Origin of the sequence: Caballeronia sp. LjRoot34 (genome assembly GCF_964253815.1) — a bacterium.
Classification (GTDB): Bacteria; Pseudomonadota; Gammaproteobacteria; order Burkholderiales; family Burkholderiaceae; genus Caballeronia.
Genome location: NZ_CAXUSB020000003.1, coordinates 1,608,500 through 1,839,185 on the forward strand (window position 1 = coordinate 1,608,500; position 230,686 = coordinate 1,839,185).

The following is a 230,686-nucleotide window of genomic DNA, read 5'->3' on the forward strand; positions in this document are numbered from 1 at the left end:
GTCAATGTTCAAGCTTCGACTCGATTTGACTAAGGTACAGCATGAGTGCAACCGGTCGCAGGTTCTAACGCGGGTGAACATGCGTTGCCGGTTATAAAACCATTAGTGGTCGTGTAAGGTTTGCAAGCCGATGTCCTGTCCGTCGTCGCACGCTGTCGGAGAGGTGCGTAGCGTTTGCAACAGGGGATTCGTCTTGCGTAGATAGGGTGGTTTTCTCTGCGGGAAAGAGTATGGGCCGCTAGTTTGCGCACCGCAGATGTCCTGCGTAAAAGGAATTTATTATTCTAACGGGTTCATTTTCTTATGAAAATCGACATCCTCGGCGTTCAGGGCGTTTGTTGCCGTCGCCGAGGTGCGAATGGGCTTGGCTTGCAGTCGTTGTAGAAGTGAAGTGGAGTTCGACGGCGGTCGGGCTGGTGGCCGAGCGTATTGCCGCGGCGGGGGTGCCGCGGCTCGCCGTGCAAAAAGGCGCGTATCCGACGCAAGCCCTTTACGACATGATCAAGGTGCGCGCGGTACCCGCGAAAGGGCAACGCGCTCCGGCATCAAGCCGCTTCGAGTTGCTTCTCGGAAGAAGCGCACAACAACACCGGAATGGACTTCGACGTAGGCGTCCCCGCGCCATCGGCAACACTCGACAGCGGCACGAGCGGATTCGTTTCCGGGTAATACGCGCCGAGGCAACCGCGCGGAATATCATAAGCGACCAGCAGGAAACTATCCGCGCGCCGCTCGACACCGTCGTCCCATACGCTCGTGATATCCACCCGTTGACCCGCTTCGAACCCCAACATTTCAATGTCCAACTGATTGGCGAACAACACGCGCCGCTGGCCGTACACACCACGATAACGGTCATCGAGACCATAGATTGTCGTGTTGTACTGATCGTGTGAACGGGTGGTCATGAGCGTCATCAACCGCTCACCGTGAACCGTCCGCGCCCGATGAATCGGGGTATCGAATTCAATGCTGTGCACCAGGAATTGTGCCTTGCCGCTCGGCGTATTCCATACGCGCTCGCGCGATGCCACACCCAGATGAAATCCTCCCGGATGCTTGAGCCGCTGGTTGTAATTCTCAAAGCCAGGGATCACTTTCTCGATGCCGTCGCGAATCAGCGCATAGTCGTTCGCGTGCGCGAGCCAGTCAACCTTGGCGCTGCCGAGCGTGGCCAGCGCCATGCGTGCAACGATCGCAATCTCCGACAACAGGTTCGGCGAAGCCGGCCGGTTCATGCCGTACGAAATGTGCACCATGCTCATGGAGTCTTCCACGCTCACGCCTTGCGCCACGCCGTTCTGCATGTCGATTTCCGTGCGGCCGAGCGTCGGCAGGATCAGCGCATCGCGGCCATGAATCAGGTGGCTGCGGTTCAGCTTGGTCGTGATATGCACGGTCAAATCGCATGAGCGCATGGCTTCCCATACGCGCGGCGTATCAGGCGTCGCGATCGAAAAATTGCCACCCAGCCCGATAAACACCTTCAGCTTGCCGGCGAGCATTGCTTCGATTGAACGCACGACGTCGTAGCCATGTTCGCGCGGCGGCTCGAAGTCGTACGCGGCGCCGAGCCGGTCGAGGAACGCTTGCGTCGGCTGCTCTTCGATTCCAACCGTGCGGTCGCCCTGCACATTCGAATGCCCGCGCACCGGGCACAGTCCCGCACCCAGCCGGCCGATGTTCCCGCGCATCAACATCAGGTTCGAGAGAAGCTGCACGGTTGGCACCGAATTCTTGTGCTGCGTAAGACCCATGCCCCACGTCGAGATGACGGCACGCCCGCGTGCGTAGATATCGGCGAGTTGCAGGACTTCATCTTTCGGCACGCCCGATTCCGCCACGATCGCATCCCAGCTTTCAGCACGCAGGTCTTCGGCGAAGGCGTCGAAACCGACCGTATGCTCGGCGATGAACGCAATATCGAGCACGCGCGGCAAGCCTTGCGCGAGCGCTGCATCGTCCAGTTCGATCACGCGTTTCGCCACGCCTTTGATCAACGCGAAATCCCCGCCAATCTTCGGCCGGATAAACACCGAACTGATTTTCGTGCTGCCGCCCGTGAGCATCTCGACCGGATGCTGCGGACTCGCGAAGCGTTCGAGACCGCGTTCACGCAGCGGGTTGATCGAGACGATCGTGGCGCCGCGTTTTGCGCACTCGCGCAGTTCTCCCAGCATGCGCGGATGGTTCGTCGCCGGATTCTGGCCGAAGAGCAACAGGGTATCCGCGTGTTCGAAATCCTCGAGCGTCACGGTTCCCTTGCCCACGCCCACGGTTCCCGGCAGACCCCGGCTCGTCGCTTCGTGGCACATGTTCGAGCAGTCGGGGAAGTTATTGGTGCCGTACATACGCACGAACAACTGGTAAAGGAACGCGGCTTCGTTGCTCGCGCGGCCCGAGGTATAGAACGCGGCGCGATCGGGGTTATCGAGGCGATTCAGGTGGTCCGCGATCAATGCGAACGCGTCGTCCCACGCAATGGGCACGTAGCGATCACGTTCTGCGTCGTAGACAAGCGGATCGGTCAGGCGGCCATGCTGTTCAAGCTCGTAATCCGACTGCGCCATCAACTGTTCGACGGTATGTTGTTCGAAGAATGCGGGCGTGACACGCTTGCTGGTGGATTCGGCCGCCACGGCTTTCACGCCGTTTTCGCAGAATTCGAACGTGGACGCATGTTCGCGATCGGGCCACGCGCAGCCGGGGCAATCGAAGCCGTCAGGCTGGTTCTGGCCGAACAACGTGCGGTAATTGCCGCCCGAGACCTTCTCCTTGAGGAGATTGAGGGCGACGTACTTGAGCGCGCCCCAGCCGGCTGCGGGGTGGGTGTACGGTTCAATGCGAGGTTCGGGTTTTTTCACAATGCCTGCCGCGGATTCATGAGGGTTTTCACCAATGATCCGAGACTACTGTGTTCCGAAAATGACGCGGTATACAGAAAAATAGATAAACGAGGAGTACAGTTTGGGGTTTGCCGGGCTCGGCCAACCCCTTTTGCTCATTCACCTACCGTGACGCTTTACGAAAAACTGGCGGCTGAGATCGAGGAAGCCGTACGACGCGGCGTGTTCGCCGTCGGCGAGCGTGTGCCGTCGGTGCGTCAGGCAAGCGCCCAGCATGGCGTCAGCATCAAGACGGTCTTGCATGCCTACGCGCTGCTGGAAAGCCGGGGTGTCCTGGAAACCCGGCCACAGTCGGGCTACTTCGTGCGCGAACTGCCTGCGCCGCAAGCGGTCAGCCAGGCCGCCTCGCAGCCACCGCCGGTTGCATCGAAAGTCGATGTCAGCCGCCTGGTCTTGTCCACGCTTCGCTCTATCCGCTCGCAGGACGCCACGCCGCTGGGGTCGCCTTATCCGGACCCGTCGCTGTTTCCCTGGCGCCGTATCAATCAGTTGGCGAACGCTATTGCGCGCCGGCATTCAAGCTGGAACCTGATGGACGACCTGCCACCCGGCAACCCCGAACTGATCCGCCAGATCGCGCGGCGTTACGCGGAGAACGGCGTGCCCGTTGACCCCGACGAGATCGTCATTACCGTCGGCGCCACCGAGGCCATCAACCTGAGTTTGCAGGCCGTGGCGAAACCGGGCGACACCGTCGCGGTCGAATCGCCAACTTATTACGCGATGCTCCACGCAATCGAGCGCCTCGGCATGCGGGCGATCGAAGTGCCGACGCATCCGGCCGAAGGTATCGACATCGACGCACTCGCGATCATCATCCGCGAACACCGGATCGCCGCGTGCATGGTCATGCCGAACTTCCAGAATCCCCTGGGCTTCGTGATGTCGGATGCGAACAAAGAGCGGCTTGTCGGCCTGCTCGCCGCCCATGAAATACCGGCGATCGAGAACGATGTGTATCAGGAGCTGTACTACGGTGAAGCCCGTCCGTCCGCGCTTAAGAACTTCGATAAAAAGGGCCTGGTGCTGCATTGCGCGTCGTTTTCGAAGAGCCTGACGGCGTCTTACCGGATCGGCTGGGCGATGCCCGGGCGCTACCGCCGCGAGGTGGAAAAGCTCAAGTTCCTGAACACGCTGACTACCCCTTCGGTGCCGCAGGTTGCGGTGGCTGACTACCTTCGGCAGGGCGGTTATGACCGTCATCTGCGGCATGTGCGCAAGGTGTACCGGCAGCAGGCGCGGCTCATGATTGCAATGGTCACGCGCTTTTTTCCCGCCGGCACGCAGATGTCAACGCCGATGGGCGGCTATGTGTTGTGGGTTCAGTTACCCGGTAATATCGACTCGATGCTGCTTTACGAAGCCGCGCTCGCACTCGGGATCACGATCGGACCGGGCACCATGTTTTCATCGCGCGATGCCTTCCGTCATTTCATCCGGCTCAACTACAGTTACCCTTGGAACGCGCAGACGGAAGCGGCGGTGAAGACGCTGGGTGAACTGGTCGCCGGCATGGCGCGCGAGAAAATCGGAGGTTAAGAATATGGACGATGAGATCGACCCGGCGCTGATCGCGATTCTCGCGCAGTTATGGCGGGCGGCGCAGGAGACACCCGGACGGGTGTGGTCGCTGGCGAAGTTATCGAAGCAATCGGGTGTGCCGATGAGCAGCCTGAGACGTCACTTGACCGCGCTGTCCGACGCGGCGTTGCTGGGTTCGGCCGATCCGGATACCGCCCGTGAAAACGCCGCGAACACGTCCACGGCCGCCTTGAGCGAAGCAGGCCGCGAGTTATGCGCGCAACTATTCGGACAAACGCCCCCGGAGATCGACAAGCTCTGAACGATCGTGCGTCTGCGCGAGCGCCATTGGCTATTGCCGATTGGCGGTCAGTCAGGCCGCAACGGACAGCGTCAAAGCCCGTTGCGGCCTGATGCCCATGCGCTCGATCAATAGCTCGATCAATAAGCGCCCATGTAGTCGCGCTTGCCGATATCCACGCCGTTGTGGCGCAGGATTGCATATGCGGTCGTCACGTGGAAGAAGAATTGCGGCAGGCCGTAGTGTTGCAGGTAGGCGCTGCCAGCGAGCTTCTTCTCTTTCGGCGTACCCGGACGCAGCACGATTTCCTTGTTTTCGCTACCTTCGAATTGCTCGGCATTGAACGTGCCGATGTAAGCCAGCGCCTTGGACACCAGTGCTTGCAGATCGGCGAACGTGACTTCGGTATCGGGCCACGACGGCACTTCCACGCCGGCCAGGCGCGAGGTCACGCCTTTGGTGAAGTCAGCGGCGATCTGCACCTGGCGCACCAGCGGAAACATGTCCGGGAACAAACGTGCTTGCAGCAGCGCGTTCGGGTCGATGTTCTTTTCGGCGGCGTGTGTTTCTGCTTTCTTGAGCACGTCGGACAGGGCGGCCAGCATCTGCTTGAAAACCGGGACGGACGTGCTGTACATGGAAATGGTCATGATCACTCTTTCAGTCGATGAGGGGTTGCCGGCGCGAACGATGCCGCGCCGGCCTGTTTTATCTTGTTTAATCTCGGGACAGTCCTGGACAGGCGATTGAACCGGCTAGCCACGTGCCTGACAATGCGGCTTGACCTGTCCGCCCTGGGTTTGCTTCGGAGCAAACCGTGGCGTAGCCGGAACGCTGCACCCAGCCCGGTGCCGCGCAAGATTATAAGCGCGCCGTGACCAACGCCGGATTGCACGTGATTCCGGGGTTAGCGGTTGCGGGCCATGCGCTTTTGCGCCCAATCTTGCACGTTTGCGGATGGTGTTTCGCACGCCGTGCGCCGTGAACGCCGGATCTTCTAACGCGCTGCGTTGAACCCCAAAACCGGTTGGCCGGCGATTAGCGGCCCAATGTCGAAACGGCGGACAACACTCGTCCCTCGAAGCGTTTTTCCGCTTCGATTTCCCCCCGATTGCAAATCCGGCGCCAATCCGATGCCGATGCAATCCGCGATAAACGCGAAGGGTCAAGCAGTCTTACGCAGACACGTCCGCGGCAACTTTTGAATAGTCGCAAAACTCCCGGAAATCGCTCGCTAATATCTGCAATAGCCCGGTGCCTTTACGTCCGGTGGCACGATAAAGTTCGCCGTCGCGGCGGCCTGCCTCCATGCCTTTGCTGAAAGCCTCCGAACTCATGATCGCGCTGTCGATCGATTGGGTGAACGATGCCGGGTTATCGGGAAAAATCAAGGCGGTGACAAGGCTGGCGGCTGCGAGCGGAACACCGGAGTCTTCAATTTGCCACGCCGCGCAGATCGGCAGGCAAAATCCCTGGACATAGCCAGCCAGCTTCGCTTCCAGATCAGCAGGCAGCGCGTGGTAAGCAAGTTGTGAACGTGCAATGGTGGGAAAGGTGAGCGCCGCGACAATTGCCGCAATCTTGCGCGCCGTTGCCAGTTCTTTGGTGTCTTGCGTCACTTCATGGACTTGATATAGCGGTTGGAACATCGACGCCTCCTTATGAGCCTGGTTTTCCGCGGAAACACCGGGTACGGGGTTGATGGAATATGATTCGTAACGCGGGAAACAGCGGTGGGGTGGCGCGTTCTCCGTTGGAAACCCGCCCGCCAATAATGGCGTGTGCATGACGGCATGGCAAATGAACCGCCGAGCCGGTAGTTAGCGGTAGTACTGATAGAGTGACGCGAGGTATGAAGCGGATAGTGATGTTCTTCGCATGGAGGTTTGGCGGCGGGATGTCGGTCTGACATTAGTTGAGCGTGAGATCCGCGGATGCATCGAAGCTGATCCGGCGGGACCAGGGACGAGAACCGTGTCCTCTATCAAGTAGGAAAGACCGTAACCATAATGACAAAAGCAGAGCAATCCAGCTGCGTCGGCATCGTGAGCCGCATCAAGCGTGGGCTGTCGACATCCGTTGCTGTCGCTTCGTGTGGCGTTTTTATTGCAGTTGTCATGGTGGGCCTGTGCGGCGTGGTCCTGTATCAGAGTCGCCAGGACGCGCTGGAGCATACCCGCGACACGTTGCGCGATATCGCCGTCATCGCACAGCGCGATATAGAACGCAATCTCGAACTTTACGAACTATCGCTGCAAGCCGTGGTCGATGGGCTTCAACAAGCGGACGTGATGGCCCTGTCGCCGCACATGCGCCGCGAAGTACTCTTCGACCGCGCAGCCAGCGCGAAATATCTTGGTTCCATGCTGGTGATCGATACGCTCGGCAACGTTGTCATCGACTCCGGCAGCGACACGCCAAGAGCGGGTAATTTCAGCGACCGGCCGTATTTCACGGTTCAACGCGACAATCCCCATGCGGGTCTCTATGTAAGCGATCCGTACCTGTCTCGCTTGCGCAACGGCACGCCAAGCATCGGCCTGAGCAGACGGCTTTCCAACCCGGACGGATCATTTGCGGGGATCGTGCTTCTGGCGGTGAATATCGCGTATTTTCACGACTTGTTCGCCGGCTTGTCGCTGGGTCCGCGCGGATCGATTTCGCTGATCGGAAGCGACGGCTCCATGCTGATGCGGCAGCCGTACGATCCCAGTGTTATCGGGCGAAACATCAAGGACGCCGCTACGTTCAAGCAGTTTTTATTGGCGCCGGAGGGGAGCTTCATCGAAAAGTCGTCAATCGATGGCGATCGCCGCCTGTATTGGTTTGCCAACTTTCCGCACGCGCCTCTCATCATCATGGTGGCGGCGTCCGAGACGGATATCTACGCTTCATGGCGGCGCCGTGCTCTTACGATCGGGTCGCTGATGGCCGTGTTCGGCGCGGCGTTCATTGCGCTCTCCATTTTGCTCGGGATGCAATTGCGGCGGCGTATGCGGGCTGAGTCGGCGCTGGAATTGCTCGCGAGAACGGACGGCCTGACCGGACTGAACAACCGCCGCAGTCTTGGCGAGATACTTGAACTTGAATGGCGTCGCGCGAAACGCTCGCGGAGCGTGCTGTCGCTGCTGTTCGTCGATATCGATCGATTCAAGGCTTACAACGACACCTACGGCCATCAGGCCGGCGACGATACCCTGGCGGCGGTCGCGCGCTGTATTGCCGACAATATCCGGCGTCCGTCCGACAGCGCTGCACGCTATGGAGGAGAGGAGTTTATTGTCGTGCTTCCCGATACATCGGCGCTTGGCGCTTCGCTGATCGCGGAGAAGATCCGGTCCGCTATTTGCGCATGCCATATCGAGCACGCGGGCAGCGAGTATGGATGCGTGACGGCCAGTATTGGCGCGGTGAGCCGTGAACCGCAAATGGACGACGATCTGACGACGGTGATCAAAGCCGCGGACGAGGCCTTATACAACGCGAAGGCGGCCGGCCGGAACAAGGTGTCGAGTGCTGAGTCAGAGGCGTGATGCGTTCGATCACGACCGCGGTTTATTCAACGGCGGTTCCCGCGCTTCGGGGCGCGGGAACCGCCCGATCAGCTCGGGCTTTCGTCGGAAACCAGCGGCTGAATTGATTAACGGGTGTACATCGCGTTCCAGTCAGCGGCCGATACGCCGGGGCGACCCGAAGCCGATGTGCCGTTGGCGCTGCCGCCATAGCTGGTTGCTGCGCCGGTCGCCGCGCTGTGTTGAACGGCAATGCGTGCTTCCGCAGCCTGGATGTCCTCGGGATAACGCGTGTTATCGCCATCACCCGCGTGATACCCGGCTTGTGCAAGCTGGTTCAGTTCCGCGCGAACTTGCGCACGGGTGACCGGCGCGTTCGACTGAGCGAACGATGCAACAGGTGCGGAAAGCACGGCTACGGCAATAACGGCTTGAATCAGGGACTTCATGATGACTTACCTCTCGTTTAGGTCTTGGTCCGGTGCGAGCAATCTTGTTCGCAACCGGTGACTTAAGTCTAGGTAAGCACACCGTTAAGATTAAGACATCTGCCCGGAAGGCATTGTTATGAAATCGGGTGGGAAAGTTCCGTCGGCCTTGACTGACCTGGTGCTGGCGACATGCGCGAGAACCGCTTCATCGCGCGCGATCATGGCGGGCAGGTAAGTGCGCAGGAAATCAATCCACGTTCGCGTCTTTGCATCGACGAAGCGGCGCGACGCGTAAAGCGCATAGATATTCGTCTTCTGCAGAATGTGCTGGTCCAGGATGCGGACCAGCGAGCCGTTGCGCAAGCCTTCGACGGCGGCATACAGCGGCAGCATGCCGATGCCAAGACCTTCGCGAATCGCCACCGCGAGCGACTCTGCAATATTCACTTGCACCGGGCCGCTTATGTTCATCGTCTGAACGCCGCCGGGTCCGTCGAGTGTCCACTCATTGGCTGGAAATGCAGGCGTATGCAGCGTCAGGCACTGATGCTGCGCGAGATCAGCAGGCCGCTCGGGCATACCCTGCAAACGTACATATTCAGGCGATGCGCACAGGATGCTGAAGGTGGCGCCGAGCGGCTGCGAAACCATCTCGGAGTCGGGCAGCGACGCCGCCGAGATGATCGCCACGTCGCTGGTCCCCTCGAATAAATCAGGCATGCGTTGCGACAGCGTCAGGTCGACCGAGACGTCCGGATATTGCCGCCGATACTGCGCAATCGCCGGCAGCACGTAATGCTGTCCGATGCTCGCGAAGCTGAACATGCGCAACGTCCCGGACGGATGTTCGTGCGCGCAGCTCGCCTCTTCTTCAGCACCGTCTATGTCCGCAAGGATCTGCAGGCATCGTTTCAGATAACGCTCGCCCGCTGTCGTGAGCGAGAGCTTGCGGGTGGAGCGCGTCATGAGGCGAGTGCGCAGATGTTCTTCAAGTTCGGAGACGGCGCGTGACATCGCGCCGGTGCTTGAATTCATGCTGAGCGCGGCTGCCGTGAAGCTGCCCGATTCGACCACGCGCGCAAAAACGCGCATGTTTTGTAGCGTATCCATCAGAACCTTGTGTTGGCGAAGAGGGCCGAATTGTCTGCCTGCGGCACGCAGACATTGTTGCGAAATCCAGAGAAGCGGGTTGTGGCGCAGCGGCTTAATCCTGCGACGCCGGCTCCATACAATCGGCACCTTCGCATGGCGGCTCGCGTGATGGCATGAAGCACGCCCGAGCTGCCCGCGCCTAACGCTGGCCCAAGGAAACGTGCTGGTTCATGAACGACGAAGAGGTGCCCGAGAGCGCGTTGGATCGGGTGAAAGATGCCGCCCGCGACTGGCTCGCGACCGCTGCGCCCAGCTGGCTGCATCTGCTGAAAACATTCATGGCCGTGGCGAGCGCGATGGGCCTCGCGATGCTGCTTCAGTTGCCGCAGCCTCGTGTTGCGATGACCACCGCCGTCGTGCTCATGCAACCGCTGGCGGGCATGGTGCTCGCAAAAAGCGTCTACCGGTTGTTCGGCACGCTGCTGGGTGCGGTCGCGGCGCTGGTGCTCGGAGGGGTGTTTGTGCAGCAGCCAGAGGCCTACATGGCCGGTCTGACTGGATGGGTTGCCGTCTGTACGGCGCTGGCTGTGAGGTATCGTCACTTTAGGTGGTACGGCTTCGTGCTGGCAGGGTACACGGCGGCGCTGATTGGCATACCGGCCGTGGACGATCCGAACGGTTTGTTGCTCGCCTCGTTGAACCGCACAGCCGAAGTCACGCTCGGCATATTGTGTTCAGGTGCGATCAGCGCGCTCATGATGCCTTTGCGCGCGAGCGCCGTATTCGCGGCGGGTTTGCGTCGGCGGGATGAGGATTTTAAAGCTTTCGCGGCAAACGTGCTCGGCCGCAGCGTTGGGCGAGGCGCGTTCGAGCAGCGCTTTGGCGCGTGGGTCGATGAAACCATTGCCCTCGATGCCCAGCTTCGTTACGCCGCGTATGAGACGCCGGCCATGCGCGCACAAAGCCGTCGTCTTGCGCGGCTCAACAGCGAATTCCTCGATGCCTGCGCGCGCCTGCATGGGTTGCATCAGTTGCTCAGGCGCATGTTGGTGAACGATGGCGCCGCACTGGTCACCGTCATCTCTACGCATCTCGATACACTTTCGATTCTCTTACGAACGCATGACAGCCTTAACCACGAAGCGGAGTTCACCGGGGCCTTGCAGCGCTTCCGGGCCGGTATGCAGGAGACCATCCGCACCGCACGCGCACGGATGGAGTCGGACGTTCCCGCACTGCTGCCCGATTTCGATACCGCCATCGAACTGCTGTTTCGTTTCGTCGATGACTTCGCCCGGTACACCCGCACGCATGCCGCCTGGAAACACGACGAGCCGCTCGCGCTTCCTGATCGCGTAACCTATCCGCACGTGGCGCGCACGCATCTCAGTGTCGTGCTTGCCTCGTTCGTGCGGACCGCAACGACGGTCGCGCTGATCGGCAGCTTCTGGATTGCAACAGCATGGCCCAGCGGTGGCATGGCCGTGATTGCGGCCACGCTCGCTTGCGGTTTGTGCGCGACCTCTGCACGGCCGTCCCGGCTCGCGTTGCAAATGGCTGCCGGTGCGGCGCTTGCCGTGGTCGTTGGCTGTGGGCTGACACGTTATGTATATCCCGCCATCGATGGCTTCGCGTTGCTGTGCGCGGTCCTCGCGCCAGTCGTCGTGCTGGGCGCTTATGTGGCGTCGCATCGGCATGGTGGCGGGTATGGGACAGGGTTTCTCGTGTTCTTTTGCTTGCTCGCGGGGCCGGACAATGTCACGAGCTATGCCCCGGAGACGCTGATGAATAACGGCGTTGCAGTGGTCCTCGCGTTGCTGGCCGCGTCCCTCTGCTTCGCGCTGGTCTGTCCGCCCAATGCCGCATGGCTTGTTGAAAGAACTCAACGTGAGTTGCGGGCTCAGGTGGCGCGCGCATGCCACGGCAGGCTCGCTGGATTGAATCATCGTTTTCACGCAAGCACGCACGACTTGATGTACCAGTTGCGTGGCTTGCTTGCCGACAGGTCGCGGGAACATCGGCGCGCGTTGCGATGGATGCTGGCGACACTCGAAGTGGGCCAGGCGGTTATCGATCTGCGTGAAGCGGCGTCAGGCGTCTCCATCGATGAACAAGGGCACTGGCGCGCGGCCATGCAGTCCTTCCGGCAGGCAGTTTCGCTGCTCTTCACCGCGCCAACCGATCAGCATCGGCTTCAGGCGCTTGGGGCTGTGGTGTCGGCGCTCGAAGCGGCGCAACAAAGCCTTGGGATGGGTGTTGCGCATGGCCACGGGCGCGAAGTGGGGCGCATGGTGGCGTCGCTACATTCCATTCGCACGGCGTTGCTCGATCGCGATGCGCCGTTCCATCGGCGCTGACCGGCGTGGTCCGCGCCGTGGCAAATAGTCGGGCGCCGATTGCCCGCAGATGAGGAAGGGTGCGTTACACCGCGGCCCCTTAATCAACCCATCACACAGTCATATATTTCCCTCGGCGGCGAATTGATTGCTGCATGCAAGTAATGAAACAGGGAAAGTGAAATGAAATTATTGAAGAGTGCGCTGGTGGTTTATTCGTGGTTTGTCCTGTCGGCTGCCTATGCGCAATCGGGCTCGGTGAGTGCAGTGGCCGCGGCAAGCCCGCAAGCGGCGCAACAGGATCAGCGAACGGTTGCAACCGATACAGCCGGCGCAACAGTTCGCGAAGTGCCCCAGGTATCTCATGCGGTGCGCAAGCCGGACGAATGCGTTGGACCCGCCAGCTACTGCAGCCTTTTCTTCGGCGGAAGCTGATCTGCGCGACGCCCCCGCAAGCGCCCGCGTCGCCGCTCATCTGACCAGAACGAACGCACCCCGCGATCGACGGTCCTGAGGAACATTCAAATGGTCGAAGACCGCATTCGTTGCAAAGCACTGCTCAGTAAAATCATGTCGAGTGCCGACGCCGCGCAGTTGATTCATGACGGCATGGTGGTCGGTATGAGCGGTTTCACGCGCGCCGGGGATGCCAAGGCCGTGCCTGCGGCGCTTGCTGAGCGCGCGCAAGCCGAAAGCCAGCCGTTGCGCATCACGCTGATCACCGGCGCTTCGCTCGGACACAACACAGACAAGATCCTGACCGAGGCAGGTGTGCTGGCGCGAAGACTGCCGTTTCAGGTCGACAGTACGCTGCGCCGCGCGATCAACGACGGCCGGGTGATGTACGTCGACCAGCATCTGTCCGAGACGGTGGAACTGCTTCGCACGAATCGCCTCGGGTCGATGGACATCGCGATCATCGAGGCTGCCGCCATCACGGAGACCGGCGGCATAGTCCCCACCACGTCCATCGGCAATTCAGCGACGTTCGCCGCTTGCGCGCAGAAGGTGATCGTCGAAATCAATCTGGCGCAGCCCGCCTCGCTTGAAGGCTTGCACGACATCTGGCTGCCGGCTGACAGGCCGCTTCGCGAGCCTCTGCCCATCGTGCGTCCTGATCAGCGCATCGGCACGCAGTCGATCGATGTGACGCCTGGGAAGATTGCCGCGATCGTTGTGACCCACCGCCCGGACAGTCCCTCCACGGTCGAGAAACCCGACGAGGACACCGCCCGCATTGCGGGCCATCTGATTGAGTTTTTCCAGCACGAAGTGTCGCGCGGGCGCTTGCCTCGAACGCTGCCGCCACTGCAGGCCGGTATTGGCACGATCGCCAACGCGGTGCTGTCCGGCTTCGCAAGCTCTCCTTTCGACGCGCTGACGATCTATTCCGAAGTGTTGCAGGACTCGGCTTTCGAACTGATGGATGCAGGCAAGGTGGCGTTCGCCTCCGGCGCGTCGATCACGTTGTCACAAGACCGTCAACGGCAGGTCTTCGATAACCTCTCGCGTTACCGGGACAAGCTGGTGTTGCGCCCTCAGGAGGTCAGCAACCATCCGGAGGTGATCCGGCGGCTCGGGCTGATTGCGATCAACACGGCGCTCGAAGCCGATATCTATGGCAACGTGAATTCCACCCATGCGGGCGGCACGCACATGATGAACGGCATTGGCGGCTCGGGAGACTTCGCGCGTAATGCGGCCTATGCCATTTTCGCAACCAAGTCCATGGCGAAGAACGGTGCGATCTCCAGCATCGTGCCGATGGTGCCGCATTGCGATCACAACGAGCATGACGTCGATGTGATCGTGACGGAAATGGGGCTGGCCGATCTGACGGGCCTGGCGCCGCGCGAGCGGGCGCTGCAGATTATCGAGCACTGTGCGCACCCGTCGTATCGGGACCTGTTGCGCGATTATTACCGCGACGCGCTGAGGTTCGGCGGGCACACGCCGCATAACCTGGCGACCGCGTTCGGTCTGCACATGCGGTTCGCCGAGACCGGAACAATGAGGCTTTAATGGTCGTGGATACCTGTCTACGCTGGTTGTGTTAACGGGTGATATTTATTTAAGTTTTTGGAACATTTTCACTTCGCTGTCGCACGCGTTGATGACCGTCACGCTCAAAAAAAACTTATCACACGGGTTATCAACGTAGACCTGTCGGCGTGAAGATCAAGCGTGGCGCTGGTGATGATCGTGCAAATCGGCTCAGCTTCAGGTTCGACGGCGTGAACAAGTCCGTCGGCGCGTCCGATGATCATTTCCTGGTGCGTCTGCTGCTGGCGCCTGGCAAGTACGTGATTCGTGATGTCACCGGCCAGAGCGGAATTTCCCGTTTCACGCCTTCTTTTTCGAACGTCCGAATTCAGCGGCTGGCGGACCAGCGCGCCGCGCATCGGCGCGACCGACGCGTTCACGATACTGCTGAGTGCCGTGCTCATTTCCTGTATAAGGTGATGCGAACGCGTCGTACGTCGCGGCCCATGCAATGAAGTTTGACAACATGACCACATTCAGCTCCTGAGAGATATCGACATCCGGGGCGAAGCCTGTCAAAGTCGCTTCGCCGCGCATTTGGGGCGACCTCTTGCGGAAGCCTCCGGCGTCATGTGTCCGAGCTGGGCACACTGTCGGAAACCAATAGCCGGTAAACTAAATCTAGCATCGGGCTCGCTGTGCGGCTCGTGCGGCCGAATCCGCTGTTGGGTGTCTGGAACGCGCGTTCAGGCACAGCCAGGATATTCTTGTCAGGAACACGAAATGACCCCGCGTCAACCCGTCGATATTGCCCGCATTCTGTTCGTTATTGTCATCCTGTCCGCGTTGACGATCGGCAGCCTCTATATTCTGCGGCCTTTCATTCCCGGCCTCATCTGGGCGACCACCATTGTGGTTGCCACCTGGCCCGTGATGCTGGCGGTGCAGCGCCGAGTCGGCAATCGCCGATGGATAGCTACTGCAGTGATGCTGATCATCTTGCTGGTCGTGATCGCGCTGCCGCTCTATGAGGCCATTTCGACACTGGCCTTGCACGCGGGCGACATCATGGGAGCCATCAAGGGCCTGCCCAGCTATGCACTGGCGCCGCCGCCGGGCTGGGTCGGCGAGGTTCCGCTGGCCGGGCAGCGTGTTGCGCATGAATGGCAGACCTTGTCGGACGCCGGGCCGGGCGGCCTGCTGGCGAAGCTGGAACCTTATTTGACGATTGTCGCGCGCTGGATGCTTGGTCATGCGGCGGCCGTGGGCGTGTTCGTGATTCACATGTTCGTCACGATTATCATTGCGGGGATTCTCTATAGCCAGGGTGAAGCAGCGGGCCGCTTCGTTACGCGTTTCGCAACCCGGCTTGCCGCCCAGCGTGGTGCGGAAGCTGTCAAGCTGGCGGGGCTGGCGATTCGCGCGGTTGCGCTTGGGATTGTCGTGACGGCGGTGGCGCAGTCTGCACTGGGCGGGATCGGTCTGTGGATCGCTGGCGTTCCCGCTGCCGGGATATTGACCGCGGTCATGCTGATGTTGTGTCTGGCACAGATCGGGCCGTTGTTGCCTTTGCTTGGCGGTGTTGCGTGGCTTTTTATGCATGACTCGACTGTTGCCGCGATTTTGCTGCTGATCTGGTCGGTTGCGGTCGCCATGCTCGATAGTTTGCTGCGGCCGATTCTGATCAGGCGTGGGGTGAACCTTTCGATGCTATTGATTTTGGCCGGTGTGTTGGGTGGCATGTTTGCGTTTGGAATTGTCGGTCTGTTCGTCGGGCCGGTGATTCTTGCGGTTACGTCGACGCTTCTTGAAGCATGGATCAATGAACCTGCGCCCATAGTCGTTGTTGAGGCTGCGCAAGGTGATCGAGTGGCGACTGAAGGGAATTTGCAAGACTTCTCGTAGTGGTGGGGGGAGGGGCTGGGCGGTGCTTGATGTGTCGGGGGGCGGTTCTGGGGTTAGTGGTCGGGGTCTATGCCGGGTTGCTGCTTTCGGCGTTAGCGGCTTGCATGAGTCGGATTTTCTCTTTATCACTATTAGCCACTGTGCGTGGCGGCACGTCATTTCTTTGTCCAAAGCGACAAAGAAACGAAGCAAAGAAAACGCTTTCAACCACGCTACCCTAAGTGTCCACAGCGTGCAGTTTTGATTCATAGGTGCCCCAAAAGCACGGTGCTCGCCAGAACCACGGATGTTTGAACCCCTCCTTCTCGCGAATCCTGACACGAACACGCTTCGCCCCGTACGCTCTCGGGCAAGCACCCTTGCTAAGGAACCCGCACGGCCCTACGGGTATTTACGGCTGCGGTTTTTTGACAGGTTAGCCACCTGGTCTGTGCGACCGTATTCGTTCGCCACAGCTTGATGCGTGTTTGTGGTTACTGCTTCAGTTTTTGTGAATTGGCTGCGCGTTCTGTACAGCTATTTTCGTCGGTTACGGCCGCCCGCGTCTTCGCGGCCTCATTTTCAGCAGGGTTGGCGACGTGGTTCGAGGCGCGTACACATTTGGAGGGTGGTCGTCCGCGGATAGCGCGGGGTGGTCCTTGGGCAGGTTCAATCACTGGTGGCGAAGCGTGTGGGTATCGGTGTTCGGAGAAGGAGGGTTTCACACATCCGTGGCTCTGGCGAGCACCGTGCTTTTGGGGCACCCATGAATGAAAACTGCACGCTGTGGACACTTAGGGTAGAGCGGTTAAAGCGTTTTCTTTGCTTCGTTTCTTTGTCGCTTTGGACAAAGAAATGACGTGCCGCCACGCACAGTGGCTAATAGTGATAAAGAAAAAATCCGACTCTCGCAGACCACTAACATGGAAAGCACCAACCCGGCATAGACCCAGAACCGCTACCCCGGAACCAGGCAACCCGGCATCAACCCCGACCACTAACCCCAGAACCGCCCCCCCAGGTATCAACCCCAACCGCTAACCCGGGAACCTAACACCCCAGCACAACCCCCACCCCGAGTGCGAACGAAAACCCCAACACATTTATCGAGGATGCCCAAGCCGCGCTTTCGTTGCATATATTTCGGCTTGCAGTTCATCAATACGCTGCAACAACGACAATGCCAGTGCAAGACCTCTCCGGTCGAGTTCGAAATCATCGCGTAGCCGCCTTGCCGTCTTCACGGTCACGACGTAACGCAACTGGAACATGCGTGTCGATGTGCCAGTGTCCACCGGCTTGATAACATCGGTATCAATGAGATCTTCAATTTCTTCAATCGATAACCCCGAGACCTCCGCCAGATATTCAACCTGGCAAACGTCCACGTCGTTAAGCCAGACCGACTCGCTCAATGGTGTGCTCATGGCTTTGCTCCTTACGCGAAATGTTTGCGCGGGTTGAAGTTCGATGCCGCCGCCAATTCTTCCAGTAACTCGTGTTCTCGAGCGCTTACCGTCTTCGGCACTTCTATCCTGACCACGGCATACAGCGCCCCGACGCTGCCATCGGCCGACGCCAGTCCGCGTTTGGCAAGCCGCAACTTCTGCCCGGCGGTCGTGCCCGGTTTCACGTTGAGCTCCACGGTGCCCGCCAGGGTGGGTACATGTACGCTCGCCCCCAACACGGCTTCCCAGGGCGCGAGCGGCAGATCGATATATAAGTCACGGCCATCGGGCCGATAGAGATGATGCGGCTGCAACACAAGCGACACATACAGGTCGCCGGCCCGTCCGCCGTTAAAACCCGGGCCGCCCTTGCCGGCCAGCCGCAGGCGCTGACCGTCTGCCGCCGATTTGGGAATGGTGATTCGAAAGGTCCGCGGCACACGATGCGCAAGGCCATTGGCGTCGTACTCAGGAAGCTCGGCGCTCAGCTCGATCTCGTCTCCGCGATGGATCTGCTCAAGCGTTACCGGCGCGGCGATCTCGTAGTCCTGCCCGGGAACCGGAAAGCTTTGTCTGCGATGACTTCCCCCGCCGCCGCCGCTACGGCCAAAGGCTGAAAAAAGATCGGCGAGGTCGACGTCGTCGAGACCGGCTTCACCCGTATGGAAATGCTGCTGCCAATCGGGTGGCGGCGTGAACGATTCGCCGGCCGGATGTTTGCCGAGGTTGTCGTAGGCTTCGCGCTTTTCCGGGTTCTTCAGCGTGGCATACGCTTCGGCGACGTCCTTGAATTTCGCTTCGCTGTCCGGATCGGCTGAGACGTCGGGATGATATTTGTGCGCAAGCTTGCGGTACGCCTTCTTGATGTCCGCCAGTGTCGCGGTGCGCTCGACTCCCAAGGCTTCGTAATAGTCCTTGAATTTCATTTGAGACCTGAAAGAAAAGTAGAACGGGTTTTCGTCTGAACTGAGCCGTCGCGACGGCGTGCCAGGTCTGCCGGGTCGCGTCACCCAGCTACCTCGATCAATCACGTCGCTAGCAGAGTGTAGGTCAATGCGGCGCAGGACGGGAAGTAGCCAACCATGCGCCGGCAGCACGCGAGCCTTAGCAATCCGCGCACCCGTGCCGGCACAACAGCGCAACGTCAGATCGACGTGACCACCATGCCCACCGAGATCACCAGCATGACCGCGGTCGCTATCCATCCCAGTGCGCGCAGCCAGCCCCTGGCCGCAAACTTTCCCATGATGTCCGCACGGCCCACTATTTTCATCATCACGAACATCACCGGTACGGCGACTACGCCGTTGAGCACCGCGCTCCAGTAGAGCGCCTTGATCGGGTTGATCGATGTGAAATTAATGACCATGCCGATCAGCGTAGCCACCGCGATGGTCGCGTAAAAGGCCTTCGCTTCCTGCATTTTGCGGGTGAAGCCCACTGGCCAGTCCCGCGCTTCGCCAATCGCATACGCCGCCGACCCGGCAAGAACAGGTACGGCCAGCAAGCCGGTTCCGATCAGCCCGACCGTGAAAAACAGCGCGGCGAATGGGCCGGCTATCGGCCTCAAAGCCTGCGCCGCTTGCGCTGAAGTTTCAATATCGACGATACCGCCCGCATGGAGGGTCGCCGCCGTGGTCGCCAGGATGGCAAGCGCGACCAGGTTGGACAATCCCATGCCGGCAAGCGTGTCGACCTCGATACGGCGCAGCGCCTGGGGACCTTGTTCGGGTGAATCGAATAGATCGAGCCGCCGCGGATGCACGCGCATGTCCTCGACTTCCTCATCGGATTGCCAGAAGAACAGGTAGGGGCTGATCGTGGTGCCGAACACCGCTACGACGGCAGTGAGATACGCCGATGTCCACACCGGACGCGGCAAGAGTAGGCTGCCGGCGAGTTGGCCCCAATTGACGTGGGCCACCGCCAGCACGGCGAAATACGCAAATAGCGACAGCGTGAACCACTTCAGCACCGCTACGTAGCGCGTGTATTGCAGCAAGAGCTGCATCGAGACGCAAATCACCGAGAACAGCAGCACATAGAGCCACTTGGGACCGGGCAACAAGAGCGCAAGGGCATCCGCCATCGCCCCCAGGTCCGCGCCCAGATTGACTATGTTCGCAATCAGCAGAAGCGCCACGATCCACTGCAGCAGCCACGTGGAGTAGTGCATACGAAGCACGCCTGCAATGCCGTGTCCCGTCGTGCGCCCGATGCGCGCACTGATCATCTGGATGGCGACCATCAGCGGGTAGCTGAACAACAGCGTCCACGACAATCCATAACCGAAGGCCGCGCCTACCTGACTGTAGGTGGCGATGCCGCTAGGGTCGTCGTCGGAGGCGCCTGTGATCAGGCCCGGCCCCAGCACGCCGAGCAAATGGGGTTTGGTCGGGCCGATTACCGGATCGCGGTCCTCTGCATCGTATTCCTGGGAAGGCTCGTCCATGATGGCTCGGTGGTGTCAGAAGGAGGGGACGGAGCCGTTCCCGCAGTGCCGGGTCGGTTCAGGGCGCGGCTTTTTTGAAGGTCTGTCGGCGGCGATGCTTCCTGCGGAAAGCTCCACGATCTCCGACGTGATCTCCTCTTGCCTCAGCCGGCGAAAATCGCCGGTCAATGCTTCGAGCTTGTCATGCACGTTCGTGCGTGCAGCGATCATCGCCCGCATGCGCGCTTCGTTTTCTGCGGCGAACGACAGCATGATGGCCTCGCAAAGCTGCGCGAAGATGTATTCCTCCGCGAGCTGCGATAACAGGCGCTGCGGCGCAAGATTGATGAGCGGCGGATTGCGGCGCGCGATTGCCGGCGACGATGATGACGTAGCCGATGACGTAGCAGAAAAGCGCCCGTAGTCGAACGGCAACAGGGTCTGCTCCACGGTCTGGACACTGGCCGTCGGGTTCGGCGTTGCGTGGATTACGCTCACGCGAGTCGTCCGCCCGGCGACCAGGCGCTGGAACAAAACACCGGTGAGGCGATCGGCGAGTGCAGGTACTTCGTCGGCGTGCGTGATCATGGGCGCGGACCAGCCGACGTTCAGCCCGCGTTCCGTCGCCGCCACGATCCCGCGGTCGCCGAGCACCAGGTATTCTGTCCGAACGTACGCAGTACTCGATGCAAGCGCCGCGTCGATCACGTGCTCGTTGAACGTGCCGACAAACCCCTGTTCCGCGCACAGGACTATCACCATGGACGCATCGTGCTTTGCATCCCGATCCGGGGCCGCGGTTTCGTGCGACGCATGATCGTCGATCAGCAGCAGCGCGTCGCCAATCGCCGCGCTGACTATCCGCGCGCACGCCCGAATGCCGTCCAGACGGCTGCGCGCTTCACGCGAGCGCGCCGCAGCGATCCCACGCATTGCGCCGACCACGGATTCAAGCCCATGTACGCCATTCATGCGTGCCTGAACTTCGCTGAGTTTATTGCTCATGTCGATGCGGCCTCGGGCTTGGTTTCCGGCTTGGTTTCAGCTTCGGCCGCAGGCGCCGCGCTTGACTGTACTGCAAGATCGCGCACGGCTGCGACCAGTCCGCTCAACGTGGCCTCATCGAGCGTCCCTGTGGCAACAAGCGCGGCGCTCGCCGCAGGGCCGCCGTGCGCATCCAGATGTCCTGCAAGACGGGTGCGAACCGCCGCAATGCAACTGACTGGCAACGCGTCAAACACGCCATCGGCGAGCGCGGCCAGCAGCGCGATTTCATCGACGGGGCGCAGCGGCGCAAAACGCGGCTGCGTGATCAACGCGCGAATGCGCTGGCCCCGATCCACTTGCGCCTTCACTCTCGGCTCCATCGCGCCGCCAAAACGCGTGAACATTTCAAGCTCAAGGAATTGCGAATAATCTAGCCGCAGACGCCCTGAAACTTTCCTCAACGCGGGCAATTGAGCCTTGCCGCCGACCCGGCTCACGCTCAGGCCTACGTCCACGGCGGGGCGCTGGTTGGCGGCGAAGAGCGCGGCGTCGAGCATGATCTGCCCATCGGTAATCGAGATCAGGTTGGTGGGAATGTAAGCGGACAAATTGCCGGCATCGGTCTCCGCGACCGGCAACGCGGTGAGCGATCCGCCGCCCAGTTCCTTCGACAGTTTCGCCGCGCGTTCCAGCAACCGGGCGTGCAGGTAGAAGATATCGCCGGGATATGCTTCGCGGCCGGGCGGTTCGCGCGTGAGCAGGGCGAGTTCGCGATGCGTTGCGGCATGCTTGCTCAGGTCGTCGATCACGATGAGCGCATGTTGCCCGCGATCACGAAAATATTCGGCAATGGAGAAACCGCTGAACGGTGCGATCCATTGCAAACCCGGGGAAGCTGCCGCCGACGCTACCACGAACACGCATCGCTCGGGCGCGCCGTGTCGGCGCACGGCATCGATTACACGCTGCACGGCGGTAGCACGCTGACCGATCGCCACGTACACGCAGATCATGTCGGTGTGCTTCTGGTTCACGATCGTGTCGATGGCAATCGAGGTCTTGCCAGTCGCCCGGTCCCCGATGATCAGCTCGCGCTGGCCACGGCCGATTGCAAACAACGCGTCGATCAGCAGGATGCCGGTGGCGACCGGTTGCGCGACCAGATCCCGGTCGATGATGGAAGGCGCCGGCCGCTCGATCGGCAAGTGCTTCTCGGCGGGCACGGGTTCGTCGTTGTCGAGTGGCCTGCCGAGCGGATCGACCACACGCCCGAGCAGTCCGGGACCGACCGGCACTTCCACCACTTGGCCCGTTCCAGTGACGCGGGAACCGGCGGAAATCGCATCGCCGTCGTCCAGCAGGACCGCGCCGATAGCATCGGCGTCCAGTGTGAGCGCAAAGCCGAAGCGGCCACCTTCGAAGCGCAGCAGTTCGTTCAAGCGCACATCGGGCAGGCCCGAGACCGAGGCAATGCCGTCGGACACGTGTTCAACGCGGCCGACGGTTTCCGCCTGCGGGGCAAACTGAGCGCGTGCGAGGGCGGCGCGGCTGCTGGCGAGCCAGTCGTTGTCTCCTGCGTCGTCTTCTGCAGCGAGGCCGGTCTGGATGGGTGTCATGAGCTAAGGAGTTCCATTTTCAGGCCGGCGAGATCGTGGCGAAAACTGTTGCGCACGAGTGCATGCGGCGCTTCCAGTTCAAGTCCTGCAATCACGGCGGGATCGACTGTGACTTGAACCTGCAACGGATGACCGAGCGCCTGCGTGAACGCGGTTTGACATGCCGCCAGTTCATCGTCGGTGAGGGCGCGAGGCACGATCAGGTGGACTGGTTCATCGTCGCCGGTCAGTTGTGCCCGGGTAGCCTCGGGCAGCGCGGCAAGCTCACGCGCGAGTCCATCGATGAACCCCGCGATCCGTGCCTCGGCGGGCAGGCGATCGAGTAGCCGCGCCGTGACATCGAGTGCGAATTGCGACGCGCGATCCGAGTCGGCTGCGGCCGCTTCGCGGCGGCTGGCATCGATTGCGGTCTGTGCAGCCGTGCGCATCTGTTCCGCGTCGGTGCGTGCGGCGTTCTCGAGCGACGTCTTGAGCTGCGCGGCTTCGGCCGTCGCCGCTTCGAGCAGATGCGCGCGCTGCGCGGCAAGTTCAGCGCTGTCAGCAGCGGCCTTTTGCTGCTCACCGAGCGCTGCGGCTTTGGCTGCGGTGGCATCGGCCATCAGCGCCGCGGCTGCATGCTGGCGCTCCGCCACTATCTTCGCCACTGGGCGAAACAGAAAGCGCGCCAGCAACCAGACGAGCACCAGCGCGTTGACGGTCTGTAGCAGTAGAGTCCACCAGTCGATGTGCATGATCAGCGCGTGCTCACTTCACGAACGGATTGGCGAACAACACGAGCAGGGCGATCACCAGGCAGTAGATCGCCATGGTCTCGATCATTGCCAGGCCGACGAACAGCGTGCGCGAAATCGTGCCGGCCGATTCCGGCTGCCGGGCGAGCGCGTCCATCGCGGCGGCGACCGCGCGGCCTTCGCCGAGCGCCGGTCCTATTGCGCCGAACGAGACGGCAAGCGCTGCCGCGAGAATGCTCACCACCTGGATTAGATTGTTCATTGCTGGCCTGCCTCTTTGCTGGAAGTTTTTGTGGAGTTTTCGGCTAGCGCGGCGCCAATGAAGACCATCGCGAGAACCGTGAAGATGTACGCCTGCACCGCGCCGGTCAGAAGGTCGAGCGCCATCAACGGGATGGGGACCAGCAATCCGGCTAGCGACAGTACGATGCCGACGACGAAGACACCGCTCATCACATTGCCGAACAGACGCACGACCAGCGAGAAGGTGCGCGTGATCTGCTCGACCACGTTGAGCGGGATCATGATCCACGTGGGTTCGGCAAAGGTGGCGAGGTAACGGCCCAGGCCGCGCGTGCGGATGCCGTAGAAAATGGTCGCGAAGAATACGATCAGGGCCAGCGCGGCATCGGTTTCCACGTGAGCGGTGGGGGGCTCGACACCGGGCAGGAGTGACGACCAGTTGCTGACCAGAATGAACAGAAAGAGCGTGCCGACCAGCGAGCGATAACGCTCGGGCTCGGCTTGCATGGTGTCGCGAATCTGGTCGTCCATGGTGCTGACCAGCAGTTCGAGCACCGTCTGTACTTTCGATGGCGTGAGCGACAAGCGGCGCGTGTACCACGCGGCGCCGCCAGCGAGCAGGGCCATGATGACCCACGTCGCCACGACCGGCGCTGATACGTCGATCGGTCCGATATGGAACAGGGTGGCAGTGACGAGCGGCGAGGCGATCATGGCGTCACCTGGACGCGTCGCACGATAAAGCCGCGCGCCAGCAGCAACCCGGCCGCACCGCATAGCAACGGCCACGCGCCCAGTTTCGCCAGGACACCGAATAAAACCGCCACCCCGGCGAGGCGCAAGAGTTGCAGGCCGATTGCCTTGGCCGGCGTGCCGGCGATCAGCAACCGGACGTTCCAGCGCAAGGTGGCGAAGTGGAGCGCGCCGGCCGCGAGGCCGACACTCACACCAATCACGATCTGGGCTGCGAGTGGTAAGTGATGTGTCATTGCCGATCTCCCCGGGTTTGCCGATGCATCCACTTCCACGCAGACCACAGTCCGACGGCGGCACCTGCCATTAATAACGGCGCCGAGAAAAACACGCCGGTGTTGAAGTACCGGTCGAGCCAGTGGCCGATCACCAGCCCAAGCAGCGTCGGCACGACGATGGTCCAGCCGAGAATGCCGATCTGACCGAGGCGGGTTCCAAGCGATGGTTCCGGCTCTTCCCGCGCCTCACGTTCGCGCCGCACGGCTTGCCGTGCGGCATGCGCCATGCGGTCGGCGTCACGCTTGGAATCGATATCGTCAGGCGAGGGCTGAGTCACGGTCCTGCTCCGTCCGCCGGTCCCGCGCTCGGACGCAGATACCGCAATAACTGCCGCACGGCTTGCGCATGAAGACGTGTTTCGTCTACGCGGGCACGCCGCACTGTATCGAGCTGCGCCGCGCGCGCGGCATCGACTTGCGCCTCAAGTACCTCGAGTGATGTGCCGCTCGTTCCCATCACGCCTTCGCGGCACGCAATCGATATCTCGTGTCCGCCTGACACGCGCAGCACGCCTTCCTTCACGGCGCAAAACTGTTCGATGCCGTCAGCCTCGTGCCATCGAAGCACGGACGGCGCGAGCACGGTCAGGAACGCTGCGTGGCCGGGCAGAATGCCGAAACTGCCGGTAGCGTCCTCGGCGCGCAGCGCGACGACTTCGGTGCTGTCGAACAGCACGCGCGCTGGCGTGGCGATAGTCAAATGCAGGAGCGCGCTCATGGTTCGACATGCCCCGCTGCGGTCTTGATGTTCGCGTTCTCAGGCGGCGTTGACGACGCCGCTTCGCGAGTGCGGGCTTCATCGAGTGTGCCGATCATGTAGAGCGAGCTTTCCTGCCAGGTGTCGCACTCGCCGGCGAGGATCGCCTTGCAGCCGGCGATGGTATCGGCAACCGCGACGGAGCGGCCGGGCACGCCTGTAAACGCCTCCGTGACGGTGAATGGCTGGCTCAGGAAGCGCTGCAGGCGGCGAGCCCGTCCAACGATGCGACGATCGTCCACGCCGAGTTCCTCGACACCGAGCAACGAGATCACGTCCTGCAGTTCCCGATAATGTTCGATGGTCTTGCGCACTTCGATGGCGACCGCAGCATGCTCGTCGCCGACGAAAGCGGGGTCGAGCAGGATGGAAGACGAAGCGATCGGATCGATGGCGGGATACATGCCCTCGGCGGCCATCGAGCGCGACAGGACGATCATGCTGTCCACATGCGCCGCGATGGTCGTCACGGCCGGGTCGGTGAAGTCGTCCGCCGGAACGTAGACGGCTTCGATCGCGGTAACCGACACGCCGCCGACCGACACAATGCGCTCTTGCAGCGCGGCTACTTCGCTTGCGAGCGTCGGCTGGTAACCAACCCGCGACGGCAGCCGGCCAAGCAAGCCTGAAACTTCCGCGCCGGCCTGGACAAACCGGAACACGTTGTCCATGAGCAGCAGCACATTCTGGTGACGTTCATCGCGAAAGTATTCGGCGACGGTGAGCGCGGTCAACGGCACCCGCCAGCGCGCGCCGGGAGGCTCGTTCATCTGGCCGTAGACCAGCACGGTACGTGGCAGCACGCCGGAATTGCGCATGTCGAGCAGCATCTCGTGGCCTTCCCTTGAACGCTCGCCGACCCCGGCGAACACCGAGATGCCTTTATAGCGTTCGACCATTGCATGGATAAGCTCCATCACGAGCACGGTTTTACCCACCCCGGCGCCGCCGAAGGTCGCGGCCTTGCCGCCTTGCGCGAGTGGGGTCAACAAGTCGATGACCTTGATCCCGGTCCAGAAGATCTCGGTGGCCGCGCTCTGCGATGCAAACGGCGGCGGGGCGCGATGAATCGGGCGGCGCGGGACGTCGTCGGCGAAAGGTGCGCCGCGGTCTCCCGGCGTGCCGGTGACATCGATCAGGCGTCCGAGCATGGCTTCCCCCACCGGCACGAGGATCGGCCCGCCAGATGCCCGCACGGCCGTCCCGCGATTTAGCCCGTTGGTCGACTGCAACGCCAGCGCGCGCACCGTGCGTTCATCCAGATGAGCCTGCACTTCCGCGATGATCGGTGGTCCGCGATCGGTGAAGATGGAAAGTGACTCTTCGATGAGCGGCAACGGGGCGTTATCGAAAGCGACATCCACGATCGCACCCCGTACCGCGACTACGCGGCCCTGGGGTCCTTCAACCGGGGCAGCAGGCGCGGGCTCGACACTCGTCTGGCCGACAAGGCTTGGCAGCGGCTCGACCGGACCCGCCTTCTCCATGCCGCCCGTTGGTGGAGGGTTGTCAAGGGTGGCGACTGGGTAGCGAGTATTCAATTTGCTTCCTTCAGGCGGGCTGCCGTCACGCAACTGAAAAGCGCGTGCGTCCCGTTGTTTGCCGTCAATGTGAAGTGCGCGTGGCGGTCCGAACATCAAGCGCATCTGGACTGCTGCCAACATAGGATGAATAGCGCCGGCGAGAGTCAACTGTATCCACAGGCACGCCCGGACGGTTGATTTGAATCAAGCGCATGGAGGGGCGCGACCGGTATGGGCACCGCGCCGCCCATGCCGGTCATGGCGCTCACGACACCTACGCGGGGTCGGCGAACTGCGCGATCACCTGCGGATTTTCAATGGTCGACGTGTCTTGCGAAACCGCTTCGCCCCTCGCGACCGAGCGCAACATCCGGCGCACGACCTTTCCGGAGCGCGTTTTCGGCATCGCATCGCCGAAGCGGATTTCCTTCGGTTTTGCAATTGGACCGATCTCTTTGCCGACCCATGCGCGCAATTCGTTGGCGATACGTTTCACGTCGGCGCCGGCGGGCCGTGGACCTTTCAGCACGACGAATGCAACGATGGCTTCCCCGAAGGTTTCATCGGGACGGCCAACGACCGCCGCTTCGGCGACCAGTGGGCAAGACGCCAGGGTCGACTCGATTTCCATCGTGCCCATGCGGTGACCCGATACATTGAGCACGTCGTCAACGCGGCCGGTGATCGTGAAATAGCCGGTGTCGGGGTCGCGAATCGCACCATCTCCGGCGAGATACAGATTGCCTCCCAGTTCGTCGGGGTAATAGCCTTTGCGAAAGCGCTCCGGGTTGCCCCAGACGGTGCGGATCATCGACGGCCAGGGCTTGCGGATGACCAGCACTCCGCCTTGCCCGTTCGGCACCTCATTGCCGGTTTCATCGACGATCGCGGCATCTATGCCGGGCAGCGGCAGCGTGCAGGAACCAGGCACGAGTGGTGTAACGCCTGGCAATGGCGTAATCATGTGACCGCCTGTTTCGGTCTGCCAGAACGTATCGAGCACGGGGCACCGCCCGCCGCCGACATGCTCCGAATACCACGTCCACGCGCTCGGGTTGATGGGTTCACCGACCGTGCCGAGGATGCGCAACGTGCTCAGGTCGAAGCTTTCCGGATGCACCGCGCGATCCGCATCAGCGCTCTTGATGAGGGACCGGATGGCGGTCGGCGCGGTGTAGAAAATCGTCGCCTTGTGGCGCTCGATCATGTCCCAGAAGCGGCCCGCGGTCGGATAGGTTGGCACGCCTTCGAAAATGACCTGGGTCGCGCCGACTGCGGTCGGCCCATAACAAATGTACGTATGCCCCGTGATCCAGCCGATGTCGGCGGTACACCAGAAGACATCGTCAGGCTTGATATCGAAGGTCCACTTCATGGTGACCGCGGCCCACAGCAGATAGCCTCCCGTGCTGTGCTGCACACCCTTCGGCGCGCCGGTGGACCCTGACGTATACAACACGAACAGCGGATGCTCGGCGCTCACCCATTCGGGCTCGCAGGTATCCGGCTGTGCGTGCTCCAGTTCATGCAGCCATGCGTCGCGGCCGCCGATCCATGGAATCCGGCCACCCGTGCGCCGATAGATGGCGACGGTCTTCACGGCGTCGGTGCCGTCCATCGCAAGCGCCTCGTCCACAATGCTCTTCAGCGGCAGTGTCTTGCCGCCGCGAACCTGCTCGTCGGCGGTGATGATTGCTACCGCGCCAACGTTCGTTATGCGCTCATGCAGCGACTTCGCGGAAAAGCCGCCGAACACGACGCAATGCGGTGCGCCGATGCGCGCGCAGGCCTGCATCGCGACAACCCCTTCGACTGACATCGGCAGATAGATGACGATGCGATCGCCTTTCTTCACGCCGCGTGCCCGCAGTGCATTCGCGAGCCGGCATACCCGGTGATACAACGCCTGATACGTGATGTTCGAAACCTGGCCGTCGTCGGACTCGAAGATGATCGCGGTCTTGTCCGCATTGCCGACGGCCAGATTGCGGTCGAGGCAGTTGTACGACGCATTCAGTTCGCCGTCTTCGAACCACTTGTAGAACGGTGCGTCCCGGTCGTCGAGAATCTGCGTGAACGGACGGCGCCAGGTCAAATGCTCGCGCGCAAGGCGTGCCCAGAACGCTTCGTGATCCTGGCCAGCCTCAGCCACGAGCGCGCGGTAAGCGTCCATGCTTTCAATCGCGCTGCGGGTTGCCGGAGCAATCTCCTGGGCAGGGACGAGAGGGGTCGATTCGATGGTAGACATGGTCTCCTCGCTTTAATCGTGGATCGTCGGTTGACAAGGGGTCTTGATGAAGGGCTCTTGATGACCCCATGACGCAGCAGGATGGGCACCCCGTGCGCTTGCCGAAAAAGCGAGACCGCTATCCGACGTTATCCGACTATGAGATGTCCAGTGGATATCTCATTGATACAAGTCAAGCGGACAGGTCAGCGCCATGGCTTCACCTACGCTGCGTGACCAGATTGTCCATCATCGGCACGACCAGCATCGCCGAAAGCGGCAGGGTCGATATGAAACCCCATGGGCACGTCGGTTTGCTTCGATCAAACCCCTGCAAGCTTCTCGCTGTCGAGAATGTGTACCTGCTTGCCGTTTGTATCGATCACCCCTGCGTGCTGCAGCTTGGAGAACATCCGGCTCACGGTCTCGAGCTTCAGCCCGAGATAGCTGCCAATCTCTTCACGTGTCATCCGCAGATTGAATTCCGCGGAAGAGTAGCCGCGCGTTTTCATTCTCGACGACAGGTTGAGCAGGAACGCAGCAACGCGCTGCTGGGCGGTCATGGTGCCGAGCATCATCATGAGCCCGGATTCACGCACGATCTCGCCGCTCATCATGCGATGCACATGCTGCTGCATGGCCTTCACGTCGTGGCAAAGGTCCTCCAGCAAGTCGAACGGGATGACACACACCTTGCTGTCCTCAAGCGCGATTGCATCGCAATTCTGTTCATCGGAGCATACGCCGTCGAGTCCGAGCGGTTCGCCCGCAATATGAAACCCGGTGACCTGCTCGTGGCCGTCGCGATGCGTGATGACCGTCTTGAAGCAACCGACACGCACGGCGTAGATGCTTTTGAATTTGTCGCCGGCGCGGTATAGCGTCTCGCCGCGTCGTACAAGCCGCGTGGAGCAGACAATCGCGTCGAGCCGCGCCAGCTCCGTCACGCTCAGGAGAGGCGGCATGCAGATGGAGTGCAACGAACAAGCGGAGCAGTTCGTGTCCGCACGAGCGCCCGGTGGCGGCGAACTCGTGGTGGAGGAGCGTGCCAGATAAGCAAAAGGCGTCGAGGTTGAAGCGGCGGGCGCGCAAGCGATAGCTGAGGTCATGCCTGTCTCCAGAAGAGTCGGACGATCACTGAATGGATGGACTGAGGAGCTGTGCGGATCGGGCGCGCAACGAGTGAGAGACGGTCATGCCGGCTCGCAGCGTATGCGCTCGCGGCGGTGCTTATTGGCCAGTCGCACGATGGTGTCGCGGGCCAGTTCGTACTCGCCGGTCTTGTCGAAGAAATAGCTTGCGCCGGCACGCTGGCAAGCAGCACGAAATGCCGGTCCCGAATGATTGGTCAACACCATGGTCAGGACAGGCGACGTGGCGCGCGCCAGTGATTCAACGATCTCCATGCCGCTGCCACCCGCCAGATGCGGGTCAACGATCACGAGATCGGCGCGGGTCATGCGGATACACCCAAGCGCCGAGTCCGCTTCTTCGGACTCGCCCACGATCACCACACTGTCCAGCGCGCCAATCAGGGCAGAGAGGCGGCGGCGCACAAGGCCCGAGTCATCGACGAGGAAGATCTTCAGCATGGAGCGCAACCGTTTGAGTTCATGCCTCGAAGTATGTTCGAGGCTATCTCAAAATAAAATCGGCGAGCGGCCAGACATGATGTAGGGGTTTTGGAAGGGCTGTAGGGATCGGACTACACGCTGGCGCCAAGCGTATTGGGCGGGGGTATTCGGGATTTCAGGCGCGTTTTTAGGCGATCTTTCAGGCGTCGCAGTCGTCGTCGAAGAGCTTGTGGCGCATGGCATAGCGGACCAGCGCGGTGTCGTGCGGCATCTGCATTTTTTCGAGGATGCGCGTTTTGTACGTGCTGACCGTCTTGGCGCTCACCGACAGCGCCTGGGCGATTTGCGTGATCGTTTCGCCCGCCGCGATGCGCCGGAATACTTCGAATTCGCGGTCGGAAAGCCGCCGGTGCGGCAGGTCGTCGGCCGGATCGTTCAGGCTTTGTGCGAGCCGCTCGGCCATCGCGAGGCTGACGTACACGCCGCCTGCCGCGACTTTGCTCACGGCCGTGACCAGTTCAGCGCTCGCGCTTTCCTTGGTCAGATACCCCGATGCCCCCGCCTTGAACGCACGCACCGCGTATTGCTGTTCGGCATGCATTGTCAGGACCAGGATGCGCAGCGACGGTTTCTCGTCCTTGATCTGCTTGAGCAGTTCGACGCCGTTCCTGCCGGGCATCGACAGGTCGAGGACCAGCACGTCCGCCGGGGTGGCGCGGATCATCGCCATGGTGGAAGCGCCGTCGCTGGCTTCACCAGCGACCTCCAGGCCATTCGCGCTCAGCAGGATATGGCGTAGCCCGTCGCGTACGAGGGCGTGGTCATCGGCGATCAATACTCGGGTCATTGCAGCGGTTCTTCCTCGGTGTTTTCTGGATTGCTGGAGAAAGGCTCGTCCTGTTGCAAGGTCGCCAGCGGGAATGTCACGGTCACAGCAAACCCTTGTCCGATGCCGGACTCGATCGAGACCGACCCGTCCAGCCCGTGCGCCCGCTCGCGGATGCCGATAAGACCAAACGACTTGCGCCCGGCGTCGGCACGCCCATGTGCGCCTATGCCGTCGTCGGCAATGCGCAGGATGCAGCGCTCACCTTCCAGATACAACGCCAGATTGACATGGGTAGCTTGCGCATGACGCGCCACGTTGGTCAGCGCCTCCTGCACGATCCGGAACACGGCGGTTGCGCCGTCGCGGCTGAAAATGGTGTGCCTCGCGTCGATCCGCCGCTCGACGTCAATGCCGTAGCGGTTCGTAAAGTCGATCGCCAGCCAGTCGATGGCCGGGACCAGGCCCAGGTCATCGAGCATTACCGGGCGCAGGTCGGCGGCTATCCGGCGCATCGAGGCGACGGTTGCGTCGATCAGGCGCTGCATGCCGCGCAATTGCGCGCGCGCCTCGGCGTCCGTTCCGGGGCTAAGTTCGAGCGAGGAGATATCCATTTTCAGCGCGGTCAATTGCTGGCCCAGGTCGTCATGCAACTCCCTTGCAATACGGGACTTTTCTTCCTCGCGGATACTCAGCAAATTCGCGGAGAGCTCCCGCAGTTCCTCGTGCGAGCGCTGCAGCGAGCGTTCAGCGTCGACTTGCGCGCTGATGTCGCGCAGCATCACCGTGTAAAGCTTGCCGGTTTCATCGCCGAATTGGGAGATCGATGCTTCGAGCGGGAACTCACCCCCGGTCGCGCGCAGGCCGTACAGGATGCGCCGCCCGCCCATTTGCCGGTCGGACACGCCGGTGACGCCGAACTGGCGCACATGCGCTTCGTGACCGGCGCGAAAGCGCTCGGGAACGAAGCGGGCGAGGGAGGTACCGAGCGCGTCGGCGGCGGGGCAGTCGAACAGACGTTCCGCCATTGGGTTGAACATGACGATTCGCTGGTTTTCGTCGATGGTAATGATCGCCTCCATCGACGAGCGGATGATGCCGCGCAGTCGCGCTTCGTCAAGGCGTGTTGAAGCCGGTGTCGCGGCGTTTGCGGCGTTTGCGGCTTTCGCGGCCTTCGCGCCGTGGCGCCTGAACGCCATGAAGGCGGCGCTCGCGGTGAACAGGAGGGCACCGGCCATGCCAACCATGCCCGTTAGGCGGGTCTGTCGGCTGGCGCCGCGCTGCAATGCGGTCTGCGATGCCGTGTTACGCCGTGGCGCGGACATGGGGTCTCCGGGGAAGGGGGAAATGCGTGCCGCCAGGGTCGGGCGGTTGTGCGGATCATACCGTGCCGCGCCGGACGTGATTTGTGCGGCATACCCCCGGCCGCGTGAATTGATGTGGATCAAGTGGCCGGCGGGCCTGCACACGGACACTGAAGCATGAAGGACATCCGGGGAGCGGGTCATGTACAAACGAATTCTGGTAGCGCTCGACGGCAGCGTCAGCGCGCGCCTTGCACTTGAAGAGGCGCTCAAGCTGGCGCAGGTCGTCGATGCGGAGTTGATGGTGGCGTGCGTTGTCTCGCACGACTTTTGTGATCTTGTGGGCGGGGTTATCGGAGAAGAGGCCAGAGAAGAGGCGGGCGAGGCGGCCGATAGCGGCGCGCATTGGCAGCTCGATCATGTGCGCGACTTGTGCGATCGCAGCGGGGTACGCTGCATTACTCAGATCATTGATGCACACGGCGCAAGCATCCCGGGCGCCCTCATGCAAGCGGCCCAGGCGTTCGAAGCGGATCTTATCGTGATGGGGACCCATGGACCGCGTGGCACGCGCCGGCATTTGATCGGCAGCGTCGCGGAAACAGTTTTGCGTTCGAGTCATGTTCCGGTCCTCACCGTTCGTGACGATCAGCGCGACGATGCGGCACTCGCGCTCTAGCGCATTCGCTAACGGCCCGACCGGCGGCGCTCATGTGGTGCTCAGGCGTCGGGCCGGATCGGGACGGTCCCGCCCTTACTGATAAAGACGCTTATAAAGACGCGTCGGCAACGTCCGGCGTGCTGCTCGCTTTGCGCGGTTCCTTTTTTTCCGCGGAATTCAGCGGTACCAGCAGCACTGGCCGGGTCGAAATCCGCAAGAAACGCTCGGCCACGCTGCCCAGCACGAGCCTGCGCCAGCCGCGCCGCCCGTGCGTGCCCATGACCACGAGATCGGCGCTGAAATCTTTCGCGGCGGCCGTGATCCTTTGGGCAATATCGTCACCCAAAGGATCGACTTCAACGACGAGCGTCGAGCCTTTGACACCCGCGCGCAGCATCTTGGCGGCCGCGTCGGCCAGCACTAGCGCCCCCTCTTTGACAAAAGCTTCGCGTACGAGCGACGGGTCGCAGGCCGGCCCCGAATACATCAATTGCGGCACGTCCACCACATAAACCGGCTTGAGTTCCGCGTCGTGTTCGTGAGCGAGTTCCAGGGCGGCGTCGAGGGCGTGTTCTGACGTTTCGCTGCCATCGATAGGAACGAGAATGCGGTTGTACATGAAGAATCTCCTTGGTTCTAAACCTGGTTCTAAAGCAACATCAATGCGACATCAATACGGGTACGGGCATGGACTCCAGCATGGTGCGCGTCGCGCCGCCCATCACGAGTTCCTGCCAGCGCGAGTGGCCATACGCGCCCATGACGATGAGATCGGCACCCAGGTCCGACGCGCGCGAAATCAGCATGTCGCCCATGGGTACGTCGTTGACACCGTCGATTGCCGCCACTTCGGCCTTGACGCCGTGCCGTGCCAGCAGGAGCGCGATGTCGGCGCCTGGAATGCGGTTGTCGCCTTGCGACTCGTTGAGCCTGACGACGGTGACCCTTTCGGCACGCTGCAGCAGCGGCATCGCGTCGTGGACAGCCCGGGCCGACTCGCGGCTGCCGTTCCACGCAACCATGATGTTCGCGCCAAGCGCCGGAAACACCCCGGTGTAGGGGATGAACAGCACAGGGCGGCCCGCGGTCATGACGAGCGTTTCGGGGAAATGATCGGCGATAAATGATTCCGGATCGTCCGGATCATCCTGCCCCGCCACGACCAGATCCGCGTAACGGGCATAGCGAGGAATCGCTTCGTCCGCGGAATCAGGGTGATCGACCCACTGCCCCGTCACACCCGCGCGCAACAATTCCGCGTGAAAGATCCGTTCGAGCGCGCCATGGCGTTCCTGGCGGGTTTTACGGTGCTCTTCGTAATAGTCCGCCACGCCGGCCATGACATAGAAAGAACGCGGGTCTGGAGTAAACGCCGAGAACACGCCGGTCAGGTGCGCGTCGAATTGCCTGGCGAGACGCAAAGCGTATTCGAGGCGTGGATGGGCGCGCGCGCTCATGTCGAGTTGAACGACGATGCTTTTATAGCTCATCGCAGATGCTCCGTTGGTGGGTCGTTGGCGTCAGTGACGCAGTGAGCGGCGGCGTTGCTCCAGACTCGGCTCCGGATTCGGTCCTGGAATCAGTCCGGATATCCGACGCTTACAAAAAGTCTATGAGTTCGCGTTTTTTTCCCGTTGATACAGATCAAGGAGCCGCGTCCCGGCGCGGCCTGAGCGCGGCCAATGCGATGCTGCGATGGTCACGGCAGGAGCTTCCGCACGCATGTTCTTACCTGTTGATACAGGTCAACCGCGCCCGCGTTCGCCAAGCCTAAAGTTTTGTCGTGGAAGCCCCGTTTCCAAGCATGTCCAGACAAAAGGAGATTGACGATGAAGGCACTCGTGTATCACGGACCCGGCAGTAAATCCCTCGACGACCGGCCGATGCCGAAGCTCCTTTCGGCGACGGACGCAATCGTCAAGGTCACGCGCACGACCATTTGCGGTACGGACCTGCATATCCTGAAGGGCGATGTTCCAACCTGCGAACCGGGCCGCATCCTGGGACACGAGGGCGTGGGTGTCATCGAACAGGTAGGCGCCGCGGTTTCGACGTTCAAACCCGGCGACCATGTTCTTATTTCCTGCATCACGTCGTGCGGAAAATGTGATTATTGCCGCCGTGGCATGTACTCCCATTGCACGACAGGTGGCTGGATTCTTGGCAACAAGATCGACGGCACGCAAGCCGAATATGTGCGTATCCCGCATGCGGAAACGAGCTTGTATCCGATTCCCGCCGGTGCCGATGAAGACGCATTGGTCATGCTCTCGGACATCCTTCCGACCGGTTTCGAATGCGGCGTGCTGAACGGAAAAGTGCAGCCGGGCAGCACGGTTGCCATCGTCGGCTCGGGTCCCATTGGCCTTGCCGCGTTGCTCACGGCGCAGTTCTACGCCCCGGCGCAGATCATCATGATCGACCGCGATGCGAACCGGCTGGAAGTGGCCCGAACCTTCGGCGCGACCGCGTGCGTGAACAATGCAAGCGGCGACCCGGTGGCTGAAATCAAGAAGCTGACCGGTGGCATTGGCGTGGATTGCGCGATCGAAGCGGTTGGTGTGCCGGCCAGCTTCGAGCTATGCCAGTCCATCATTGCGCCGGGTGGCACCATTGCCAATGTGGGCGTACACGGCGTGAAAGTCGATCTGCATATGGAATCGCTGTGGGACCGCAACATCACGATTACGACGCGACTGGTCGATACCGTCAGCACACCCATGCTGCTCAAGACCGTCCGTTCAGGGCGTCTGGAAGCGGGCAAGCTGATCACCCACCACTTTGCGCTGAACGACGTTCTCAACGCCTACGAGACCTTCGCCCAGGCCGCCGATACGCATGCGCTTAAGGTGATTATCGAAGCGTAACGAAGCGGGAGGCGTTCCGCCTTGCCGGCCAGGATGCTGGACGGCGCCGACACGGGACGATGGTCCGGTTGTCGGGGGGTGTCGGGGGTGGAGAGTAAGGGAGACATGATATGGCGCTGACGGGTCAAGTGACGGGGGACGGCTGGAGCGTTTCCACCAATAGCATCCCGGTCGACGGCGGTTTTTGCTGCGAAGTGCACGTAGCCCATGGCGGCACGGCGGGTGATTTCACGCATCAGTTCCGGCACTCGAAAATCTTTGCCCGCGAGTGGGAAACGGTACTCGACGGCTTGCGCGAGGGCGTGGTGTGGATCGACCTGAAGCGCGCGAAAACGATTCATCTATAGAGTGGCGCGCAATGGCTTAGTTGCTGTCGCGGTTTGCCTTGACAGCGTCGATGGGTAAACCGATGCCGATTCGAAATCCGTCGTTCGGCGCGCTGTCGAATGTTATTCGTCCATGTAGCTGGCGGCCCCGTTCCTGTATGCCGAGCAGTCCGAAATTCTTCTTTCCCCGATTGTTATCGAGCGTTGTTCCTTTGCCATTGTCCTCAATGCGCAGCCGGAATTCATCTTGCACGACACGCATCTGAACGCACACCCGGGTAGCTTCAGCGTGACGCGTGACATTGGTCAATGCCTCCTGCACCACGCACGAACCGCGGGGCTGGCGGAGGGGGTGTTTGCCTGCGATCGATTGTGATACGGTGGGATACGCCGGTTAGGTAGCACGGAATGGGCCCGGCAATACGGATATTGAAGCGAACGATGCAATTCGCGCGGAAAACGCAATACGCCGCACCCTTGTTCTGCTGGTTCGCTGATCCACATCATGGCGCGGTATCGGCTGCATTCGGAAAATGCCGATACGGAAAAGCGCATTCGCGACCGGAAAAACAAGGGGAAAATCCGTGGAAAAGCATTCACTATTTGCAGCGGCGCTGTTGAGCGCGGCTTTATCGGCGGTATGCCTGCCGGCACAGGCCGATCAGGGCGACATTCTTGCGCGCGTCAGGGCAATCAGCATCCAGCCCAGTGTCTCCGCGGGCGGCACACTGGGAAGCATCGGAACGGGCGTGAACAACGCCATTGTTCCCGAACTCGATTTTGTTTATATGGTGCGCCAGAGTATTGGCGTCGAGTTGATTCTTGCTACGTCGCGTCATCAGGTAACGTCGAACACCGGGGCGCTTGGCGGCGTGAACGTCCTGCCGCCTACGCTCTTGCTTCAGTACTATTTCAACTCTGCGGGCAAGGTTCGCCCCTACGTTGGCGCGGGCGTGAACTACACGCTGTTCTATAACAACGGGCTGCACGCCGGAGATACGCCCGTATCGATCAAGAACTCAAGTTTCGGCCCCGCGCTGCAAGCGGGTGTCGATGTACAGGTCGCCCGCAATCTGTTCGTCAACTTCGACATCAAGAAAATCTGGATGCGCACCAGCGCGACGGCGGATGGTGCATCGCTTGGGTCGCTCAAGATCGATCCGCTGGTGGTCGGCGTTGGCGTAGGCATGCGTTTCTGATGGCGGCACGGTTGACCTGAGTACGGTTGATCTGAACGCAGTTGATCTGAATCATGTCCGCCGCGCGATCCTTCACTAGCATTCTTAATGGCGGCGAGCTCTCATGAGGGTGGTTCAACCCTTGTTCAGGCGCTCGCCCGATCACATTGAGGGAAATACCATGCGAGCAGTCGATGTCATGACCAGGAAGGTCATTACCGTGGGCCCCGGCACGACCGTGCGAGAGGCCGCGCGCCTGTTTGCCGACAATCACATCAGCGGGGCACCGGTCGTGGATGACGAGGGCCGCTTGCTCGGCATGCTCACCGAGGGCGACCTCATCCATAGAGCCGAGATCGGCACGCAAGCCCGTCGACGCTCATGGTGGCTTGAATTTTTTGCGTCGACGCAGAATCTTGCCGCAACGTATATCAAGGAGAACGCGCGCCTGGTCAAGGACGTCATGACGCCCAAGGTGATCACCGTCAAGGAGACCACGCTGGTGAGTGAGATAGCGGACCTTCTGGAGCGGCATCGGATCAAGCGCGTTCCGGTGTTGTACGACGGAGAGCTGCTTGGAATTGTTAGCCGTGCGAACCTGGTGAAGGCGTTGGCCAGCGTTCCTAAGGACGCTGGCGTGAGCACGCCGAACCCCGACGAGACTTTGCGCGAAGCGGTTATCCGGGAACTTGGCGGTCACCGTTGGGCCGTGGCCGCTGAGAACGTCATTGTGAATGACGGCACGGTTCATCTATGGGGTGTTGTCACGTCGCCCGAGCAAGCGCGTGCCATGTGCATTGCCGCTGAAAAGGTGCCGGGCGTCAAGGGCGTGGAAGACCATACCGATGCGCCCATGATAATTCCCGCGATGTAATCGTCTACTAAATCTGGCGTTGCTACCTGAACTCAAGTGGCGCCAGAGCGTATCTATCCGGCGGGCATAAGAGCACCCGCAAGGCGCATGTATCAAAGCCGGCTTCAGGGATTAATGGCGGGATTAAATCCGGAATTAAAGACCTGCACGTAGTGCGAATGACACAGGTCAATAATCGTTTGAGTCAGCGGCATATAACGGTATCAGGCCGCGCGAAGCGGTTGCTCCTGAACCGCAAACCTGATCTTTTTGCTGGCTCTCCGAACAGCCGCAAGACACCTCTTGTTTCCGTGGCTGCGATCAACCGCATGGCTTTGCGACGAAGCCACTTGGCCTCAAGCACCGCACGCCTGGCGTTTCCGCTCCCTCTTCTCATCGGAATGATCAATGACATTTCTTAAGCCCGCGCTCGGCAGCGCCGAAGCGAACAATGACGAGTATTCAACCACTATCTCCGGCGCGTCATTGCCGAAATATCGCATTCCGAAATTGCCCTCGGAGCCTCATGCGGTATTTGATCTGGTTCGCGACGAACTTTTCATGGATGGCAATTCGCGTCAGAACGTGGCGACTTTCTGCACGACCTATGCAGACGACGAAGTCCGCCGCTTGATGGATTTATCGATCGATAAGAACATGATCGATAAAGATGAATATCCGCAGACCGCCGAGATTGAAAAACGCTGCGTTCATATGCTTGCCGATCTGTGGCATGCGCCGCGTTCGTGGGAAACAACGGGATGTTCCACAACGGGTTCGAGCGAAGCCTGCATGCTGGGTGGGCTTGCGCTCAAATGGCAATGGAAGAAGCGCCGCCTGGCTGAAGGCAAACCGGTCGACAAGCCCAATATTGTGTGCGGACCCGTGCAAGTGTGCTGGGACAAGTTCGCCCGTTATTTCGATGTAGAGCTTAGGCAGGTCCCTCTCACCGGCGATTCGCTCGGTCTGCAACCGGAACAGCTCGCCGCCTATTGCGATGAAAACACCATTGGCGTGGTCGCTACGCTTGGCATTACCTTCACGTGCGTCTATGAGCCCGTCAAGGCCCTCGCCGGCGCGCTGGACGCGTTGCAACGAGATGTTGGCCTGGACATCCCCATCCACGTGGACGCCGCCAGCGGCGGCTTTATCGCGCCTTTCATTCAACCGGATCTGGAATGGGACTTCAGCATAGAACGGGTGAAATCCATTAACAGCTCGGGCCATAAATATGGTCTCGCGCCGCTCGGAGTAGGTTGGGTGGTATGGCGTAGCGTGAAGGACCTGCCTGACGACCTGATCTTCATGGTCGATTATCTTGGCGGCAACATGCCCACGTTCGCGCTCAATTTTTCGCGGCCGGCGGGGCAGATCATCGCGCAGTATTACTTGTTGCTCCGGCTAGGCCACGAGGGGTACAGGCGTATCCAGCAAGAATGTGCCGACACGGCGCAATTCCTGGCAGACGGCCTCGCCAAACTTAGCCCCATAGAAATGGTGTACGACGGCCGCGGCGCGCTGCCCGCGGTTTGCTACAAGCTGCGCCACCCCGATACCGCCGGTTTTTCGCTTTTCGACTTGTCGGACCGTGTTCGCATGCGGGGCTGGCAAATCGCCTCCTACGAGCTTCCCGCTGACCGTGAGGAAACGATCGTCCAGCGCATCCTGATTCGCCGGGGCATCACGCGCGACATGGCGGGTCTGCTGCTGAACGACATCAAGAATGCAATCGCGCATCTGCTGGAAAACCCGGTGCCTAACTCAAAGGCGGGACCGAGCTTTCACCATAACTGACATTGACGGCTTAGTTGACGACTTAGTTGACGGCTTAACGACCAGGAGTCTGATATGACTGCGACAGCAAAAAAGGGCACTTACCTGAGTGCCACATCAATCGGCCTGATGACAGCGGCCGCGGTGGTGACCAGCTTGCGCGGCTTGCCGCTGCTCGCGAAGGAAGAGATGACGATGTTCGTCTATCTCGCGTTCACCGTGATCTTCTACCTCATCCCGGCGTCACTGATCTCCGCCGAACTTGGCGGTGCTTTCGCCGACCGGCGCGGTGGAATATATACGTGGGTGGGTGAGGCATTCGGCAATCGATGGGGTTTTCTTGCTATCTGGCTGCAATGGATTCAAAACGTGGTGTGGTATCCGGTCGCGCTGACGTTCGGCGCGGCGGCTATCGCTTATACGATCGGCCGCCCGGAGCTGGCGACCAATGGCGTCTATGTCGGCGTGTTTTGCATCGTTGCCTATTGGCTTTCTACCTGGGTGGTGCTGCAAGGCGTGGAGGTTTTCGCGCGGATCGCCAACTGGACGTTCATTATCGGCACGATCGTTCCTGGGGTTGTATTGCTCGCGTTGCTGGCGTACTGGATCTATACGGGGCACGCACTCGGCTGGCAGCATCTGAAGGACCCGGCGCTTTCGGAAGCGGGTCAGGCGCGTTATTGGCCCGCGATCCATGGCTTCGGCACCATCGCGTTTCTCGCCGGTATCGTGTTGCTGTTCGCCGGCGTCGAGGTCCAGGCCGTGCACGTGATGGACATGCGCAGCCCGAGCCGCGGCTACCCTGCTGCAATTGGTCTGGGCGCCATCATTTCGATCCTGATTTTTGCGCTTGGTGCGCTGCCGATCGCCGGCATTCTTCCGTACGAAAAGATCTCGCTGCAGTCCGGCGTATTCGATACCTTCGCCGCGGTCATCACGGACATCTGGCACATGCAGTGGCTGGTATCGGCGCTGTCGCTACTGGTAGGCGTGGGCGCCATAAGCGGGGTGCTGGCGTGGCTTGGCAGCCCCTCACGTGGTCTGCTTGAAACGGCTCATGAAGGCGAACTGCCGCCGCTGCTGCAGGCGAAGAACAAAAAAGGGATGCCTACTCATATCCTGCTGGTGCAGGGGGTGATTGTTACCCTGATGTCTTGCTTTTACTTCGTCATCAAGGATGTATCGGTCGCATTTTTCCTGATCTCGGCAATGACTATTGCACTGTATTTGATCGCTTACATGCTGATGTATGCCGCAGCGATAAAACTGCGCTATTCCGCGCCCGATCTCAAGCGCCCGTTCACAGTGCCAGGCGGGATCGTGGGGATGTGGATTTTTGCGGGCGTGGGCCTCGCGGGTGTGGTGTTCAGCTTCGTGGTGTCGTTCTTCCCGCCCGACCAGTTGCCGGTGGGTTCGCCGGCCATGTACATCGGGCTGGTGACGCTTGGCATCGTGGTGTTTGGCGGCGTCCCGCTGATCATCCATCACATGCGCCGCAGCAGCTGGGCCGCGCCGGCTGATTCACCCGTGCTGGCAGCCACCGCCGCGAAATAAGAGAAGAACCGCCTGCGTGCAAACCCGACACGCTGAGCGGTTCGGCCGGGTTCGCCGACTGATTGATGCTGAATTTTGTTCACGTGGATCGATCCTTGCGCAACGTCTTTATGTAAGGCGAGGGAACGCCGGTCCATCGTGGAAGATGAGCAGATGTGATTGGCGAGCCGCACAGGGCTGAGGTTCCGCGGCGTCTGTATCCGGGTTACCTCGTTCTTTGATAGCGATGGTTCGGCAAACACCCTTGGGGAGCACGGCAATGGCGGAGCGCTTGATTGATGTGTTGGACGGCAGCGGAACGGTTATTCATACCTACCCGGTCACGCTTGGGCAGGCGGATGATCCCCCCGATGATGCGCGATACGAAGCAAAGGCACTCGAGGCAGCGGCTCACGGGCGCCTGGTACCCGATGCCGAGCTGCCAAGCCTGAGCGCAAGGGTCCACGTGGGGAGAGGCGGTCAACTGGCGTCTTATGGCGACGATCTGGACAATAGTTCGGAAACGAGACAGGGTCTGGAGCAGGGTATCCGCACGCGCGCCTACTTTTTGTGGGAACAGGATGGTTGCCCTGAGGGGCGGGCCGACGACTATTGGCAACGCGCCTCCCACCAGCACCTTAGCGAGCGTGCGTATGTGCTCTGGCAACAAGAGGGCAACCCGGAAGGACATGCCGATGAAAACTGGCATCGCGTACGTGAATTCGGGGCTCAATGACCTGAGGTTTGATGCCATGGATTGGGGTCACGGTTTGACCGGCCACGATCACCTCGATCGGTAACGATGACTTCGCTGCGGTTACCCACAGCGAAGTCATTATTCATTGAAACAGGATCACCGCTTTACCCGGTCCATGTCCCGTCTTGTTGCGCTCGATCGCAGCGGCAGCGTCGCTCAATCTGGCGACTTCCGATACTTCCACTTTCACCGCGCCTTGATCGACCAGGCTCACAATCTCTGCAAGTTGTGCCGCATCGGGTCGCATCTGAAACCAGATACCGTGCTTGCCCGCTGGCGTATGGGCTGCAATATCCGGCGCGGCCGTGCTCACGATTCTTCCCGCATCGGTTATCACTTGCCACGAGTTGGCGAGCGCCGAGCCGCCCACCAGATCAAGCACCAGATCGATGTCCCTGGTCCGCTCCCAGAACGACGAAGTCCGATAGTCGATGACTTCATCCGCACCCAACCCACGCAGATAACCCGCGTTGATGCCCTGAGCGGTCGCTATGACTCGCGCCCCGGCACGGCGCGCGAACTGGACGGCGAAACTCCCAACACCGCCGGCCGCGCCATGAATCAATACGGTCTGGCCGCGTTTCAGTTCTCCCGCTTCGAACAACGCCTGCCATGCGGTCAGCGCCCCAACGGGGATAGCCGCAGCACGCTCGTCGGTCAGGCTGGCAGGCGTTTTCACCAGCATGTTCGAGGCGACTGCTATGAAATCGGCATAGGCGCCGATTCCGCCCACGGGCCCCATGACCCGGTCGCCGATAACGAATCCGCTCACGCCGGCGCCGACTTCAATCACTTCGCCGGCTAGTTCAACGCCGAGCGTCGCGGGGAGGGGCAACGGGAAATCGTTTTGCAACCAGCCGTCGCGGATCTTCCAGTCGAGACCGTTGATTCCCGCGGCCTTGACGTGAACCACGACCTCGCCTGAAGCGGCGGCGGGCATCGCGATGTTGTCAACCTTCACGGCGTCAGGACCGCCGTAGGCGTGGATACGAAGGGCGCGGTTCATTGAGCTTTCTCCAGTGCGGGATAGTCGATATACCCAGTCGGGCCGGGCGAATAGAACGTGTCGCGCTCGGGCGTGTTGAACGGTGCATCGGCGAGAAAGCGCTGTGGCAAATCCGGGTTGGCGAGATAGAGGCTGCCAAACACCGTTGCATCCGCGTTGTCCTGCTCGATCAGTGCTTGCGCGCTCTCGCGGGTCAGCCCGCCGCCTGCCAGATAGGGGCCATCGAATAACGGACGAAGGAACGTGCGGTAATCGAATTCGCTCTTGGTCTTCGCCACATGCAGATACGCCAGCTTGAGCGCGGCGAGTTGCTCCACGAGATAACGATAGGTCTCCTGCGGTGTTGCATCGGTTACATCGTTGAAGCCCATTTCAGGCGCGATCTTGATACCGACGCGGTCGCTGCCCGCTTCCTGAGACATCGCGCCCAATACTTCGAGGATGAAGCGCGCGCGATTGGCAAGCGAGCCGCCGTAAAGATCGGTCCGCTGGTTCGTTCCCGATGACAAAAACTGCTCGGGCAGATACCCCGAGGCCGCATGCAATTCAACGCCGTCGAAGCCTGCAGTCAAGGCGTTGCGCGTGGCAAGCCGATACGCCTGGACGATATCCGCTATCTCATCGGTCTCAAGGGCGCGCGGTTGTACAAACTCTTGCGGTCCCGTCGCGGTGAATACCGTGCCGGCGGGACGGATTGCCGAAGGCGCGACGGGCGTCGCGCCGTTCGGCAACAGGCTCGGATGAGAGATGCGGCCGGTGTGCATGAGCTGCAGGAAGATAAGGCCGCCCTTGGCATGCACCGCATCGGTGACATGCTTCCAGCCCTCGATCTGCGCCTCGGAATGGATGCCCGGCGTGCGCACATAGCCTTTGCCCATCGGCGCGGGATAGGTGCCTTCCGTAATGATCAGGCCGGCGTCGGCGCGCTGGCCGTAGTAGTCCACCGCCATGGGCGAAGGCACGCCTGTGGTGTCATCGGCGCGTGAGCGGGTCATCGGCGCCATGACAAGGCGATTGCGAAGCGTATAGCGGCCAATCCGGGTAGTGCTGAAGAGCGCGTTCATGTCGATTCCTTGGTTGAGGAGGTGTAGAGACATGTTGCATTGATCCATCCAAGGGATAAATAGCTATACTTGAAAACAGTGATCCACCAGTGGAGCAATCATCGTGGAACTGTTGAGCTATATGCGGTTATTCGTGGAAGTCGCCCGGACCAAAAGCTTCAGGGGCGCGGCCGAAGCGCTGGATATGCCCAATTCAACGCTGTCGCGACATATATCGGAACTGGAAAAGACGATTGGCCTCCAGTTGCTTCATCGCTCGACACGCAAGGTCGAACTCACCGCCGCGGGCGAGGTGTATTTCAAGCGGTGTCAGAGCATTGTCGAAGAAGCGCGCATCGCGCACGAATCCCTGCTCGATGTTGTGGAACGTCCAAGCGGCACGCTGCGGGTGTCGATGCCGGTCGATCTCGCGACCGGTTATCTCGCGCCGATCCTGGGCGAGTTCGCGAAGGCTTATCCGCTCATCAGTTTCGAGTTCGACCTGACGCCGCGACGCGTGGACTTGCAGAGCGATCCGTTCGATCTCGCCATTCGCATGGGACCGCCGCCGACAACGCCATCAACACTTGTCGCACGGCAGATCGCGCTGTTGCCACGCTATCTCTATGCATCGCCCGACTATCTCAAGGCCGCCGCGCCGCTGATCCATCCCGACGACCTGACGCATCACGTGCTGTGCATCGGGCAAGCGGCGACGAGCCAGGGGGACGTGTCGAGAACCCTTCATCGCGGGGACGAGGCGGTCAATGTGATGATTGCGTCGCGATTCAAGATGAACAGTGTCGGCCTGAGCCGTGCGCTGGCGATGGCGGGTGTGGGTATCGCCGTGCTCGATACGGAGCTTGCGCGCGAGGATGTAGCGTCGGGACGTCTACGGCGGGTACTCCCGGAGTGGAGTCTTGCGCCGATCCAGGTGCACGCGATTACCGATACCCGGCTCTTGCCGGCCAGGACCCGCTTGTTCATCGATTTCATCAAGGCGCGGCTCAATTGACGAGGTTTTTGGCGCTAGATGTCTGGTCCCTGTAGTACCGTACCGGCAGGCGTAACCTGTGAACCGGGCCTCAACGTTGTCATCCTCAACGATATTGCGGCTTCTGGGCCTTGATTGCCATCGCTTGATGATCAAATTGTATAAAGATAAGGAATACGATGTATTTGGCAACCGTTAGTCCGTGATCCATTCGGTGCAGCCCCGCGCGATCGTCCTGCGACGCTTTGTCAGGGAACGCATTGCGAGGATGCCTGTTGCGTCACCAATCCGGCCAGCGAGAGCAATGCCCTTCCTCATTGACAACTGACCGCGGCATGCGTACCCGTGCCACTGGCGCTATGCTACCGGTTCCGCCCAATCGAGGACCATGTCATGAAACAGTCACCAGGATCCATGATCACCTATCAACGCCCTGACGGGAAAGACGTTCAGGGTTATTTGGCCAAACCGCAGAAACTGGAGGGCGCACCTGCCATCGTCGTGATTCAGGAATGGTGGGGCTTGAACGACCAGATCCGCGGCGTCGCCGACCGCTTCGCGCAGTCCGGTTATCTGGCGCTAGTCCCTGATCTGTTCCGCGGAAAAACCACCGTTGAAGAGGAAGAGGCCAGCCACCTGCTGGGCGCACTCGATTTCGCGGATGCCGCCGGTCAGGACATAGCGGGTGCCGTGAAGTACCTCAAGACGCAGTCGGAGCGGGTCGGCGTGACCGGCTATTGCATGGGCGGCGCGCTCACGCTGCTGGCCCTGTGTCATGTCCCTGACCTATCCGCCGGCGCGGTGTGGTACGGCTTCCCGCCGCTCGAATACGTCGATGCATCGAAGATCAAGGCACCCGTGCTTGGTCACTGGGCCACACAGGACGAATTCTTCCCGGCTGAAACGGTCGACGCGCTGGAGAGCAAGCTGACTGAGGCCAAGGTCGACGTCGAGTTTCATCGCTACCTTGCGCATCATGCGTTCGCCAACGAAACAGCGGTCGGCCCGGGCCGTATTGCCCGGACCCAGTTCGATCCGGTCTGGTCGCAACTGGCGTGGGATCGGACGCTGACCTTTTTCGGCCGCACGCTGTGGCCGCAGTCAACGCACGCCGGCTAGCATTGCGGGTTCTGTGGAAGAAGGAAGCCGGCGGCGAACCGGCTACAGGACTTCAAAAACGCTGTAAACAGGCCCATAGGCGAACCGGTGTCCCGTCCCCACGGCGATGATCCGGTTCAGCCACTCATACTTTCCTGCGGGCGCTTCGAACATGGGGTTGATCCGGAAATAGTAGCTCGCCGGGTCGACTTCTTCGCCTTTTTCCAGTCGTTGAATGACGTCAACGGGTCCGTGACGTACGCCGCGATACGCCATCGTCAGGTTCACGCCGTCGTCGGTTTGCAGGATCAGGCGCACGTCGAGCGTCGTGCTTGCGTCGCCGCGAACGGTTTGCCAGTCGCTGCCGCCGTCCAGCACCTTGCCGGACAGCCGCTCGCCGGCAAACGTCCCCGACGGCACAATTCCCACGCGACGAAACGGCCCCGGTGTTTCACCAACGATCACAATCGGCTTGACGTCTAGCCGCATGACGAACAGAGGGCGGGCTTGCACGCTCTTGAGCGATGGGGGGAGGTCATCGAAAAGCGGAGTAGACATGCTGTTCACCATCGCTATGTAGGGCGTCGCCGCCGGTCCGCATGACGAACCTGAAGGCTGCGTGTTCCTTTGATTGGTTACGCTATTTCAGCGGCGAGAAGTCCGTGGGCCGCATGATCCGCGACTCCATGCTGACGAGAATATCCAACTCCTTCACCTTGCTGCCGAATGCTTGCCAGCGGCTGTCGGCTGCCATCCTGTCGCGGCGCTCAAGCCGATCGTCCAGGCTCTTGTACGCCCAGATATGAACGATCTGGCTGATGTCGCCAATCTCGGTGGTGAAGAAGCCGATCAGTTCGCCCAGGAACTCCTTCTGAAGCGGCAGGGCCTCGCTTTTGTATAACGCAAGCCATTCAGCGGCGCGCAATGGTTTGAAGGTATAGGTTCGGATCTCGTAAAGCATCGGTTATCTCCTGGGGATATCAAAGGTATTACGACGCGGTTCGCCCGCCATTGACCCTGAGGACTTCGCCGGTCATGAAGCTCGACTTATCGGACGAAACGAACACAATGGCGTCGGCGATTTCTTCAGGCGTTCCAGCGCGTTTGAGCGGGACGGCCGCGAGAAAAGCCGCCTTGCGTTCCGCATTTACCGTCAGGCGATTCAGCATTGCAGTCTCCACGGGACCGGGGGCGACGGCATTGACCCGTACACCAAACGCCGCAGCCTCCAGCGCCGCGGACTTCGTAAGACCCTCCACCGCGTGCTTGCTGGCCACGTAGATCGACGCGCCTGCCGCGCCGCGCGCGCCCATTGTCGACGAGATGTTGACGATACTGCCGCTGCCTTGCGCGGTCATCACGCGCAGTTCGTGTTTCATGCCAAGCAGCGTGCCGAGCACATTGGTATCGAAGACGGCTGCGTAGCGTTCGGGCGTCTGCTCCATCACGGGCGCCGACTCGCCTTCAGCACCCGCGGCGTTGACCGCCACATCGAGCCGCCCGAAGCGGGCCACTGCGCCGTCGACCAGATTGCGCACATCGTCTTCAAAGCGGACATCCGCCTGAAGAAATTCAGTTTCCGCGCCGAGTGCGTTCAGTTCGGCGGCGAGCTTCAGGCCTTCTTCAACGCGGCGGCCCGACACCACAATCCGCGCGTTTTCGCGGGCGAATGCAAAGGCGGCGGCGCGACCGATGCCGGTCAGCGCGCCCGTGATGAGTACAACAGGATGGTTGGTCATTTCGTTTACTCCTTGATCGGCCAGCGCGAAAGCAAGTCCTGCCGATCGCGCGGCCCTTCATTCGGGTGCCAGCGCCCGCGACCGGGCGGCGGCGCTTTTGCTTACACGGTCACCACGATCTTGCCGAACTGACCGTTGGTTTCCAGATAGCGATGCACGTCGACAATTTCGTCGAACGTGAAAGTGCGATCAATCACCGGTTTGAGCGCGCCGCTCTCAAGTCCCTTCAGCACGTACTCCACCGCAGCCTTCCGACGTGTCGCGTCTCCACTCGTCAGCCAGATATTGTGAGCCTTGACGGTGATCATCTTGGCGATCATGTCCAGCACGGGCAGGGGTGTCACACCCTCGCTAAGCGCGCCATAGATGTACGCAATGCCCTGGAACGACAGCGCGGAAATCAGCTTCGGGAAGTTCGGACCGCCGACTGGGTCGAACACCACGCGCGCACCCTGGCCGCCCGTGATTCGCTTGACCTCTTCGACCAGGTCAGTCTCGTCCGTGACAATGACGTGCGCCGCGCCCGCATCGAGCAACTGCTGTTTCTTTTCGGCTGTACGCGTTGTCGCGATGGACGTGGCGCCGGCGTAGTTGGCAATCTGGATCGCCGCGAGTCCAACGCTGCTCGACGCTGCCGGGATGATGACAAAATCGCCCTTGCCTACTTTCGCATCTTCGATGAGTGCGCCGTAAGCCGTCACGAACATCATCCAGACCGATGCCGCTTCGGCATACGAAAGCGATTCCGGATGCTTGACGACTGCATAGTCAGGCGCCACGATGACTTCGCCGTACGTGAAGTACTGATTCATCGAGAACGATGGAATCAGGCTGACCTTGTCGCCGGGCGCGAAGCCGGTGACGTCGCTGCCCACTGCATCGACAATACCCGCTGCTTCGTATCCGAGACCTGCCGGGAACTTGACGGGTTCGATATACGCGTCCGCGCGCCACATTGCCTCGGCGCGATTGATGCCGATTGCCTTGACGTTGATGCGAACTTCGGTCGGACCGGGAGCGGGTACTGTTGTCTCCACGAATTCGAGGACTTCGGGACCGCCGGCTTTGGCAAACTTGATGGTGCGTGACATGAGGCTCTCCAGAGTAAGTGGGTTCGAGCTGGGTTCAGGCTGGGTTCAAGCGCGGCGCCGAAGCGCCATCCGGTTCACACGGCTTCTGCGACTTCTACAGTAGGCAAATAAGCGGGAAAATCCGAGTAATGCTTTTCATCGCCGCCCCAGAACGCGGCGCGGACATACGGTGTGAGCGGCAGCTTGTGCTCCAGACGATACGGCAAATCAGGATTCGACGAGAAGTGACGGCCGAATGCGACCAGGTCTGCATCGCCGGATGCCACGATCGCCTCGGCGCTGTCGCCGTCGAAACCGCCGGCCGCGATGATCGGACCGGAGAAGTGCGCACGCAGATACTTCGTTGCAACGGGCGCTTGCCCTTCATGCAGCGTTTCATCGCCCTTGATGCGCGGCTCGATCACATGCAGATACGCAATCTTGTATTCGTCGAGCACCTTCGCGACGTAGCTGAAGGTTGCTTCAGGATTGCTGTCGGAGATACCGCCCCATTCGCCTGACGGCGAGATGCGCACGCCGACCCGGTCCGCACCCCACACGGAGATGAGGGTTTCAACGGTTTCGCGCAGGAAGCGGACGCGGTTTTCGATTCCGCCGCCGTAAGCGTCGGTGCGCTGGTTGGTGCCGTCCTGGATGAACTGATCTACCAGGTAGCCGTTCGCACCGTGAAGCTCGACACCATCGAAACCTGCATCCAGCGCGCGTTGTGCTGCAACGCGAAATTCTTCGACAATGCCCGGAATCTCTTCAATGCCAAGCGCCCGATGCGGTGAAGCCGGAACGAATCCGTCCTTGGTCAGCGCGACGCCGTCGAACGGGACGACCGACGGCGCGACCGGATCAACACCGCCGGTCATCTCGACGTGGCTTTGACGGCCGCCGTGGATGAGCTGCATGAAGGCGCGGCCACCCTTGGCGTGAACGGCATTGGCGATAGCCTTCCAGCCTTCTATCTGCCCGTCGTGATAGAAGCTCGCGGCGCCCAGGTACGAGCGGGCGGGGATCGAGATGCTGACGCCTTCAATGATTTCGAGCCCGCCATTCGATGCGCGCTGGCCGTAGAAGTCGGCCATCATCGGGCTGGGGATGTCGCCGGGCTGGATGGTGCGCAGGCGGGTCATCGGTGCAAGGACCACACGATGCGAGAAGGTATAGGCGCCAACTTTCTTCGATGTGAACAAGTGAGCCATGATCTTTCCTTTAGCAGGTAATGCGTATTCGGTCCGTTACGCGCCGGTCGCCAAGGACCGGCGCAACGGTTTTATGCGGTAGCGCTCGGACGGGCAGAGACCTCGTCGTACCATCGACGAAACGCGGTGTGTTCTGCTGGGATCGGCATCTTCAGCGCGTTGGTTGCGAAGTCGACCGTGACCAGCGTGGTGATGTCCGCTGCCGAGAATTCATCGCCGGCTACGAACCGGACCGTCTCGAGGCGAACGTTGAAGTCGGAGAAAAAATTCGCCACGCGTTGTTTGCTGCGCTCGACCAGTTCGGGAATCTGGTCATAAGCGTGTGGTCCCGAGAGCGCACGGCCCTTCAGTCCGGCGACTGCGTTGCGCACGCCCTCCATGACCGGTGCGAAGCCATCCAGTTCTGCGCGGCGTTCCCACATGGTGACGAGAGCCTTCGACTCGGCCGTCGTCCCCAATAGCGGGGTTTGCGGATACGCCTCTTCCAGATAACGCCAGATCGCGAGCACTTCAGTGATGACACGACCATCGGCTAAAGCCAGCGCCGGTACCTGGCTGCGCGGATTGATTGCGCGGTAGGAGTCGGAGAACTGTTCCTTGGCGCCCAGGTCGACCGGCTTCATCGGGATATCGATTCCCTTCTCCGCGATGAAGATGCGAACACGGCGTGCGTTCGGGGAGCCTTTTGATTCGTACAATACGGGGGCAGAGGATGTCATTTGAATTTTCCTTTATCGTGTTTAATTTAAGTGTGGATACCTAATCAATCGGGTTTTTCACACACGCTGAAAATGTGCTTTAATTCGTTTGGGTTAGAGCTTCGAGCCGCCGTCTACATGCAGTGTTTCGCCGGTAATCCAGCGCGCCGCATCCGACGCAAGAAACGCGACAGCGCTGCCGATGTCATCGGGTTGCGCGACCCGCTTTAGCGCCTGCATGCCGATCGCCACCCCGCGTCCTTCCTCAGTCTTCGTGAAACTCGACATATCGGTTGCAACCACGCCGGGCGCGACCGCATTCACGCGAATACCGCGTTCGCCAAGCGCGGAGGCGAAATGCTTGACGAGGGTATCGACCGCGCCCTTGGTCGCAGCGTAGGCTGGTAGCTTGCCTACCACCGTGTGCGCTGCGAGCGACGACAGCAGAACAACGCTGCTGCCTTTGCACAACACCGGCAGCAATTGCTGCACAAGAAAATAGGGTGCGCGCACATTCACGGCGAACAGGTTATCGAAATCTTCGACGGTCGTTTCCTCGATGCTCGCCGACTTCGAAATGCCGGCGTTCGCCACCAGAATGTCGAGCCGATGACCCACCACAGCGCGTACACGTCTGGCGAGCGTATGCGGGCCGTCGGCATCGCGCAGATTCGCGGCGACCTTTTGGGCGTTGCCGCCGGCCGCACGAATTTCGGCAACGACCGCGTCCGCTTCTTTTTCTCCGCTGCTGTAGTGAACCAGCACTTGCGCGCCTTCTTTGGCCAGTGCAAGCGCGCTGGCACGGCCGATGCCGCGTGAAGCGCCCGTGACGAGCGCAGTCTTTCCGGTAAGGTGGGTCATGATCAGACTCCTGCAGGTTGAATGTAAAACCATCTGACAATTCAGCGCATGAACATAAACACGAGCGTTGGCTCAGGCGCGTTCGTCGCTCTCGGACAGGAACTGCGCCACATGCGTCACGAAGCGTTCGGGATACTGGTACAGCGAGCCGTGGTTGGCGTCCGGGTAAATGATCAACTGCGCGTTCGGAATGTTCTGCTGCAGAATCCACGAGTTGATCGAGTAGATGATTACGTCGTTATCCCCGTTGATCACGAGCGTGGGCTGAGCGAGCGTCAGCAGGTAATCGAAAGGGTTCTCGCGGGGCACGCCCCACTTGGCGAGTGCGGCGAGTTGTGCCGGTGCGACCTTGTCGTTGACTTCGGGGTCCCGGCCTTCGGTGCGCAGACGGAAGCGCTGCAGGAACTTGCGGCCGGCTGCCTGGCTCGCATCCGACGGCGAGAAGTGCACGCGAAGCCACAGGTGATCCGGCTCTTCGTAAGCCGCGCTGAAAATATCCTGTGCTTCCGGCGTGAGCGATTCCATGCCTTCGCCGCTGCGCGGGCCGGTGCCAACCAGGATCAGGCGGCGTACGAGCTGCGGCTCGGCCAGCGCCAGTTCCTGTGCGATCAGGCCGCCCATCGAAAAACCGAGCACGTCGACTTGCGTGAGTCCGAGTGCCTTGATAAAGGCGGCAGCGTTGGCGGCCATTTCTTCAATCGACTGCGGTACCTCGCCTGACGTGCTGGAGATTCCGGCATTGTTGAACAGGATCACTTCGCGACCCTGCGCAAGTCCGTTGGTAACAGCCGGGTCCCAGTGATCCATCGTGCCGGTGAAGTGAATGTTTAATACGAGCGGCACGCCGCCCGTCTTGCCGAAGCGCCGATAAGCGAAGCGGATACCGTTTGCATCAACGAATTGCGTCGGGGCAGTTTGGTGCGTGTGGCTGGTCATGGCGATTCTCCGATATAGATGAAAGGTATGGAGCGGGATAGATTCCAAGTCGTCGCGATGAACAGGTCGTTGCCGTTTCGTCGCTGCCTGATGCGTAATTTAGTGGGGTCTTGCGGAAAGTAAAAAGACTTTGTAGGCTGGCGGGCATGCCTGCCAGGCATGGCTAAATTGAAGGAAGTGTATGGAGCTTCGACATCTGCGGTACTTTGTGGCCGTCGCGGAGACCGGTAGCCTGACCGTTGCGGCTGAACGTCGACTGCATACGTCGCAACCGTCGCTTAGCCGGCAGATCCGTGATCTGGAGGACGAGGTTGGAGCAGAACTGTTCAACCGGAGCGCGCGTGGGGTCGAGCTGACGGCGGCGGGCAAGGCGTTCCTTGACCATGCGCGATTAGCGCTGACGCAAGTCGACGCCGCTATTGAGGCGGCGCGCCGCGCTGCGCAACCTACGAAACAGGTCTTTGCACTTGGTTTCCTGACTGGTCAGGAAATGACCTGGCTACCGCGCGCCATGCAGGTGCTGCGCGATGAACTGCCGAACATCGACGTGACGGTATCGAGCCACTATTCGCCGGACCTCGCCGACGCGCTCGCACGCGGCAAGCTCGACCTCGCGTTTTTACGTGCCGAACCAGGGTTTGATCTCGACTATCGCGTAGTCAGCCGTGAAAAGCTCGTTGTGCTTATGCCGAGCGACCACCCATTGACCGAGCGAGCGGCGATCCATCCCGGGGATCTCGTGGGCGAGCCGTTCATCATGGCCTCGAACAAGGCGAGGGTGCTGCACGAAGTGATTGAGCGGTATCTGCAGCAGAGCGGGGTCAATATCACGCCCGAACACGGAGTCGATAATCTGGCGATGGCCATGTCGCTCGTCGCATCCACGCGCGGACTGGCGCTGATGCCGGAGTATGCAAACAATCTCTTGCCGTGGTCGGTGGTCAGCCGCCCTCTTGAAGGCGACGCACCGACAATTGATCTGGTTATTGGCTACAGCAGGTCAAACGCATCGCCCGTCCTGAAGTTGTTTCTTTCAAGAGCAGACGAGTTGATGGTGCATGCTGCCACTTGATCCTGGTGAACTCGCGGCACGGGTAACACGTCCGGCCGCTCCTCGCCCGTGCCCTTAAAATAGCGTTCCAATGTAAGCGTTGCTTCATTCGCCGCAGCAGGGTGCGCGGCGTCCATGGGTGCTGCTTCCAGCGCGTTGCTAAAGTGGCTTGCCGCGGAGCCGAGCTTTACACCATCTTTGGCTGTGGCTAAGCCGCAGTACTTAACATTAAACAATAGCTCTTGACAGGATGGATGATGGGCGCACAGATTCGAGAAATGGTATTGGCTGACTATGACGCTGTTGTTGCACTGTGGAAGAGTACGCCGGGTGTCGACATTCGCCCGGTGACCGACAGCAAGGAGGGGATCGAACGGTTGCTGGCCAGGAACCCGGGTCTGAGCGTTGTCGCTGTCAATGATCGCGAGCTGGTCGGCTGCGCCCTGGCTAGCCATGATGGCCGCCGCGGATTCCTCCAGCACGTTGTGGTCGCACCGGCTTCGCGCGGTCAAGGCCTCGCCAGGGTAATGATCGACAGATGTATCGAGCGGCTCCGGGAACACCACCTGGAATGGGTGCATCTGGATGTCGTTGTTGATAACGAGGCTGCCATGGTTTTTTGGGAAAAGGCTGGCTGGCACCGCGTTGATACGCTAACGCGGCTCTCGCGGGCGCTTTAGGTTTCGGCCCGATCTGGTGGACGGATTTACACGGAAGACCTTCACCGCGATGATCGAAGGCGTGCGTGTATCCGCTATATCGGCCGGCCTGATCAAGCCGGAAGATTTCGACGACGGTATCAGGGATCTACACAGAACCACGCAAGACGATGGCGTGTTTTGCTATACGTTCTTTAAGGGCGTGGGGCATAACCAAGCTTAGGACAACATCTCCACCGAGGCTAGTGCTCATGATGCAGCGTGGCCCATTCGATCGTCGCGAGTCACGCGCTTGCGTGACTCGCGACGGCAATCGGTCCTTGCCTACTTGACCGTGAAACTGTAGTGCCCCTGGGTGCGATGCCCGTCGTCGGCGACGGCAATCCAGGCGACCGAATAAACACCGGGCGTCAACGCATTGAGCGCGACTGACATGTGTTTCTTGTCCGCCGGATCAACCACTGACTTTGCGCAGGTGACAGGCTTGCCCTGCGCATCGGTGACGGCGATCGAACTGAATGCGGGTTCGAGTCCATCGTCGAACTCGATCGCCACTTCCTTTTGCGATGTCGACACGGTGGCTCCCGCGCCCGGCTCCTGATGTTGTGGATAGGCGTGCGCTTGAGCGAGCTGCGTACTCGCAAGAGCGGCTGCGGCGATTAACGTACGCACGGTAGCATTTTTCATAAGAGCAATTTTCATGGATTGAAGAGCGGCTTGCCGACAGAGTTAGGGAAGATATCGTCGAAATACAGATGCGCCTGAAGCAGGATCCCGACGTGGTTGCCCGTCGCGCGATTGACCGGAATCTGCGCTTCGATACCTAGCTGACCATAGCGGTTGAGCCAGATGAAACCGGGGTTGATGGTCCCGGTCGTATGGCCGGAACACGGGCCCGCGGTGCAGGTGTTCATCGGGAACTCGACCACAGGAATCAGGTTGGCGAGCGGCTGCGGTAAGCCGAGGTCTTTCACCTGCTGCTGCAGATAGGGGATGCTGTACTGCAGCGTCGTGCCCCAGTCGAGCGAGTTCGGTGACGATCGAGACGTCGTGAGGTTAGGTCCGATTTCACCCGTGATCGCGAATGGCTTCAGGAAGCCGAGACTCGAGGGAAGGTCGCCGAAGCCCTTGCCGAAATAAACCGTCGGCGTAATGGTGGAGGACGAATCACCAATCGCGCGAGCGCCTGTGCCGCCCAGTTCCGTGTTCACGCCGACCGATGCCATGAACTCATGGCGAGCGTTGGAGTAGGCCAGATACTTTAGTCCTAGTGTGACGTTGTCGAAGCCTTTTGCGGAGCCGCCGTTGGGCGCGTTCTGCGTGACGTAGGCACTGGCAATGCTGAATGCCAGGTTCGACGTAATCAGCTTGTCCCATTCGAACGAGGCGGTGTTGACGTTCATGTTGTCACCATCGTCGGTCGGGCTTTTGATATGGCCGTACTGGAAGTCGAATTCATCGCCGACGCCGGGGTCATCCACGGCCATCGTCGCCGGGAAGACCCGGTCGCCGACCACCGCATGCGCCCAGGTGCCGGATGAACCCGCAAGGCAGGCGGCACCTGCCGCCCACATAAGTGCGGCGCGTGCAGGCGCCGCGTGCCGCTTTAGAAGCGTACGCATCGTGTTTCCTTCGTCATGATCGTTGTGAGCGCGCTATTGAGCGCCGTCGTGTTTGGCACGCGACGGCATCGCGCCGCCGTCAGCGGTGCGAGCAACAGGCACGAAATGGGTCAGTGATCAGGAAGCGACAGGAGGCGCGCGAGGCTGGGCGGCAATGAAGAGCGGCACCGCGCGAACGGCTGCGCGTACCACGGGAAGCGGAGCACTGGTCACCGACACGGCAGCGGCAAAGGCCACCGTCGAACCGGTTAGGATGGGGAAGTGAGCGAGCAGGCCGCAATAAGCGCAAGCCTGCCAATGCAGGGCACCGGAGTGTGAAGAGGAGTCGCTGTTGCCTGCTTCGCTGAAGGCCGGGTCTGCCGAGCAATACGTGCTGAGCGCCTGGCCTAGCCGGTCATGCGAGGCTAGCGCGTGCGAGACCGTCGGCGCGATCGAAGTCATCAGGATTGCAAGCAATCCCAGGATACTTCCGATCTTCAGTAAGCGACGGCGGAACATGCTGTGATCAACACCGGGCGGTCGATGATATGGCGCCGATTATGCCACGCGTTATCCACTTCAAAACGCAATAATTGTCATGCGCCATCAGGCTGTTTGAAGTGACGTTTGCGGTCGTACTACAGCTACATCCGCGGGAGTATTGCCCCACGCGGAGATTAGGCGTTCAGGCGGTTGGCAAGCCGGGAATATCCACGCCGAATGTTTGCAGCAGGAGGATCGCGTTAAGGGCAAGCACTCCAAAGGCCGCAACGATAGCCGCGATTTTGACCAGGGTCCGGTTCTTGTACGAGCCCATGACATCTGTCCGGCACGTGAACCACACGAGTGCCGCCATGGGAAACGGCAGCGCAAGACTTAGCACGACCTGACTCATGACCAACGCTTGCGTAGCGTTCACGCCTAGCCAGACCACGACGAAACTCGGCACCATCGTAATCGCGCGACGCAGCCATAGCGGGATGCGGAAGCCGACAAACCCCTGCATGATCATTTGACCGGCCATGGTTCCCACGACCGAACTGGAAATGCCCGACGCGATCAGCGACAGCAGGAAAATGCCCGCAGCGGCAATGCCCAGCAGCGGCGCAAGCGTGTGATAGGCGGTTTCGATCTCGGCCACTTCCGGATGACCCGAGTGAAACGCGCCGGATGCCATGATGACCATGGCCATGTTGATCATGCCCGCAATGGTCAGCGCAATGATCACTTCGACGTTTGAGAACGTGAGCAACCTTTTGCGTTCGCCCTCGGTCTTGGGGGGCAGGCGGCCCTGGGTGAGTCCCGAATGAAGAAAGAGCGCGTGCGGCATGACCGTCGCCCCGATAATGCCCACTGCGATAGTCACGGCTTGCGCGTCGGGCAAGTCCGGCTTGAACAGATGCAGCCCGACCTGGGCCCAGGCTACCGGCGCAATGAAGAGCTCAGCGAGATAAGACAAGCCGATGATCCCGACCAGTGCGCCAATAATCAGCTCCAGCGGCCGGTATCCCGCTTTCTCGAAGAACAACAAGCCGTATGTGACGATTGCCGTGACGATCATGCCGATCAACAACGGCATGTGAAAAAGCAAACTCAGGCCGATCGCACCGCCGAGGAATTCGGCCAGGTCGGTGGCCATGGCCGCGACTTCGCTGACGCCCCACATTATGTAGACGAGCGGCCTGGGTAAATGATCCCTGCATAACTCCGCGAGATTGCGTCCAGTGACAATTCCCAGTTTTGCGGAAAGTGACTGAAATAGCATGGCAATAATGTTCGCCAGCAGCACAACCCACAATAATCCATACCCGTATCGCGCGCCGGCCTGGATATTGGTCGCGAAATTACCCGGGTCCATATAAGCGACGGAGACAACGACGGCTGGTCCTGCAAAGGGCAGGAGCACCGACCAGCCAGTGCGGCGGCCTTCCAGCACATCACGCATGGCGAGGGTCGTACTGTCGCTCATTGATCGGCTGGTTTCGGCGCGGACGCGGTCATCCATTGCTTGACTCAATACGTTAGAGATAATGGGTTGGTCTGCGCGGACCGGCTTGGCGGCCATCATGGCGGCATCATATGCAGTGCATTAATTGCTTAGCCCGACAGCAAATTAGCGCGTTAAGCAATCAGAGCACAGTTTTTGCCTTTTTGGGCATTCTCGTTGTTATTTCTTTCAATATGCTTAGCACTGCAATCAGAAACCTTTCGGTAACGGCCATTGTTACCTTGCTTTTCCATAACCTCGCGCTAGCGGATACGCCGGCTACGTCTGAAGTCATCGTGCTTGATTCCGGTGAGGCCCAGCTTACTTTGATAGATGAAGGCAAGCACAAGGTCCTGGGTACCGAGCCGACAGGCAAGGAACCGCATCACCTGATGGTGACGCCTGATGGAAATTCGCTCATTATCGCCGACTCGGTATCGAATAATCTGATCTTTGTCGATCCGCATAGCGGCAAGGTACAAAAGCGGGTGGAAGACATAGAAGACCCGTACCAGCTCGGTTTTTCTCCTGACCACAAATGGTTTGTCACCGCGGGCTTGAGGCTGGACCGAGTCGATATCTACCGATACGACGGCCACGACCTCACGCTCGCCAAGCGTGTTCCACTTGCTAAAACGCCTAGCCATATGACGTTTTCTTCGGATGCAAGCACAGTATTCGTGACGTTACAGGATTCGGGCGAACTTGCCGCGATCGATCTGGCCACGCAAACGGTCAAGTGGAAAATGCCGGTTGGAAATACGCCGGCGGGACTTTGGATGACGCCGGGTGATCGCGACTTGCTGGTTGGGATGACGGGTGAAGACGATGTCGCCGTCGTCGACTGGCATAAGCAGCAGGTCGTAAAACGCATTCAGACTGGCAAAGGCGCGCACAACTTTCGTAATCTCGATGACGGTAAACATGTTGCCGTGTCGAATCGTGTGGCCAGCACGATCAGCATCCTGGATTACACGACGTTGCAGAAGGTCGGTGACATAGATGGGCTATTGCCTGGCCCCGACGACATGGAATTGTCGGCCGATCGCAAAACCCTTTGGGTGACGTTCCGCTTTGCGCGGCATGTTGGTGTGATCGATCTCAACAGTCGCAAGCTGATCGACACCATTGCAGTAGGACGTTCGCCGCATGGGTTGTATTTTGCGGACCGGGCACCTGTGTACGCGCCGAATCCGGACTGATCGTTTGCAGCGTTTAATTCGGCTTGGGTTATTTTCAGCTGGCGCTAGAGGAACCCCGTGATTACTGAAATCGTCGTGCAGTTAGACAATGGGGTTTCTACTCTGCAGACGCTCTTATACGTCGACGTTGGGTTCTGTTTGATCGAGAGGGGCGTGGGGTAGTGGTCGGGGCAGTGATGGGTGCTAGGTTCTAGGGCCAGCGGTCGGAGTCGATGCCGGGTTGGTGCTTTCGGCGTTAGCGGTCTGCGAGAGTCGGATATTCTCTTTATCACTATTAGCCACTGTGCGTGGCGGCACGTCATTTCTTTGTCCAAAGCGACAAAGAAACGAAGCAAAGAAAACGCTTTTAAACCACGCTACCCTAAGTGTCCACAGCGTGCAGTTTTGATTCATAGGTGCCCCAAAAGCACGGTGCTCGCCAGAGCGAAGGATGTGTGAACCCCTCCTTCTCCGAACACCGATACCCACACGCTTCGCCACCAGTGATTGAACCTGCCCAAGGAGCACCCCGCGCTATCCGCGGACGACCAACCACCGAATTTGTACGCGCCTCGAACCTCGTCGCCAACCCTGCTGGAAACGAGGTCGCGAAGATGCGGGCGGCCGTAACCGACGAAAATAGCTGTACAGAACGCGCAGCCAATTCACAAAAAACTGAGGCAGTAAACACAAACACGCATCAAGCTGTGGCCTATGAATACGGTCGCACAGACCAGGAAGCTAACCTGTCAAAAAGCCGCAGCCGCAAATACCCGTGAGTCCATACGGATTCCTTAGCAATGGTGCTTGCCCGAGAGCGTACGGGGCGAAGCGTGTTCGTGTCAGGATTCGCGAGAAGGAGGGGTTCAAACATCCTCCGCTCTGGCGAGCACCGTGCTTTTGGGGCACCTATGAATAGAAACTGCACGCTGTGGACACTTAGGGTAGAGCGGTTAAAGCGTTTTCTTTGCTTCGTTTCTTTGTCGCTTTGGACAAAGAAATGACGTGCCGCCACGCACAGTGGCTAACAGTGATAAAGAGAAAATCCGACTCTCGCAGACCACTAACACTGAAAGCACCAACCCGGCACTGACCCCGACCGCTGACCCCAGAACCGACCACCCCAGCGCCAACCCCAGCGCCAACCCCGACCACTACCTCAAAAACCTGACCTCTCAATCCCCCCGCCTGTCTCCCCCCGTCTTTACACTTTCTTTATATCCCCGCCAGTTCTCTTTTCCGGCTGTTTACGCGCGATCAACTAACCTTCAGCACGTCCTAATCCGCTACGGGAGATCAAAATAATGGACCTGATATATATCGCCGGCATCATCGCCTTCTGGGCAGTGGGCGCGGCTCTTGCCATTGGCTGCGACAAATTGCGTCGCGCCCCGGGAGGTCGCCCATGACCACCTGGATGCTGTTGCTGGCAGGTGCTTCGACTCTGCTCTTGTTCGTGTACCTCGTGTACGCACTATTGCGTGCGGAGGATCTGGAATGAACGCCAATACCGTATTTCAAACAGGCCTTTATATCGTCGTGCTGATCGCGCTCGCGATTCCGCTCGGTCGATATATGACCTCCGTGCTCGATGGCTCGTCAGTCGTTGTCCGACGCATCGGCCGTCCAGTCGAAGCGCTGCTTTACAAGCTTGCGGGCGTCGACGAAAAGTCCGAAATGTCGTGGAAGCACTACGCATTCGCCGTGCTTGCGTTCAACGCACTCGGCGCGCTCGTCGTGTTCGGTTTCCTGCGCTTGCAACAGTGGCTGCCGTCCAACCCGCAGGCCTTCGGTCCCATGACCCCGGACGCCGCGTTCAACACGGCTGTCAGCTTCGTGACCAACACGAACTGGCAGGACTACACGCCTGAGTCGACCGCAAGCTATCTCTCGCAGATGGTCGGCCTGACCGTGCAGAACTTCTTTTCGGCCGCGACCGGCATTGCCGTTGTCGTCGCGCTGATTCGGGGCTTCGCGCGTCATACCGCGACGACCATCGGCAACTTCTGGGTCGACATCACGCGTATCACGCTGTACGTCCTTGCGCCGATCGCTACGGTTATCGCGCTGGTGTTCGTGAGCCAGGGCGCGATCCAGAACTTCGAGTCGTACCAGGATGTCGCCACGCTTCAAGTGACGACTTACCAGACGCCGAAGACGGACGCACAGGGGAACCCGGTCAAGGACGCCAAGGGCAATCCGGTGATGGTGGACAACAAGGCCGACAAGCAGACGATCGCGATGGGCCCGGTTGCCTCGCAAGAAGCAATCAAGATGCTCGGCACGAATGGCGGCGGGTTCTTTAACGCCAACTCCGCCCATCCGTACGAAAATCCGACGCCGTTCTCCAACTTCGTCCAGATGATCGCGATGCTCGTCATTCCGGCGGCGCTGTGCGTGGTGTTCGGACGCATGGTGGGCGACAAGCGGCAGGGCTACGCAATCCTGGCTGCTATGACGATCGCGTTCACCATTGCGTGCTGGGGTGAGATCTCATTCGAGCAGGCCGGCAATCCGCTGTTCGCGTCGCTGCATGTGGATCAAAGCGCTTCCGCGATGCAGTCAGGCGGCAACACCGAGGGCAAGGAAACACGCTTTGGCATTGCGCAGTCGGGCATCTTCACGGTCGCCACCACGGCTGCATCGTGCGGTGCCGTGAACAACGCGCATGACTCGCTGACGCCAATGGGCGGCTTCGTACCGCTCCTGTTGATCCAGCTCGGTGAAGTGATCTTCGGCGGCGTGGGGTCCGGCTTATACGGAATGCTGGTCTTCGCCATGCTCGCGGTGTTCGTCGCCGGTCTGATGATCGGTCGCACACCTGAATACATCGGCAAGAAGATCGAGTCGTACGAGATGAAGATGGTCGCTATCGTCGTGTTGCTGACGCCGTTCCTGGTGCTGCTGGGTGCGTCGATTGGCGTGCTGACGGCGGCGGGCACAGCGGGCATATCGAACCCCGGGCCGCACGGCTTCTCCGAGATTCTTTACGCCTATAGCTCTGCTGCCAACAACAACGGCAGCGCCTTCGCGGGCCTCACGGTCAGCACGCCGTTCTACAACATCACGACCGGCATTGCCATGTGGTTCGGCCGCTTCGGTTCGATCATTCCAGTGCTGGCCATTGCCGGTGCGCTTGCCGCTAAAAAGCGTATTGCGACGACCGCAGGCAGCTTGCCGACACACGGTCCGCTGTTCGTGGTGTTGCTGCTCGGCACTGTGGTGCTGGTTGGTGCACTGACGTACGTACCCGCGCTCGCGCTGGGTCCCGTGGTCGAGCATCTGATGATGCTCTCGGGCAAATAAGCGGTCACTGATACAGAGGAAAGTATGAACACAATTGTCAAACCGCCAGTGAAAACGCCGAACAAGGCACCGGAGAAAATGCCGGAGTCGGGTGGCCATTCACGCTCGGCAGCCCGTTCGATGTTCGACCCCGCCATCGTCGTGCCGGCGATTGCGGACTCGTTCAGGAAACTCGGTCCGCGTCACCAGTTACGGAACCCGGTGATGTTCTGCGTCTACATCGGCAGTATCCTGACCACGGTGTTGTGGGTCGCGGCCCTCTCGGGCCAGGCTGAAGCACCGGCAGGATTTATTCTCGCCGTTTCGCTGTGGCTGTGGTTCACGGTGCTATTCGCGAACTTCGCCGAAGCATTGGCCGAGGGTCGCTCGAAAGCGCAGGCGGCGTCGCTGCGCAGCGCCAAGCGCGACGTGATGGCGAAGAAGCTGGAGTCGGCGAATCCGAAGTCGGCGTTGCGCATTACGACGGCAACGGAGCTGCGCAAGGGCGATATCGTGCTGATCGAAACGGGTGACGTTATCCCGGCGGACGGCGAAGTAATCGACGGCGTGGCTTCAGTCGACGAGTCTGCGATCACGGGCGAATCCGCACCGGTTATCCGCGAATCGGGTGGCGACTTTACCGCGGTGACGGGCGGTACCCGCGTGTTGTCGGACTGGATCGTGGTACGCGTAACGGTCAACCCGGGCGAGGCGTTTCTCGACCGCATGATCGCGATGGTGGAAGGCGCCAAGCGTCAAAAAACGCCTAACGAAATCGCGTTGACCATCTTGCTCGTGGCACTGAGCCTGGTGCTGCTGTTCGCGACTGCCACGCTGCTGCCGTTCTCGATGTTCTCGGTCAGCGCAGTGAAGGCCGGTCATGTGGTGACGATCACCGCGCTGGCCGCCTTGCTGGTCTGCCTGATCCCGACCACCATCGGCGGACTGTTGTCTGCTATCGGTGTGGCGGGTATGAGCCGGATGATGCAGGCGAACGTGATTGCGACTTCCGGCCGTGCAGTGGAAGCAGCGGGTGACGTAGACGTGCTGTTGCTCGACAAGACCGGCACGATCACGCTGGGCAACCGTCAGGCATCCAGCTTCGTGCCGGCACCGGGTCTCTCGGAGCAGGAACTGGCCGACGCTGCCCAGCTTTCGTCGCTGGCCGACGAAACGCCGGAAGGGCGCAGTATCGTCGTGCTCGCCAAGCAGCGCTTCAACATTCGCCAACGCGAGATGGCGACGCTCCATGCGACCTTCCTGGGCTTCACCGCACAGACGCGCATGAGCGGCGTCGACTTGCCCGATCGTGAGATTCGCAAGGGTGCGGCCGACGCGGTCAAGTCCTACGTTGAACGTCATGGCGGCCGTTATCCGCAGGAAGTATCGAATGCGGTCGATGAAATCGCGCGTCGCGGCAGCACGCCGCTGGTCGTCGCCGACCGGCGCGAAGAAGGTGCGCGTGTCCTGGGTGTGATCGAGCTGAAGGACATCGTCAAGGGCGGCATCAAGGAGCGCTTCGCCGAGCTGCGCAAGATGGGTATCAAGACCGTGATGGTGACGGGCGATAACCGCCTGACCGCTGCGGCGATTGCGGCTGAAGCGGGGGTTGACGATTTCCTCGCGGAAGCTACGCCCGAAGCGAAGCTGGCGACCATCCGTGGTTATCAGGCGGAAGGACGGCTGGTTGCGATGACGGGCGACGGCACCAACGACGCTCCGGCGCTGGCGCAGGCCGACGTGGCGGTGGCCATGAACACCGGCACGCAGGCGGCGAAGGAAGCCGGCAACATGGTCGACCTCGATTCGAATCCGACCAAGCTGATCGAGATTGTCGAGATCGGCAAGCAGATGCTGATGACGCGCGGCTCGCTGACGACGTTCTCGATTGCCAACGACGTGGCCAAGTACTTCGCCATTATCCCGGCCGCGTTTGCTTCGACGTACCCGCAATTGCGTGTGCTCGACATCATGCATCTGACGTCGCCGTCGTCCGCCATCTTGTCGGCTGTGATCTTCAACGCATTGATTATCGTGTTCCTGATCCCGCTGGCGCTGAAGGGCGTGAAGTATCGGCCGCTCGGTGCTGCGGCATTGCTGCGCCGCAATTTGCTGGTGTATGGCCTTGGCGGGATCTTGCTGCCGTTCCCGTTCATCAAGATCATCGACATGATTCTGACGGCGTGTGGCTGGGCCTGACCGATAGACGGCGGCTGGGTCTGCTTGCCGCATACCCGGCCGCTGCCACCTTCGGTCTCATTGCAATCTAACTGGATTGAATCATCATGAAAAATATCCTTCGTCCTGTGCTCGTGTTGTTCGCGGCATTGACCGTTGTGACCGGGCTGGTGTATCCGATCGTGGTCACCGCAGTCTCGCATGCAGCCTTTCCGAGCCAGGCAAACGGTAGCCTGATCGAGAAGAACGGCAAGCTGGTCGGCTCGGAACTGCTGGGCCAGCAATTCGATGCACCCGGCTATTTCTGGGGCCGCCTGTCGGCAACCTCGCCGAACCCCTACAACCCGCAAGGCTCAAGTGCTTCGAACCTCGGCCCGACGAACCCGGCGCTCGCCGATGAAGTGAAAGGACGCATCAGCGCCTTGCACGACGCGGACCCGACAAACACGGCGCCGGTACCGGTTGACCTCGTTACATCGTCAGGCAGTGGTCTCGATCCCGAGATCAGCCCGGCCGCCGCCGCTTATCAAATCGACCGTGTAGCAAAGGCACGCAAGCTGTCACACAACGACGTCGATGCACTGGTTCAACGCGCAACCAGCGGCCGTCAGTTCGGCATTCTTGGCGAGGCACGCGTGAACGTGCTGAAGCTGAACCTGGCGCTTGACGAAATGAAGCCCGCAAGCTGATGGACCGTCCCGACCCCGACGAGCTGCTCGACAAGATCCAGCGCGACGAAGAGAAAAAGCAGCGTGGCAGGCTGAAGATTTTCTTCGGCGCATCGGCGGGTGTCGGGAAGACCTATGCCATGTTGCAAGCCGGGCATCGTCGCCGTGAGGAAGGGTTCGATACGGTTGTCGGCATTGTCGAGACACATGGCCGCAAGGAGACGCTTGCGCTGGTGGAGGGGCTGGATGCCGTGCCGCTGACGCTGTACGAATACCGCGGCCGGAAACTGCCCGAATTCGACCTCGACGCAGCGCTTGCACGCAAGCCGCAACTGATTCTCGTCGATGAACTCGCGCATTCGAACGTGCAGGGCGCCCGTCACCTTAAACGGTGGCAGGACGTGTACGAGTTGCTCGACGCCGGTATCGACGTGTACACCACCGTCAATGTCCAGCATCTTGAGAGCCTGAACGATATCGTCGGGCAGATCACGGGTATCCGGGTATGGGAAACCGTGCCTGACCGCGTGTTCGATCTCGCCGATGAAGTCACGCTCGTGGACCTGCCAGCCGAAGAGTTGCTGGACCGCTTGAGGGACGGAAAAGTTTATATGGCGCAGCAAGCGGCAAACGCGGTCAAGAATTTTTTCCGCAAAGGCAACCTGATTGCATTGCGTGAACTGGCGCTGCGTCGAACGGCCGACCGCGTGGACGCGCAGATGCGAGAGTATCGTGCCGATCAGTCCATTAGCCGGATCTGGCAGGCGCGTGAGCGACTTATCGCTTGCATCGGGCCGGGGCCTGAAAGCGCCACGCTGGTTCGCTCGGCCGCGCGTCTTGCCGCGAGCCTCAAGGCGGATTGGCTCGCGGTTTATGTTGAAACACCCAAGCTGCAGCGCTTGCCTGACGCATGGCGAAAACGCACGCTGGATGCGCTCAAGCTGGCCTCCGAGCTGGGCGCCGAGACAGTGACCCTTGACGGTGCCGACGCGGCCGCCACGCTGGTCGCATACGCACGCATGCGCAACGTGTCCAAGATCGTGGCGGGGGCGTCTGACGCGCCTGGCTGGAGGCGTCTGCTTGATCGACCCGTTGCCGAAGCACTGGTGCACCATGCGCACGATATCGATGTGACGCTGGTGGGCGTGAAAGCGGCCAAGGAAGGCCGCGAGCGCGATGCAAGCATCCCGGTGTTCGCCACTGTCCGCAACGAAGCCCGTTCTTCGCCGAACGCCTATTTTTATGCGGCTGCAATCGGCGTCGCGATCACGGCGCTGGCGAGCCTGCTGTCGCGTCATATCGACCTCACGAACCTCGTGATGTTGTATTTGCTCGGCGTTGTCTTTGCCGCAGTCCGGCTCGGACGAGGCCCCGGCGTTCTGCTTTCGTTCGTGAGCGTTGCGGCGTTTGATTTCTTCTTTGTTCCGCCACAACTTTCCTTTTCCGTTTCAGATACGCAATACCTGCTGACTTTCTTCGTGATGTTGCTGACCTCGCTCACGATCAGCCATCTGACTTCGAATCTTCGGCGTCAGGCGCGGGTAGCTTCGTTGCGCGAGCGGCGCACGGGCGCCATGTACGCGATGACGCGGGAACTGGGCGGCGCGTTGATGACCGAACAGATCATCGAAATTGGAACGCGCCACGTAGGAGAGATCTTCCAGGCGAAGGTCGCGATCCTGCTGCCCGACAGCGCGGAAAAGATCCGTCAGAAAGTCGACGATCCCAATCCGCAGTTCACACTCGATGCCACCGATCTCGACCTTGACATCGGCCAGTGGGTATACGACCAACAAAAGCCTGCGGGACGCGGCACGGACACGCTGCCAGCCAGCAACGCGCTCTATCTGCCACTCAAGGCGCCAATGCGTACCCGAGGGGTCTTGGCGCTTATCACCGCTCATGCAGCCGAGCTTGCGGTCCCTGAACAGCAACGCATGATCGACACGTTCGCTTCCCAGATCGCGCTCGCGCTCGAACGTGTTCACTACGTCGAGATCGCGCAGGATGCGTTGGTCAACATGGAGTCGGAGCGCATGCGCAACTCGTTGCTGTCGGCCATCTCGCACGACTTGCGCACGCCGCTGACTTCGATCGTCGGATTCGCTTCGGTGCTGGAGGAGCAGCAGCGCATTCACAACGGCTCGGCCGACACTGCGCGCGAGCTGGTTCACGCAATCCACGAGGAAGCACTGCGCATGAGCGGGCTCGTGACGAATCTGCTCGACATGGCCCGGCTCCAGGCGGGCAGCATCCGTTTGAACCGGCAATGGCTGATGCTTGAGGAAGTGGTTGGCGCGGCGCTGGCGGTATGCCGCCGTACGCTCGCCGGGCACGCCGTACAGGTTCGCGTTCCGGCCGACCTTCCATTGATACAACTGGATGCAGTTTTGATGGAGCGGCTGCTCGCGAACCTGTTTGAAAATGCGGCGAAATACACGCCGCGCGATTCATCGCTGTCCATCCACGCAGCGGCCGAACAGCATTCGGGTGAGCGCTACGTGAGGGTTTGCGTCGACGATAACGGCCCGGGTCTGCCGCCGGGTATACAACAAACGCTCTTCGATAAATTCACGCGCGGAGAGAAGGAATCCGCCATGCCGGGGATTGGTCTGGGCCTGGCAATCTGCCGGGCGATCGTGGAGGCGCATGGCGGGAAGATCGGCGCTGAGAACAGGGTGGATGGTGAAGGGAAGGTGTTGGGCGCAAGGTTCTGGTTCACGTTGCCGGCCGATCAGGCGCCACCCTTCGAGGCGCTTCCTGAGGAAGATGGCGACGGGCCGGACGCGGTCGTGCATACGGATACTCCATGAGTGAGCCTACGTTGACCATCGTCGTCATAGAAGACGACAAGCAGATCCGTCGTTTCGTCAGGAGCACGTTGGAAGCGCAGGGCATGACCGTGTTCGAAGCCGAAACGGGACAGCAGGGTTTGCGCGAAGCCGCCTTTCGGCTGCCTGATCTCATTGTCATTGACCTTGGCTTGCCGGACACCGACGGTATCGACGTGATTCGTGAACTGCGTACCTGGACCGAACAACCGTTGATCGTGCTCTCGGCACGCACTCACGAAGACGCCAAGGTGGCTGCGCTGGACGCGGGAGCGGACGACTATCTGACGAAGCCATTTGGTGTGTCGGAGTTGCTCGCGCGAATCCGTGCGCAGCTAAGACGGCGTAACCGCGGCGGGCAGCAGGAGACACCGCAGGTCCGGTTTGGGCCGGTATCGGTGGATCTGTCTGAAAGGCGTGTCACGCGTGATGGTGAGCTGATTCACCTCACGCCGATCGAATACAGACTGCTGACTACGCTGGTACGCCAGGCCGGGCGAGTCATCACGCATCAGCAATTGCTGCGCGAAGTATGGGGACCCGCGTATGTGGAGAACCAGCACTATCTGCGTGTCTATATGGGACACCTTCGCCACAAGCTGGAGCTTGATCCGGCGCAGCCGGTTCATATCGTGACGGAGACTGGGGTGGGTTACCGGCTGGTGGGTGCGCAGTAGGCATTGGTTTGATGCATTGGTTTGATGTGTTGTTTAGCGGCGTTCCCATGCGAGTCTGATGGTGCGCTGGCGAAATTCGATGCTGAACGCTCACGTCTTGACGGGTTCTTGATACGGCATGGTCAGCTTTTATCCCGATCGATACGTCGGGCAGCGTAGCCTTCCCGAACGCAAACGAGAAGGGGCCGTGATGCATGAGAAGCAGTCAAAAGAATCAAGGCGACAGTTGCGTGCGAAACTTGCCCTCTGCGCGTTTTCGTTCATGGCCGCAAGCGCGGCATACGCAGCCGATGCAACGGATGTAACCAATGACCGGTCAGTGCCTGACGGGAAGATATCGGCAAGTATTGAATCCTCATCCGGCGAATCGCCGCAGGTTGCAAATGTAGCGGCGGTGTTATGGCGGCAGTTCCGGGTGGCCCGGCAGGAGGCCACGCTGATTGCGCGTGCGGTCATCAGCGCGGCAAACGAATATGCAATGTCACCTGTGCTATTGCTCGCGGTCATTGCAACCGAGTCAGGGTTCGACCGGCAGGCGGTCAGCGTTGCCGGCGCGCAAGGGCTGATGCAGATTCTTCCGGCTGCTCATCCGCAGGTATTTGCATCGGGCAACGACTTGACCGAGCCCGGCGAGAACGTGCGGATAGGATCTTCAATCCTGCGCGAGTATCTCGATGCATCGGGCGGCGACTTGGGCGTCGCCCTCAAACGATACAGCGGCGGCGGTAAGGGATACGCCCAACGCGTGGCTTTTCGCATGAGGCAGTTCTCGGCCAGCCTGCACGCGCCACCGGACGATGCAGCCAAGGATGCGCTTGTAAGGTCGCCTTGACACAATTTTTACGCCGCAGGCTCGAAACTCTGCTCGCGTTTAACACCGGACCTGCTGTAATCAAGTTGTAGTCATAGCTGAAACGGGGACGCTTATGTTACGGGTACTGATACCGGTGATAAACAAGGACGGCGCGCTTCAGGCCGCACGGCATGCTGCATTCCTTTTCGCCGAGCACTGCGTGTCCGAGGTCGAGTTGATGGAGGTGCTTGAACCTCCGGACCAGGGGCGCGCCAGTGCGTTTCATTCCCGTGGTGCGCTGCGCTTGCAGGAAAAGCGCGCGATGCTGAGCGCGCTCAGCCAGACACGCGCCATTCTGGACGACGCGGGGGTTCCGTATCACTGGTCGCGTGTGTTTGGGCCCGTGGCTGGAACGATTGCAGCGTGCGCGGTTGAAAAACGCTCGGACATTGTCCTGGTCGATGCCAGTCACCTGGGCTTTCTTACCCGCTGGTGGGTAATGAACAAGTTGTGGCGCAGCATGCAAACACCGGTGACGATGGTTCACTAAGTGAGCACGGCAATCAACGAACTAACATTCACCAGCGTTCAGTCAAGAGTACACAATCGTGTTAAAGCTTCATACGGCCATGCGGATCAGGGGCATTGCGAAGGTGGTGTGTGTCGCTATCGTGGCAAACCAGGTGCTGACCACGGCATTCGCGTATGCGGTTCAGCAGCTTGATCCGGGCGCGCCGGGTCTTATCACGACCATGTTCAGTTTCCTGACGTGCGGTCTCGTGAGCATATGGCTGCAGTCAGACGCACGGCGCGCGTATTTGCTGGCGCGCGAGAAGGGCTGTATCACGCCCGTGGACAAGACCAACCCGGCGCTGAAGATAGCGCCCGATTGTCCGAAGATGTGGCTGGTCGTTTTGCACATCGAAATGAATCCGGCCGCGGTGGGACTTTAAGCGATTTGCTTGACTGCACCCGCCCAGAGCGTGAACGCTTCACCGTTTATCGGCTTGCACGCGACGACCACGCCTGGATGCCGACCGCCGCATGTGGGTCGTCCTCGCAAGCCGATCATTAACTCCTGGTCAGGGCAACCGAGGCGATTGATGCCTCTGAGCGAAGTGCCCGAAAACTGTTCGAGTTCAACGCTACGACACGTTGAGAATGTTACCCGCACGTTATTGGTCGCACTGGACAGACTCGATCTGCCGGCACGGCGGGAATGCGCACGGACAGTACCGGTCCTCGATCCTCTTTCGGCGCCACGGCGAAAGCGCCGGTCATGCAGGCCGGGTGTGCTTGCCGGATCGTTCGCGCGGACGCCCCGGCAGCCGCGTTTTCCCTTAGAACTTGAAGGTTGACTAAGAGCGGCAAGGGCACCAAACTTCTTGCTACTATGTGATCACAGGTCACATATATCGTAAGGAGCTGTTTAATTGACAACACGTGAAACAAGCGCGGACGCGCTGCCGCTTGAGCTGGTGGCGCGCGAGACCATGGCGGGCCGCGTCTACGCGCAGTTGCGCGAGGCGATCATGACGGGACGTTTTGCACCCGGTCAGGCGCTGAGCTTGCGCGGGGTAGCCGAAGCCGTCGGTTCATCGACCATGCCGGTGCGCGCCGCGCTCACACGGCTGCAAGCCGAAGGCGCGTTGATCGATGGACCGGGTCGCGCGTTGATGGTGCCGCCCATGACGCTCGACCTGCTCGAAGAGCTGCGCGACGTGCGGATAGCCCTTGAAGGCTGCGTGGCGAAGCGGGCAGCATCGCGGATGACCAGGGACCATTTGAACGCGCTGCAAGCGGTGTTCGACACCATGAATGCCCACGTGGAAGCCGGCGATGTATCCGCGTACCTGCGCAGCAATTTCGAATTCCATATAGCAATCTATACGCATGGCGCGAGCGACCTGACGCTCGCGACCATCCAGAATCTCTGGATGCGTATCGGCCCGTTCCTGAACCTCGTGGCACCGGACATTCCGCATATGCGGTTGTCAATGACGGCGCACCGCAAGATCGTCGATGCCCTCTGGAAGGGTGACGGAGAAGGCGCGCGGGCGGGCATAGAGGAGGACATCGGCGGCGCCGCTGCGGACTTGCAGGAGCGTCTGCAGAGCAGGCAAGCGGCGAGGGTCTCTGGTTGACTTGGGCCTGTGAGTTGAGCGGTGACCCGAGCTGTCCGATCCTGCGAGCTGCCCCCCAAAAAACGACGTAGACAAGCACGACGGTTCTACAGATGTTGAACCGCACGCGGGGTTGCGCGTGCTGGTTGTACCGCCTGCCGTGATTACGTTGCGCGATAAAAAAGCTTGATCGTCGATGGAACTACACCATGAGCAGACGCGTTGCAGTGATTGGATCGGGACGGATAGGCCGTGCGTGGGCGATCGTGTTCGCGCGTGCGGGTTTCGAGGTCAGGCTTCACGACGCCGACCGCGCGATGCTCGACGGCGCGATTCCGTCTATCCGCAGCAGTGTCTCGGACCTTGGCAAGTACGGACTCGTCGACGAGCCGGAAGAGCGGATCGTGTCGCGTGTTACAGCATATGAGCAGCTCGCGGACGCGGTGAGCGATGTCGATCTGGTGCAGGAGAACATTGCGGAGATCGTAGAGGTCAAGCGCACATTGTTTGCCGAACTGGACAGGCTGACGCGCCCCGACACGCTGCTGGCCAGTTCGACCTCCGGCCTGCCTGCCTCGACGTTCACCGAAGCACTGGAGGGCCGCGCGCGGTGCCTTGTGGCGCACCCGGTGAATCCACCTTCGCTCGTGCCGCTGGTCGAGCTATGCGGGGCGCCGTGGACGTCGCCGGACGCGCTGGCCCGTGCGCGTGCGCTCTACGAGGAGGCTGGTCAGGAGCCCGTGACCGTTGCGCGCGAGATCCCGGGTTTTCTACTGAACCGCTTGCAAGGCGTGCTTCTGGACGAAGCATTGAGCCTCTACGCACGGGGCTACGCAAGCGCCGCGGATCTTGACACCGTGATGCGCGACGGCCTCGGGCTGCGGTGGTCGTTCATGGGGCCATTTGAAACCATCGACTTGAACGCGCCCGGCGGCGTGACGGATTATGCCGCGCGTTATGGCGCGATGTACCGCGCCTTTGCAAAGGACAGCGTGCCGTTCGACTGGTCGCCTGACAGCATCGCGAGACTCGATGCCGAACGCCGCGACGTGTTGCCAAGCGATGAAATAGAAAGCCGTAGCCGCTGGCGTGACCGGCGGCTGATGGCCTTGCTGGCGCATCGCCGCGCAACATTGAAGTCCGATGACGACAAGAGCTGATAGCGGTAGACAGCCATGATCGAAGCCTGACTGATCGTCGATGCCAACAATCATCCTGGCGAGGGAGCGCTGCGGGATGTGAAGGAGCAGCGCCCCTACCGGTTCGATAGCACCGCCGCCGAGATCGACCGTTGCCGCGCCGACAGCAGCGACATGCGGACGCCTTGGCGGAAGAGCCGACGGCGCGATGATGATCGGTTCCCTGGAGTAGAAAAGACGCTCGATGCAGGTGCTGTCGAGTGCTTAAACGCGCGCTCCAGGAACATCCGTCGCACGCTTTTGAATGTCTTCTCGCCGGCTGAAACAGGGCGAGATGCCGCGATGCGGTCGCCAGCATGAAGGTGGCTAGGCGCGCGGCTTCCCCTTATCCCTTTTGAATCCGTTCCGATTCGACGCTCCCTCAAGTCACGGAATTCGGAAATTTTCCGACAAAAACTGAAAACTTCCCTAAAGTATTTAGTCGGCTTACCGTAATCTATAGATAATTAATCGTGACATTGGGTTGCATGCGCTGCCGCTCATGCTGCGCGGCGACACAACACGCGAATGAGTGAATCAAAGCCGCAATTCAAAGCCGGCTACCGACGACTTGAACGGCTTTTTCCCGGCTCGTGTCACAAAAGTGCCATCGCGTGTGAAGGCTGGCTGTTGATCAGTCCAACCCGGGGTTTAACAAGGGAGTTCCACTATTTATGTCTGACGCAATCAAGTCCGCGGGACAATCTCTAATCAACGGCTCGACGGGCAAGAATACCGACGTTCCGGCGCTTGTCGAAGCTATCGTCAACGCACGGGTTGCCGGATTGAATGCGACCAACTCGGCCAAACAGAAGACCAGCACTTCCCTCCTGACGGCTGTCGGTTCGTTGAAATCGGTCCTGTCGCTGCTGCAGAGCTCACTGGGGTCGCTGTCCGACGGCACTGCGTTGTCCGCTGTCACGGCCAAGGCCGACGGCAAGGGCCTGACCGCTACCGCCGGCAAGGGCGCCACGACGGGCAGCTATGCGATCCAGGTCACCAACATCGCGACATCGCAAAGTATCACTTCGGGTGCGTTCGGCGCCAAGGACACGCTCGGTACCGGCACGCTGAAACTATCGGTGGGCGGCAAGGACGTTTCGATCAAGATCGATTCGTCGAATAACACGCTGAGCGGCATTGCAGCCGCGATCAATTCAGCCTCCGGCAATCCCGGCGTGAGCGCGACCGTGATCACCGGTACGGACGGCGCGCATCTCGTGCTGCACTCGTCCACCACGGGCGTGGCCAACGGTATCTCGGTGGAGGTCACGCCGGCTGGCTCGGGCGACAACACCGGGTTATCGAAGCTCAACGTCAGCTCGTCCACCTCGACTGTCGACCCCTCGGACCCGACCAAGACCGTGGCGCCGTACACGACTATCGGGACATCGGAGAACTGGAAGCAAACCGCGGCTGGCAAGGACGCGTTGCTGACGGTGGCCGGCACGGAGGTCAGCAGCCCGAGCAACAGCGTGACATCGGCGATTGCGGGGCTGTCGATCAACCTGACCTCCGAGTCCGTGGGCACGACCCAGACGCTGAGCGTCACCTCCGACCCGACCGCCCAGCAGACCTCGATCAAGGCCTTCGTCACGGCGTATAACAACTTCGTCAACATGGCTGCGTCGCTGACTTCTTTCGACAAGTCGCAACCCAAGGGCTCGCAAGGCGGACCATTGCTCGGCGACTCGATGATGAACACGGTCAAGAATGCGCTTGCATCCGTGATCAGCAAGGGCGTTCCGACGGCAGGGGGCGAGACCAAGGGAATGGCGAACCTGGGGTCTATCGGTATCGTGTTGCAACAGGACGGCACGTTGAAGATCGACGAAACCGCGCTGAACGCCGCGCTGACCAACAAACCCGGCACGGTCAACGCGTTGTTCAATTCGACCTCCGGTCTCGGTGCGGAGATGAACAAGACCCTCACGACCTTTCTCAAGAAAGATGGCCTGCTCGATATCAGGACAACGTCGCTCAACAAGGACCTCGAGAACATCAAGGTCCAGGGCACGAAGCTGGACGCGTTCGCTGCGCAACTGACGAACAGCTACAACGCGCAGTTCACTGCACTCAACACGCTGATGGCGCAGATGAGTAGCAATGCGAACTATCTGACCGCATTGTTCGGCGGGGCCAACAGTGCGGGCGCACTGGCCGGAAACAAGGGTTGACGAGGAACGCGCCGCGCGATGAGTGGCGGTTCGTTGTGCGGCGAAGAGCTGGTTGCAAGGGCCTTGTTGAACCTGATTCGCAACAGTACCCGCTACGCGCAGCGCACCATTTCGCTGAGCGCATGTTTGGGGCCGGCGGGCGTGCTCGTGCTGATCGTGGACGACGAGGGCTCCGGTATTCCGGTTGCGGAGCGGACACGTATCTTCGAGTCGTTTCATCGGCTGGACGGTAGCCGCGGCCGCCACGCCGGCAGGTTTGGGCTTGGTCGGGCCAAGTTAGTCGGATATCGGCAAATGGAGGCTCTCTACGGGTATTTGCGCGAGCGGTGGGGCGCTTGCATGGGCTTAGGGGTGGGTCTCGGGGTGTTGGGTTCCGGGTTAGTGGTCGGGGTCAATGCCGGGTTGGTGCTTTCAGTGTTAGCGGTCTGCGAGAGTTGGATTTTCTCTTTATCACTATTAGCCACTGTGCGTGGCGGCACGTCATTTCTTTGTCCAAAGCGACAAAGAAACGAAGCAAAGAAAACGCTTTCAACCACGCTACCCTAAGTGTCCACAGCGTGCAGTTTCTATTCATAGGTGCCCCAAAAGCACGGTGCTCGCCAGAGCGAAGGATGTGTGAACCCCTCCTTCTCGCGAATCCTGACACGAACACGCTTCGCCCCGTACGCTCTCGGGCAAGCACAATTGCTAAGGAACCCGCACGGCCTTACAGATATTTACGGCTGCGTTTTTTGACAGGTTAGCTACTTGGTCTGTGCGACCGTATTCATAGGCCACAGCTTCATGCGTGTTTGTGTTTGCTGCTTCAGCTTCTGTGAATTGGCTGCGCGTTCTGTACAGCTATTTTCATCGGTTACGCCCACCTGCATCTTTGCGGCTTCGTTTCTTGGCGGGTTGGCTACGTGGTTCGAGGTGTGTACAAATTCGGTGGTTGGTCGTCCGCGGATAGCGCGGGGTGCTCCTTGGGCAGGTTCAATCACTGGTGGCGAAGCGTGTGGGTATCGGTGTTCGGAGAAGGAGGGTTTCACACATCCGTGGCTCTGGCGAGCACCGTGCTTTTGGGGCACCCATGAATGAAAACTGCACGCTGTGGACACTTAGGGTAGCGTGGTTTAAAAGCGTTTTCTTTGCTTCGTTTCTTTGTCGCTTTGGACAAAGAAATGACGTGCCGCCACGCACAGTGGCTAATAGTGATAAAGAGAAAATCCAACTCTCGCAAACCACTAACACCGAAAGCACCAACCCGGCATAGACCCCGACCACTAACACCGAAAGCACCAACCCGGCATAGACCCCGACCACTAACGCCGAAAGCACCAACCCAGCATTGACCCTGACCACTAACCCCAGAACCGACCACCCCGACCCCAACCCCCCATCCCCTAGCGACCAAACTCCACCCCCAGATCGTTAAATGTTGTCAGATCAACCCCGACATTATTTCCTTTCGGCGCGAATCCAGACACACTAGCATCACCCTTCCGAGGGTGTGTCCCGCGACGAAGGTGATCCTCGTCGTGCTTAAGTCCCATCCCGCCCGGGTGGGACTTTTTTTTAACGTGCCGGTCATGCCAGACGCACTAGTCACTAGCGAACATCGCTTCGATCAGCAACGCGCAAAAGTCTATCCACGACGGAACAAATCACGCGCAATGGAACAGAAGAGGGCCGTGGTTTGCCCTTCGTCCTGAAGCCGGCGGCTCATGATGATCGGCGACGTGGGGCCCGGTTCGGGCAGATGCCGGTAGACGACGCCATGCACCCTTAAACCATCAACGCTCTCCGGCACAAGCGACACACCCACTCGCGCCGCAACGAGCCCAAGCGCTGTCTGCAACTCCCGCACTTCGTGTACGGCGGCAGGTTCAAGCGCATGATCGCGCAGTGCCGATAACTGCTGGTCCGCATAACTCGGACGCGGCGAACTCGGATACACAATCAGCGTCTCGCGCGCCATATCCTCCAGCGTCAACTCCACCGAAGCATCCGCTAACGGATGATCTGCCGGCAGCGCGGCAATCATCCGTTCCTCGACGAGTACTTCGCGCGTCAGTTGCACATCGTCGAAACGCAGTCGTCCAAAGCCGACATCGATTCGTCCGCCCTTTAATGCGCCGAGTTGTTCGAGCGTAAACATCTCGATCAGCGACAATTCGATCTGCGGAGCGGCCTCGCGAAATGCGCGGATAACCTGCGGCAGCGCACCGTAAAGAGTAGACGGCACGAAGCCGATCACAATGCGTTCCGCCAGTTGCGCAAGCCTGCGTGTGAGCGGGACGAGCTCGTCGCTTTCATCGATCAGGCGCTTTGCCTGCGCGTAGAAAACGCGCCCCGCTTCGGTCAGGCGCAAAGGCCGCGAACCGTGTTCGAACAGCGGCAACCCGACACGTTCTTCTATCTGCTGGATCTGCCGGCTAAGCGGCGGCTGTGTCATGTGCAGACGATCGGCCGCGCGCGTGATGTTCATTTCTTCGGCCACCGCAATGAAATAGCGGAGTTGTCGCAGCTCCATGCAGACCTCAAACGGTTAAAGATCGAGCGATATCGCCGATACGTCCGAATTTCTCCGAAGGACGGGCGCGGAAGGTTGCGTTGGAATAGGTCAGGCACACGCGTTTCACAAGCGCGCTGGCCATGATTGTGGCACGGGGCATGAGCTAACCGGCAAACAAGGCGTTCGCCGGCATGGGACCGGTTCAGGGCGCGCTGTGGATTCGGGGTCTGAAGCGCAGGACACTCGTTGACCGAGGTTGCCAGGCTAATCAACGCTGTGATCAGCGGTCCTTGGCGGCTTGCTCGACCGCACCGCTTAGCGATGAGTCAGGGGCTTTGTCGACAACGGTTGCCCTGAGAATCCAGTTATAAATCGCGCCCGCGATCATCAACGCCGAGGTGCCGAAAAACACTTCCCGCATACCGAAATGTCCTCCGACGAAACCGCCGGCAAGCGGTCCGACAACCTGCCCGGTATATTGGGCAGACGTCGAGTAACCGAGCATATTGCCTGCAACCGACGCCGGTACGTTGTGCCGGATCACGCTGGCAACGCAAGGCAGCAGTCCGCCAAGCGCCAGACCCATCAGGAATCGCAGAATCACCAATTGCCAGCCCCGCGTGACAAACGCTTGCGGGATCAGCAGGATGCCGGCCACCGCGAGGCAGCCGATAATGACGTTCCAATGCCCTATGCGATCGGCGAGCTTGCCCAGGTACGAGGCCGAGAGAATGCTGCCCAATGCCGCCGCCGACATCACCAGTCCCGCGACAAACGTGACCTGATGGACATCGACTATTTGCGCCACGTAGACCGTGATAATCGGCTCGATCGACATGTTTGCCAGCATCAGGAGCATGCCGGTCACCAGCATGGCGACAGTCGGCCGCTTGTCTCCAATTTCACCCCAGCTCCCACGCCGCGTCCCCTTCTTGTTCAAGCCCGGGTGACGCTCGTTCTTGACGAAGAATACGGTCGCCAGGAACGTAATGAAAATAAGAGCGCCCGAGGCAAGAAAGGTCGACCGTATTCCAATCAACGGCGGCAGTGATCCACCAATAATCGGGCCGACCAGATTGCCGGCCATGATGCCGGAAGACAGGACACCGAGTGCCCAGCCGCATCGGTCTTTCGGTGTCTGGGTGGCGACCAGCACGGTGGAGCCCGACGCAAAGCCGCCAAGCAAGCCTGCGAGAAGCCTGAGGCCAACGAGTTGCCAGACGTTATGGGCCATCCCCATCAAGGACATGATGATGGCCATGCCGAGGCTGGCGCGGATCAGCATCGGCTTGCGGCCGTAGAGATCGGCAAGCCGTCCCCAAAGCGGCGCGGTTAGTGCGGCGGTGAAAAACGTTGCACCGTAAGCGACGCCGGACCACTGGACTATCGCGGCGTGATCCTTGACGCCTAGTTGCTCCACGTAAAGTGGCAAGAACGGCAACATGAGCGTCATGGCCACGATGGTCGTGAATGATCCAAATACGCAGACGATGAGATTACGCCGCCAGTGGGTGAACTCCTCCTCCGCTTCCGGATGATTGTTGTAACGTGCGCTTGCCGTTTGTTTGTCCATCATTCTGTCCGGGTCAGCGCGGCGGTTGAGTGTTTTCGGGGAGCAACCGTCTGGCGCGAAGTGAGGAAGCGAGCGGGCTTCAACCCGGATCGTACGGCGTGAGCGATGGCGCAGCCAGTCCGCTGTCTATACCGGTATCGCGACTACCCGGCACGTTTTCGTACCGTCCAGTTTTATACATTCAAGGCACGAGCGTCTTTCGCATTTTTCAAAGCTCGTCGTTTTGATGCAGTCTGTGCGGTGGTCCAACCACCGCTAAAGATCGGCCGCTATCCGCCGATAAGTAGGGGAAGTTTGCGCTTTTCCGCCAACCGTCATATAGCAAGCGATCGAACGGCAGGCATGCTGGATCGCACAGGCGCACGCTTTGACGATTCGACAGCCTGACTGCCCGTCCTTTGCATCCAATTGCGCACCCGAACGCTCTTTCCATTGGAACGCGAGCCCTCCAAAAGTCGACGATATGTCGACGGAGGCCGACGCAAGCACATCTATAGAACACCGTTTAAATGGCTTGCAAGACAGCAAATTGAAAGAATTTAATATCGGTGTTTGGTTCGCTAAATCAGAAATCGCGTGCTTTAAATTTTAATCTACAAGGTCATTTTGATGAGCCAGTTTAAAATTGTGACCCGCCTGTTTGTCGCCTTCGGCGCGTTACTTGTTCTTCTCGGCGTAGTGTCTATCGTCGGCTTGGTCGGCATGTCAAAAATTAACGGGGCACTGACGAGTATTGTCGACCGTAGCACGGAAGAAATGACGCTTGCCCAGACGATGCGCTCCTCCCTCGACCAACGTTCCATCGCCATCCGCGACATGATGCTGGTCGATAACGAGGCCGACGTGAAGGCCAACGTCGAAAAAATAAAGCACGAAGAAGGCATCTATGCGGACGCGTCGCGCGCCTTGAATGACATCTTTGTGTCGAGTGGGGCAATAACGGACACGGAGCAAACACTTCTAGCCAAGCTGAGAACCGATGAAGCCACCACGCGGCCGCTAATGGCCAATGCCGTTCAACTCATTCTTTCAAATGAGAAAGCCCAGGCCGGCAAGGCGTTATTGCAAGACGTTGTTCCGAAGCAAACTGAATGGCGAGGCACGCTTCGATCGCTGATCGAGCTTGAGAAAACGACCATGCATGACAAGGCGAACCAGGCTGAGAGCAGCTATGCGCAGCTTAGAGTCGCGATGATCGGTGCGGCGTTTGCCGCGCTGATCGTTGGCGTGATAGGCGCGTTGCTGATCACGCGCAGCATCCTTAAGCAACTCGGCGCGGAGCCCAGCGAAGCGCAACGCGTAGCCAGTGAGATCGCGGGTGGAAACCTCGCCGTGCCGGTCGTGATCGCGCGCGGCGCAAGCGGGAGTTTGATGGCGTCGCTGGAGGCAATGCGCGCACAACTGAGCAGCATCGTCGCGGGGATCAAGACATCGGCTGATTCGATCGCCGTCGCGGCCAATGAAATGGCCCAGGGTAACGTCGACCTGTCGCAACGCACGGAGGAACAAGCGGCTTCGCTTGAGCAGACCGCGGCGAGCATGGAAGAGCTGACGTCCACGGTGAAGCAGAATACTGACAATGCGAAACAGGCAAACATGCTTGCCCAGACTGCGTCTGATGCAGCCACGGCAGGCGGGCATGTGGTTGAGCGCGTGGTGACGAAGATGCGGGATATATCCGCTAGCGCTTCGAAAGTAAGCGAGATCACCAATCTGATCGAGAGCATCGCGTTTCAAACCAATATCCTCGCGCTGAACGCTGCGGTTGAGGCTGCGCGCGCAGGTGAGCAGGGGCGCGGTTTCGCAGTCGTCGCCGGAGAAGTGCGTACGCTGGCCCAACGCTGCGCGAGCGCGGCCAAGCAAGTGAAGGATCAGATTGGTGAGTCGCTCGATCACGTCGACACGGGTTCAGGCCTCGTAGCCGAAGCCGGCAAGAGCATGAACGAATTGTTGAACTCGATTAAACAGGTGACCGACATCATGGGCGAAATCTCGGCCGCTTCGTCTGAGCAAAGCACCGGCATTGAGCAAGTCAGCATCGCTGTCGGCCAGATGGACGAAGTGACGCAACAAAACGCCGCATTGGTCGAACAAGCAACGGCGGCAGCGCAAGCAATGGCCGATCAGGCCAGAGGCTTGCGGGAAGCGGTGGATGTTTTTAGGGTAAGGGTGGGAAGCAATTGAGGTCAGTCCGAACCCGCGAATACCGAGCGGTCAGGCGCGATTTTGCTCAAAAGGAATTGCCGAGTGGAAGGGGCCGATGACAGGGAGTCAAGGTGCAACGCGCCCGGCGAAACACTGTTGGAGTAGCGCGGCTGCGCCCTGTGATATTTACCGGGCACGCGGGAACCCCCACCTTCATGAGGTAATCATTGCGCGTAGGGCTTAATCTTTTTCCGATCAGCGTCTGCAACCGGGTTGATGCCGGGCCCTGCTGAATTTGGTGTCGAGGCTGCTCGTTGCAAAGCTTTGGAATCTTGCGATACGTCGGCCGCGGGCATCGGCAGCGGCCTATCGGGATTCGCCAGGTTATACAACGCAGTGCCCAACTGTCCTGCCGCGATTCCCTCTTCGTAGTCGTCAGGGCTCTGGGCGTGCGCGAAAGCTATCAAAGAAAATGCAGCGCAGGTCACAGTCATTAAACGTTTCATTTCCATCTCCCTTGTCGCCGGATTCCAAAGACGGTCACGAAGCGATCCCTGCTTCACAAACCAATGTGAACAAGAGAGCCCGCGAGAGAACTTCAGACGTGCGCCACCGGCGTTTTCGTTGGAGATCGGCATACTGGCAATGCCGCCGTGCCGACCGTTAAATCTTGCCTGCGAGGCTTGTCACGCGAGTTCTGAGAATGGACAGTTGATTTATAGTCTCTCCGCTTTACAAATACCTCGCACCCCTCAAAACCTTGCGATCATTCGCCTTCGCCGCTTGCTGCGCCGCTATTGGTAAAGCGACCACGAACTGCGATCCGCTCGCCCATGCAGCGTTTCCTGGGACGAGGGCGTACACATTACAAAGCACGTCACCGCCCCCGGATCGCCCATCGCGTTTCCTGGATATTCAACGTCGAGTGTTCTTGGCAACTCGTCCAGACTCCGAAGAAAAATGATCGATAGACGGGATCGGGTGTTCCGTTCCATTGCTCGCTGAACCGTCCAGGCTGAAGGTCGAGAACCATGGAAACCATGGAATAGCGGGGATCGTCACATCAACCATGTCGAAACCGCGCCGAAATCTCAGCAGACAGTTTCAACTTTGTTCCTTGATCCGATTCCGGTGCGCCGCTTGTTTTGCCCGGTTACCGCAAGCCGCCATGCTGCACCAGCGCCGCGCGTGTCCCCGAGTGTGATCGGCGAACATCAATGTGCATGTCGGACCTTCGCACGCCTTCACGTGCGTGAAGTCCTCCTCGCAAACAAGCTTCGCCAGGATTTCCCCGATCGGCAGAAGCAGGGACTCCGGCGAACTCCAGCGCCGTGAACGTTCAAACGTGAGCGCACCCACCGTCTCCTTTTCGTGAGCTCCGTGAGCTTCGTGAGCGACGATTTTCCCAAAGGCTTCATCACGCGCGAGCAGCAGGTTCAAAGGCTCCAGCTCACGCAGATCCGCAGACCCAAGCGGACGGCCTTTGTGCTCACGGACGAATAGCCTGAACCACTCACGCAGACTGCGCGCCTGGTCCGCCAGGCGATCGAGCTCGCCCGGCATGGCGCGCTCGCGCATCGTGCGCAGCACTTCCACGGGTACCAGTTGCGACTGCTCGAGCCAGGCCAGCAGGCCCTCGCCGTCGTCGATCCAGTCGATCGGGACGTCGACGGGCGTGGCTACCGAATTCAAAAAGTCCAGGCCAGCCGAATCGGCTATGAACATCGCGGGAAATTGCTGGGGCATTGGCTACCTCAAAATGGATGAAAATAACCTTCTAAAAGATGGTTGACAGGTTACCACATCATAGAATAACCTTCTCAGGTGCATTAAGAAGGTTACTCGAATTGAGGGTGAACTCGCTGCGACGGAGTCCGCCTTCGCGTAGATTTACCTCTGAACATGGGAGACGAAAATGCCTGAAAGCGATGTGAAAGTAGTGCTCGTACCCGGAGCCTGGGCCGACGGCTCTAGCTGGAGCAAAGTGATAAATGGACTCCAGGAAAACGGGGTTAGTGCGGTTACTGTTCCTGTGCCGCTAACGACGCTGGACGATGACGTCGCGGCACTTGATCGAACCCTGGAACGGATTGAAGGGCCTGTTGTGCTGGCGGGTCACGCCTACGCCGGCGCGGTCATTGGCGCCGCACGCAACCCCAGGATCAAGGCGCTGGTCTACATCGCCGCGCTTGGCCCCGCCGAGGGAGAAACGGTAGCCGATGTGTTCTATCGAAACGAGCCGCACCCCGCAGCGCCAAAGCTCGGTCCTGATAGCCATGGCTTGATCTGGTTGCCCCAGGAGGCGTTTGCCGCGGCCTTTGCCCAAAACGCATCGGCGCAAGAATTGGCGGTATTGGCCGCCGTTCAGCGCCCGATCGCGCCGGCATGTATCAGCGTTCCCGTAGGACGGCCGCTTTGGAAGGACGTGCCGAGCTGGTATCTGCTGGCCGAGGAGGATCACATGATCGTCGCCGAGACTCAGCGCTTCATGGCTGAGCGTATGAACGCGCGGGTGAGCGCGCACCCGGTTGACCACACACCGAGTGTCACGGCGCCAGGTCTCGTTGTTGACCTGATTCTTCAGGCCGTGCGTGAAGTTCGTGAAGCGCACGTCTGACAGACCCGAGAGGTTCGCGCCTGCCGCAGGATTCCATGAATTCAGCCCGATGGGCTGAGCGCTCGTGTCCTTACGCAGTCGCTTTATCGCCAAGGGCATCTGGCGTAACTGTAGGTATCAACGAGGAGAATCACCATGACTGGTATCACGTACCGTAGTGCGGATGTCGACGGCTTCAATATCTTTTATCGTGAAGCAGGGACCGTGGGAGCGCCCAAGCTGTTGTTGCTCCACGGCTTCCCCAGTTCCAGCCACATGTTCCGGGACCTGATCCCGCTGCTGGCCGATCGCTTCCACATCATCGCGCCGGATCTACCCGGATTCGGCCGGTCGGATATGCCGCCACGCGAGCAGTTCAAGTACAACTTCGACAGCATCGCCGGGGTCATCGATCGCTTTACCGAAGTGGTCGGGTTCGACCGTTTTGCGGTCTATGTGTTCGACTACGGGGCCCCGACCGGCTTGCGGATTGCAGTCAGGCATCCCGAGCGCATCACGGCGATCATTTCCCAGAACGGCAACGCCTACGAGGAAGGCCTGAGCGACGGATGGAACCCCATCCGTGCGTATTGGGAGGAAGCGTCGGAGGAGAATCGCCAGGCGCTTCGCGGCTTCCTGGCACCGGAGACGACACGCTGGCAGTACACCCATGGCGTGGCCGACGAGGCTGCGGTCTCGCCGGACGGTATCGCGCTGGACAACTTCTACTTGACGCGCCCTGGAGCCGATGAGGTTCAACTGGATCTGTTCGGTGATTACAAGAGCAACGTTGCGCTCTATCCAACGTTCCAGGCGTACTTTCGCAAGCACCAGCCACGGTTTCTTGCGGTATGGGGGAAGCATGACCCGTTCTTCCTTCCGCCGGGCGCAGAGGCGTTCAAGCGGGATATCCCCGACGCCGATATCCGCTTCTACGATACCGGCCACTTTGCCCTGGAAACACATGCCAGGGAGATCGCTGCGGCGATCGGCGAATTCCTCTCTCGATGAACCGAACTCCTGCGGCGGGCCGGGTTTTACCTGCTATGGGTCGTTCACGACTGAACGCTGGCGCGTTCATAAACTTAGGAGAATTGACATGTCAAACGCAGTCGCTGTTGTTACCGGAGCCAGCCAGGGCATTGGTTTTTCCACGGCAGTACGTCTCGCGCGGGATTTTGGTTCGATCGTACTGGTTGCCCGCAATCGCGCCAAGCTCGAGGAGACGGCTGCGGCCGTCAAGGAGGCGGGTGCTGAACCCCTCATCATTGACCTTGACTTGTCCGACCGGTCGTCGGCTAAGAAGGTAGTAGAACAAACGCTCGCCGGGTTCGGGCGTATTGACGCGTTGCTCAATATCGCGGGCGCTGTTCCTCAAATCGATCTGTTCGACATGACGGACGAGCAGTGGGACGCCGGAATGGCGCTGAAGTTGCACGGCGCCCGCCGCCTGACCATTGAAGCTTGGCCTGCGTTGAAGGCGTCCAAAGGCTCTGTCGTCTTGATCTCCGGGAATTCCGCTCTTTTTCCGAAAGCACCGTACGCGGCGGTCGGGACGATCAACGCGGCGATCATTGCGCTCGCGAAGGCGTTTTCCGACCGGGGGATCACTGACGGCGTTCAGGTGAATAGCGTGCTGCCTGGGCCCGTGATGACAGGGCGTAGGCGCTCCTACCTCGAGCACTGGGCGCCGTTGCACAACATGACGGTCGAGGAAGCAACCGCCCGATTCCCCGTTGAAGTGGGGATTACACGTTACGGCGAGCCTGAAGATATTGCGGAGCTGATGGCATTCCTGGTTTCACCGGGGGCTCGGTGGATGACTGGCTCCGCCATTCGAATGGACGGGGGCGAGGTTAAGTCCATTTGAACAGGCGAGTGAATCAGCATTCGCTCAAGCGATCGTGGACTGATTGGCCGGTTTATAGGCAACCGAAAATCAACGGGAACTCAACGGGAATCTTGAATGGCACTTCCTACGTGGTGGAACACACGTGCTTGAATCGCTCATTGATTGGCCTATCTGTTGGGCGGCGCGGATTTGCCGCCGCGCCGGCGGGGTTTGGGTTCGACACCCACGCGCGGATCGCGTGCGAGCACGAGTGCCGTCATCCTTTTCGCTATGGTTTCAAACGCGGGATCGTCCTGCGGTACGTAAAGCCATTTACCGAGCACTGGATGCGGCTGCAGTGCGGGCATTTCACGAATGAGAGCGGCGTGACGCTCTTGCGATGTGCACACGAGCAAGCCGCTCCACGGCGGGTCGCGATCGGCGGCAACCAGACACAACAGGCCGTCGATATAGGCGGCGTCGCTGCCGAACATCCGCTTGGCGATGTAGGTTGAATCGCTCTCGAATGCTTCGAAGATCCAGATGAGCGAGTTGCGGATTGAAGAGGGCATTGGCGTAAAGTCCTTGGCGACAGAAGTGGTTGTGGATTCAATCCTCTACCGGGCGGCGATACAAGAGCCGTCGAAATCGTGCTCGTCAAACACCACCTCGTCAGCGTCGGAAAATGGTGGCTGATGCTTGGGTGACGATAACCGTCTTTTATTTTCACCGCGACGACAGTACGCGTGCCGACATCCGTGCAACGCCAAAGCCCGGCTTCGGTGTAGAACTCCGTACCAATGGTGGTTTGCTAGTCGCATCGAAGGTAAGAGGTCGGCATCCGACCTCATTATCGTGCTATTGGTCGAGCGGGGGGGGCGGCGGATATTGGGTAATTACGGAGATAATTGAGGGATGACCGGTGCCGCACGCGCTAACTTGCAGCCGTCCGCATGGACCGGTATTCACTCCGCACAATATCCATCAACTCAGCAACCGATGTGCTGGCGGCTTCCCGCTCGTAAGTCACGCGGCCGCGCTGCATGAGCATGACGCGATCCGCAATATCGAGCGTCTGCGCGTAGTTATGCATGATCATGACAATGGACAGTCCCTGCTTTTCCTTTAGCCGCAGGACCAGGTCGATGATCAATCCCGCCTCACGCGCGCCCATTGCCGCAAGCGGTTCGTCGAGCAGCAGGATCTTCGCATTCGAATTGACGGCGCGTGCGACGGCAATCGCCTGCCGCTGCCCGCCTGACAGTTGCTCGACCGGCAGATCGACCGATGGCACATGCACGCCGATCTCTTCCAGGCATTCCTCCGCGCGGGTACGCATGGCGCGGTTATTCAACAGGCGAAACGGACCGCGCCGGACGATCTCCCGATTCAGGAACATGTTGTGATAAATGCTGAGCGAATTCGCCAGCGCCAGGTCCTGATAGACGCATTCAATGCCGAGCGACCGCGCATGATCGACGGAGCGAAGCAGCGTTTCTTCGCCGCCTATAAATAGCTTGCCGCTCGTCTGCTGATGAAACCCGGTAAGGATCTTGATCAGCGTCGATTTACCCGCGCCATTGTCGCCGAGCACCCCAAGTATCTCGCCTTGCCTGAGCGTCAACGACACACCGTCGAGTGCGGTCACCGCGCCAAAACGTTTGACGATATCTTCGCCCTGCAACGCGGCCGTCCCTGTTGTTCCTGCCGGCGCAGTCGCTGATGCGTCGGCCATTAGAGGTCTCCCTTGCGAGCAAGACGGACGACGTGGATGTTGAAGATCATGGCCGCCAGGATCGCCGCGCCGAGAATCATGTTGAAGGTGAACGCGTTGATGCCGATGAGTGTAAACCCGTCGTTGAGTATCCCGAGGACTGCCGCGCCAATCAGCCCGCCGATGATCGTGCCCGAGCCGCCGGCGAGCGGCGTGCCGCCGATCACGGCAGCAGCGACGGCGAGGAACATGATCTGGTTGCCGCCTGCCTGAGGATCGATTGACGTTATCCGGAAGCCTTCCAGGATGCCGGTGAAACCGGCAAGCAGCGCAGCAATCACAAAGTTGCCGAGTTTCAGCCGCCTGACCTGAATGCCCGCTTCGCTCGCGCCTAGCTGATTCGCGCCCGCCGCGATGGTATGCAAGCCCCATCGAGTATGGCGAAGCAAGACATGCATGACCGCGGCAATCGCGATGGTCCAGATGATTTCGCTGTATCCCCACTCGCCCATGAACGCCGAAAAATGCGTGCCCTCCGGCGGTGACACCGGCGTTCCTCGCGAGAGGGTCAGCGTTAAGCCATTTACGAAGAACAGCGTGCCGAGCGTGGTGACGAAGGACGGGATGCGCAGGTACACCGTCACGGCGCCGTTGATCACCCCGACTACACCTGCCGCCAGCACGCCGGCCAGCAACGCGAGCCATGCGGGCGCGCCTGCTTCGTTGGCAAAGTGCATGATGAAAGGCGCGAATGCGAAGACCATGCCGGCGGACAAATCGATCTCTCCGCCGATCATCAGCATGATTTCGCCGCAGGCAATGATCGCGACCGGGGCAATGAACTGCGAGAGGTTTTCCAGACTCGCGCTAGTCAGCAGGAAGTCGTGGTTGGCCGTCTCGAAGTAGGCGCTGAGGATCAGCGCGACCGCAAGGATGCGGATCTCGCTGGATCGCTTCAGCGCGCCTGGCCATAACCTTGGGCGCCGGTTCGGCCGACTGGCATCCGTCACGGGAGTGGTCACCCCTTGATCGCACCCGTGCGCGGCACGATCTGAGGTTTCGTACTCTTGCCTTCATACCGCGTTTCGGTGGTCAGGTACGGGTCGACCGTGCCTTTGGTAACGAACTTCAGGCCAGTGTTGATGTTGGCCGGTCCGACGAGTCCGCCCGAGGAGAGGAAAATGAATGCTTCAAGCACGGTATAAAAACCCTGCACGTAAGGTTGCTGATCGATCGTGAAGTCGAGGAAACCGTCGTGGATCAGCTCGACCGTGCGCGGCAACAAGTCGAAGCCGCCGCCGTGCACGCCCTTGGACGGCAGGTTGGAATCCTTCATGACCTGGGCGACACCTTGGGTGCTGCCTGCATCGACGGCGAACATGCCTTTCAAATCCTGGTGCCCCAGGAAGAACGACTTGATCTTCGAGAGTTCTTCGTTAACCGTCGCTCCTGTCGCAATGGTTTGCGCATCGATTTTCTTGCCTGATTTCTTGATCGCATCGATCGCACCGTCAAGGCGCGGCTGGATGTTGAGCTGTCCGGGTGTCGCGATAAAAAGTGCGACGAGGCCGCTATCCACCAGGCTGACGATACGCTCGCCCATCTGGTAGCCCGACAGATACAGATCCTGGCCGATATACGCGAGACGCGGATTAGCGCTGCCGCTTGGGGCATCGGCGTTGTATGCAAATACCGGGATGCCTGCGTCGAGCGCTTTCTGGATCGGCGTATTGAATGCCTTGGGGTCCACTATGGGAACCGCGATTGCATCGGCTTTCGCAGCAATGGCCGCGTTGACTGCATTGACCATCTCGCCGACGTCGGCGTTGGCCGAGCCGGTCCATTGGTAATCGAAACCTAGCAAGGCGGACGCATCCTGAATGCCGTATTGCGTGGGAACGAAGAAAGGGTTGGTCGTGACGTGATTGACGAATACGATCTTCCAGCGCTTGTGTGCCGGAAACGGGCCGGCTTCCGCGGCTTGCGCCGGTGTGATCGCGCCGCCTAGCAGCGCCAGCGCCGCAGTCAGGCCAGCACCTTGAAGCAAGCCGCGACGCACGCTTTGTGCATCACCCAGGTCTTCCCGATCTTGCGCCATGTCCTTTCTCCCGTGTCGGTGTTTTTGAACAACTCATTTCATTTCACATGACGGCGCGGGCCGGGAAAGCGCCGGTGCCGGGCGTCGCTACGCTCCGTGAAACTCGCATGCTCAAGCACACGCACGGCCGAATGACGACGTATCGACATGCTAGAACAGGCACTGGGCCAATTAATCAATGTATACCCTTAACTAGTCCGACTATTTTGATTAGCGGGTCAAAGGGCGGAGGGTGTTCTGCGGCGACTGGAGGCCGCTCAAGAAACGAGAGGTGTGCTGGGGAGTCCAATATTTGGGAACGTCGCGCTTCGTGCTCAGGTTGTCTTTGGTTTATCCACCTGACGATGGCGCTTTCGGAATGGCTGCAAGTTCCAGGCGAGGTTGCGTCATTCAAGATGCTTGCCCGCTCGACTTTCGATATACGTAGTACTACGTATATCGGAAATTAATGAAGCGGATTCAATGAAGCGGGCGCGCCGCAATCAGCTTGCACGCGTGCGCGGGCAATTCGGCCAGCACCTGCATGCCAAGGCTGAGGCCGGGCGTTTCTCGCTGCGTGGTGGCGGCTGTCAGCGTGAAGCCGGCGCAGTCGATCGTCGCTTCCAGCGTAGCGCCGACATCGCGGATAAACGTGACCGTACCGGCGAGACAGTTAGGACCACTGGTGGTCGAGACGTGCCTCACGCAGACATCTTCGGGACGGATCAGCAGGCGGATGTCCACCGTGGATTCGGGCATCCGGGCGGGATTAGCCACGACAATCTGCTGGCCGCCCGGCAGCTTCACGCCGCCGCGTCCGTCATGCGTGACCGCAAGGATGTTGCCGAGCCCGATGAAGTCGGCGACAAACTCGCTGACCGGATTCCGGTAGATGTCGAGTGGCTTGCCGACCTGTGCAATGCGGCCCTTTTCCATCACGACGATTTCGTCGGCCATCGTCATCGCTTCGCGCTGGTCGTGCGTGACCATGATCGTCGTGATGCCAAGGCGTTGCTGCAGCAGGCGGATTTCGACCTGCATCGATTCGCGCAGCTTCGCGTCGAGTGCGGAGAGCGGTTCGTCGAGCAGCAACAGTTTCGGCGACGATGCGATCGCTCGCGCGATCGCCACGCGTTGGCGCTGTCCGCCGGAGAGCTGCGTGACCGGCCGGTTCGCCATGTGCGGCAACTGGATCAGTTCGAGCAGTTCGGCCACGCGGCGCCCTTGTGCGGCCTTGCCCGTTTTTCGAAGCCGCAGCGGGTACGCGATATTTTCGGCGACGCTCATGTGCGGAAACAGCGCCAGTGACTGGAACACCATGCCGAAATCGCGCTGGTTCGCCGGCAAGTGGGTGATGTCGCGGCCCGCAAAAGTCACGCTGCCGGAGCTCGGCGTCTCAAGCCCCGCGATCATGCGCAGCAAGGTCGTCTTGCCGCACCCGGACGGGCCGAGAAAGCAGACCAGCTTGCCATCCGGAACGCTCAGGTCGACGTGGTCGACGGCGTATGCCGTGTTGAAGCGCTTGGTCACGGCCTGAAGTGTCAAATGAGTCATGAGGATTCCTTATATTCTCGCGTGCTCAGAGCGCGACGCCCTTGTCGCCAATCAGCTTTTCAAGCAGCCAGATCAGCGCGAAGTCGATGGCAACAATAAAGACCGCGAACGAAAACACGGTCGGGTCGAGCGACGACACCGTGCGGCTGTAGAGCCACACCGGCAGCGTCATCGTGTTGATGCCGTACAGGAAGAACGTCACCGTGAATTCGTTGAACGAGATGATGAACGCGAACAGCATGCCGGCCAGGATGCCGGGACGCATCAGCGGCAACACCACGTCGAACATGGCGCGGCGCGGGCTCGCACCCATCACGCAGGCGGCTTCCTCGAATTCCGGACCAATCGACGCCGCCGACGCCGCGCAGTTCTTCACCGTGAATGGCAGCGCGAGAATCACGTGCGCAATGATGAGCCGGAACACGCCGAGCTCCACGGGCAGCACGTTGAAGACCAGCAGCAGCGACAGCCCGAGCATCACCAGCGGATAGACGAGCGGCAACGCGACGAGCTGTTCGACGGCCGACTTGCCTCGAAAGCGGTAGCGGCTCAACGCATACGCGGCGGGCACCGAGACCAGCGTCGCGATGATCATCGTCGACACCGCGACGATCAGGCTCGTCGTCAGTGCGGTACCCATGGAAAGCACGTCGCTTGCATCGGGCGAGACAAAGCTGTGCCATGCCGCGCGATACCATTGCAGGCTGTAACCGGGTGGCGGAAATTCCAGCGTGTCCGACGCGCTGAACGACATCAGGATCATCGTCAGGATTGGCAGCGCGGCAAGGAACAGGACAATGGCCGCGAGCAGTGCCGCGGACCTGCTGAGCCGGCCCGGCATGGTCGCGGGCAGGAGCCGCGCGCGCGAAGGAAGTCGATTGTATGGGGTGCTCATGCGGACGGCTCCTTGACCTTGAGACCTTGGGTGCGGCGCACGAGGCTTTGCGAGATCGCCATGACCGTGAGCGTGGCGACCATCAGCACCACGCCGGAGGCGGAGGCCGCCGGCCAGTTCAGCAGCGGCGAGACTTCGTCATGCACCAGCAGGGCAAGCATTGGCACGCGCCGGCCGCCGAGCAGCAGCGGCACCGCGAACGCGCTTGCGTTGTAAGCGAACACGAGCAGTGCGCCCGATACAAGCCCGGGCATCGCGAGCGGCAACATGATGTGACGCAGCGTCTGCCAGCGCGTTGCGCCGAGCGTGGCAGCGGCTTCCTCGTACGAGATCGACACTGCGCGCATGGCGCTCGACAACGGCAGTACGGCAAGCGGAAACGCGGTCTGGATCAGGCCAAGCAGCACACCATGCTCACGATAAAGCCATTGCATCGGACGCTGGATCACACCGCTTGCTAGCAACGCGTGATTGAGCAAACCGGCCGGGCCGAGGATCACGAGCCAGCCATAGCCTTGCAGCAACAGATTGACGAGCAGCGGCAAAAGCACGCCCGCCAGAAGCAGGCGCCGCGCCAGCCGCGACTCGGTGCGTGCCATCGCAAGCGCGACCGGAATCGCCAGCAGCACCGCACACACCATGCTCTGGAACGCGAGCCGCAGCGTGAGCCACAGCGCCTTCAGGAAATACGAATCGGCCAGGTTCGCATAGTTCTGCAACGTGAACCCGTGCCACTCGTCGCCCTGCGCGCCGAAGCTCATGCGCAGGACCACGAGGGCCGCCGCCGCGAGCACGGCGAGAAACGCGAGTATCGGGGCGAGCAGCAGCCACGGCCGCGCACGGGGTAGTGCGGCTCCCGATGCCGGGGCAACCGGCTGGTCCGGCGCCCCCGGTCCGGCACGCTGCGAAGAGAGTTCCGCCATCGTCACGCCGAGAAGATCTCGGTATAGCGCTTGATCCACGCGGCCTGTACCACGGCAAGCGACTTGTCGTCGTGCAGTACGGACTTCTCAGCGATCTGCTGCGGGCTCGGCACGTACCTGAGGCTCTCGGCAGGAATGATGGCCTTTGAATTCACGGGGCCGTTCAGCACGTCAGCGGCCATCCGGCCTTGCACGCCGGCATCGAGCGAATGGTTGATGAACGCGTGAATCAGATCGAGGTCGCCAGGGTGCGATTTCGGAATCACCGTGAACATCAACTGCGTGGCAAAGCCTTCCTTCATACCGTACGTCACGCCCATCTTGTATTCGGGTTTCCTGATCTGGTCGGGAAAGAACGCGGGCGAATAGATGCCGCCGATATCGAGCGAGCCCGTGCGAAACAGGTCGGCGACCTGATTCGGATTCTCGCCGAGCGTCATCACGCGGTCCTTCAGTTCCGCAAGCTTTTTGAAACCCGGATCAATGTTCTGCTGCGAACCGCCCGACATTTTTGCAGCGATGATCGCCAGATCGACCGCCTCGGCAAACTCGGGCGGCGGCAAGAAAATGCGGCCTGAGTATTTGGGATCCCACAGCGCTTCATAGGACGCCGGCGGTGTCTTGACCGTCGACGTGTTGTAGATCAGCCCGTCGGACCACAGCAGGTAGCCGACACCAAACCCATCTGCACCGGTTCGATACCGCGCCGCCACCTCCTTGAGATTCGGCAGCTTGTCGAGGTCGGGCTTGACTAGCAGGCCCGCATCGCCGAGACCCGAGGCGCCTACGCCCGCGAGCGTGATCACGTCATAGGTGGGGCGGTCGCCCGCGGCCTTCACCTTGGCGACCATGCCGGAGGTGCCGTCCGCGCGGTCCGCGATCACCTTCGCGCCGGTTTTCGCCGTGAACGTAGCCGCTATATTGTGCAACGCGGCAGTTCCCGTATCGTCTGACCAGGTCAGCAGACGTAGCGTCTTGCCCGAAAAATTGTGTTCCTGGGCTCTGAGATTGAGAAACGGCGCTGGCAGCGTGGACGCTGCGAGCGCTGCGCCGATCGTCTTGAAGGCTTGCCGCCGTCCCGTGCTGAATTTTTTCATCGCCGACTCCGTGGGTGGTTAAGTGAGATGTCTGACTTATGCGCCGGGTGAGCGGTCGCGCCCGCCAGCATTTGTCCGTGCATGAAAAATGTAGGGTCGCAAAATAGCCATCACAATCGATATATCGTCATGTCTACCATGACGAAAGCGCATGGCTACGTTCCTCTATCTCTGGTTTTTACAGGTCTTGGCATGCCGGTCGTGCATGGCAGGCCGCTGATCAGGTAACGGTGGTGCTGCCTGGTCAGGCGAAGCGTAATCCCGGACGCGGAGCATGCCTACCGGCCAATAATCAACCGGCCGCTAGCGCCGGGTCGAGTTTCCACGCGGCGGTCACCATGGGGAAATTCCACTACACGATTAGCGTGGCCATGCGGGAGGGAATCGGTCAATCAGCGCGCGAACGGACCCTGCGTAGAATATGACCATGATGTCGGCAGGAAATAGACCGTTCCCGTCTCCCTCAAGGTGCGGAAATGGACTTTCCCAGTGGTCATCGATATATTTATCCGAATATAACGAAGCCGGAGAGATTTGAGTGAGCAACACCACGCAACAAGCGGTCGGAGAGAAATTCGTTCTCGAGTCGATGCATTACGCGCGCGACAAAACGTGGGAAGTCGTCGAACAGGTGGCAGCCCGGATTCAACCCGGAATGCTTGAGTCGGAAGCGGTGAGCGAGTGCAAGCGGGTTCTGCAGGAGCTAGGGATGGAGCGAATCTGGCATCCCATCCTGATCCGGTTTGGAGAAAACACCTTGCGGACGTTCAAGCAACGTTCCGAGGAAGATCCGCGTCTGAAAGACGACGACATTTTTTTTGTCGATCTCGGCGTGGTCTGGAAAGGACATGAAGGCGATGCGGGCGCGACCTTCGTGGTTGGTGCAGACGCGGAGATGAAAGCGTGCGCGGATGCGGCAAAGACCGTCTTCGATGAGGTCGAGCATCACTGGCGAACGACGGGAGCCGGCGGCAAGGTGTTGTATGACTACGCGGCGGAGCGCGCGTCGGCGCTGGGGTGGAAATTGAACCTCGACATCAAGGGGCATCGCGTGAGCGATTTCCCGCACGCAATCTTCAAGGCGGGCAATCTCGGGAATTTCGAGCCGCATCCGGAGGCCGGGCTCTGGATACTGGAGATTCAGCTCGCGCATCCTGCAAGGCCGTTCGGCTCGTTCTACGAGGACCTGCTTGCCTGAGTCGTGTCGGCGAAGAAACGCTAACAAAGGACGCAATGTTCATTCGGCAACTCGAGTATCTCGTCACGCTGGCGCGTGAAAAACATTTCGCGCGAGCAGCAGAAGCCTGTCACGTTTCCCAGCCCGCGCTGTCGTCGGCCATCCGTACGCTTGAGGCCGAACTGGGGCTGGTCATTGTCGAGCGGACGCGGCGCTTCGTAGGCTTTACGGAAGACGGTGAGCGTGTGCTTGGCTGGGCGAGGCAAACGCTCGCGTCGCTGCAGAACATGCGGCAGGATGCGTCCGCTGCGCAGGTCAGGCTGATCGGGACGCTGCGCATAGGCGCGATTCCGACAGTCATGCCGGTGACCGCCAGCATGCTCGCACCGTGCATGCGTGAGCATCCGCATATGCACTATGAGGTTCGCTCGCTCAGCTCCGACGCGATCATGCGTCAACTGGACGAGCATGAACTCGATGTCGGCCTGACCTATCTCGACGATCAGGTGCAGGCAGGGTTCAGCGTGTTGCCTCTCTATTTCGAGCGTTACCTGCTCTTGTCGCCCTCCAGCGCAGGCGATGCGTTTGACGCGGGCACGGTGCAATGGAGCAGCGTGGGTGGATTGCCGCTTGGTCTGTTGACCGCCACCATGCAGAACCGGCAAGTGATCAATGCCGCGTTCCGACGTGAGAACGTGCTGCCCACCGTGGTTCTCGAAACCGACTCTCTTTTGTCTCTCTACGCGCACGTTCAACATGCGGGCTTGTTCAGCGTGTTTCCGCATAGCCTTCTAAGCGTCCTACCCGCGGGTAGCCGTGTGCGTGCGTCGCTTTTATTGCCGGAGTTGACGCGCGGTATTGGTCTTATTGCGCGCAATCGGAATCCGCCTCCGCCCCTTGTTGCCGCCATCTGGAAAGCGGCAGAGCAGCTTGATCTGCAACGGGAGTTCGACGCATTGCTGCCCGACGCTGCGCGCGCATCGCAAGGCCGGGTGACCGTTTAACGCGCGACATGCGCCCCTTTCTGCGCATGCTTGCGCGCCTTCATAAGAAGCGCTTATCACCTGATTCATCCAAACGATTGGACCCTCCGCGAGTACTTGGAGACACTGTGCTGTGTCGACGTGCCAGCCCCACGTAACGACCAAGGCGGCGCCGGGACATCGGCGCCGGTGTTATCCAAATCAGAGTGGAGTGAGACAGTCATGGCCAAGGTTCTATGCGTTTTATATGATGACCCCGTCGACGGTATGCCGAAGAAGTACGCCCGGGACGACATTCCCGCCATCACGAAGTATCACGATGGACAAAGCGCCCCGACACCGAAGGCAATCGACTTCAAGCCGGGCGAATTGCTGGGCAGCGTGTCCGGCGAACTGGGCTTGCGTAAGTTCCTCGAATCGCAGGGACATACCCTGGTTGTCACGTCCGACAAGGATGGCCCCAACTCCACGTTCGAGCGTGAACTGGAAGATGCGGAGATCGTTATTTCGCAGCCGTTCTGGCCGGCGTATCTGACGGCCGAGAGGATCGCCCGCGCGCCGAAGCTCAAGCTCGCGCTGACAGCAGGTATTGGCTCGGACCACGTCGATTTGCAGGCAGCGATCGATCGCGGTATCACGGTGGCCGAAGTGACGTTTTGCAACAGCATCAGCGTGGCTGAGCATGTTGTCATGATGATCCTGTCGCAGGTCCGGAATTACCTGCCGTCGCATGAATGGGTCAAGAAGGGCGGCTGGAATATCGCGGATTGCGTCTCGCGTGCGTACGATCTTGAAGGGATGAACGTTGGGACCGTGGCGGCCGGGCGGATTGGCGCGGCGGTCTTGCGCCGGCTCAAACCGTTCGACGTCAAGCTGCACTACACGGATCGGCATCGTCTGCCGGAAGCGGTCGAGCGCGAGCTTGGCGCCACCTGGCACCCCACGGCTGAATCGATGGCGCGTGTCTGCGATATCGTGACCATCAATTGTCCGTTGCACCCGGAAACCGAGCATCTTTTCGACGAGAAGATGATCAGCAAGATGAAGCGTGGTGCGTACATCATCAACACGGCACGCGGGAAAATTGTGGATCGCGACGCCATTGTGCGTGCGCTGGAATCCGGTCAACTCGCGGGCTATGCGGGCGATGTCTGGTTCCCGCAGCCAGCTCCGAGCGATCATCCGTGGCGGACCATGCCGCATCAGGGCATGACGCCGCATACGTCGGGGACGACGCTTTCTGCTCAGGCTCGTTACGCTGCAGGTACGCGCGAGATTCTCGAGTGCTGGTTCGCCAAGGAACCCATTCGCGAAGAGTATCTGATCGTCGACGGCGGACGTCTCGCCGGCGTGGGCGCGCATTCATACAGCGCAGGCAATGCGACCTCGGGCTCGGAAGAGGCAGCCCGCTTCAAGAAGGCTTGACGCCGTGGGCACGCTGGTCCGGCTGTTGAGGGGCGGCGTGCGCATTTCCATAGGCTTTAAACGCAATGAATGAACAGATCGCTCGCGCGGCGCCCGCAGTTCCTTTAGCGCGGTTTAAACAAGCGGCATTCGGTTTTTTAGGTGGTTTTCTGGCAATTGGCGTGATCTCCCTGCTCGGGCATCTGACGAGCAGTCCGTTGGTGATCGCGCCATTCGGTGCGTCCAGCGTCCTGCTATTTGGCGCACCCGATAGTGCGTTCGCGCAGCCCCGCAACCTTGTATTCGGACATCTGCTTTCCACTGCAGTTGGATTGGCGGTGTATTGGTTCGCCGGTCCAGGGGTATGGCAAATGGGACTGTCGGTAGGGCTCGCTATTGGTTTGATGCAACTCGCCCGTTGCGTGCATCCTCCGGCGGGTGCTGATCCGCTGGTGATCATGCTTAGCGGTAACGCTTCGACAGGATTCTTTTTTGTTCCTGTCCTTAGCGGCGTTTGTCTGCTGCTGGTTATTGCGTTGCTGTTCAATAACGTCGTGCGCGGCCGGCGATGGCCTGAGCGATGGTCATGACAGGGCGGCCCGGTAGCGGCAACGCGTTGTCGCTACCGGATAAGCGCGTGCATATTCACGCTTACGCTTATTGTTCGAACCCGTTCCCCTGATTGCGCAATATTCGAATCGAGCTGTCGAGATGCGCGCGGGCACTTTGTGCATCGCCCAAGCGCATTTGTTCATACGTGCGCTGTGCTACTTCGTGCGGCACGGGCTTGAGCGGCTGATTGGTGCTCATGGCCTTAAGCTGAACCTCTGCCGCGCGCTCCAGATAATAGAGATCGTCCCAAGCCTCCGCGATGCTCGGGGCCGCCACCATCACGCCGTGATTCTTCAGGAACAGGATGTCGGCGTCGCCCATGGCGTCAGCAATACGGTCTCCCTCCGACTCATCCAGGGCGAGGCCGTTGTAATCCTCATCGACGGCAGTGCGGCCATAGAACTTCAACGCCGTCTGTCCGAGCCACAAAAGCGGCGGCCCTTCGATCAGGCATAACGCAGTCGCATTCGGCATATGCGTGTGGAAAGCAGCTTTTACTCGCGGTTTCGACCGGTGCAACCGTGCGTGGATATAAAACGCCGTGGCTTCCGGCTGCCCTTCACCCGCGATCACATGCCCTTCAAAGTCGCAAACGAGCAGACGCGATGCGGTGATCTCGCTAAACGCATAACCATACGGATTGACGAGAAACAGATCGTCGTGCCCGGGCACGACTGCCGAGAAATGATTGCAAACCCCTTCCTCGTAACCCCGCTGCGCTGCAAGCTGAAAGCACGCGGCAAGTTCAATGCGCGCCTGCATGATGGCATCGGAATCAAGCCGCGCGATGCGCGAGGAAGGAGCGGTGCTGTCGACTGAAAGCGAGTGAGCCATGATGATTGATTGCCTTGGAAATTTACCAGCCTAATCTATTGAATAGCACAGGTACTTGATCTAGCGTTGCAAGCGTGGCGTCGGGTGTGTAATCGGGCAGTACCGTGCGGCCGGTACGACGATCGATCCATACGCAGCGAAAGCCGACTTCGCGCGCAGCCGCATGATCGAGGTGCGGGCTGGCGCAAATATGAACGACGTCGTCTTTGGTCACGCCAAGCGAGTCAAAAGCATAATCGAATATTTTCCGCGATGGTTTGTAAGCCCCGGCCTGCTGTGCGGTGACGACGCGATCGATCAACCCGCCAAGCTGCGCGACATTGCCCGCGATGATCTCGTCATCCGTATTCGACACAATGCACAAACGATAACCCGCCTCCTTAAGCCGCTCCAAAGCACCGGTTACTTCGGGAAAGGGCGGCATGGCCGAGATGCTGTCTGTTAGCACGCGGGCGTCATCCGCGTCGCTTTGCAAGCCTAGCTCATCGAGTGCGAGCCGTAATGCATCCGTGCTCACGCTGCGAAACGACCGATGCGGCGAGGTTTGCTCAAGCGCATGTTCATGCCGATCGTAAATGCCGATAAACCGCGCCGGATCAACCGCCTCTGTTTGCTTGGCGGACAGGATCTTGCGGACTGCGGCTTGCAATCCTTCATCCCATTGGATCAGGGTGCCATAGCAGTCGAAGGTGAGCCATTGCGGCCGGCGGCTGTGTTCAAGCGCGTTAAGAGCCATGATTTGCTCGCTTAGTTAAGTGAAGTGTTGAGTGACTGAGTTGAGTGCATGCCGCAAGCGTAAAAGGATTGATCGATATTTGGAAATTAAATTAAACTCTGAACGTCAATCGAAATTCAAATAACGCGGCGGTGGCTCATGCTAGATCTCGAGTTGTTGAACACCTTGGTTTGCGTAGTCGATGAAGGCAGTTTTACGCGCGCCGGCGAACGCGTCCATCGGACCCAGTCGACGGTGAGCCAGCAGATCCGCAAGCTTGAGGCGGCAGTTGGCCGCACGCTGCTGCTGCGCGACCGGACCGGCAATCACGTGAGCGCTACCGAGCATGGAGAGTTGCTCGCGCACTATGCGCGGCGGCTGCTGGCATTGTCGACGGAGGCGCAGGATGCGTTGACCAGCGACATAGCGCTTGAGCCGGTACGCATTGGCGTACCCGAGGATTTCGACGCACGCCGTATGTCGGCCATGCTGTCGGGATTTGTGAAGATGAAACCCGGCGTGCGGCTTGAAACGGTAAGCGGCATGAGCGTCGATCTCCAGCGCAAGCTGGCTGCAGGCGAGGTCGAGATTGCGTTGCTCAAGCGCGAGCCGGGCAGCGGCGAGTGCCTTGCATCCTGGCCCGAATCGCTCGTCTGGGTAAAAGGAGAAGGCGTTGAACTGACGGACGAACCCGTCCCGCTAGCGTTGTTTCCGCAAGGTTGTGTGTACCGGCAGCGCGCGATCCGTGGGTTGGACAAGGCGCGCCGGCGCTGGCGCGTTGCGTTCGGCAGTCATAGCCTGACCGGCATCCAGGCGGCTGTTTCATCGGGGCTTGGCGTGTCGGTGTTGCCGACGACCGCCGTGCTTCCCGAGCATCGCATTTGTACAGATCTGCCCGACTTGCCGCCAACCGAGCTTGCATTGGTGAGCGCGGGCGGCGCGCTTAATGCGGTCCAGCAGGCGTTGATCGAATTTCTCCGTGCGGAGATCAAGACTTAGTACGAGGCTTAGCACAAGGCTTAGCACCGCGCGGTGCCTTAGTGTGCGGCTTCTGACTCAACCTTCAGTTCGGCCGCTGCGGTGGCATACGCCACGCAGCGTTTCGCCAAAATATCGGTCGGATCCACTAGCGTGATCGTCCGTCCGCGAGCGCTTAGCCATTGAGCGCCCGGAAGCAGCAATGGCAGCTCCGTACATCCAAGAATCACAATCTCGACGCCTTCGTCGGCCAAGCCTTCCAGTGCCGCGCGGATGTCGTCCATACACTGTCCATCGACGAATCCCGCCTTTACTCCCTCCTTGCCATAGATCGCATTCATCACGCTTGCCTGCAATGCCGGACTCGGCAAGACCTGCCGCAATCCTTGCGCTGCCAGGGCTTGCCGGTACACCCCGCTTGCTACCGTCCCCGATGTAGCAAGGAGCCCGACATCGCTAAGCGACGGAAACGAATCGCGAAGCATCTGGACGGTCACGGTCAGCATGTTGACGATCGGGATGCTGAGATAAGGCTGGATTCGATGAATAAACGCGTGTGCCGTGTTGCATGGAATTGCGATGATATCGGCGTCGCCGCTCTCGAGTTTCTTGCACGTGGCGTACAACGAGATCGTGGGGTCCGGGCCATCGCCGATGAGGTTGTCGGTGCGGTCGGGGATCTGCGGGTTATGCTCGACCAGCAGCTTGATGTGATCCTGATCCCGCTTCGCCGGTGTGTTGCTGACAATTTTCTGCATGAAGTCCACGGTCGCCGCAGGACCAACGCCGCCCACCACGCCGACCTTGAACAGCTTGGCCGGCGACTCATACTGGCCCGACACAATGTATTGGGCATACGCAAGATTCGAGTCGATCAGCGGGACGCTCAGCGCGCCCAGCTCATCTGCAACGAGAGCGATCTCGGTCATGCCCGGCACGATGATCTCCGCACCTTGCGCAATGAGATCCGCGCAAGCGGCTTTCAGCAGCGCAACCGGCTGACCCAGCAGACGACCAGACTTGATGCCATTTTCTCCATACACCGCACGCGTGACGAGGTCCGTGGTTCCATCCATGCGCGGATGGATGACGTTGAACTCGGGCGCAGAAAAATAGCGTTCGAAGAGACCGTTGCGCCGCGTGTAGTCCGATGCCAGCACGCCAATGCGGCGCACGGAAGGAAATTTGCGCCGCACATGGTGTCGCACTGCCTCGATCATGTCCACGATCTGCAGGGGCGAGTTGGCCTTCAACTCGTCCATGAAGGTGTGGCTCAGGAAGCAGGGCAGCACGACTGTCTCTATGCCGCGCTTCTCGAATGCACGAATGAGATCGAAGATGTAGAGCTTGCGTTCAACCGTCGCGGCGCTGGTGGCGCCGGCGCCGCGAAACGGATGCTGCTCGAAGACGACATCGAAGTGATCCGCGTCGCCGGTTGCGGGCGTCGACTTGACGAGCTTGAAAAACATGTCGGCGCTGGCGAGCGGTCCGAGTCCGCCGATGACGCCCAAAGAGCGGCGTCCCTGCTGATGCTTCTCCCCCAGCTTCTCCCTCATTTCGCTTCGCCTTGCAGCTGATCGAAGGTCACGGCTTGCGTTCGCGTGATGCGAGCCGTCTCCCACTTCGCAATCACGGCCGTTGCAATGCTGTTGCCGATCACGTTGGTCGCGGTCCGTCCCATGTCGAGTATCTGGTCGATCGCGAGGATCAGCACAACACCGGACGGAGGCAGGTGGAACATCGGCGCCACGGCGGCGACCACCACGACCGAGCCACGTGCCACGCCAGCCATACCCTTGCTGCTGACCATGAGCACGAGCAGCATCAGGATCTGCGTGCCTATCGGCATATCGATACCAAAGGCCTGCGCAATGAAGATGGCGGCGAACGACTGGTACATCATTGAACCGTCCAGGTTGAATGCATAGCCCAGCGGCAGCGTAAAGCCGACAACCTTCTTGTCCACGCCGAATTCTTCCAGCTTTTCCGTCAGGCGCGGATACGCTGCTTCGCTGCTTGCAGTTGAAAACGCCAGCATGGCGGGCTCGCGTACCGCTTTGAGCAACGACCAGATGGCGTTGCCAAGGAACGCGTAACCGGCGCCGATCAGGATCACCCATAGCAGCACCAGTCCCACATAGAAGCTGCCGATCAGCTTGCCGTAGGTCATCAGCACGTCGAGACCATGCAACGTCACAGCCGATGCAATCGCGCCGAATACGCCCACGGGCGCAAGGCGCATGACGTAGTCGGTGAGCTTGAGCATGGCGGGAACGAGGGCGTCGATAGCTTGTACGAGTGGCGTCACCCGTGGGTCCGACTTGATCGCACCCAACACAACGCCGAAGAGCACGGAGAACACCAGGATTTGCAGGATGTCGTTGCGCGCCATGGCGTCGAGAATGCTGGTGGGAAATGCGTGCGTAACAAAGTCCTTGAAGTTCAGCCCGGCGGTATTCAGGCCCGTGCTTACGTCGGAACTGGTCTGGACCATATGAAGGCCCGCACCCGGTTGCAGGAAGTTGGCGAGACAGAGGCCAAGGGCGAGCGATATTAGCGAGGCGCAGACGAACCAGCCAATTGATCGAACGCCAATGCGGCGCACGTCGCTCGTTCCGTCCATTCCTGCAAGACCCGACACCAGCGTGGCGAATACCAGCGGCGCAATGATCATCTTGATGAGCCGCAGGAAGATGTCGGTGATGATGGAGAAGTAACCGGCCACTTCTTTTGCCGCGTTCGAATCAGCGGCTGTCCCGTGACAGATGTAGCCGGTCACGATGCCAAGCACCATGCCGATGACTATATAGAGCGTTAACCGGTTTTTCATTTCAATCCTTCCAGGAGTGTTTCGCACGAGGATGAGCGTGGGCGGCCGTGCGATGGGTTTGACGAAAAGTGCCTTGGCGCGCCTTGGCTTAGGGGTCTTTTCTGTCTCTGGACGGATAGTAGAAGCGGACAAAAAACCCGCGATGCGGGTTCAGCATGTTGTTATGCGAGAACCGCATAACTAGGGTAAACACTCGGTAAATGAGCTCAGGCAGGCGAGCGCAGGTATCGCCACAGGGTGTCGATGAACTCGTTCCTATTCGACGCGTCGCGGTACACACGCAACTCGACTTCGAGATTCCATTCCTTGCCGCCAGCCGGAACGAGCTCGCCATTTTTCAGCTCGGTTTGTATCGAGCTTTTCGGCAGCCACGCAATGCCTTCGCCCTCCAGCACCATCTTCTTGAGCACTTCCGCCATGTCCGATTCGTAATGCGGACGTAATGCCGGTTGCGTCTTGGCGCGGCGAAGCAGCAATGCCAGGCAACGGCCAAAATAGCTGGTCTCCGTGTACGAGATAAGCGGCAAAGGGCGGCTGGCGGTGCCGGGCAAACGCAGAGAAGGCCCCGACTTTTGATTCGGTTGGCAGACTGGCATGAACGTGTCGATGCCAACCGTCAGGTACTCATAGCGCGCGGGATCGAGATGAAGCGGCAGGTCGGGGTGGTGATACGCAAACATGAGTTCGCAGTTGCCGTTCACTAGCATCAGGATGGAATCATGGACGTTGGTGGGAATCACGCGCGCCCTGACATCGCGAAATTGCGCGGTGAGCGTGTTGAGCCACGCAGGAAGAAAACTCAGCGCAATGGTGTGGCCCGCTGCAATCTGCAGCCCGATACCGGGCATTCGCTGTTCCGTCCGAATAATGGCCCGGGTGTCGAACAAGCGGTTGAGAATGTCGTCGGCAGCTTCCCTGAAGAGACGTCCGGCGGGTGTCAGTGTGGGCGGATAACTGCTGCGGTCGATCAGGTCGGCGCCCACCCATTGCTCGAGCGCCTGAATGCGCCGGCTGAAACCGGACTGCGTGACATTACGAACCTCCGCCGCACGCGAGAAACTCTGGTACTGGGCAAGAGTAATAAAGTCCTCGATCCATTTAATCTCCATACTGCTCCCTGCTGGCTTCTCTTGGAGAAGCGCGTGTGTGCATGTCGGGCAAGTCAACCGCTGCCATGCGCGTGTGACGGGCGGCGTGTAATGAATGGCAAGGCTTTGCCAAGGGAGCTAATCGAGTTCGGACAAGTTGATCCGCTCACGACGATTGTATGCGAGGTCAAGACAACTTACCGCCTTAAGCCAATGGCTTGCGGGCATCTGGTTAAGCACCAGTGCGAGCATGGAGGCGGAGATTTCGGCGACCAGCGCGTATACTTTCGGACGCAGACCGCTATTCAATTGGATCGAGCGGCTAAGAGATTGCCTCGCTGATACTTCTCGATTGCGATCACGCTAACTCACTAAGTAGCGGAAAATGAATAGCTAAGGTCAGCGGCATCCAACTTCAGGGGACATTTCATGCTTCAGGTTTGGGGACGACGCAACTCGTCTAACGTTCAGAAGGTCATGTGGCTGATCGGCGAGCTTGATTTGCCACATGAGCATATTCCCGCCGGAGGAAGCTTCGGCCTGACGCAGAGCGTCGAATTCCTGGCCATGAATCCGCATGGACGTGTGCCGGTCATTAAAGACAGCGACGGCACGATTGTGTGGGAGTCGCACAGTATCTTGCGATATCTGGCGGCGCGTTATGGCAGCCCGCGGTTCTGGAGTGAAGACGCGGGTCAGCGGTCGCAGGCGGACCGCTGGATGGACTGGTCTCAGAGCAGCTTGCAGCCCGCCTTTCTAACGGGCGTGTTCTGGGGCTTTTACCGGATGCCGGAGGCTTTGCGCAATGCGAAGAGCATTGACGAGAACCTTGGTCGTTGCGCGCAGTATTTCCAACTCCTCGACCGCGTGCTGGCCGAGCGGCCCTTCATTGCGGGAGACAGTTTGAGCCTGGGCGATATTGCGGCCGGCTCTAACCTTTATCGTTATTTCGAACTGGATATCAAGCGGCCTGACGTTCCTAATGTTGAAGCCTGGTATGAACGGTTGCAGCTTCGCCCGGCGTTCCGCGAGCACGTTATGGTCCCATTCGATGAGTTGTTCGGGCGGCTCGACTTCTAGCATGGAAGCTTGCCGGCTTAAGAGCGCATGCTTAAGCACTTAGGCTACGCCAGGCGCCAAGCCGATGTCACTTGCTGTCGTGTATATGCTCGACCAGATAATCAATCAACGCCCGCACCTTGGGCGGTAGAAAGCGATTCGGCGGATAGAGCAACCATACCGAGCCTACATAAGCGAGCGCTTCGAGATCCCAGTCGGCGAGCACTTGCACGAGTTCACCGCTCTCCAACGCTCCGCGAGCGGTAAATTCCGGCAAGTTCGCGATGCCGAAATCCTGTTGCGCCGCTTCGAGTCGCGCGCCCGCATGATTCGCTATATATCGCCCGCTTACCTCCACGGTCTGCGTCTCGGTACCACGGCGAAAACGCCAGCGGTTGTCGTCGGTGGTTTCGCCAAGATAGAGGCAGTCGTGTTGCGCGAGATCGCGTGGATGCTCGGGCGTGCCGCGCGCCCGCAGGTACGCTGGCGACGCACACAACACCCAGCGTACCGATCCAAACCGCCGTCCCGCCAGACCGGGCGGCGGATGATCCGTTAGCCGGATCACGAGGTCGAGATCGTTCTCGAGCGGATCGACCTCATGATCCGCGTATAGCAATTGGAGATCGACTTCCTCATACGCGCGCAAAAAGCCCGGCACCAGCGGATGAATCACCGTTTTCGCAAAGGCTGTCGGCGCGCTCACACTGACTTTTCCCTGCGGCCGGCCGACCAGTGACCCGGCTGCATCCACGGCGCCCGACGCCGCGCTCACAATGTCGCGGCAGAATCGGACGACCTGTTCGCCCGATTCGGTCACCTTCACCTTGCGCGTCGATCGTTCGAGCAGCCGCGTGGCCAGCGCTTCCTCAAGACGCTTGATCTGGCGGCTGACCGTCGACGGCGTGCTGCCGAGCTGGCGCGCGGCCACGGAAAAGTTGCCGGCATCGACGACACGGGCAAATACGGCCATGTCGGGCAGCAAAGCAAAAAGTTCTGTTGGATTCATCGGGTGGTCGCGAGTGGGGCGAGGATTAATGCATCTGCGACATAAAGGCTTTGCGCATCGACCCGATTATCGTCTCATGTGCAACGCTCGACAATACGGACTCATTCTCCTGAGGTCCGACTATGTCCAAGCAAGACCGCCTTCTCTTAGTGTCCGACCTGATGCTGCTAGTGGTCGCGGTGGTCTGGGGCACCAGTTACGGAATCGTCAAGCATGCGCTTGTGTTCTATCCGGTACTGGGCCTGCTGACGCTGCGATTCGGCATGACGTTCGTCATGTTGTCGCCTGCATTGCGAAGCTTGCGACATGCCGACGCGCGCACGCTGCGCGGCGTATTTATCGCAGGCTTGCTGCTGTTGGGCATTTTCTTAAGCGAGACGTTTGGCGTGCTGATGACGCGCGCCGCCAATGCGGCATTTCTGATCAGTCTCTGCGTGGTGATGACGCCGCTGGTCGAGTGGATGCTGCTCAAGCGCAGGCCCGGGCGGATTGAGTGGGCAGCAGTCACGCTCTCGCTGTTAGGCGCATGGCTGCTTGCCGGTGATGGTGGGTTCGTCTTCAATCCGGGCGATGCGCTGATCCTGCTGGCGGCTTTGCTGCGCGCGCTGAATGTCTGCGTGACGAAACGCGTGTTGCGTGACTCGACACTGCCGCCTTTGTCAGTGACGGCAGTGCAGTCGGGTGTGGTCGCGTTTGGTAGTGCTGCCGTGGCGCTCGTGTTTGCGCCGCAGCAGTGGCAGCACGTGCCGTCGTTCACGGGGCATGAGCCGTTTTGGGGTAGCGTTTTTTACCTGGTTTTTGCGTGCACGCTGTTCGCATTCTTCGCGCAGAACTATGCGATCAAGCGCAGTAGTCCAACCCGCGTTGCGTTGCTGATGGGTAGCGAACCCGCGTTCGGCGCGTTGTTCGCCTGGCTGTGGCTGGGCGAGAAGATATCGCTTATTGCATGGGTCGGCGGCGGGTTGATTGTCGTGGCGTCCATGCTGGCGACGGTGCGCTGGCGCAAAGCGGTAACGGTGAACGTGCCTCGTGCTTCAGAGGTTCTGCCTTGACGCAGAGTTGATCTTGACTGCTTCCAGGTGAGCGTTGATGGATTCGACCAGGGCCGTGGGCGCGTCATGCGCGATCACCTGATCCTGCGAGGCCAGCGTGGCGTGAATAGCCGGTGTCATGCGCGTGAGCATTGTCTGTTCGAATGCGCGAATGGCTTCCGTCAGATCCGCAAATGAAGGCGAGGTGAGGCAACGCCTCTTAGACGGATACGGGACCAATCGCGTCGGTGTGACGCCCGCGCTTGGCTTGATCGAAGCGCTCGCGCATGTGCGTCAAAATCAAATCACAAGTGCGGACCGGTCTGCGTGGCCTCGCGGCGGTCCTGCGCGGGGGAGGACAACCCTGCTTCGCTGCGTCGACTCGTGCGCGACTGTAGACATTGCTCATTTATTGCACCAATACGCCGCTTGTAGTTATTGCGAGAGGACACTCGACAAATATCAAAGTAATCGTCGCAATTTTCACTATTAAGAGTTTTCTTATTTTCCTCGATTACCCGAAGAACTAGGCTCAAATAATTATACGGGGAACGGAGAAAATCACACATAAACACAGAGCGCGGGACATCAAATCAGATTGAGCTATTTTGATTTTAACTTTAGCAATTAGAATTACTGAGGTAAGCTATGTTCAAAAGTAAATGTTTATGGTTGATTTTTCCTGGTCTGATGGGCCTCACCGTTCCTCTTGCACAAGCCGCACCATCGAATTTTGGAGTTCCCGCATATTGGGATGGCCCTTCAAGTACATACAGCGGTCAGATTCCAAAAGGTGGCTTCATCGTAATTAACCCAAATAGCGGTGCGCTTAAACTAAGCTCGGCTGACATCACTAAATATAAGGCAGTCATTGCCAACATCCGCAACCAAGGTGGTTATGTCCTCGGATATGTCCCTACCGGCTACGCACAATTAACAGCTGCCCAGAAGCAGCGCTACACCGACATTTCCGCCAACTTAAACGCATACAAGACCACGCTTGGAGGCGTCGATGGAATTTTTTTCGATGAGGCCGCTTTTGATAATGACAGTAGCAATGAGAAGCAGTTGACTGATCAGCAAAAATGCGCAGGCACTCCACCGAAATGGAGTGCGATCCGTTCGACAGTGAAAAACGCGGGGGCATCCGGCACAGTAGTTTGGAATGCAGGTACGTGGGGAAATAATAATTGTTTTATCGCTAGCGCGCAAAAGGGTGAGCACATAGTAATACTTGAAGATTCCTTTAACGCATATCAAAAGAATCTCACCAACCTCAATTCGGCTCAAAGTACGGCAACTTCGCTTGGGGTGAAGACCTGGTTGCTGACTTACGCTGCGACTCAAGCTCAAATGCAAACCACAGTCAATGGAACAACAGCAAACTATGTGTATGTAACAGACCAACCCAACAACGGTTCGACTTGGAATTACACGCCTGGTTATTGGAAAGCTGAGAGATCGTTACTCGGAAAGTAAGTGATCGTGCCTTGACTCGTTGAATAAAGACAAGTCTCGTAGCTAATCAGAATCACCAAGGTGTGGGAAAGGAGCCTGCCCACACCTTGTGTTTGCACATAATTGTGCTGTTCGGGCGGCTCAACTCTTAACATGGGCTAGCGGGACTAAAAACGCATGGTTAAGCGTTGACCCTATACGTTTCGAAAGGCTGCGATAAGCTCATAGGGAAGCAGACCTGCCGCAGGGTCGGTTGAACGAGCACGAACCGCTTTACAGTGCAAATACGCGTTTTGATCGGCACATTAGCCAGATCTGTTGTGGAACCTGGCATTGCAGTCAACCTTTTCGATCGCCGTTCTCGTGCCGCTCCCTAACTGCGTGACCGCTTCAATCAGGGCGCGCCGGAACACCTCGTTCGAAGCCAGTTCGGGACTGAATACATCGCGACAACCGAGCATCGCATCGACAAAGCTTTCCGGCGCGTTTTCCACGTCTCCCGCGTTCGTCGCAAGCGCAGTCAGCCGCGAGGCCAGCGGATCGTTGATAACGAAAGTCGTGCCGTCGTCGGCGTGTCCGCGCAAGAAAACGAACCACGCTGCAACGCCAAGCGCGAGTCCCGTGATTGCTTGCCCGCGCTCAAGGCGGGCCGCGATCGTCGCGAAAAGGCGCGGCGGAATCTTCTGGCTGCCGTCCATGGCAATCTGCGCGCAGCGATGTTTCAACGCCGGATTCGCGTATCGTTCGAGCAGTGCATCGCGATACGCCATCAAGTCGAACGATGCCGGGACATTTAAGGTCGGTGCGATCTCGTGCGTCATCATCGAATGGATCAGTGTGCGCAGCGGCGCGAACGAAATTGCTTCGTCGATGGTCGCGAACCCCGCCAGCATCGACAAATATGCAAGCGTCGAATGTGTGCCGTTCAGCATGCGCAGCTTGGCGAGTTCGAATGGCATCACGTCGTCCACGAGTTGCGCGCCCACGCGTTCCCATGCGGGTCGTCCGGCAGGGAAGCGGTCTTCGATCACCCATTGTCGAAACGGTTCGCACGGGACCGGCGCCTCGTCGCGAAGCCCGAGCGCAGCGGCCGCGGCGTCACGGTCGGCGTCCGTGGTCGCGGGGACGATACGATCCACCATCGTTGACGGGAACGCGACTTCGCGATCGATCCACGTTGCCAGCGCTTCGTCAAGCGCGCGAGCGTGGGAACAGACCACCTGGCGCAATGCTGCGCCATTGTGCGAGAGGTTGTCGCAAGAGAGCACGGTGAACGGCGCGATGCCGGCATCGCGCCGCGTCTTCAATGCGGCGACAAGGATACCCGGCACCGTGCCGGGCTCGCCCGGATGCTCCAGATCATGTGCGATGCCGGGATGGCCGAGGTCGACGTCGCCCGTCTTCGTATCGCGGCAATACCCTTTCTCCGTGACCGTCAACGAGACGATCCGCACATTTGTGTCGGCGAGCAAGTCGAACAGTCGCGCGCGGTCATGCGGCAGCGCGAGCACTTCACGCAGCGCGCGAATAACTGTTGTCTTCACACCCTGCGGCCCACGCTCCACGACGCTATACAAGCCATCCTGCGCCATCAACGCATCGCGCTTCGTCACGTCGCCTTGCAGCGTGACCCCGCAGATTGCCCAGTCGCCACCCGCGGCAAGCATGGCCTCTTCCGTATAAACCGCTTCGTGCGCCCGATGAAAATTTCCGATGCCCAGATGAACGATGCCAATGCGGGGATCGCGCCACTCAGGCGCTAGCAGATGGTCCTCGATTAACGGAAGCGCCTTGCGGCAAAGCATGGATTCACTGGTCATTTTAAATAGCCTGGAGCGGGAAAACCCTTGATTGACGATTGAGTCTACTTGTATGGTAGCATCAATTCCATTGATCGCACCTCAAGGAAATTCCCATGAAAATCGTTCGCGCCGATGTCATCGTCAGTTGTCCGGGACGCAACTTCGTCACGTTGAAAGTGGTGACCGACGAAGGGGTTCACGGTATTGGCGATGCCACCCTCAATGGCCGCGAACTGGCGGTGGCGTCTTATCTGAAGGACCACGTGTGCCCGCTGCTGATCGGTCGTGATCCGGGGAGCATAGAAGACATCTGGCAGTTTTTATACAAGGGTGCGTACTGGCGTCGCGGTCCGGTGACCATGACCGCCATCGCCGCGGTGGATGTGGCGCTGTGGGACATTCTGGGCAAGGTCGCGAATCTGCCTTTGTACAAGCTGCTCGGCGGCGCGTCGCGTGAGAGCGTGATGGTCTACGGGCATGCGACCGGACGTGAGATTCCTGAAGCCCTCGACCGCTATGCAGAGCATGTGGAAGAGGGCTATCAGGCTATCCGCATTCAATGCGGCGTGCCGAACATGCGCTCGGTGTACGGGGTATCGAAGGGTGCGGGCATGTATGAGCCAGCTACCAAGGGCGTGGTGGAAGAGCAAACGTGGTCGTCGGAAAAGTATCTCGACTTCGTGCCGAAACTCTTCGAAGCAGTGCGCGACAAGTTCGGATTCGATACCCATCTGCTCCACGACGTGCATCACCGTCTCACGCCTATAGAAGCGGCACGCCTGGGTAAATCAGTCGAGCCGTATCGGTTGTTCTGGATGGAAGACCCCACGCCCGCGGAGAATCAGGCCGGTTTCCGCCTGATTCGCCAACACACGGTGACACCTATCGCGGTGGGCGAAGTATTCAACAGCATCTGGGATTGCAAGCAACTGATTGAAGAGCAGTTGATCGACTACATTCGCGCCACGCTTACGCATGCGGGCGGTATCACGCACCTGAAACGCATTGCGGATTTTGCGTCGCTCTATCAGGTTCGTACGGGTTGCCACGGGCCGTCGGATTTGTCGCCGGTCTGCATGGGCGCGGCGCTCCATTTCGACTTGTGGGTGCCGAATTTCGGCGTGCAGGAATACATGGGTTTTCCGAAGGAAGCGCTTGATGTTTTCCCACACGCATGGACCTTCGAGCGGGGCACGATGCATCCCGGCGAGGCGCCCGGTCACGGCGTGGATATCGACGAAGAACTCGCGGCGCGCTATCCCTACGATCCGGCTTATTTGCCGGTCGCGCGACTCGAAGACGGCACGCTCTGGAACTGGTGAGCGGCGGTGCTTCGCAGAACCACGTGGCGGTGATCTTCACGATTGGGGTATGCCGTCATTCGCGACGTCTCTCCGCGAATCGCATTCATCCCCTATTTTCGCGGCGCGCCTCTAGCCACGCGCTGTGCTTCGGCACTTACACCATTCAACGGAGCTTCTCATGCTTGCAGCCGTCCTTCACGAACCGAAACGCCTGCGTATCGACGAAGTCGATGCGCCTCAACCACAGCTGGGTCAAGTTCAGATCCGCGTGCGCGCGGGCGGTATCTGCGGGTCAGATTTGTCGTATTACTTCAAGGGCAAAAGCGGCGATTTCGCGGTCCGGGAACCGTTCGTCCTTGGTCATGAAGTCGCGGGTGAAATCGCCGCGCTGGGGGAGGGCGTGAACGGTTTGCGCGTTGGCCAGCGTGTTGCCGTGAACCCGGGTCTGAACTGCGGCGAGTGCCGGTTTTGCGTGAAGGGCATGACCAACCATTGCCTGAATATGCGCTTCATGGGCAGCGCCTCGACGTTCCCTCACATGCAGGGCATGTTTCGCCAATACATTGCGGTTGCCGCTCGCCAATGCGTGCCTGTGCCTGATGCACTCGACTTCGCGCAGGCGTCGATGGCGGAGCCGCTCGCCGTCGCGTTGCATGCGCTGCGGCATGCGGGATCGCTGGTCGGCGCCCAGGTACTTGTGATCGGCTGCGGACCTATTGGCTGTATTTTGCTAACGGTCGCGCGGCGTGCCGGGGCGCATCGTCTGGTCGCGCTCGACCTCGCCGACAAAGCGTTGCAGATGGCCGCTACGCTAGGCGCCGATCAGACCGTACTCGCCACCGACCAGGCGCAGGTCGAAGCATGGTCTCAGTCACGCGGCACCTTCGACGTGGTGATCGAAGCATCCGGCAGCCCTGCCGGGCTCGACACCGCGCTTCGGGCCGCACGCGCGGGTGCCACTGTGATCCAGGTGGGCAACCTGCCGGCGGGACAGTCGCCGGTCGCGGCCAATCTCGTGATGGCGAAGGAGTTGCGTTATCAGGGATCGTTCCGTTTCACCGATGAATACGCGGTCGCCGCCGAAGAAATCGCCACCGGGAAAATCGATCTGAGTCCGTTGATGACGCATGTCTTTCCGCTCGCGGACGCGAACCATGCGTTCGAAGTGGCCCATGACCGCAACCAGTCGATGAAGGTGCATCTGCAGTTCGATTGAATCCCTATCACCGTTTTGCTCGAACGCCCGATCACGAAGAGGCGTATTCCAGGAGACATTCATGTTCAGAAGCCAGCGCTGGTTCGTGGTCGGTTTGCTGTTCCTCGCCGGCGTGATCAACTATCTCGATCGTGCTGCGCTCTCGATCGCGGCTCCGCTGATCCAGAAGGATCTCGATTTTTCGCATGCGCAGATGGGCATTGTGTTCAGCAGCTTTTTCATCGGCTACGCGCTGTTCAATTTTATCGGCGGCGTGGCGTCGGACAAGATCGGCGCGAAGAAAGTATTCGGCGCATCGATGGGCATCTGGTCGCTATTCTGCGGGGCGACAGCGCTGGCAAGCAGCCTCGTTTCATTGATCGTGCTGCGGGTTCTGTTCGGCATGGGCGAGGGGCCATTCAGTTCATCGAACAGCAAGATGGTCAACAACTGGTTTCCGCGACGCGAGGTGGCCAGCGCCATTGGTGTGATCAGTTCAGGTACGCCGCTGGGGGGCGCACTTGCGGGACCGGTGGTTGGCTACATGGCGATCCGTTTTGGCTGGCGCTGGGCGTTTGTCGCGATCATGGTGCTCGGTCTGGCATGGCTCGTAGTGTGGACCTTGACCACGACTGAACAGCCTCAGCAGGACAAGCGCGTGAAACCGGAGGAGCTTGCGTTGATTGTCGCGGGGCAGCAGCAGGCCTCGTCGATGGAGCATGCGCCCGAGGGCGAAAAGATGGGGCTGAAGTTCTACCTGAAGCAACCGATCATTCTTGCGACGGCGTTCGCCTTTTTCGCCTACAACTATGTGCTGTTCTTCTTCCTGTCATGGTTCCCCACGTACCTGACTGAAGCACATCAAATGTCGCTTCATGATATGAGCATTGCGACCGTGATCCCCTGGTTGCTCGGCAGTATCGGCCTTGCCGCTGGCGGCTTCATCACGGACCTGATTTTGCGAGTCACGGGCAAGCCGTTGCTCGCGCGGCGGATCGTTTTGTCGGTGTGTCTCGGGGTAGCAGCCGTATGTGTCGGATTTGCCGGGCGAGTGGAAAGTATGGAGGGAGCGGTCGCGCTGATGTCGGTGTCGATTTTCTTTCTCTATGTCACGGGCGCGGTTTATTGGGCCGTGATTCAGGATACCGTCCGGCGTGAGAATGTGGGGGGCGTGGGCGGATTTGTGCATCTGCTGGCGAACCTCGCTGGCGTGATTGGGCCCGCGGTGACGGGCTTTATTGTGCAGGCGACGCATGGTGCCTATGGCAGTGCGTTTGTACTTGCCGGTGCTGTTGCGGTGTTGGGTTCGCTTTGTTCGCTGATCTGGATTCGCGAGCCACGCGGCGACAGGCTTAGGGTGCGGCGCGCTCTGGTCTAGGAGTTTTCGCTCGCGCCGGTGGACGGGTTTTTGGGGTTGGGGTGGTTTTTGGGTTAGCGGCTGAGGTTGGTGTCGGGGTGCTAGGTTCTGGGGTTAGCGGGCGGGTCAGTGCCGGGTTGTTGCTTTCGGCGTCAGCGGTCGGGGTTGATGCCGGGTTGCTGCTTTCGGGCTTAGTGGTCTGCGAGAGTCGGATTTTCTCTTTATCACTATTAGCCACTGTGCGTGGCGGCACGTCATTTCTTTGTCCAAAGCGACAAAGAAACGAAGCAAAGAAAACGCTTTCAACCACGCTACCCTAAGTGTCCACAGCGTGCAGTTTCTATTCATAGGTGCCCCAAAAGCACGGTGCTCGCCAGAGCCACGGATGTGTGAACCCCTCCTTCTCCGAACACCGATACCCACACGCTTCGCCACCAGTGATTGAACCTGCCCAAGGAGCACCCCGCGCTATCCGCGGATAACCGCCCTTCGAATTTGTACGCATGACGAACCACGTCGCCAACCCATCAAGTAACAAAGCGCCAACAATGCTTAAGGCCGTAGCCGACGAAAATAGCGGTGTAGGCCGCGTAGCCAACTCACCAAAGACTGAGGCAATAAATACGCGTCACGTCGAGCTGTTACGGATCAAGCTGTGACCTACGAAATAAGGGAACCGATCAAGCAGCCAACCCACCAAAAAACGAAGCATGCAGAACGCGTGAGGCCGTACCGGTTCCTTGGCAACTGGTGCTTGCCCGAGAGCGTACGGGGCGAAGCGTGTTCGTGTCAGGATTCGCGAGAAGGAGGGGTTCAAACATCCTTCGCTCTGGCGAGCACCGTGCTTTTGGGGCACCTATGAATAGAAACTGCACGCTGTGGACACTTAGGGTAGCGGGTTTGAAAGCGTTTTCTTTGCTTCGTTTCTTTGTCGCTTTGGACAAAGAAATGACGTGCCGCCACGCACAGTGGCTAACAGTGATAAAGAGAAAATCCGACTCAGGCAGACCACCACGGCCGAAAGCACCAACCCGGCATCGACCCCTGACCGCTAACCCAGAGCCTAGCACCCTGACCCCAACTCCAGAACCTAGAAATCCAGATCACCCCTGACCGCCGACGCTCAAATCCGACCACCACGGCGTGGTAGTATGGTAGATGACAAGATAAAATTCGAACACTATCTTCGTCCTCTTTTTACTACTCATCCAAGTGTGGGTCATGGTCACGAAAAACGTCTTACCGACGCCGTTGCGACGTAACGCGTCTTCGCCAGCCGGTGCCGGTCGCAATGAACCAACGGCTTCTTCCATGCCACCGGCCGCACCTCCCCGCGGCCGCACTCGCGCAGCGGAACCGCGTGTAGCGCTGCCCAACCTGCGCGGTCAGCTTCGCATTGAATCGCACGAACCCATCGGCAAGCAAATCTTTCGTGCCCTGCGTGAAGCCATTTTCTCGGGTGCGCTGGTGCCCGGCACGCCACTGTCCGAGACCGAAGTTTCAGACATGTTCCAGGTCTCCCGGCAACCGGTCCGTGAAGCGTTCATCAAGCTTGTAGAGTCAGGCGTGCTGCAGGTGCTGCCGCAAAGAGGAACCTTCGTGAAGAAGATCTCACCGCGGCGCGTTCGCGAAGGCAGGTTCATCCGTGAAGCAATCGAGGCCGCAGTGGCCCGCAAGGCCGCGCTTGAAATCACGTCGGCGCAACTCGCCGACCTCGCTGAAAATCTACGCGACCAGAAGACCGCTGCGAAGGTGAACGACACCACGTCGTTCCTCGCACTCGATGAGCGCTTCCATTTCCTGATAGCACAATCTATCGATTGCGTGGCGGCATGGGACACCATTCAGGACATCAAGGCTCAGATGGACCGCGTGCGTTATCTGAGCCTGCCGGAAGTCTCACCTCTTGAATTGCTGATCAAGCAGCACGCACGGATTGTGAGCGCACTGAAAGCGCATGACGCCGACGGCGCGGAAGAAGCCATGCGCGCCCATCTGCGCGAGATCCTGGTCTCGCTCAAACCGGTTGCCGAGCGCAATCCGGATTGGTTCGAACCGGATGAAGGCGAGCGCGTCCACCTTGCTAACTAACTCGGCGGCACAGCGCTCCGTTGCGCTCTCAGACGATCTCGATTTCAACGAACACAACCTCGTGGTCGCTAGCATTGACGACGTTATGTTCAACGCCCTTCAAGCCGGCATAACTCTGCCCGGCATGTAGTTCGGAAACTCGGTTACCTGTTTTAGTTTCAAGCAGGAGTTCCCCGTTGGTTTGCGGAACGACAATGTAGTCGTGCCCATGAACATGCCAGCCGGTTTCGGCGCCCGGTGCGAATCGCCACTCGGTTACTATCGCGCGATCGTTCAATACCTGCTGCGTGGGGACTGCCGGTGTACGGATCATGCGCTTTCCTCCAATGTCGGACGGCGTCAGGCCATCAGCATGCGGCCTAGTTCGATCAACCCTTTGTCGCTGCCGGGCGGTCCGATCAGCGACAAGCCTAGTGGCACACCGTCTATCTGCATCAACGGCAGCGAGAGTTGCGGGCATCCACCGAGCCCCGAGACGCACAGCATCCTGATCGCCTGGTTACGGTACGACTCCAGCGCTTCGTCCGTGTCCGACAACAGCGGGGCAACGTCAGGCATCGTGGGCATGACAATAATGCGCCCGCCGTCTAGCAGGCTCAACAAATTTGCGCGGAATTGCTCGCGTACGCTCTCACTGTCCTCGTTCTGTGCGGGTGTCACGGTACGTGACCATGCGAAACGTTCGCGCACGCCCGGGCCGAGCTGGAAGTCGAAACGCTGGATCGATTCACCGTGACTTTGCCACGCCTGGAATCCCTGTGTGTAACGAAACGCCCAGTAGAGCGCGTCGGTGGAGGGCGTCATGATGTCGACGCTTTCTATCGATCCGAAGCACGCCTTGACGCGATCAAGTGTCGCGAAGAAAACCTTCACCACAGGTTCCGGCAGCCCGGCCAGCACCTCGCGCGGCAAGCAGACATGAGGCGCTGACGGGAGCGTCGTCGTATCTTCGCCGAGCAACACGTTGCCCACGCGTGCAAATGTTTCGATGTCACGCGTGAACCAGCCGCAAGTGTCGAACCTCGGTGACAACGGCATGCAACCGTCGAGCGACACACGCGCGTGGGTCGGTCGCAAACCGATCAGGCCGCAATGGCTAGCCGGCGCGCGGACCGAGCCGCCGGTATCGGTGCCGAGCGCGAAATCGCACAACCCATTCGATACCGCCGACGCCGAGCCCGAACTCGATCCACCGGTCACACGGTCCGGCGCGGCGCCATTGCGCGGTGCGCCGAAGTGCGCGTTCTTGCCGGTCATCGAGAACGCGAGTTCCTCCGTATAGGTCTTGCCCGCGAAGGTGGCGCCGGCCGCGAGCAAGGCCTCCACAACCGGCGCGTTGCTCGTCTTGATACCGGACATGGCCAGCATGTGCGGGTTGCCGCAGCCGGTGGGATAGCCTGCCACATCGAAGATGTCCTTTACGCCGAACGTCAGGCCCGTGAGCGGGCCGTTCGGGGCATGGGGTACCGGATGATCGGGGTAGGGTACGAAAGCGCGATACGAGGCGAGATCTGGTGTCATTTCGTTGTTAGTGAGTGGAGAGAATGTCGGTCTTCGGTTGCAGCATGGCGATTTCGTCGACCCGGATGCAACGGGCCGAATGCGCGTTACCGACCAGGCGTTCTTCAGGCTGTGTCTGCAAGCAACGGTCGATCGCATGCGCACAACGCGGCGCGAACGCGCAGCCCGGCGGCAGCGCGGAAAGGTCGGGCGGCGCACCGCCAATTGTTTCCAGCCGAACGCCTTTTTTCATGGCGCCTTGCGTGCGGCCTTTGAGCAGAGCAATGGTATAGGGATGCCGTGGTTCGGTCAGCAGCGCGAGCGCCGGCCCCTGCTCGACGATCCGGCCCGCGTACATCACCGCGATGCGATCCGCGACCTCGGTCGCGGCTCCAATGTCGTGCGTGACGAACACAATCGACAGACCCAGTTCCTGTTGCAGGTCGCGCAGAAGCAGCAAGATCTGGATCTGCACGGTCGCGTCGAGAGCAGTGGTCGGTTCGTCGGCGAGCAGGACACGCGGTTCGCACGACAACGCCAGCGCGATCATCGCGCGCTGGCGCATGCCGCCCGACATCTCGTGCGGATACGCATCCAGCCGGCGTTCAGGGCTTGGAATGCGGACCTTTTCGAATAACGCCAGCGCTCGTTTGCGCGCTTCGGCCTTCGATACCCCCTGATGCCGCCGTACCATCTCGGCAATCTGCGCGCCGAGCGTGTAGACCGGATCAAGGGCGAGCAACGGTTCCTGGAAGATCATCGATACGACCTTGCCGCGCAGGTCAGAAAGCTGCCGGCGCGAGAGCTTTAGTACGTCCTGACCTTCAACGTCGAGTCCGCCCTCCATGCGCGTAGTCTTCTCCGAATGCAGCCGCATGATCGCGCGCAACGTGACGCTCTTGCCCGAGCCGGATTCGCCAAGCAGAGCGACCACCTCGCCGCGTCCCACTTCCAGGTCCACGCCGTTGACTGCGTGGATTGTCCGGCCGGGCGTGATAAAGCGGACCTTCAGGTCGCGCAGGCTGATGCTGACCTCCGGCTTCTTGTTCATCACGCGACCTCCTGCGCTGCGGTAATCGGGATTGGAACGTAGCCGCTGTCCGGCTCGTATTCAAGGCACGTTACTTGTCCTTCACCAACCGTAGAGACGGCCGGTGCGCGTTTGCTGCATACATCCTGCGCCTGCGGACAGCGCGTATGAAAGCGGCAGCCGCTGGGCGGATCGATCGGATTGGGCGGATCGCCGAAGAGCGGCGCGGCGGTCGTGCGGCGCGTTGGATCGACACTCGGCATGGAGTTGAGCAAGGCCCGCGTATACGGATGCAACGCGTGCGAAAACACGTCCTCCGCCGTGCCGATCTCCACGATCTCGCCCAGATACATCACCACCAGCCGGTCCGAGATGTAGCGCACAACATTCAGGTCGTGGCTGATGAAGACATAGGTCAGTCCGAACTCCGCCTTGAGATCGGCGAGCAGATTCAGCACCTGAGCTTCGACCGATTTGTCGAGTGCCGACACAGCTTCGTCGAGAATCACAAGGCGCGGACCGAGTGCCAAAGCCCGCGCAATATTCACGCGCTGTCGCTGACCGCCCGAGAGTTCGTGCGGATAACGTCCCGCAAACCGCACGGGATCGAGGCCGACGCGCGCGAGCAGGTCACGTCCGCGTGCTATTGCGTCTTTCCGCGAGACGCCGTGAACCGTTGCGCCGAACGCGACTGAATCTTCGATCGTCATGCGTGGATTGAGCGACGAGAAGCTGTCCTGGAACACCATCTGCACCTGACGGCGAAACTCGCGCAGGGGCAGGGCGCGTGACCCGACCGTTTCGCCGTCGAAGATAAGTTCGCCGCTATCCTGCTGCAGCAATTGCATCATCAGTCGCGCCATGGTGGATTTGCCGCAGCCCGATTCGCCCACAACCCCAAGGGTCTCACCCTTCAATACATCGAACGAGATGTTGTCGACGGCGCGGACCACGTTGCGCGCATCCTTTAGAAACGGCAGCCCTTTGTTGCCGAGTGGAAAATGCCGGACCACATTCTTGACGCTCAGCAACGGCTGGGCCGGGCCGCCGATGTCACGATCATCTGCCATGAGTGCAGCCATTATTTGATCTCCATCGCAGCACGCAGGCCGTCGGAGAGCATGTTGAAAGCAATCGACGTCGCGAAGATAAACACGCCAGGCAGCGCCGCGAGCCAGGGCTGCACATAGATTGCCGTGCGCAAGGTATTGAGCATCAGGCCCCACTCCGGGTTCGGCGGCGTAACACCGAGGCCGAGGAACGAGAGGCCGGAGGCGAGGATCATCGAGACGGAGATGAGGCTGGTGGAGAACACGAAGATCGGTCCGATCACGTTGCCGAGCACATGCACGCGCACGATCGTGAAGGCGCTTGCGCCCGACGCGCGCGCGGCATCCACGAAATCACTGCGGCGGACTTGCGTGGTGACGCTCTCGGCAATCCGCGCGATCTGCGGGATGAACACCACGGTCAGCGATACCAGCGCGTTGCCAATGCCCGTACCTAATGCACCGGATAACGCAATGGCCAGCAGCACCGACGGAAACGCGTAGAGCACGTCGATCGTGCGCATCACGAGCGCGTTGAGCACACCGCCTGCGTAACCCGCCATGATCCCGATCGCTCCGCCAATACCGAACGCGAGCAGGACCGGTGTCACGCCCATGAATAGCGACAGGCGGGCGCCCAGGATCAGGCGGGACAGCATGTCGCGGCCCAGTTCGTCGGTGCCGAGCAAATAGCCGGGCGTGCCGATCGGCTTGAGGCGATTGAACATGGACGCGGCGAACGGATCGGCCGGCATCAAGAGGGGCGCGGCAACGGCCATGATCAGGAAGATGAGGATCACGGTGGCGCCGAGCATCGCCTGCGGATTGCGGACCAGGCGACGCAGCACGTTTGCTCCGTGTCCGCGCGAGCGCAACGGCGTGGCGAGGGGCTTGGCGGTGTCGCCGGTGGTGATAGTCGTGGTCACGGCTCAGCCCCTTTCAATACGCGGATCGAAGACGGTTTGAAGGATGTCAACCAGGAGATTCAGGATAACGAAGAATAGTGCGAGCACCAGGATCGTGCCTTGCAGCAGCGGCAGGTCCCGCTGGAAGATCGCGGCATTGAGCAGGAAACCGGTGCCCGGCCAGGAGAACACCGTCTCGATCAGGATCGATCCGCCCAGCAGATAACCGAGTTGAAGGCCCATCACTGCCAGCGCGGTCGGCGCGCAGTTCTTCAGCACATGGCGGAACAAGGCGAACTCGCTCAAGCCACGCGCCCTCAATCCGACCATGAATTCCTGCGACAGCGTATCGGCCACCAGCGCGCGGACCGTGCGCGAGATAATACCCATGGGGATGAACGACATGGTGACTGCGGGCAACACGAGGTACTGGAAGTGCGCCCAGTCCCAATGCCAGTCGGCCGAACCGTCGGGTCCCGCGCCGGTGGCGGGCAGCCACATCAGCTTCACCGAGAACACGATCACGAGGACCATGCCCAGCCAGTAATGCGGCACGCTCACGCCGGTGACCGAGACAAGCGAAGCCGCGCGGTCAATCCACGAGCCGCGCATGTAGCCCGCTACAAAGCCAAACAGCGCGCCGAATGCAAAGCCGATCAGCGTGGCCAGCGCGGCGATCATCATCGTATTGCCGACCGCCTTGATCACTTCGCCGGCGACCGGGCGGCCGGTAGCAATCGAGGTGCCGAGGTCGCCATGCAGCGCGCGCCAGACCCAGCTAAAGAACTGCACCGGCAACGGCCGGTTGAAACCGTAGAGTTCCATCAACTGCTTCTGCAGGTCAGCCGATGCATCGGGTGGCAGGATGGAAACCAACGGGTCGCCCGGCGCGATATGAACCAGCATGAAGCAGAGGAACGCAACGCCCAGCATGATCGGCAATGCATAGAGCGCGCGCCGTAGAAGATAGGAAAGCATGAGGTGGGGCCCGGTTGCCGTGGTCTGGGCGCAGAGTGCCCAGACCACGGCGGGTTCAGGTCAGTTCATCGACATGGTGGCGATGTCTATAAACCAGCTCTTCGGTTGCACCACGCCGTGCACCTTGGCCGAGATCGCGCGGGGGCCTGTGTCGTGCGCGATCCAGATGAACGGCGCGTCGTCGACAATGTCTCCGTGCAACTGCGCGAGCAGCACGTCGCGCTGTTTCGCGTCGAAGGTCGTACGAGCTTGCTGGATCAACGCATCGATCTTCGGGTTGCTGTAGTACCCCCAGTTATTCGATACCGGCGGGAAGGCCTGCGTGCTGACGAAACGGACCATGGCGAAGAACGGGTCCATTGATGCGAAGCTCACGTTGGTCGCATTGGCGCCATGCGCCGACGGGTCCTTCGCACCGAGGCGCCAGTTGGTGTAGAGCGTGTTCCACTCGACCACGTCAAAGCTGACGTCGATGAAGCAGGCCTTCAGGTTCTGTTGCACGAATTCATTCATGGGCAGCGGCTGCATCTGGCCAGACCCCGAAGCCGAAATCTGCACCTTGACCTTCAGCGGCTTCGCTGCCGAATAACCGGCTTCGGTCATCAGCTTGCGGGCTGCGTCCGGGTCGTACTTGATCTGGAAGGTCGGATTGCCGCGCCACGGGTCGCCCGGCTCGAAGGTGCCGGTCGCTTCGCTCATCATGCCGCCCAGCAACTGCTTGAGCGCGGTGCGGTTCACACAGAGGTTGGCTGCGTAACGCACGCGTTTGTCGAGCCACGGGGAACCCGGCAGGAAGGAGAGTTGCCACGGCCACACGTGGGGTTGCGGGTTCGAATAGATCTTGAAGCCGCGCGACTTGATGGCGTCCATGGAATCCGGCGCGGGCGCCTCGATCCAGTCGACCTGACCTGACAGTAGAGCGGCCGTGCGGGTGTTGGCCTCCGGCAGCGGCAGCAGTACCACGCGATCAATCTTCGGCCTGCGCGCCGGGTCCCAGTACTCAGTGTTCTTGACCATCTCCAGGCGTTCGCGCGGCACGAAGCGCGCCATCTTGAACGGGCCGGTACCCGATGCATCGGCGGCGAACGCGATCCACGCCTGCTTGTCGCGCTCGGCGGGATCGGTCACTGTCGCGGGAATGGCGGCGAGTTTTTTCTGCCACTGTACGGGCGAGGCCATATACAGGTTTGCCAGGTTGATCGGCAGGAACGAGTCGGGTTCAGAGGTCGTCAACTCGACCGTCAGGTCATCGATCTTGTGTGCTGAGCGCAGCGTGGGCATGCGCGATGCGGTCACGCCGACCTGGCTTGGGTCGAAGTTCGGCGCGCTCTTGTCGAGGACCTTGTCGACGTTCCAGACGACCGCGTCGGCGTTGAATGGCGAGCCGTCGTGAAACTTCACGCCAGGGCGCAGTTTGAAGATCCACTTGGTGTGGTCCTTGGGATCGACTTGCCAGGACGTGGCGAGGTCGGGGATCAGTTCGCTGGGTCCTTTCTCGTGGCTCAGGTCCCATTGCGTGAGACCGTCGTACATGGTTATGCCTGTGAAGCGATTGCCCTCATAACCCTGGTCCGGCTGGCCCAGCGTGCGAGGGATGTCGCCTGCTGTCATTGCGATCCTCAGCACTTTTTCCTGCGCTTGTGCGGTGGCGGGTAGGACCGCGCTGCATGCCAGCGCGCAGGCCCACGTCAGCAAACTTGATTTGATGAAGTTCATGCAGGTACGGTCCTTTATGGTGGTTGATCTTCGGTGGATGTCGGAGAGGGTGGCCAGAAACGGTACACATTCAGTTAGTCATGCTGATATCTACGGAATGGTGAAAGCGATGCCGGCGCGTTCGGCGGCGCCTCGCAGATGGCGTTGCATGGCGGTCATTGCGGCGGTGGCGTTGCCGCAGGTAATCGCCGCAACAATGTGTTCGTGTTCCTCGAACGCCTCGATCAGGCGCGGTGTATTGGCGAGGGGAAAGCGTTGGCTTTTACCTATGCGGTCTTCGAACGAGTGCGAGATTTCCGCGAGGATGTCATTGCCGGAGCAGGCAGCGATTGCTTGATGGAAAGCGAGGTCGCAATTGGCGGCGTCGATGAGGTCATTGCGCAGCAGCGCGTCTTTGAAGCGTGCTTGCATGTCGCGGAACTGGCTTGCTATGCCGGGACCGGTTGTTCGTGCGGCGAGCGCGGCGGCGGAGGGCTCGATGATGTAGCGCAGTTGCATGGTTTGCTCGGCGCTACGGCTGACGGGCTCTGTATCGCGTTGTCCGCGATGCGCGACGAACGTACCTTTGCCGGGGACCGAGCGAAGGAACCCTAGCGTCATGAGTACGGATACGGCTTCGCGCAGGGCGCCGCGGCTTACACCGAGCTGACCTGCTAGATCGCGCTGTCCAGGCAGGACTTCACCGGGCGCGTATACGCCTGAAAGAATGCGTTGCTGGAGGGTTTGCGCAACGAAATTCGACATGCTCATGCGGTGCACTCCTACCGGTAGGACCGGAGTGCTTATGCGTGAACCGTGCCAGGAGTATGTTGGCTTTTAAAAACAATGGCTTGGGTTGGCGACCGGAATTTTGGAAGTAGGGTATGCACTAGTTCCTTGCGATCGATTCGGTGCATCGCACGAAATCAGGGCAGACGAGGGCGGTCTTACCACGGTCGCACCTATGCGCTTCCAGCAGCAAATTCAAAAAACGCCTCGGCAACCGGGGTCAAGGGCCGCATCTTCTCGACGATTGCGCAAAACGGCATCGAGTAGAACGGCGATTCCGGCAACATTGAATATCGCTCGTATCGTTGCGACGCCCGCTGTACCAGCGCGGCTTGATTCGACAAAACCGAGCGATGCGAGAGACTACTGCTTACCGGTCCCGATCGATCAGAGACGCGTATCTTGTCTTGAGAGCACCTTTCGCAGCCGTTCGAACCCCTGCTTCAGTTCGCGCTCGTTGAGGCTGCCAAATCCGAGCCGCATAGCGTTGACAGGTGCATAGTCATCCGAGAACAAGGTGCCGGTCAAGACGCGTACACGTTCCCGGACGGCATCCTCTTCGAGGCGTTGCATATCGATTGCCGAATCGAGTGTGAGCCACAGCGCCAGCCCACCGTCAGGCGGCGAGACCGTGGCGATCGAACTTAGCTTTTCATGTACCAGCGCAATCGCCATTTCACAGCGTTGCTCGTAGATCTTCACCGCCCGCCTGATGTGTCTCTTGAGTTCTCCGCTCTGCATGAGTTCCGCCACTGCGCGCTCTGTCACCCCATTCCCTTGCCGGTCGATAAGCATCACTTCATTGGCCAGTCGATTGATCACGCTCGGCGGCGCCACGACATAACCAATCCTGAGTCCCGGGGCGAGTATCTTGCTCATTGAGCCTATGTAGATGACCTTGCCCGAGCGATCGACGCTGGCCATCGGCAACATCGGATTGTGCGAAAAATGAAATTCGTGATCGTAGTCGTCCTCCACGATCACGAAGTCGAACTGCTCGGCCAAGGCAAGAAGCCGCATGCGGCGATGAACGGGCATGGTCACCGTGGTCGGAAACTGATGGTGAGGCGTGATGTAGATGGCCCGGATTTTATGGACGCGGCAGATTCTCTCAAGCGACTCAGGAATCATGCCGTGTTCGTCCTGGTCGACACTAAAGACGGACGCTCCGCAGGCGCGGAACGCATCTCGCGCGGGAGGGTAGGTGAGTCGTTCCAGCGCCACTGCGTCGCCTGGGCGGACCAGGAGGCGAGCGGCCAGATAAATGCCCATCTGACTGCCGCGCACGATGCACACGGTGTCCTCGTCCGCGTTCAGTCCGCGCTCTATCCGAAGCATCGCTGCGATGGTTTGCCTTAGCAGCGCGAGGCCACGGGCATCGCCATAGCCCAGCCGGTTGGAGCGTGCGGATTCGATCAGCGCAAGGCGAAAGGCCCTGGACAAAGCCTCGAACGACACCACGCGTGTGTCAGGGGCGCCGTCGGTGAATTCAATAAAGCCGTCCCTTGGAGGCGCCGGCAGCTCTTTCTCGATTCCGTATGGCCGATAGTCAGGGCCTGGCAGCGACCCCGCCGACCATTTAAGGACTTCCTCCGCCTTGCTTTCCATTTCCGCGACAGGCAGCGCCGGCGATACGAAAGTCCCGCGCTTTCCCTGCGTGACCAGCCAGCCCTGCGCCGCCAGCTCGTCATAAACCGCCACGATGGTCTTACGGTTCACGCCCAACTGCGTGGCCAGTTCTCTGGACCCCGCCAGCGAGTTCCCCGGGCGCAGAAGTCCCGAGCGGATTTTTTCAACCAGCGCCTGGCTGATCTGAAGGCTCAGTGACACCGGCGAATTCCGGTCGATGCTGATTGTGAATTCCCAGTTTCTTAACATCGCCAGCTCCTCGCCGTCTTCATCTGAACTCGTCCCTGGACCAGCTATGTCAAAAATACTGGATCACTCGGATGGGCCACGAAAACTATAGCATTTAACAAACGCAAACGAGGTACGTGACGCAATGAACACCTTACCGGGACCCACGACCGATGACCGCTTCGAGGCCGAAGTGTTGTCGGTCTCGCCGCTGAATGACTCCGTCATGAAGGTCCGGCTGATGCCGCTTTCTGGAAAAACGATGAAGTACAGCGAAGGCCAGTTTCTATCGATCGAGTTGCCGGACGGTGATCTGCGCTCTTATTCGATGGCGTCGGCGAGCACGAACGACCGTGTCATTGAATTGCATATCCGCTTGCATCGCGACGGCAAATTCTCGCGGATGCTGCGCAATGAATTGGCAACGGGCGACACCCTGAAGGTTCACGGCCCGTTCGGCACTTGTGTCTGGCAAACGCCTGCGTCGGAGGTCTCGGCGATCGTCATGCTCGCGACGGGGACGGGCATCGCGCCGCTCAATGCGCTGCTTGAAGCCGCGTTGCAATCGGGCTGTGCAAATCCGGTCTGGCTCTATTGGGGCGCAACTACTGAAGCAGACCTGTATCTCTCCGCACGTTTCGCAAGTCTTGCGGCAAGTCACCGCAATTTTCATTACGTACCCGTACTGAGCGGTGCCCTCGGCTATTGGCAAGGAAAACGAGGATTCGTCCAGGACGCGGCCGCGGCCGACCATCCGGACCTCTCGAACTCGCGCGTCTACGCATGTGGCGCGCCGTCGATGATTACGGCCGCACGGGACCTGCTCGTCGGCATGCATGGTCTCGATCCCGACAATTTCCTCTCCGATTCTTTCGTCGCGTCGGCGATAAGCCGGCCCGCAGACGCGCGCCGCGCACCTGTTCACGTCAACGCCAGCCTTGTACCTGACCAGGTCTCAGGCAACGTGCCCGCGCGAACGTTGCCCTCCTGGACCGGCGACACACTGCTCGCCGCGCTGCGCGACGCAGACCTCGTCAAGGGTGTGTGCGGCGGCAATCAGTCTTGCGGCACTTGCCGCGTCACGGTGGAAAAAACCTGGTTCGACAGGCTGATGCCGGCTGCGCGAACAGAAAGTCGATTGTTGCAATCGATCGAGGACAGTGGGCCGTTCGACCGGCTCGCCTGCCAAATTGTCCTTGAACCCAAACTGAATGGTTTGAGTGTCAGTGTTCCGCGCGACGCATTCTAGTTGTCCAATTTTCCACCGAAATCCCAAACAGGAGCAGCACCCATGAGTACAGAAGCGATTCAGCAGACCCTTGAAGCCGTTGGCCAGCATTATGACGCGCAGAAGATGATGACCGTGCGTCATATGACACGGGATGCGATACGGCAGATCTCCCGCGCGGTCAAACCCGGGATGGTCGAAGAAGACGCTGTCGAAATGGCCAAGGACCTTCTCGCCAGCCTCGGAATGCTGCGCGGTTGGCACGATGTCTATGTCCGCTTTGGCAGCAATACCACGAAGACTTTCGGCGAAGCCTCCGATCCGGGCGTGGTGCTCGGTCAGGACGATATTTTCCTGATCGACATTGGCCCGACATGGAAGGAATGGGAGGGCGACGGCGGCGACACGTTCGTCACTGGGACCGATGCCGGCAAGGCGAGGTGTGCAAGCGATGCCCGCGAAATCTTCCATGAAGTACGCAAGCACTGGGTTGAAACAAGCGACAGCGGGAAAGTGCTTTACGAGGTTGCGGTCGCAGCGGCAAAGCGTCGGGGATGGGTGCTGAACATGGATTTGTCGGGCCATCGTCTGGCCGACTTTCCACACGCGGCGATTTACGAAGGTCCGATGGCCGAAGTCGATTTCAAGCCGAGCCGGCAATTGTGGGTTCTCGAAATCCATATTCGCAACGCTGACCACACATACGGCGCGTTCTTCGAGGACATGCTGTTAGAGGACGATTTTTTTAACTAAGGTTTATTCGGTCTACTACTTATTGTTTTCCCGGAGTCGCATCTCGCACAACCAAAGCCTGGTCAAGGCGCTCCCCCGCCGCAGCGGCCAAGCCAAGTCTGCCCACCCTAACGAACAAGAGCCCCGCGATGAAAAGAAATCTGCCTGAAAACACACTGTCCTGTCCGGCCGGCCACGAAGAAAGCCGAACCACCATCACCCGCCGCAACCTGCTCAAACTTTCATTGGCGGGCGTCGGCGCGGCGGCGCTGGGGCGCTCATTCAGTGCAATGGGCGCCGATGCGCCGGGGGCGGATCTTCATGTCGCGAGCATGTTCGACCTGACCGGGAACCTGAATATCTACGGCGTGCAACTGATGAACGCATCGAAGTACGCGATCGATGCGATCAATAAAGGCGGCGGCGTCATGGGCCGCAAGGTCGTACTGCACGCCTACGATACGCAATCGAAGATCGAACTATATTCCCGCTACGCTCAGGAAATTGGTGCCGACGATCGAATCAGCGCCGTCGTCGGATGTATTACCGGTGCGTCGCGGGAAGCCGCGCGGCCCGTGTTGAGCCGATACGGAAAGATTCTCTTTTTTCCGATGATCGACGAGGGCGGCGAGTGCGACAAGTTCACCTTCATGCAAGGCAGCGATTGCGTTCAACAGGAGGCGCCTCTGATCAACTGGGCCGTGAAGAACGCAGGCAAGACAATCTACGTGGTCGCGGCGGACTACGTGTATGGTCACGTCGCGACGGCCTGGACACAATCGCTGGTGGCGAAGGCTGGCGGCACGATTGCGGGCATCGAATACATTCCCCTCGAAGTATCCGATTTCGGCTCGACGATACGCAAGATCCAGGCGGCGGGTCCGGCGGTCGTCATGTCGAACCTCGTTGGCAACAATCACATTGCGTTCTACCGGCAATTTGCCGCGGCCGGGCTGAACAAGTCGATCCGCATCATTTCACCGACCTTCGGACTGGGTAACGAGCAAACCGTGCTTACCCCTCAGGAGGCCAGCGGAATCATAGTCGCGTACTCGTATTTCGAATCGCTCGCCACGCCAGAAAACAAGACGTTCCTCGATGGCTTCAAGACCCTCTACCCGAATGCGGGCCCGATTCCCGATGGTCCGGTGCAGGTTTGGAACGGCTGGAATCAGTGGCGGCTCGCAGTGGAGCAGGCAAAAACCACGAACACCGCGCAGGTAGTCGCCGCGCTGGAGTCAGGCAAGGCCTATGTTGGCCCCAGCGGCAAGGTATCGACTGACGGCCAGTCTCATCGCAATGTGCAGGACATTCACCTTGCACGGGTCTCAAGCCAAGGCAGCTACGAGATCATTGAGTCGCTGCCGCAGGTTGCGCCTTCGCGCGAAATCGTCGGCGCGGGAACCATTGATCTGATCGGTAAAGACAAAGCAGCGCACAAGATGGTCAACCCCAAAGTCTAGGAGCGTCTCATGTCGATGTCCTCCGTTCTTGTAGTCGCGCTGTCAGTCCTGACGAGCGTCTCCATCCTCGTCATGGTTTCACTGGGTCTCGCGTTGATATTCGGTCTGATGAAGGTCGTCAACATGGCGCATGGCGAGTTCATGATGATTGGCGCATTTACCGCCGTCACGCTGGTCCGTTACGCCGGGATTCCCTTGTTCGTGGCGATTGCGGCATCGCCCCTACTCAGCGCCGCGGTCGGCGTTGTGGTCGAGGTAGTACTGATCAGACCGTTATACAAGAAGCGGTTGGTGGACACGCTTCTCGTCACGTTCGGACTGAGCCTGATCCTCTTTCAGCTCGCCGTGGATATTTTCGGCACGACATCGGCTGGCATCTCTACGCCGCTTGGGGCGCTGAAGATCGGCACTTACTCCGTGTCAGTCTATTCGTCCTTTGTGTTGCCGGCCGCGGCGTTTGCATCGGTCTTTGGACTCTATCTGGTGTTCACCCGCACGCGTTATGGACTGTTGGCGCGTGCGACGGCCCAGAACGCCGAGATGGCGAGCGCACTGGGCGTCTTCGCGCCACGCATCAACCTCATCACGTTCGCGATCGGTTGCGGCATGGCCGGGTTGGCGGGAGGGCTGATTGCGCCGGTTATTGCGGTCAGCCCCGGCCTTGGACAAACCTATGTCGCGCAGGCATTCATGACCGTGGTAACGGGCGGCCCAGCCTTTGTGTTTGGCACCGTGATGTCATCTGCTTTACTCGGTAGCGTGGCCAACCTTGTCTCGCAGTGGCTGACGACGCTCTGGGGCGTATCCGCTCTGCTCGTGACGGCAATGGTCCTGGTTCGAGTCCTTCCCCAAGGCATATCAGCGTCTTGGCGCCGTAAATTCTAAGCGTCGACGGGAGATTTTTCGTGAACACCAATCCAGAGATTCAAGATGCGTTGATGGCGCAGGCGCCTGACGCCATCCATCCGGGCCGCTCCAACCTGCTGCAGAAAGCGGCTCATCGGGGGCTGGTCTGGCCCGTCTTGCTGGTCGTTGTTGCACTTATCGTGGCGCCGCATCTGTCGATCGCGCTCCAACTGAAGGGCGTGCTTTGGCTCAGCTTTGGCATCGTCGCCTTGAGTCTCGATTTCTTGTGGGGACGAGCCGGCATTTTCAGCTTTGGCCAGAATGCGCTATTTGGAGTGGGTGCGTACGCTTACGCGATCTTCTCCTTGAACGTGTTTCCGGTCTCCCATGAAACGGGCAGCGCGTTCGTCGTGGCAGCGCTGGCGTCAGCGGTGTTTTCCGGCATGCTGGGATACGTGCTCTTCTACGGCAAGATCGGTGATGTTTACCTGGCGATCGTCACGCTCGCGATCACGCTCGTTTTGTATTCGGTTATTTCGAGCACGTCGGGTCCGCAATATCACATTGGCGAGGCACTTCTGGGTGGCTTCAACGGGATTCCTTCACTACCGTCCATCGCGTTGGGCTGGCCGGGTAACGAGTCCACCTCCGAGCTTTCGCCCTCAGCCATGTTCGGCTTTGCCGCTTGCGTGGCAGGGCTGATGTACAGCGTGGTCAGGTTTCTTGTGACGGGGCGATTCGGCCGGATGCTCGCCGGCCTTCGTGAGAACGAGCTTCGCATGGACCTGCTCGGCTACGACACACGCCGGCTCAAGCTGATTGCCTTTGTTATCGGTGGCGCACTCGCTGGAATCGGCGGCGCACTTTTTGCCGCATGGGGAACGTTTGTCAATCCGGCGATATTCAGCCTTCCTCAGGCCGCGCTGATCGTGATATGGGTGATGGTCGGCGGGCGCGGTTCGCTGGGCGGCGCGTTCCTCGGAGTCGTCCTCGTCCAGTGGATCTCCGACGAAGCCGAAAACGTGATCAGCGAACAGACGCCGCTCATTTTGGGCGTGCTGCTGGTCGTGACGGTAATGCTTGCGCCCTCGGGTGTCGCGTCGCTCCTTCGCCGGCCGATGGATTATTTGCTTCGCTTCATTAGCAGACCGCCGCGACCCGAGACCGCCGCCGACCTGTTCGATGGGGAGGCGGACACGTTGCCCGATGTTCACGAGAGCGGCGTGCGTTCGAGCGGCGTCATGCGTGCCAATGCGATCGCGAAGAACTTCGGTGGGGTCTCCGTGTTGCGTGGAATCAGTGTCGACTTCGTAGGTCCCGGGATTCATGTGGTGATCGGTGCGAACGGCGCCGGCAAGAGCACGTTCTTTGGCGTGTTGACGGGCCGCCATCAAGCGACGGATGGTCAAGTCGTTCTTAATGACATCGACATCACCCGGGCACCGACATTCAAGCGAGCCCGTCACGGCCTCGGCATCAAAACTCAGGTTCCGAGCCTGTTTCCCGGCCTTTCCGTCCAGGAGAATCTTCGCCTGGCTCATTACGAGCCTGGACGCAGCCGGAGCACACGGCTCGTGCGCAGAACGCTCCAAGCGGTCGGCTTGCACCGCAAGATGAATACGCTCGTCGCGGAGCTTGCGCATGGCGAACAGCAATGGCTGGAAATCGCGATGGTGCTTGCGCAAGACCCGGCCGTGATCCTGCTGGACGAGCCTGCAGCAGGCATGACCGCGCAAGAGCGGAGCAACACGGTTGCATTGATCCAGCAACTGGCGATCGATCATACGGTGATCGTGGTCGAGCACGACATGAGCTTCATCCGTGCGTTGAGCGCGCCCATTTCAATGCTGCATCAAGGGAAGATTTTCCGTCAGGGCACGTTTGAAGAGATCACGTCGGATCCCATCGTCATCGATGCTTACCTGGGAAGAAATCATGCTGCTCACCACTAGCGATTTATGGTCGGGGTACGGCAACGTCACCATCTTGCGCGGCGTGGATTTCAACATCGAAGCGGGCGAAGTGGTTGCTGTCCTCGGACGAAATGGCGTCGGCAAGACGACTTTGATCCGGACCCTGTCAGGCGCGTTGCCTTGTCAGCGAGGCGGTATCCAGTTGAATCAGGTCGAGATCAGTTCGACGGCCGCTCACCGGCGTGCGCAGATCGGCATCGCCTGTGTGCCGCAAGGGCGTCAGATCTTCACTCAACTGACAGTTGCAGAAAACATGCTGGTCGGCGCCTATGCAATGGGCTTTGATCACAAGCGCATCAAGCAGAAGATGGAAGTTCTGATGGTCGATTTCCCGTCGCTCGTGCCCAAGCTCAAGCATCTTGGGGGCAGTCTCAGCGGCGGGCAACAGCAATTGCTGGCGCTCGCCAGGGCGTTGATCACCGAACCCAGACTGCTGTTGCTCGATGAACCGTCAGAAGGTATTCAGCCATCCTTACTTGATGACATTTCACGCGTATTGCAAGCGGTTTCATCGCGGGACGGGTTGTCCGTGGTGCTGGTCGAGCAGAACCTGGACTTTGCCCGGCAACTGGCATCCCGTGCGTACTTGATGGAATCGGGACGCATCAGCGGAACGGTCGCCATCACTGACACGCTTGACGATAAAGCGCTGGATCGCGAGTTGTTCGGCGCAGCGCTTTAGCAGCATCCGACTCATTTTTTCTTTAACCGTCAATATCGATTCGTTGCCCCAAGCCAAGGAAGAACCATCATGAATGAGCCAATCAAGGACTCCCGTCTGTCTCAGTCGGAATTGTGCTTCATCACGGCCGAAGAGGCATTGCAAAGGTTTCGGGACCGAAGCCTTTCGCCGGTCGACCTGATGAAAGCTGTTATTGCGCGCTGCGAGTCCGTCAATCCGAAGGTCAATGCGATCACCAACCGGTTTTACGAGCAGGCGCTCGATCAGGCCGCGAGTGCCGAAGCGCGGTATCAGTCAGGCGTTGAGGTTCGTCCGCTGGAGGGCATTCCGCTTGCGGTGAAGGAGCTTCACCCGGTCAAAGGGGTGACGACTTCCTGGGGCTCGAAGGTTTTCGAAGGCGTGGTCGCGGATCGCACGATTCCTGCGGTGCAGCGCCTTTTCGATGCCGGCGCGATCATGCACATTCGCACCACGACCCCTGAATTTGCCCATGCAGGGCATTGCCACAGCCCCCTCTATGGTGTGACCCGGAACCCGTGGGATACCGATTTCAGCAGCGGCGGGTCCTCTGGCGGATCGGCAGTCGCCGTGGCAACCGGCATGACGACGCTGGCGGAAGGCGATGACGGTGGCGGCTCGCTGCGCATTCCCGCCTCGGCTTGCGGAACAGTCGGCTACAAGCCTGCCTACGGACGCGTTCCGGGCTTGCTGCTCGATACGATGTTCGAGTCGATCGTGCATATCGGACCGATCACGCGAAGCGTCGGTGACGCCGCGCTGATGCTCAATGTGATGTCTGGCCAACACCCGGACGACATCACAAGCCTGCGCGATCGGGTCGTCATTCCCACCGCTACCTCGGGAGGCATGCAAGGCCTGCGGGTCGCTTTCTCCAGCAATCTGGGCTTCGTCGAAGTTGATCACGAAGTCGCCCGGAACACGGCGGAAGCCGTCCGCAAGATGCAGGCGGCGGGCGCCGTAGTCGAACAGATCGATCTCGATTGGAATGAAAGTGCCTACGATGCCTGGGTAACGCATTGGGAAGGACTCTTCGCGACGATCGCCGGCCATCATATTCCGCAGTGGCAATACAAGATGGACCCGTTTGTGCGCAGCCTGATCCATCGTGGTTTCGGTCACAGTGCGGTGCGCGTCAAGCAGACCGAAATGGTGCGCTCGGCAATGTGGCAGAAGCTGTCGGCCGTGTTCGAGCGGTTCGACGTGCTGGTGTGTCCAACGCTCGCCGTGCCTGCTCTCAAAGCGGAACACAAGAACGACGACGCCGGATTCACGATCAACGGCAAACCGGTCGATGCGTATCTCGCCTGGGCACTGACGTATCCGTTCAATCTACTGAGCCAATGTCCGGCGATCTCCGTGCCATCGGGCATGAGCCCCCAGGGTCTTCCGACAGGATTGCAGATCGTGGGGCGTCCGTTCGACGATCTGACCGTATTCAAGGCCGCAGCCGCGTTCGAGCAGGCGGCGCCGTGGGCTCAAGCCCATCCTCAACCGTAAAGCGGAGAATCCACTTGAAAACAGTTGCTGTCTTTCGGCATGTTCTGTTCGAAGACCTGGGAACACTGCGAGGGGTGCTCGAAGAGCGAGGCTATGAGATCCGCTATTTCGACATGGGCGTGGATGATCCGAGGCGTGCGGAGATTGAAGAGGCAGACTTGATGGTCGTGCTGGGCGGTCCAATCGGCGCATTCGACGACGACCTCTATCCATTCCTTCGGACCGAGCTTGCCGTCATTTCGGAGCGTCTGCTGTCAGGGCGGCCGATTCTCGGCATTTGCCTGGGAGCGCAACTCATGGCTCGTGCGCTTGGAGCACGAGTCACGCCGATGGAACACAAGGAAATTGCTTTTGGTTGTGTTTCGCTGAGCCCCGAGGGCCGGGCATCGGCCTTGGGACATCTGGGCGATGACGTTCCAGTGCTGCACTGGCACGGCGACGAATTTCAGATGCCTGAGGGATGCCACGTTTTGGCGTCGACGACGCAATGCAAGAATCAGGCATTCCAATATGGCGCTTGCGCGCTTGCGCTGCAATTTCATCTGGAAGCCGACGTTGCGCGAATCGAGCAATGGTTGATTGGTCATAGCGTCGAACTGATGCAGAACGACGTGTCTGTGACCGCGTTGAGGGAGAGTGCGTTGCGCTCAGGTGCCGCGCTGGGCAACGCGGCGTCTCAGGTATTTAATGCCTGGCTAAACTCGGTTCCGGGCCTCACGGAGCGCCCCGATGGCTAAAGACAGGCCGCCGGAGAGTCCGGTACTCGTACTGTGCGAGTGTCGTTATCAGTTGCGCTGTGCGCTGGCATTTTAGTTTTCAGTTGAGCCTGCGCGACATTGACGAATACTTGCGAGGCGCAACTTATTCAAGCCCGGCCAAATCTTGCTGAAGCGACTACGCTTCCCCAAGCGGCTCCCCGGCAATGGGCGGAGTAACAGCTCTTTCCGTTGCCGCTTTCACGCGGCCTACCCAAATCGCCGCGAACGACACGAGGGCGGCAGCCAACAAGCCGTTGACGCCATAACCCCGGATGGCGCCATGCGCATCGAACGACAGGAACAGTCCGCCTAGCCACGCACCGCAACCGGCACCGAGTGCTTGCAGTGCGCTGTTCGTGCTGAGGAAAGCGCCTCGGTTAGACGGTTCCGGAACCGTCGTCAGCAACGCCTGCATCGGCACCATGCGGCCGGACACGATCACCATGAACACGGGGAACAGCAGCACCATTGCGATGAACGGCAGGCTCGGCAGGTGAGTGATGAACAGCACGGGCAGCAGGGACAGCACCACCAGCAGACGGAACATCCGACGACTGCCGTAACGGTCGGAAAGCCGGCCGACAAGCCGTGCCGTGAAGAACGTCGCGGCGCCGCCCGCCATGTATAACCACGACAACTGTGCCGGGGCGACGCCGTGGTTAGCCACAAGCATAGGCGAGATGAACGGGATCACCAGCATCTGCGACACCATTACGATGAACGTAAGCGCGAACGCGTTCGCGTTACGCGGGTTCGACACCAGGCGCCACAGCGTAGGCAGCACGCTCCCCAACGGAGGTTGCTTGCGGCGTAGATGTTCGGTGAGCGAAGGCACGATCTGCATTCCGGCCAGCCAGATCACAACCGACAAAGCCGCGAGCAAGATGAACGGCGTGAACCAGCCGAAGTGCGCGCCTAGCAAAACGCCGGCCGGGACGCCCGCCACTGCGGCGAGCGAAAAGGCCGTCATGATCGTACCGGTCGCGGCGCCGCGGCGGGCAGCGGGAATGACGTCGCTGACGATCGCCATGATGACCGATCCCAGCACGCCGCCGGTGATCCCCGCAAAAGCGCGCGCGATCAGTAGCATGGGAAAGCTGGTGGCGCAGGCGCACGCAAGATTCGACAGCGCGAACAGCGCATAGACGGCCAACATGAGACGGCGGCGATCGAAACGATCAATGTAAGTGGCGGCAAGCAGCCCCGAGAGACCGGAACACCACGAATAAGCTGAGACAGCCGTGGCGAACGCGGCAGGTGATATCTGAAAGCTCCGCATGATCTGCGGGCCAAGGGGCATCATCACCATGAAGTCCATGATGATGGTGAATTGCGTAAGCGCAAGCAGCCAGAGAAGGCGGCGCTCGCGACTCGCATCCAGACTATACATATAGCCATCCTAATTAAATGTTTTTCAGTGGCTAAGACGGAGAAAGCGCGAGTCAGTCGTCGATGGATTCGTGAACCGCTTCAGCGCCACGTTTCCAATAGCTGGCAGCGCGAATCCGGGTCTTGTCGACACCGCGTTCCGTGCACAGGTGCTGACGGACGGCGCGCATGATGGTGGCTTCCCCCGCGGCCCAGACGTAGCCCTCGCCGGTCGGCAGATACATCTCGCGCAAGGCCAGCAACAAGGCTCCGCCGGGGAAGTCCGATTCGCTGCGGTAGCGCCATTCGGCGTACAGGTCGGTCTGCGTCGTGAAGTCGATGCGTGCCGACGGATCTTCCACTTCAATCAGCGCGGCCACGCGAGTTCCCGGCGGCAGCTCTTCCAGCCTACGTGCAATGGCAGGGAGCGCGGTCTCGTCGCCGATCAGCAGATGCCAGTCGAAACCCGTGGGGATCGTAAAGGAGCCGCGCGGGCCACCGATTCCCAGATACTGTCCTACCTTCGCCTGCGCCGCCCACGTCGCGGCCGGTCCCGCCTCATGCAGCGCGAACTCGATGTCGAGCTCGCGCGCTTCGCGATCGTATCGGCGTGGAGTGAAGTCGCGTGCGATTGGCCGCGGCTGATCATCCGCGAATACCGGACCATTCGGACCGGCCGTAGGCATGACCGGCTTCTCAACTCCGGGCGGGGGAAAGAAGACCTTGATGTGGTCGTCGAAGGACGCGGATTCGAAGTCGTGGAGATCGTCGCCGCTTAACGTGATGCGCACGAGGTGGGGCGTAAGCGGTTGAAGGCGCTTGACTTGAGCCAGGCGGAATTTAAGTTGATGGCGGACGCGGCCGACCGCCAGATCGGGTCTGTTTTGCATGGTGTGTTCTCTTAAGTATTGATTCATGCCGGATTGCCGGTGGTTTTCCCTTCGATCTCGGCCGTCGCACGCGCAAGGATGGCGGCAATGCGGCGTTGCTCGCTAGCGGGTGCGTCGGTTCGGATCAGCAATGCGTGCTTGAGGGCGCGGCGTGCCTGGATGAATTCGGGCAACCACGCGTTGCTGTCGCCATTAGCGTCGGCGTTTTCATCGGTTGCTTCGCCTGCGAATGCGCGGCGCACTGAATCCATCTTGCGGGCGAAATGGCTTAGCTTGGCCAGCATCAGATCAACGCGCTCGCGGTTGGTCGCCAGGTAGTTGCGGCCGGGTTCGGCTAACGCATAACGCTTGCGATTGCCTTCCACTTCAACCGTTGCATAACCCAGTTCTTCCAGGTAAGTCAGCGCTGGATAGACCATGCCCGGACTCGGGCTGTAAAAACCGTTCGAGCGAACTTCGAGTGCCTTGATCAGCTCGTAGCCGTGGCGCGGCGCTTCGGCCAGAAGGGCGAGCAGGAGCAACTGGAGGTCGTCGGAGGTGAACTTGCGGCCACGCGGCATGCCGTCGTCACCGCGGCCGCCAAATCCTCCCGGACCGCCTGGGAAGCGGCCGTCGTCGTCATGGCGGTGGTGATGGCGACCGATTGCATGCCACAGTGCATGCATGGAAAAGCGGTCTGAAGATTCAAATCCAGCTTCGGGGCGAGCGAACTCGCGATTTCGGTGATGTCTCATCGTAAAACTCCGTGGTTATCGTAAAACAGATCTTAAGATATATATCTTAAGATACGTTGTCAATATTTTTCGGAGAGATGCGCCGGAGGGCGTTGGCGCGTGGAGGGCGGCCCGAGGCGTTGCGTTCTAGCGGCACGATTCGAGTCCTGCACGCGTCGCCACGGGCTCCGAACCGCTGTGCTGAAACCTGCAATGCTTAAGTATCCGGCGCTCATAACCATATCGGAATTGAATAATTCTCAAGGGAACGCGGCGTCGCTACTCTGGGCGCTGATTTCGCCCGCGAGGATTTATGCAGATGGATGGTTCCGATGTTTTCGCTGGACGGCGGCGCGTATTGCGCTTGCTGGGCGCCGCGCCAGCTGCTGTTGCGCTAGGCGGATTCAGGTCGCAGGAGGCGAGGGCGGCGGACGCGGCCCTGGGTTCCGTCACGCTGGTGCTGGGCGATCAGGCCGGCGGCACGCGCGCGCTGGCCGAGGCGGCGAGGGTGCTCGACGGCACGCCGTACGCCTTCAAGTGGGCTAATTTCCAGGGTGCTGCGCCGCTCTTCGAAGCGCAGCGCGCGGGTGCCGTCGACCTCGCTCCTGCTGGCGATTTGCCGGTGCTGGCGGCGGCCGTTGGCGATCCGACACTCAAGATCGTTGCGACACGCGTTGGCTCAGGCTCGCAGTTGGGCATCCTCGTCCCGGCGGATTCGAAGCTGCGCAGCGTGGCGGATCTCAAGGGACGTACGGTGTTTGTTTCATCGGCACGTGGCAGCATTTCGCAGTTCCAGCTCTACGGCGCGCTGGCGGAAGCCGGCCTTTCGCGCGATGACGTTTCAGTGCGGTTTGTATTGCCGGTCGACGCGTTCACTGCATTTGAGTCGGGAAGTATCGATGTCTGGGCGACCTTCGATCCGTACTTCGGGACAGCAGTTCAACGGGGTGCGCGGGTGCTGCGGGATGGTACCGGGATCAATAGCGGCCTGGGCTTTGTAACGGCGTCCGGTGCTGCTGCGGCCGATCCGCTAAAGCGCCTCGCTATTGCAGATGTGCTGCAGCGGTTGCAGCGCGCGGGTGATTGGGCGCTCGCCAATCCCGATGCGTACGCGCATGTCTATGCGTCGCTCACTCGCCTTCCTTTCGATGCCGCCAGGACCATTACCGCACGATCAGCGCTGAAACAACGCTTCGTCGCCGAGAACGATATTGTCGCGTTGCAACGGGTTGCGGATATCGCTTTCCGCGATGCGATCCTGCCAAGACGGATCGATGTGCGTGCCATCTCCGATACGCAGATCGGGAAGGCTTGAAGGCGCTTGACGGTGGGCGAATAAGAAGGCGATGTGTGATGCATCGCCTTGATCGCTCAGCGCCGTTTCAAATCAGTCGAGCAGATCGGGTTCGGCTTCGACCAGGCCTTCATACAAGCTCTCGAACGAAAACAGCGCGCCTCCCGGGCGGCCAACCCGCTCATGCGTCAACGCCGCCACGTCATGCGGAATGCGCTGAGGCGTACCGGCGGCTTCGGCGAGCAGTTGCGTGTGGCACGCGTTATCCAGCGCGAGATACCACCAGGCAGCTGCTTCCACCGTGGGACCCGCGGTCAGGATGCCGTGATTCTTCAGGATCACCGCCTTGCTCGAACCCAGCGCGTCGGCAATGCGCGCGCCTTCCTTGGTGTCCAGAACCACACCCTGGAAGTCATCGAATAGTTCGTGATCCTCATAGAATGAGCAAGAATCCTGTGTAAGCGGATCGAGTTTGCGACCGAGGGTCGACCACGCTTTTCCGTATAGCGAATGCGTATGCGCAGCGGCGACAATATCCGGACGGGCTTCGTGAATGGCCGCGTGAATCGCAAAGGCGGCTTGATTGACTGGGCCCTTGCCGACCACGATCTCCCCGGCGCTGTTCACCAGCAGCAAGTCGGAAACCCGTATGCGCGCGAAGTGCTTGCCAAGCGGATTGACCCAGAAATGATCAGGCCATTCAGGGTCGCGCGCAGTGATATGTCCGGCCAGTCCTTGATCGAAGCCATGGCGGGCGAACAGGCGAAACGCGCCGGCAAGCCGCTCCAGGCGATGCCGGCGTTCGGCTGCGGGCGTCGCCGGAGCCGGGACTTCATCGAACCAGAATTTGCGGACGGGCGTGGCGTGCAGGGTGAGGCCGGGCGCGTCGGTGAGGGTGCTCATTGTTTTGATGTCCTTTGGCGTTCAAGCGGCGTTCTGACTCGTCCGGATGAACTCGTGCCGCGAGCGGCAGGCGTAGTCCCGGCGAGTGTCCCTGGTGCGAACCGGCAGACGGCTCAATCGGTCGATGCCAGTGAACAGTCTCAAAGGCTAGCACCCGGGCCTGCAAAGGTTAAATATCAAATGAAGATAACCATATCGATCGCGCATGGGTGGCGCTCTGCAACGGGGCTTGGTTTTTCCTAAGCGCTTATCGATTCAAACGAAAACGTCCCTAGCGCCGTCCGTACCTCATCCAGCGTTTGTTGCGTGACAGCCTTGGCGCGCTGCGTGCCTTCCCTAAGCACACTAAAGACGTATTGCGGATCCTGCGCGAATCGTTCCCGCCGCTCCCGTATGGGGGCGATCAGCGCCTGCAGCTTATCCTCCAGTCGATGCTTGAGCGCCATGTCGCCGAGCCCTCCTGCGCGATACGCCGCCTTCAGGCGTTCCACCTCGGCGCGGTCGTCGTCGAATACGTCCAGATACGTAAAGACCATGTTGCCCTCCACGGTTCCTGGATCGGACGCGCGCAGATGGGCCGGATCGGTGTACATGCGTTTCACCGCTTCGCGTATGGCGTCGGGCGAGGACGAAAGCGCAATCGAGTTGTTCTGCGATTTGCTCATCTTGGCTTTGCCGTCGACGCCGGGAAGGCGGCCCATCGCCGGGATCAATGCCTCGGCTTCCGGCAGAACATCGACGCCCGCTTGCCGGTTGATGCGGCGAACGATTTCGTTGGTCTGTTCAATCAACGGAGCCTGGTCCTCTCCCACCGGAACGAAATGCGCTTTGAACCCGGTGATATCGGCGGCTTGCGCCACGGGATAACATAAAAAGCCTGCCGGAATATCGCGCCCAAAACCGCGGGCTTGAATCTCTTCCTTGATAGTCGGGTTACGTTCGAGGCGTGCGACGGTGACAAAGTTCAGGTAAAGCAGGGTCAATTCGGCGAGGGCCGGCAGAGCTGATTGCACGGCGATGGTGCTCTTGTCCGGATCAATGCCGACAGCCAGATAATCCAGCGCCACTTCCAGTACGTTACGACGCACTTTCTCCGGATCATGAGCGTTGTCGGTCATGGCCTGGGTATCGGCGACGAGGAGGTATTGCGTATGTGTTTCCTGAAGCTCTAGCCGGGTTTTCAGCGAGCCAACATAATGGCCCAGATGCAGCGGCCCGGTCGGGCGGTCACCGGTCAGGACGGTGAGGCGCGGTGCGGAAGGCGGAGTGTCGTGCATATCGTGCATAAACGGGTTCTCTTGGAGAACCACCGCAGGACGAGCGAACCGGGAGATGAAGCCATGTCGGCCGGACTGCGGCGGTCATGGTCATTAAAAAAAGACGTGACAATGCCGCTCCTTCAGGAGCGGCACCAGGTACGAGCAGTAGCGGGATTGATCGTGGGCATGGCGTAAGAATGCCATAGAGCAGGGATTGCTGACAACGCCCGACTTCCAGCTAAGTGGTCGGCCTGCTGTCATCGGACTGTCACACGCGGACAATACGGTGAGCCGCGTCGGCATTGCGTCGGCGCGGCCATCGAGGGTGCTTGAGCGGTCTTTGTCAGGCAGTGCATGCGAACAATACAATTCAAAGAATCGCTCTATGATCTACGAATACATTCTTCCCCTGATAGCGGCTTTGTCGTGCGGCATTGCCATCGGTCTGGAAAGACAGATGCGGCAGCGAACGGCGGGCCTGCGCACCATCACCCTGGTGACCAGCGGCGCCTGCTTGTTTGTGATCCTTGGCGCCATGACCGGGAATGGAACCACGACCGTGACGCAAATTGCGGCGTATGTGGTATCCGGCGTGGGATTCCTGGGCGGCGGCGTCATCATGCGCGAACAGGGCGCAATCCAGGGGATCAATACGGCGGCCACCTTGTGGTGCTCGGCAGCCGTCGGCGTTCTTTGCGGGGCATCGCACTATGGACCCGCCATCGCGGGAACCCTGGTGATCTTGTTCACAAATACCGTACTGCGTGAAATCGGGCGCGCAATCAATACTGCGCCGGTGGCTTCCGCAGACCTCGTGCGCAAATACGTATTGACGGTAGTTTGTCGCGCGGAAGATGAGGTGAATATCCGGGCGTTGATCACCAACTCGATGGTGTCCGCGCCGCTGTCGTTCCAGGGACTTAGCAGCACAGATCTCGACGACGATTCCCGGCGAGTGGAAGTGATCGCAACGCTCGAAACACATCCGAAATATCAATCAAAGGTTGAAGCCGTCGCGAGCCGGCTCAGCATGGATAAGGGCGTATCGAGCGTTAGCTGGGCGGCGCTCGATACCGTGCCCGTGCCTGACTGACAATGCGTCACGGCCCATCGGCATGGTCCGCGTGTCCGCACGCGCGAGGCATGGCATGGGTTTTGAAAGGATGCATCGGTAGTATCCGGGACAGCGATGCTTGCGCGGACTCATGCCGACATGGCCTGCGGGTTCGACCCGCCGGGCGCGATGAGCGAATGGGTGCATCATCAGGCATTGCTTCACCCCATTAAAGGTCGCAGATGAGTACTTACGTGTTGTTGGCTTGCGGGTTCGGGACTGGATTCGCGATTGCCATATGGGGAATATTCGACGCATTGAAGCATTCCCGGCGCGAATCGCAAGAGCATGATGACCACGCGGGTGATAGATCCAGGCAGTAACCTGAACACCAGCGGGAACCGGTGGCGTTTTTAATAGCTTGGCCGAGTGCCGCCTGATAGCAGCGCCGCAATTTTTCGAAGCGACGTTCGAACGCCGCCCGGAATCGCATCAAAAAAAGCGAACGGTCCGTGTGCCGGCTTACCGCCTTTCAACGGCATTTCATCAGGGACATCTTGATGACCGAGACGCCGTTCAGGGACTGCAATTCAATACGTTCGATATCTTCAACCAGTTTCTATCTTCGAATGCAGGGATGTACAAGATGACGATCTTGTCATCTGGGCGTCAGCTTCGAGTCAGTGCCCGCCGCGCAGAATGAAGTTGCTTACCGTCGCTTACCGGACGATGGAGCGCGGCTTCATTCATTGAGAGTGAAGCCACTTTTCAAAGAGGCTACTCATTATGAAAGCACTGATCTGCACAACACTTGCTTTGGTCCTGGCTGCTCCCGCCGTCTCGTTTGCCCAAACCACCGATCAACCCGTCACACGTGCCGAGGTGCGCGCTGATCTCATCCAGCTCGAGAGCGCGGGATGGCGCCCAACCTCACCGCAGGCAGCCTATCCGAATGATATCCAGACTGCCGAAGCACGCGTGCATTCCGGCGATACCGCCAGCGGTTACGGTGGAGCAACGGAGAATGGAACGTCAATGTCGCAATCGCCGACGAGCGGAACCGCGGTCGCGCCGGTGTCCAACGGTCAGTGATTCGGACGGTAGTGTAGCTACTGCAGGCCGGCGGCTTTGCTTTGTTAACCGTAGTGCGCCTAGCTCGAAAATAGCCCGTCGCTCAGTGCCGCTAAGCGGGCACTCGCGCGAATGAGGGACGTTGCGCGGCCGCTGACAGAAACAATGGCGAAGATAACGGTATTGAGCGCAGCATTGAGCGGCTAAGCGCCGGACTAACCAACGTCCGGCGCTTAGCCGCTGCATCGGCTTGGCGCCAAGTCAGTCAATCAACCTATCAGATGCGCTGTCCTTGCTCGCAGTCCTCGCCATTGACCTCCGCTTGCAATGCGCGCACGCGCGCCGGCAGGAAAGGATGGATCAGCAGTTGGTAAGCGCCGCCGCCAATCACGCCGCCTATCAACGGAGCGACCACGGGAATCCACCAGTAGTTGTCCGGCGAAGGCAGCGCAGACGAACCCCAGCCCGCAAAGTACGCAAACAAACGCGGGCCAAGATCGCGGGCCGGATTCATTGCCCAGGCTTCCAGATAGCCCATCGATGACCCGAGGATTGCCACCAGGAACCCGATCATGAGCGCACCCGCATTTGCCTGGGGCGCCATTTCGTTGAACTGCTCGGTGATGGCGAAAATGCCGAACAAAAGGAACGCCGTCAGGATGACTTCATCGGAGAACGCGTGCATGGGGGTGATGGCCAGGCCCGGATGCGTGAAGAACACGCCCGCTGCGCCGCCGTCCGCCCGTGACAGATGATGAACCAGGTTGTAATGGTCGATCACCGGCCCGAACAGCGCATAAACAATGACGGCGCCCAGCATGCCGCCAACGAGTTGCGCTACCCAGTAGGGCAACACTTTCTTCCACGAGAAACCGCGGAAGAGTGCAAGAGCGAGCGTTACCGCGGGATTGGCATGAGTGCCCGAAATGGAGCCGGTCACATAGATGGCCAGCGTCACCGCCAGGCCCCACGACATGCAGACACCCCAGTAAGCATTCACATACGGGCTGGGATCGTATAGCACATACATGCACGCCACTGAATCACCGAACGCGATGATGATGAGGACGGCGATGGCCTCGGATATGAGTTCGCCGACAAATTGCCTGCCGGTAGGTTTCGCAATAGTTGATGACACGAGAAGGATTCCTAAAAGAATAATTGCGTTGCGGTAAAGAAGGCCGGGATGACGTGACCGAGGCTCACGTTGAACGCAGGTTCAACGTGAGTTCAACCTGGAACTCAGGTAGCGTCAGCCCACGCCTTGGCGGCATTTACCGCACGTTGCCAACCGTGCATATGGCGCTTGACCTCGTCGGCCGCAATATCCGGCGAGAAACGACGGTCCAGCTTCCATTGGCTTTGCAGTTCATTCACGTCTTTCCAGTAACCGACTGCCAGCCCGGCCAGATACGCCGCGCCCAGCGCAGTGGTCTCGCTGACCTGCGGACGGACTACGTCCACGCCCAGCATGTCGGCCTGGAATTGCATCAGCAGGTCATTGGCGACCGCGCCGCCGTCTACGCGCAATTCGCCGATGCGGATGCCGGAGTCGGCTTCCATGGCCCTCAACACATCGATTGATTGAAAGGCGATGCTTTCGAGCGCCGCCCGTGCAATGTGGCCGGAGGTCGTGCCACGTGTCACGCCGAACAGCGTGCCGCGTGCGCGTGCATTCCAGTGGGGCGCACCCAGGCCGGCAAAGGCGGGCACCATATAGACGCCGTCGCTATGCGGCACGCTGCGCGCAAGCGCTTCGATTTCATTCGCACTCTTGATGATGCCAAGTCCGTCGCGAATCCATTGCACGACAGCGCCACCGATAAAAATACTGCCTTCCAGCGCATAGTTGACCTGATCGCCGATCTGCCATGCAATGGTGGTGACCAGGTTGTTGCGCGATTCGATCGGCTTGTCGCCCGTGTTCATGACGAGGAAACAACCGGTGCCGTAGGTGTTTTTCACCATGCCGGACTTCGTGCACATCTGGCCGAAGAGGGCGGCGTGCTGGTCACCTGCAATGCCGGAAAGGGGAATCTTCGAGGCGAATACCGTGGTCTTGGTCGGGCCGTACACCTCCGAGGAGGCCCGCACTTCGGGCAGCATGCTGCGCGGAATATCGAGCGCGTCGAGCAGTTCGTCATCCCACTTGAGCGTGTGGATATTGAAGAGCATGGTGCGCGACGCGTTGGTGACGTCGGTGATATGCAAGCTGTGTTTCGTGAAATTCCAGACGAGCCAGCTATCGACCGTACCGAAGGCAAGACGTCCTTGCTTCGCTTTCTCGCGGGCGCCTTCAACATTGTCGAGTATCCAGCGGATCTTGGTCGCGGAGAAGTACGAATCAATAGGCAAGCCCGTTTTGGCACGGACCTTTTCTTCCAGCCCCTGCGCCTTCAACTGGTCGCAGAAGTCGGCGGTGCGGCGGTCTTGCCAGACAATGGCGTTATAGATTGGCTGGCCGGTTTCGCGATCCCAGACAATGGTGGTCTCGCGCTGGTTGGTAATGCCGATAGCGGCTATGGATGCACCGTTCAGGCCCGCGCGGGTGACGGCTTCGGCGGCTACGCCAGCCTGGGTCGACCAGATTTCCTGCGGGTCGTGCTCGACCCAGCCCGGTTGTGGATAGATCTGGCCAAATTCCTTTTGCGCGACTGACACTACGTTGCCCTGGCGATCGAACACCATTGCGCGTGAACTCGTCGTGCCCTGGTCGAGCGCGAGGATGTATTGCTCCTGCATTGTCTTCTCCACTGGTTTTTAAATGGACCGCCGCTTCGTGCATGATGCCTCGCGGCGTTGCTGATTTCTTGTTTTGACTGCGGTTTCGGTGAGACTGAAGTTTCTACAAAAATTACATTTTGATTGCGGCGTTAAATCCGGCTAGCGGTTTCATGCGGTTGGGTAAGGGCCGCCTAACAGGCGGGATGAAGGCGTGGGTTCATTCGCTGACTACCGCGCTATTTCATTGAATGCCGGACGCGTTGCCTGTGCCGCGGGGTTTCCTGGCGGCGATCCCCTATCGCGTCATATCGCCAGATTTCATCCGCGCGAGCCGTCGTTGATCGATCCGGTGCGCGACACCGACGAGTGGAAAACGAACTCGATTTGTTCGCAAAGGAACACCGTCAGGTCGGGTTCCACCATATCGCACGCGATGCCAGTTCGGCCAATATCTCGTTTGACGACCAGTACATCAGCCATTGTGTCTCGATTCACGCTAGTCGCTCGTATCAATTAAGAAAATCTATCGAACCGATAATGTTCGAATTCGAATGCTAATGAACAATATCGAAAATGTAAAGGCGCATTTGTGACGCGCGCCAGAGGTGTGGGCCGGCGCATCGGAGTTAGTAGAAAACCTCGAAACGGTGCCGGTAAAAATGTTTGAAAGTTCGAAAGAGAACGGACACGACAGGCAATAGCGCCCGCAATGGGGTGATTCCGCAAGCGGAGGTTTGAACGTCGTGATAGTCCGGTTTCACGTGCTGCAAGCCGAGTGCCGGCTTGCACGTCTGCTACGGAATCACGATGTTTGTACGGGCTCAATGGCATCTGGCAATCCGGCAACAATTTACCGATGCAGGTAGAGTGAAACACCCCGACCAAAAAGTTCGCCGCGGTCGATGCAACGTCGAAAAAAATAGAGGCCAACCATGCGGGTCGCCAGACAGGTCACCAAGCTTATTCGGGTTGTCGTCGTGGTCGCGCTCGCGCCCTTCGGGTTGTTATCGACATTCGCACATGCAAGTGCGATAGAAGAACAGCTCGATTGCAAATCGACGGGCCACGTGTTCATCAGCGCGCTGATGCAGAGTGGCGAGATACAACTCAAGCCCATGCATGTCGAGAAGAATTCAATCAACGCGTTCCGGCCTGTGCGGGGCGTGAAGCTGACGGCGTTCGATTTTCCGGTCTTTGTAGTGCTGGGCTATGAGAAGGACGATCCGCTCTTCAAGCCGGGCAAGGGCGATCCCGTTGCGGACTGGGCATACGGCGTGGTGGTGACAGGAGCGTCGGACGACGTCAGGGACCGCCTGCGTCAAACGGGCAGCGCCGCTATCGTTCACGAAGTCACACCGGTGATGACGGCAATTCTTTGTAAGGCCAATTGAAGGGCGAAAACGCAAGGCGCGCCTAAGACCCTAGCCTAAGACCCTATTAAGGCCCCACTAGGGCTCAAGTGCATTGAGGGGCTACGGGACCGCGATCGCCACTCAATGCCACGTGAGTTCTTTACTCTGCCGCCGCTGGCAGCCTTGCGTTTTCGGTGCGCAGGGTGAGGCGGGCGATGGCAAATGCCACCAACGCCGAGAGCGCGATTGCGACCACCATTGGCTTTGGCGCGCCGTCGGCGAACAAGCCGGACACGGCCATCACAGCAGCGCCCACGACAAACTGCAATGCACCCATCAGCGCCGAAGCCGTACCCGCAATTGTCCCATGACTCTCAAGCGACAACACCGCGGAAGTGGGCAAGACAAGCCCCAGGAAGCCATATCCGATAAACAGGAAAACCATCATCAGCGCGAGGCTGTCGGCACCCGCCAGAAACAGCACGGCTACGATGCTCATCGAGATCGCGAAGCCGGTAACCGCTACGCGAATGACGCGCGGCAGACCGTACTTGGCAGTGAGGCGCGCAGTCAACTGGCTGAAGCCGAAAAACGCCGCCGCGTTCAGCGCGAAGCACAGGCTGAACATGGTGGGCGACAAGCCATAGTGGTTGATGATCACGAACGAGGCGCTTGCCAGGTAGATGAAAAATGACGACATGCCGAACGCGCCGACAAAGGTGAGGCCAAGGAATGTCGGATCACTAAGTAACTTGCGATACCCCGCGAACGCGCTTGCCCACGAGCTATCGGCACGATGATGGATTTCCCGCGTCTCCTTCAACTGCGTAGCCGCAAGCACGAGCGCAAGTCCGCCCGCTACGGTCAGCGCCCAGAAGACACCGCGCCAGCCGAACGCCGCAATGATGAAGCTGCCGGTCAGCGGCGCCAATAGCGGAGAAACGCTCACGACAAGCATCAGCAGCGACATGAGCCGGGTGGCATCGTGACCGGTATGAAGGTCACGCACGATGGCGCGCGGAACGACCATGCCGGCACACGCCCCCAACGCCTGGAGCACGCGAAAACCGATCAGCACGTGCACGTCCGGCGCAAAGGCGCAGCCCACGCTGCCGATGGTAAAAATCGCGAGGCCGACATAGATCGGCATCTTGCGGCCGAAGATATCCGAGAGCGGCCCGTACACGAGTTGGCAGACCCCGAGCGTGATAAAAAACACCATGAGGCTCATCTGCACCTCGGCCGGAGTGGCATGCAGCGCTCCCCCGATAGAAGGCAGGGCGGGCAGGTACATGTCAATGGCAAACGGGCCTACGGCGGTAATCAGGCCCAGCACAATGGCAAGTTTAAGAAAGCGTCGTGTCATCATTTATCGGTAGGAAAGAGTAGCGGCATGGTAATCGAAGTCATGAATGCTCTCCTCGTGGTTGAGGGGAATTAACCGGAATGAAATGGGGCGCGATACGGCGCGTCCATAGGCGCATTGCCGGATCGTGGCCCTATATGCACGATGAACGACGCATTGGGAAATCGACATCGACATCGACCGGCTTGACCATTTCGATATTCACCAGGACGCCACGCTGCAACGTGGGTTTCTCTATAGGGGAAAGAGAGTCGGGCGGCACGGTGGCGCGTACAGCGGCTAAAAGCAAACAATGGCGCATCAGGGCGCGGGTTTGAAATGAGATCCCGGCGTTAAGCGGACGCGAACTCTGCATCTGCCGTTCATGTTGTGCACTATAGTGAAATCCACGCTGGCGTGCTCGGATGACCAAGAAGACTATGCGCCAGCGCAGGGGACGACCGGAAGGTCCTTGACATGCGTAACCTTGCCTTCTGGTCCCGTTCAATAAACATGGCGTCCAGCGCCATCGTCACGAACAACAAGGAGCGAGATTAATGTTTCAAGCACATCCACTATCCTGCCCATGCTGCGGTGATCCAGCCACCCGCGTGCTGACCCGTCGCCGTTTCCTGGCCCTCGCAGCCGAGGGCGCCGCGGCACTCGCGTTGCTGCCGCATTCGGCCTACGCCGACACCGATACGACCCGGACCATCGCCTACGACTCGGTCCCTAATCCACTGCATTTGCCGCGCGACACCTATTTCGGCGAATGCTCGGGCGTCGCGCTGAACTCCAAAGGCCATATCTTCGTGCTCTCGCGGGGCAATACGAGCGGCCCGGCTTACGGTGCCGCAGCGGCTCAGTTGCTTGAGTTCGCACCGAATGGTCGGTTCGTCCGCGAGATTGGCCGCAACCTCTACGCCTGGTCTTTCGCGCATATGGTCAAGGTGGATCGCGAGGACAATATCTGGGTGACGGACAAGGGCTCGGACATGGTGATCAAGTTCACGCCCGATGGCCGTGTTGCGATGGTCTTCGGCCGCAAGCAAGAGGCGGCCGATGAGGAGACCGGTCCGCTCAAGCATCCGAATCCGCCGCTGCCCGCGGAACCGGGACGCTTCCGCCAGGTGACCGACGTGGCCTGGGATGCCGCCGGCAACAGCTATATCAGCGACGGGTATATCAACTCACGCGTGGCCAAGGTCGACAAGGACGGTAACTGGCTGAAGTCATGGGGCGAGCGCGGCACCGGACCCGGACAGTTCCACACGCCGCATAGCATCGCGCTTGATGCCAAGGGGAGCGTCTATGTAGCCGACCGAAGCAACCGGCGCATCCAGGTGTTCGACGGGGAAGGCAATTTCCAGCGCCAGTTCACTATCGATGTGCCGGTGCCTCCCGGCGCGCGGCCAGCGATTGGTTATGCGCCCGATGAGGCAGCCATAGCCGCCGGCACGTTTGCACCCGGCTCGCCGTGGGCCATCTGCATCTCGCCGGGACCGAACCAGGTGCTGTACAGCTCAGATGCCTTCCCCGGGCGCATCTACAAACTGTCGCTCGAGGGCGAGGTGCTGGGGGTACTCGGCGAATCGGGCAAGCAACTGAAGCAGTTCGGCTGGATTCACCAGATGGCTTGTCCATCGGAGAACGTGCTGTTCGTTGCCGAACTCCTGAACTGGCGCGTACAGAAGCTCGTGCTGCACGCGTGACGCTCGCATTAAAACGGATTTGATTGAGTCACCGGAGTGGCGGGCTGACGCTCGCCACTTTAGCCTTATCAGGCGTCGTTAGCGGCTTTAAACAACTGCACGCCCTTTAGCAAACCCAACCCGCTCTCGGCGATATCCACTATACAAATCCCGGATAGTGCCTGAGAAGCGTTATGCCAAGCGGATCAAAGGCTAAGCGCCGGACACGCACGCCTGCGCCTAGGGGTTGCCCCGCATAGTCGACGCTGATCTCCCCCCACTAGTATCCCCGCCGCAGAGCCAAGCAACAGAGCGCGTGCACGCTATAGCTGGAGTTCTTCCGCCGCGCAAAAACCAGCCCGCCCTGATGGCCGTCATCCGTCACCCGATGTCAACGAAAGAGGAGGGGGAACAGGGAACAGACCGCAGCTTCCTGAGTTTCGAACACCTGGCGTTTTCAACGTAAGTGCGAGCTTTTAGGATCGGATATGCCGGACTAAACTGAGTAACTCGACCAAGCCAGCGGCATGCCTGATGGTGCTGTCGATTAGTGAATCTTCGTCAGCCCCGGCCCTTTTTGTGCACTAAGCGATCAAGCAGTCAGCAACCTCGTGTCGTTCGGCACGCCCGGTGACGACGTAACAAAACATATAAGGAAGAGACATGAGCAGGAGTCCGTCAGTCGACGTTCAGACCTTCATCAATGAACACCCGTTCGGCGGGTTTCAATGGCTGATTTTTGTAATGTGCTTTGTCATCGTCCTGCTGGACGGATTCGACACGGCCGCTATCGGGTTCATCGCCCCGTCACTGATCACCGAGTGGAATATCAGCAGGCCTGCGCTTGCTCCGGTCCTGAGCGCCGCGTTGTTCGGACTGGCGTTCGGTGCGCTCCTCGCCGGTCCGCTTTCCGACCGCCTGGGACGGCGCGTGCTTCTGATTACATCGGTCGTGATCTTCGGTGTCGCCGGCCTGGCTTCCGCTTTCTCCGGCGACCTGACGCACTTGACGATACTGCGCTTCATCACGGGACTCGGACTAGGCGCAGCCATGCCGAATGCGGTGACGATCATGAGCGAGTTCTGTCCGGATCGCCGACGCGCAACCCTGATCAACCTGATGTTCTGCGGTTTCCCGCTCGGGGCGGCGTTCGGCGGGTTTCTCGCGGCGTGGATGATTCCCGCTTTCGGATGGCGCAGCGTTCTGGTGTTGGGCGGCGTGACTCCGCTGTTGCTGGCGGTCGTGCTGCTCATTGCGCTTCCGGAGTCGGTGCGTTACCGGGTTGCCCATGCGCATCCCGTTGAAAAAATTCGCGCAACGCTTGGCCGTATCGGTCGCAGCGCCGCCAACGCCGCTTCATTCGTGATGACGGAACAGGCTCAGGCCGTGCCTGGAAAAAGTGGTATCCGGTTGGTGCTGTCGCGGGAGTACATCGTTGGGTCGGTGATGCTTTGGCTGACCTATTTCATGGGACTCGTCATCTTCTATGCATCGATCAACTGGATGCCGATTCTGCTGAAGGAAGCGGGTCTGAGTCCGCAGCGCGCCACGCTGATTTCCGCGCTGTTCCCGCTTGGCGGGGTGGGCGCCGTTCTATGCGGCGTCCTGATGGACCGGTTCAATCCGAACCGCATCATTGGGGCATGCTATGCATTGACCGCCATCAGCGTGTATTGCATTGGTCACGCGGTCGGCAATATCACCTTGCTGATAGTCGTCGTTTTTGCAGCAGGCGTACTGATGAACACGGCACAGTCGTCCATGCCCGCACTGGCGGCTGCGTTCTATCCGACCCAGGGGCGCGGTACCGGCGTTGCATGGATGCTCGGCATTGGCCGGTTCGGCGGCATAGCGGGCTCGTTCCTGGTCGCTGAACTGACCCGGCAGCACTTCAGTTTCGAAAACATCTTCGCTGTAGTGGCGGTGCCCGGCGTGGTCGCATGCATTGCGTTGCTGATCAAGCAAGCCGTTCAACCTCGATCCGCAAGCGTCAAGGTCAGCGACATAGGAACGGTTTCGCACTAGTCGCGCAGTAGTCTTCGCGATGACATGCGAAAAAAAAGCCCGCACCTCTCTCGAAGGCGCGGGTTAAAGCTTACGGAGCGTCGCCGCCAGGAGGAGGAGAACCTGGCAGCGACGTAACCAAGCATAAGCGGTTCCGTCTGAAACAGGTTTTTCCTCATATATCGATTCTTTACGGATCTGTCCCAGAGGCCTTGCCCGGGAACGTGCTTAACGATTGGTATTAATCGGGAACAGTTTTAAATAACAACCTGCGCTTTCGCAGACCACAGCAGACCGGGCGATTAACGGATCAGGGGATCGCCTTGCGGGCTCGGAACTCATCGAAGAGACGAAGGAACATTGCGGTGCTGTCCACTACGTCGTGGAAACCCGCCTGGCGAATCTTCGTCGTGCTGGTGATCACGTCCCAGTCACAGCGGAAGATGAAGTCACCAAAGCCCCATGCCGCTACGTGCTCATACGGCACTGGCGCGAGCCCGTATTTGGCCGTCATGCGCTCCCACAGCGGGCCTTTGTCGGCCATGTAAGCGCTCAGGTTCAGCGTCTGCGGTTCCGCTAGCGGCATGTCGAAATAGTCGGCAATGGCAGGCCACAACTGGTTCCATCGGAACAGATCGCTGTTCGTGAGGTTGTAGCTCTCGCCACCGGGCGCCTCGGTCGCGGCCCATACGGATCCACGCGCGAGCTGTGCGGCGTCGGTGACCTGCGCGAGCTTGCCATAGCACTCTGCCGTGCCAGGAAAGCGCAACGGCAGGCCGAGCTCCTTGCTGATCGATGCGTACACGGCGATCAGCATGGAAAGGTTCATCGGATTGCCGAGCGCAAACCCGCACACCACGTCGGGGCGCAGTACTGTTGCATCCCAGCGCTTGCCCTCGGTCTCGGCGAGCAGCCAGTCCTGCATGTCGTAGTAAAAATCGGGCGGCATGTGACGCGGATCGTCCTCGCGCGCCGGTGTGGTGAAGCTGCCCAGATGCGCGCCGTAGTACTTAGCACCTTGATACAGCACAACCCGCTGCAATGCTGGCGATGCGGCCTGCACTGTGTTCACGAGGTGACGCAGCATGCCCAGATTGGCATCGATCAGCGCTTGCGGCGTGGGCTTTTCCTGATAAGCCGCATGGAAGATATGGGTGATATCGGTGAGGCCGCCCAGCTTCGCCTGGACATCGGCGGGGTCCAGCAGATCGACCGCGATGTAAGAGGCGGTTGTCTCGCCACCGGGCACGCGCCGCGACAGGCCGATCACTTCCCACTCCGGCAAGGTGGCCAGATGTTCCACCAGTTGCAGGCCGATGACGCCAAGGCCACCGGCGACCAGTGCTTTGTATTTCGTGCTCATGGTGTTGGTTCCTGTATTGTCAGTCGACGAGTCACGCGATTGCGCCGCCACCGTCCACGAGCACGGTGGACCCCGTTGCATATGGCGTGCTCGCTAGATAGACGATAGCGTTAGCGACGTCTTCCGGCTGGCCAACACGTTTCGCGGGCAAGCGGGCAGCGGCGCCCTCGAACATGCTTTGACGAGCCTGCTCGTCGAGCCTCGACCAAAGCGGCGTCGCGATCAACCCGGGCGACACCGTGTTCACCCGCACCGGCGACAACTCCAGCGCGAGGCCACGGGCCAGTGCTTCCAGCGCAGCGTTGATCGCGCCTTGCAACACCGAGCTCTTGCTTGGACGCACGCTGAGGAAACCGGAGACCAGTGTCAGTGAGCCGCCTTCGGTAATCTTCACCTCGCGCGCCACGCGATACGCGCCCCAGAACTTGCTGTTCATGGCGGCATAGGCATCGCTGAGCGCCAGTTCGCGCACAGGGCCGCCGGGTGTTTGCGCGGCAGAGATCACAACGTGATCGAAGCGTCCGGCCTTGGCGAAAAAGGCCTCCACGGAAGCTTCGTCGGTTGTGTCGATCACAGCGGTGCGCCCATGTGCGCCAATGTCTGCCGCAACGGCGTCCAGCTTCTCCTGACTGCGCGAGGCGATGGTGACGCTGCTGGACAGCGGATGCTGCGGTCTGGCGGGATCATTTGGTTTTCATCCCGAGCATATCGTCATTGCAGATAGCGCGGGCGAGCAGGCTCTTTTCCCGGCGATAAGACAAGCGAGCGAAGACACAATCGTGCTGACCAATGGCTTCAGTTGCCGTGAGCAAATCCGCCACGGCACGCGCCGTGAAGCGATGCACCTGACGGAGTTGCTTGCGCTGGCCTGCCAGGGCTGATCCCCTTCAGCCTCGCGATATGGCGCCGCCTTTGAGTTCGGAGCTCGCGTTTGAAGTTCGCGCCTGCTGCGCTTGCATCCTGAGTTCAAGCAAGCGATTGGTCGCGATCGATCCGGCCACCGCGCACAACATGGGCACGATGAAATCGTGATCCACACGTGTGAACTCGACCATGAGAACGAGCGCGGTAATTGGCATTTTCATCGACGAAGCGAGAAAGGCCGTGGCCCCGACAATCGCGAAAGCACCCATGGGCGTACCCGGCCACATCAATGTCCAGATCCCGCCCAGCACGATAGCGAGCAGCGCGCCGTTAGACATGCCGGGAGTGAGCAGGCCGCCTTGGGCGCCCGCGCGCAGGCTGCTGGCGGTTATGGCTACCTTGATGACCAGCAGCGTTGCTGCAAGGCCGATGGTCAGCTCATTGCTGAAGCCCAGTTGCGCGGGTGTCTTGCCGTTGCCGAGGATCTGCGGGAACGACACCGCGAGCAAGCCGATGATCAGGAAGTTGACGAGCGATAAAAGCGGCAGCGTCCATCCCTTCGGTGCGGCCGCGCGGGCTTTCGTTGTCAACTGGACGAACGCGAATGCGGCGACGCCAAATACGGGACCGGTGACAATAGACCACGTCACGAGGTTCGCACTCAAGCCAAAGTGCGGCACGACGTATTGCGATTCGTCCCCGAGGCCGAGCCACGCGACGACGGCCGCGATGACCGAGGTGACCAGCGCGGGAATCACGACACGCAGCTCGAACGACCGGAGCAATACTTCGAGAACAAAGATCGCTCCGCCAAACGGAACGTTGTACACGGCAGCGAGCCCGGCGCCTGCCCCGCAAGCCACCATCAAGCGGGTCTGCTCGACGGTGAGGCCGGCATAATGCGACAGCCATCCTGCAAGCAAGGAGCCGATCTCGCGGGGCGCAACTTCGCGGCCGAGCGGCGAGCCCAGCGCAACGGTGATGATCTGAAGCAGGGCATGCGCGGTCGTGGTGACGGGAGGCATGCGCGGGTCGTCGGATGCAACGGCCTTCTTGATGCTGATCAGCGGCCGCCCATAGCGATAGATGATGAACCAGCCGCAGCCTGCAATGAGACCGCAGAGCACGAGCACGGCGACGCGCCGGCTAGCCGATGCCGCCACGACGCCCTCATAGAAGCTCTCATGCCCGACCAGATGCGTGATGCTGTAGCCGTACGCGACGTGCTGGAGAAAATGCAGGAGGAGCGCCAACGCCATGCCGCCCAGGCCGGCGCCGATCCCGGTAAGGACGGTGACCACCGCGAATCGGATCAGTGGGCTGCCGGGAACGCCAGGGCGAGGTGGTTGAGCGAGCATCGAAGAATGTTGGCGATATGAAAGGGGTGATCGATTGAGCAGCCTTGCGCTCATCGGTTAAGCGTAATCAAAAAACTTCAATTAGCGTGAACCCGAATCTACCGCTTGAGGAATTAGACGTCAAATTCATTTATTTTTTTCATTAATGTAGTTTGCGCATGATTCTCACGAGGCCCCTGCCGTGCACCTATTGATCACGATCAGCTTTGCGCCGGCCCCTTGAGCCGTTCAAGAAGCGAACTGATCAGATCGATCGGCATGGGGAAAATGATGGTCGAATTCTTGTCACCGGCTATGGTGGTCAGTGTTTGCAGATAGCGCAGTTGCATGGCTTGCGGCGCTTGGGCGAGCATTTGCGCGGCCTGCAGCAGCTTTTCCGACGCCTGCAATTCGCCCTCTGCATGGATGATCTTCGCGCGCCGTTCGCGCTCGGCTTCAGCTTGCCGTGCGATGGCGCGCACCATGGTCTCGTTCAAGTCGACGTCCTTGATTTCGACATTCGATACCTTGATGCCCCATGCATCGGTCTGCGAATCAAGTACCTTTTGAATGTCCATGTTGAGGCGCTCGCGCTCTGCCAGCAGCTCGTCGAGTTCATGCTTGCCGAGGATCGCGCGCAAGGTCGTCTGCGACAACTGGCTGGTTGCTTCGAAGAAACGGGCGACCTGGATTACAGCCTTCTCCGGATCGACCACGCGAAAGTAGACCACCGCATTCACCTTCACCGACACGTTGTCGCGAGTGATCACGTCTTGCGGCGGCACGTCGAAGACGACGGTGCGCAGATCCATTCTCACGACTTGCTGCACCGCCGGAATGATGAGGACAAGGCCCGGCCCCTTGACCTTCCAGAAGCGGCCGAGCATGAAGACGACACCGCGCTCGTATTCGCGAAAAATGCGGATTGACGAGAACACGATAAGGATGACCAGCGCCAGCAAGACGCCGCTGAAGCCAAACGTGAATCCGACCATCATTATTCTCCTTGTTTTACTTCGTCCAGCCGCGCCACGCTCAGCATCAGGCCATGACGCCCGAGCACCCGCACTCGCTCTCCGCGTGCGAGCAGTGCAGGCGCTTCGTGGCAAGATTCGTGGCAAGACACACGCCATCGTTCGCCGTGCACGCGAGCCCAGCCGCTGTCGCTTGGCGCCACGTCTTCCAGCATCTCGCCGATGCTGCCGAGCATTGCTTCCGCTCCGCTTACCACGGGTCGCCGACGTGCCCGCAGCGCGATGCTCGACACAACGAACACGAACAGCGCGGTGGCAATAGTCAGGCCGGCCACAAGCGCCACCGGAATGCCGTAGCCGGGAGCATCGGTACGGAACAGCATGAGCGCGCCCATGGCAAAGGCGACGATGCCGCCGAAGCCGAGCGTGCCGAACGTGGGCAGGAAAATCTCGGCAATGAGAAAGGCGATGCCGAGCAGGATCAAGCCCAGCCCGGCGAAGTCGACGGGCAGCAATTGCAATGCAAACAGGCCCAGCATCAGGCTGATTGCGCCTGCAACACCGGGTAACGCGAGACCGGGATTCGCGAACTCGAAGAACAGGCCGTACATGCCGATCGTAATGAGAATGAGCGCTACGCTCGGATCGGTAATGGTCGCTAGAAAGCGGCTGCGCCAGTCGGGCTGGATCGTCATGACAACCGCGCCGGATGTGGCGAGGACATGATCGCCCGTGATCGTGTGCACATGCCTGCCGTTCAGCTTCGCAAGCAGATCGGGTACGTCGGACGCGTTCAGGTCGATCACGTTCTGCGCAAGCGCTTCGCTCGCCGACAGGCTGACCGCTTCGCGTACCGCGCGTTCGGCCCACTGCACATTGCGGCCGCGCAGTTGCGCGAGGCCACGTATGTAGGCCGCTGCATCCTGGACTTGCTTGGTGGTTTCGGTCGATGCCGCGTTCATGCCGGCAGACGCCGATGCACCCGCGTCTGTCTTGGCCTGTCCCGGCTCAGGCTCAGTGGACCCGCCTGCACCGATACGAATAGGCGTAGCGGCGCCGAGGTTGGTGCCGGGCGCCATCGCGGCTATGTGGCTTGCATAGACAATGTATGTGCCGGCGCTGGCCGCCCGCGCCCCGCCCGGCGCAATGAACGCAGCAATGGGAACGGGCGATGCGAGGATTGCCTTGATGATCGAGCGCATCGACTGGTCGAGTCCGCCGGGCGTATCGATCTCGAGCACGGCCAGTTGAGCGCGTTCTTCAGCCGCCCGGGCAAGCGCGCGAACGACGAAGTCGGCGCTAGCCGGACCGACAGCGCCGTTAAGCGGAATGACCACGACAACCGGGCTTGCGGCTGCGGCGCTGCAGAGCACCAGCCCCGCGAAAAGGGCCACCGCTTTGCGCAATAGTAAGGCCGCTGTGCCGGAAAGCGCGCGCACGGCATCCGGGTGAAACAAGCAAGACGGATAGCGTTCCATCACGATAAGAGCCGCGTTTGCAGACAGTGTGACGCAGGCTCAACAAGGGTTGCCTGACATTAAGCTTATGCCAAATTGAGCACATGCCAAGTGTGTCCGCTCTAAGGATTTCCACGATAAAGCCGCAGCGGCCACTTAGTGGTATCAGGCACGGGCAAAGGCGTCGTCGTTTACCTCCGCCGATTGTTTCTGGTTGCGTGCGATGCCGGAATATTTTCACGGCTTCGATCGTTTAATCCATATACCGCGCCCCAAGCGGTGCAAGCACGCGCTATGCGTCAATCGACGCTGGCGTAACGGGGCGTGCACGGGTCCACGCAGGAGATGATGATGCGTCAGTTACTTCGGTTGGGAATAATGCTTGCTGTCCTGGGTTTCGCTGCGCCCGCGCTTGCGCAAACGTACGACGATGCAGCCGGTGCAGATGTTGATTACGGCGCCAATTGCCGTGCCGTAGCGGGACAAGCGGATGTTGATGGATCGACGCAGCAAGTCGTGGGACGGGCGTGCCTGCAAAGCGATGGAACCTGGCAGATCGTCGAGAGCCCTGATGGCAGCATGCTTGTGTACCCGGTCGCGTACTACCCGTATCCCGATCCATGGTATTGGGGGCCGCCGCTTTTCATTGGCGGGGGCGTGAGCTTTATTTTCGTCGATCGCTTCCACCACTTTTCCCACTTCAACCATTTTCATCAAATGGGTCATATGCACGTTGGCGCATCGATGGGCTTCGGCTTTCGTGGCGGACCATCGCGATTTGGGGGTGGCATGCACGCGTTCTCGGGAGGCCACCGGCGCTAGGTCAAGGCTTGGCTTGAGAAATGAGGGTATTGAATTTTTTAAATAACGCGTTCGGCGAGCAGGCGGTGTTCGAATGACCCATTGCTGACAATGTCGATCCGCTCGCTCATTGCAGGGCGACCGCAGGCAATTTCGATTCATCCAGCACGGCGACTCCGCAGAACCAGTCGCCTCCATGCACGTCGTATTTCCAATGCATATTGGATTTCATCGCCGACCTGCAGTTATCGAGCGAAATCATACCGGGCTCGGCAACGGTGCATTGACCTATGGCAATCGTGGATTCCGGCAATACACGCTCTGAGGCTGTGCGAACAGGCGAGGGCTTCGAGATGGATTGCAGGTCATCGACCAATTGCTGAAGTTCTCCAATACGGCCGGAATACCACGTCGTGAGGCACGTTTCATCCGTGCAATGCGTTTCTCGCCAAGTCCATTTGGCATCGCTGTCCGCACGGAATGAACGTTTATCCGCAACTGCGCGGCGTGCTTTCCAATACAGCTTTCCGAGTTCATCGTCGAGCTTCGATAAATCCGGGTTGTGGCAAATCAGCTTTTCAGTTGCCGAGTGACCGAGGTTGCAATCGAAGCTGGTGGCGTGAGCCACAAGCGGACTACCTAATAGAATCACGGAGATCAGGGTGGTCTTGAAGAGGGTCATCGTTATCGCTGGAAGAATGGGCCTTTCATTCATATTCGGCTGGATTCGATGCCTGGAATGCAAGGAAAAGAACGGCGGTTCGGTCTGTACTTACCAAATATTTCCAGTTGAACCAGACTGTTGTTAAACGAGCACGTAAACGGCTGACCAGCGGGTTTTTTGAAAGCGGCGTGAGGTACGCTAGGGACGATCCGACGGCGAAGCTGGCGGATAAAGGAGGGTACGACCGGCGCTGGTTGAGCGTTTTACTTAGAGCTTACGGTCAGTCTGACCGCTAGCTGCGCAAGGCAACGTGGGGTCGCCCTATTGAATGTGCGGTAAGCCGGTGTAAGGCGTCTGGGAAATATTGCGGTCATTCTTTAATGCTCACTGGCCGGTACGCGCGATCATTCCGTATCGAAGGGCAAGTTTGGCGAGTGATCAGGCATCAGCGGCGAGCCCTGGCGCTAGCGATGCAACGGGGTCCGCTAGCCTGGAGCGAGCCGCGCAGACTGTCATTGTCATTGAGGTACGGCGCTCAAGGCCAATGACCGGATTGAATCTGACGGCCTGAGCCGCTCGCCCGGGCAATCAGGGTGCCGGGGTGAAAGAAATCAAGGATCTGATCAGTGCATTGGTGGAGCGCGTACGTGTAGGCCGAAGCTGACGGTGTTCTGGCTTCTCCCTTCGCTAGTTCCAAAACATGGCTCATCGGAGTTGGCTTATGTTGAAAACGGTCGCAGCCTCTTTATTGCGTCCTGGCATGTTCCTGCACAGTCTGGATCGGCGCTGGCTCGATCACCCATTCTGGAAGAACTCGTTTTTGCTCACCGTTATCGATATCGAGAGGATCATCGCAAGCGGAATTACGTCCATTGTGATCGATACGGATCGAGGTCTGTCGTGCTCTGAGGACTGCCAGGGCGAACCGGTTGACCCGTTCGACGCAGGCAGCTCGGCCGCGCAGACGGGGGACGATCAGCTATTCGTTACGGCGCGCACGCAACTGCCGCGAAGACCGGTAGGCGAGGAAATCAAGCACGCAAAGCGTCTGTTTGAATCAGCCTCCAATGAGATGAAGGTGGTGTTTCAGCAAGCCCGCATGGGAAGAGCTGTGTCTGGCACCAGCATGATGCCGCTGGTGCAGAGCATTGCCGCGTCCGTTATTCGCAACCCGTACGCATTGACCAGCGTGGCGCGCCTGAAGCACCACGACGGCTACACGTATATGCATTCCGTTGCCGTGTGTGCGCTGATGACGGCGCTGGCGCGCGAACTCGAGCTTGACGAGCAAGGTGTGCTGGAAGCCGGCGTGGCCGGTTTGCTGCATGACCTGGGCAAGGCGCTTATGCCGCTGGCCGTGCTGAACAAGCCCGGGAAGCTGAGTGTGGAAGAGTACGAGGTCGCCAAGAAACACTCCTACGACGGCTGGCTCATGCTGCAGTCAGCCGACGTCAGTGCCGGGGTGCTGGAGGTCGCTCTGCACCACCACGAAAAGGTCAATGGCCGTGGATATCCCCACGGGCTCAAGGATAAAGCCATTCCCCTGCTGGCCCGGATGGGTGCGGTCTGCGACGTGTACGACGCAGTGACATCCGAGCGGCCATACAAATCATCCTGGCATCCGACTCAGGCCCTTCGCAGCATGGCGTCGTGGGAGGGGCAGTTCGACAAGACCATTCTCGCGGCGTTCATCAGCACGTTGGGCATCTACCCGGTGGGCTCACTGGTTCGGCTTGAATCGGGCTTTCTTGCTGTCGTGCTCGATCAAGGCAGCAGGTCTATCCTCGCGCCGACAGTAAAGACGTTCTTCTCATGCAAGTCGAATCAACCGGTCTTCCCTCAGATAGTAGACCTGAAGAAATTAAAGGGCGCTGACCGGATAGTGGCCATTGAAGACCCCAAACAGTGGAACCTTCCGCAACTAAACGACCTCTGGTTGAATCAGGTCGGCCCTTTTGCGTAGGCCACGCAGGGTGCGTCATGGGTCTTTGCATCGTGTTGACAGATGTACCCGGGTTGCCCCGGGTTAGCTTAAGCGGACTATCCAGCCGCCGTAGTTTCAGCTTGATTGTGTCCCGCCGAAATTCCATTCGCATCAGGCTCTGAATCACGTACGACCGATTGCCCCAGCGCGGCGCGAAAAGACCGGCTAAGGGCTTGTTGCGTTCGCGCACCCGTCCAGGTAATGCCCGGTAAGCAGATGGCATCTACAGCCCGTAATTGCCGAAATGCCCCTCTTCAAAGCGCTCTAACCTCTCTATGCGTGCATGGCGTCTTCTGCGTTGACTCCTTCAAATGCACATCAGGGCCATGACGGGAAACTGCGTCAGGTGCCCCGGAGTTCTGGCCGGTCCAAACCGCAGCAACGACTGTCGAGGGAGAAAATATTGCGGCGCTTCATTTTCATCGCGATGCTCTTTTGCATACTCAATCTTCAAGCTTGCGCCAGTTCGGTGGAAACGTTTGCCCTGGGCGGAATCGTGGGTGCCGTGGCGGGCGTATCGGCCATCGCCTGTGCGGTCGGATGTAAATGACTAGCGCCAGGAAGCGCACAGGTGTTCGCGACGTTCCCAGCCGGAATGCATCAATCGTGCGGCACACCGCCGAGCATGCGAGTCAGGCGCTGGGGAATGTCACTCACTTTCCCTCGTCACCGGAGCCGGTTGGCTCGCTGGCGGATCACGGCGTCATGCCGGTCATGCAGCGAACAAGGGCAGCCGAGCTTTCACATGGGTTGAGCGAAACAATGATCGAGCGGCTTCTTAAGTGTAACGACGTTGTATTGCTGATGGAATGTGATCAAAGGGTACGTCGCGTTCCTTATCGCGGCAAGCAACGCAGGAGCGATGTACTGCGCTTTCTGAGAATAGCGGGACCACAGGTACGGGCGCTTGTCTACAGCCACCAAGCTGAAGACGGCCCTGTCTGGATCGACGTCATGTCGGGTGAAATCTCCGTCCAGTAACAGAGCGCTGGCATCTGCCTGCATTCTCGTGTTTCGTGCCACTTTCGGACCCGATGGAACGTAGTGTTGATTAGCGTCGCTTTAACTGCGGTAAGGACACGTTGTTAATGATTCTGTATTTTATGAACCAACGAGACGCCATAAAGTATCTCGTTGAAATCCGGCTTGACGCGTTAGCCAAGCCGAGCTCGAGAGTCATTGTTAAGACGCATTTGCATGAAAGTCCCGGTGTTGAAGGTATCGACCGCGTTCTTCTTGACGTAAGGGCTGCCCGCATTGCGTATTTCGTGGAATGCGGTTCGACGGTGGGAGATCGGATCGTGTTTATTACCTGAATGCTGCGCCCCGATGATCGCGGGGACGCCGGCCTCTTGATACGTCGCTCATGATACGTCGCTCATGATACGTCGATCATGCCGCTTCGAATCGCCACTCCTCAAAGCTTCTTGACTCCCCGGTCTGGATGTCGACCCATAACATTTCCCCGTCGGATGTGTGGCTGAAGACCAGCGCGCGAACCTCGCGCTGACTATCCAGGAATCCCAGCAAGGCACGCAGCGTGTGTTTGCCCCGATATCGAATTGCACGGCTTGATACACCTTGACCGCTAACCAGCATGATGGGGTTGATGCGCACTTTGCAAGCAATCTCGCCGGTCGTGGAAAAATTCATTTCATCCTCCAAGTACGTTCAATACTTAGTGATAACGTCAGCGATTCGAACAACCTTAGGTTTCGAAATAACCGGTAAGGGAATTTTCTAAAGGACGTTATTTGCCTAGGAAAATGAGCCATGAATTGGCGGATAACCTGGTCGAATTTTTTTCATTCAACGGCCAAAAAATACACCGTTTACAAGTTGATTCCTAAACTGAAAGCAACGAATTTATCACCGAATATTTCATCGTCGTGCCGGTAGTGCTTAGTCCATAAGGCTTCCGGATATCTCGCTAGATCCAGTTTCTTACTCAGACTTTCCAACACTACAGATTCCTGCATGCCAGGTCGATATGACGTCTGGGAGAATGAATTCGTACACTCGCCACTCAGGCATATACAGCACTGCGAACCTGATCCAGGAAGCACTGCCAACCCCCTCTACGCAGCCGATTCGGCATCACTGAACAACCAACCGGGAGACACCATGGCACTCGATTCCAGCATGTCAATTTCATCTTCGGATTTTCCCAACAGTACGGCCAAGCCGTCGTCCAGTGTGCCTGGCAGCGCGCTTCCCGAGCGGCCGCCGTCGGCGACATCGTCAGGAAGCGGAGATGCCTTGATGGCGGCGCTCAAACTTACGTTGCAACGCATGGGGATCGACCCGAGCGGGTTTGCGGCGGCCAGTAATGGCTCTACGGACACTGATTCCTTTTCGGGCAACTCGGGCACTACCGCCGAATCCCAGGCGCGCGGGGAGGCGGACAAAAGCGCAGGCAAACAATTCCTGGTGGCGCTGTATCAGGCGCTTGTCCTGCAGCACGCCCTCAATGCGTCCGCTCAGCAAGAGGGCGATGCTGCGCTAACGGACCAGGTGACATCAGCCTATGTCGATCTCGGCTCTTCCATAGAAGAGCTTGCGAAGACTGTCCGGGCGACCTCCGTGGACCGGGATACTGCGGCCGACACCTGGGACTGGCAGCTTGACGACCCCGTTGGGTCCACGGCCGGCAGTGATGATAGTGCGAACGACAGCACCACGATTGCTGGCGCTGTCAGCACGCTCAACAACGCATGGCAATCCTATGTGGCACCTGACGTTAATGCGGAGGAGGTGCCGTTAGCGGATGTTCTGGATGGTTTGGGCGAAGAGACCAAGGGCGTTAGATGGAATCCGATCGGACTGGTAGTCGACGTGAAGATATAGGTTTGCCGGTGCCGAATGATCATTGGCAGCGCAGGTCGGCAGCGCGCATTAATTGTGGTTGAGACAGTATGGTAAGTGCTGGTAAGGAGTCTAGAAAAAGCGGTGATCTTTCATTAATCAACGCTAGCCGTTAAGCGCGATCATTCGATGTCGAAAGAGAGTTCTAGCGACCTGGCGTGCGTTCAAGTATGCGTTCAAGTCCGCCTTGAGGCTACCTTGACGCTGCCTCGATCCCTTCATCTTTATTGAAAGCGAGCCTGATCATGAATGTTAACAGCCGTAGCCCTGCAGAACGTATTGCGCCGACACCCATGCGCCCGACTGGCGGTAACTCAGGTAGCGCGGCCGGCAAGAGCGCTAAGACCGATTCGCTATCGCTGCCGATTGAGCCAGCGACTTCCCCAGCGCTACCGTCGACCGGCTCGGTTGGCACACGCATCAACACCAGCGTCTGAAAGGGTAGCGGTCTTATTTATGTTCAATTTGCAGTCTTACAAACGTTGCGTGCGGCTGGTGGCATGCATGATGGCGAGCGTGGTCATATTGCCAATGGAGGGTTGCGCGGTGGCCGCACTGCCGTGCCGCCTGGTGTCGGCCACGCTTAAGATCGTGCCGGCCGTGGGTCATGCCGCCGCCGCGCCGTTTGACACATGCGCCGACGCAATCGATTGACAATGACCGGCTCGCCGCTCCACATGACGAGCGGGTGAGCACGGCTTAGGGCTTAGCGGCAAGTCAGCAATCCAGACGCGGGCCACTATTTCATCGTGCCACGCATGGCCAAGAACCTTGATCTCGCGAACCATTAAAAAATGAACTCGTTAAAGTTTGTGATTCTGGCTAGCGGTATGGCGTCGTTAGCTGGATGTTCAGGCGGCTCGAATTCTATCGTCGATATGCCGACGTTCGCGCCAGTCGTAGTCTCAAGTCCGTTGAATATTGAAACGGGGGGCGCGATCTTCCAGGGCGGCAACACGCTGGCCCTATACGAAACGCCTCGCGCGCAACACGTGGGTGACGTATTGACGATTCGCCTCTCGGAGTCCTACTCGGCTAATAACAGCGGCGATGCGTCAGCTGACCGCTCGAGCGACATCAGCGCGCAAGCTGCCGATCAGTCTAGCGGCGCGGCGGCGCGACTGGCCAAGCTGTTTAACATAGGGTCCGCGAGCACGACTTTCAAAGGGCAGGGGGCTGTGTCGAATACGACCGGGATGACCGGGACGCTGGCGGTGTCGGTTATCGCCACGCTGCCGACCGGGAATCTTGTGGTTGCAGGGGACAAGATCATTGCGATGAACCAGAACCGCGATCGCCTGCGGTTGTCGGGCATAGTGAATCCTAAGGACATCGAGGCTGGAAACTACATATCGTCAAGCAAAGTTGCCAACGCGCGTATTGAACAGGCAGGTGTCGGCATGCTCGCCGACGCAACTACGGTAGGCTGGCTGCAGCGAATGTTTCTTAGCGTGCTGACGTTCTGATCCCGCGAGGGCAGCGGTCGGGGCTGGGGCCACGTTGCTGGTACCGGGCGCCCCGGCATCATTGCTGAGCGCTTTTGCGCCGCTGCTTTCTCCGGAATTATTTCGGACGAAACGCAAGACCGCCGGTGACCTTTCCCCCGATTCGATACGTCCGAGAATAGCATCCGCTTCAGCGCCCGCTTGGCGGGCGCGCCCTTCACGGAGCGGGCGGATGTTTTGCCAGCGTGCTCAGATCTTCATCCAGGCTCGTGCGAATGGTCGTAATCGCCTGGTCCACGTTGGTCGGGCGGAGCAGATTGCGCGCCAGTGCTTCGTAGACATATTGGCGGATCGCCGGGACCTGCGTTTTCAGCAGGACGTCGTGGTAGATATCCCTCATCTCGCTTTCCCGGCCGTTCAGGTCATATAGCCTTTGCAAATGCTGTAGATCATTGACCACCGCAAAGCTCGATCCGAACCCTTCGCGGCCAACGCGGCCGCCATCCAGGTTGGACGGCAAAGTGCTTTGAGCGAATGCACTGCCGGCACCGGTTGCCAGGACGCTTGCGAGAAGCAGAGTTTGGGTAAGTTGTTTCATGATTATCGAGTAGGACTTCGCTTAAGCGGAAGTCGAGTAAAAGATGCCAACGCAACTTCACCGTCGACAGGTGACAAACTTGGCAACACTGCCGATCGTTCTCACGGGCACAAGTGGCAAAGCACGGTGTACGGGCGCCATGCACTGCTCCAGCGACCTTCATCGCATCTGCATTAATGTCAGTTTCCACGCCGGCTGCCGACCCTGTCCAGGATCGATCCTGCGAAGAAAGCAGACTGCACGATCCTGCTACGTGATCTTCTGCAGCCTTATATCCTCTTGCATCCATGAACGAAGAGGAATGCGAGGGATGGTTGCGATCCAGCCACTCCCGCACATTGCTTCGTCAATTTGCAGGTTCATGATTGCGCACTTTCGCTAGCGCTGAAACGCCGAGCAACATGCACGTTCGCCAAGTCCTTCCTGAATCTTATAAATAATTTCGCCGCGTTTATTAAAGAATTGAAAGTAATCGCATGCATATCAAAAATGGCAGGAAATTAAAGGAAATATTCCGTAAGCCTTAGGGAAAAGACTTGTCTTTTCCAAGAAATTTACTTGAGAGGAAAGGAGGATCATTCGATTCAGGGAAGGTCATTACCAATACAATGCAACGGGTCTCCTAACGTTTTCGTCAGATGGTCAAGTGATCAATTCATCGACGGCATTTTTTGAGCTCGGTAAAATCCACGGAGGGAGCATGTTGCTAATCGGCGGTGCAGTAGGTTTTATGTCCGGGGTTCTGCTTATGTTTTTCCTCCTGGGACTTAGGGTGCCTGAGGATCGGATAGTCGATCTCGCCGGTACCCTGATTACGCACAATCCGGCTAAAGCGCCAACTCGGAGTGCCGAAGCGTTCTTGCGAGTGCGCGGTTCCCGGGCTTGAATCCTTGGGTGCAGCGCCACAGCGCTGGGCGACACAGCAGCCGATCAGTTTGTATAAGAAGAGGATTACGCCAATGGCGAAGAAAAGCATTACTGAAGACGCTCAGGACGTGATGCGGGCCGCCATCTTGATAGAACTCGGTGCACGTATTCAAGTGCTGGAAAGCGAAGTCAACCTCTCTCGTGACCGCATGATTCGCCTTTATCAGGAAGTAAAGGGTGTGTCTCCGCCCAAGGGCATGTTGCCGTTCTCGGTTGACTGGTTCCTGACATGGGCACCGAATATTCACGCATCGCTTTTCTATAACATCTATAGATTCCTGACGGATCTCGCGGGCTGTTCGCATTTCGATGCATTGACGAAGGGTTATAAGCTTTATCTCGAGCATTGCGAGCGTCACGACAGCTACATCATGTTGAGCTTCACGCGCGCCTGGACGCTCGTACGTTTCTTCGACGCCGGCATCCTGCAGTTGACCCGATGCTGCACCTGCACGGCCAAGTTCGTCACGCGCAAGCAAGACGCGGCTCACAGCGCGATGTGTGGCAGTTGCCAGCCGCCGTCGCGGGCGGGCAAGAGCGCCAAGGCTGTTTCGCGCATCACAGAAGACGAAGCTGCAGGTGAATGCAGCACCATACAGCCCGAGGCCATGGAGGAGTTGAATGTGACTCTATCGGGCTGCGCTGATGTGAAACCTGCTCAGCACGAAGCATCCTGCGGGCAGGCCGCCTGAGCAGGCTACCTGACGCGCTATAGAGTCTGCGAGTCCCGGGTTCGTGTGACCGGACCCGTGATGATGCCGCGGCCTTTCTGGCCGCATTGGCGCTTCATGCTCTAATCAATCCGACGTTGCAACCACCATTTTGTCGATGAGCGCCGTGACCTTGGTCGCCGTGCTCGCGAAGCGGTCGAGCTTGGCGCCGCTCGTGGCGTAGCTGGCGGCGATCACGATCTTTCCGCGTTGGATCAACGTGAGGTTGATGGCGGAAAGGTACTGGGTGTATCCGTCGGTGAATGTCCGATGCCCCCAATCCGTGGCCGCGCTGTATACGAGTGTCGCTTCGCAACTTGGCGGGGAAGTCCCTGGCGCATACACGGTCGACTCCACCCCGCGTTTATGCAACGCGTATTGCAATGCCGGGACAAAGTCGCCAACGGGGACCATGGAATTCCACTCGATGCACACGGCATGAAGAGACGCCTGATCACCATTGATGACGGTGGGTGACGAGTGGTTCGACGCAATGCTCAAGCCGGCTTGTACGACTGACCCGGCTGCATCGACGGCGGATATCACGGTCAATGCGCAGCCGGATAACAGGGACGGGCTGAGCGCGGCGCAGATGAGCGATGCATTGCGCAGAGATCTTTTAACCTGGCAGGCGAGGCGTTCCATTGGTCTGGTGACGTCCGTCATGCCGAGACGAATGACGGGTTCGACAATGATCGAACCGTATCCTTCGGTCCTGCATTCGATCGAGCTAACCATGACGCCGTCACTCCTGTTTGCGTTTTTCAGCGGGTAGCGAGCAGGTGCAATTCGTGTGAACCTCGCATGCTTGTAGTAAAGCTGACTGACCAGACACGCTCTTGACGATGAAATGACCGCGATAACAACAACTGATATCCCTGCTGACTTGCATGATTTATTTCCGAGGATGAACAGGGCGCTGTCGCGATCCGACTCGTGGAAAGCAATGGATCGTCCGGCCGCAATTCCATGGTCGCGCACTTCGGCAAGCGGTGAAACGACAAGCAACGGAGCGCTCCTGAAGGTCCTTTCTCAACCTTTCCGTGGCGCTCGAAGAGTCGTGTAGCTTGCACGGAGTAGTACTTACCAAATTGCGTCAGCTCGCATCGACGCTGCTGGTCTTCCATTGCTGCACAACAGACTTCACCCAGGCGTCGGGCGCTTTCAGCAGATAAACGAGCGTGGCGTTACGCGTAGCCGGCAAGAAACGCAAAGTGATCGAGCTCACTGCGTTTTCCCATTCGTAGACCGGCAGCGCAGTGCTTGCCGATGCGGATCCAGATGTATGAGCGCCAGCCCGCGGCGCGCCATAGCGGTCCGCAAGAGCGTGGCGCAGATCGGCCGCGGTGCCTTCGTCTATGACGAACGACATCTCATACAACCTGAAGGTGGTTTGTCCGTCGACTCGTGCGAAGCGCAGCGTGTGGTCCTGCGCTGGCGTGCCGTCGACCACTGCGCGCGATATCGCCCAGCCATTGGCGCGTTGATGCGCCCAGCGGCAGGCAACCGTCAGGCTTTCGCGCGTCTTCAGGTCCATGCCGAGGGAGCCGGCGATCACATCGGTCTCGCACACCGGCACGCTGTCGATCGGGGTCGCTCTTACGGTCGCGCCTGCCTGGAACTCGTCGAGGGTTATGCCGAGAGGGATTCCACGAAACTCGAACGGCGTATCTTGAGAGTGCCTTTTCTGATCAGTGGCTTTGCTCCTGGAGCCGCTCGCATCGCGCGCGACCGGGTCCGCGTGAACGGTGACGAACGGAGTGAGCGACAGCACCCCGGTAGCTAGCGCAAGCGTGCAAGCAAACAGGTAGGGTTTCATGGCTCAGTTGATCGCCAACGCACGCAGGTCGAATGCCATGCGTGCGGTTTGTTCCGCTAACCTAACCCTTTGCAGCATCGCTGAAGGCCATTGAACGCATTGGGCCGTTTTAGGCAGATGAAGCCGGTTTGAGAAGCCAGCAAGTTCTGGATTGCCGTGATGGGTCATGATAAGCCTCGCGTAGCGCATTGATCCGAGCTTCTATTCGACACCACGCATCGAAACCCCGGGCTTGCGGGTGATCGATGCGCGGCAAAGCGTATTGCGTGTCGAATCATCGCACCGGGTTTGGGCGTGCGATGTGAGAAGGAGTGCACGGTTTCCCGCAGTGCTTACGAGCTGTTTCCGCTGCTTACCAATTTTGAGCTGGCCTTCATGGCGGAAGGCCAGCGCTATCTGCTCGTGAGCAACAGTCTGGCAGAGGACGTGCGCTTTCGTGTAGATAACGTGCTTTATCGATTCGATGGCTAAACGCATAGCGCAACGCTGTCGGATGCGACAATGATATCTTCCGGTGTTCATGTTGTTCGAGAGGATATTGTTCATGACAGGCACGACGCAATTGAATCGAAAGTGGCGCGAGAAAGTGGTCCTGGCGTACATCGACGAGCCGCCTTTCGGTATGAGCAACCAGAGCGGGTCGGCATCCGGTTCGGATGTCGAACTTGCCGAAGAGATTTTGCGGACCATTGGCGTGCGTTCGGTCGAGTACAGGCTAACGACATTTTCCGAACTGCTGCCGGGCGTCGCGGCGGGGCGTTGGGATATCAATGTTCCTTTGTTCGTGACAGCGGAGCGAGCGGAGCTTGTCGCGTTCAGCGTGCCTGTCTGGGCGTTGTACGACGGGTTCCTGGTTAGCGCCGGAAACCCCAAGCATCTGACGAACTACGAGGGACTGGCGCGGGCCGGTGACGCGCTGCTGGGTGTGATCACCGGTCAGGTACAACACGACGCGGCCAGGCGCGCTGGCGTACCCGAATCGCGGATAAACCAGTACGAGCACCAGCAAGAGGCGATCGACGCGTTGCTGGAGGGCCGCATTGACGCATACGCGAGCACGGCGCTCGGAAACCGCACGCTTGTGCAACGTATCGGGAATGCGGCCTTGTCTGCCGTCTCGCACGATCTCACGGCCGCAACGCCGTACGCGCCCCCCAAAGGCGCGTTCTCGTTCGCCAAGGCTAACGTGGATCTCCGCAACGAATTCAATATCCAGTTGCGCCAGTATCTCGGGTCGCCGGATCACCGAAGCAAGATGGAGCGATATGGGCTCACTGCTACGGAGATCGATCCTGTTGTCGTGGACTAAGATCGTGCTTTGGTCGATGCGGGAAAATTTGATCTCTACGCGAGTGGCGTGTGCTCGTTAGCACGGCAAGCGTCAAACAATTCATGCGATCGTGACAGGCGGCAAGTTATCACCTACAATATTATTAAAGGTGATAACTTCGGAAGCACATGCCATCCTTTCACGAACTCGCTTTTCAAACGCTCTTCGCGCAACTGGAAGACACCGCACAGTCGCAAGCGCTCATACCGCTTGAGTCGCCCGGTCTGAAGATCGAGCGGACGGTGAAAGGTATCGACTATGTGTATTGGCGGAGAACAAAAGCCGGCAGGCGTGAGGAGGAGCTTCTCGGGCGAGCCGATGCTCCCGCCACTGCCGATAAACTCGTCAGGCTCGAATCGATCCAGGCTGAGCAGAAGACGCTGATGTATCGATCATCTCAGCTACGCAAGGCAGGCTTTGCAGCTGCCGATAATTCGGCGGCGCTCACGATCGCATCCATCCACAACGCCGGCATCTTCGAGCATGGCGGCGTGCTTGTCGGGACACACGCTTACGGCACTCTGATCAATAGCCTCGGCATTCGGTCGCCCAAAAACTATCTGACCGCCGATGTCGACATCGGCACGACTCAAGGAATAACGGTCGCGATCCCGGAAGACAAGAGCTTTCTTGAGGTCTTGCGCAATAGCGGTCTTCAATTTTTGGAAGTGCCTCGCCTTGATCCGCGGAAACACGCGACGTCTTTCAAGGTGAGGGGAATAGATCTCAAGGTGGATCTACTTGTCGCCGGAGACGACACATACACGTCCAAGCCGATTCCCGCGTTGAAGGCGCATGCCATGGGGTTGCCCTTTTTTCAGTATCTGATGGCTGAGAAAGTGCCGGGCATTGTGCTTGGGCGAGATCATGTCATACCGGTGAAGGTGCCGAGTCCGGCGAGGTTCGCCATTCACAAGCTGATCGTCAGCACGCTTCGCTCGAAAACGAGCGCCTTGAAAGATGAAAAAGATTTGCATCAGGCGGTAATGCTCATTGATGCGGTGCTGCAAAAGCATCCGACTGATCTCGAAGATGCTGCGGCAGCGCTCGACTCGAAGGGGCACAAGCGGGCCGCAGCGGCAGCACGTAATGCCTTGGCCATGACGTTAGATATTTCCCCCGAAGCCGAGGATTTCCTCGCGAGCTTAACTGGATGAAATATGGAGTTATCACCTTAATTTAAATATAAGGTGATAACTCCATATTTCAGCAGCAAAGAGCGCGCGTAGAAATCTTATCAAGCTGCGGGGCACCGGGGCACACGAACAAATTCCTCGTTACACGAGCCCTAATCGTGCTGCTCCGACGCAACACGCGCTATCCACGAGAACGCTTTATTTTCCCGAAAATCCGCCATTCCGCATTAATTTTTCATTTTTTTAACGTGCACCATAAGATCGCCAGGCGGGCTGGGGCACGCGGCGAACCCAATGAACGATGACAATAGTTGCAAGAAGGCCAGTCATTCCCGCATTAACCGGCGTTCGCTTCCTGGCAGCGTTGAGCGTTGCGCTCTATCACCTTTCGCCGGATGTCGCCGCATCGTTAGGGATTTCGCCATTTTATTTCTATGAAAATTCGGGCGACCCCGTCGAATTGTTCTTCATTCTTTCGGGGTTTATCCTCACTTACACTCATCCGGAAATGAGCGGGGCAGAGGCGCCTGCCGTACGACAGTTCTATTTTTCCCGGTTTGCAAAAATCTACCCGATCTATTTGCTGGGCTGGATCGTATTTGCGCCGCTGGTCTATTCGAACCTTGCCGCCTTGCACGGACACTCGGCCGGTCTATATGCGCGGCTTGCGTTTTACGGGGTGATTTCCCTGGCGCTGTTGCAAGCCTGGACGCCGGCCACCGCGAACGCCTGGAATACCCCCGGATGGTCGCTCTCCGCGGAAGCGGTCTTCTACGCGTCGTTTCCCTTCCTGTTTGCTTTCCTGAAAAATCGCAGCGTTAGCGTGCTGTTGAGTTTGATCGGGGCGTGCTGGTTATTTTCCGTTATTCCTACGTTAACGCTTTCGTACCTGCCATCGTCATTGGGACAGGCGTACTGGATGCGAGAACTGGTCAACTTTACGCCGGTGCTTCGGATAGGCGAGTTTATCGCCGGGATATGCATGGCGCGTCTTTATCTAAGCCAGGGCACGGCTAAAGCATTTGTCTTCGATGTGGCGGCTTTCGCGGCTTTGGTTGCAGCAGTTGCGGTCATTGTGCTGGCAAATCATGTGCTGGCCAAGGCGTTGTTGTTCCCAGCCTTTATCGTGCTTCTCTACTTTCTGGCGCGAGCAAAAGGGCTACTTAGCGGCTGGCTTGGGAGCAAGCCCATGGTCCTGCTTGGGGAGGCGAGTTTCGCGTTCTACATCCTGCATGTGCCGCTTTTCAGGTATGCCAAGATGCTGTTCCCGAGCGTCGCCACCGCCCCCGCGCCATTTTTTGGATTTTTGCTCCTGCTAACGGCGGCGTCAATATTCAGCTTCCTGTTTATCGAAAAGCCCTTGTGCTCGTATCTTCGCAAAGCCTACAAGACCTCGCGCTCACCGCGTCCGATTCGGCAACCTGAGCACGCGCATTAGGTGTCGGATCGCCGTCGCCTTGGTCCGGTGACTAACGCTGGGTGGGTTGGAAGTTTTCGTGAATTGGTTTTCGTTCGTACTCGGACTTGGGGTTAGTGGTCAAGGGTCAGTGCCGGGTTGCTGCTTTCAGTGTCAGTGGTCTGCGAGAGTCGGATTTTCTCTTTATCACTATTAGCCACTGTGCGTGGCGGCACGTCATTTCTTTGTCCAAAGCGACAAAGAAACGAAGCAAAGAAAACGCTTTCAACCACGCTACCCTAAGTGTCCACAGCGTGCAGTTTTGATTCATAGGTGCCCCAAAAGCACGGTGCTCGCCAGAGCGAAGGATGTGCGAACCCCTCCTTCTCCGAACACCGATACCCACACGCTTCGCCACCAGTGACTGAACCTGCCCAAGGGGCACGGCACCCCGCGCTCGGGTAACGATTAACCGGGACGCTTGCGGAGTCCCGGAACAAAGAGGGCTAGGGCGCGCTGTCAACTTCCTGGCGAGTCGGGATGGAGGGTTGTGCGCCGGCGCGCGTAACGGAAATGGCGGCGGCTCGTTGGGCTAAGCTGATCGCAGCGTCTATGGGCTGGCGTGCGGCCAACTGTGCGGCAAAGACGCCGATGAAGGTATCGCCGGCAGCAGTCGTGTCCACCGCGCTCACCTTGGGCGCGGGGTAGTGCGTGCCTTCTCCTGCTTCGGGCAACAGATAGGCGCCTTGAGATCCAAGCGTCACGATGACGTTACGCGCTCCCGCTAGCTGAAGTTCTTTCGCTGCCCGGCGCGCACCGCTTTGCGATTCGACTGGTAATCCGGCAAGGATCGCGGCTTCGACTTCGTTCGGAACCAGATAGTCAACCAACGGCAACCACTCGGGTGGCAGCGGACCGGTAGCCGGCGCTGGATTTAATACGGTCAGCTTACCGAATCTCCGAGCGGTGACAAGCGTGGCATAGACGGCATCCCACGGGGTCTCTAGCTGACACACCACTACGTCGGCGGCTTTGATCACCGCCTCATGGCGCTTGACCATCTCCGGGGTCACCTGGCCGTTGCTGCCCGGTACCACCACGATCGTGTTCTGGCCGTCGTCCGCGACGGTGACGATCGCCACGCCGGTCGGCACTGACGGGTCGGTTTCGACCGCGCTGCAATCGATCCCTTCCGCTTCCAGATCTGCCAGCCGCAATGTGCCGTTGGCGTCGCCGCCCACGCATCCGGCCATGGCCACCCGGCCGCCGATACGCGCAGCCGCAACCGCCTGATTGGCGCCCTTGCCGCCGGATATCTGCGAGAACTCGTGGCCGCTGATCGTTTCGCCCGGACGCGGCAGGTGCGGCGAGCGCGCGACCAGATCGGTATTGATACTCCCCATGATGAGGACAGAGCCTTGCTTGGTTTCTTTGGACATTTCAATTTCTCCTGCTGGCGAACGGCTCGATCACCGGGGTTGAGCTTTTGTTAAGCACCTTAAATGAATGCGCTAAGCCCAAACTGGGTGCCACGGACGTCGGCGATAATAGGGACACGTCTTCTTGAGCCACCCGTGATTCGCGCCTATTTAGCGCGAATCAACTATCCAAAGCGCGGCTGCACGAGCGCTCGGGACCGGGTTCGGCCAGCGCTTACATGATGCGCCGTTTGCTGCGGTACGTATCCAGCACGACCGCCACCACAATCACCGCACCGGTGATGATCCGCTTGGTCGGCTCGTTCGCGCCGATCTGTGCGAGACCTGCTGCAAGCACCGAAATGATCAGGACGCCGAAGAACGTGCTGATAACAGAGCCGCGTCCACCCATCAGGCTCGTGCCGCCGATCACAACCGCTGCAATCACCTGCAGTTCGATCCCCGAACCCGCGTTGGGGTCGGCCGCTTCAAGCCGGGAGATCTGGAACAGGGCTGCCAGACCCGAGAGCAGACCCATTAGCGCAAATACGATGACCTTGTACGGCCGTGGGTTGACCCCTGCCAGCCGCACGGCCTCCTCATTGGTGCCGATGCCGACCAGATAGCGGCCAAAAACCGTTCGGGTGAGCACGAGTTGCGCCACGACCATCACGGCGATAGCAATCAGGAATGAAGGAGAGATACCGAACGCGATGGGGTTCGAGAGAAAGTCGAAGGCGTCGCCAATGTACGCCGTGCGCGAGTTCGTCATCTGGTAGGCAAGACCGCGTGCCGCTTCCAGCACACCTAGCGAAACGATGAACGAAGGGATGCGCCAACCCACCGTCACGGCCCCGGTCACGCAGCCGGTGAGCGCCGCACCGGCCATGCCGAGCAATGCGGCCGGCAGCGCCCCCCAGTGCCATTGCAATGCCGCGACGCTGGTCACGGCCGCACCCAATGCCAGCACCGACCCCACCGACAGATCGATACCCGCAATAATCAGCACGAACGTCATGCCCACCGACATCACGACCAGATCGGGAATCTGATTCGCGATGGTGCTGAAGGTGTCGTAGCTCAGGAAGTGCGAGCTCAGCACGGAGAAGAGCGCGATCATCGCGATGAGCGCGCCCATCAGGCCCAGGTAGTTCGAGAACCCCAGCCGCGTGCCGATCGGCTTCGCGCTTTTGGGCGGCTCCGTCTGCGATTTCGGCGTAGTTGTTTGTACAGTCATGACTGGTGCTCCGTGATAGGGAAGTCCGGCGTCTCGGCGCCCGGTTCAATAGATTCGCTGAGGATTTTATCGCGGGCTGCATAACCCGCGAACGCTGCGGCCAGCAATGCGTCCTGCGACCAGTTATCGCGTTCGAAGACGCCGGTCATGCGTCCCGCCGACATCACGCCGATCCGGTCGCAGATCAGCATCAGCTCGCGCAGGTCGCTGGACACGACCACCAGCGCGCGGCCTTCGCGCGCCTGGGCGCCCATCAGTGCATAGATGTCGAACTTGGCGCCGACGTCGATGCCGCGCGTGGGTTCGTCGAAGAGCAGCACCGTGCAATCGCGCGCGAGCCAGCGGCCGATCACCACCTTCTGCTGATTGCCGCCCGAGAGTTCGGACACCGGTTGCGCAGCGCTCGACGTGCGAATCCGCATGGCGTCGATCTGTTTCTGCGCGAGTGCGGTCTCGCGGCGGGCATCGATAAAACCGTGCTTCGATACCGCGCCAATATTGCCCAGCGAAATGTTCGCGGCAATCGGCTGGGGCAGTAACAAGCCTTCGCCCTTGCGGTCTTCGGTGATGAGCGCAATACCCTGGCTCACTGCATCGGAGGGCGATTTGATGCTGACAGTCTTGAGCGCCGCACCGCGATGCGCGATCGAGATGCTGCCGCTATCCGCCCGATCCGCGCCGTAGATCAGCCGCATGAGTTCGGTCCGGCCTGCGCCTATCAGCCCGCTGATGCCGAAGATCTCGCCGGCCTTTATTTCAAACGATACGTCACGCACGGCGTGGCCGCGCGTCATGCCTTGCACCTTGAATGCCGTCGCGCCGATCCGGCGTTCGCCGAGATCGATACGCTCGCCAATATCGCGTCCGACCATCAGCGTGACGAGCTTGTCGCTGGTGAGATTGCGCATGGTGTCTACGTGCACGAGCCGCCCGTCGCGCAACACAGCCGCGCGTTCGGCGATCCGCGCCAGTTCTTCCAGCCGATGCGAGATATATACCAGCGCCACGCCGCGCGACTTCAGGCGGGCGACTTGCTCGAACAGCAGGTCGACTTCGCGAGCCGTGAGCATGGCGGTGGGTTCATCGAGGATCAGCACGCGGCAATCGCCGATCAGGTTGCGCGCGATCTCGACCATCTGCTGATGGCCGATGCCGAGTTCACCCACGAGCGTATCCGGGTCAATAGCGTCGAGCCCGACCTGGGCCATCGCCTGGCGCGCGTTTTCGCGCAGTGTCGTGCGGTCGATCCAGCCCAGCCCGCGTTTTCGTTTTGGCAGGCGGTTCAGAAAGAGGTTTTCAGCAACCGACAGCGTGGGCAACAGGTTCAGTTCCTGCATCACCATGCGCACGCCGAGCGCTTCGGCGTCGCTGCGGCTTGCCGGCGCGTATGAGATACCACCGAGCTGCATTGAACCGGTGGTGGGCGTCACAAGACCGCCTACGATCTTCGAGAGCGTGCTCTTGCCGGCGCCGTTTTCGCCTGTGAGCGCGAGCACTTCACCGGGACGCAGGTGGAGCGAGACATCCGCGAGCACGGGTTCGACGTAGGTCTTGCCGATCCCGTGAATGGTCAGCACCGGCGCTATGTCGGCGGAAGGGACTATTGGACTTGGCATCGCTTATGAGAGGCTAGGGCGGGTACTGGAATGCGAGTTTCGCCCCGGCCGTTTATGGCTGGGGCGCACTACACGTTTGAACACTTGAAGCTTGGAAGCTAAAGCCGGGCGCGCGTCGGGATACTCTACGCCGCTTGCAGCGGTCGTTCAGCATGCTCCACCGCGGCTAACCGCGATGACGCATGCCGGTTGGCTTGGGGCCAGCAGGCTTACTTGGTGATCAGGTTGACCGGCGTTTCCACCACGCTCGACAGTTGCGACTGTTTCTGGTGCGCGGAGAGCGCCTTCAAAGCCGTGTCGATACCAAATACCGCTTGTTTCGCGGCGTATTGATCGGCCGTTGCAAGCACCCGGCCGTCGGCGAGCATCGGTTTGATGGCGTTGATGTTGTCATAACCGACGACCTGCACCTTGCCCGCCTTGCCGGCCGCCCGCACCGCAGCCACCGCGCCGAGTGCCATGTTGTCGTTGCCGCACAGCAGCGCCTTGATGTTCGGGTTCGCGTTCAGGATCTGCGATGCCACCGCGTTGCCCTTGTCGATTTCCCAGTCGCCCGATTGCAGCGCAACAACCTTCATGCCGCCTGCTTGCATCGCTTGCTTGAAACCGGCTGTGCGTTGCTGCGCATTGGTCGTGGTCGACACGCCTTCGATAATGCCGACTTCATCGCCGGATTTCAGTTTCTTGGCAAGGTAATCCCCGACCAGCCTTGCGCCCTTCGCGTTGTCCGGACCGACGAACGGCACGTTCAGGTCCTTCGATTTGAGCACGTCAGGATCAAGCTGGTTGTCGATGTTCACCACGATGATCCCTGCATCCACGGCCTTCTTGATGACCGGGACGAGCGCTTTCGAATCAGCCGGGGCGATCACGAGCGCGTCGACCTTCGAGACGATCATCTGCTCGACAATGCGAATCTGGTTCGCGGTATCGGTTTCGTCCTTGATGCCGTTCGAGATGAGCGTGAACTTGTTCGCGTTATGCGCCTGGTAATCCTTGGCGCCCGTTTCCATGGTGAGGAAGAACTCATTGGCGAGTGACTTCATCACGAGGGCGACAACGGGTTTTTTCGCCGTTTGAGCGAACGCCGACGAGACAGGCAACAGCGAGAATGCGGCTGCTACTGCGGTCGCCGCGGTTGCAGCGAGTAAGCGGCGCCGTGCTTGATTGGCTTTGCGGGTCATAGAGTCTCCGTTAGTTAGTTCGCTCTTCGGTCTACTGAGGGAATAGCCGTCGAGTCGTTTGGTCAGTAAATCAATTTGAACGATATGCTTGTTGCCGCTTGGCTTTAACGCTAATACGTACAAACCCGATGCATGAGCCGTGGCGTAAATCAAGCGGCAATCCAGCCCATCCGGGTCTAATGCTATCCTCGCGATTCGCGATATGCTACGTCTAAAATCGAAAGCGGGCGTTTCAAAAATGGAACACGTTGACTGGGACGACTTGCGGCTTTTGCTTGCCATCGCCCGAGAAGGAACCATGAGATCCGCCGCTGCGGCGTGCGATCTTAGCGCGGCAACGCTGTCGCGCCGCTTGACGGAGCTTGAAAGAAGATTGGGTGAACCCCTGATTGACCGCGTGCCTTCCGGCTGCGCAGTCACGGCGTTCGGGCAGCGGGTGCTTGCATGGGCCGAGCAGATGGAAGCCCTGGCGCATCAGATAGAACGGGCCGGGGATGTCACGGGTTCTCACGGTCTTGAAGGCACGGTCAGGATCAATGCGGTCGAGTGGATGTCCTACATCCTGATGAAGCTTCTCGGCTCCTTCCAGGAAAGGTTTCCCGGACTGGCCATTGAAGTGCTGACCTCGCAGCAGCCATACAACCTTGCCCGACGTGAAGCCGACATTGCCATCTGGTCGGAATGCCCGGACGAGGGTGACCTGTACGTCCGCCGGATCGGCAAGGTTCGCTTTGGTTTATATGCATCGCGAGACTATTACCTGCGTCACAAGGTGGCCATCAAGAAGAAGGAGTGGAGCAAGCTTTCCTTTGTCGGTTATGACGAGCGCCGGGGGGACCATCCCGCGGCCCGCTGGCTCAAGACGCTGCCGGGCGCACCTGCGCCGAGCCTTCGCAGCAGTTACGTGCTGGGCGTGTTCGACGGTGTGCTTGGCGGCTCGGGTCTGGGCGTGCTTGCTCAACTGGCGGGTGATACGACCAGTGATCTGGTCTGCATCGAACCTCATATCAGGGAGCTGGATCAGGATGTCTGGATGGTCCTGCATCCGGCGCTGCGTGGCAGCGAGCGCATACGGGCGGTGTCGAACCTTGTTGCCGATATTTTCAGGTGAAGGTGGGCGTTACGACGGGGCCTTTTGCTTAACCTCGCGGCCTTCGACACATGCCGCAACTGGTTCACTGGGTATACGGACTATCCGCTGCTTCGATTTCGACTCAAAGAACACGGTTTTTGGATGTGGCCAATGAATATCGGCGCATTCTATCTGCCATAATCCGGTCGGTTTCGCTTTGTTCAAAGAACTCGGAAATTCCATGAAATCCAATAATAAATGGCAGCGCGGGGTAGTTCTCTGGGCAGGAGCGGTGGTCTGCACGGCCGCTTGCGCCGCAACAACAGCATTAGCGGCAACGCCTGCGCGGCAGGATTCGTCGTCGGCATCGGGAAATGCGCTTGGCGATGCTAGCGCGCGGCGTGGCTTGCTGACCAACGGCGCGGCTGACGAACCGCAGGCGCCGGGTAATGGAAGCGGAAGCGACGGCAGCAACGGCAGCATTACTGAGTTGCAGCAGATGATCCGCGACGGCAAGGTAATAGAAATGCGCACGACCTATAACGGCAGTTATGGCGCGAGCATGTTGTTCTATCCGGACCAGATGACGTATTACGTCGCGCTGTTCCAGCAAAAGAAGTTTTGGCGTGTGATCAAGACGCAGACCGATACGCGTGCCGAAGCGGTTTATGCGGACTTTGCGAAGAGCACGGCCCAACTTGCCGATTCGGAAATACGTCGCGAGAAGTTGCAGGCTGAAAATGCCTTCGCGGATCGGCTGATTGCTTTGCAGCAGAACCGGGCGAGCCGCTTGCAAGCGGATGTCGATGTGGCGCGCGCGCAGCAAAGCCAGGTCGTTGATCGTCAGGCGCAACAGCAGGCAGCCATTATCACGTTGCGGGCGCAGCAGGACGCGGCTCAAGCGGAATTGCGTGCGTTGCAGACCAAGGTGCAGGATCTTCAGCGTCAGGCGGATGGGGATTTGATGCCGCAGTGAGTTTTGCGAAGGGGGCGGGAGGTTTTTCCCGGGGGGGCGGGGGCTATGCTGGGGTGGGCGGTTCTGGGGTTAGCGGTCGGGGTCTATGCCGGGTTGGTGCTTTCGGCCGTGGTGGTCTGCGAGAGTCGGATATTCTCTTTACCACTATTAGCCACTGTGCGTGGCGGCACGTCATTTCTTTGTCCAAAGCGACAAAGAAACGAAGCAAAGAAAGCGCTTTCAACCACGCTACCCTAAGTGTCCACAGCGTGCAGTTTCTATTCATAGGTGCCCCAAAAGCACGGTGCTCGCCAGAGCCACGGATGTGTGAACCCCTCCTTCTCCGAACACCGATACCCACACGCTTCGCCACCAGTGATTGAACCTGCCCAAGGGGCACCCCGCGCTATCCGCGGACGACCGCCCTGCAAATGTGTACGCGCCTCGAACCATATCGCCAACCCTGCTGGAAACGAGGTCGCGAAGATGCGTAAGGCCGTACTTACGCAAATGACTGTGGGGACCACGCGGGTGACTCACCAAAACTGGAGCGGCAACACGCGTGGTGCTGCGACCTACCGACATAACGGTCAGACCACGTAGCTGACACGCGGAAGAGTGCGGCAGCCAAAATGCGTGAGGCCGTGCGGATTCATTGGCAATGGTGCTTGCCCGAGAGCGTACGGGGCGAAGCGTGTTCGTGTCAGGATTCGCGAGAAGGAGGGGTTCAAACATCCTTCGCTCTGGCGAGCACCGTGCTTTTGGGGCACCTATGAATAGAAACTGCACGCTGTGGACACTTAGGGTAGCGTGGTTGAAAGCGTTTTCTTTGCTTCGTTTCTTTGTCGCTTTGGACAAAGTTAGTATGACTTCCGTGAGCAGTAAGGGCTGGCCCCCGTGACAGAGCTAAAACACGCGGGTTAGCATAGCGCCAGAGCCGTAACAGTGAGGGCGAACCCGTCACTCATAGGTTTTGTTTCCAACACGGAGGCCAGCATGCAAAACGATATCACGTTATTTGTCGGACTGGATGTTCACAAAGACTCGATTACAGTTGCCTACGCGCTGGGCAGCGGCGAAGTCGAAGTGCTCGGCAAGATCGGCACGCGCTCTCGCGATATTGATCAGTTATGCAAAAAGCTTCAATCCAAGGCTCGCCACGTAAAAATCGTTTATGAAGCCGGTCCTCTGGGCTATGACCTGCAGCGCCGCCTCGCTGCCAAAGGCTTCGAGTGCATGGTGTGCGCCCCCTCGCTGATCCCGCGCAAAGCCGGCGATCGCGTGAAGACCGACCGCCGCGACGCGCTCAAGCTCGTGCGCTCACTGCGCGCGGGCGACCTCAGCGCCGTGCATGTGCCCACCGTCGAAGACGAAGCATTTCGCGATCTTGCGCGTGTCTGGGCCAGTACGCGCGATGCCCTCAAACGCGCCCGCCAAGCGTTAAAATCGTTCCTGCTCGCCCACGCCGTGCGATACGCGGGCACGGCGAACTGGGGACCGGCGCATCGACGCTGGATCAGCAAGTTCTCGTTCGGCAACGCATGGCAGGACCTCGCCTTCACCGAGTTGCGCCGCGCGATCGAAGACCGGTTTGCGCAGTGCGAGCGGCTTGAGTCGGCCTTGCGCGAAGCGGTGCCGCAGTGGCGCTTTTATCCCGCCGTGCTCGCCCTGCAAACCATGCGCGGCATCAAGTTCACCACCGCCGTTGGCTTGCTCTCGGAGATCGTCGATGTGACGCGCTTTGCCCATCCTCGGCAGTTGATGGCGTGGCTGGGCATAACGCCTTCAGAATACTCGTCGGGGGGCAGCCGGCGCCAGGGCAGCATCACCAAGACGGGCAATTCGCTTGCGCGAAAGTTGCTGATCGAGGCCGCCTGGAGTTATCGGCATACGGCCCGGGTGAGTCCCGAAATTCAGCAGCGTCATGAGGGCGTGCCCAAGGTGATTATCGATCGCGCCTGGGACGCGCAGTTGCGTCTGTGTGGGCGCTTTAGAAGAATGGTGGCGAAGGGCAAACTCAAAAACGTGGCGGTCGTCGCGATCGCTCGCGAACTCGCCGGGTTTATCTGGGACATCGCCCGTCTGGGCATGGAGCAGGCGATCAACAACTCCAGAGCGGCTGTCTAAACCAGCAAAAAACAGTTTTGCAATCATCGAAAAGGCAGTTTCCTGAAGGCGGCGTAGCCCGGCATCAGAGTTACCCGCGGCATTTCTTTGCAACGGCTTATCAACGGTTCACGCCGACTTGCGCACAAAGTTAGCGGCAGGCTCACGAGACGGATCACTGTAATGCGGTAACCAACCCGCGAATATCAGATTGATTCACCGTCGAGTGTTACTGCTACGCCGCCCTCAGGAAATTGTAGGAAGAGAAAAGATGACCACAGCTAAAAACACCTGTTGACACGGAAAGTCATATCAGAAATGACGTGCCGCCACGCACAGTGGCTAACAGTGATAAAGAGAAAATCCGACTCAGGCAGACCGCCACGGCCGAAAGCAGCAACCCGGCATAGACTCCGACCGCTAGCCCCAGAACCGACCAACCCGGCATAGACCCCGACCGCTAGCCCCGGAACCGACCAACCCGGCATCAACCCCAACCACTAACCCCAAACCCGCCCACCCGGCAGGTCCCACGCCCAACGCTTAGCGTTTAAACCACCCGCTCGACGCCAGCCCGGCTCACGGCTTTCCCCCCCACCACACAGACGATCAAAGCAGCCAGCAAAAGCCCACACAACGCGAGCCGCAAACCCAGTAAACCTGCGCCGAGCCCGATCACCGGCGGTCCCACCAAAAAACCGGCATAACCCGCCGTAGCGGCCATGGAAACACCAACAGCCGGCGTTGTCGTTGAACGGCCCGCGGCACTAAAGATCACCGGCACGATGTTAGCCAGACCGATCCCCACAAGCGCGAACCCCACGCAAGCGGTGACCACGTTCGGATAACCCAGCACCAGCGCCAAGCCCAGGGCTGCGATAAGCCCTCCAAACGCGACCACGACGCTCGCGCCCAAGCGTCGAACCGATACATCTCCGACCACGCGGCATGCCGCCATCGCGAACGCAAACGACGAATAGCCGAGCGCCGCTGCGCTTGCTTGCGTGTCGAGCGCCGAGCGCAGGAACACCGCGCTCCAGTCCGCCACCGCGCCTTCAACCAGCATGCAGAGAAAGGCAAGGGCAGCGAGTTTCATGACGCCCGCGCTAGGCAAGGTAAAGCCGCTAGCCGACGCTAATCCCCTCGGTCCAATATCCCGCAGCGCAAGTACAGCGCTGATCAAAATGAGCGCGCCGATAACGACATCAGGCAGCAGCAATCCACCCATCGTGCCGATACCATTGGCCTGAAGCGCCGCGCCCGCCGCCGCTCCCAACAGGCCGCCCATGCTCCACGCCGCATGAAACGACGACATGATCGGCGCCTGCCATTCGCCTTCGATCGCGCTGGCATGTCCGTTCATCGATACATCCAGTGCGCCATTCGCAGCGCCCAACACAAAGAGCACGACGCATAACAAAGCGAAGTCCGGCACTAGCGCGGGCAAGGGCAGCGCAATAACAAATGCAACGCCCAGGAATGCTGTGACGCGGCCGCTTCCGAAACGCGGCGCGAGGCGGCCCGCAAGCGGCATGGCGACAATCGCGCCCAACGCAAAACAGAACAGCGCGATCCCGAGCGATGCATCATTTAGCGATAAAGCTTCCTTGATCCGCGGGACTTCGACGGCCCACGCACCAATGCCCAGCCCGTTAGCAAGAAACACCGCCGTGGTGGCAATGCGTTCAGCGACAGGTCTCATGATCGGGCCCCCGCATGCGCCACGATCACGTTGCCGCAGATTTTTTCGAACTCGCCTAGCCGCTGCGCAGAGACATCCGCCTCCACGATCAAATGCTCAATGCCGGACGCCGACACCACGAAAAAGGGCGCCGCTGTCATCAGCTTCTCGGACGTGATCGCGATGGCGACCTGACCGCTCGATTTGACCATCGCGCGTTTAAGTTCGGCTTCCTCCGCCTCGAATGCAGCCACGCCCTCGTCCGGGTCGATGGCGCAAGCGCCCAGGAAACACAGATCGGCCTTGATCTGCTGTACCTGCAAAAGGGCCGTGGCCCCAAGCGACCCCGCGCCACGCGCGCTCATCCGGCCGCCAATCAGAATGACATCGAAACCCGCGCGATCGAGCAGACGCGAACAGGCATCGGGGGAGTTCGTCACGACCGTGAGATCGGCGTTGTCCGGAAGCGCGGCCGCGATAGCGACGTTGGTCGACCCGGCATCGAGCAGGATGATCTGCCGCGGCCGGACGATGGATGCCGCCGCAACGGCCAGTTGGGCCTTGCGGTCAGCCGCCTGGCGCAGACGGGTGGACCCGGCCGGTGCAGCGGGGGAGATCAGCAGCGCACCGCCGTACACACGCTTGCAATGACCCGCGTCTGCCAGATCGCGCAGATGGCGGCGAACCGTGTGTTCGGAGGTGTTGAATTCGAGCGCGAGTTCAGCCGCCAGTACGCGGCCGTGCGTTCGTAGCCTGTCGAGAATCAGCTTTGCGCGTTCGTCGGGAAGCAACCCGTCTACGGCGTCACGCCTGCTTCTTTGCATGGTGTCGGTCTCTGTCCGGATTTATTCGTTTGCTCTAAATCGATCATAAGTGAGCATAAGTTATCGTAAACGAGCGAGTGTGGGCAAATTTTTTTGTTCGTCTTTCGTGGCGGTGAAACCTGATCTGACCAGCGCGGCGAATCTGGCAGGAGCAGCCGTTCTTCGCTTTCAACCCTTCGGGCAAGGTGCCATTACAATCGAGCACTCCGATCAGACAACCGTGACTTGCTCCATGAGATACCTCTTTGCATTGACACTGGCGGCGGTCGTCGCGACCGCAAGCATGGCCGCGAACGCCCAAACATCCGAGGGCAGCGACACACCCAAACAGCAATGCGCCATTGGGTATGTCACCGGCGTGGGGGGATCGGCACAGAGCATTCGTGAATACCTTGCGACGCCCGACAGAGACAGATATCGCTTCCTTGCAGACCACCCGATCCAATGCCAGGTTTCCGACGAGGGTCGCGCGTCCGGATGTACGGGCATCACAAGCCTTCGGCATGAAAAAGTCAGCGTGTACGACGACATCGACAGCGCGACAATGGCCGTGGTCGCGCGGGTGGAACTCGACCACGGGACGTACCCGGTGATTATCGTGGTGCCAAGGGAGGATGTGCAATGCGAGGAGTGAATGCCCTCACGCCACTAATCGATGACCAAGCTGGCAGAGAAGCTTGAACGTGAGCTTCGCTTTTCCGGCAAACCGCCAGCGGCAATCAACCGACAACCAACCCTCCACCCCCGCCCAGCCGACTTTCAGAGTTGCGAAATACTCTCGATTCGCTCCGAGCGGCCAAGAAAAAATCCCTGCGCGCTGGTACATCCACAAGCCCGCACAAAGCTCAGTTGCTCATACGTTTCGATACCTTCCGCCGTGGTGGGAATCCCCAGTTCGTGGGCGAGCGCCACGATCCCGCGAACCACCGCCGCCGACTCCCGTCGATGCACGGATTCGCGCACAAACGAGCTGTCGATCTTCAGTGTATCGAACGAAAAGCGGCATAGATTCGAGAGCGTGGAAAAGCCTGTTCCAAAGTCATCGAGCGCGAGCCCGATACCCATGGCGCGAAGTTTTTGCACGTTGCGCCGGGTTGGAACATCGTCGCTCATGAGCACGGTTTCCGTGACCTCGATGTCCAGGCGCGACGGCGGCAACCCCGACTCCTCCATGACGGACGCAACCAGATCCGCGAACGAATCCTCCCGCAGCTGCACAGGCGATACGTTCACCGCCACGACCACCGGCTCGCGCCAGCGCGCCGCTTCCGCACAGGAGCGCCGGAGCACCCATTCCCCCAGCGGCAGGATCAGGCCCGTTCGCTCTGCAATGGGAACGAAGGTCGTGGGCGGCAACTCGCCTCTCGTGGGATGTGTCCAGCGGACCAGTGCTTCGCGTCCCGTGACCACTCCGCTGGCCAGATTGACGATCGGTTGATATTCCATCCGCAAGCCGCTGCCAAATGATTGAAGCGCGCCTTCCAGGTCGCTTCGCAGGAGGCTCAAGCTGTCGTCGGAGGCGTGCGCCTTGGCATCGAATACGGCAAAGGCGCTTTTACCGCTGCGCTTGACCGCGTACAACGCACGGTCGGCGCATATGAGGAGTTGCGGTCCCGTTTCCCCGTGCTCGGGATATTGCGAGATTCCGACGCTAGCGCCAATTCGCACCAGCACCTCGTTAAGCAGGAACGGACGCCCGAGGGTTTTCACAATCTGATCCGCCAGCAGCCGGACCTCTTCGCTGACGGAGGCGTTACCGGAAATCGCGACGAATTCATCGCCCGCCAGACGGCCGACAACGTCCCCCTGGCGCAAGACCGCTCGCAAGCGCTTGGCGGATTCCTGAAGCACCAGGTCGCCGGCCGCGTGCCCGAGGCTGTCGTTGATGGCCTTGAAACCGTCAAGATCAATCAGCAGCACTGCGAACGATCCGGGCCTGAGCGCCGGCTCGGCATCGGTACGGTTCAGCAAGAGTTCGCTGATGCGGGCGCGGTTCGGCAGGCCCGTGAGGCTATCGTGCCGGGCGAGGCGGTTACTGGTTTCCTGCGCGAGCAGCAGCGCGACGGTGTCCTTGTTGCTGCGGATAGCCACGGTAAAAAAACCGGCTGCGCAAAACGGTGCCTGGAACAACAAGACGATTTTTCCAGACGCCGGAGACAGCGCAGCACCGATTCCGAGCAGCGTAAAGATGACGGAGATCTGGATCAGGACAAGCCGGGGTATGCCTGCGTTACGGCCGGCCAGTCCGCCTACCACGCCCACTGCGCAAACGTTGCCCAACAGGAAAAGTGTCTGGTCTCCGCTGATATTGCATAAGAGTGCGCCGAGTCCGAGAAGCGCGCTCCACAGGATGCTGGCAAGCAGGAACAGCGATGTCGGCGTGGGCTCGTTGCGGGCGCTGCGCTTGCAACAGATGGCGATCAGGGACAGCCGCACGATCAGCAGCGCGATTACGGCGAGCGTCCATAACGCGTAGCCGACGCCCGGATGGAGATAATAGGCGGTGACGCAAACGCTGATCTCGCAAACTGACGCCATCGCGATCGACGTCGTCCTGGTGAACAGGTTTGACAGCAATATCTGTCGATTATCAGCGCTCAGGTCTTGAGCGGATCCTGCGAGCCATTTGAAAAACGGCAACCTCGGTTCACTAAACGCCATGGCATGCGCAATATAGGTAGGTGCTTGGTTATCGGCGCGATTGGCTTTTTTTTCTGCCCCTAATTATCCGGGTAAATGTGTCCGTTGTTCGAATAATATGATGTTACGCCTGCATGACTTGCTGGTACCGGGAGTATCAGAGGGCGGAACAATGGCGGTTTTTTTGACCAAGGCTCTTGCCAAGCCGATGCCGGACGAAGGCGAGACGGGGACGTGTGGAGGATGACCGGGTTCGCAGGCTTACCGAAAATGATACGGGTTAACGTCTGGTTTGCGCTGCAGCATGGCTAGCCGGGACATCATGAGGAGAGCCCCCTGACGTTAAGCTGTGAGGTCCGCTTTGCGACCGAAGTTAAAATGTAGGGAATGACGCGGCGGATTCATTCTTGTCTCGGAGCGAGTGCATTAGCGAACTCGGATCGAGCATCATGCCGTACGATCTTTTACTTGGAGGATAAAAAATGAAGCGCGGTATTTGCTCATTCGTTGCGTTGATGGTTGCGGCTCCGGGTGTCGCGATGGCATTTAACGAAGACGCGTCATACAACCAGTGCGTGATGCAATCGCTGAAAGGGGTAAGGAGCAGACAGGCGACCGATCTGATTACAACGTCGTGTCGAAAACTCTATAAGGAAAGCGCGTTTCTGAATAATAACGAGAAAAACTATCGCGTTTGTCTGGTTCAGAATCTGCAAGGAATAGAGAACGACTACGCTGCGCAACAAGTGGCTACAGCCTGTCGCCGGGCGAATAGCGGCTGAGTTGAGATCGGCCTTGGCACCTGCTGGCCTTGGCCATTTATTGCGCTTCGCCGCCTTCTGCCGCACCATTGATCTTCAGCATCCGGGCCGAGCCGATATGAGCGTCGAATAGCGACTATTCCAAGGCCTAAATTCAGCAGGCAAATCCCGCGCCAATGACAGGACGTCAACGGGTCTCCCGAAAAGTTAACAGCGAGACCAACGCCGGATATGCCTACCGTCAACACGCCTTAGACGATGAACGGAAACTCCGCTTCGGGCAATGGATCGCCGGAAGCAAGCCGGCCAGCCAGTTCAGGATAGGGCGGTGAGGTCTCGCCACCGCGGTCCACATAGTGCGCGCCATCGCCGAGCCATCGGAACGAAACGACACGCCGCGATTGCTGCCCCGCCACGTTACCCGGCGCTCCGTGTACCGTATGAAAGTTAAACGCTATGGCGTCGCCCGGCTCCAGATCCCAACCGAGGATTTGATACGCATCCCGGTTCGCATCGATGTCCGGCAACTCTTCCAGCCGATCCGACTTGTGGTCATACGCCACGCCGCTGAACTTGCGCGGACGGAACAGCTTTCCCCACTTGTGGGACCCGGCCACGAACTCGACGCACGTCTCGCGAGGCACCGGATCGAGTGGAATCCATAGGCTGACGGCTTGCTCGGCGCTGACGCAGTAGTAGGGCTCATCGTGATGCCATGGCGTGAGCTTCGCCGCACCCGCTTCTTTCACCAGCACATGTTCGTGAAAGATGCGTGCACGCTGCGAGCCCATCAAAGCCTGAGCCACCGATGCAGCCGGACTGTGCTCGACAAAATCCCTGAACGGTTCAATGCGCTGCCAGTTGCAGTAGTCGCCGAAAAACCGCCCGGTTGTTTTTTCGGGCGTGTAGTTCCTGAACGAAGGTCCCGGATGAGTGGCGTTGTATTCCACGCCTTCGCGCAAGGGCTCGACCCAGTCTTTAAACACCCCACGCAAGACGGCGGCGCCGTCACGATCGAACGCTTCCCGTTCTGTTGCCAGCATGCTGTTCTCCTTTAACGATTGATCAATCGGCACCGCGCGTCCGGTCTCGTATAAACGCGATTGCCGCTAGTGAAGGAACCGAGCCGGCAAAGCGAACACCGGCTCCCTTAAAGCCTTTAGCTTCCCGGTAACGCCGCTGCCGCGCTGCGTCCGCGAAGCCAGTTGATGCTGGTGAACAGCGCCACCGCGAACAGGATCAGCATGGTGGCCACCGCGAGTATCGATGGATCGATCGAATCGCGAATGCCGCTCCACATCTGGCGCGGTACGGTCCGTTGATCCGGCCCGCCGATAAACAGAATCACGATGACTTCATCGAACGAGGTGGCGAACGCAAACACGCTGCCCGTGGCCACGGCCGGTGCGATCAACGGCAACGTGACGCGGCGAAAAGCGATCCATGGCGTTGCCCCCAATCCCGACGCCGCGCGAATGAGGCTCTGGTCAAACGAGAGCAGGGACGCTGTCACGGTGATCACCACGAACGGCGTGCCGAGCGCCGCATGCGCGAGCACGACGCCAACGTAGGAATTGACGAGACCGAGCGGCGCGAAGACCAGATAGAACCCGGCAGCAACGACCACGATGGGGATGATCATCGGCGAGATGAGCAGCGGCATGATGACCGCGCGAAACGGAAAATTCGCCCGGCTCAGGCCCAGCGCCGCGAGCGTGCCGAGGCAGGTGGCAAGCACCGTGGATGCTGTGCCAATGCCGATGCTGTTGAGGAACGCACGTTGCCAGTCGCTGCTGCCGAGCGCTTTCGCATACCAATGCAGCGAGAAGCCTTGCATCGGATAAGAAAAGTACGAGCCGGTGTTGAACGACAGCGGCACGATGGCCAGGATGGGCGCGATCAGGAAGAACAGGATGAGCGCCGAATGCACGCGCAACCACTTCGACGCAATGCGTTCGGAGAGTACGAGATGGCGCTGGCTTTGCATGAGTCCCGCCCCTTAGCCGAAGCGCAGCCGGTCGATGCCGACGAGCCGGTTGAACACGAAATAGAACACGGCAGTGAAGATCACGAGATACGCCGACAACGCACCGGCCAGCCCCCAGTTGAGCTGTTCGTTGGTCTGCGCCGCAATCAACTGGCTGATCATTTCGTCACCGGCGCCGCCCAGCAATGCAGGCGTGATGTAGTAACCGAGCGCAAGCACGAATACGAGGAAGCAGCCTGCGCCGACACCCGGCAAAGTCTGCGGCACATAGATGCGGATGAACGCGGTGACCGGATGCGCGCCGAGCGATTGCGCCGCGCGCATATACACCGGCGACACGCTTTTCATGACCGAATAGATCGCGAGGATCATGTAGGGCAGGAGGATATGCGTCATGCCGATCAACACGCCGGTCCGATTGAACAAGAGCGGCAATGGATGGCTGACGAGACCCATCCCCATGATCAAGCTGTTGATGACCCCGCCCGGTTGCAGGAGCACGTACCACGCGGTCGTGCGCACGAGCAGCGACGTCCAGAACGGCACGATCACCAGCAGCATGAGGCGATTGCTCTTGGCCGCCGGCAGGGTGGCGAGCAAATACGCGACCGGATAACCCAGCACGAGGCACAACAGCGTGACCGACGCACTGATCCATACGGTGCGCGCAAACGCGTTGACGAACACGGAACTGTCAGCGGGCAGGGAGGCGATCGAACCGTCAGGCGTGACGGTGGCGTCGACGGCGGCTAACAGATAGTCGGGCGTAGGCGACACAGCGGAGCGCTTCAGGATGCGCCAGATGTCATGCGTGCCCCAACGCGGATCGAGTTCGATCAACGTTGGTTTCCAGGCGGGCGGCGCAGTCTCGGGCAACTGGCGCGCGGTGCGCATCAGCAAGCTGCGAAACTCCGGTAGGTAAAAATTCAGCCGCCGCGCGACGGTTCCCAATTGCCCTTCGTCGGACGCACGGCGCATATCGGCTGCGAGGATGGCAAAGGTGTGCTCGTCGGGCAGACCTTCGCCGTTCCATGCCTTGAGCGCTTGCGACAATGCCGGCAGGTTCACCGGCACCTCGCGATTTTCGACACTCCGTGACAGCAGGATCGCGATGGGCGCAATGAAGGTGGCGAGGAGGAACAACAGCAGCGGCAGCGCAAGCAGGAGTGCCTGGGCCGACGCCCGGCGTCGGGTTTTCGCATACGCCGTCCGTCCGTCGGCCCCCGAGCTAGCGGATACGTCAGCCGGCTCCTGCAGATTGCTGGTCACTGTCACGGTCACGGGTCGCCTTACTGTGTCAGCCAGACCTGGAAGCGCTTGTTGATCTGGTCGGCGTTATCCGCCCAGAAGCTCGCGTTGATCTGCAGTGCATGTTTGAAGTTGGCGGGAGCCGTCGGCAAGTCGTTCAGGCGATCCTTCGCAATCAGAGGAATGGCGTCCTTGCGCGGCGGTGCGTAAGCAATGTACTTCGTCAGGTCTGCGTAGCTTTGTGCGGTCGAGGCGGAAACAATGAACTTGGCTGCGGCGTCGCCGTTCTTCGCGCCCATCGGAATGCCCCACCATTCGAAGTCGTAGACCTGGCCATCCCACACTGATACGAATGGCTTGTGGTCTTTGTGCACCGCGTCGTCAATACGCCCGTTGTAGACCTGTGTCATGACCACCGCGCCGTCGGAGAGCAACTGCGGCGGCTGCGCGCCGGCTTCCCACCAGACTATGCTCGGCTTGATCGTGTCGAGTTTCTTGAACGCGCGGTCGACGCCGGCGGGCGTGCCGAGCACCTTGTACACATCGGCGGTTTTCACGCCGTCGGCGAGCAGCGCCCATTCGAGCGTCACCTTCGGCGACTTGCGCAAGCCGCGTTTTCCAGGGTATTTCTTCAGGTCGAAGAAGTCGTTGATGGTGGTCGGCGGGGTCTTGAGTTTGGTGGTGTCGTAGGCGTAGACGGTCGACCAGACCATGGCGGCTACCGCGCAATCCATGATCGAACCGGGAATGAACGCGCTGGTATTGCCGAGCGTCTTGCGGTCTATCTTGCGCAACAGGCCTTCGTCGCAACCGGTGATGGCGTCGTTGGATTCAAGGTCGATTAAGTCCCATGTCGGGTTCTTGGCCTGTTCCATGGCGGACAGCTTGGCGAGGCCGCCATCGTACGATTCAGTCGAGAAGCCGATGCCGGTGGCTGCCGTGAACGGCTCGAAGAACGCTTTCTTCGCCGCGGTCTCGTAAGCGCCGCCGAAGGTTACGACCGAGATGGTATCGGCTGCATGTGCGGTGGCGGCGAACAAGCTTGCCGCTGTAAGTGCGAGTCCGGCGATGCCCGTCAGACCGGTTCGAACGAGTGTTGCTTTCATGTCAGTGGACTCCTGCGGTGAAGGACGGAGCAGGGCCGCGGGTAATAGTAGCGGCCGTTGCGAGGATCTTGCAGTCGTCGTGGCGCCATGCCACGGCGGTTGCACTGCCGAGTGACGGAAGATCGTGGTGCTGCGTATTCGGGACTTTGACGATGATGCTGTCGCCATGACCAAGCTCCCCGAGTTTCAAGTGAACGCGGTGGTGATCGCCGCAATACACGAGTTCTTCCACGCGCGCGCTCACCAGGTTGGTGTCCGCGGCGTTCTGCGCAGCGTCAGCAGACGCTATGTGCGCGCGCTCCGGGCGCAGCGCCAGCATCGCTTCCTCGCCGTTCCGTAGACCCCGCCCGCAGCGGCCGCGAATGACCGTGCCACCCGGCAGTTCCAGCGTCGCCCAGCTTGTGTCCTGTTCGAGCACCCGACCCGTCAAGCCGTTGTTCTCGCCAACAAAATTCGCCACGAACGCGTTGTGCGCGTTTTCATAGAGTTCGGTCGGGGTCGCTGCCTGCTGGATGCGGCCATCGGAGAACACGGCTACCCGGTCTGACATGGTCAACGCTTCCGCCTGGTCATGCGTCACATAAACCACCGTCAATCCCAACTCGCGATGCAGCCGCATGATTTCGTATTGCATGGTTTCGCGCAGCCGCTTGTCCAGTGCGCCCAGCGGTTCGTCCATCAACACCACGCTCGGCTCAAACACGAGCGCGCGGGCGAGGGCGACACGCTGCTGCTGCCCGCCGGACAACTGCGACGGCCGGCGGGAAGCCAGTTGCGGCAACTCGACCATCTCCAGCGCCCGTTTCACGCGCGCCTTTTGTTCTGCTCGGCCAATGCCTCGTACCGACAACGGAAACGCAATGTTCTGCTCGATCGTGAGGTGCGGGAAGAGCGCGTAGTTCTGAAACACCATGCCGATGTCGCGCTGATGCGGCGGTTTATCGTCGAGGCGTTTTCCATTCAGGCGGATCTCTCCCTGAGTTGCCGACTCGAAACCGGCAAGCATCATCAGCGTGGTCGTCTTTCCAGAACCGGACGGTCCGAGCAGCGAGACGAATTCGCCTTTCGCTACGTCGAGATCGAGCCCTTCCACGACGTAATGAACGCCGTCATACGTCTTGCTCACGCCCGCGAAGGAGATGAAGGAGTGGGTTGACATCGTGTCGTGGGCTCCGGGTTTCAGATCGGTGTTGCGTTGCGTGTCTTGCTGCGAGCGTCGTGCTTCGTGCATCAGGCAAGCTGCTGCGCGAGATAACGCGCGAAGTCGTAGTTCGGCCGTTCGAGGTGACTGAGATGGCCGGGTTTTGCAAGCGGCGCCTGCACGCCACGGAACACGGCCTGCACGCCTCGCCGGTCTTCCTCGTTGACTGCGTCCAGCAACTCTTTCAGCGACGCCATGTATTGCCCAGCCAACGGATCCGCGATGAACTCAGGCGCCAGCCCGCCGCCGAAGCGGATATGAACGCGGCCCGTTCCCAGCGGTTGCAGCACGAGGTACCAGAAATAACCCGGCGTCAGCGTGACAAGATGAGTCGGGTAGATCGCGAGCAGCGCGGTCGTCTTGCGCCAGTGTCCTTGAAGGCGCTGGTTATCCGGATGCGCCTGGCCGATAGGCAGCGACGCTTCCTTGGTGATCCAGTGGTAATTGAACGCGTCGCTGCCGGGTGGGCATTCCATCTCGTCGAGGCGCGAATGCGGCCCGACCGTTGCCCGATGCAGCATGGGCAGGTGATAACTCTCCATGAAGTTTTCGGCCAGGATTTTCCAGTTCGTATCCCAGACGTGCTCTTCGTAGAATGTTTCCTTGTAATCGGCCATGCCGTAGTCGGCGATCAGATCCGTGAGGCCGGCGAGTTTCTCTGCGACCGGCTGTGCATTCGCGTCGAGCGTGACGTAGATCCAGCCTTGCCAGGCTTCGCATCGCACCGTGGGTAATAGGTAGTTTTCCTTACAAAATCCGCTTTGGCGCTCCATCATGGGGGCGCCGTGGAGCTTGCCATCGAGCGTGTAGTTCCATGCGTGGTACGGACATACGATGCGCCGGGTGTTGCCGCGCCCTTCTAGCAACACTGACATCCTATGCAGGCACACGTTGGAAAACGCCTTCAACTCCAGGTGCTCGTCGCGCAGGACGACGATCGGCTGACCGTCGATATCGGCCGTGAGATAGTCGCCCGCTCCGCCAAGCGCACTCGCCCGGCCGACACACAGCCATTCGCGACGAAAAATACGTTCTTGTTCCAGCGCCAGGAAATCAGGCGAGGTGTAGACCGCGGGCGGCATTGAGCGTGCATCGCTGAACGGGCGTTCGCAGTTGGCCTGCAACTGGCGGACGATGTCCGGGCCAGCGCCGGATGTGTTCGACGTTGTCATCGAGGATGCCGTTGCAGAACCCATCGCGCCTCCTTTCCCATTCAGTGACCATTCAGTGAATGTGGCAACCCGCTCAATCGTGGATACGGGTTGCTCGCTGCATGGACATCAATCTATCAAGTCAAATTACCAGCCAAAATATTGTTTTTGCATGTAGAACCAAGCTTTTTCCTATCTAGCCGGGTTTCTTCAATCCGTGCATTCCCGTCCATTCAGCCGCCATGCTGGCGCTTGATTTCCGCTTCGCAGAACGCAGCGAAATGCTGGACGACTTGCCGGAGTTTCATGCTTCTGGATTGGGCGATACCCAGCGTGGTCGCGTTCACTTCGTCCTTGAACTGCTTGATCACGAAGTCTTCGCCATCCACGGTGCGGCTTGATTTGAGCGGGAAGTTGAGGATGCTGTAGCCCAGGCCGTTCGCCACCATGCCGCGGACAACTTCAGGCTGTGACGACTTGAACGCCGCAATCGGCCGGTCACCGACGGCGTCGAAGAGTCCGGCGAAGTATTCGCGGCTGTGCGGCAGGTCGAGCATGACGTAAGGCTCGTCGCGCAGGTCGGCCAGCGCGACGCTGCGCGCGCGTGCCAGCCTGTGTGTCCTGGGCAGGATCACATAGGGCGGCAATGACAGCAGCGGCGTGAAGGCGATGTCGTCGGTCAGGTCGAGGTTGTAAGTAAGCGCTATATCCAGGGAACCATCGTGCAGGCCCCGCAGCAAATCCTCCTGATGTGCTTCGAGCGTACGGAACGCAATGCCCGCGTGATCGGCGAGGAAGCGGCTCATCATCGCGGGCATGAGCGGCGGTGCGAGCGAGACGAGGCAGCCGAGCGTGATGGCGCCGGACATGCCGCCGTCCATTTCCTTGGCGGCCGTCTGCAGCTCCTCCGCGTTCTTGAGCAGGTCGCGTGCGCGCCCGAGCATGTCCCGGCCCGCCTGCGTCAGGGATAACCCGCTCGCGTGATGACGAATAAAAAGCTGGACCCCGAACGACACCTCCAGGTCCGCCAGCGCGGTGGAGATGGACGGCTGCGAGATATGCAGCAGCTTGGCCGCGGCCGTGAACGACAAGACTTCCGCCGTGACGACGAAGTACCTCAACTGACGCAGCGAATAGCGTAATTGCGCAGGTTCCATGATCCGCCCCGTGGTCTTTTCTAGCGCTTATTGTGCGTGGACATAAATGGGCTTGCATAGGCAAAAGCGATGATTTGCATTTTTGAAATATGTTTTTCGGATGCGTCGCCCGAGCGTAGATTTTGCGAAAGGCTAGCGGACACGCGAGGGGGACGACATGCAACGAGACAACAGTTCAACGGAAGGTGAAGGCAAGGTCAGGGACGTAGACGCCTTGCGCGCTGCATTCCTGGATTCCATGGCGTCGAACTCCACCTCGGTTCACGTGGTGACGACCGGCAGCGGCGACCAGCGCTTCGGCGTCACGGTCAGCGCCTGCAGTTCAGTATGTGCGGACCCGCCCACGCTGCTGGTCTGCATCAACACGCGCAGCCCCGCCAATGCGGCGGTAGCGGCCAACGGCGTGTTCGCGGTGAATCTGCTGAACGTGGCGCAACGCGGTATAGCGGATACGTTCGCCGGGCGCTCGTCGACGGCCAAGCCCTTCGACTTTTCCTGCTGCACGAATACGGCCGGCACGTTGGATGTGCCGCTTATCGACGGCGCGGTCGCCGCGCTTGAATGCCGCGTGGTGGCGCAGCAGGTTATTGGCACGCACACGGTGTTTTTCGGCGAAGTGGCGGCTGTCACCCGCGCGCCGGTGACGCACATGCCCTTGCTCTACTGCAAGCGCGACTACGGCCAGTTCCTGGCGTTTTAAACGATCCCGTTCTAGACGATCCAGACAGGCCGGCATGCACCCATTTCCGAACGACATTCCCAACGGACCGAGGCACAGTAAATGATCAGAACCGGCGAGCAGTATCGCGATTCCATTCGTGACGGACGGCAAGTCTGGATCAACGGCGAACGCGTGAACGACGTGACCACGCACCCCATGTTCAAGCCTATCGTCGATATCCGTGCGCGTATCTATGACATGGCGAACGAGAAAGCGACGCAGGGCATCATGAGCTATGTGGATGAAAAGACCGGTGAGCGCAACGCCATCGGCCTGAAGCTGCCTTATACGCAGCAGGACTGGCATGACAAGCGGCTAGCGGTGGATACCGTGCTCGACGACGTGGGCGGTATTGCAACGCGGGTGGGCGATGAAACCATCGGCGAGATGTGGTCGCTGTATGACGGCAAGGATGTGCTCAACGAAGTGGACCCGCGTTTTGCGGAAAATATTGAGCGCCACATTCATCGGACGCTGCACGAGGACCCGTTCCATGTGTCCGCGAACACAGACCCGAAGGGCGATCGTTCGAAACCGCCTCAGGAGCAGGACCCCGACATGCTTCTGCATGTGGTGAAAGAAACCGATGCCGGCATTGTTGTGCGCGGCGCCAAGTATGAAACGGCCGCCGCCTATGCGAACCAGGCCTTCGTCAAGCCGACCATCGCCAACTGGGGTGATGCGAAACTCTCCGACTATGCGGTTGGTTTCATCGTCAACATGTCTGCGCCGGGGCTCAAGTTCATCTGCCGTACGGGCTTCGCGGGCCGCGCGAATCCGGAGGACTATCCGCTCTCCAACCGCTGCGATGAAATCGATACATTGCTGATCTTTGACAACGTCCTGATCCCGTGGGAAGACGTGCTGTTTTATCAGCACACGAAGGCGGCCACGTTCATTCGCGCCACGCTGCATCGCTATAGCGCGTTTGCGTTCGTTCAGCGCAACCTGCGTCTGGCCGACCTGATGATTGGCACGGCGCTGTTCAATGCGCGTCAGACCGGGCTCGAAAAGCAGCAGGCCGTGCAGGAAAAACTGTCGACCCTCGCGGTGTACAGAGAGACCATCAACGCGCATTTGACCGCATCTATTGCATGCGGTGAGCGCAGTCCTGCGGGGCTGATGATGCCCAACCAGTCGCTGCTTTATACAGGGCGCGTGCAAGCATGTTCGCGGCTTCACGAGATGATGCATCTTGCCCGCGAGCTGTGCGGCGGGCAGATTTGCGTGACGCCGGACGCGGCCTCATTTGCGAATCCCGAGATCAGCGACTGGCTCGACAAGTACTACACCGTCAATGAAAACTGGGTCTCCGACGACCGCCGCAAGTTGCTTGCGTTCGCCCGTGACTTGCTGAATTCCGACTACGCCGGACATCGGCTGACGTTCCAGTTGTTTGCCCAGTCGCCGCCGTTCGCGCATCTGGGCGCCGTGTTCCGCAACTTCGATTTCGACAGTACGCTCGGCTACGTGAAGAAGGCCGCGAACCTGTCGGACCGTGTTGTTCAATTCAGCGCAGAGCCGCGGCTCAAGCGCGTTGTGTGAGGTGTCCATGAGCCATACCCGTATCCGCAAATTCAATACGCGCGAGACCTACCCCGAGCAGAAACTGGACAATGACCTGTGCCAGGCGGTGGTCGCGAACGGCACGGTTTACCTGCGCGGCCAGATTGGCCAGGATCTGGATACGCGCGAATCGGTGGGTGTAGGCGACATCGCCGCGCAGGCCGAAAAAGCCATGGCGAACATTGCGATGCTGCTGGACGAAGCTGGCAGCAAGCTCGAGGATATCTGCAAGATCACGATCTATCTCGTCGATATCCGTTATCGCGAGGCAGTCTATACGGTGGTGGGAAAGTGGTTGAAGGGCGTGTATCCGGTCTCGACCGGGCTCGTGATTTCAGCGCTCGCGCGGCCCGAGTGGCTGGTGGAGATCGACGTGATCGCCGTCATTCCAAATAGTTGAACGGAGTCTTCTTATGACCTTTTCACTGGCTGGCCGATGCGAACGTACAGGCATGGTCGGCGGCATTGTGTGCAGTTCGAGCATTGCGGTCCCCAGCCGTTGCTTGTGGGCCAGCCCGCACGGCGTGGTGCTGAGCCAGAACGTGACCGATCCGCGTCTTGGCGTGCTCGGCCTGAATTTGCTGGCGCAGGGATTCGGTGCGCAGAGCACCTTGCGGCAGTTGCAGGACGCACGGCCCTACGCCGAGTGGCGACAGCTTGCGGTACTGGACACCGACGGTTCGCGAGAAGCGGTGACCGGGGCGAAAGGACTTGGCATTGTCGCGACGAAGGCGGGGCGCGACTGCATCGCGGCGGGGAATCTGCTTGCACACGATGGTATCCCGGCCGCCATGGTCGAAGCCTTCGAAGCGTCTCATGCGAGCTCGCTTGCCGAGCGGTTGATTTTCTCGCTGGAAGCGGGCGCGGCGGCGGGCGGTGAGGCGGGACCCGTGCATTCAGCGGGATTTTGCGTATACGGGCGGGACGTCTGGCCGCTTGCGGAGTTGCGAGTGGACTGGTCCGAAGAACCCATCGCCGACTTGCGCGTGCTCTGGCAGCGCTACGAACCGCAAATGAACGACTATGCGACGCGCGCGAAACGGCCCGAGCAAGCGCCGTCGTATGGCGTACCCGGAGACCTCTAGCTCATGACGCATGCCTTGCTGGATAGCACGCTTGATCTGCTGGATTCCCTGATCGCATTCGATACCCGCAGTTCGGAATCGAATCTCGCGTTGATCGATTTCATCCAGCAGTACCTAAAGCGGCACGACGTGGAGTCGTCCCTCGTATTCGACGAAACCGGGCGTAAGGCGAATCTCTACGCGACCATTGGTCCCAAGGACCGGGCTGGACTCTGCTTGTCCGGTCATACCGATGTAGTTCCCGCCGATGGCCAGCCGTGGACCGTTCCGCCGTTCGAAATGACGCGTGACAGCGATCGTGTGTTCGGCCGTGGCACGGCGGACATGAAGGGGTTTATTGCCGCTGTGCTCGCGAGCGTGCCGCATTTTGTGCAAGCGTGTCGCGAGGTGCCAATCCATCTCGCATTCAGTTACGACGAAGAGGTTGGATGCCGGGGCGTACGTGGCCTCCTGCGTGAACTGGCGGCTGCGCCGGTGAAGCCACTGGCGTGCATTATTGGAGAACCGACCAGCATGCAGGTCGCGGTCGCGCACAAGGGAAAGAAGGCGTACCGATGCTGCGTGAAAGGGCTGGCCGGGCATTCGGCATTGACGCACCTTGGTGTCAACGCGGTGGATTTTGCGGCGGAGCTGGTGACGTTCCTGCGCCGCACGCAACGGGACCTACGCACCCACGCGGCGCTTGATCACGACTTTGACCCTCCCTACACGACGGTTCATACGGGACGCCTGAACGGCGGCATCGCGTTGAACGTAATACCGGATCACGCCGAGGTGGAGTTCGAGATTCGCAATCTGCCCGGTGACAGCGCGGACGTTATCGTGGAATCGATCACCCGTTATGCGGATAACGAAATCGTGGGCGCCATGCGCGAGACGTTTGCGGGCAGTGGCATCGACTGGCTGCAACTGGTCGACTATCCGGCGCTTTCCGACCAGGCTGCTGCGAGCTGGCTGCGGGAATTGGCGTGTGCCGCGGCTGAACGGGAAGACGTGCGAACGCTCGCGTTTGGTACCGAAGGCGGGCTGTTTCAATCGATCGGCATTCCAACCGTGGTGTGTGGCCCAGGTTCGATCGAACAAGGACACAAAGCCGATGAGTATGTTGAACTCGACCAGTTATCGAAATGCCTGAGTTTTCTCGGCAAGCTTTCCATGAACCTGCCCGCTGCTTTGCCGGCCGATCGCTCTTAGGTGCTTGCCTGCGCGGCTTAGGGCGGTGCTTTGGTCGTTGGAGTTGGTCGTTGGGGGTGGTGCCGGGGTTTGGGGTTTGCGGTCGGGGTTGATGCCGGGTTGGTGCTTTCGGCCTTAGTGGTCTGCGAGAGTCGGATTTTCTCTTTATCACTATTAGCCACTGTGCGTGGCGGCACGTCATTTCTTTGTCCAAAGCGACAAAGAAACGAAGCAAAGAAAGCGCTTTTAAAACACGCTACCCTAAGTGTCCACAGCGTGCAGTTTCTATTCATAGGTGCCCCAAAAGCACGGTGCTCGCCAGAGCCACGGATGTTTGAACCCCTCCTTCTCGCGAATCCTGACATGAACACGCTTCGCCCCGTACGCTCTCGGGCAAGCACCATTGCCAAGGAACCCGCGCGGCCTCACGCGTACCGCCGACCGTGGTTTGTGATGGGTTAGCAGCCTGGTTCGTACGGCCATATTCGTGGATCACAGCTTGGTGCCTAGCAGCTCGATGCGTGTTCAGTGCTTCAGTTTTTGGTGAGCTGACCGCGTGCTTACGCGGTTATTTTCGTCGGTTACGGCCTTACGCATTGTTGGGGCCTTGTTACTTGGCGGGTTGGCTACGAGGTTCGGCGTGCATACAAATTTGGCGGGAGGTCGTCCGCGGATAGCGCGGGGTGCTCCTTGGGCAGGTTCAATCACTGGTGGCGAAGCGTGTGGGTATCCGTGTTCGGAGAAAGAGGGGTTCACACATCCTCCGCTCTGGCGAGCACCGTGCTTTTGGGGCACCTATGAATAGAAACTGCACGCTGTGGACACTTAGGGTAGCGTGGTTGAAAGCGTTTTCTTTGCTTCGTTTCTTTGTCGCTTTGGACAAAGAAATGACGTGCCGCCACGCACAGTGGCTAATAGTGATAAAGAGAAAATCCGACTCTCGCAGACCACTAACGCTGAAAGCACCACCCCTGACCCCTGGTCGCCAGCAGGCCTCATCCACCCCCGGTGCGAACGAAAACCAATGGGCTCGTTGAACGTTGTACAAACCATTGCTATTCTCAATTACGCAGACGCTAAGGGTCTTTAACCAGTTAGTACGCTTGATCCGTTAGGATTTGCTGAGAAATTTCCAGTGACCCGGGCGAGGAGAGCAATCCTTTGGCGTCAAAGACGGAGCTAAAAAGGTTCAGGTCGAACCTGGCCGACGAACTCGACAGTGCGGCGCTTTACGAAACGCTGGCGAACGTCGAGCAAGATGGTTCGAAGAAGGCCATTTATGCGGAACTCGCTGCGTCCGAGTTCACGCACGCGCAAGTGTGGCGCGAGAAACTTCGGGCGAACGGCGTCAAGGTCCGATCGCATCAGTACAGCGCCAAGACCCGGGTCATGCGGGCGCTCGTGCGAGTCTTCGGCCCGGATTTCGTGTTGCGCACGGTTGCCGCAGCCGAATACGCAGACAGAGATAAATACGCGGGGCAGCCGGACGCCGCGCAGATGGCCGAGGAAGAACATCGGCACGCGGACATGGTGCAAAGCGTGGCGAATCACAAGCGCCCGGAGAGGTCGAAAGGCGCCGAGATTGCCGAAGCGGAGTCGTGGCACAAGGGCGTCTCGTCCGGCAATGATCTGAGGGCGGCCGTCCTTGGTGCGAACGACGGGTTGGTATCGAATTTTTGTCTGATCATGGGGGTAGCGGGCGCGGGGATCAACAACAAGACCATCTTGCTGACAGCTTTCGCCGGCCTGATTGCAGGCGCGTGTTCCATGGCGCTGGGCGAGTGGTTATCGGTGACCAATGCGCGGGAACTCGCGCGCACCCAGATTGCGAAAGAAGCGGATGAGCTTGAACACACGCCTGACGCCGAGCGGCACGAACTCGCACTGATTTACCAAGCGAAGGGCCTCGATGGTAACGAGGCCAAACGTGTTGCCGCCCAGATCATGCGAGACAAGGACAAGGCGCTCGACACGCTGACACGTGAAGAGCTCGGCCTTGATCCCGCCGAGTTGGGCGGGAATCCCTGGTCTGCTGCAGGCGTTTCGTTTTGCTTGTTTTCGATCGGCGCAATTTTCCCGGCGATGCCTTTCCTGTGGACCAGCGGCCTCGCGGCAATCATGCAGTGCGTTGCATTAAGTGCGCTTGCACTTGCTGCGATCGGCGTGTTCACATCGCTTTTCAATGGACGTGGTGCAGCGTTTTCGGCGATGAGACAAATCGTAATTGGATGTATTGCCGCAAGCTTTACATTTTGCGTAGGCCATTTGCTTGGCGTGTCGATATCCTGACACGGGTGGTTTCGCCTGGGCCCCATGTCACTTCAACCAACGCGGCCTTCGCGTGCGTTTCGCTTTCCCGCTGTTTTCAGCCAAGCCGGGAAAGCCGGTCAAGCGGTGACTTCACCCCGCGCAACGACCCGCCTAGTTATACCCAAGTATCGCAATGGCTGTAATGTCGGCACGATCGGACACGTTGCAGGCGAGTACGGTCATGGGCGCCTGTAGCATCGACACATACGAGGAGCATTGTTTTTCGGTTTTGGATGCTGCCTTGGATACCTTGCTACGGCTTCCTGCAAGCGACGAGGTCAAGGCACTGAGATGATTGAACGTCTTCATGTTGAACACCACTTCGTTTAGTTATCAGCGAAAACAACGGCGTGACCCGGTAGACGTATGCGCCTCCTGATAGCGCAATCCCGAGATCAACACCGGTCAGCCGCAGTTCGTGTTCTTCCAGTAGGCGCCAACCGCCAGGTTCAGGACATTGGTAGTGTTACCAATACAGCCGCACAGGCCCTTGCCGGGTGGGCCTGCGTCGCGTTAAGCGTATGTTTAGGGCAACAGTATCGCGGCCTCGCAAGCGCTAGCGCGATTGGTCGACGTTCGATAGTTCGATGGGGACGACGAATACCAGGGGCTCAGCATCCAGGGTTTAGCCAGAATCGGATTTTCATGGCCGGGGCTAAGGTTGCACGGGTCACCGCCCGAGGTTAGGCTGGTGGTATCGGCTGATATTGCCTTGTGCCCCGTAAAGGCGGATACGTTACAAGAATGACCACGTGAACAGCGATGCGGTATCACGCGCGATGCATACGTGGTGTGTTGCTTGTCCGAAGATGTTGCCGCCCCGCTAAGCGCGGCGTGGAAGCGAAACCCGCGTTGCGTCGATTGGCTCCGCGTGATCTCACGGCCGAATCGCCGTGGCGCACCGGCTTTTATTCCGCCAGCGGACGGCCCGACTTCGCCTCAGGTTCTTCGCCAAATCCTGCTGTTTCCGTCTCGCTCTCATCTACTGCCTTACCGTCCCGCGTCGCACCTTCAAGACCGAGCTGCTGCCGTGCTTTCTCCCAATACTCGTCTGCGCGTCCATCGGGACTACCGTCTTGTTCCCAAAGATAGAACGCAAGCGTGCGAATCTGCTCTTCCGACATTTGGACGTCCATAGTCTGCCCCGTAAAAATGAGTACCCGATCCGAAAAACGTCGGTCAACGCAAAGCGTGACCGTGCCAAGCTCGGTTGAGCTTAATGACGTTTGCAGCAATTTTCGTGACACCCGAAAACTTGGGTCGAGCGCGGGTGATGGCCAGCGGTGACACTCGGCGGGGAGCGTCGGGGCGTGTTGAAACACTTGGTGAACGGCACGCGGCGGTAAAAACCGCAATGAACGTATGAGAAGCGAATTGCAGAAGTGAATTGCTAAAGGACGCTTGCGAACTGGCGTAACGCGACCGCGTCCCGCCAGAAAATGCATCACTTCCGCCCGCTTCACCGAGTGCCGATACGTTCCTGTCGTGCATTCGAAAATACCGGTATCAATCGCTTCGCTACCTTGGATCACGCGTTGCACGCCCGAGACTTAAATCGGCGTTGTGCCGGCCAAGCCGGCGGTGCCCCAATCCTCGGGATTTTTCAGGCTGACGCTCTGCTCGATTTGCCGAACCTTCACGTGGACCTTATTGATTCGTTACTCGTGATGTCAGGCCGCAGTATCCCGCTTTACTGTTCGCTCGATCTTCCCCAGTCGCACGACGGTCACGCCGGGGCGCAATTGCCGCAGCGACGGCATCACCAGCATGCAGTCGTCGTAAGGCGTGTGGATCGGCTTGCCATTCGACCAGCCGATCAAGCTGCCCGCTTCGGGGAAAATTTCCAGGCCCGTATAAGGCTCGGCGAAGCGAAAATCCATGCTCTCCGCCACAACCGGTTGCGTCACCCGTACAACGTGCATGGTCGGCGGCAGGGGGCTCAGCCAGTCGCCGGGCAAGTCTTCACTATCGACCACGCCGGATAGCAGCAGGAAGCGCGCGGTGGTATCGCGCGCGACCGTGACGGCGCTGCGTTCCCAGTGCTGTCCGCATTCGATCAACAACGCGTTCTTCGGGCTGCCGGCATCGCCGAAACCCTCGTAATCGCGCATCCGGCGGCCTTCGGGATGACCTTCATCGCAGATCACCGTGGCCGGCGTGCCCAGTCGCAACGACAATTCGATGCCCTTGTCCAGCGGACCCGCGACAATCAGCGGCTTGCTGCGTTCATGCATTGAATGGAGGTCGAGCAGGGCATCCACGGTATCGATGACCGGACGCATCTCGCGAGCCCGTGCAAGCTCGCTGGACGTACGCGATGTGTCGTCGAGCACCTTGCTGGTCCATACGCGATTGAAGTCCTGATCGACGAAACGGGCGGCATCGGGCTTCGAAGGATCGAAGCTTGCATACGCCTCGACGTTCGCGAACGAGAGCGTCAGGCGGCCGCGCCGTGGCCGCAATTTCAAGCGCAGCAATGCATCGACCACAATCGCGCCGCACACCTCGTTACCGTGCGTCAGCGCGTTGATCATCACGTGCGGTCCGGGCAAGCCGGAGTCGAACGTGTGCACATACGGAATGCCCGATTCGGACTCTGCATGCACCGAGATATCGGGGAACGTGACCTCGATCGGATAATGTTCAACGGGCGTGTTCATGCGAGATTCCCCTGGCAGAGGTACTTGATGGAAAGGTAGTCGTCGAGGCCGTACTTCGACCCTTCGCGGCCATAGCCCGATTCTTTCACGCCGCCAAAGGGCGCTGCTTCGCTGGACAATGCGCGAGCGGCGGCGTTGGTGGCTGCGCGCCATTGGCCATCGATGAAATTGTCCGGGCGGATCAACTCCTTCAGTTCGAACTGGCGTGTCATAAGTCCATGCTCCTGATTTAAGCCAACTCATTTAAGCGCGATGCCCAGGCTCGTTGATTCAAGCCAGCCGCGCGGCAATCGCCTGACCGACTTCTGTTGTGCTCGCCTTGCCGCCGAGGTCGCCGGTATGCGGACCTTCCTTGAGCGTTGCTTCGATCGCAGCAAGGATAGCGTCGTGCGCGTCGCGTTCCGGGCCTTTGAAGTCACCGAGGAACTCGAGCATCATGGCTGCCGACCAGATCATGGCGACGGGGTTCGCGATGTTCTTACCCGCGATGTCCGGCGCCGATCCATGCACGGGTTCAAACAGCGACGGGAATTTGCGTTCGGGGTTCAGGTTGCCTGAAGGCGCGAGGCCGATGGTGCCGGTGCATGCAGGACCGAGATCGGAGAGGATGTCGCCGAAAAGGTTGGTCGCTACGACCACGTCGAAGCGGTCCGGATTCAGGACGAAGCGGGCGCACAGGATGTCGATGTGCTGCTTGTCCCACTTCACGTCCGGAAAGAGCGCGGCCACTTCGGCGGCGCGCTGGTCCCACCACGGCATGCTGATGGCAATGCCATTGCTTTTCGTGGCGACGGTGATCTTTTTCTTCTCGCGGCGCTGCGCGAGATCGAATGCGAATTTCAGCACGCGTTCGCTGCCGTGGCGTGTGAACACGGATTCCTGCAGCACGAACTCGCGGTCCGTGCCTTCGAACATCACGCCGCCCACCGATGAATATTCGCCTTCGGTGTTTTCGCGCACGATCCAGAAATCGATGTCGCCGGCTTTGCGGTTCGCGAGCGGCGACGGCACGCCTTCGAACAAGCGGGCAGGCCGCAGGTTGATGTACTGGTCGAATTCGCGGCGGAATTTAATGAGCGAGCCCCACAGCGAGATGTGATCGGGGACAGTGTCGGGCCAGCCGACCGCGCCGAAGAGGATGGCGTTGCAGTCCTGCAATTGGGCTTTCCAGTCGTCGGGCATCATCTGGCCGTGTTGTAGGTAATACCCGCAGCTTGCCCATTCAATGTGCTTGTATTCGATCGAAATGCCGAAGCGCTTCGTGGCAGCGTCGAGGACGCGGATGGCTTCGGGCATTACTTCCGTGCCGATACCATCGCCGGGAATGACGGCGATTTTGTAGGTCTTGGTCTTGGTCATGGTCATGGTTGGGGTCCTGTTAAGGGTTTCGTTCGCACTTGGAGGTGTTGGGTTGGGGTCTTGCTTTAGCAGTCTGGGTTAATGCCGGGTTGGTGCTTTTGGCGTTAGTGGTCTGCTTGAGTCGGATTTTCTCTTTATCACTATTAGCCACTGTGCGTGGCGGCACGTCATTTCTTTGTCCAAAGCGACAAAGAAACGAAGCAAAGAAAACGCTTTCAACCACGCTACCCTAAGTGTCCACAGCGTGCAGTTTCTATTCATAGGTGCCCCAAAAGCACGGTGCTCGCCAGAGCCACGGATGTGTGAACCCCTCCTTCTCCGAACACCGATACCCACACGCTTCGCCACCAGTGACTGAACCTGCCCAACGGGCACCCCGCGCTATCCGCGGACAACCACCCTTCGAATTTGTACTCTCGTCGAACCACGGCGCTGATCCACCAAGGTGCAAAGCCGTAAGCATGGTTGGGGCTGTGGCTGCTATTTTATTCCCCCCTACAAGGCTTAAAATTGGCGTTTTGGTTAAGCCACTGTGCACGAAGCGTGAATAATGAATATCCCGTCTTCCCCCAACCTCGGTGATCTCCGCGTGTTCTGCACGGTCGCCCGCAAGTCCAGCTTCAGCGCGGCGGCGGAGGTCTTATCGGTCTCGGCGGCGTACGTCAGCAAGCGCGTGAGCGTGCTCGAAACCGATCTCGGCACTCGCCTGCTGCATCGCTCCACGCGCCGTGTCGCCATTACCGAGGCGGGCGAACGTGTCTACGCGTGGGCTGAAAAAATCCTCGACGACGTCGATCATCTCGTGGAAGACGTGTCCACTACGCGCCGCATTCCGCGCGGCACGCTACGTATTTCCAGCAGCTTCGGTTTTGGGCGGCATATTGTGGCCCCGGCGCTGGCGCGGCTCTCCGACCAACATCCGCAACTGAGCATACGCCTGGATCTGTTCGACCGGCTGGTGGACGTGGCGGGGGAAGGTTTCGACCTGGATATACGGATTGGCGACGAGATCGCGGCGCATTTGATTGCGAAGCGGCTGGCGTCGAATCATCGCGTGCTGTGCGCGTCGCCGGACTATGTCGAACGTCATGGTGCGCCGAAGCAATTGGCCGATCTAGCGAGCCATGCGTGCCTGGCGATCAAGGAACGCGACCACCCGTTCGGTTTGTGGCGCTTGCATGTGCGTGGCGAACCGGTTTCGATCAAGGTGACCGGGCCATTGTCGACGAATCACGGCGAGGTCGCGGTTCAATGGGCGCTGGCCGGGCGCGGGATCGTGCTGCGCTCGCTGTGGGACGTGCGCCCGTTGCTTGAGAGCGGACGGTTACTGCAAGTGCTGCCAGACGTTACGCAACCCGCTAACGTCTGGGCGGTGTACCCGGCGCGGCTGGCTGCTTCGGCAAAAGTGCGGGTGTGCGTGGACTTTCTCGCCGACGAGTTCGCGCAGTGGAACCTGCCGGCGCTTTGAGACGCTGTTGCACAATGAGTCGATGAAGGCGCTCACGCCAGGGGATGGGTTTAAGCGTTAGCGGTCGGAGTCAATGCCGGGTTGCTGCTTTTGCGGTTAGTGGTCTGCCTGTGTTGGCTATTTTCTTTATCACGAGTCCAGGCGGTCATTGATTCCGAACCCTGGCATGTACCAGGCAAGGTAAATGGCCTTTTGTTAGCGGATTCATACGGAAAAGGTCTTCCATTATCTTTGGCCAACCACGGGGGGCTCGGTACTCAAGCACGCTCAATGCCGTAATGGCCGACGACCAGCTGTGCAGGCGCGCTGCTATCTCATCGCTATTGATACCCCAGGGCATGGGAGGCAGGCGATAGTGTGGCGTTTGCATGACACCCCATTGGGTTAACTGGGAAAACCACCGCGGAATGATGTCGAAGGCGATCTCGGCGCCTGGAAAATGCTCGATGATCCTGATGAACAAACGTCTCACCGCGTCGGGCTCAAGGTACATGAAGAGGCCCTGGACCACGATAAATACATCGGGGCCCGGTTCGATCCCTTCAGTCCAACCCGGCTCGAACACGCTCGCAGCAACGTGGCGCAAGCGCGTGGACGAAGGAAGAAAGTGCTGGCGTAGTTCGATCGCAGCCGGCAGATCGACCGTGAGCCATCGCATCCGGCCGTTGTCCACGCGGTGAGCTTGCGTTTCGAGGCCTTCACCCAGGGATACAACCAGGCCATCCGGATGGCGTTGGAGCCATCGCATCAACAATTCGTCGATCTTTGCCGCCCGTGCGGCAAACGAACCGACGGGCTCTCCAAAACGACGCACGAAATCGTAATCGATAGCATTGCAGATGCGCACGCTGTCGGGATCAGCGAGAATGCCGTCAGGCCGACATGCCTCGCACGCACGGTCGTAAAGTGTCCACAGCATGGTTTCTGACACACCATCCAATTTGCATGGGACCTTCGAGAAACGGCCGGCGCGGTGATTGCGAGCCCGCGGATCCTCTTCAAGAAGCGGTGCGCCTAACACGGCGGCTGTCAAAGCACACCTAGACGCTTGGCGTTTGCGGTCGCACGGCCGTGAATAGGTGCGAGGCTCTCCTGGACCACGCGGGCGGTTGAATTGGCCAACTGCAACGGATTGGCCGGAGAGGCTGCTGCGATCTTCAACAGCGCCGCCTGGCATTCAATCCATTGCGTTGCAGATTGACTCGACGCCAAGGCTGAGGCCGCCGCGGACGTAGCCCAGATATGTTTGCTGGTATCCATCGCCAATGCCATGCCCAGATTTACGAATCCTGAACCCATCGCCTGGATAGATTCGGACGCTGCCTCGCTCTTTTCCCGGCTCATTAGAGTGAACTCAACCCGGTCCCGCTCATTGGGCAGCGGGCCGGCCATCGCCATGCGAGTGGTGCGAACTTTAACGACCTGGGTGGTCGCGTTGAGCATTTCGCACGTCTCCGTAAAAAGGCGCAACCAGTTTGTGGAAAGTTCACCGAGAGATGGTAAGAAAGTCGAGGAAGTCATGAAGTACTCCAGGGATGCGTTTGTGCCTCTGATTCGAACAACTCATCCTTGAACGCAGCGACTTTTTTGTCGAACGCCGAAAGGGCTCGGTTGTAGTCTGCAGTTCCATCCGCTGTCGAGTTCAAAGACATGCAGGTTTGACAGACCAAGTTCATACGACGCGTCCGTGGCTCTTTCGCAAGGTTTCTACGATCGGCATAGCTCGCCCAAGTCGCCGTCGGCACACTGCAGCATAGGCCGATAAATGCTGCGTCGCAACAAGTCATTTGAGCGCGTTTTGGCGCACATGAATGGCGCTGATATTGAATTCCAAGGCGCTGGACAGACGATCACGGAAGCGGCGATAGAGCTCGGCCTGATCGGGAGAACGAGATCATAAAAACAGCGGCATACTTCACGCGGGATGCTCTGTGAAGTATGCCGCACAGGAAATCCCCTTGAGGGACGCCTGGGCTGGCGCGCACATCAAGGTGTTTCAAGGTGTTTACGCCGCTTGAAATGGGCGTAGTGCTCGACGTTAGCATCAGCGGCTGTCGAGCGTGGAAGCAGGCTTCAATGTCCGACGCAACTCGGATACGGTGGTTGTTCCCCGGGCACGTTCAAGCAAAGTTTCAAGGGCATGAGAGCTTGCATCCTTCCGGCCCACCTGTTCACGCGATATCAATCGGAGCCGGCATTGCATTGCCTCTCTGAGACCATTGCAAAGTATAGAAATCCTCTTCCCCTTTGACCACGGCAATCATGGCTGTCTCACTGTGCCCAGCACTCGCCGCCGCCTTCAGTCGTAGGAGAAGACGCTGCCGAATTTGTCCATGCGTTCGAGCGCCATGCCCGAGCCGCGCACGACGCACGTCAAGGGGGCTTCAGCGACGAGCACCGGCAGGCCGGTCTCCTCGGCAAGCAAACGGTCGAGGTCGCGAAGCAGGGCACCGCCGCCCGCGAGCATGATGCCGCGCTCGGCGATGTCGGCGCCAAGTTCAGGCGGCGTGTTTTCGAGCGCGATTTTGACTGCGGAAATTATCTGGTTCAGCGGATCGGAGAGCGCTTCGAGGATCTCATTGCTGGATACCGTGAAGCTACGCGGTATACCTTCGGACATGTTGCGGCCCCTCACGTCCATTTCCCTGACTTCCGAGCCAGGGAACGCGGAGCCTATCTCCTTCTTGATGGCTTCAGCGGTCTGCTCACCGATCAACATGCCGTAGTTGCGACGGATATAGTTGACGATTGCATCGTCGAATTTATCGCCGCCGACGCGCACGGACCCCTTGTACACGATGCCGCCGAGTGAAATGACGCCGACCTCGGTGGTGCCGCCGCCGATGTCGACCACCATTGAGCCGGTCGCCTCGGATACGGGCAGACCGGCACCGGTGGCGGCCGCCATCGGTTCTTCGATCAGGTACACCTGCGACGCTCCGGCGCTATGGGCGGCTTCCTTGATCGCACGTCGTTCGACCTGAGTGGATCCGCAGGGCACGCAGACAACGATCCGCGGCGATGGCGCCAACATGCGGGGCTCGTGCGCCATCCGGATAAAGTGTTTGATCATCTGCTCGGTAATGCTGAAGTCGGCGATCACACCGTCCTTCATCGGGCGGATGGCTTCAATGTTGCCTGGCACCTTGCCGAGCATCTGCTTGGCTTCCTTGCCCACGGCCAGAATGGTTTTTTTGCCATTCGGGCCGCCTTCCTGACGAATCGACACGACCGAGGGTTCGTCGAGCACGATACCCTTGCCACGCATGTAGATCAGCGTATTTGAGGTGCCGAGATCAATCGCCAGGTCGTTGGAAAAATAACTGCGCAGAAAACCGAACATTCAAAATCCTGTGTTGCTTGACGGCAAGCGCTTGGCCCCATCGCGTGCGACCAACCTGCGGTCGAGAATGGGGAAGAGTAACAGCTTCGGGGGAACGGAGCCGCAGCGCCGCCCGCACGTTGTTATCAACGAGGACCTGCATGCCTGGGGATGGAGGGCCGGCCGTCGATGAATTCTGGCAAACCAGCGTAGCCCGCCGCAACGGCTCTGTCGTATGTCGGTGGTGGATGGCTCCGGCATTGTGAGCTGCAAGAAGCCAAAATTTGCGACAGGCGTCGGCCATAAGCGCCGTTAATCGGGAGAAGGAGTTGTCCCCCGTCGCCGGCTTCGGTCAGGGCTTCGCATCCTCCTGCCTGGAGCCCGTGGCCGCGGCAAAGCGGCTTTGTGCCGCGATGAGCTGGTCATCCGTGGTCGCCACCAGCCACAGACGTGCATGCTCCGCAATCCAGCGGTTGTGGTCCTTCAACGGCCCCATGGCAGTAGCGGCCTTCCAGACCACCGGGCCGATCCGGCTTTTCCTGCCCGACACTGCGCCTACCAGCAGGCAGTAAGGTCCCAGCGGAAGCGATACAAACGGAAGTCCCGGACTGGCCCGCACGCGCCAGTCGATGAAGGGCGTCTCGCTGATCAGCAGCGGCGCGGGCAAGCCGTAAAGCACACTGAAATCGTATAGCGCCAGTTGCTCCCGCATGCCGGTGTAAATACGCCGGATGTCTTCGACAACCGCCGCGCGGATCTCGTCCTCGAACATGGGCTCCTGCGTATAGCGGGCCAATGCCTCTCGAGCCTCCAGTTGATATGCGCTGAATAGGCCGAGTTCCACGCAATCCTGCACTGCGCGCTGAACCTCCGCGACAGAACCGGCTTCCTCTGGCGTGCCTAATTGCGCCGCCCGCAAGAAGCGCGCAAGTCCCGCGTCCTGGATCGCAGGACCCTCCGCGGATACATTGTCTTGAGCGTCCTTATCGAGGGGCACGTAGATATATTTCTCGGCTGCGAAATGCGATTTCTTGCCTTCATCAAACTTGATTTCGCCATCGGCGCAGTCGAGATAGCGAGTCCCAATTCGACCATGCTCCCAAACCCAATTTTTGAGGAGCGGACGTAGTGGATGCAGTCGGTCGTGATCGGCCATTGAAACCTCCAAGTGCGCCAGTATAGTTCCAAGTTGTCGATTGTCCGGTGGAGGGCATGGCGATCGCTGAAACCAATGGGCCGGCCGTTTCCAATCACGCGGGCTTGCGGTGTTTGTGTGCGTGACATCAATAGAGGCACTGACACATACAGCGGTCGTGCACCATTCTGAAAGCCTCTCGGACGAAGGGTTTGGAGTGCTCGTCGACGAGGCCACGCGGCTCATAGTCCGGTATCTGCAGTAGCCGCCGTGGTTGACGAGTGAGCAGCGAGCACTGGCGGGGGGACGGTCACGCGTGCGATCACGTCGATCGACCTACGCCGCCGTCCACTCGGCGAGCGTGGCCACGGTATTCATGTTGCGAGCGGTGCCCATCCCAACGGCCGGGATTTTCAGTTTTGAATGGGCGATTCCGTCTTTGTAGTGCACATAAATCTCACGCGTCCCGAGTGCGATTTCTTCTGTTTGCTGGCCACTCACACTATCCAGCACATTTGCGGGAGGCGGTGCGTCGAGAAAGATTGCGACGGTTCGATTCGGCGCCGCTGAACTAAAGGGATTGTTGGCAAGGACCGCCGCCAGCTCCGCGCCCGTCCGGATCAAAATCCCTATCGGCTTTCCGGCATAAGTCTCAAGACAACGCTCCAGTTTCGCTTTCACGGATACTTCCGAAAGCTTGCTTTCGAACACAACGTTGCCGCTGGCGATATACGTGCGCACATTGGAAAAACCAACGGAGGCGCACATTGCGCGAAGTTCGGACATGGGAAGTTTGCCGGTGCCGCCAACATTCACGGCCCGCAAAAGAGCGGCGTAAGTAGTCATCCAGGCATTCTATTGCCATTTCTATCTGCATGGCTCTGTGCCGTAAGCCGGCTAAACCGGGTCTTGCGGTTTTGCAGATATCGGGCGAGCACACTAATGCTGGTGCTGAACAATGACCGATTCCTGATCAGACCTGCTCAGACGGATGCAAAGCAGCGCCGCCACGGCCAGCGCCGCCGCAGCCGTCTCCAACGACCCCGAGAACGAATGATGCGGTGCGTACATCGCATTGGCGACAAGCGGTCCCACGATCTGCCCGACGCCAAAGCATGCGGTCATTACAGCGAGAATGCTCACACGCAGGGTGTGGGCAACCCGACGCGCCGCGAGCATCGCAATAGTCGTGGTGCCCATGAACGTCCCGCCTACGATCAATGCGCTGCCAAGGTATCCGGCCGGGTTCGGCGCCACAACCGGCAAGATGACACCAACAGCTTGCAGCGTGAGATTCAGGAACAGCGCGCGTCGTGTGCCGACGCGCATATGGATTGCGTGCCAGATGAAGCACGACGGAGCCGCGCCTAGGCCAAACAATGCCCAGACCTGGATGGGATCGATTGAACCAATTGCGTTCCTGACGAAGAAGGGCAGATAGGTCGCGGTGATGATGTAGCCGAAGCCCGCCAGTCCGTAGAGCGCGATCAACCGTCCTGCACCGAGCGCAGGGAAGGACTCGTGTCCGTGTAAGGTTGCACGCGTGCCTCCGGTTTCAACCGGGCGTGCATCGAGACCTGGCAGCGCAATTGCGGCGAGGATCAATGCGCCTGCTGCCAGCACCCACCAAAGCCCGGCGCTATGCAGGTCGAACGCACGTCCCGCGATCAGCATTTCCGACGACAGCACAATGCCCATGCCGACACCCGCATAAAGCAAGGGCGCACCACTCGTGTGGCCGCGATGCTGCAACAGCCAGAGAGACGCCGCGACCATGGTGACCGCGCTGACGGCGCCCGTGATGCCGCGCATCGCGATGATCAGCCACGGCGCATTCAATAGCGCCGTCACCCCGAGACATATCACGATGCCCGCGAGCGCAAGCATGCACAGCCTGCGCGAGTGTCGCGGATGCACGGCGGCAGTCAGCAGGGCACCGACCAGATAACCTGCATAGTTGGCCGATGCGGCGAGCGTGCCTTGATGCACGGTGAGCACGGCATCGCTGACCATGACCGGATAGATGCCCGTGAACGCAAAGCGTCCGAACCCCATTCCCACCGCCATGACAAGAGCAGCGATCAGCGCCGCGGTGCCTTGACCTGCAGCCGACGAAGCCTGGCGAATCGTGCTCATGATGATTTCCTCTTTGCTGCGAGTTGCTTCGACACGAAAGGCGTGAGCGCTTCCCGCAGCGCGTTGAATGCTGCCGTTTCGTATCCGTTTCGATGGACGAGCCACGTATCCACCTTCGCCACAACGTGAGTGCGGAGCGCCGGTGGTTCGCGCAGCAGATCGAGCACGCTGCGCGGCACCAGGGATACGCAGCCGCCGGCCGCAACGCACGCAAGCATGCTGTGATAGGACCCGACCTCCTGGATGTCGAGTGGCGATCTGTCCTGGCCGAGCCACTCCTCGGCGAGCACGCGGTAGCTGCAGCCTTGTGCAAACGCGGCAAGCGAACGCACGGTGATATCCGCCCCTTGACGGACGGCGGCATGTCCGGGCGGCAGCACGAGCAGAATCTCCTCGCGAAAGACCGGTTCGCCGTGAAGCCCGGCTGCTTCGAGATCCAAAGCCGATGCCATCTCGCCACATGGCGGCAGCGCAGCGAACGCGCAATCGAGCAGACCGTTGCGAACCTGTTCGATCAATTGCCGCGAGGGCGCCGTTGAAATCCTGAGCTGGACGTCGGGGTACTGGGCGTGAAGGGCGGCAAGCGGTCCCGGAAGACGAGCCGCGGCCGTGCTTTCCATGCTGCCAATTCTCAGCGTGCCGGAGGGTGCTTGCGGGCTTAGCACTTGTCGCGCTTCATCGGCCAGAGCGAGCATGCGGTTGGCGTAGCCGAGAAAACGTTCGCCCTCCGCGCTCAGCGTAAGACGGTTGCCGTCGCGCCGAAATAGTGCCACCCCGAGTTCCTCCTCGAGCTGCTGGATGCGCGTGGTCACGTTCGACTGCACGCGGCCGAGCCGCTTGGCCGCGCGGGTCACGCTGAGTTCAGCGGCGACGACGCGAAAAATGTCGAGGCTGGTGTGGTCCATGAAAATCTCAATTAGAGAACGATGTAAACATCATATTCCCAAATTGAGATAATATGCAAGCAGTCTACTTCTTTTGCGATGGTGATCCGGATCGACGCATATGGGTCCGGCCATCGCTCAATGCCTGACAGGACGATCGAGGCCCCCATGACTCCGCAAGCAACCAGTTCCCTCATGCCGCCGGACAGCGTTGTCCAGAAGCCGAGCTATGCCGAACGCAACGCGCCGTATTGGCGGCGCAATCTTTTTGTCTGCGTATTCGGGTCATTTACAACGCTGCTCAGTCTCAGCATGTTGCTGCCGTTCCTGCCGCTGTATGTGCAGCAGCTGGGCGTAAGTTCGCCGGCGGCGGTCGTGCAGTGGTCCGGCGTCGCATTCGGCGCAACGTTCTTCGGCACCGCGATTACCGCGCCGCTTTGGGGACGCCTGGCGGACCGTTATGGCCGCAAGCCCATGCTGATCCGTGCGGCGGTCGGCATGGCCATCGTGATGTCGTTGATCGGCCTCGCGCATAACCTGACCGAGCTTGTCGTGCTGCGACTGATCGCGGGGTTGATCGGCGGTTATGCCTCCGCCTCGATCGTCATGGTCGGCACGCAGGCGCCACGCGAGCGCGCTGGATGGGCATTGGGCGTGCTGTCGACGGGTGCGCTCGCGGGCAATCTCGTGGGACCGCTGGTCGGCGGATTCCTGCCGACATACGTCGGTATCCGCGGTACCTTCTTCGTTGGCGGCGCGATCATCGCCGTGGCTGCGCTGCTGACCGTCGTGTTCGTGCGCGAAGATTTCGATCGCGCGAACGACGCGAAAAAGCGTGTCGATGTTGGCGCTGCTTTGCCTCCGGCAATGAACCAACGGGTGATCCTCGCGCTGCTGGTAACGGCAATGATGGTGTTGCTCGCCAACATGTCGATCGAGCCGATCATCACTGTTTATATCGGGCAACTGGGTGTACCAGGCGACCATGTCGCGCGTATGGCGGGGATCGTCATGGCGGCATCGGCGTTCGGCAGCATGTTGACTGCAGCGCGTTTTGGCGCGCTCGCTGATCGCATCGGCAGCTCAAAGGTCATCATCGGGTGTCTGGTGGCGACCAGCGTGGTACTGGTGCCGCAGGCGTTTGTTCACCAATGGTGGCAGTTGGCCATTCTTCGCGGCTTAATGGGCATGACGCTCGCGGGGCTGCTTCCATCGATAGCGAAAGAGATCCGGCACGCGGTTGCCGATCACAATTCCGGCAAGACGCTTGGCTATCTGCAGTCCGCTCAGTTCAGCGGGCAGGTGATAGGCCCGTTGATCGGCGGGTTGATTGGCGCGCACATTGGTTTGCGGGCAGTGTTTTTTGTGACGGCTTCGTTATTGCTGGTTTGTGCCGGGTTGAATCGATGGGCGACGGCCAGGCCTGTCAGCTGAGTTGCCGACGCGGTCCCTTTTGCCTGGGAACTTTGTTCACGGGTGGAAGAGGGCCTCATAGGCTCCGTCAGGCAGGGGCGTTCATCGACGGGTTCCGGCAATCAGGAGCCCCCGGACGCTTCGTTTGCTACAAGACCACGAAGCAAAAGGACGTCCCCGATCAAAGGCGTAATAATTTAGAAAGCTTACTCCTTGCTTCACACGCAATATCTGACTGCATTCGCACGTCACGCCTCGCATCCCACCGCAAGTTCTCCAAATTTTGAAACGAAATCCCAAATTTACCTTTCAATTGATATTGATTCGTATTTATACTTGCGCCCGCATTCTTCAAAACATTTCGTAACAATTCCTGTGGGGATTGTGCTGCGCTCGCTCTCGCGTGGAAACGCCGCTCAAAACCGCATCTGCCGAACACAATGAAGGACATCTGGAATCATGGTTTTTGCCGAACGCCGTAGTGTCGATACGGTCAGCACGCTTACCCGTTTTGCGGCAGTTGCCGCGCTAGCCTTTCTCAGCCAGCCCGATCGGGCATCCGCGCAGGAAGCCCCCGCAGCCGCAACGCCAAGTCCCGCCGCGACCGCGACCGATAGCAACCCGACCGTGCTCGACTCGATCGTCGTCTCGGGAGACTGGCTCGGAACCGGCCTGCAAAACAGCGTGAAGACCTTCGCCGGCGCGCGAACGGTTGTCGATAAGGAAGAGATCAACCAGAGCGGCGCGACGAGTATTGGCGACGTGATGCGGCGCATTCCCGGCGTGCAGTCCACGGACAATTCCGGCACAGCCGGCAGCGCCGTTTCGCTGAACGTCGGCGTCCGGGGTTTGACCGGCCGCTACACGCCGCGCTCGACCGTGCTGCTCGATGGCATCCCGCTCGCGGTCGCACCGTACGGCCAGCCGCAGTTGTCGTTTGCGCCCATCAGCCTCGGCAATATCGAATCGATAGACGTGGTCCGCAGCGGCGGCGCGGTGCGCTACGGCCCGCAGAACGTGGGCGGCGTGATCAACTTCAAGACCCGCGAGATTCCCGATAAGTCCGGCCTGACCGCCGACGCGTCGGTGCGCGAAAACATCTACACCAGCGGCGGCGGCAGCAACACGACGTACAGCACGTTCCTTGGCACGCAGCTCGACAACGGTCTGGGCCTCGCTCTGCTGTACTCGGGCATGACCGGGCGCGACTGGCGGGAGGGCAGTGACGAGCGTGTCAACGACCTCGCGCTCAAGTTCCGCTACGAGCTAACGCCGACCTCCGAGTTCTACGGCAAGTTCTCGTATTACGACGTGAAGTCACGCACGCCGGGCGGCCTGACGGTCGCGCAATACAACGCCGACCCGTTCCAGAATACCCGTCCGACCGACTACTGGAATGGCGAGCGCAAAGCGGTTGATATCGGCTATGTGAATACGCTGTCGGCAACGCAGGAATTCGAGGTGCGTGCGTACTACAACGAAAGCTACCGCAGCAGCACGCTGATCAATACGACGGGTACGCAGCTTCAATATCAGCCGCGCAACTACGATACGCTCGGCATTGAACCGCGCTTCACGCAGCGCTTCTCGCTCGGGCCGCTTAAAAACGATGTGACCGTTGGGTATCGCTACATTCGCGAGCGCGGTGACGACAACAGCTACAACCAGACGCTGGCAACGGGCGTGATCGGCCCGACGAGCAGCTTCGACAACGCCACCAACGCGCACGCGGTTTATATCGACGATCGTATTGCCTATGGACGCTGGCGCCTTACGCCGGGTGTGCGCTTCGAACACATTGAATCGACACGCCGCGACGACACGCTCAACCAGACCTACGATACAAACAACAACAAGCCGCTGCCGTCGGTGAACCTGTCGTACCTGTGGAATTCGGCGCTGACGCTGTTCACCGACTACAGCACGTCGTTTGGTCCGGTGCAGAATCTGCAGTTGAACTCGCAGTCAGCGACCAATCCGCTGCAGCCGGAACTGGCGAAGACTTATGAAGTAGGGGCCCGCTGGTCGAGCAGGCAGATTCATGCCGAATTGACCGCGTTCAACATGCGCTTCGACAACCAGATCATCCAGGTCGCGGGCATAACACCGGCCACGTTCCAGAATATCGGCGCGACGCATCACCAGGGCGTGGAAACCGCAATCGAATACGCATTCGCCGAGGACAGCGTGTTGCGCGGTCTCGACGCGTACGCGAATTTCACGTACACGAAAGCGATCCAGGAATCGGGCGCTACAGCAGGTCTCGACGTGCCGTTCTACTCGCGCTTTACCGATACGCTGGGTCTGCGCTATGCGACGCACGGGTGGACATTCAATGTGTCGAGCACGCACCAGAGTGCTCAGTACTCCGATACAGCGAACACCGTCGCGGAAACGCCTGATGGACGCGTCGGCCGTATACCGGGTTTCCGGGTGTGGGACATGCAGGCCGACTGGAAGATCCCCGGCTGGAAGGGCAGCAACCTCACGGTGGGTGTCAACAATATCGCGGACAAGCGCTACTACACACGCAATGTCGACGGTAACGCTGGACGGATGGTCGGCGCGCCGCGCATGGTCTACGTGCAGGGCCACTTCGTTTATTGAGGTCTGTTCTGGTGCTTAACGTTCTACCGGGACGGATGCCGCCTCTTCGCAGGCTCTGGCTAACGGCGCACCGATGGTTTGCGCTTTCGCTTGGCTGGGTGCTCGTGATCATGGGTATCACGGGAGCGCTGCTGATGATCGGTGCGCCTGTTGACGAACGGCTACACGCTGACCTGTTCAAGGTGAGTGCGCATGAGCACGTGTCCACCGTGCCGCTCGAACAGATCCGGCAAGGTTTCGCTGCCCGGTTTGGCGACGGCGCGACGTTCTCGTTTCGCCCGCCGCGTACAGCGGACGAAAGTCTGCGGATGATGGTGAAGGGTAAGTGGAGCGGTACGGTGTACATCGATCCCTTCACCGGCGATGAACTCGGACGCCGTGCACAGACGCAAGGCTTCTTCAACGTGCTGTTCAAGTTGCACAGTTCGCTCTGGCTAGGTGACATCGGCAAGGCGTTACTTGCGTTCGTCGCGCTGTGCTACCTGCTGCTGCTCGTGTCGGGCCTCGTGTTGTGGTGGCCGCGTTCCGGGCGGCCGAACTTGCGTGTTGAGCTGCGAAAGGGGACGTCCCGGACGCTATACGATCTGCATCGGGTTGGTGGTGCGACGATCGGCCTGGTCATCGCGCTGTCGGTGGCGACCGGCGCCTACATGGCGTGGCGTCCGCTTGGCGGTTTTGTCAGCACGCTAAGCGGAGTCCGGCCGATGCACGCGCCGGTATTGCCGCTCGCGTCGCGATCACCGCGCCCGATGTTGCCACTGGATACACTTGTTGCGCAGGCACAAGCGCAGTTCCCCGATGCAATGATCGGTCTCGTTCAATTGCCGGCGAAACCGGGTGTCCCTCCGCGCGTGCGCCTGAAACTGCCGGACGACCCCCATCCAAATGGCTTGTCGTCAGTCTGGCTAGATCCGTTCACCGGCAAGGTGTTAGAGGTCCGGCGCTGGAATGCGCTTGACCCGGGCGCGCGCGCGGTTGCCGTGATTTATCCGTTGCATACCGGCGAGCTTGGTGGCCCGCTGCTTGAGGGTGTTCTTGCGATTGGCGGTATGTCGCTGGGCGTTATTGCGGTGACGGGTATCTGGCAGTGGTGGCGGCGACGAAAAATCCGGGTGGCGCGCACGCGTTGACGGGTGACGGTGGTGGGTTGCTGCTTTCGGTGTTAGTGGTTCGCGTGCTTTATCGCTACGGCGGTTTACCTCTCCCATAGCGGCTAGCCGGCCAACTGTACCTGCAACCCGCACCAGATTGTCAGGCCTGCCTTGCCGTTAAAAGCTTGATACCCAGACCGAAGAAGACCAGGCCGCTGCAACGCTTCAGGACCTCAATCCACCGGCTTGTGCCAAGCCCGTTATGAATCCGGCGCACCCCGAACGAGTAGACGGTGTGAACCAGCGCCACGGTGCAAGCCACGGTCAGATACATCACGATGAACTGTGCCGGCAGCGGCTGGTCATGCGTGATGAACTGCGGCATGAACGCGGAAAGGAAGATCAGCGTCTTGGGATTGCTTCCCGAAACCAATAACGCTTCCCGAAAAATCTTGCGCTTGTCGAGAAAGTGCGTGGGCAGTGCGTTGACGGATGCGGCTGCTTTGGGCTTCCCGCTTCTCAATTGCTTCACGCCCAGGACCATGAGATAAACCGCTCCCATGACCTTCATGGCGAGAAACAACGGCGGCATGGCTGCAAGCACCGCGCCCACACCCAACGCTACCAGCACCACCACGACCAACTGAGCCAGCAGATTCCCCGCGATGGTCGCAGCCGTGCCACGGCCGCCGAATCGAACCGTGTTGCGGATGACGAGCAGGACGTTGGGTCCCGGGGAAATAGTGGTGACCAGATACGCTATTGCGAAAAGAAACCAGGTATGAAAGGACATTCGCGGGCTCGTTGAAGCGTTTTGGATTGTGATAAACCGTAGACGAATGATGCCATTGATTGAAAGGCGGCATTGATGGAAGAAACGGGTGTGTCTATCGGATAGTCTCATCGGGCTGGTCGTTGAACTGCGCGATCGTCCAGCCGCTTGCGCTCCGATGTACTTTGGCCGCCGTAGTTCCGGCGGCGGCAGCAAGGATCAAATACGGACCCGCAATTCGTCTTCGATTATCACATTAGCCATGTCCTTCCCAAGGGAGAAACAAGCTAAAGGCTGCCGAAACGTCGGGCGAGTTAGCAGCCCTTCTTTGACGATTTGCTAATTTGGTTAGCGCCTCTTGGTAGGTCGACTCAATCGCAATGCTGCACACGGAATTCCAGCGGGCGGTCACGCATCTTCTCGTGCGTGCCATTCGCTCGTCCAGTGCACAGTCCACGTCAAACAGCAGGCGATAGCGTCAACGGCTAGGATTAGTCTTGCAGGATAAGATCAATCTTAATTAACGAATCGGAATTGAAAGTCTGTAAGGCGTTTGTTATTAAAAACGACAGATATTGACACTCAAAAGTCATTACTAAGCGTATGTTTAATATATCGATAACTAGCGTGAAACTCGCTGATAATACCCATGCTGGAATACTAGATGCATTTGGTAAAAAATATTCGCTGCCTCTATGGTTAGTTTCCTTGTGGATAATTTTTTTTGGTTGGCCTGCACTGTTGGTGCCGCTGAATCCGCCTCCCTTGGAATCGGAGTTGACGCACTTCCACGGAAAAATATTAAGGGTGAGCGATTGGTAGCCAAATTTGACGGTAATACTTGCTAGCGGGAAACAGCGTGATTTTAGATTTCCGACGCCTCTGAATTCTATCTGGTCGGGGAAAACGCGCTTTTCCGCTCTATTAGACTTTGAGGAGGCGAGATTGGTGGGTTGCGATGCTGAGATATATGGTGCCGACCTCAGATATGTTTGGTCTCGTACCTTTAAGGTTTGGAAAATAGATTGCAAACCCCAACCGGTGAGTTACGAACGCGTCGTAACCGAATTTCGCATCATGACGAAAATATCCGCAACTGCGCCATGGTTTGGTGGAATTGCTGCGGGTTTTTTTGTAGTTTTAACTTTTGTTAAGGCTTGGAAAAAGAAATGAGCGAGATCACCGCAGGGATATTTTTTACCAATTTTTTGGAACTGCCGCTGCAGCGGGGAATGCAGGGACAATCCGATCGACACACTTGGAATTGTTGTCGGGATTGCTCAGGCGACCTCGGGTGGTGCAAGTCTAATCGTAGGAAACGTTGACGCGCTTGTCAAACTATTAGCTGGTGCGGGTTTAATCACGAGTGCCGTCGGACTTTACGATAATTATTCTAGCATCAGGGCTGACCTTTCGATTGGAATGCCGCCGGCATTATCGGACGTCTCGGGCGCATTCGGAAACGCGGCCCCGTTGGTGGGCTCGGGTTTAATCCTCGCTGATGTCGGTGGCACCCTCATCATCCCGTTAGCGGTCTTGTCAGGAGTTGCCGGGGCCGTGCAGTAGTTCGGGGATTAGGTATGAATGAATACAATTCCTACTGAGACATTCCAGTGGTCGAAATTAATGCCGAGATTATCAGTTTAAGGCATTTTTATATACGCAATAACCAACTATGAGAAAAATCATTCGTTCATGCGTAGATTTAATTGCGATTGTAGTGATCATCTATTTTTTATACACGATTGTATACCGCATGACTTTTCCTCTCGGACAGAACGCAAGAAGATTCGCGTTCGCTGAGTTATATCTGATCTTGCCAACAGCGCTTGCTATTTTTTGGATTCTATTAAGATTTTTGTGGAATATAAAGAAAATACCGGTTTCGTTGGGAAATGTTTTTCCTGAGTCAAAAACAAAGCTTAGTGGGACGCAGTATCTTATCTTTGTGATGATATTGGCATTTATATTTGTATGTTTGTTGAATTCCTTTTCATTTCTCATGCGGATAATTTTGTAAATATTGCGGAGTGAATACCCGCAGTCCGTCGAGATTTTTATTTCGATGAATCCGATTTTTTGATCGAGACATTCCATTGCTTGATGCCAATGCGACTCTTCTCAGATAAGACAAAAACAAGACGACAATATGGAAGATATGACTTTTGACCGATGTTTCAAGAGAGCGTGGTATAACGAAAGAATCTTGAAAAATTTTAATAAATATCTAAGGCAACGCGATTGTAATTTCTTATCGACCATGCGATCGATAAGATCGTTAACTTCAATTCCGTAAATTAATATGAATCAGCGAATTTTAATATCAACTCTTCTGACTGCATTTTTTATTTTTGGAAGCAACTCTTCCATGGCATTAATCGACCCTACAAAAGAGCTTGTTCCCTTGGATCTGAGTAAGGCTGGAGAAACTGCATCCATTAAAATTCATGTCTCCAGATTTAGAGATTGGGCGACTCACGGAGCTGTGGAAGGAGTGGCGCTGCAGATCGTTCCTCCGCCAGTTTCCACCGATAGCGAGTTGGGGAAAAAATATCTCGTCCTGTTTAAGTCACTTACTGGGCAAAGTTTTATCTACAGAGGCGATGTGCGGTCATCGGCACACGAAGGTATATCTGTGAGCATCACTTGGATTAACGAATCTGGAAAGATATTAAGACAGCGTGAGGTTTGCAGTGATAACGGATCAAGCAAAATAAGAATAACTGGCGGAGCGTCTTTTGAATTGGATGCAATGTCGTTGTCGCCTGGCGATTACATCGTAGCTGTTTCGACTATCAAAGACGATGCAAGATTTGACAATAGTTTCTTGGTGGGAATTTGTGCTGGCTATATCGTTAAATAAGGAATTAGCGGGCATCGTTAGCACAGACATTGATTGACTTTCTCCCAGCCGCGCACCATCACCTGGCGCATACCGCCGATGCTCTTGGCCCAGCCGAAACCCTGTTCGATGAGCTTGCGCTTTTGCTGCGACACCGCATAGCCCGCACTCCCGGCGATTGACTCGGGCACTGCCGACTGGCGGCCTGACTTGTTTTGCGCCACGTGAGGCGTGATGTTCATTTCCTGGCAAGCCTTGATGAACTCTGCGGCGTCATAGCCTTTGTCTGCCCCCAGCGTGATCTCGCGCGTTGGATCGCCAAGCGCCTGGCGGGCATCGTTGATCAGTACTTTGGCCGCTTCGCGCTCGGCATAGCCATCGGCCAGCGTCACCACGGCACTGGCGATCAGCCCATGGCGGTTGTCGCTCAACGTGTGGCCCATGTAGCGTAGCTCGCTTGCCGTTTTGCCCTTACGATACAGCCGCGAATCCGGGTCGCTCTTCGATTCATGCGTCTCGTTGCTACGCGTCTCGCCCTTGAAGTTCCCACCGTCTTCGCTATCCTGATCATCGTCTTTACGCACAAAGCTTTTATGGCCGGCCCATGCTTGAATTAACGTGCCATCGACGCTGAAGTGCTCACCGGAAAGCCAGCACTTCTTCTCGGCAATGCCCACAACCTCGTTGAAGAACTCAATGACCGCGTCATGCTTGATCAGGCGCTCGCGGTTCTTGGTGAAGACGGTGGGCACCCACACGGCATCGTCCATCGACAGCCCGATAAACCAACGAAACAGCAGGTTATATTGAACCTGCTCCATCAACTGGCGCTCCGAGCGAACGCTATAGAGCACTTGCAACAGCATCGCGCGCAGCAGCTTCTCCGGGGCAATGCTGGGCCGCCCACCTTTGATATCAGCCTCGTACATGCCGGCAAACAAGCGATCCATCTTGGCCAACGCGGCGTTGGCCATCTTGCGAATCGAGCGCAGCGGATGATCGGCTGGAACAAAGTCCTCCAGCTTGCGCAATGTGAATAGGTTCTCGGTAAACGTATCGGCGCCGCGCATCGTCTTCTCTCAGTTGGGGGGGCTTTGCTAACAACGTTTGAACCGACCTTTTGGGTGACTTCGGTGTGAGGTATTTCCGCAGCCTGCTAACTCGTGCTCGAATTGCTGCGGCATTCGAATAAGAGAACACCGTTTAACGCTGTGCTATCCGCCGGTCCCGGCTCTGACTGGCCTGTTCAATGATCTACATCAATTGCGGCGATAACGTCGAGTAACTAGGATCGATCTTGGAAAATTGAGACCAATCCTAGTTACTGAATCGATAATGAAATAAATGTAAGCCTTTAGTTATTAAAAAACAACAATTTTTGACACTCAAAAATCATTATGAAGTGCATATTTAAAACATCGACGGCTAACTTGAGAGTTCACTAAATAATGACCATGTCGGGAAACTAAATGCGGTTGATAAAAAAATACTCATTGCCTCTGTGGGGCGTGTTCTTCTGGGGAGTTTTTTTTGGGTGGCCTGCCTTGTTAGTGCCGCTGAATCCGCCTCCGTTGGAATCACAATTAGTGCATTTTCACGCGAAGATACTAAAGGTAAGTGATTGGCAACCAAATTTGATAGTGGAACTTGCTAGCGGGGAACGACGTGATTTTAGATTTCCAACGCCTCTAAATTCTATTTTATCGGGGAAAACGAGATTTCAAGGTCTTTCCGACCTCCACAAAGCGAGACTGGTCGGTTGCGATGCAGAGATATATGGCGCTGACCTTAGATACGTTTGGCCTCGTGAATTTAAGATTTGGAAAATAGATTGTGCTGTGCAAGCAGTGAGTTACGAGCAGATAGTAACTGAGTTTCGTTCAACGACTCGCCTTTACGCATCTGCGCCGTGGGTTGGCGTGGCTGCCATGGGATTTATTGTGATTTTAACGTTTATTAAAGCCTGGAAAAAGAAATGAGCGAAATCACCGCAGGAATATTTTTTACAAATTTTTTTAATACCGCTACTGCTGCCGGGAACGCGGGGATAAATCCCACGGATACGCTTGGAACCGTAGTAGGAATTTCTCAGGCAACCTTGGGCGGTGCGAGTTTAATTGCAGGAAACGTTGATGCACTCGTCAAACCACTGGGTCTCGCTGGTTTCGCGGCGAGTGTAGTCGGACTTTACGACAATTATTTGAGCATCAAAAAGGATCTGGTGAATGGGCAGCCGCCGGCATTGTCGGACCTCTCGGGCGCAGTCGGAAATGCGGCCGCATTGGTAGGATCCGGTTTGATTGTCGCCGACGTTGGTGGCACCCTCATCATCCCGTTAGCTGTCTTGTCAGCAGCTGCCGGGGCCGTGCAACTCGTCGCGTCGGCAACTGGATGGCGGGTAGATGCTAACGGTATTGTTACACAGGTGCAATTGACGGCTAGTCAGTGGGCACAAGCTGCCTCACAATTGGAATCGCTTAATGCAAATCCTTCTGTTTTGTCGTCCGCTTTATCAGGAGCTGGCATTGACCCGAATGCGCCCGACACGTTTTTAGTGCCCCAGACCGACGCGAACGGAAACGTGGTTGGCTATGCTCCAGAGACGCCACTAAGTTCTCAGCAGCTAGCTGACAGCATCACACGCTATACATTTGCGAACGGGACAACTTTCGACCAACAAGCAAACTCTAGCATTGTCAATGGGGTGACGAACATCTACGCCGATCCAATCGCTCAATGGTCGGTCACGCAGGCGAATGGCACAATTACGACCCTCAATCTGTCGTCATCCACTGGCGGTTATAACAGCACAATAACGGGCCCCAGCGGAGCAATCACACAGCAATTAAGCGCTGATATCACGACAACTCAGACGAATGGTATTACTACTACCACGCAGAACTTTGAAAGTAATTTGAGTGGTCCGCAAGCAGATTTACAGAATCAAATCTCGAGCAACGGTAACACGGCGTCC

At 59.4% G+C, this 230,686-nt stretch carries 204 protein-coding genes and 5 pseudogenes; 92 read left to right on the plus strand and 117 right to left on the minus strand.

The genetic code is table 11. From position 1 onward, the window contains the following. Positions 1–545 precede the first annotated feature (545 nt). Positions 546–2,864 carry an FdhF/YdeP family oxidoreductase gene (locus tag ACSQ36_RS38105; RefSeq protein WP_436186104.1) on the minus strand — a complete coding sequence of 773 codons (2,319 nt, stop codon included), beginning with the start codon at positions 2,862–2,864 and terminating at the stop codon, positions 546–548. Between the two features lie 150 nt (positions 2,865–3,014). Between ACSQ36_RS38105 and ACSQ36_RS38110 the strand changes: the two genes are divergently transcribed. Together ACSQ36_RS38110 and ACSQ36_RS38115 are read left to right on the plus strand one after the other, a co-directional pair. After that, positions 3,015–4,445, plus strand: coding sequence for a PLP-dependent aminotransferase family protein (locus ACSQ36_RS38110; RefSeq protein WP_436186105.1), 1,431 nt, complete (start codon positions 3,015–3,017; stop codon positions 4,443–4,445). Between the two features lie 4 nt (positions 4,446–4,449). Next, complete coding sequence (locus ACSQ36_RS38115) at positions 4,450–4,749, plus strand: ArsR family transcriptional regulator (RefSeq protein WP_436186106.1); 300 nt, start codon at positions 4,450–4,452, stop codon at positions 4,747–4,749. Positions 4,750–4,868: 119 nt separating this feature from the next. Here the strand turns inward: ACSQ36_RS38115 and ACSQ36_RS38120 are convergent, their stop codons facing one another. Both ACSQ36_RS38120 and ACSQ36_RS38125 read right to left on the minus strand, forming a co-directional pair. After that, positions 4,869–5,378 carry a DUF1993 domain-containing protein gene (locus ACSQ36_RS38120; RefSeq protein ID WP_436186107.1) on the minus strand — a complete coding sequence of 170 codons (510 nt, stop codon included), beginning with the start codon at positions 5,376–5,378 and terminating at the stop codon, positions 4,869–4,871. 525 nt (positions 5,379–5,903) lie between these two features. After that, positions 5,904–6,347, minus strand: a complete 444-nt coding sequence (locus tag ACSQ36_RS38125; protein WP_436186108.1) for a hypothetical protein — start codon at positions 6,345–6,347, stop codon at positions 5,904–5,906. Positions 6,348–6,737: 390 nt separating this feature from the next. Between ACSQ36_RS38125 and ACSQ36_RS38130 the strand changes: the two genes are divergently transcribed. Continuing rightward, positions 6,738–8,261, plus strand: a complete 1,524-nt coding sequence (locus tag ACSQ36_RS38130; RefSeq protein WP_213766015.1) for a sensor domain-containing diguanylate cyclase — start codon at positions 6,738–6,740, stop codon at positions 8,259–8,261. Between the two features lie 107 nt (positions 8,262–8,368). Here the strand turns inward: ACSQ36_RS38130 and ACSQ36_RS38135 are convergent, their stop codons facing one another. Both ACSQ36_RS38135 and ACSQ36_RS38140 read right to left on the minus strand, forming a co-directional pair. Continuing rightward, a complete protein-coding gene (locus tag ACSQ36_RS38135; RefSeq protein ID WP_213766016.1) occupies positions 8,369–8,689 on the minus strand; it encodes a DUF4148 domain-containing protein in 321 nt (106 codons plus the stop codon). Positions 8,690–8,779: 90 nt separating this feature from the next. After that, positions 8,780–9,781, minus strand: coding sequence for a LysR family transcriptional regulator (locus ACSQ36_RS38140; protein WP_436186109.1), 1,002 nt, complete (start codon positions 9,779–9,781; stop codon positions 8,780–8,782). 212 nt (positions 9,782–9,993) lie between these two features. On the opposite strand from ACSQ36_RS38140, the gene ACSQ36_RS38145 reads away from it, so the two are divergent. The 3 genes from ACSQ36_RS38145 (at position 9,994) to ACSQ36_RS38155 (ending at position 14,121) form a co-directional block, all read left to right on the plus strand. Further along, on the plus strand, positions 9,994–12,120 hold the full coding sequence (locus tag ACSQ36_RS38145; protein WP_436186110.1) for an FUSC family protein: 2,127 nt from the start codon (positions 9,994–9,996) through the stop codon (positions 12,118–12,120). A gap of 162 nt (positions 12,121–12,282) precedes the next feature. After that, the gene (locus ACSQ36_RS38150) at positions 12,283–12,534 is read left to right on the plus strand and encodes a hypothetical protein (RefSeq protein WP_436186111.1); all 252 of its coding nucleotides are present in this window, start codon (positions 12,283–12,285) and stop codon (positions 12,532–12,534) included. 90 nt (positions 12,535–12,624) lie between these two features. Continuing rightward, the gene (locus ACSQ36_RS38155) at positions 12,625–14,121 is read left to right on the plus strand and encodes a succinate CoA transferase (protein WP_436186112.1); all 1,497 of its coding nucleotides are present in this window, start codon (positions 12,625–12,627) and stop codon (positions 14,119–14,121) included. A gap of 321 nt (positions 14,122–14,442) precedes the next feature. Here the strand turns inward: ACSQ36_RS38155 and ACSQ36_RS38160 are convergent, their stop codons facing one another. Continuing rightward, entirely contained in the window at positions 14,443–14,679 is a 237-nt protein-coding gene (locus tag ACSQ36_RS38160) for a hypothetical protein (protein ID WP_436186113.1), read from the minus strand. Positions 14,680–14,865: 186 nt separating this feature from the next. Here ACSQ36_RS38160 and ydiK point away from each other — a divergent pair, with 186 nt between their 5' ends. Beyond that, on the plus strand, positions 14,866–15,987 hold the full coding sequence (ydiK, locus tag ACSQ36_RS38165; RefSeq protein WP_436186114.1) for an AI-2E family transporter YdiK: 1,122 nt from the start codon (positions 14,866–14,868) through the stop codon (positions 15,985–15,987). 1,082 nt (positions 15,988–17,069) lie between these two features. Here the strand turns inward: ydiK and ACSQ36_RS38170 are convergent. From ACSQ36_RS38170 to ACSQ36_RS38250, 17 genes and pseudogenes are all read right to left on the minus strand, one after another. After that, on the minus strand, positions 17,070–17,393 hold the full coding sequence (locus tag ACSQ36_RS38170; protein ID WP_213763020.1) for a chaperone modulator CbpM: 324 nt from the start codon (positions 17,391–17,393) through the stop codon (positions 17,070–17,072). 11 nt (positions 17,394–17,404) lie between these two features. Then, a complete protein-coding gene (locus ACSQ36_RS38175) occupies positions 17,405–18,340 on the minus strand; it encodes a DnaJ C-terminal domain-containing protein (RefSeq protein ID WP_436186115.1) in 936 nt (311 codons plus the stop codon). A gap of 218 nt (positions 18,341–18,558) precedes the next feature. Further along, positions 18,559–19,866, minus strand: a complete 1,308-nt coding sequence (locus tag ACSQ36_RS38180) for an NRAMP family divalent metal transporter (protein ID WP_436186116.1) — start codon at positions 19,864–19,866, stop codon at positions 18,559–18,561. Between the two features lie 15 nt (positions 19,867–19,881). Beyond that, positions 19,882–20,850, minus strand: coding sequence for a F0F1 ATP synthase subunit gamma (locus ACSQ36_RS38185; RefSeq protein ID WP_436186117.1), 969 nt, complete (start codon positions 20,848–20,850; stop codon positions 19,882–19,884). Further along, entirely contained in the window at positions 20,847–22,448 is a 1,602-nt protein-coding gene (locus ACSQ36_RS38190) for a F0F1 ATP synthase subunit alpha (protein WP_436186118.1), read from the minus strand. The genes ACSQ36_RS38185 and ACSQ36_RS38190 overlap by 4 nt, the downstream gene beginning before the upstream one ends. Beyond that, complete coding sequence (locus ACSQ36_RS38195) at positions 22,445–23,179, minus strand: F0F1 ATP synthase subunit delta (RefSeq protein WP_436186119.1); 735 nt, start codon at positions 23,177–23,179, stop codon at positions 22,445–22,447. Before ACSQ36_RS38195 ends, ACSQ36_RS38190 begins: the two co-directional genes overlap by 4 nt. A gap of 13 nt (positions 23,180–23,192) precedes the next feature. After that, on the minus strand, positions 23,193–23,441 hold the full coding sequence (locus ACSQ36_RS38200; RefSeq protein ID WP_031359402.1) for a F0F1 ATP synthase subunit C: 249 nt from the start codon (positions 23,439–23,441) through the stop codon (positions 23,193–23,195). Continuing rightward, the gene (locus tag ACSQ36_RS38205) at positions 23,438–24,136 is read right to left on the minus strand and encodes a F0F1 ATP synthase subunit A (RefSeq protein ID WP_436186120.1); all 699 of its coding nucleotides are present in this window, start codon (positions 24,134–24,136) and stop codon (positions 23,438–23,440) included. Before ACSQ36_RS38205 ends, ACSQ36_RS38200 begins: the two co-directional genes overlap by 4 nt. Then, a complete protein-coding gene (locus ACSQ36_RS38210; protein ID WP_436186121.1) occupies positions 24,133–24,411 on the minus strand; it encodes an N-ATPase subunit AtpR in 279 nt (92 codons plus the stop codon). Before ACSQ36_RS38210 ends, ACSQ36_RS38205 begins: the two co-directional genes overlap by 4 nt. Continuing rightward, positions 24,408–24,731, minus strand: coding sequence for an AtpZ/AtpI family protein (locus tag ACSQ36_RS38215; protein WP_346730460.1), 324 nt, complete (start codon positions 24,729–24,731; stop codon positions 24,408–24,410). The genes ACSQ36_RS38210 and ACSQ36_RS38215 overlap by 4 nt, the downstream gene beginning before the upstream one ends. Next, entirely contained in the window at positions 24,728–25,171 is a 444-nt protein-coding gene (locus ACSQ36_RS38220) for a F0F1 ATP synthase subunit epsilon (RefSeq protein WP_213763007.1), read from the minus strand. Before ACSQ36_RS38220 ends, ACSQ36_RS38215 begins: the two co-directional genes overlap by 4 nt. Then, the gene (gene atpD, locus ACSQ36_RS38225; RefSeq protein ID WP_436186473.1) at positions 25,168–26,697 is read right to left on the minus strand and encodes a F0F1 ATP synthase subunit beta; all 1,530 of its coding nucleotides are present in this window, start codon (positions 26,695–26,697) and stop codon (positions 25,168–25,170) included. The genes ACSQ36_RS38220 and atpD overlap by 4 nt, the downstream gene beginning before the upstream one ends. A gap of 310 nt (positions 26,698–27,007) precedes the next feature. Next, positions 27,008–28,981 (minus strand): acetate--CoA ligase, encoded by a 1,974-nt coding sequence (gene acs / locus ACSQ36_RS38230; RefSeq protein ID WP_436186122.1) that lies wholly within the window; start codon positions 28,979–28,981, stop codon positions 27,008–27,010. 302 nt (positions 28,982–29,283) lie between these two features. Next, complete coding sequence (gene fnr, locus ACSQ36_RS38235; RefSeq protein ID WP_436186123.1) at positions 29,284–30,069, minus strand: fumarate/nitrate reduction transcriptional regulator Fnr; 786 nt, start codon at positions 30,067–30,069, stop codon at positions 29,284–29,286. Between the two features lie 84 nt (positions 30,070–30,153). Further along, entirely contained in the window at positions 30,154–30,552 is a 399-nt protein-coding gene (locus ACSQ36_RS38240) for a response regulator (protein WP_213763002.1), read from the minus strand. Positions 30,553–30,733: 181 nt separating this feature from the next. Continuing rightward, a complete protein-coding gene (locus tag ACSQ36_RS38245) occupies positions 30,734–31,381 on the minus strand; it encodes a response regulator (protein ID WP_213763001.1) in 648 nt (215 codons plus the stop codon). Continuing rightward, positions 31,378–32,742, minus strand: a pseudogene (locus tag ACSQ36_RS38250) (histidine kinase); the annotation flags it as partial. The pseudogene ACSQ36_RS38250 and the gene ACSQ36_RS38245, both read right to left, overlap by 4 nt. Positions 32,743–32,866: 124 nt before the next feature. Between ACSQ36_RS38250 and ACSQ36_RS38255 the strand changes: the two are divergent. After that, complete coding sequence (locus ACSQ36_RS38255; RefSeq protein ID WP_436186124.1) at positions 32,867–33,343, plus strand: universal stress protein; 477 nt, start codon at positions 32,867–32,869, stop codon at positions 33,341–33,343. A gap of 91 nt (positions 33,344–33,434) precedes the next feature. Here ACSQ36_RS38255 and ACSQ36_RS38260 read toward each other — a convergent pair whose 3' ends face one another. Then, positions 33,435–33,944, minus strand: coding sequence for a universal stress protein (locus ACSQ36_RS38260; RefSeq protein WP_213762997.1), 510 nt, complete (start codon positions 33,942–33,944; stop codon positions 33,435–33,437). Between the two features lie 40 nt (positions 33,945–33,984). Beyond that, the gene (locus tag ACSQ36_RS38265) at positions 33,985–34,815 is read right to left on the minus strand and encodes a universal stress protein (RefSeq protein WP_436186125.1); all 831 of its coding nucleotides are present in this window, start codon (positions 34,813–34,815) and stop codon (positions 33,985–33,987) included. 339 nt (positions 34,816–35,154) lie between these two features. Here ACSQ36_RS38265 and ACSQ36_RS38270 point away from each other — a divergent pair, with 339 nt between their 5' ends. Then, positions 35,155–36,192: a zinc-dependent alcohol dehydrogenase family protein gene (locus ACSQ36_RS38270; protein WP_436186126.1), complete on the plus strand. Its 1,038-nt coding sequence runs from the start codon at positions 35,155–35,157 to the stop codon at positions 36,190–36,192. A gap of 110 nt (positions 36,193–36,302) precedes the next feature. After that, the gene (locus tag ACSQ36_RS38275) at positions 36,303–36,539 is read left to right on the plus strand and encodes a hypothetical protein (protein WP_213762992.1); all 237 of its coding nucleotides are present in this window, start codon (positions 36,303–36,305) and stop codon (positions 36,537–36,539) included. A gap of 16 nt (positions 36,540–36,555) precedes the next feature. Here the strand turns inward: ACSQ36_RS38275 and ACSQ36_RS38280 are convergent, their stop codons facing one another. Next, positions 36,556–36,843, minus strand: coding sequence for an ATP-binding protein (locus ACSQ36_RS38280; protein ID WP_436186127.1), 288 nt, complete (start codon positions 36,841–36,843; stop codon positions 36,556–36,558). Between the two features lie 208 nt (positions 36,844–37,051). Here ACSQ36_RS38280 and ACSQ36_RS38285 point away from each other — a divergent pair, with 208 nt between their 5' ends. The 5 genes from ACSQ36_RS38285 to ACSQ36_RS38305 all read left to right on the plus strand — a co-directional run bounded on the left by ACSQ36_RS38285 (position 37,052) and on the right by ACSQ36_RS38305 (position 42,591). Further along, complete coding sequence (locus ACSQ36_RS38285; RefSeq protein WP_213762988.1) at positions 37,052–37,717, plus strand: OmpW family outer membrane protein; 666 nt, start codon at positions 37,052–37,054, stop codon at positions 37,715–37,717. 160 nt (positions 37,718–37,877) lie between these two features. Next, entirely contained in the window at positions 37,878–38,570 is a 693-nt protein-coding gene (locus tag ACSQ36_RS38290) for a CBS domain-containing protein (RefSeq protein ID WP_436186128.1), read from the plus strand. 387 nt (positions 38,571–38,957) lie between these two features. Further along, on the plus strand, positions 38,958–40,343 hold the full coding sequence (locus ACSQ36_RS38295; RefSeq protein WP_436186129.1) for a glutamate decarboxylase: 1,386 nt from the start codon (positions 38,958–38,960) through the stop codon (positions 40,341–40,343). Positions 40,344–40,397: 54 nt separating this feature from the next. After that, on the plus strand, positions 40,398–41,876 hold the full coding sequence (locus ACSQ36_RS38300; RefSeq protein WP_213762980.1) for an amino acid permease: 1,479 nt from the start codon (positions 40,398–40,400) through the stop codon (positions 41,874–41,876). 259 nt (positions 41,877–42,135) lie between these two features. Next, the gene (locus ACSQ36_RS38305; protein ID WP_436186130.1) at positions 42,136–42,591 is read left to right on the plus strand and encodes a DUF2934 domain-containing protein; all 456 of its coding nucleotides are present in this window, start codon (positions 42,136–42,138) and stop codon (positions 42,589–42,591) included. A gap of 103 nt (positions 42,592–42,694) precedes the next feature. Here the strand turns inward: ACSQ36_RS38305 and ACSQ36_RS38310 are convergent, their stop codons facing one another. Then, complete coding sequence (locus tag ACSQ36_RS38310) at positions 42,695–43,618, minus strand: NADP-dependent oxidoreductase (protein WP_436186131.1); 924 nt, start codon at positions 43,616–43,618, stop codon at positions 42,695–42,697. After that, positions 43,615–44,682 carry an alkene reductase gene (locus ACSQ36_RS38315; RefSeq protein WP_436186132.1) on the minus strand — a complete coding sequence of 356 codons (1,068 nt, stop codon included), beginning with the start codon at positions 44,680–44,682 and terminating at the stop codon, positions 43,615–43,617. The genes ACSQ36_RS38310 and ACSQ36_RS38315 overlap by 4 nt, the downstream gene beginning before the upstream one ends. Before the next feature lie 103 nt (positions 44,683–44,785). Here ACSQ36_RS38315 and ACSQ36_RS38320 point away from each other — a divergent pair, with 103 nt between their 5' ends. Further along, positions 44,786–45,676: a LysR family transcriptional regulator gene (locus ACSQ36_RS38320; RefSeq protein ID WP_436186133.1), complete on the plus strand. Its 891-nt coding sequence runs from the start codon at positions 44,786–44,788 to the stop codon at positions 45,674–45,676. Positions 45,677–46,048: 372 nt separating this feature from the next. Further along, entirely contained in the window at positions 46,049–46,774 is a 726-nt protein-coding gene (locus ACSQ36_RS38325) for a dienelactone hydrolase family protein (protein ID WP_436186134.1), read from the plus strand. A gap of 42 nt (positions 46,775–46,816) precedes the next feature. On the opposite strand, the gene ACSQ36_RS38330 is transcribed toward ACSQ36_RS38325, so the two are convergent. The 8 genes from ACSQ36_RS38330 to ACSQ36_RS38365 all read right to left on the minus strand — a co-directional run bounded on the left by ACSQ36_RS38330 (position 46,817) and on the right by ACSQ36_RS38365 (position 53,268). Beyond that, positions 46,817–47,311: a DUF3237 domain-containing protein gene (locus ACSQ36_RS38330; RefSeq protein WP_436186135.1), complete on the minus strand. Its 495-nt coding sequence runs from the start codon at positions 47,309–47,311 to the stop codon at positions 46,817–46,819. An 82-nt stretch (positions 47,312–47,393) separates the two neighbouring features. Next, positions 47,394–47,714, minus strand: a complete 321-nt coding sequence (locus ACSQ36_RS38335) for an NIPSNAP family protein (protein ID WP_436186136.1) — start codon at positions 47,712–47,714, stop codon at positions 47,394–47,396. Positions 47,715–47,742: 28 nt separating this feature from the next. Then, positions 47,743–48,492 carry an SDR family NAD(P)-dependent oxidoreductase gene (locus ACSQ36_RS38340; protein ID WP_436186137.1) on the minus strand — a complete coding sequence of 250 codons (750 nt, stop codon included), beginning with the start codon at positions 48,490–48,492 and terminating at the stop codon, positions 47,743–47,745. A gap of 101 nt (positions 48,493–48,593) precedes the next feature. Then, positions 48,594–49,583, minus strand: a complete 990-nt coding sequence (locus ACSQ36_RS38345; RefSeq protein WP_436186138.1) for a zinc-dependent alcohol dehydrogenase family protein — start codon at positions 49,581–49,583, stop codon at positions 48,594–48,596. 74 nt (positions 49,584–49,657) lie between these two features. Beyond that, positions 49,658–50,773, minus strand: a complete 1,116-nt coding sequence (locus ACSQ36_RS38350) for an alkene reductase (protein ID WP_436186139.1) — start codon at positions 50,771–50,773, stop codon at positions 49,658–49,660. A gap of 71 nt (positions 50,774–50,844) precedes the next feature. After that, positions 50,845–51,492: a glutathione S-transferase family protein gene (locus ACSQ36_RS38355; RefSeq protein ID WP_436186140.1), complete on the minus strand. Its 648-nt coding sequence runs from the start codon at positions 51,490–51,492 to the stop codon at positions 50,845–50,847. Between the two features lie 93 nt (positions 51,493–51,585). Then, positions 51,586–52,332: an SDR family NAD(P)-dependent oxidoreductase gene (locus ACSQ36_RS38360; RefSeq protein WP_436186141.1), complete on the minus strand. Its 747-nt coding sequence runs from the start codon at positions 52,330–52,332 to the stop codon at positions 51,586–51,588. Positions 52,333–52,404: 72 nt separating this feature from the next. Then, positions 52,405–53,268, minus strand: coding sequence for an alpha/beta fold hydrolase (locus ACSQ36_RS38365; protein ID WP_436186142.1), 864 nt, complete (start codon positions 53,266–53,268; stop codon positions 52,405–52,407). Positions 53,269–53,449: 181 nt separating this feature from the next. Between ACSQ36_RS38365 and ACSQ36_RS38370 the strand changes: the two genes are divergently transcribed. The 3 genes from ACSQ36_RS38370 (at position 53,450) to ACSQ36_RS38380 (ending at position 55,201) form a co-directional block, all read left to right on the plus strand. Further along, positions 53,450–54,340: a LysR family transcriptional regulator gene (locus tag ACSQ36_RS38370; protein ID WP_436186143.1), complete on the plus strand. Its 891-nt coding sequence runs from the start codon at positions 53,450–53,452 to the stop codon at positions 54,338–54,340. Between the two features lie 233 nt (positions 54,341–54,573). Further along, a complete protein-coding gene (locus ACSQ36_RS38375; RefSeq protein ID WP_436186144.1) occupies positions 54,574–54,999 on the plus strand; it encodes a GNAT family N-acetyltransferase in 426 nt (141 codons plus the stop codon). A 16-nt stretch (positions 55,000–55,015) separates the two neighbouring features. Next, entirely contained in the window at positions 55,016–55,201 is a 186-nt protein-coding gene (locus ACSQ36_RS38380; protein WP_436186145.1) for a hypothetical protein, read from the plus strand. Between the two features lie 101 nt (positions 55,202–55,302). Here ACSQ36_RS38380 and ACSQ36_RS38385 read toward each other — a convergent pair whose 3' ends face one another. From ACSQ36_RS38385 to ACSQ36_RS38400, 4 genes are all read right to left on the minus strand, one after another. Continuing rightward, the gene (locus ACSQ36_RS38385; protein ID WP_436186146.1) at positions 55,303–55,665 is read right to left on the minus strand and encodes a copper resistance CopC family protein; all 363 of its coding nucleotides are present in this window, start codon (positions 55,663–55,665) and stop codon (positions 55,303–55,305) included. An 11-nt stretch (positions 55,666–55,676) separates the two neighbouring features. After that, positions 55,677–56,600 carry a hypothetical protein gene (locus ACSQ36_RS38390; RefSeq protein ID WP_436186147.1) on the minus strand — a complete coding sequence of 308 codons (924 nt, stop codon included), beginning with the start codon at positions 56,598–56,600 and terminating at the stop codon, positions 55,677–55,679. A 117-nt stretch (positions 56,601–56,717) separates the two neighbouring features. Next, complete coding sequence (locus ACSQ36_RS38395) at positions 56,718–57,098, minus strand: DUF2946 domain-containing protein (RefSeq protein WP_436186148.1); 381 nt, start codon at positions 57,096–57,098, stop codon at positions 56,718–56,720. A gap of 166 nt (positions 57,099–57,264) precedes the next feature. After that, positions 57,265–58,584, minus strand: a complete 1,320-nt coding sequence (locus ACSQ36_RS38400) for an Nramp family divalent metal transporter (protein ID WP_213762948.1) — start codon at positions 58,582–58,584, stop codon at positions 57,265–57,267. Positions 58,585–58,775: 191 nt separating this feature from the next. On the opposite strand from ACSQ36_RS38400, the gene ACSQ36_RS38405 reads away from it, so the two are divergent. The 14 genes and pseudogenes from ACSQ36_RS38405 to ACSQ36_RS38470 form a co-directional block, all read left to right on the plus strand. Continuing rightward, a complete protein-coding gene (locus ACSQ36_RS38405; RefSeq protein WP_436186474.1) occupies positions 58,776–59,768 on the plus strand; it encodes a beta-propeller fold lactonase family protein in 993 nt (330 codons plus the stop codon). A gap of 1,384 nt (positions 59,769–61,152) precedes the next feature. Continuing rightward, positions 61,153–61,248 (plus strand): potassium-transporting ATPase subunit F, encoded by a 96-nt coding sequence (locus tag ACSQ36_RS38410; protein WP_035566418.1) that lies wholly within the window; start codon positions 61,153–61,155, stop codon positions 61,246–61,248. Next, positions 61,245–63,053, plus strand: coding sequence for a potassium-transporting ATPase subunit KdpA (kdpA, locus tag ACSQ36_RS38415; RefSeq protein WP_436186149.1), 1,809 nt, complete (start codon positions 61,245–61,247; stop codon positions 63,051–63,053). Before ACSQ36_RS38410 ends, kdpA begins: the two co-directional genes overlap by 4 nt. A gap of 78 nt (positions 63,054–63,131) precedes the next feature. Then, entirely contained in the window at positions 63,132–65,231 is a 2,100-nt protein-coding gene (gene kdpB, locus ACSQ36_RS38420) for a potassium-transporting ATPase subunit KdpB (RefSeq protein ID WP_436186475.1), read from the plus strand. Positions 65,232–65,317: 86 nt separating this feature from the next. After that, the gene (gene kdpC, locus ACSQ36_RS38425) at positions 65,318–65,899 is read left to right on the plus strand and encodes a potassium-transporting ATPase subunit KdpC (protein WP_213762935.1); all 582 of its coding nucleotides are present in this window, start codon (positions 65,318–65,320) and stop codon (positions 65,897–65,899) included. Continuing rightward, positions 65,899–68,691 (plus strand): DUF4118 domain-containing protein, encoded by a 2,793-nt coding sequence (locus ACSQ36_RS38430; RefSeq protein ID WP_436186150.1) that lies wholly within the window; start codon positions 65,899–65,901, stop codon positions 68,689–68,691. Before kdpC ends, ACSQ36_RS38430 begins: the two co-directional genes overlap by 1 nt. Further along, positions 68,688–69,386 carry a two-component system response regulator KdpE gene (gene kdpE, locus ACSQ36_RS38435; RefSeq protein ID WP_213762931.1) on the plus strand — a complete coding sequence of 233 codons (699 nt, stop codon included), beginning with the start codon at positions 68,688–68,690 and terminating at the stop codon, positions 69,384–69,386. The genes ACSQ36_RS38430 and kdpE overlap by 4 nt, the downstream gene beginning before the upstream one ends. Before the next feature lie 118 nt (positions 69,387–69,504). Then, entirely contained in the window at positions 69,505–70,218 is a 714-nt protein-coding gene (locus tag ACSQ36_RS38440; protein ID WP_436186151.1) for a lytic transglycosylase domain-containing protein, read from the plus strand. A gap of 94 nt (positions 70,219–70,312) precedes the next feature. Next, a complete protein-coding gene (locus tag ACSQ36_RS38445; RefSeq protein ID WP_436186152.1) occupies positions 70,313–70,729 on the plus strand; it encodes a universal stress protein in 417 nt (138 codons plus the stop codon). A gap of 58 nt (positions 70,730–70,787) precedes the next feature. Beyond that, positions 70,788–71,132, plus strand: coding sequence for a hypothetical protein (locus ACSQ36_RS38450; protein ID WP_436186153.1), 345 nt, complete (start codon positions 70,788–70,790; stop codon positions 71,130–71,132). 540 nt (positions 71,133–71,672) lie between these two features. Beyond that, positions 71,673–72,323, plus strand: a complete 651-nt coding sequence (locus tag ACSQ36_RS38455) for a GntR family transcriptional regulator (protein WP_436186476.1) — start codon at positions 71,673–71,675, stop codon at positions 72,321–72,323. Positions 72,324–72,511: 188 nt separating this feature from the next. Then, a complete protein-coding gene (locus tag ACSQ36_RS38460; RefSeq protein WP_436186154.1) occupies positions 72,512–73,462 on the plus strand; it encodes a 3-hydroxyacyl-CoA dehydrogenase in 951 nt (316 codons plus the stop codon). 692 nt (positions 73,463–74,154) lie between these two features. Further along, positions 74,155–75,657: a flagellar filament capping protein FliD gene (gene fliD, locus ACSQ36_RS38465; RefSeq protein WP_436186155.1), complete on the plus strand. Its 1,503-nt coding sequence runs from the start codon at positions 74,155–74,157 to the stop codon at positions 75,655–75,657. A gap of 33 nt (positions 75,658–75,690) precedes the next feature. Next, positions 75,691–75,924: pseudogene (locus ACSQ36_RS38470) on the plus strand (ATP-binding protein); the annotation flags it as partial. 1,357 nt (positions 75,925–77,281) lie between these two features. Here the strand turns inward: ACSQ36_RS38470 and ACSQ36_RS38475 are convergent. Together ACSQ36_RS38475 and ACSQ36_RS38480 are read right to left on the minus strand one after the other, a co-directional pair. After that, positions 77,282–78,169: a LysR family transcriptional regulator gene (locus ACSQ36_RS38475; RefSeq protein ID WP_436186156.1), complete on the minus strand. Its 888-nt coding sequence runs from the start codon at positions 78,167–78,169 to the stop codon at positions 77,282–77,284. 262 nt (positions 78,170–78,431) lie between these two features. Continuing rightward, entirely contained in the window at positions 78,432–79,724 is a 1,293-nt protein-coding gene (locus tag ACSQ36_RS38480; protein WP_436186477.1) for an MFS transporter, read from the minus strand. A gap of 609 nt (positions 79,725–80,333) precedes the next feature. Here ACSQ36_RS38480 and ACSQ36_RS38485 point away from each other — a divergent pair. Next, on the plus strand, positions 80,334–81,908 hold the full coding sequence (locus ACSQ36_RS38485; protein WP_436186157.1) for a methyl-accepting chemotaxis protein: 1,575 nt from the start codon (positions 80,334–80,336) through the stop codon (positions 81,906–81,908). Positions 81,909–82,093: 185 nt separating this feature from the next. Here the strand turns inward: ACSQ36_RS38485 and ACSQ36_RS38490 are convergent, their stop codons facing one another. After that, positions 82,094–82,375 (minus strand): hypothetical protein, encoded by a 282-nt coding sequence (locus ACSQ36_RS38490; protein WP_436186158.1) that lies wholly within the window; start codon positions 82,373–82,375, stop codon positions 82,094–82,096. Positions 82,376–82,973: 598 nt separating this feature from the next. After that, positions 82,974–83,615, minus strand: a complete 642-nt coding sequence (locus ACSQ36_RS38495; protein ID WP_436186159.1) for a CGNR zinc finger domain-containing protein — start codon at positions 83,613–83,615, stop codon at positions 82,974–82,976. A 169-nt stretch (positions 83,616–83,784) separates the two neighbouring features. On the opposite strand from ACSQ36_RS38495, the gene ACSQ36_RS38500 reads away from it, so the two are divergent. The 3 genes from ACSQ36_RS38500 (at position 83,785) to ACSQ36_RS38510 (ending at position 86,335) form a co-directional block, all read left to right on the plus strand. Continuing rightward, a complete protein-coding gene (locus ACSQ36_RS38500; RefSeq protein WP_213762921.1) occupies positions 83,785–84,486 on the plus strand; it encodes an alpha/beta fold hydrolase in 702 nt (233 codons plus the stop codon). Between the two features lie 135 nt (positions 84,487–84,621). Continuing rightward, on the plus strand, positions 84,622–85,476 hold the full coding sequence (locus ACSQ36_RS38505) for an alpha/beta fold hydrolase (RefSeq protein ID WP_436186160.1): 855 nt from the start codon (positions 84,622–84,624) through the stop codon (positions 85,474–85,476). A gap of 88 nt (positions 85,477–85,564) precedes the next feature. After that, entirely contained in the window at positions 85,565–86,335 is a 771-nt protein-coding gene (locus ACSQ36_RS38510; RefSeq protein WP_213762919.1) for an SDR family oxidoreductase, read from the plus strand. 149 nt (positions 86,336–86,484) lie between these two features. On the opposite strand, the gene ACSQ36_RS38515 is transcribed toward ACSQ36_RS38510, so the two are convergent. The 8 genes from ACSQ36_RS38515 to ACSQ36_RS38550 form a co-directional block, all read right to left on the minus strand. Next, a complete protein-coding gene (locus ACSQ36_RS38515) occupies positions 86,485–86,868 on the minus strand; it encodes a hypothetical protein (protein WP_436186161.1) in 384 nt (127 codons plus the stop codon). 362 nt (positions 86,869–87,230) lie between these two features. Continuing rightward, positions 87,231–88,031 (minus strand): ATP-binding cassette domain-containing protein, encoded by an 801-nt coding sequence (locus ACSQ36_RS38520; RefSeq protein WP_436186162.1) that lies wholly within the window; start codon positions 88,029–88,031, stop codon positions 87,231–87,233. Continuing rightward, a complete protein-coding gene (locus tag ACSQ36_RS38525) occupies positions 88,031–89,032 on the minus strand; it encodes an ABC transporter permease (RefSeq protein ID WP_436186163.1) in 1,002 nt (333 codons plus the stop codon). The genes ACSQ36_RS38520 and ACSQ36_RS38525 overlap by 1 nt, the downstream gene beginning before the upstream one ends. Then, positions 89,029–90,108 (minus strand): sugar ABC transporter substrate-binding protein, encoded by a 1,080-nt coding sequence (locus tag ACSQ36_RS38530; RefSeq protein ID WP_213762915.1) that lies wholly within the window; start codon positions 90,106–90,108, stop codon positions 89,029–89,031. Before ACSQ36_RS38530 ends, ACSQ36_RS38525 begins: the two co-directional genes overlap by 4 nt. A gap of 459 nt (positions 90,109–90,567) precedes the next feature. Next, complete coding sequence (locus tag ACSQ36_RS38535; protein ID WP_436186164.1) at positions 90,568–91,641, minus strand: ABC transporter ATP-binding protein; 1,074 nt, start codon at positions 91,639–91,641, stop codon at positions 90,568–90,570. A gap of 25 nt (positions 91,642–91,666) precedes the next feature. After that, complete coding sequence (locus ACSQ36_RS38540; RefSeq protein WP_436186165.1) at positions 91,667–92,536, minus strand: ABC transporter permease; 870 nt, start codon at positions 92,534–92,536, stop codon at positions 91,667–91,669. Continuing rightward, the gene (locus ACSQ36_RS38545) at positions 92,533–93,459 is read right to left on the minus strand and encodes an ABC transporter permease (protein WP_213762912.1); all 927 of its coding nucleotides are present in this window, start codon (positions 93,457–93,459) and stop codon (positions 92,533–92,535) included. Before ACSQ36_RS38545 ends, ACSQ36_RS38540 begins: the two co-directional genes overlap by 4 nt. Before the next feature lie 2 nt (positions 93,460–93,461). After that, positions 93,462–94,556 (minus strand): ABC transporter substrate-binding protein, encoded by a 1,095-nt coding sequence (locus ACSQ36_RS38550; protein ID WP_213762911.1) that lies wholly within the window; start codon positions 94,554–94,556, stop codon positions 93,462–93,464. 538 nt (positions 94,557–95,094) lie between these two features. Here ACSQ36_RS38550 and ACSQ36_RS38555 point away from each other — a divergent pair. From ACSQ36_RS38555 to ACSQ36_RS38570, 4 genes are all read left to right on the plus strand, one after another. Further along, the gene (locus ACSQ36_RS38555) at positions 95,095–95,754 is read left to right on the plus strand and encodes a M24 family metallopeptidase (protein WP_436186166.1); all 660 of its coding nucleotides are present in this window, start codon (positions 95,095–95,097) and stop codon (positions 95,752–95,754) included. A gap of 35 nt (positions 95,755–95,789) precedes the next feature. Further along, complete coding sequence (locus ACSQ36_RS38560) at positions 95,790–96,737, plus strand: LysR family transcriptional regulator (protein WP_436186167.1); 948 nt, start codon at positions 95,790–95,792, stop codon at positions 96,735–96,737. 201 nt (positions 96,738–96,938) lie between these two features. Next, complete coding sequence (locus tag ACSQ36_RS38565; RefSeq protein ID WP_213762908.1) at positions 96,939–98,141, plus strand: NAD-dependent formate dehydrogenase; 1,203 nt, start codon at positions 96,939–96,941, stop codon at positions 98,139–98,141. A gap of 65 nt (positions 98,142–98,206) precedes the next feature. After that, on the plus strand, positions 98,207–98,710 hold the full coding sequence (locus ACSQ36_RS38570; protein ID WP_436186168.1) for an HPP family protein: 504 nt from the start codon (positions 98,207–98,209) through the stop codon (positions 98,708–98,710). A gap of 67 nt (positions 98,711–98,777) precedes the next feature. Here ACSQ36_RS38570 and ACSQ36_RS38575 read toward each other — a convergent pair whose 3' ends face one another. Both ACSQ36_RS38575 and ACSQ36_RS38580 read right to left on the minus strand, forming a co-directional pair. Continuing rightward, a complete protein-coding gene (locus ACSQ36_RS38575) occupies positions 98,778–99,566 on the minus strand; it encodes an aldolase (protein ID WP_436186169.1) in 789 nt (262 codons plus the stop codon). 22 nt (positions 99,567–99,588) lie between these two features. After that, a complete protein-coding gene (locus ACSQ36_RS38580) occupies positions 99,589–100,302 on the minus strand; it encodes a haloacid dehalogenase type II (RefSeq protein ID WP_436186170.1) in 714 nt (237 codons plus the stop codon). A gap of 138 nt (positions 100,303–100,440) precedes the next feature. On the opposite strand from ACSQ36_RS38580, the gene ACSQ36_RS38585 reads away from it, so the two are divergent. Further along, positions 100,441–101,280, plus strand: a complete 840-nt coding sequence (locus tag ACSQ36_RS38585) for a LysR family transcriptional regulator (RefSeq protein ID WP_436186171.1) — start codon at positions 100,441–100,443, stop codon at positions 101,278–101,280. A 38-nt stretch (positions 101,281–101,318) separates the two neighbouring features. On the opposite strand, the gene ACSQ36_RS38590 is transcribed toward ACSQ36_RS38585, so the two are convergent. The 3 genes from ACSQ36_RS38590 to ACSQ36_RS38600 all read right to left on the minus strand — a co-directional run bounded on the left by ACSQ36_RS38590 (position 101,319) and on the right by ACSQ36_RS38600 (position 105,198). Further along, on the minus strand, positions 101,319–102,815 hold the full coding sequence (locus tag ACSQ36_RS38590) for an aspartate/glutamate racemase family protein (protein ID WP_436186172.1): 1,497 nt from the start codon (positions 102,813–102,815) through the stop codon (positions 101,319–101,321). Further along, positions 102,812–104,089 carry a dicarboxylate/amino acid:cation symporter gene (locus ACSQ36_RS38595; RefSeq protein WP_436186173.1) on the minus strand — a complete coding sequence of 426 codons (1,278 nt, stop codon included), beginning with the start codon at positions 104,087–104,089 and terminating at the stop codon, positions 102,812–102,814. The genes ACSQ36_RS38590 and ACSQ36_RS38595 overlap by 4 nt, the downstream gene beginning before the upstream one ends. A gap of 206 nt (positions 104,090–104,295) precedes the next feature. Then, a complete protein-coding gene (locus tag ACSQ36_RS38600) occupies positions 104,296–105,198 on the minus strand; it encodes a LysR substrate-binding domain-containing protein (RefSeq protein WP_436186174.1) in 903 nt (300 codons plus the stop codon). A 408-nt stretch (positions 105,199–105,606) separates the two neighbouring features. Here ACSQ36_RS38600 and ACSQ36_RS38605 point away from each other — a divergent pair, with 408 nt between their 5' ends. Next, positions 105,607–106,257, plus strand: coding sequence for a glutathione S-transferase family protein (locus ACSQ36_RS38605; protein ID WP_436186175.1), 651 nt, complete (start codon positions 105,607–105,609; stop codon positions 106,255–106,257). A gap of 67 nt (positions 106,258–106,324) precedes the next feature. On the opposite strand, the gene ACSQ36_RS38610 is transcribed toward ACSQ36_RS38605, so the two are convergent. Continuing rightward, a complete protein-coding gene (locus ACSQ36_RS38610; RefSeq protein WP_436186176.1) occupies positions 106,325–107,245 on the minus strand; it encodes a LysR family transcriptional regulator in 921 nt (306 codons plus the stop codon). A 122-nt stretch (positions 107,246–107,367) separates the two neighbouring features. On the opposite strand from ACSQ36_RS38610, the gene ACSQ36_RS38615 reads away from it, so the two are divergent. After that, a complete protein-coding gene (locus ACSQ36_RS38615) occupies positions 107,368–108,297 on the plus strand; it encodes a DMT family transporter (protein WP_436186177.1) in 930 nt (309 codons plus the stop codon). Here the strand turns inward: ACSQ36_RS38615 and ACSQ36_RS38620 are convergent. Beyond that, positions 108,280–108,429, minus strand: a complete 150-nt coding sequence (locus tag ACSQ36_RS38620) for a hypothetical protein (RefSeq protein ID WP_436186178.1) — start codon at positions 108,427–108,429, stop codon at positions 108,280–108,282. The two genes, ACSQ36_RS38615 and ACSQ36_RS38620, sit on opposite strands and share 18 nt — an antisense overlap. A 495-nt stretch (positions 108,430–108,924) precedes the next feature. On the opposite strand from ACSQ36_RS38620, the gene ACSQ36_RS38625 reads away from it, so the two are divergent. Then, positions 108,925–109,755, plus strand: a complete 831-nt coding sequence (locus tag ACSQ36_RS38625; protein ID WP_436186179.1) for a spherulation-specific family 4 protein — start codon at positions 108,925–108,927, stop codon at positions 109,753–109,755. Between the two features lie 284 nt (positions 109,756–110,039). Here ACSQ36_RS38625 and ACSQ36_RS38630 read toward each other — a convergent pair whose 3' ends face one another. Then, a complete protein-coding gene (locus ACSQ36_RS38630) occupies positions 110,040–111,554 on the minus strand; it encodes a mannitol dehydrogenase family protein (RefSeq protein WP_436186180.1) in 1,515 nt (504 codons plus the stop codon). Between the two features lie 95 nt (positions 111,555–111,649). Here ACSQ36_RS38630 and manD point away from each other — a divergent pair, with 95 nt between their 5' ends. The 3 genes from manD (at position 111,650) to ACSQ36_RS38645 (ending at position 115,413) form a co-directional block, all read left to right on the plus strand. Next, complete coding sequence (gene manD / locus ACSQ36_RS38635) at positions 111,650–112,858, plus strand: D-mannonate dehydratase ManD (RefSeq protein WP_436186181.1); 1,209 nt, start codon at positions 111,650–111,652, stop codon at positions 112,856–112,858. 160 nt (positions 112,859–113,018) lie between these two features. Then, positions 113,019–114,056 (plus strand): L-idonate 5-dehydrogenase, encoded by a 1,038-nt coding sequence (locus ACSQ36_RS38640; protein ID WP_436186182.1) that lies wholly within the window; start codon positions 113,019–113,021, stop codon positions 114,054–114,056. 61 nt (positions 114,057–114,117) lie between these two features. After that, on the plus strand, positions 114,118–115,413 hold the full coding sequence (locus ACSQ36_RS38645) for an MFS transporter (RefSeq protein ID WP_436186183.1): 1,296 nt from the start codon (positions 114,118–114,120) through the stop codon (positions 115,411–115,413). Positions 115,414–116,495: 1,082 nt separating this feature from the next. Here the strand turns inward: ACSQ36_RS38645 and ACSQ36_RS38650 are convergent. Beyond that, entirely contained in the window at positions 116,496–116,705 is a 210-nt protein-coding gene (locus tag ACSQ36_RS38650; protein ID WP_436186184.1) for a hypothetical protein, read from the minus strand. Here ACSQ36_RS38650 and ACSQ36_RS38655 point away from each other — a divergent pair. Continuing rightward, entirely contained in the window at positions 116,704–117,483 is a 780-nt protein-coding gene (locus ACSQ36_RS38655; protein ID WP_436186185.1) for a GntR family transcriptional regulator, read from the plus strand. The genes ACSQ36_RS38650 and ACSQ36_RS38655 overlap by 2 nt on opposite strands. A gap of 28 nt (positions 117,484–117,511) precedes the next feature. On the opposite strand, the gene ACSQ36_RS38660 is transcribed toward ACSQ36_RS38655, so the two are convergent. The 9 genes from ACSQ36_RS38660 to ACSQ36_RS38700 form a co-directional block, all read right to left on the minus strand. Then, positions 117,512–117,796, minus strand: a complete 285-nt coding sequence (locus tag ACSQ36_RS38660) for a cupin domain-containing protein (protein WP_436186186.1) — start codon at positions 117,794–117,796, stop codon at positions 117,512–117,514. A 26-nt stretch (positions 117,797–117,822) separates the two neighbouring features. After that, positions 117,823–119,004, minus strand: a complete 1,182-nt coding sequence (locus ACSQ36_RS38665) for an amidase (RefSeq protein ID WP_436186187.1) — start codon at positions 119,002–119,004, stop codon at positions 117,823–117,825. Positions 119,005–119,011: 7 nt separating this feature from the next. After that, positions 119,012–120,034 carry an ABC transporter ATP-binding protein gene (locus tag ACSQ36_RS38670; RefSeq protein ID WP_436186188.1) on the minus strand — a complete coding sequence of 341 codons (1,023 nt, stop codon included), beginning with the start codon at positions 120,032–120,034 and terminating at the stop codon, positions 119,012–119,014. Beyond that, the gene (locus tag ACSQ36_RS38675) at positions 120,034–121,095 is read right to left on the minus strand and encodes an ABC transporter ATP-binding protein (protein WP_436186189.1); all 1,062 of its coding nucleotides are present in this window, start codon (positions 121,093–121,095) and stop codon (positions 120,034–120,036) included. The genes ACSQ36_RS38670 and ACSQ36_RS38675 overlap by 1 nt, the downstream gene beginning before the upstream one ends. Continuing rightward, positions 121,095–121,988, minus strand: a complete 894-nt coding sequence (locus ACSQ36_RS38680) for an ABC transporter permease (protein WP_436186190.1) — start codon at positions 121,986–121,988, stop codon at positions 121,095–121,097. The genes ACSQ36_RS38675 and ACSQ36_RS38680 overlap by 1 nt, the downstream gene beginning before the upstream one ends. A 3-nt stretch (positions 121,989–121,991) precedes the next feature. Beyond that, on the minus strand, positions 121,992–122,945 hold the full coding sequence (locus ACSQ36_RS38685) for an ABC transporter permease (protein ID WP_436186191.1): 954 nt from the start codon (positions 122,943–122,945) through the stop codon (positions 121,992–121,994). A 60-nt stretch (positions 122,946–123,005) separates the two neighbouring features. Then, on the minus strand, positions 123,006–124,661 hold the full coding sequence (locus ACSQ36_RS38690) for an ABC transporter substrate-binding protein (protein ID WP_436186192.1): 1,656 nt from the start codon (positions 124,659–124,661) through the stop codon (positions 123,006–123,008). 90 nt (positions 124,662–124,751) lie between these two features. Next, positions 124,752–125,411: a FadR/GntR family transcriptional regulator gene (locus tag ACSQ36_RS38695; RefSeq protein ID WP_213762885.1), complete on the minus strand. Its 660-nt coding sequence runs from the start codon at positions 125,409–125,411 to the stop codon at positions 124,752–124,754. Positions 125,412–125,816: 405 nt separating this feature from the next. Continuing rightward, positions 125,817–127,307: a PLP-dependent aminotransferase family protein gene (locus ACSQ36_RS38700; RefSeq protein ID WP_436186193.1), complete on the minus strand. Its 1,491-nt coding sequence runs from the start codon at positions 127,305–127,307 to the stop codon at positions 125,817–125,819. A gap of 124 nt (positions 127,308–127,431) precedes the next feature. On the opposite strand from ACSQ36_RS38700, the gene ACSQ36_RS38705 reads away from it, so the two are divergent. The 8 genes from ACSQ36_RS38705 (at position 127,432) to ACSQ36_RS38740 (ending at position 136,465) form a co-directional block, all read left to right on the plus strand. Next, on the plus strand, positions 127,432–128,535 hold the full coding sequence (locus tag ACSQ36_RS38705; protein ID WP_436186194.1) for an FAD-binding oxidoreductase: 1,104 nt from the start codon (positions 127,432–127,434) through the stop codon (positions 128,533–128,535). Positions 128,536–128,577: 42 nt separating this feature from the next. Beyond that, a complete protein-coding gene (locus tag ACSQ36_RS38710) occupies positions 128,578–129,267 on the plus strand; it encodes a M24 family metallopeptidase (RefSeq protein ID WP_436186195.1) in 690 nt (229 codons plus the stop codon). A 128-nt stretch (positions 129,268–129,395) separates the two neighbouring features. Beyond that, a complete protein-coding gene (locus ACSQ36_RS38715) occupies positions 129,396–130,709 on the plus strand; it encodes a transporter substrate-binding protein (protein WP_436186196.1) in 1,314 nt (437 codons plus the stop codon). Positions 130,710–130,718: 9 nt separating this feature from the next. Continuing rightward, positions 130,719–131,594, plus strand: a complete 876-nt coding sequence (locus tag ACSQ36_RS38720) for an ABC transporter permease subunit (RefSeq protein ID WP_213762880.1) — start codon at positions 130,719–130,721, stop codon at positions 131,592–131,594. Positions 131,595–131,614: 20 nt separating this feature from the next. After that, on the plus strand, positions 131,615–133,507 hold the full coding sequence (locus tag ACSQ36_RS38725; protein WP_436186197.1) for an ABC transporter permease subunit: 1,893 nt from the start codon (positions 131,615–131,617) through the stop codon (positions 133,505–133,507). Next, entirely contained in the window at positions 133,491–134,210 is a 720-nt protein-coding gene (locus ACSQ36_RS38730; protein ID WP_436186198.1) for an ABC transporter ATP-binding protein, read from the plus strand. Before ACSQ36_RS38725 ends, ACSQ36_RS38730 begins: the two co-directional genes overlap by 17 nt. Positions 134,211–134,279: 69 nt before the next feature. Continuing rightward, entirely contained in the window at positions 134,280–135,728 is a 1,449-nt protein-coding gene (locus tag ACSQ36_RS38735; RefSeq protein WP_436186199.1) for an amidase, read from the plus strand. 14 nt (positions 135,729–135,742) lie between these two features. Then, positions 135,743–136,465 (plus strand): glutamine amidotransferase, encoded by a 723-nt coding sequence (locus ACSQ36_RS38740; protein ID WP_436186200.1) that lies wholly within the window; start codon positions 135,743–135,745, stop codon positions 136,463–136,465. 157 nt (positions 136,466–136,622) lie between these two features. Here ACSQ36_RS38740 and ACSQ36_RS38745 read toward each other — a convergent pair whose 3' ends face one another. The 3 genes from ACSQ36_RS38745 to ACSQ36_RS38755 are packed head-to-tail and all read right to left on the minus strand — an operon-like array spanning position 136,623 to position 139,478. Next, positions 136,623–137,876 (minus strand): MFS transporter, encoded by a 1,254-nt coding sequence (locus ACSQ36_RS38745; protein WP_436186201.1) that lies wholly within the window; start codon positions 137,874–137,876, stop codon positions 136,623–136,625. A gap of 52 nt (positions 137,877–137,928) precedes the next feature. Continuing rightward, positions 137,929–138,744, minus strand: a complete 816-nt coding sequence (locus tag ACSQ36_RS38750) for a siderophore-interacting protein (protein ID WP_436186202.1) — start codon at positions 138,742–138,744, stop codon at positions 137,929–137,931. A 23-nt stretch (positions 138,745–138,767) separates the two neighbouring features. Continuing rightward, on the minus strand, positions 138,768–139,478 hold the full coding sequence (locus ACSQ36_RS38755; RefSeq protein ID WP_436186203.1) for a PadR family transcriptional regulator: 711 nt from the start codon (positions 139,476–139,478) through the stop codon (positions 138,768–138,770). Between the two features lie 292 nt (positions 139,479–139,770). On the opposite strand from ACSQ36_RS38755, the gene ACSQ36_RS38760 reads away from it, so the two are divergent. Then, complete coding sequence (locus tag ACSQ36_RS38760; protein ID WP_436186204.1) at positions 139,771–140,772, plus strand: ABC transporter substrate-binding protein; 1,002 nt, start codon at positions 139,771–139,773, stop codon at positions 140,770–140,772. Positions 140,773–140,844: 72 nt separating this feature from the next. Here ACSQ36_RS38760 and ACSQ36_RS38765 read toward each other — a convergent pair whose 3' ends face one another. Both ACSQ36_RS38765 and trpS read right to left on the minus strand, forming a co-directional pair. After that, positions 140,845–141,654: a class II aldolase/adducin family protein gene (locus ACSQ36_RS38765; protein ID WP_436186205.1), complete on the minus strand. Its 810-nt coding sequence runs from the start codon at positions 141,652–141,654 to the stop codon at positions 140,845–140,847. A gap of 239 nt (positions 141,655–141,893) precedes the next feature. Further along, the gene (gene trpS / locus ACSQ36_RS38770) at positions 141,894–142,931 is read right to left on the minus strand and encodes a tryptophan--tRNA ligase (protein WP_213762871.1); all 1,038 of its coding nucleotides are present in this window, start codon (positions 142,929–142,931) and stop codon (positions 141,894–141,896) included. 367 nt (positions 142,932–143,298) lie between these two features. Here trpS and ACSQ36_RS38775 point away from each other — a divergent pair, with 367 nt between their 5' ends. Next, positions 143,299–144,006, plus strand: coding sequence for an MgtC/SapB family protein (locus ACSQ36_RS38775; RefSeq protein WP_213762870.1), 708 nt, complete (start codon positions 143,299–143,301; stop codon positions 144,004–144,006). Between the two features lie 747 nt (positions 144,007–144,753). Beyond that, positions 144,754–145,059 carry a DUF4148 domain-containing protein gene (locus tag ACSQ36_RS38780; protein ID WP_436186206.1) on the plus strand — a complete coding sequence of 102 codons (306 nt, stop codon included), beginning with the start codon at positions 144,754–144,756 and terminating at the stop codon, positions 145,057–145,059. Positions 145,060–145,315: 256 nt separating this feature from the next. On the opposite strand, the gene ACSQ36_RS38785 is transcribed toward ACSQ36_RS38780, so the two are convergent. The 3 genes from ACSQ36_RS38785 to ACSQ36_RS38795 all read right to left on the minus strand — a co-directional run bounded on the left by ACSQ36_RS38785 (position 145,316) and on the right by ACSQ36_RS38795 (position 148,242). After that, entirely contained in the window at positions 145,316–146,176 is an 861-nt protein-coding gene (locus tag ACSQ36_RS38785) for an MIP/aquaporin family protein (protein WP_436186207.1), read from the minus strand. Between the two features lie 104 nt (positions 146,177–146,280). Continuing rightward, positions 146,281–147,780 carry a glycerol kinase GlpK gene (gene glpK, locus ACSQ36_RS38790; RefSeq protein WP_436186208.1) on the minus strand — a complete coding sequence of 500 codons (1,500 nt, stop codon included), beginning with the start codon at positions 147,778–147,780 and terminating at the stop codon, positions 146,281–146,283. 300 nt (positions 147,781–148,080) lie between these two features. Further along, positions 148,081–148,242: a hypothetical protein gene (locus tag ACSQ36_RS38795; protein ID WP_436186209.1), complete on the minus strand. Its 162-nt coding sequence runs from the start codon at positions 148,240–148,242 to the stop codon at positions 148,081–148,083. 452 nt (positions 148,243–148,694) lie between these two features. Between ACSQ36_RS38795 and ACSQ36_RS38800 the strand changes: the two genes are divergently transcribed. Then, positions 148,695–149,153 carry a hypothetical protein gene (locus ACSQ36_RS38800; RefSeq protein ID WP_436186210.1) on the plus strand — a complete coding sequence of 153 codons (459 nt, stop codon included), beginning with the start codon at positions 148,695–148,697 and terminating at the stop codon, positions 149,151–149,153. Positions 149,154–149,274: 121 nt separating this feature from the next. Here ACSQ36_RS38800 and ACSQ36_RS38805 read toward each other — a convergent pair whose 3' ends face one another. Next, complete coding sequence (locus ACSQ36_RS38805) at positions 149,275–150,480, minus strand: multidrug effflux MFS transporter (protein ID WP_436186478.1); 1,206 nt, start codon at positions 150,478–150,480, stop codon at positions 149,275–149,277. Between the two features lie 536 nt (positions 150,481–151,016). Here ACSQ36_RS38805 and ACSQ36_RS38810 point away from each other — a divergent pair. Continuing rightward, on the plus strand, positions 151,017–152,171 hold the full coding sequence (locus tag ACSQ36_RS38810; protein ID WP_436186211.1) for a peptidyl-alpha-hydroxyglycine alpha-amidating lyase family protein: 1,155 nt from the start codon (positions 151,017–151,019) through the stop codon (positions 152,169–152,171). A 642-nt stretch (positions 152,172–152,813) separates the two neighbouring features. Beyond that, complete coding sequence (locus tag ACSQ36_RS38815; RefSeq protein ID WP_436186212.1) at positions 152,814–154,175, plus strand: MFS transporter; 1,362 nt, start codon at positions 152,814–152,816, stop codon at positions 154,173–154,175. A 289-nt stretch (positions 154,176–154,464) separates the two neighbouring features. Here ACSQ36_RS38815 and ACSQ36_RS38820 read toward each other — a convergent pair whose 3' ends face one another. Both ACSQ36_RS38820 and ACSQ36_RS38825 read right to left on the minus strand, forming a co-directional pair. Further along, a complete protein-coding gene (locus tag ACSQ36_RS38820; RefSeq protein WP_436186213.1) occupies positions 154,465–155,517 on the minus strand; it encodes an SDR family oxidoreductase in 1,053 nt (350 codons plus the stop codon). Positions 155,518–155,548: 31 nt separating this feature from the next. Continuing rightward, entirely contained in the window at positions 155,549–156,178 is a 630-nt protein-coding gene (locus ACSQ36_RS38825) for an SDR family oxidoreductase (protein WP_213763059.1), read from the minus strand. On the opposite strand from ACSQ36_RS38825, the gene ACSQ36_RS38830 reads away from it, so the two are divergent. Then, positions 156,159–156,398 (plus strand): hypothetical protein, encoded by a 240-nt coding sequence (locus tag ACSQ36_RS38830; RefSeq protein ID WP_213762862.1) that lies wholly within the window; start codon positions 156,159–156,161, stop codon positions 156,396–156,398. The genes ACSQ36_RS38825 and ACSQ36_RS38830 overlap by 20 nt on opposite strands. Positions 156,399–156,404: 6 nt before the next feature. On the opposite strand, the gene ACSQ36_RS38835 is transcribed toward ACSQ36_RS38830, so the two are convergent. The 3 genes from ACSQ36_RS38835 to ACSQ36_RS38845 all read right to left on the minus strand — a co-directional run bounded on the left by ACSQ36_RS38835 (position 156,405) and on the right by ACSQ36_RS38845 (position 160,170). Continuing rightward, on the minus strand, positions 156,405–157,739 hold the full coding sequence (locus tag ACSQ36_RS38835; RefSeq protein WP_436186214.1) for a chloride channel protein: 1,335 nt from the start codon (positions 157,737–157,739) through the stop codon (positions 156,405–156,407). A gap of 200 nt (positions 157,740–157,939) precedes the next feature. Next, positions 157,940–158,713 carry a slipin family protein gene (locus ACSQ36_RS38840; protein ID WP_213763055.1) on the minus strand — a complete coding sequence of 258 codons (774 nt, stop codon included), beginning with the start codon at positions 158,711–158,713 and terminating at the stop codon, positions 157,940–157,942. Between the two features lie 2 nt (positions 158,714–158,715). After that, positions 158,716–160,170: an NfeD family protein gene (locus ACSQ36_RS38845; RefSeq protein WP_436186479.1), complete on the minus strand. Its 1,455-nt coding sequence runs from the start codon at positions 160,168–160,170 to the stop codon at positions 158,716–158,718. A 330-nt stretch (positions 160,171–160,500) separates the two neighbouring features. On the opposite strand from ACSQ36_RS38845, the gene ACSQ36_RS38850 reads away from it, so the two are divergent. Continuing rightward, the gene (locus ACSQ36_RS38850) at positions 160,501–160,971 is read left to right on the plus strand and encodes a hypothetical protein (RefSeq protein WP_255631217.1); all 471 of its coding nucleotides are present in this window, start codon (positions 160,501–160,503) and stop codon (positions 160,969–160,971) included. Between the two features lie 106 nt (positions 160,972–161,077). On the opposite strand, the gene ACSQ36_RS38855 is transcribed toward ACSQ36_RS38850, so the two are convergent. Beyond that, positions 161,078–161,632, minus strand: a complete 555-nt coding sequence (locus ACSQ36_RS38855) for a lysozyme inhibitor LprI family protein (RefSeq protein WP_213762859.1) — start codon at positions 161,630–161,632, stop codon at positions 161,078–161,080. Positions 161,633–162,335: 703 nt separating this feature from the next. On the opposite strand from ACSQ36_RS38855, the gene ACSQ36_RS38860 reads away from it, so the two are divergent. Continuing rightward, the gene (locus ACSQ36_RS38860; RefSeq protein WP_436186215.1) at positions 162,336–163,577 is read left to right on the plus strand and encodes an HD-GYP domain-containing protein; all 1,242 of its coding nucleotides are present in this window, start codon (positions 162,336–162,338) and stop codon (positions 163,575–163,577) included. A 627-nt stretch (positions 163,578–164,204) separates the two neighbouring features. After that, positions 164,205–164,579: a hypothetical protein gene (locus tag ACSQ36_RS38865; protein WP_213762857.1), complete on the plus strand. Its 375-nt coding sequence runs from the start codon at positions 164,205–164,207 to the stop codon at positions 164,577–164,579. Positions 164,580–164,990: 411 nt separating this feature from the next. Here ACSQ36_RS38865 and ACSQ36_RS38870 read toward each other — a convergent pair whose 3' ends face one another. Continuing rightward, positions 164,991–165,251, minus strand: coding sequence for a hypothetical protein (locus tag ACSQ36_RS38870; RefSeq protein ID WP_213762856.1), 261 nt, complete (start codon positions 165,249–165,251; stop codon positions 164,991–164,993). 471 nt (positions 165,252–165,722) lie between these two features. Here ACSQ36_RS38870 and ACSQ36_RS38875 point away from each other — a divergent pair, with 471 nt between their 5' ends. From ACSQ36_RS38875 to ACSQ36_RS38885, 3 genes are all read left to right on the plus strand, one after another. Further along, positions 165,723–166,445 carry a hypothetical protein gene (locus ACSQ36_RS38875; protein WP_436186216.1) on the plus strand — a complete coding sequence of 241 codons (723 nt, stop codon included), beginning with the start codon at positions 165,723–165,725 and terminating at the stop codon, positions 166,443–166,445. Positions 166,446–166,967: 522 nt separating this feature from the next. Then, positions 166,968–167,117: a DUF6726 family protein gene (locus ACSQ36_RS38880; RefSeq protein WP_346730462.1), complete on the plus strand. Its 150-nt coding sequence runs from the start codon at positions 166,968–166,970 to the stop codon at positions 167,115–167,117. 140 nt (positions 167,118–167,257) lie between these two features. Continuing rightward, on the plus strand, positions 167,258–167,929 hold the full coding sequence (locus tag ACSQ36_RS38885) for a flagellar basal body L-ring protein FlgH (RefSeq protein WP_213762854.1): 672 nt from the start codon (positions 167,258–167,260) through the stop codon (positions 167,927–167,929). Positions 167,930–168,125: 196 nt separating this feature from the next. Here the strand turns inward: ACSQ36_RS38885 and ACSQ36_RS38890 are convergent, their stop codons facing one another. Beyond that, complete coding sequence (locus ACSQ36_RS38890) at positions 168,126–168,506, minus strand: hypothetical protein (protein WP_436186217.1); 381 nt, start codon at positions 168,504–168,506, stop codon at positions 168,126–168,128. Positions 168,507–169,465: 959 nt separating this feature from the next. On the opposite strand from ACSQ36_RS38890, the gene flhC reads away from it, so the two are divergent. Then, positions 169,466–170,125 carry a flagellar transcriptional regulator FlhC gene (gene flhC, locus ACSQ36_RS38895; protein ID WP_436186218.1) on the plus strand — a complete coding sequence of 220 codons (660 nt, stop codon included), beginning with the start codon at positions 169,466–169,468 and terminating at the stop codon, positions 170,123–170,125. Positions 170,126–170,230: 105 nt separating this feature from the next. On the opposite strand, the gene ACSQ36_RS38900 is transcribed toward flhC, so the two are convergent. Together ACSQ36_RS38900 and ACSQ36_RS38905 are read right to left on the minus strand one after the other, a co-directional pair. After that, positions 170,231–170,881 carry a hypothetical protein gene (locus ACSQ36_RS38900; protein WP_436186219.1) on the minus strand — a complete coding sequence of 217 codons (651 nt, stop codon included), beginning with the start codon at positions 170,879–170,881 and terminating at the stop codon, positions 170,231–170,233. 358 nt (positions 170,882–171,239) lie between these two features. Further along, positions 171,240–171,962 (minus strand): hypothetical protein, encoded by a 723-nt coding sequence (locus ACSQ36_RS38905; RefSeq protein ID WP_436186220.1) that lies wholly within the window; start codon positions 171,960–171,962, stop codon positions 171,240–171,242. 544 nt (positions 171,963–172,506) lie between these two features. Here ACSQ36_RS38905 and ACSQ36_RS38910 point away from each other — a divergent pair. The 3 genes from ACSQ36_RS38910 to ACSQ36_RS38920 all read left to right on the plus strand — a co-directional run bounded on the left by ACSQ36_RS38910 (position 172,507) and on the right by ACSQ36_RS38920 (position 175,866). Then, the gene (locus ACSQ36_RS38910; protein ID WP_436186221.1) at positions 172,507–173,271 is read left to right on the plus strand and encodes a transporter substrate-binding domain-containing protein; all 765 of its coding nucleotides are present in this window, start codon (positions 172,507–172,509) and stop codon (positions 173,269–173,271) included. Between the two features lie 263 nt (positions 173,272–173,534). Continuing rightward, the gene (locus tag ACSQ36_RS38915; protein ID WP_436186222.1) at positions 173,535–174,449 is read left to right on the plus strand and encodes a GSU2403 family nucleotidyltransferase fold protein; all 915 of its coding nucleotides are present in this window, start codon (positions 173,535–173,537) and stop codon (positions 174,447–174,449) included. A gap of 280 nt (positions 174,450–174,729) precedes the next feature. Then, entirely contained in the window at positions 174,730–175,866 is a 1,137-nt protein-coding gene (locus ACSQ36_RS38920) for an acyltransferase family protein (RefSeq protein ID WP_436186223.1), read from the plus strand. A 464-nt stretch (positions 175,867–176,330) separates the two neighbouring features. On the opposite strand, the gene rbsK is transcribed toward ACSQ36_RS38920, so the two are convergent. From rbsK to ACSQ36_RS38940, 4 genes are all read right to left on the minus strand, one after another. Next, positions 176,331–177,263 carry a ribokinase gene (gene rbsK / locus ACSQ36_RS38925; RefSeq protein ID WP_436186224.1) on the minus strand — a complete coding sequence of 311 codons (933 nt, stop codon included), beginning with the start codon at positions 177,261–177,263 and terminating at the stop codon, positions 176,331–176,333. 214 nt (positions 177,264–177,477) lie between these two features. Then, a complete protein-coding gene (locus tag ACSQ36_RS38930; protein ID WP_213762845.1) occupies positions 177,478–178,479 on the minus strand; it encodes an ABC transporter permease in 1,002 nt (333 codons plus the stop codon). Beyond that, positions 178,476–180,095: a sugar ABC transporter ATP-binding protein gene (locus ACSQ36_RS38935; RefSeq protein WP_436186225.1), complete on the minus strand. Its 1,620-nt coding sequence runs from the start codon at positions 180,093–180,095 to the stop codon at positions 178,476–178,478. The genes ACSQ36_RS38930 and ACSQ36_RS38935 overlap by 4 nt, the downstream gene beginning before the upstream one ends. A 209-nt stretch (positions 180,096–180,304) precedes the next feature. Continuing rightward, positions 180,305–181,279, minus strand: a complete 975-nt coding sequence (locus ACSQ36_RS38940) for a sugar ABC transporter substrate-binding protein (RefSeq protein WP_436186226.1) — start codon at positions 181,277–181,279, stop codon at positions 180,305–180,307. 238 nt (positions 181,280–181,517) lie between these two features. Here ACSQ36_RS38940 and ACSQ36_RS38945 point away from each other — a divergent pair, with 238 nt between their 5' ends. The 3 genes from ACSQ36_RS38945 (at position 181,518) to ACSQ36_RS38955 (ending at position 185,433) form a co-directional block, all read left to right on the plus strand. Continuing rightward, positions 181,518–182,390, plus strand: a complete 873-nt coding sequence (locus ACSQ36_RS38945) for a LysR family transcriptional regulator (protein WP_089164221.1) — start codon at positions 181,518–181,520, stop codon at positions 182,388–182,390. Positions 182,391–182,592: 202 nt separating this feature from the next. Beyond that, on the plus strand, positions 182,593–183,327 hold the full coding sequence (locus ACSQ36_RS38950; RefSeq protein ID WP_436186227.1) for a DUF2968 domain-containing protein: 735 nt from the start codon (positions 182,593–182,595) through the stop codon (positions 183,325–183,327). A gap of 975 nt (positions 183,328–184,302) precedes the next feature. Further along, positions 184,303–185,433, plus strand: coding sequence for an IS110 family transposase (locus tag ACSQ36_RS38955; RefSeq protein WP_436180774.1), 1,131 nt, complete (start codon positions 184,303–184,305; stop codon positions 185,431–185,433). A gap of 529 nt (positions 185,434–185,962) precedes the next feature. Here ACSQ36_RS38955 and ACSQ36_RS38960 read toward each other — a convergent pair. Next, positions 185,963–187,114, minus strand: coding sequence for an MFS transporter (locus ACSQ36_RS38960; RefSeq protein WP_436186228.1), 1,152 nt, complete (start codon positions 187,112–187,114; stop codon positions 185,963–185,965). Continuing rightward, the gene (locus ACSQ36_RS38965) at positions 187,111–187,917 is read right to left on the minus strand and encodes a DeoR/GlpR family DNA-binding transcription regulator (RefSeq protein ID WP_436186229.1); all 807 of its coding nucleotides are present in this window, start codon (positions 187,915–187,917) and stop codon (positions 187,111–187,113) included. Before ACSQ36_RS38965 ends, ACSQ36_RS38960 begins: the two co-directional genes overlap by 4 nt. Before the next feature lie 232 nt (positions 187,918–188,149). Here ACSQ36_RS38965 and ACSQ36_RS38970 point away from each other — a divergent pair, with 232 nt between their 5' ends. After that, positions 188,150–188,551, plus strand: a complete 402-nt coding sequence (locus ACSQ36_RS38970; protein ID WP_436186480.1) for a hypothetical protein — start codon at positions 188,150–188,152, stop codon at positions 188,549–188,551. A gap of 125 nt (positions 188,552–188,676) precedes the next feature. Here the strand turns inward: ACSQ36_RS38970 and ACSQ36_RS38975 are convergent, their stop codons facing one another. Further along, positions 188,677–190,578 (minus strand): putative bifunctional diguanylate cyclase/phosphodiesterase, encoded by a 1,902-nt coding sequence (locus ACSQ36_RS38975; protein ID WP_436186230.1) that lies wholly within the window; start codon positions 190,576–190,578, stop codon positions 188,677–188,679. 461 nt (positions 190,579–191,039) lie between these two features. Between ACSQ36_RS38975 and ACSQ36_RS38980 the strand changes: the two genes are divergently transcribed. Continuing rightward, positions 191,040–191,339, plus strand: a complete 300-nt coding sequence (locus tag ACSQ36_RS38980) for a VF_A0006 family four-cysteine protein (protein ID WP_436186231.1) — start codon at positions 191,040–191,042, stop codon at positions 191,337–191,339. Between the two features lie 230 nt (positions 191,340–191,569). Here the strand turns inward: ACSQ36_RS38980 and ACSQ36_RS38985 are convergent, their stop codons facing one another. The 7 genes from ACSQ36_RS38985 to ACSQ36_RS39015 form a co-directional block, all read right to left on the minus strand. Further along, positions 191,570–192,361: a phytanoyl-CoA dioxygenase family protein gene (locus tag ACSQ36_RS38985; RefSeq protein WP_436186232.1), complete on the minus strand. Its 792-nt coding sequence runs from the start codon at positions 192,359–192,361 to the stop codon at positions 191,570–191,572. 116 nt (positions 192,362–192,477) lie between these two features. Further along, entirely contained in the window at positions 192,478–193,305 is an 828-nt protein-coding gene (locus ACSQ36_RS38990) for an ABC transporter permease (protein ID WP_436186233.1), read from the minus strand. A 12-nt stretch (positions 193,306–193,317) separates the two neighbouring features. Next, positions 193,318–194,562 carry an ABC transporter permease gene (locus ACSQ36_RS38995; RefSeq protein WP_436186481.1) on the minus strand — a complete coding sequence of 415 codons (1,245 nt, stop codon included), beginning with the start codon at positions 194,560–194,562 and terminating at the stop codon, positions 193,318–193,320. Positions 194,563–194,594: 32 nt separating this feature from the next. After that, complete coding sequence (locus ACSQ36_RS39000) at positions 194,595–195,659, minus strand: ABC transporter substrate-binding protein (RefSeq protein ID WP_436186234.1); 1,065 nt, start codon at positions 195,657–195,659, stop codon at positions 194,595–194,597. 1 nt (position 195,660) lies between these two features. Then, positions 195,661–196,818: an ABC transporter ATP-binding protein gene (locus ACSQ36_RS39005; protein ID WP_436186235.1), complete on the minus strand. Its 1,158-nt coding sequence runs from the start codon at positions 196,816–196,818 to the stop codon at positions 195,661–195,663. Between the two features lie 71 nt (positions 196,819–196,889). Continuing rightward, a complete protein-coding gene (locus ACSQ36_RS39010) occupies positions 196,890–198,032 on the minus strand; it encodes an SRPBCC family protein (RefSeq protein ID WP_436186236.1) in 1,143 nt (380 codons plus the stop codon). A gap of 212 nt (positions 198,033–198,244) precedes the next feature. Next, positions 198,245–199,168, minus strand: coding sequence for a LysR family transcriptional regulator (locus tag ACSQ36_RS39015; RefSeq protein ID WP_436186237.1), 924 nt, complete (start codon positions 199,166–199,168; stop codon positions 198,245–198,247). A 157-nt stretch (positions 199,169–199,325) separates the two neighbouring features. Here ACSQ36_RS39015 and ACSQ36_RS39020 point away from each other — a divergent pair, with 157 nt between their 5' ends. The 6 genes from ACSQ36_RS39020 (at position 199,326) to ACSQ36_RS39045 (ending at position 206,002) form a co-directional block, all read left to right on the plus strand. Next, positions 199,326–199,868, plus strand: coding sequence for a flavin reductase family protein (locus ACSQ36_RS39020; RefSeq protein WP_436186238.1), 543 nt, complete (start codon positions 199,326–199,328; stop codon positions 199,866–199,868). 81 nt (positions 199,869–199,949) lie between these two features. Continuing rightward, complete coding sequence (locus ACSQ36_RS39025; RefSeq protein ID WP_436186239.1) at positions 199,950–201,434, plus strand: 4-hydroxyphenylacetate 3-hydroxylase family protein; 1,485 nt, start codon at positions 199,950–199,952, stop codon at positions 201,432–201,434. A gap of 7 nt (positions 201,435–201,441) precedes the next feature. Further along, on the plus strand, positions 201,442–201,855 hold the full coding sequence (locus ACSQ36_RS39030) for a RidA family protein (RefSeq protein WP_213762826.1): 414 nt from the start codon (positions 201,442–201,444) through the stop codon (positions 201,853–201,855). 13 nt (positions 201,856–201,868) lie between these two features. Continuing rightward, positions 201,869–202,540: a DUF1028 domain-containing protein gene (locus ACSQ36_RS39035; protein WP_436186240.1), complete on the plus strand. Its 672-nt coding sequence runs from the start codon at positions 201,869–201,871 to the stop codon at positions 202,538–202,540. A 3-nt stretch (positions 202,541–202,543) separates the two neighbouring features. After that, positions 202,544–203,734: an acetylornithine deacetylase gene (gene argE, locus ACSQ36_RS39040; RefSeq protein ID WP_436186241.1), complete on the plus strand. Its 1,191-nt coding sequence runs from the start codon at positions 202,544–202,546 to the stop codon at positions 203,732–203,734. Positions 203,735–204,874: 1,140 nt separating this feature from the next. Then, on the plus strand, positions 204,875–206,002 hold the full coding sequence (locus tag ACSQ36_RS39045; RefSeq protein ID WP_436186242.1) for a VIT1/CCC1 transporter family protein: 1,128 nt from the start codon (positions 204,875–204,877) through the stop codon (positions 206,000–206,002). A 929-nt stretch (positions 206,003–206,931) separates the two neighbouring features. On the opposite strand, the gene ACSQ36_RS39050 is transcribed toward ACSQ36_RS39045, so the two are convergent. From ACSQ36_RS39050 to ACSQ36_RS39070, 5 genes and pseudogenes are all read right to left on the minus strand, one after another. Then, positions 206,932–207,159 carry a DUF2934 domain-containing protein gene (locus ACSQ36_RS39050; RefSeq protein WP_436186482.1) on the minus strand — a complete coding sequence of 76 codons (228 nt, stop codon included), beginning with the start codon at positions 207,157–207,159 and terminating at the stop codon, positions 206,932–206,934. Between the two features lie 273 nt (positions 207,160–207,432). Continuing rightward, positions 207,433–207,663: pseudogene (locus ACSQ36_RS39055) on the minus strand (cupin domain-containing protein); the annotation flags it as partial. Positions 207,664–207,693: 30 nt separating this feature from the next. Next, complete coding sequence (locus ACSQ36_RS39060) at positions 207,694–208,683, minus strand: succinylglutamate desuccinylase (protein ID WP_436186243.1); 990 nt, start codon at positions 208,681–208,683, stop codon at positions 207,694–207,696. After that, a pseudogene (locus tag ACSQ36_RS39065) lies at positions 208,680–208,805 on the minus strand (aldehyde dehydrogenase family protein); the annotation flags it as partial. The pseudogene ACSQ36_RS39065 and the gene ACSQ36_RS39060, both read right to left, overlap by 4 nt. A 148-nt stretch (positions 208,806–208,953) precedes the next feature. Further along, the gene (locus ACSQ36_RS39070; protein ID WP_436186244.1) at positions 208,954–210,048 is read right to left on the minus strand and encodes a tartrate dehydrogenase; all 1,095 of its coding nucleotides are present in this window, start codon (positions 210,046–210,048) and stop codon (positions 208,954–208,956) included. A gap of 544 nt (positions 210,049–210,592) precedes the next feature. Between ACSQ36_RS39070 and ACSQ36_RS39075 the strand changes: the two genes are divergently transcribed. Then, positions 210,593–211,510, plus strand: a complete 918-nt coding sequence (locus ACSQ36_RS39075) for a LysR substrate-binding domain-containing protein (RefSeq protein ID WP_436186245.1) — start codon at positions 210,593–210,595, stop codon at positions 211,508–211,510. Between the two features lie 145 nt (positions 211,511–211,655). On the opposite strand, the gene ACSQ36_RS39080 is transcribed toward ACSQ36_RS39075, so the two are convergent. The 7 genes from ACSQ36_RS39080 to ACSQ36_RS39110 form a co-directional block, all read right to left on the minus strand. After that, positions 211,656–212,429, minus strand: coding sequence for a class I SAM-dependent methyltransferase (locus ACSQ36_RS39080; RefSeq protein ID WP_436186246.1), 774 nt, complete (start codon positions 212,427–212,429; stop codon positions 211,656–211,658). A gap of 110 nt (positions 212,430–212,539) precedes the next feature. Next, a complete protein-coding gene (locus tag ACSQ36_RS39085) occupies positions 212,540–213,031 on the minus strand; it encodes a polyhydroxyalkanoate granule-associated phasin (RefSeq protein ID WP_436186247.1) in 492 nt (163 codons plus the stop codon). 778 nt (positions 213,032–213,809) lie between these two features. After that, complete coding sequence (locus tag ACSQ36_RS39090; RefSeq protein WP_089164788.1) at positions 213,810–214,853, minus strand: rod shape-determining protein; 1,044 nt, start codon at positions 214,851–214,853, stop codon at positions 213,810–213,812. A gap of 331 nt (positions 214,854–215,184) precedes the next feature. Then, on the minus strand, positions 215,185–215,988 hold the full coding sequence (locus tag ACSQ36_RS39095) for a hypothetical protein (RefSeq protein ID WP_436186248.1): 804 nt from the start codon (positions 215,986–215,988) through the stop codon (positions 215,185–215,187). 315 nt (positions 215,989–216,303) lie between these two features. After that, entirely contained in the window at positions 216,304–216,813 is a 510-nt protein-coding gene (locus tag ACSQ36_RS39100; RefSeq protein ID WP_436186249.1) for a DUF1697 domain-containing protein, read from the minus strand. 93 nt (positions 216,814–216,906) lie between these two features. After that, positions 216,907–218,103 (minus strand): YbfB/YjiJ family MFS transporter, encoded by a 1,197-nt coding sequence (locus ACSQ36_RS39105; protein ID WP_436186250.1) that lies wholly within the window; start codon positions 218,101–218,103, stop codon positions 216,907–216,909. Beyond that, positions 218,100–219,008, minus strand: coding sequence for a LysR family transcriptional regulator (locus tag ACSQ36_RS39110; RefSeq protein WP_436186251.1), 909 nt, complete (start codon positions 219,006–219,008; stop codon positions 218,100–218,102). Before ACSQ36_RS39110 ends, ACSQ36_RS39105 begins: the two co-directional genes overlap by 4 nt. A gap of 147 nt (positions 219,009–219,155) precedes the next feature. Between ACSQ36_RS39110 and ACSQ36_RS39115 the strand changes: the two genes are divergently transcribed. The 3 genes from ACSQ36_RS39115 (at position 219,156) to ACSQ36_RS39125 (ending at position 224,137) form a co-directional block, all read left to right on the plus strand. Beyond that, a complete protein-coding gene (locus ACSQ36_RS39115; protein ID WP_436186252.1) occupies positions 219,156–220,421 on the plus strand; it encodes an MFS transporter in 1,266 nt (421 codons plus the stop codon). A 438-nt stretch (positions 220,422–220,859) separates the two neighbouring features. Further along, positions 220,860–223,007, plus strand: coding sequence for a TonB-dependent receptor family protein (locus ACSQ36_RS39120; protein WP_436186253.1), 2,148 nt, complete (start codon positions 220,860–220,862; stop codon positions 223,005–223,007). An 11-nt stretch (positions 223,008–223,018) separates the two neighbouring features. Beyond that, positions 223,019–224,137 (plus strand): PepSY-associated TM helix domain-containing protein, encoded by a 1,119-nt coding sequence (locus ACSQ36_RS39125; RefSeq protein WP_436186254.1) that lies wholly within the window; start codon positions 223,019–223,021, stop codon positions 224,135–224,137. Between the two features lie 121 nt (positions 224,138–224,258). Here ACSQ36_RS39125 and ACSQ36_RS39130 read toward each other — a convergent pair whose 3' ends face one another. Beyond that, a complete protein-coding gene (locus ACSQ36_RS39130) occupies positions 224,259–224,891 on the minus strand; it encodes a LysE family translocator (protein WP_436186255.1) in 633 nt (210 codons plus the stop codon). A 2,281-nt stretch (positions 224,892–227,172) separates the two neighbouring features. Here ACSQ36_RS39130 and ACSQ36_RS39135 point away from each other — a divergent pair. Then, the gene (locus ACSQ36_RS39135) at positions 227,173–227,733 is read left to right on the plus strand and encodes a hypothetical protein (RefSeq protein ID WP_436186256.1); all 561 of its coding nucleotides are present in this window, start codon (positions 227,173–227,175) and stop codon (positions 227,731–227,733) included. Between the two features lie 29 nt (positions 227,734–227,762). Here ACSQ36_RS39135 and ACSQ36_RS39140 read toward each other — a convergent pair. Further along, a pseudogene (locus tag ACSQ36_RS39140) lies at positions 227,763–228,782 on the minus strand (IS5 family transposase); the annotation flags it as partial. Between the two features lie 399 nt (positions 228,783–229,181). Here ACSQ36_RS39140 and ACSQ36_RS39145 point away from each other — a divergent pair. Then, positions 229,182–229,691, plus strand: a complete 510-nt coding sequence (locus tag ACSQ36_RS39145) for a hypothetical protein (protein ID WP_436186257.1) — start codon at positions 229,182–229,184, stop codon at positions 229,689–229,691. The last annotated feature ends 995 nt before the right edge of the window (positions 229,692–230,686 follow it).

Coding starts and splice junctions, on each gene's coding strand:
- ACSQ36_RS39035 (WP_436186240.1), top strand. CDS start 201,869: ATGACCTTTTCACTGGCTGGCCGATGCGAACGTACAGGCATGGTCGGC.
- flhC (WP_436186218.1), top strand. CDS start 169,466: ATGGCGAAGAAAAGCATTACTGAAGACGCTCAGGACGTGATGCGGGCC.
- ACSQ36_RS38285 (WP_213762988.1), top strand. CDS start 37,052: ATGCCGATACGGAAAAGCGCATTCGCGACCGGAAAAACAAGGGGAAAA.
- ACSQ36_RS38850 (WP_255631217.1), top strand. CDS start 160,501: ATGCGTCAGTTACTTCGGTTGGGAATAATGCTTGCTGTCCTGGGTTTC.
- ACSQ36_RS38675 (WP_436186189.1), bottom strand. CDS start 121,095: ATGGCTGCACTCATGGCAGATGATCGTGACATCGGCGGCCCGGCCCAG.
- ACSQ36_RS38130 (WP_213766015.1), top strand. CDS start 6,738: ATGACAAAAGCAGAGCAATCCAGCTGCGTCGGCATCGTGAGCCGCATC.
- ACSQ36_RS39025 (WP_436186239.1), top strand. CDS start 199,950: ATGATCAGAACCGGCGAGCAGTATCGCGATTCCATTCGTGACGGACGG.
- ACSQ36_RS38820 (WP_436186213.1), bottom strand. CDS start 155,517: ATGAGCACGAAATACAAAGCACTGGTCGCCGGTGGCCTTGGCGTCATC.
- ACSQ36_RS39115 (WP_436186252.1), top strand. CDS start 219,156: ATGACTCCGCAAGCAACCAGTTCCCTCATGCCGCCGGACAGCGTTGTC.
- ACSQ36_RS38210 (WP_436186121.1), bottom strand. CDS start 24,411: ATGACACATCACTTACCACTCGCAGCCCAGATCGTGATTGGTGTGAGT.
- ACSQ36_RS39095 (WP_436186248.1), bottom strand. CDS start 215,988: ATGGCCGATCACGACCGACTGCATCCACTACGTCCGCTCCTCAAAAAT.
- ACSQ36_RS38335 (WP_436186136.1), bottom strand. CDS start 47,714: ATGCTTTACGAGATCCGAACCTATACCTTCAAACCATTGCGCGCCGCT.
- ACSQ36_RS38560 (WP_436186167.1), top strand. CDS start 95,790: ATGTTCATTCGGCAACTCGAGTATCTCGTCACGCTGGCGCGTGAAAAA.
- ACSQ36_RS38330 (WP_436186135.1), bottom strand. CDS start 47,311: ATGTCTACTCCGCTTTTCGATGACCTCCCCCCATCGCTCAAGAGCGTG.
- atpD (WP_436186473.1), bottom strand. CDS start 26,697: ATGGAGAAGGCGGGTCCGGTCGAGCCGCTGCCAAGCCTTGTCGGCCAG.
- ACSQ36_RS38730 (WP_436186198.1), top strand. CDS start 133,491: ATGCTGCTCACCACTAGCGATTTATGGTCGGGGTACGGCAACGTCACC.
- ACSQ36_RS38900 (WP_436186219.1), bottom strand. CDS start 170,881: ATGGTTAGCTCGATCGAATGCAGGACCGAAGGATACGGTTCGATCATT.
- ACSQ36_RS38565 (WP_213762908.1), top strand. CDS start 96,939: ATGGCCAAGGTTCTATGCGTTTTATATGATGACCCCGTCGACGGTATG.
- ACSQ36_RS38410 (WP_035566418.1), top strand. CDS start 61,153: ATGACCACCTGGATGCTGTTGCTGGCAGGTGCTTCGACTCTGCTCTTG.
- ACSQ36_RS38485 (WP_436186157.1), top strand. CDS start 80,334: ATGAGCCAGTTTAAAATTGTGACCCGCCTGTTTGTCGCCTTCGGCGCG.
- ACSQ36_RS38270 (WP_436186126.1), top strand. CDS start 35,155: ATGAAGGCACTCGTGTATCACGGACCCGGCAGTAAATCCCTCGACGAC.
- ACSQ36_RS38375 (WP_436186144.1), top strand. CDS start 54,574: ATGATGGGCGCACAGATTCGAGAAATGGTATTGGCTGACTATGACGCT.
- ACSQ36_RS38875 (WP_436186216.1), top strand. CDS start 165,723: ATGGCACTCGATTCCAGCATGTCAATTTCATCTTCGGATTTTCCCAAC.
- ACSQ36_RS38980 (WP_436186231.1), top strand. CDS start 191,040: ATGAAGCGCGGTATTTGCTCATTCGTTGCGTTGATGGTTGCGGCTCCG.
- ACSQ36_RS38195 (WP_436186119.1), bottom strand. CDS start 23,179: ATGCACATCGACTGGTGGACTCTACTGCTACAGACCGTCAACGCGCTG.
- rbsK (WP_436186224.1), bottom strand. CDS start 177,263: ATGTCCAAAGAAACCAAGCAAGGCTCTGTCCTCATCATGGGGAGTATC.
- ACSQ36_RS39105 (WP_436186250.1), bottom strand. CDS start 218,103: ATGAGCACGATTCGCCAGGCTTCGTCGGCTGCAGGTCAAGGCACCGCG.
- acs (WP_436186122.1), bottom strand. CDS start 28,981: ATGTCTACCATCGAATCGACCCCTCTCGTCCCTGCCCAGGAGATTGCT.
- ACSQ36_RS38745 (WP_436186201.1), bottom strand. CDS start 137,876: ATGTATAGTCTGGATGCGAGTCGCGAGCGCCGCCTTCTCTGGCTGCTT.
- ACSQ36_RS38245 (WP_213763001.1), bottom strand. CDS start 31,381: ATGACCCGAGTATTGATCGCCGATGACCACGCCCTCGTACGCGACGGG.
- ACSQ36_RS38540 (WP_436186165.1), bottom strand. CDS start 92,536: ATGAGCACCCCATACAATCGACTTCCTTCGCGCGCGCGGCTCCTGCCC.
- ACSQ36_RS39090 (WP_089164788.1), bottom strand. CDS start 214,853: ATGTTCGGTTTTCTGCGCAGTTATTTTTCCAACGACCTGGCGATTGAT.
- ACSQ36_RS38345 (WP_436186138.1), bottom strand. CDS start 49,583: ATGTCACGCACCATCAAGTTTGCCAAAGCCGGCGGTCCCGAAGTCCTC.
- ACSQ36_RS38370 (WP_436186143.1), top strand. CDS start 53,450: ATGGAGCTTCGACATCTGCGGTACTTTGTGGCCGTCGCGGAGACCGGT.
- ACSQ36_RS39080 (WP_436186246.1), bottom strand. CDS start 212,429: ATGCTGTGGACACTTTACGACCGTGCGTGCGAGGCATGTCGGCCTGAC.
- ACSQ36_RS38655 (WP_436186185.1), top strand. CDS start 116,704: ATGCCACCGGCCGCACCTCCCCGCGGCCGCACTCGCGCAGCGGAACCG.
- kdpE (WP_213762931.1), top strand. CDS start 68,688: ATGAGTGAGCCTACGTTGACCATCGTCGTCATAGAAGACGACAAGCAG.
- ACSQ36_RS38945 (WP_089164221.1), top strand. CDS start 181,518: ATGGAACACGTTGACTGGGACGACTTGCGGCTTTTGCTTGCCATCGCC.
- ACSQ36_RS38505 (WP_436186160.1), top strand. CDS start 84,622: ATGACTGGTATCACGTACCGTAGTGCGGATGTCGACGGCTTCAATATC.
- ACSQ36_RS38440 (WP_436186151.1), top strand. CDS start 69,505: ATGGTCAGCTTTTATCCCGATCGATACGTCGGGCAGCGTAGCCTTCCC.
- ACSQ36_RS38315 (WP_436186132.1), bottom strand. CDS start 44,682: ATGAACGCGCTCTTCAGCACTACCCGGATTGGCCGCTATACGCTTCGC.
- fnr (WP_436186123.1), bottom strand. CDS start 30,069: ATGACCTCAGCTATCGCTTGCGCGCCCGCCGCTTCAACCTCGACGCCT.
- ACSQ36_RS38430 (WP_436186150.1), top strand. CDS start 65,899: ATGGACCGTCCCGACCCCGACGAGCTGCTCGACAAGATCCAGCGCGAC.
- ACSQ36_RS38190 (WP_436186118.1), bottom strand. CDS start 22,448: ATGACACCCATCCAGACCGGCCTCGCTGCAGAAGACGACGCAGGAGAC.
- ACSQ36_RS39020 (WP_436186238.1), top strand. CDS start 199,326: ATGCAACGAGACAACAGTTCAACGGAAGGTGAAGGCAAGGTCAGGGAC.
- ACSQ36_RS38445 (WP_436186152.1), top strand. CDS start 70,313: ATGTTACGGGTACTGATACCGGTGATAAACAAGGACGGCGCGCTTCAG.
- ACSQ36_RS38605 (WP_436186175.1), top strand. CDS start 105,607: ATGCTTCAGGTTTGGGGACGACGCAACTCGTCTAACGTTCAGAAGGTC.
- ACSQ36_RS38590 (WP_436186172.1), bottom strand. CDS start 102,815: ATGAGGGAGAAGCTGGGGGAGAAGCATCAGCAGGGACGCCGCTCTTTG.
- ACSQ36_RS38860 (WP_436186215.1), top strand. CDS start 162,336: ATGTTGAAAACGGTCGCAGCCTCTTTATTGCGTCCTGGCATGTTCCTG.
- fliD (WP_436186155.1), top strand. CDS start 74,155: ATGTCTGACGCAATCAAGTCCGCGGGACAATCTCTAATCAACGGCTCG.
- ACSQ36_RS39085 (WP_436186247.1), bottom strand. CDS start 213,031: ATGACTTCCTCGACTTTCTTACCATCTCTCGGTGAACTTTCCACAAAC.
- ACSQ36_RS38690 (WP_436186192.1), bottom strand. CDS start 124,661: ATGAACTTCATCAAATCAAGTTTGCTGACGTGGGCCTGCGCGCTGGCA.
- ACSQ36_RS38355 (WP_436186140.1), bottom strand. CDS start 51,492: ATGACATCCTCTGCCCCCGTATTGTACGAATCAAAAGGCTCCCCGAAC.
- ACSQ36_RS38520 (WP_436186162.1), bottom strand. CDS start 88,031: ATGGCCGACGCATCAGCGACTGCGCCGGCAGGAACAACAGGGACGGCC.
- trpS (WP_213762871.1), bottom strand. CDS start 142,931: ATGCACGACACTCCGCCTTCCGCACCGCGCCTCACCGTCCTGACCGGT.
- ACSQ36_RS38145 (WP_436186110.1), top strand. CDS start 9,994: ATGAACGACGAAGAGGTGCCCGAGAGCGCGTTGGATCGGGTGAAAGAT.
- ACSQ36_RS39075 (WP_436186245.1), top strand. CDS start 210,593: ATGAATATCCCGTCTTCCCCCAACCTCGGTGATCTCCGCGTGTTCTGC.
- ACSQ36_RS38760 (WP_436186204.1), top strand. CDS start 139,771: ATGCAGATGGATGGTTCCGATGTTTTCGCTGGACGGCGGCGCGTATTG.
- ACSQ36_RS38295 (WP_436186129.1), top strand. CDS start 38,958: ATGACATTTCTTAAGCCCGCGCTCGGCAGCGCCGAAGCGAACAATGAC.
- kdpB (WP_436186475.1), top strand. CDS start 63,132: ATGCCGGAGTCGGGTGGCCATTCACGCTCGGCAGCCCGTTCGATGTTC.
- ACSQ36_RS38705 (WP_436186194.1), top strand. CDS start 127,432: ATGAACACCTTACCGGGACCCACGACCGATGACCGCTTCGAGGCCGAA.
- ACSQ36_RS38550 (WP_213762911.1), bottom strand. CDS start 94,556: ATGAAAAAATTCAGCACGGGACGGCGGCAAGCCTTCAAGACGATCGGC.
- ACSQ36_RS38585 (WP_436186171.1), top strand. CDS start 100,441: ATGCTAGATCTCGAGTTGTTGAACACCTTGGTTTGCGTAGTCGATGAA.
- kdpC (WP_213762935.1), top strand. CDS start 65,318: ATGAAAAATATCCTTCGTCCTGTGCTCGTGTTGTTCGCGGCATTGACC.
- ACSQ36_RS38535 (WP_436186164.1), bottom strand. CDS start 91,641: ATGACTCATTTGACACTTCAGGCCGTGACCAAGCGCTTCAACACGGCA.
- ACSQ36_RS38750 (WP_436186202.1), bottom strand. CDS start 138,744: ATGCAAAACAGACCCGATCTGGCGGTCGGCCGCGTCCGCCATCAACTT.
- ACSQ36_RS38990 (WP_436186233.1), bottom strand. CDS start 193,305: ATGCAAAGCCAGCGCCATCTCGTACTCTCCGAACGCATTGCGTCGAAG.
- ACSQ36_RS38845 (WP_436186479.1), bottom strand. CDS start 160,170: ATGGAACGCTATCCGTCTTGCTTGTTTCACCCGGATGCCGTGCGCGCG.
- ACSQ36_RS38395 (WP_436186148.1), bottom strand. CDS start 57,098: ATGTTCCGCCGTCGCTTACTGAAGATCGGAAGTATCCTGGGATTGCTT.
- ACSQ36_RS38490 (WP_436186158.1), bottom strand. CDS start 82,375: ATGAAACGTTTAATGACTGTGACCTGCGCTGCATTTTCTTTGATAGCT.
- argE (WP_436186241.1), top strand. CDS start 202,544: ATGACGCATGCCTTGCTGGATAGCACGCTTGATCTGCTGGATTCCCTG.
- ACSQ36_RS38960 (WP_436186228.1), bottom strand. CDS start 187,114: ATGAGACCTGTCGCTGAACGCATTGCCACCACGGCGGTGTTTCTTGCT.
- ACSQ36_RS38310 (WP_436186131.1), bottom strand. CDS start 43,618: ATGAACCGCGCCCTTCGTATCCACGCCTACGGCGGTCCTGACGCCGTG.
- ACSQ36_RS39110 (WP_436186251.1), bottom strand. CDS start 219,008: ATGGACCACACCAGCCTCGACATTTTTCGCGTCGTCGCCGCTGAACTC.
- ACSQ36_RS38935 (WP_436186225.1), bottom strand. CDS start 180,095: ATGCCAAGTCCAATAGTCCCTTCCGCCGACATAGCGCCGGTGCTGACC.
- ACSQ36_RS38530 (WP_213762915.1), bottom strand. CDS start 90,108: ATGGCGCAAGATCGGGAAGACCTGGGTGATGCACAAAGCGTGCGTCGC.
- ACSQ36_RS39010 (WP_436186236.1), bottom strand. CDS start 198,032: ATGACAACGTCGAACACATCCGGCGCTGGCCCGGACATCGTCCGCCAG.
- ACSQ36_RS38305 (WP_436186130.1), top strand. CDS start 42,136: ATGGCGGAGCGCTTGATTGATGTGTTGGACGGCAGCGGAACGGTTATT.
- ACSQ36_RS38175 (WP_436186115.1), bottom strand. CDS start 18,340: ATGAAATTCAAGGACTATTACGAAGCCTTGGGAGTCGAGCGCACCGCG.
- ACSQ36_RS38275 (WP_213762992.1), top strand. CDS start 36,303: ATGGCGCTGACGGGTCAAGTGACGGGGGACGGCTGGAGCGTTTCCACC.
- ACSQ36_RS38965 (WP_436186229.1), bottom strand. CDS start 187,917: ATGCAAAGAAGCAGGCGTGACGCCGTAGACGGGTTGCTTCCCGACGAA.
- kdpA (WP_436186149.1), top strand. CDS start 61,245: ATGAACGCCAATACCGTATTTCAAACAGGCCTTTATATCGTCGTGCTG.
- ACSQ36_RS38700 (WP_436186193.1), bottom strand. CDS start 127,307: ATGTTAAGAAACTGGGAATTCACAATCAGCATCGACCGGAATTCGCCG.
- ACSQ36_RS38685 (WP_436186191.1), bottom strand. CDS start 122,945: ATGCTTTCCTATCTTCTACGGCGCGCGCTCTATGCATTGCCGATCATG.
- ACSQ36_RS39100 (WP_436186249.1), bottom strand. CDS start 216,813: ATGACTACTTACGCCGCTCTTTTGCGGGCCGTGAATGTTGGCGGCACC.
- ACSQ36_RS39120 (WP_436186253.1), top strand. CDS start 220,860: ATGGTTTTTGCCGAACGCCGTAGTGTCGATACGGTCAGCACGCTTACC.
- ACSQ36_RS38660 (WP_436186186.1), bottom strand. CDS start 117,796: ATGATCCGTACACCGGCAGTCCCCACGCAGCAGGTATTGAACGATCGC.
- ACSQ36_RS38290 (WP_436186128.1), top strand. CDS start 37,878: ATGCGAGCAGTCGATGTCATGACCAGGAAGGTCATTACCGTGGGCCCC.
- ACSQ36_RS38385 (WP_436186146.1), bottom strand. CDS start 55,665: ATGAAAAATGCTACCGTGCGTACGTTAATCGCCGCAGCCGCTCTTGCG.
- ACSQ36_RS38365 (WP_436186142.1), bottom strand. CDS start 53,268: ATGACCAGCCACACGCACCAAACTGCCCCGACGCAATTCGTTGATGCA.
- ACSQ36_RS39145 (WP_436186257.1), top strand. CDS start 229,182: ATGCGGTTGATAAAAAAATACTCATTGCCTCTGTGGGGCGTGTTCTTC.
- ACSQ36_RS38150 (WP_436186111.1), top strand. CDS start 12,283: ATGAAATTATTGAAGAGTGCGCTGGTGGTTTATTCGTGGTTTGTCCTG.
- ACSQ36_RS38695 (WP_213762885.1), bottom strand. CDS start 125,411: ATGAGCATGTCGAATTTCGTTGCGCAAACCCTCCAGCAACGCATTCTT.
- ACSQ36_RS38260 (WP_213762997.1), bottom strand. CDS start 33,944: ATGTACAACCGCATTCTCGTTCCTATCGATGGCAGCGAAACGTCAGAA.
- ACSQ36_RS38940 (WP_436186226.1), bottom strand. CDS start 181,279: ATGACCCGCAAAGCCAATCAAGCACGGCGCCGCTTACTCGCTGCAACC.
- ACSQ36_RS38575 (WP_436186169.1), bottom strand. CDS start 99,566: ATGGCTCACTCGCTTTCAGTCGACAGCACCGCTCCTTCCTCGCGCATC.
- ACSQ36_RS38625 (WP_436186179.1), top strand. CDS start 108,925: ATGTTCAAAAGTAAATGTTTATGGTTGATTTTTCCTGGTCTGATGGGC.
- ACSQ36_RS38220 (WP_213763007.1), bottom strand. CDS start 25,171: ATGAGCGCGCTCCTGCATTTGACTATCGCCACGCCAGCGCGCGTGCTG.
- ACSQ36_RS38665 (WP_436186187.1), bottom strand. CDS start 119,004: ATGACACCAGATCTCGCCTCGTATCGCGCTTTCGTACCCTACCCCGAT.
- ACSQ36_RS38170 (WP_213763020.1), bottom strand. CDS start 17,393: ATGAGCACACCATTGAGCGAGTCGGTCTGGCTTAACGACGTGGACGTT.
- ACSQ36_RS38510 (WP_213762919.1), top strand. CDS start 85,565: ATGTCAAACGCAGTCGCTGTTGTTACCGGAGCCAGCCAGGGCATTGGT.
- ACSQ36_RS38460 (WP_436186154.1), top strand. CDS start 72,512: ATGAGCAGACGCGTTGCAGTGATTGGATCGGGACGGATAGGCCGTGCG.
- ACSQ36_RS38885 (WP_213762854.1), top strand. CDS start 167,258: ATGAACTCGTTAAAGTTTGTGATTCTGGCTAGCGGTATGGCGTCGTTA.
- ACSQ36_RS38205 (WP_436186120.1), bottom strand. CDS start 24,136: ATGATCGCCTCGCCGCTCGTCACTGCCACCCTGTTCCATATCGGACCG.
- ACSQ36_RS38255 (WP_436186124.1), top strand. CDS start 32,867: ATGTACAAACGAATTCTGGTAGCGCTCGACGGCAGCGTCAGCGCGCGC.
- ACSQ36_RS38600 (WP_436186174.1), bottom strand. CDS start 105,198: ATGGAGATTAAATGGATCGAGGACTTTATTACTCTTGCCCAGTACCAG.
- ACSQ36_RS38810 (WP_436186211.1), top strand. CDS start 151,017: ATGTTTCAAGCACATCCACTATCCTGCCCATGCTGCGGTGATCCAGCC.
- ACSQ36_RS39135 (WP_436186256.1), top strand. CDS start 227,173: ATGAATCAGCGAATTTTAATATCAACTCTTCTGACTGCATTTTTTATT.
- ACSQ36_RS38795 (WP_436186209.1), bottom strand. CDS start 148,242: ATGGCTGATGTACTGGTCGTCAAACGAGATATTGGCCGAACTGGCATC.
- glpK (WP_436186208.1), bottom strand. CDS start 147,780: ATGCAGGAGCAATACATCCTCGCGCTCGACCAGGGCACGACGAGTTCA.
- ACSQ36_RS38620 (WP_436186178.1), bottom strand. CDS start 108,429: ATGCTCACGCGCATGACACCGGCTATTCACGCCACGCTGGCCTCGCAG.
- ACSQ36_RS38570 (WP_436186168.1), top strand. CDS start 98,207: ATGAATGAACAGATCGCTCGCGCGGCGCCCGCAGTTCCTTTAGCGCGG.
- ACSQ36_RS39050 (WP_436186482.1), bottom strand. CDS start 207,159: ATGGACGTCCAAATGTCGGAAGAGCAGATTCGCACGCTTGCGTTCTAT.
- ACSQ36_RS38135 (WP_213766016.1), bottom strand. CDS start 8,689: ATGAAGTCCCTGATTCAAGCCGTTATTGCCGTAGCCGTGCTTTCCGCA.
- ACSQ36_RS38640 (WP_436186182.1), top strand. CDS start 113,019: ATGCTTGCAGCCGTCCTTCACGAACCGAAACGCCTGCGTATCGACGAA.
- ACSQ36_RS38155 (WP_436186112.1), top strand. CDS start 12,625: ATGGTCGAAGACCGCATTCGTTGCAAAGCACTGCTCAGTAAAATCATG.
- ACSQ36_RS38775 (WP_213762870.1), top strand. CDS start 143,299: ATGATCTACGAATACATTCTTCCCCTGATAGCGGCTTTGTCGTGCGGC.
- ACSQ36_RS38615 (WP_436186177.1), top strand. CDS start 107,368: ATGTCCAAGCAAGACCGCCTTCTCTTAGTGTCCGACCTGATGCTGCTA.
- ACSQ36_RS38475 (WP_436186156.1), bottom strand. CDS start 78,169: ATGGAGCTGCGACAACTCCGCTATTTCATTGCGGTGGCCGAAGAAATG.
- ACSQ36_RS38140 (WP_436186109.1), bottom strand. CDS start 9,781: ATGGATACGCTACAAAACATGCGCGTTTTTGCGCGCGTGGTCGAATCG.
- ACSQ36_RS38985 (WP_436186232.1), bottom strand. CDS start 192,361: ATGCTGGCAACAGAACGGGAAGCGTTCGATCGTGACGGCGCCGCCGTC.
- ACSQ36_RS38650 (WP_436186184.1), bottom strand. CDS start 116,705: ATGGAAGAAGCCGTTGGTTCATTGCGACCGGCACCGGCTGGCGAAGAC.
- ACSQ36_RS38835 (WP_436186214.1), bottom strand. CDS start 157,739: ATGCTCGCTCAACCACCTCGCCCTGGCGTTCCCGGCAGCCCACTGATC.
- ACSQ36_RS38340 (WP_436186137.1), bottom strand. CDS start 48,492: ATGACCAACCATCCTGTTGTACTCATCACGGGCGCGCTGACCGGCATC.
- ACSQ36_RS38910 (WP_436186221.1), top strand. CDS start 172,507: ATGACAGGCACGACGCAATTGAATCGAAAGTGGCGCGAGAAAGTGGTC.
- ACSQ36_RS39130 (WP_436186255.1), bottom strand. CDS start 224,891: ATGTCCTTTCATACCTGGTTTCTTTTCGCAATAGCGTATCTGGTCACC.
- ACSQ36_RS38780 (WP_436186206.1), top strand. CDS start 144,754: ATGAAAGCACTGATCTGCACAACACTTGCTTTGGTCCTGGCTGCTCCC.
- ACSQ36_RS38480 (WP_436186477.1), bottom strand. CDS start 79,724: ATGGACAAACAAACGGCAAGCGCACGTTACAACAATCATCCGGAAGCG.
- ACSQ36_RS38765 (WP_436186205.1), bottom strand. CDS start 141,654: ATGAGCACCCTCACCGACGCGCCCGGCCTCACCCTGCACGCCACGCCC.
- ACSQ36_RS38325 (WP_436186134.1), top strand. CDS start 46,049: ATGAAACAGTCACCAGGATCCATGATCACCTATCAACGCCCTGACGGG.
- ACSQ36_RS38715 (WP_436186196.1), top strand. CDS start 129,396: ATGAAAAGAAATCTGCCTGAAAACACACTGTCCTGTCCGGCCGGCCAC.
- ACSQ36_RS38630 (WP_436186180.1), bottom strand. CDS start 111,554: ATGACCAGTGAATCCATGCTTTGCCGCAAGGCGCTTCCGTTAATCGAG.
- ACSQ36_RS38120 (WP_436186107.1), bottom strand. CDS start 5,378: ATGACCATTTCCATGTACAGCACGTCCGTCCCGGTTTTCAAGCAGATG.
- ACSQ36_RS38950 (WP_436186227.1), top strand. CDS start 182,593: ATGAAATCCAATAATAAATGGCAGCGCGGGGTAGTTCTCTGGGCAGGA.
- ACSQ36_RS38670 (WP_436186188.1), bottom strand. CDS start 120,034: ATGAACAAGAAGCCGGAGGTCAGCATCAGCCTGCGCGACCTGAAGGTC.
- ACSQ36_RS38390 (WP_436186147.1), bottom strand. CDS start 56,600: ATGCGTACGCTTCTAAAGCGGCACGCGGCGCCTGCACGCGCCGCACTT.
- ACSQ36_RS39005 (WP_436186235.1), bottom strand. CDS start 196,818: ATGTCAACCCACTCCTTCATCTCCTTCGCGGGCGTGAGCAAGACGTAT.
- ACSQ36_RS39000 (WP_436186234.1), bottom strand. CDS start 195,659: ATGAAAGCAACACTCGTTCGAACCGGTCTGACGGGCATCGCCGGACTC.
- ACSQ36_RS38580 (WP_436186170.1), bottom strand. CDS start 100,302: ATGGCTCTTAACGCGCTTGAACACAGCCGCCGGCCGCAATGGCTCACC.
- manD (WP_436186181.1), top strand. CDS start 111,650: ATGAAAATCGTTCGCGCCGATGTCATCGTCAGTTGTCCGGGACGCAAC.
- ACSQ36_RS38500 (WP_213762921.1), top strand. CDS start 83,785: ATGCCTGAAAGCGATGTGAAAGTAGTGCTCGTACCCGGAGCCTGGGCC.
- ACSQ36_RS38595 (WP_436186173.1), bottom strand. CDS start 104,089: ATGAAAAACCGGTTAACGCTCTATATAGTCATCGGCATGGTGCTTGGC.
- ACSQ36_RS38710 (WP_436186195.1), top strand. CDS start 128,578: ATGAGTACAGAAGCGATTCAGCAGACCCTTGAAGCCGTTGGCCAGCAT.
- ACSQ36_RS38185 (WP_436186117.1), bottom strand. CDS start 20,850: ATGAGCAATAAACTCAGCGAAGTTCAGGCACGCATGAATGGCGTACAT.
- ACSQ36_RS38720 (WP_213762880.1), top strand. CDS start 130,719: ATGTCGATGTCCTCCGTTCTTGTAGTCGCGCTGTCAGTCCTGACGAGC.
- ACSQ36_RS39030 (WP_213762826.1), top strand. CDS start 201,442: ATGAGCCATACCCGTATCCGCAAATTCAATACGCGCGAGACCTACCCC.
- ACSQ36_RS38920 (WP_436186223.1), top strand. CDS start 174,730: ATGACAATAGTTGCAAGAAGGCCAGTCATTCCCGCATTAACCGGCGTT.
- ACSQ36_RS38515 (WP_436186161.1), bottom strand. CDS start 86,868: ATGCCCTCTTCAATCCGCAACTCGCTCATCTGGATCTTCGAAGCATTC.
- ACSQ36_RS38240 (WP_213763002.1), bottom strand. CDS start 30,552: ATGCTGAAGATCTTCCTCGTCGATGACTCGGGCCTTGTGCGCCGCCGC.
- ACSQ36_RS38495 (WP_436186159.1), bottom strand. CDS start 83,615: ATGCCCCAGCAATTTCCCGCGATGTTCATAGCCGATTCGGCTGGCCTG.
- ACSQ36_RS38645 (WP_436186183.1), top strand. CDS start 114,118: ATGTTCAGAAGCCAGCGCTGGTTCGTGGTCGGTTTGCTGTTCCTCGCC.
- ACSQ36_RS38880 (WP_346730462.1), top strand. CDS start 166,968: ATGATGGCGAGCGTGGTCATATTGCCAATGGAGGGTTGCGCGGTGGCC.
- ACSQ36_RS38735 (WP_436186199.1), top strand. CDS start 134,280: ATGAATGAGCCAATCAAGGACTCCCGTCTGTCTCAGTCGGAATTGTGC.
- ACSQ36_RS38160 (WP_436186113.1), bottom strand. CDS start 14,679: ATGCGCGGCGAAGCGACTTTGACAGGCTTCGCCCCGGATGTCGATATC.
- ACSQ36_RS38830 (WP_213762862.1), top strand. CDS start 156,159: ATGGTGACGCTGCTGGACAGCGGATGCTGCGGTCTGGCGGGATCATTT.
- ACSQ36_RS38545 (WP_213762912.1), bottom strand. CDS start 93,459: ATGGCGGAACTCTCTTCGCAGCGTGCCGGACCGGGGGCGCCGGACCAG.
- ACSQ36_RS39015 (WP_436186237.1), bottom strand. CDS start 199,168: ATGGAACCTGCGCAATTACGCTATTCGCTGCGTCAGTTGAGGTACTTC.
- ACSQ36_RS38975 (WP_436186230.1), bottom strand. CDS start 190,578: ATGGCGTTTAGTGAACCGAGGTTGCCGTTTTTCAAATGGCTCGCAGGA.
- ACSQ36_RS38815 (WP_436186212.1), top strand. CDS start 152,814: ATGAGCAGGAGTCCGTCAGTCGACGTTCAGACCTTCATCAATGAACAC.
- ACSQ36_RS38360 (WP_436186141.1), bottom strand. CDS start 52,332: ATGACCCACCTTACCGGAAAGACTGCGCTCGTCACGGGCGCTTCACGC.
- ACSQ36_RS38890 (WP_436186217.1), bottom strand. CDS start 168,506: ATGAAACAACTTACCCAAACTCTGCTTCTCGCAAGCGTCCTGGCAACC.
- ACSQ36_RS38610 (WP_436186176.1), bottom strand. CDS start 107,245: ATGAATCCAACAGAACTTTTTGCTTTGCTGCCCGACATGGCCGTATTT.
- ydiK (WP_436186114.1), top strand. CDS start 14,866: ATGACCCCGCGTCAACCCGTCGATATTGCCCGCATTCTGTTCGTTATT.
- ACSQ36_RS39060 (WP_436186243.1), bottom strand. CDS start 208,683: ATGAACACGCCCGTTGAACATTATCCGATCGAGGTCACGTTCCCCGAT.
- ACSQ36_RS38800 (WP_436186210.1), top strand. CDS start 148,695: ATGCGGGTCGCCAGACAGGTCACCAAGCTTATTCGGGTTGTCGTCGTG.
- ACSQ36_RS38840 (WP_213763055.1), bottom strand. CDS start 158,713: ATGGTCGGATTCACGTTTGGCTTCAGCGGCGTCTTGCTGGCGCTGGTC.
- ACSQ36_RS38455 (WP_436186476.1), top strand. CDS start 71,673: ATGGCGGGCCGCGTCTACGCGCAGTTGCGCGAGGCGATCATGACGGGA.
- ACSQ36_RS38180 (WP_436186116.1), bottom strand. CDS start 19,866: ATGGACGAGCCTTCCCAGGAATACGATGCAGAGGACCGCGATCCGGTA.
- ACSQ36_RS38265 (WP_436186125.1), bottom strand. CDS start 34,815: ATGAGCTATAAAAGCATCGTCGTTCAACTCGACATGAGCGCGCGCGCC.
- ACSQ36_RS38350 (WP_436186139.1), bottom strand. CDS start 50,773: ATGGCTCACTTGTTCACATCGAAGAAAGTTGGCGCCTATACCTTCTCG.
- ACSQ36_RS38755 (WP_436186203.1), bottom strand. CDS start 139,478: ATGAGACATCACCGAAATCGCGAGTTCGCTCGCCCCGAAGCTGGATTT.
- ACSQ36_RS38970 (WP_436186480.1), top strand. CDS start 188,150: ATGAGATACCTCTTTGCATTGACACTGGCGGCGGTCGTCGCGACCGCA.
- ACSQ36_RS39070 (WP_436186244.1), bottom strand. CDS start 210,048: ATGACCATGACCAAGACCAAGACCTACAAAATCGCCGTCATTCCCGGC.
- ACSQ36_RS38870 (WP_213762856.1), bottom strand. CDS start 165,251: ATGAATTTTTCCACGACCGGCGAGATTGCTTGCAAAGTGCGCATCAAC.
- ACSQ36_RS38200 (WP_031359402.1), bottom strand. CDS start 23,441: ATGAACAATCTAATCCAGGTGGTGAGCATTCTCGCGGCAGCGCTTGCC.
- ACSQ36_RS38930 (WP_213762845.1), bottom strand. CDS start 178,479: ATGACTGTACAAACAACTACGCCGAAATCGCAGACGGAGCCGCCCAAA.
- ACSQ36_RS38805 (WP_436186478.1), bottom strand. CDS start 150,480: ATGACACGACGCTTTCTTAAACTTGCCATTGTGCTGGGCCTGATTACC.
- ACSQ36_RS38300 (WP_213762980.1), top strand. CDS start 40,398: ATGACTGCGACAGCAAAAAAGGGCACTTACCTGAGTGCCACATCAATC.
- ACSQ36_RS38400 (WP_213762948.1), bottom strand. CDS start 58,584: ATGGATGACCGCGTCCGCGCCGAAACCAGCCGATCAATGAGCGACAGT.
- ACSQ36_RS38855 (WP_213762859.1), bottom strand. CDS start 161,632: ATGACCCTCTTCAAGACCACCCTGATCTCCGTGATTCTATTAGGTAGT.
- ACSQ36_RS38115 (WP_436186106.1), top strand. CDS start 4,450: ATGGACGATGAGATCGACCCGGCGCTGATCGCGATTCTCGCGCAGTTA.
- ACSQ36_RS38905 (WP_436186220.1), bottom strand. CDS start 171,962: ATGAAACCCTACCTGTTTGCTTGCACGCTTGCGCTAGCTACCGGGGTG.
- ACSQ36_RS38955 (WP_436180774.1), top strand. CDS start 184,303: ATGCAAAACGATATCACGTTATTTGTCGGACTGGATGTTCACAAAGAC.